Here is a 229,353-nt window from a genome sequence, read left to right as displayed (position 1 = left end):
GACGACGAAGAGCTGCTGGAACTGGTTGAGATGGAAGTTCGCGAACTGCTGTCCAGCTATGAATACCCCGGCGACGATATTCCGATCATCGCAGGTTCGGCTCTGGCCGCAATGGAAGGCAACAACCCGGAAATCGGCGAAGAGAAGATCAAGGAACTGATGGCGGCGGTTGATGACTACATCGACACCCCTGAGCGTGAAGTCGACAAGCCGTTCCTGATGCCGGTTGAAGACGTGTTCTCGATTTCGGGCCGTGGTACCGTTGTGACCGGCCGTGTCGAGCGTGGCGTGATCAATGTTGGCGACGAGATCGAAATCGTCGGCATCCGTGACACTCAGAAAACCACCTGTACTGGTGTTGAAATGTTCCGCAAGCTGCTGGATCGCGGTGAAGCGGGCGACAACATCGGCGCCCTGCTGCGCGGTATCGACCGTGACGGCGTTGAGCGTGGCCAGGTTCTGTGTAAGCCGGGTTCGGTTACACCGCACACCAAGTTCGAAGCCGAAGCCTACATCCTGACCAAGGAAGAAGGCGGTCGTCATACTCCGTTCTTCGCGAACTACCGTCCGCAGTTCTACTTCCGTACAACTGACGTGACCGGCACCGTGACCCTGGCGGCTGGCACCGAGATGGTTATGCCCGGCGACAACGTCGGCTTCACCGTCGAGCTGATCGCCCCGATCGCGATGGAAGACGGCCTGCGCTTTGCGATCCGCGAAGGCGGCCGCACCGTCGGCGCCGGCGTCGTCTCGAAAATCATCGAGTAATCCGCGTAAGCGAATATACAAAGAAAGGGCGTCCCTCGGGGCGCCCTTTTTCGTTTTTGCCTAAGCCAACAGTAATGCTAACTTCTTTCGTATTGAGACATTGCAATTAGAAAGAGGTCATAAGATGCACTTTTGGGCGCGTTCAGTTTGTCTTGTCGCAGCGGTTGCTTTCTCATCTACCTCTGCGTCCTCACAACAGATTGCGGATCGGATCTATTTGGGCGGGCCAATTGTAACGATGAACGATACGGCTCCGTCCGCCGAAGCTGTCGCAGTCAAAGACGGGCGCATTCTTGCGGTTGGGTCGCTATCTGACTTGTCGGCGCATCAGGGTGAGGAAACCGAAACTTATGATCTGGAAGGGCGCGCGATGCTTCCGGGTTTCGTTGATAGCCACGGACACGTCTTCATGGGCGGCTTGCAGGCACTGTCCGCTAACCTTCTTGCGCCACCGGACGGGGATGTCATTGATATCGCCAGTCTGCAATCCACGCTGACTGACTGGGCCGAGGAGAATGCGCAAGCCGTTGAGCAGGTCAAAATGATCATCGGCTTTGGTTACGACAATGCTCAATTAAAGGAACTCCGTCACCCAACACGACAAGAGCTGGACATTGTGTCTGAGGACTTGCCTGTCGTCATTATTCATCAGTCTGGGCATATAGGTGTCGCAAACTCGAAAGCTTTGGAATTGGCTGGTATAACGGCGGCTTCCGAAGCACCTCCGGGCGGGGTGATCCAACGCGATGAGGCCGGAGAGCCAAACGGTGTTCTGGAGGAGTACGCGTTCTTTTCTGTTCTCGTTCCCTTGCTGGGAAATCTGGGTGAAGGGGGTCTGGCAGCATTTGCCCGAGCTGGAACCGACCTTTGGGCAAAGTTTGGATATACGACCGGGCAGGAAGGCCGATCATCAGGTCAGATTGTCGAGGTTCTCAGGAAAGTTGCTGCGGAAGAAGCTCTTCCAATCGATGTAGTAGCCTTCCCGGATGTTCTTGAGTCGAAAGAGTTTATTGGTGCGAACACTTCGAAAAGCTACGAAAACAGGGTTCGGGTCGGGGGCTGTAAACTTACAATTGATGGCTCGCCGCAAGGTTTTACCGCTTTAAGGGATCGACCCTATTATGATCCGGTTGGGAACTATGCCGCCGGCTACGCAGGATACGCAGCCATCACGATGGAGCAACTCCAGGACGCGGTGAATTGGTGTTACGACAACGATTTCCAAATCCTCGTGCATTCCAACGGTGAAGGGGCATCTGACATGCTGATTGCTGCACTCGAAGAGGCACAGATCAAGTATGGCGATCCCGGCAACCGCCCAGTTCTGATTCACGGTCAGTTTCTTCGCGAGGATCAAGTCGCAAGCCTTAAGCGCCTTGGTGTGTTTCCGTCGCTCTTTCCGATGCATACGTTCTATTGGGGCGATTGGCACCGGGATCATACGGTCGGGCCGATAAACGCAGAAAATATTTCGCCTACAGGATGGCTGCACGAGCGTGGCATGAAGTTCGGCACGCATCACGATGCGCCGGTGGCCTTTCCAGATAGCATGCGTGTACTTGCGGCTACGGTCACGCGTCGCACGCGGTCAGGTGACATTCTGGGGCCGCATCAGAGGGTCGATGTCATGACGGCATTGAAGGCAATGACGATCTGGCCTGCATGGCAGCATTTTGAGGAAGATGAGAAGGGCTCGATTGAGGTCGGAAAAGTGGCGGATTTTGTGATCCTGTCGGATGATCCCACGGCAGTCGATCCGGAGACTCTGGCTGAACTTGAGGTGCTGGTGACTGTCAAAGGGGATGAGGTTGTCTATGAAGCTGAGGAGGGCGTCAGAGAGGGCAATTTGCAATTCTCGCCATTTTCAAATGACCCTGTGATTGCTCATCTTTTCCTGCACGCGGTTTATCAAGGCATGAAGGTAGAAGATCCTTGGTTAGCGAGGAATTAGGTTAAGTTTTGATTGAAACAGACCGAAAATGGAGCCGAGGTGGACATGCGTATGGTTCGGCGTTGAGCTAATGGCACCGATCGCGATGGAAAACGGTCTGCGCTTCGCGATCCGCGAAGGCGGCGGCACCGTCGGCGCCGGTGTGGTATCGAAAATCATCGAGAAAGGCGCGCTTGTCGCACCTGGTTGCGGCAGGCGATTTTCCATGGAAAAATCTGCCGAGAGCAACTCAGTGAGGAAATCAAGAAGGCCGTCCCTCGGGGCGGCCTTTTTCTTGTAATCAGCTTCTGAAGTTGAAATAGACTTTTGTATGGCGAGTAGAGATCAGCTTTATGCAAAGTTCGGAATTACTGCGGAAACGGCACAGCTATTCGAGACTGCGCTCGGAACTGTTGTGTTGGCGAGCAAGGGACATAACAACAATTGGTACAGCGAACAGGACCCAAATGCGGCCGCAAGGGCTCTAGAAGTTATTGAATGCAGCACGTTGGGCAGAGTCCTGGAAATGCTAAAACAAGAATTGCGGTTTGAAGACGATCTAATCATCAAACAGTTCAAATGAGGCTTGGTCGCAAGAAACAAACTTTTTCACGGGTTTTTTGAGCGTCATAACTATAAGATTCAGTCCGAAGTGGGGCGGGATGATATGGTCGCTGACTTAGAAGAGTTGCATGAAGAGCTTTTTCAGTGCTGGAGGGTGGCTGATAGTCTCGCGAGTGCGCTTGCGGAAGAACTCATCACTGAAGAGCAGATTAAGAAGCACACTTCAGGTGAAAGTCCAATCAAATAGGCCTTGCCAAATCCCACCAACCCCACTAATACGCGCGAGTTCTCATCAAGAACATCAAGGCGGGATGATTCCCGCCTTTTGGGTTCGAAGAGGGTTGGCGATGCGCGTCTGTCCTCCTCTCAACCTCAACGCCTAAAAAAGGCTGTTAATATGCAAAGCCAAAACATCCGTATTCGGCTGAAGGCATTTGACTATCGCGTTTTGGATGCCAGCACGCAAGAGATCGTCAACACTGCCAAGCGGACCGGCGCGAACGTGCGCGGCCCGATCCCGCTGCCGAACAAGATTGAGAAGTTCACGGTTCTCCGTGGCCCTCACGTTGACAAGAAATCCCGCGACCAGTTCGAGATCCGTACGCACAAGCGTCTCTTGGACATCGTTGATCCGACCCCCCAGACCGTTGACGCGCTGATGAAGCTCGACCTCGCTGCTGGTGTGGACGTCGAGATCAAGCTGCAGTCGTAAGATCGGAGGGTATAGATTATGCGCTCTGGTATTATCGCAAAAAAAGTTGGCATGACCCGCCTGTTCATGGAAGACGGCAAGCAGATCCCTGTGACCGTTCTTCACCTGGACAACCTGCAGGTCGTTGCACAGCGCACCGCTGACAAAGACGGCTACACCGCCGTTCAGCTGGGTGCCGGTGCCGCCAAGGCAAAACGCACCTCGAAGGCCATGCGCGGTCACTACGCCGCTGCAAAGGTCGAGCCCAAGCGTAAGCTGGCCGAGTTCCGCGTCTCCGAAGATGGCCTGATCGATGTGGGCGCCGAGATTTCGGCAGAACACTTCCTGGAAGGTCAGAAAGTTGACGTTTCGGGCACTTCGATCGGTAAAGGCTTTGCCGGTGCGATGAAGCGTTGGAACTTTGGTGGTCTGCGCGCCTCGCACGGTGTTTCGATCAGCCACCGTTCGCACGGTTCGACCGGTCAGTGTCAGGATCCGGGCAAGGTGTTCAAAGGCAAGAAGATGGCCGGTCACATGGGCGCTGCCCGTGTAACCACCCAGAACCTGGAAGTCGTCAAAACCGACGCCGACCGTGGTCTGGTCTTCATCAAAGGCGCCGTTCCCGGACCGAAATCGGGCTGGGTCACCGTCAAGGACGCCGTCAAGAAGAAAGCACCGGAAGGCCTGCCTTTCCCGGCTGCTGTGAAATCGGCTGCAACCGAAGCGCCTGCGGAAGAAGCTCCCGCGGAAGGTGGTGAAGCATGAAACTTGATGTAATCAAACTGGACGGCGGCAAGGCCGGCAACATCGAGCTGGATGCTGACCTGTTCGGCCTCGAGCCGCGCGCGGACATCCTGCACCGTGTGGTCCGTTGGCAGCGCAACAACGCGCAAGCTGGCACCCACAAGGTCAAGACCCGCTCGGAAACCAGCTACTCGACCAAGAAGATCTATCGCCAGAAAGGCACCGGTGGCGCTCGCCATGGTGACCGTAACGCGCCGATCTTCCGTGGTGGTGGTATCTACAAAGGCCCCGTGGTTCGTTCGCATGGTCACGACCTGCCCAAGAAGTTCCGCAAGCTTGGCCTGCGCCACGCTCTGTCGGCAAAAGCCAAGGCAGGTGAACTGGTCGTAATCGAGAACGCCGAAGCCGAAGGCAAGACCGCCGCTCTGGCCAAACAGGTTGCAAACCTGGGCTGGAAACGTGCTCTGGTCATCGACGGCGCGACCGTGAACGAAGGGTTCCTGAAAGCGTCCAAGAACATCGAAGGTCTGGATATCCTGCCGTCGATGGGCGCAAACGTCTATGACATCCTCAAGCGTGACACTCTGGTGCTCACCAAAGCGGCTGTCGAAGCACTGGAGGCTCGTCTGAAATGAGCGCGAAGGCAGAACACTACGACGTGATCCGCAAGCCGATCATCACCGAAAAGTCGACCATGGCCTCTGAGAACGGCGCGGTTGTCTTTGAAGTGGCGATCGACAGCAACAAGCCGCAGATCAAAGAGGCCGTTGAGGCGCTGTTTGGTGTGAAGGTCAAAGCGGTGAACACCACCGTGACCAAAGGCAAGGTCAAGCGGTTCCGCGGCCAGTTGGGCAAGCGGAAAGACGTCAAAAAAGCATATGTGACCCTGGAAGAGGGTAACACCATCGACGTGAGCACCGGTCTCTGATCGAACCCGTCTTTGGAGAGAGATAAAGGCCCCCGCGCAAGCGGGGGTTTTTTTGTTGGTACCTAACTCAAGAGGATAGCAAGTTTGATTGTATTGGCTTGTTTGGCCACCCGTTGCACGATAGTCGTCTAGCAAATTTAACTTGTAGAAACCACTTGTTGATATATATGGCAACACTGTTAGAGTTATGTGAGTCGGGTCTACTGATAAAAATTGATCCGCTAGAAGATGATGAGCAACCTTGGAGAACGCTATATGCAACGCCTGAATTTGTTGAATGGCTTGACGCTGTCCTTCCGGTCATGGACCACAATGAACTTTATTCAAGTTTGTTGCCAATCGAACAGGTGTTCGCAGTTTTCCACGAATTTGTTTCCGGCGACGAGTTCTCTACGGATCGCCGCTTCAAAAAACTAAACTTCAATCCTGAACAGTATGTTTGGGAGATAAAAACGGATGACGTACGAATCTTTGGTTGGGTGCCGCAAAAAGACGCCTTTGTCTGTTGTTACGGTGACAGCGCGGATCAAATCAAATTGCTTGATCTTTACAGTAGGTACGTAGCTCAAACATCTCACGTTCGACATGAAATCGATTTGGACGAGCCGAAGTGCTGCCAGAGCAAGGAGTATGGTGATGTCATATCAACTAAAGATTGACCCTAAATCACGCAAAGCAGCCAAATTTATTTCTCAGCTCCAGAAGAAATTGCAAGCTGAGTTAGTTGCATCAGGAATGACACAGCAAGAAGTCGCTGAAGTGTTGGGAGTCGATCGGTCGGTGGTAAATCGACGCTTAAAAGGTAGTGCGAACTTGACTGCTAGATCGATTGCAGAGTTTGCTTACGCGTTTGACAAAGAAATCGACCTTGAGTTCGTCGAGAAAGATCGTCGGGAAAAGACAAACTCTACTGAGGCGACTTCAAATGTGATCGATTTGCGGCAAGAAGCACAAAACTCACCAACTGGAAACCTCGTCTCCGGATTGACGTTTAGAATTGAAAGTGCGGCGTCGTGAATTCAGAAGCATATGGCACGACAGTCTTCTGCGATGACATTAGGTACGAAACTAATGGCAAGCTGACATTGATCGGGTGCTACACCGGCGAGATGAACTTCTCTGGACCGGCTCCAGGTTTGCTGCCCAACTTTGGTGCGCTTGTTAATTTGAGGGTACCGATAAATGTCGAGATCAATACTATTAAACTCTGTGTCTACCTTGAACTTGCGAGTTCTCGGGATGAGATTTTTAGTACTGAAATTGAGATTACGGACGAACAGCGAAAGAGTGCATTTGCTGGGACTGAAAATGAACGCCCAGAGGACAAAGTCCTCTCTATGACGTTTCCTCTCCACTGGTCACCACTTCCGGTGAATGAAAAGGGGAGGATTAAGGTGAGAGCGTACTTGGACAATGATATAGAGGTGCGACTTGGCACCCTAAAAATGAACTTTGTCGAAGGTGATGGCAAAGGCGAAGAAGCCTAAAGGTTCTTGAGGGCTTGAGGGGCAAAAGGGAACAACGAAGTTTCTGCTTCAATCCCCTATAGACACCCACCCCCAACCCTGTTACACGCTCCCAATCTTGCGGCCTCGGATTCGTTCCGGGGCCTCTGATATTTGTAACCGGGGACCTTCGGGGCCCTATGCCCTTGGCACCTACGGGGGCCTATCACATAGTGGGGAAACTCCCTGCACTTGCTAAACGGAAGACAGAAAGCATGGCACTCAAGTCGTACAAGCCGACGACGCCGGGCCAGCGCGGGCTGGTGCTGATCGACCGTTCGGAGCTTTGGAAAGGACGTCCGGTCAAGTCTCTCACTGAGGGTTTGACCAAATCGGGCGGCCGGAACAACACCGGACGGATCACTTCACGCCGCCGCGGCGGTGGCGCAAAGCGTCTCTACCGGATCGTTGACTTCAAACGGAACAAATTTGATGTCGCGGCAACCGTCGAGCGGATCGAATATGACCCGAACCGGACCGCATTCATCGCACTGGTAAAATACGAAGACGGCGAGCAGGCATATATCCTGGCTCCGCAGCGTCTGGCTGTTGGTGACAAAGTCGTGGCATCCGCCAAGGCCGACATCAAGCCGGGCAACGCAATGCCGTTCTCGGGCATGCCCATCGGTACCATCGTCCACAACATCGAGATGAAGCCTGGTAAAGGCGGTCAGATCGCACGTGCGGCCGGTACATACGCTCAGTTCGTTGGTCGCGATGGCGGCTACGCTCAGATCCGTCTGAGCTCGGGCGAGCTGCGCATGGTCCGTCAGGAATGCATGGCCACCGTTGGTGCCGTGTCCAACCCCGACAACAGCAACCAAAACCTCGGTAAAGCCGGTCGTATGCGCCACAAGGGCGTTCGCCCGTCGGTTCGTGGTGTTGCAATGAACCCGATCGACCACCCGCACGGTGGTGGTGAAGGTCGTACCTCGGGTGGCCGTACGCCGGTTACTCCGTGGGGTAAGGACACCAAGGGTAAGCGTACCCGCAACAAGAACAAAGCGTCCCAGAAGCTGATCATCCGCTCGCGGCACGCCAAGAAGAAGGGACGTTAATCTATGTCTCGCTCTGTTTGGAAGGGTCCTTTCGTCGATGCTTACGTGCTGAAAAAAGCCGAAGCAGCGCGCGAGTCGGGCCGCAACGAAGTCATCAAGATTTGGTCGCGTCGTTCCACCATTCTGCCCCAGTTCGTGGGTCTGACCTTTGGTGTGTACAACGGCCATAAGCATATCCCCGTCAACGTCTCGGAAGACATGATCGGTCAGAAGTTCGGTGAATACTCGCCGACTCGTACCTATTACGGTCACGCCGCTGACAAAAAAGCGAAGCGGAAGTAAGTCATGGGCAAGGAAAAGAACCCCCGCCGCGTGGCTGAAAACGAAGCAATGGCGAAAACGCGCATGCTCCGTACTAGCCCGCAGAAACTGAACCTGGTTGCGCAGATGATCCGCGGCAAGAAAGTTGAGAAGGCTCTGACCGACCTGACTTTCTCGAACAAGCGTGTCGCGCAGGACGTCAAGAAGTGCCTGCAGTCTGCAATCGCCAACGCCGAGAACAACCACAACCTGGATGTCGACGAACTGATCGTCGCCGAAGCCTGGGTTGGCAAGAACCTGGTCATGAAGCGCGGTCGTCCGCGTGCCCGTGGCCGTTTCGGCAAGATCATGAAGCCGTTCTCGGAGATCACCATCAAGGTGCGTCAAGTTGAGGAGCAAGCCTAATGGGACATAAAGTCAATCCGATCGGCATGCGCCTTCAGGTCAACCGCACCTGGGACAGCCGCTGGTACGCCGACACCAAGGACTACGGTGATCTTCTGCTGGAAGACCTCAAAATCCGTGAGTTCATCAACAAAGAGTGCAAGCAGGCCGGTGTTGCCCGTGTGATCATCGAACGTCCGCACAAGAAGTGCCGCGTTACGATCCACACTGCACGTCCCGGTGTCATTATCGGCAAGAAAGGTGCAGACATTGAAGTTCTGCGCAAAAAGCTTGCTCGCATGACCGACAGCGAATTGCACCTGAACATCGTCGAAGTGCGCAAGCCCGAGCTTGACGCGCAGCTGGTTGCCGAGTCCATCGCTCAGCAGCTGGAGCGCCGCGTCTCGTTCCGCCGCGCGATGAAGCGGTCGGTTCAAAACGCCATGCGCATGGGCGCCCTGGGTATCCGGGTGAACGTCGCTGGTCGTCTGGGCGGCGCCGAAATCGCTCGGACCGAGTGGTACCGCGAAGGCCGCGTGCCTTTGCACACCCTGCGTGCCGACATCGATTACGCACATGCCGAAGCGATGACTCCCTACGGGATCATCGGGATCAAGGTCTGGATCTTCAAAGGTGAGATCATGGAGCACGATCCGCAGGCACGTGACCGTAAAGCACAGGAACTCCAGGACGGCCCTGCACCTCGTGGTGCTGGTGGCGGTCGTCGCTAAGGAGGGAAAGATATGCTTCAACCAAAGCGTACTAAATTCCGCAAGATGCACAAAGGCCGGATCAAGGGGCTCGCCAAAGGCGGTTCCGATCTGAACTTTGGCACCTACGGTCTGAAAGCACTGCAGCCCGAGCGCGTCACCGCGCGTCAGATCGAAGCTGCACGTCGTGCCATGACCCGTCACATGAAACGTCAAGGCCGCGTCTGGATCCGGATCTTCCCGGATACTCCCGTGACCTCGAAGCCGACCGAAGTCCGTATGGGTAAAGGTAAGGGCTCCGTTGACTTCTGGGCAGCGAAAGTAAAGCCCGGTCGTGTGATGTTCGAAATTGACGGCGTCAATGACGACATCGCCCGCGAGGCCCTGCGCCTGGCCGCGATGAAGCTGCCGATCAAGACGCGCGTTGTGGTCCGCGAAGACTGGTAAGCGATTGGGGCTTTGACCCCACTCGTTACAAGAATGACCCTCGTCGGGAAACCGGCGGGGGTTTTCTTTTGGCTCGGCAGCCCGTGATTTCGTGGGTCCTGAAAAACGTCGACCTCCAGCCACCCCGCCTCTAGGCTAACTTGCAGGAATGGGAGGGCCCTATGGTTCAGCTACGCAAAAAGATGCTCATTAAGGAAGTCATAACCACCGACCAGTTGGGCCAACCTTGTGATCCGATAAGTCGGGTTGCAGCGATGGCGGTGATGCAGAACCCTTTGGCCGGGCACTTCTCGGACGATCTTTCAGAGTTGTTCGAGATCGGCGCCATTCTGGGTTCGGAACTCGCCGCAGAGGCAGTTTCTCAGCTTGATGGGCCGCCGGTTTCGTACGGCAAAGCCGCGCTTGTCGGCATGAACGGCGATCTTGAGCAGGGCGGCGCGGTGATCCACCCCAAACTCGGTGCGCCCATGCGCGCTGCGGTGGGCGGAGGTGAGGCGGTGATACCGTCCAACGCCAAGCTGGGCGCGCCAGGTTGCGCGATTGATCTTCCGCTGGGGCACAAGGACAATCCGTGGTCGTTCGATCATTTCGACACGATGACGCTGAACATCCCAGATGCGCCGAAACCGGATGAGATCGTGCTGTGCCTCGCCTATGCCGACGGAGGTCGCCCGATACCGCGCTGTGGCAAAGGGCCCATCAAGACCTAAGCGGCTGGTCTTGCTGAGAGGGCTGGGGTATGCCCGGCCCATGGCACAAATTGAATCACTCTTCGTCACACGACTCTATCGCGCAGCCTTGTCCGAGTTCGATCCCAGGATCGACGCGGAGGAATTGGAAAGTTCATGCTTCGTCATTGCTGAAGATGATGAGGCCGGGCAGGACTGGTGTGAAGCGAACGCATACCCCGGCTACACCAGTTATGCTTCGCTGACCGATTTGCCTTGGCGATTTCCGATATTTGCCGATCTTGTCAAAGTGCTGGATCAGCACGTCGCTGCTTTTGCCAGGGATTTGGAGTTTGATCTGGACGACCGCGCGTTGAAGCTTGAGGATCTGTGGATCAATATCCTGCCCGAGGGCGGAATGCATGCCAGTCACCTGCACCCTCACAGTGTCATTTCGGGCACGACCTATGTGTCCATGCCGGAAGGGGCCAGTGCACTGAAACTGGAAGACCCACGTTCGGGCCGTATGATGGCCGCCCCGACGAGGCTGAAAGGCGGGCGTCGGGAATTGCAGCCTTTCATCTATATGAAGCCGCAGGTGGGCGACGTCCTGCTGTGGGAAAGCTGGCTGCGCCACGAGGTGCCGATGAATATGGCCGAGGACGAGCGGATCTCTGTAAGCTTCAACTATAAATGGGAGTGAAGCGTCTTAAAGCGACAAGGTGAAAGCGCTCCAGTTACTTCGTCGGAGGATACTATGACCAAAACAGCTCTCGTCACAGGCGCATCATCCGGAATTGGCCGGGAATTGGCACGTTATCATGCGTCGCGAGGCGGTAATCTGATCATCAGTGCGCGACGCGGAGATGCGTTAGATGCCCTCAGATCAGAGCTTGAGGCCGCCCACGATGTTACTGTCACTGCGATTCCGCTTGATCTGGGTGCTGTTGGAGGCGCGGAAAAACTTTATGAGGCCGTCAAGTGCAAAAACCTGACGGTCGACTACCTGATCAACAATGCTGGATTCGGAGGGCATGGGGCTTTTTTGGATCGCCGCCTTTCGGACGATCTGGATATGATCCGGCTGAACGTCGAAGCCCTTGTCTCTCTGTGTCATCTGTTCGGCACGGATATGATCAGTGGCGGTGGCGGAAAGATACTGAATGTCAGTTCGACTGCGGCGCATATGCCGGGTCCATTGCAGGCGACCTATTTTGCCACCAAGGCCTATGTTTCGAGTTTCAGTCAGGCGCTCGCGGAGGAGCTGAAAGGTAAGGGCGTCACTGTGACGGCGCTGGAGCCGGGCTATGTCGTGACCGAATTTGCTGCTGCGGCAAATCTTGAGGGCACGAAGCTTGTTGCCCAAAAAGGGGCGACCGCTGAGGCCGTGGCCAAAGTCGGCTATGACGCCATGATCGATGGGAAGCTCACGGTGATCAACGATAAGTCGCTCGCGTTTGTGCTGGGTTGGGTCATGCCGTTGCTGCCGCGACGCGCGCGCCTGAAAATGGTTCGGAAAATGCAGGAGAAAGGTGCCTGAGCACTTGGCCGCGTTTGTCGGGATCCAGAAAGGTCGCGGTAGTGATCTGCTGCCCGGTTTCAGAGGGCGGCGGTAATTTGGAAACAGGTAGTTTCATCTGCTCGAAAACGGTTTGAAACTTTCCCTTGCCACCCACCCTCTAAACCCTTATACGGCGGCATCCTGCGATCTCCCGGCGTTGCCGGGCGATTCGTATGTCTATCATTCATCCACCAGGTCAAAGGTGACCCTGTAAGGGGGCCTTCTGGTGTTTTGAGCAAAGGAAAAAGGCGATGAACGCCCAAGAACTGCGTGACAAGACCCCGGACCAGCTCCGCGAGGAACTGGCCAACCTGAAGAAAGAAAGCTTTAACCTGCGCTTTCAACAGGCAACCGGTCAGCTGGAAAACACAGCCGGCATCAAAGCGGCCCGCCGCAACGCTGCCCGTGTCAAAACCATTCTGAACGAAAAGGCCGCTGCTGCGGCATCCGAGGAGTAATCAGATGCCCAAGCGTATCCTACAAGGCACCGTGACCAGCGACGCCAACGAACAGACCGTAACCGTATCCGTCGAGCGCCGCTTTACGCATCCGGTTCTGAAGAAAACCATCCGTAAGTCCAAGAAATACCGGGCTCACGATGAAAAGAACGCCTTCAAGGTCGGTGACACCGTACGCATCATCGAATGCGCGCCGAAATCGAAGACGAAACGTTGGGAGGTTCTGGAGGCGTAAGCCCCCAGGACTTTTCATTTGTCGAAACCCTGGGGGATTTAACGAGACCAGCCCCCACAGGTCGGGAGAAACCACATGATCCAGATGCAGACCAATCTGGATGTCGCTGACAACTCCGGCGCACGCCGAGTTCAGTGCATCAAGGTCCTGGGTGGTTCCAAGCGTAAATACGCCTCCGTAGGCGACATCATTGTCGTCTCGGTGAAGGAAGCCATCCCGCGCGGCCGCGTGAAGAAAGGGGACGTCCGCAAGGCCGTCGTCGTACGCACCGCCAAGGAAGTCCGTCGTGAAGACGGCACCGCGATCCGTTTCGATCGCAACGCCGCCGTCATCCTGAACAACAACAACGAGCCCGTAGGTACCCGTATCTTTGGCCCCGTTGTTCGTGAACTGCGCGGCAAGAACTTCATGAAAATCATCTCGCTGGCTCCGGAGGTGCTGTAATCATGGCTGCTAAACTCCGCAAAGGCGACAAGGTCGTCGTGCTGGCCGGCAAGGACAAGGGCAAAGAGGGAACTATCACCTCGGTTGACCCGAAAGCCGGTAAAGCTGTTGTCGATGGCATCAACATCGCCATCCGCCACACCCGTCAGTCGCAAACCTCGCAAGGTGGTCGCCTGCCTCAGGCAAACCCGATCGAGCTGTCGAACCTGGCACTGCTGGACAAAAACGGCAAAGCAACCCGCGTTGGCTTCCGCATGGAAGGCGACAAGAAGGTGCGCTTCGCCAAGACCACGGGGGACGTGATCGATGCTTGATAACGCAACCTACACCCCGCGTCTGAAAGCTCAGTACGCTGAAACCATCCGTGCCGCTCTGAAAGAAGAGTTCGGCTACAAGAACGACATGCAGCTGCCCAAGCTGGAAAAAATCGTTCTGAACATCGGCTGTGGTGCAGAAGCTGTCAAAGACTCGAAGAAAGCCAAGGCGGCTGTCGAGGATCTGACCGCGATTGCTGGCCAGAAGGCCGTTGCAACCAAGGCGAAGAAGTCGATCGCGGGTTTCCGCGTCCGTGAAGACATGCCGCTGGGTGCGAAAGTGACCCTGCGCGGTGACCGGATGTACGAATTCCTGGATCGTCTGATCACTATCGCGATGCCTCGCGTTCGTGACTTCCGCGGTGTAAAGCCGTCTTTCGATGGTCGTGGCAACTTCGCCATGGGCATGAAAGAGCACATCGTGTTCCCGGAAATCGACTTCGACAAGGTCGACGAGGTCTGGGGCCTGGATATCGTAATTGCCACCACAGCGAAAACCGACGCTGAAGCAAAGGCATTGTTGAAAGCATTCAACATGCCGTTCAACGCGTAAGCGACGGGAGGATTGAGACATGGCTAAAAAAGCAATGATCGAACGCGAGAAGAAGCGCGAACGCCTGGTGGCCAAATATGCCGCAAAGCGTGCCGAGCTGAAAGAAATCGCGAATGACGAGAGCAAGCCGATGGAAGAGCGTTTCAAAGCGCGTCTGAAACTGGCGAAACTGCCGCGCAACAGCTCGGCTACCCGTCTGCACAACCGTTGTCAGCTGACCGGTCGTCCCCACGCTTACTACCGTAAGCTGAAGGTCAGCCGTATCGCGCTGCGCGAGCTGGGTTCTGCTGGTCAGATCCCCGGCATGGTGAAATCGAGCTGGTAAGGGAGACATAGATATGAATGATCCTATCGGCGATATGCTCACCCGTATCCGCAACGCGCAAATGCGCGGCAAGTCCACTGTTTCCACCCCGGCTTCCAAGCTGCGCGGTTGGGTTCTGGACGTGCTGGCGGACGAAGGTTACATCCGTGGCTACGAAGCGACGACCGGTGAAAACGGTCATCCGGCCATCGAAATCAGCCTGAAGTACTACGAAGGCACCCCTGTTATTCGCGAACTGAAGCGGGTCTCGAAACCCGGTCGTCGCGTGTACATGGGCGTCAATGACATCCCGCAGGTCCGTCAGGGTCTGGGCGTGTCGATTGTCAGCACTCCGAAAGGTGTGATGTCGGACGCAAACGCTCGCTCCAACAATGTTGGCGGCGAAGTGCTCTGCACCGTCTTCTAAGGAGGTCTGTCAATGTCTCGTATTGGTAAAAAACCGGTCGAGCTGCCCAGCGGCGTTTCCGCCTCTGTGTCCGGCCAGACCATCGAAGTCAAAGGTCCGAAAGGCACCCGTAGCTTCACCGCAACCGATGACGTAACGCTGTCGGTTGAAGACAACGTGGTCAAGATCGACCCCCGTGGTATGTCCAAGCGTGCCCGCCAGCAGTGGGGCATGAGCCGCACCATGGTCGCCAATCTGGTTGAAGGCGTAACAAACGGCTTCAAAAAAGAGCTGGAGATCCAGGGTGTTGGCTACCGGGCTCAGATGCAGGGCAACACCCTGAAGCTGAACCTGGGTTACAGCCACGATGTTGATTTCACTGCTCCGGAAGGTGTCACCATCACCGCACCGAAGCAGACCGAGATCGTTGTGGAAGGTATCGACCAGCAGCAGGTGGGCGAAGTCGCGGCCAAAATCCGCGAATGGCGCCGTCCCGAGCCGTACAAAGGCAAGGGCATCCGCTATAAGGGCGAGTTCATCTTCCGCAAGGAAGGCAAGAAGAAGTAAGGACGCAGACAATGGCAAACAGCAAAAGAACCCTGTTTCTGAAGCGCCGCCTGCGCGTTCGGAACAAACTTCGCAAGGTCAACGCGGGTCGTCCGCGTCTGTCCGTACACCGTTCGAACAAGAACATCTCTGTTCAGCTGATCGACGACGTACGTGGCGTGACCCTGGCCGCAGCCTCGACCCTGGAAAAGGATCTGGGCGTTGTGGGCAAGAACAACGTCGAAGCGGCCACCAAAGTGGGCGCGGCCATCGCCGAGCGTGCCAAGAAGGCAGGCGTCGAAGAGGCCTATTTCGATCGTGGCGGCTTCCTGTTCCACGGCAAAGTGAAGGCTCTGGCCGACGCTGCGCGTGAAGGTGGTCTGAAGATCTAAGACTTGCGGGCGGGTTTCGTTCCGCCCCGATGATCCGGGGGCCTCGGCACTAGTCGGGGCTCACTTGGATTGAAGAAAACGGCGCCGTATGCGCCACATGAGAAAAGGGATGCCAAATGGCAGAACGTGAAAACCGTCGGGGCCGTGGCCGCGACCGTGAAGAAGCACCGGAATTCGCAGATCGTCTGGTTGCGATCAACCGTGTGTCGAAAACCGTAAAAGGTGGTAAGCGCTTTGGCTTCGCCGCTCTGGTGGTTGTCGGCGATCAGAAAGGCCGCGTCGGCTTTGGCAAAGGTAAAGCAAAAGAAGTACCTGAGGCTATCCGTAAGGCGACTGAACAAGCCAAGCGTCAGATGATCCGCGTGCAACTGCGCGAAGGTCGGACCCTGCACCACGACATCGAAGGCCGTCACGGCGCTGGTAAAGTGGTTATGCGCACCGCACCTGAAGGTACCGGTATCATCGCCGGTGGTCCGATGCGTGCTGTGTTCGAAATGCTGGGCGTTAAGGACGTTGTGTCCAAGTCGCTGGGCTCGCAGAACCCGTACAACATGATCCGTGCCACCATCAACGGCCTGCAAAAAGAGCAGAGCCCGCGTTCGGTTGCCGCACGTCGCGGTAAAAAGGTCGCCGACATCCTGCCCAAGCGGGACGAAGCACCCGCTGCTGCTGAAGCAGAAGCATAAGGAGAGCGACCCATGGCAAAAACCATCGTCGTCAAGCAGATCGGCTCCCCGATCCGCCGCCCCGCCGAACAGCGCGCAACCCTGATCGGCCTGGGCCTGAACAAGATGAACAAAACCCGTGAACTGGAAGACACACCTTCGGTCCGCGGTATGGTCAACAAGATCCCGCATCTGGTTGAGATCATCGAAGAGCGCGGCTAAGCGCAGTCTCTTTCGCGAATTGAAAGGCCCCCGAAGTTTCGGGGGCTTTTTTCGTGTTTGCGATTGTGTTTGTCCGCTTTGAGCCCATAGCGTACCAACCTCCGCATTGGTAATAGGGGTAAACTTATTCGGGATGATATCGCTATGAATTTTCGAACCCTATTGGTGGCTCTAGGAACAACGTGCTCCACCATGCCCGCGTTTGCGGAATGCTTTGATACGCCAACATGGCATGACGAACCTCTTACACAGTCATTTTTGGACGGTTTGGGCGATGGCACGGAGCAAGACGTTAGGCGGGCCAGCTTGAATATGTTGCTTATGTCTAAAGAACCCGCCCACGAACAGCGGGATGGGTTACAGCGTCTTTTGATGCGTACGGCTTTGTTGCAGTTCGATGGCGATAAAGGGGCACTAAGAAAGAAACTACAAGACGGGTCGCTTTACGATGTCATTCAACTCATTGATTTTTCCCGCTCAAACCCCAGAGACCAAAGCAGGATCATCGCAGCTTACTGGCTGAACGGGTGCGTCGAGAAAGCGCTGGAATTACTTGCCGCAACACCTAACTCACTAATAAGCCAATACTATATGCCGATTGCAGTCGGAGATTCCGAACTACTTCGCACCTTCGCACAACGTCTTGAGCCGGACGGATACCAACAAAGAAGACTGATTACTTTTACAAAGCTGCTTGAGAGCCCAGAATCCAAAGAGGAAACACTTCAAGAGTTTTTGGAATATCTGATTTCGGAAACGAAAGATGGTGATATCAACGATACGATTGATGGCGTTGGGCTACAGCTTGCTCTGGACGTCGCCCAAGGCCAACCGCCGAACTTGGAATTGTTTCCGATTGAAACGAGCTATGAACCTGACGAGATACAACTCAATGGAATGCGGTTCGCTGCCTTTGTTGCATGGATGAATGCATCCGGGTTTTGCGATGCGACTTGGAAGACGGCTTTTGTCCTCTTAGGCACATCTGCCGAAAGTATGCCGTTGAATCGCGAACTACTTGAAGCCTCAGTGATTAGGTGCCTAAAAAATCAAGACGTGTGAAATCCGACGGAGTCAAGGTCGGTTTTGTCCGCAAAGTGGACATACGTTGCATTCAGAGTAGCCTGCGTACTCCCGCTTGCCATTCCCCCACCGCATATCGGCTAGACCAAAACGCGCGTTGTTAGCGATATCGAACACTCCTATCTGAGCCTTGTCCACAAAGGAACAAATGGAAACGCCCGGGGAATACGCCTCGGAACAGAAAGGAAATTAGATATGGCACATACAGCAACACTGACACATGGCGGTTTCAACCTGAGTGCTCGTATTGCGAGCTTTGTTGAGCGCGTAAAAGAAAACCGCGCTCGGGCTGCAGAATACAGCCGCACCTATCGCGAACTGCAAAGCCTGAGCAATCGCGAGCTGGACGATATCGGCGTTCGCCGTTGTGATATCGCAGATATTGCACGCGACCACGCATATTGCGCGTAACACCTGAACCACTCACCGTTGAAGAGGCGCCAATCTGGCGCCTCTTTTGGTTTTGGCAATTGTGATGGATCAAACCTTGCAACGCAGGGCACAACGCTGTAGAGCGCTCCGGTGGATTTCCATCCACGAGAATCAAAATCAAGAAATGCCGTGTTTGGCCCATCACGCTTCGGGGGTCACATCCGGCTTAGGAGAAGCGAAATGAAACTGAACGAATTGCGCGACAATCCTGGCGCCGCACCTAAACGCACCCGCGTTGGCCGTGGTCCCGGTTCTGGCAAAGGTAAAATGGGTGGCCGTGGTATCAAAGGCCAGAAATCCCGTTCGGGTGTGGCCATCAATGGCTACGAAGGCGGCCAGATGCCGCTGTACCAGCGCCTGCCCAAGCGTGGCTTCAATAAGCCGAACCGCAAGGCATTCGCCGTTATCAATCTGGGCCTGATCCAGAAATTCGTCGACGCCGGCAAGCTGGACGCCAAAGCTGCGATCACCGAGGACGCGCTGGTTGCGTCCGGTCTGGTCCGCCGCAAGCTGGACGGTGTCCGCGTTCTGGCCAAAGGTGAAATCACGGCCAAAGTGAACCTGGAAGTCACCGGTGCTTCGAAATCTGCTGTTGAAGCGGTTGAGAAAGCGGGCGGCTCACTGACGGTCACAAAAGCTGCTGCGGCAGAGTAAGCGCTTGTGAGCGGGCGCAGACCCGCTTACATAGACCTCAGAGTTTTCCAAGACGCCGCCCGAGCCGGAAAACGGTTCCGGGCGGTGTTTTCATAAGAGAGACCGATTTATGGTATCAGCAGCAGAACAAATGGCAGCCAACACAAGCTGGGCTGCTTTGGGCAAAGCCACCGATCTGCGCAACCGCATCCTGTTCACGCTGGGTTTGTTGATCGTCTATCGTCTGGGCACCTTCATTCCGGTTCCAGGTATCGACGGGCAAGCCCTGCGTGAGTTCATGGAGCAAGCGGGGCAGGGCATCGGCGGCATGGTTTCGATGTTCACCGGCGGGGCGCTGGGGCGGATGGGTATCTTTGCCCTCGGCATCATGCCCTATATCTCGGCCTCGATCATCGTGCAGCTGCTGACATCGATGGTTCCCGCGCTCGAACAGCTCAAGAAAGAGGGCGAGCAAGGGCGCAAGAAGATCAACCAATACACCCGTTTCGGTACCGTGGCTCTGGCCACCGTTCAGGCTTATGGTCTGGCGGTTTCGTTGGAATCGGGCGATCTTGCGACCGATCCGGGCATGTTCTTCCGTATGTCGACCATGATCACTTTGGTCGGCGGCACCATGTTCCTGATGTGGCTGGGCGAGCAGATCACCGCACGCGGCATCGGTAACGGTATCTCTCTAATCATCTTCGTTGGCATTATTGCCGAGGTTCCCGCCGCTCTGGCGCAGTTCTTCGCTTCGGGCCGCAGCGGTGCAATCAGCCCCGCCGTGATCGTGGGTGTGATCATCATGGTCATCGCCGTGATCACCTTTGTGGTGTTCATGGAGCGGGCCCTGCGCAAGATCCATATCCAATACCCGCGCCGTCAGGCTGGTATGAAAGTCTACGAAGGCGGCTCCAGCCACCTGCCGGTCAAAGTGAACCCGGCGGGTGTGATCCCTGCGATCTTTGCAAGCTCGCTGCTGTTGCTGCCGGTAACGATCTCGACCTTCTCGTCGGGCGCCACAAATGGCCCGGTGATGTCGTGGCTGCTGGCCAACTTCGGCCCCGGACAGCCGCTTTATCTGCTGTTCTTCGCTTCGATGATCGTGTTCTTCGCCTATTTCTACACGTTCAACGTGTCGTTCAAGCCGGACGATGTGGCGGACAACCTGAAAAAGCAGAACGGTTTTGTACCGGGTATCCGTCCGGGCAAGAAAACCGCCGAGTATCTGGAATACGTCGTCAACCGCGTGCTGGTTCTGGGTTCGGCCTATCTGGCGGCCGTTTGTCTGCTGCCTGAAATCCTGCGGGGCCAGTTTGCTATCCCGTTCTATTTCGGTGGTACCTCGGTTCTGATTATCGTCTCTGTGACCATGGACACGATCCAACAAGTCCAGAGCCACCTGCTGGCGCATCAATACGAAGGGCTGATTGAAAAGTCCCAGCTGCGCGGCAAAGGCAAGAAACGCGGCAGAAAGGGAGCTGCTCGTCGATGAACATCATTCTTCTCGGCCCCCCGGGGGCAGGCAAAGGAACGCAGGCGCGTCACCTGGTTGAAACCCGCGGTATGGTGCAACTCAGCACCGGAGACATGCTGCGCGAGGCGAAAACCTCGGGCACGGAAATGGGCCAGAAGGTTGCTGCGATCATGGACGCGGGCAAGCTGGTCACCGATGAGATCGTGATCGGCCTGATTGAAGAGAAACTGACCACCGAAAAAGGTGCCGGTTTCATCTTTGACGGCTTCCCCCGGACGCTGGCACAGGCAGACGCGCTGTCGGCTCTGCTGACCAAGCTGGGCCAGTCGCTGCATACGGTGATCGAGATGCGTGTGGATGACGACGCGCTGGTGGACCGGATTACGGCGCGGTCAACCTGCGGCGGATGTGGGGAGGTCTATAACGACAACACCAAACCGATTCCTGCGGATGGCAAATGCACCAATTGCGGTAAGGAAAATGACTTCGTCCGTCGTGCCGACGACAACGAAGACAGCCTGCGTACGCGCTTGATGGAATACTACAAGAAGACCTCGCCGCTGATTGGTTACTACTACGCCAAAGGCGATCTGCGTCCGGTGAACGGGCTGGCGGATATCAAGGAAGTCACCGCGTCGATTGAGGCGGTTCTTGGCTGATATCAATATGGGCTTGACGGCACCGCCAAAAGCCCATATCGACCCCCATCCCTAAAGGGAATCAAAACCGCATGCGGGATTCGTCCCAATTGCCCCGACCACCTCGAATAATACTGGACCCTCTGGCGTCACTGCCACGGTCAAGTGTTGTGAAAAAAGGTTCCGGAGTTACGGAACCGCAACAAAAAGGAAAGTGACACGTGGCACGTATTGCCGGCGTAAACATCCCGACTGCAAAGCGGGTACCAATCGCCCTCACATATATCACCGGTATCGGAAACACTTCGGCCAAAGCGATCTGCGAAGCCGTAGGCATTGAAGCGCACCGTCGCGTCAACGAACTGTCCGACGCCGAAGTTCTGGCCATCCGCGAGCACATCGATGCAAACTTCACCGTTGAAGGTGACCTGCGTCGTGAAGTTCAGATGAACGTCAAGCGCCTGATGGACCTGGGCTGCTATCGCGGACTGCGTCACCGCCGCAACCTGCCGGTTCGCGGTCAGCGTACCCACACCAATGCTCGTACCCGCAAAGGCCCCGCAAAGGCCATTGCCGGTAAGAAGAAATAAGGGAGGGTCTGACCGATGGCACGTGACAAGACTCGCGTTAAGCGCAAAGAGCGTAAGAACATCGCATCGGGCGTTGCCCATGTGAACTCGACCTTCAACAACACCAAGATCCTGATCTCGGACGTACAGGGCAACGCCATCTCGTGGTCGTCTGCCGGTACCATGGGCTTCAAGGGATCGCGGAAATCGACCCCCTACGCCGCTCAGATGGCTGCAGAAGATGCAGGCAAAAAGGCGCAGGAACATGGCGTCAAGACGCTGGAAGTCGAAGTTCAGGGCCCCGGTTCGGGTCGTGAATCGGCTCTGCGTGCGCTGGCTGCAGTGGGCTTCAACATCACGTCGATCCGCGACGTGACCCCGATCGCTCATAACGGCTGCCGTCCGCCGAAGCGTCGTCGCGTCTAAGCGATTTTGAATTAAGCTGGGGCTGTGTTTTTGCACGGCCCCAGCACGTCATTTTGAACCTCGGGCGTCTGCACCTTGTTGGTCATGGGGCGCGGACAGGAATGGAGGGATTACATGATCCATAAGAATTGGGCAGAATTGATCAAGCCGACCCAGCTTGACGGCAAGCCGGGCAACGACCCTGCACGTCAGGCAACCCTGGTTGCCGAGCCGCTGGAGCGTGGCTTTGGTCTGACCCTGGGTAACGCGCTGCGCCGCGTTCTGATGAGCTCGCTGCAAGGCGCGGCCATCACCAGCGTTCAGATCGATAACGTACTGCACGAGTTCTCCTCGGTCGCGGGCGTACGTGAAGACGTCACCGACATCATCCTGAACCTCAAAGGCGTTTCGCTGCGCATGGAAGTCGAAGGCCCCAAGCGCCTGTCGATCAATGCCAAAGGCCCCACAGTTGTCACCGCTGGCGACATCAGCGAAAGCGCTGGCATCGAGGTTCTGAACCGCGATCACGTCATCTGCCACCTGGACGATGGCGCGGACCTGTTCATGGAACTGACCGTCAACACCGGCAAAGGTTACGTCTCGGCTGAGAAGAACAAGCCCGAAGACGCACCCATTGGCCTGATCCCGATCGACGCGATCTATTCGCCGGTCAAAAAGGTTGCCTATGACGTTCAGCCGACCCGTGAAGGTCAGGTTCTGGACTATGACAAGCTGACCCTGAAAATCGACACCGACGGTTCGATCACGCCCGAGGATGCGCTGGCCTTTGCTGCTCGCATCTTGCAGGATCAGCTGTCGATCTTCGTCAACTTCGATGAGCCGGAATCGGCTGGCCGCCAGGACGAAGACGATGGTCTGGAGTTCAACCCGCTGCTGCTGAAGAAAGTGGACGAGCTGGAACTGTCGGTCCGTTCGGCAAACTGCCTGAAGAACGACAACATCGTTTACATCGGCGATCTGATTCAGAAGACCGAAGCCGAGATGCTGCGCACTCCGAACTTCGGCCGCAAGTCGCTGAACGAGATCAAGGAAGTGCTGTCCGGTATGGGTCTGCACCTCGGCATGGATGTCGAGGACTGGCCGCCCGACAACATCGAAGATCTGGCCAAGAAATTCGAAGACGCGTTCTAAGCGCGTCTTCACAAATGCCCGGGCTGCCGGGGACCATATGGGCACTTCCGCCCCAAGGAGAGCCGGTGACACGCATCGCCGGCCAGACAAAGCAAAACGCGAAAGAAGGAACTAGAAAATGCGTCACGCACGTGGTTATCGCCGCCTGAACCGTACTCATGAGCACCGCAAAGCTCTGTTTGCAAACATGGCTGGTTCGCTCATCGAGCATGAGCAAATCAAAACAACTCTGCCCAAGGCAAAAGAACTGCGCCCGATCGTTGAAAAACTGATCACTCTGGGTAAGCGCGGCGACCTGCACGCCCGCCGTCAGGCCGCAGCACAGCTGAAAGAAGACAAAGACGTCGCCAAGCTGTTCGAAGTTCTAGGCCCTCGTTACGCCGAGCGTCAGGGCGGTTATGTCCGTATCCTAAAAGCAGGCTTCCGCTATGGCGACATGGCACCGATGGCGATCATCGAATTCGTTGACCGCGACATCGACGCCAAAGGCGCAGCTGACAAAGCTCGTGTTGCCGCCGAAGAGGCCGCAGACGAAGAATAAGCCTTGGCTATATCTGAGTTTCAGCCCCCGCGTCGCAGACGCGGGGGTTTTCTTTTGCTCCGTGTGAAAATCCAAGGCGATCTAGATTTAATTGCTTTCGGCTTTCAGAATACCATCCGCTGACGCTCCCGCGGACAAATTGGCGTCAGAGAAATCCTCTGTCTCTGGCAGTTCCAGATGAAGAGACGAGGTGTGATCGATTTCGATCTCTCCCCGGGTCAATGTATAATCAAGTACGTGCCCACCGGTGGTCCGGTCGTCAGAGATGAAATGCAAGTGGTAACCCGGTACGCCGATCCCGACTGCGTAGTCAGGGCAGCGGAACCCGAGAATAGTTCCCTCCACGTTTTCCAATTCAAACTCGGCCTGCGTTTTGACCACTTCCAGCAAAGGTTTGTATGGCCGTTCCTGTTTCAACACGTTTCGATACCTAATGTGTTTGATCAATCCGGTGAAACGAACCGCATAAAACAGGTTCTTTGCATCGGCCATGTCATCCAAACCCTCCTCGAAACCGGATTTGTTAATCGGAGAATCCAACGCGAGCGAAATCGTTGGTTCAAAGTCAATGACGGCTGCGTATGGTGTCAGCGCGCCGTTATCCGCAATTGTCGCTTTGCCTTCCCCATCCAGGCGATAAGCGACACCATCCAGCACCACCATTTCTCCGTCCAGGGCGTTGAAGGTACCGAGACCGAAATCTCCGTGTTCCAGCAGCTGACCGATGGAAACAGTCCCGTCATAGACTCCCTGCATGACGGCACTCAGTAGTGAGGCCTGGTAATACTCGTGGGCGTGCTCTTCCCGCACAAAGCTCTTATTTTGATGATGAGAGGCAAGGGCCGTTGCAAAGGTCAATTCCCGGTCTTTGTGCATGGTCGTTCCCTCTGATTGGATTCAGCGCCAAGTCCAACACATAGCACAATTCCCTGTGAAACTTTTGCAACGCTTTGCGAAGCCATAATGCTCAAGCAGGATATTTGTGCGAATAGCTCAAAAGAAAGCGGTAGGTCCTCAGCATTGTCGAAGGCAGCGGGTTATGTCGCTTGCAATCTTTGCATCGGCCCCGCATATCCGGTTGGCGATATTGCCGGAGGGCCGATGATGCTAAGACTATTGTGTTCCCTAGTATTGCTGATGGGCGCAATACCGGCAGCCGCGGAGACGCAGGTACCAAAAAGCCAGACCGAAATCAGCCTCGGGTTCGCCCCTGTCGTAAAGCAGGCTGCCCCGGCGGTTGTGAACATCTACGCCAAGATTGTGCGCGAAGGGCGGGCAAATCCACTGTTTTCTGACCCGTTCTTTCAGGACTTCTTTGGTCGTGGATTTGGGACGCCACGCCCCCGTGTGCAGAATTCGCTCGGCTCTGGCGTGATCCTCACTGGTGATGGGTATGTGGTGTCAAACTACCACGTTGTGGGGATGGCATCGGAAATTCAGGTCGTGACTACCGACCGTCGTGAATTCACTGCCGAAGTCGTTCTGGGTGACAAAGAAAGCGACATTGCAATCTTGCGGTTGGAAGAGGCAAACGATCTGCCGTTCCTGCAGATGCGCGATTCCGATCAGGTTGAAGTAGGAGAGCTGACGCTGGCGATTGGCAACCCCTTCGGCGTTGGCCAAACTGTTTCGTCAGGTATTATTTCAGGGCTGGCGCGCACAGGAACCGCAACCGGAAACGCGCGAGGGTATTTCATTCAAACCGATGCGGCGATTAACCCGGGCAATTCCGGTGGCGCACTGATCGACGTGAATGGTGATCTGATTGGTATCAATACTTCAATCCTTACCCGCTCAGGTGGGTCGAACGGTATCGGCTTTGCCATTCCGGCCAATTTGGTGGCCGAATTCCTGCGGCAGGCGCAGTCTGGCAACGAAAGCTTCGTAAGTCCTTGGGCAGGAATGGCCGGTCAACACATGAGCGCGGATATAGCCGAGTCTCTGGGTATGGCCATCCCTCTCGGTGTGGTGATTTCTGACTTACATGAACTGAGTCCGCTGGCAGAAGCGGGTCTGCGGGTCGGGGACGTTGTCACTCATGTCGACGGAGACGAGGTGAATTCTCCGGCCGAGATGAAATTTCGCATGGCTGTTGCCGGGGTAGGTGGAAAGTCGGTCCTGACACGGCTGCGGGGCGGAGACCGCTCGGATATTGAAGTGGCGCTGATCAAACCGCCTGAAACGCCTGCGGCGGATGAGACTACGCTGGACGAGGATACGGTCATGCCAGGTCTAATCGTTTCGGGCGTAAATCCGGCGGTGATCGTAAAGCTTGGCTTGTCGCTGTCTCAGACCGGCGTCGTGGTGGTTGATCCGAGCCGCTATGGCGGCCGCGCAGGATTGCGTATGGGCGATGTCGTAAAAGGTATCAACGGAACCAGAACAGAGACACCGGAGGATATCGTTCAGGCCCTGACCGATCCAGGTCGCCGGGTACAGATGGAGATTGAGCGGGGAAGCCGGTTAATCTCATTGCGGTTTCGGTTGTGATCCGTGAGTGACTTGTTCGATACCGGTTCTGCGGAACCAACCGCTTCGCCGCACAGGCCGCTTGCGGATCGCTTGCGCCCACAATCCCTGTCTGAGGTGATCGGGCAAGAGCAGGTTTTGGGACTAGATGCGCCATTGGGGGTGATGCTCGCGTCAGGTAGCCTGTCCAGCCTGATCTTCTGGGGCCCGCCGGGTGTGGGAAAGACAACCATTGCCCGGTTGCTGGCGCAGGAAACCGATCTGAATTTCGTGCAGATCAGCGCGATTTTTACCGGTGTGCCGGATCTGAAGAAGGTATTTGAGGCTGCTAAAATCCGTCGTCAGAACGGGCAGGGCACCTTGTTATTTGTTGACGAAATCCATCGTTTTAACAAAGCGCAACAGGACGGGTTTCTGCCGCATATGGAGGACGGCACGATCCTCCTGGTTGGCGCGACGACCGAAAACCCTTCCTTCGAGTTGAACGCGGCGGTACTCAGCCGGTCTCAGGTGCTGGTTCTGGAACGCCTTAGCCTTGCTGATCTTGAGCGTTTGACACAACGCGCCGAGAAAGAGCTTGACCGCGCCTTGCCACTAACGTCTGCCGCCCGCGAGGCGCTGCAGGAGATGGCGGATGGCGACGGTCGCGCACTACTGAACCTGATTGAACAGGTAGCTGCTTGGAAAGTGGACGCCGATCTGGACCCGGATGCATTGTCGACGCGCCTGATGCGGCGGGCCGCAAAATACGACAAATCGGGGGATGAGCATTATAATCTGATCTCAGCCCTGCACAAATCGGTGCGTGGATCGGACCCTGACGCGGCGCTGTATTGGTTTGCGCGGATGCTGACCGGCGGCGAAGACCCGCGCTATCTGGCGCGGAGGATCACGCGGATGGCGGTTGAAGATATCGGTTTGGCCGATCCTCAGGCGCAATCGATTTGCCTGCACAGTTGGGAAACCTATGAACGGCTGGGCTCGCCCGAGGGCGAGTTGGCACTGGCGCAGGCGTTGGTGTATCTGGCGCTCGCTCCGAAATCGAACGGGGCCTATGTGGGGTATAAGGCGGCGATGCGGCTGGCCAAGCAATCGGGCAGTGAACCGCCACCCAAACATATCCTGAACGCTCCGACATCGCTGATGAAGGATCAGGGATATGGTGCAGGGTATGCCTATGACCACGATGCCGAAGATGGGTTCTCGGGTCAGAACTATTTCCCGGATGATATGAAGCGCCCGGTTCTCTATCAGCCGGTAGAGCGTGGTTTTGAGCGCGAGCTGAAAAAACGGCTGGAATACTTCGCCAAGCTGAGAACGCAACGCAATCAGGGCTAGACTTGACTCTGCACGCGATGCGCGCGACAGACGCGCATGATTTCTAAGGCACTGAAACAAGCACAATCCGGGCGGATCAGCCGTGCGGAACAAGGGGCAATGGCATGAGCGGCGTACAGGTGATCACCGTAGCAGAGGGGGATGGCGACCAGCGGCTGGATCGTTGGCTGCGCCGCCTGTTTCCTCATGTCAGCCAGGGCAGGATCGAGAAGATGTGCCGCAAGGGTGAACTGCGTATCGACGGCGGTCGGGTCAAGGCCTCGACCCGGTTAGAGGTGGGGCAGTCCGTGCGTGTGCCTCCGCTGCCGCACGCGGATCACAAGCCCGCAGTCGTGAAGCATCGTGTCTCAGACGCTGACGCAAAGATGATCCAGTCTTGCGTGATTTATAAAGACGATCACGTGCTGGCGCTGAACAAGCCGCATGGCTTGCCAGTTCAGGGTGGCAGCGGTCAAACCCGCCATGTGGACAGCCTGTCCGAAGCGTTGCGCTTTGGGTATGACGAGAACCCGCGCCTTGTGCATCGTTTGGATAAGGACACATCTGGCGTTCTGCTGATGGCCCGTACGCGCGAGGCCGCCAAAGGGCTGACAGCAGCCTTCCGGCACCGAAACACCCAAAAGATCTATTGGGCGCTGGTAGCTGGTGTTCCAACTCCGTACCTGGGCGAAATCAAGACCGGGCTGGTCAAGGCACCGGGGCATGGTAAGCATGGCGAAGGCGAGAAGATGATCGCTGTTCATCCGAGCGAGGTGAACGATACGCCCGGCGCGAAACGCGCGCATACGCTCTATGCAACGCTGTATCGCGTTGCAGGGCGGGCAGCCTGGGTCGCGATGGAGCCGGTGACGGGGCGGACCCATCAGCTGCGCGCACATATGGCGGCGATCGGTCACCCGATCATTGGCGATGGGAAATATGGCGGCTCGGGGCAGGAAAACCTCGGCGATGGCTGGGGCGCGCAGTTGGGAGGTATCATCAGCAAAAAGCTGCACCTCCACGCCCGCAGCCTGTCCTTTGAACACCCGATGACCCGCAAACCCATCTCGCTTACGGCGCCTTTACCGGATCATATGAAACACAGCTGGGATACGCTGGGCTGGACCGAAGACCTCGCTGCAGATGATCCGTTTGAGGAGTTGCGATGAACGCCCCATTGCGGCTAGTCCTGTTCGATGTGGATGGCACTCTGGTCGATAGTCAGGGTGCCATTGTTTCGGCAATGACCGCCTGTTTTCAGGCGCAGTCACTGCCGGTCCCGGACCGTGACGCCATCCTGTCCATCGTCGGTTTATCTCTGCCCCATGCAATGGCGCGTCTGGCAGCAGATCAGTCCGAGCGGATACAAAGCGCATTGGTTGACGGATATAAGCAGGCCTATCACGCGCAAAGGTTGGAGCAGGGCGCCGCAAGCTCGCCGCTTTATCCCGGTGCGCGCCAAGTGATTGAGGCTCTTCACGCTCAGCCCGAGGTTCTTTTGGGAGTGGCCACAGGCAAATCTCAGCGCGGGCTTGATGCGCTGCTTGAAGGGCATGGGTTGCAGCAGCATTTCATTACTCGTCAGGTTGCAGATCACCACCCGTCCAAGCCGCACCCGTCGATGATAGAAACAGCTTTGGCTGAAACGGGCGTGCCGGCTGCGCAAGCCGTCATGGTGGGCGACACCAGCTTTGACATGGATATGGCCGCAGCCGCGCAGGTTGCCGGGATCGGTGTCAGCTGGGGTTATCACGATCGTCGGGTACTGACGGCTGCGACACATGTGATCGAAACATTCGAAGAATTGCCAGGCGCACTGGCCAAGATCTGGGGCTAAAGAGATGAGCGACTGGAAACCCAAACGCTTCTGGACGACAAGCACGGTCGTTGAGACCGACGTGGGCTATACGGTTGAACTGGATGGTCGACGGGTCAAAACGCCCGCCAAGGCTGCGCTGGACCTGCCCACGCGTGCCATGGCCGAGGCCGTTGCACGGGAATGGGATGCACAGGAAAAGGAAATCGATCCGACCACGATGCCATTCACCCGTTCGGCCAATGCGGCGATCGACAAGGTGCGGCACCAGCATGGTGAGGTTGCCGATATGCTGGCCGATTACGGCGACTCGGATCTGCTGTGTTATCGGGCGACCCATCCCGAAACGTTGCAGCAGCGGCAGTCCGAGGCCTGGGATCCTGCATTGGATTGGGCTGCGGACGCGCTGGGCGCGCGGTTGATCCCGCGTGCAGGGGTGGTGCATCAACCGCAAGCTGCCGAGGTGCTGCAAGGCCTGCGTGACCGGGTGCATGGACTGAATGCGTTCCAGCTGGCGGCGTTTCATGACCTCGTCAGCCTGTCGGGGTCATTGATTCTTGGTTTTGCCGCTGCGCAGAATTGGCGCAAACCGGACGAGATATGGCGCATTTCTCGGCTGGACGAGCTTTGGCAGATCGAACAATGGGGCCACGACGATGAGGCACATGCTGCCGCCGAAGTGAAACGGGCCGCCTTTCTGCACGCAAAGCAGTTCTTTGACCTCTCGTTCTGAGACGGATTCTCGTCAAATCGTGAATTTGTGTCCGATTCTGGCAGAAAAGACCTATCGTTTTCCCTGATCCAGCCCTTGACGTTTGTTGATGAATACGCCCAAACTCGGGCCACTAAAGGGGAGACACCTTTTGGGTAACCTTTCTGGCGCCTATGCGCCGGATCGAACCGTTCCATTCAGGGATGGAAAATCAGGAAGAGGTAAAAATGAAAAAATCCGTAATTTTGGGCGTGGCAACCATTGCCGGCCTGGCTGCTGGCGCAGCTGCAGCGGGTACCGTTGACGACGTGAAAGCCCGCGGCAAGCTGAACTGCGGCGTCGCAACCGGCGTACCCGGCTTTGCCAGCCCCGATGCCAATGGTGAGTGGCAGGGTTTTGACGTGGCCGTATGCCGCGCGGTAGCCGCTGCCGTTCTGGACGACCCAAGCGCCGTTGAGTTCATCCCGACCACCGGTAAAACACGTTTCACCGCGCTGGCTTCGGGCGAGATTGACATGCTGGCCCGTAACACCACGTGGACCTTCAGCCGCGACGTCGACCTGAAGTTCGAATTCGTCGGCATCAACTACTACGATGGTCAGGGCTTCATGGTTCCCAAGGCACTGGGCGTCAGCTCGGCCAAGGAACTGGACGGTGCAACCGTTTGCATCCAGACCGGCACCACAACTGAGCTTAACCTGGCGGATTTCTTCCGTATCAACAACATGAGCTACGAGCCGGTTCCGATCGAAACCAACGCCGAAGCGCAGCAGCAGTATCTGGCTGGTGCCTGTGACGTTTACACCACCGACGCATCGGGTCTGGCTGCTACGCGCGCCACCTTTGAAAACGCAGGCGACCACGTGATCCTGCCCGAAATCATCTCGAAAGAGCCGCTGGGCCCGCTGGTCCGTCATGGCGATCACGAGTGGGGCGATGTGGTCCGCTGGACCCTGAACGCACTGATCGCAGCGGAAGAGCTGGGTGTAACCTCGGCGAACATCGACGAGATGTCCAGCGGTGCCACCGACAACCCAGAGGTAAACCGCCTGTTGGGTACCGAAGGTACGCTGGGTGAGATGCTGGGTCTGGACGCGAACTGGGCACAGCGCGCGATCAAAGTCGGCGGTAACTACGGCGAAGTGTTTGCCAAGAACATCGGTGAGGAAACCCCGATCGGTCTGGCACGCGGCCTGAACGCACAGTGGACCGATGGTGGCCTGCTGTACGCACCGCCTTTCCGCTAAGATCCACGGAAAAGGGCGCGGGGGAACCCGCGCCCTTTTTCCTTCCATAAGAAACACGCCCGGAACGATCTGAGCAGAGGCAAACTCTGCCAACATCCGGGATGCACGGGGATATACATAGGTCATGACGACACTCACTGACCCGCCGAAGGAGCACTTCCGGCTGTCCATGCTCCTTTATGATACGCGGTACCGATCTGCGACCATTCAGGTCATAGCGATGATCGGTTTCATGCTTCTGGCAGCCTGGATTATCAACAACACCATTCAGAACCTTGAAACGCTGGGCAGAACAGTCGGGTTCGACTTTTTTGCCGAACCGGCCAGCTATGACATCAACCAACGCCTGCTGGAATACGACTCGCGCGATACACATCTGCGCGCGGCGTTTATAGGCCTGCTAAACACTCTGGTTGTTGCAGTTCTGGGCTGTATCACAGCAACGATCATCGGTGTCATGGTCGGTGTTTTGCGCCTGTCGAATAACTGGCTGATCGCGCGGATCATGACGGTCTATGTCGAGATGTTCCGTAACGTTCCAGTGCTGCTTTGGATCGTGTTCGCCATGGCGATCCTGATTGAAAGCCTGCCAGCACCGCGCGCCTTCCGAGGTGAAAACCCAGAAGCCACGATGGATCTTTTTGGCACGGTCGCGGTCACAAATCGCGGGGTCTATATCCCCGAGTTTCTGTTCTCGCGCGGATTGGGCGATATCCACCTTTTCGGTACATCAAGCCTGCGCTTTGATGTTTCGCTTGACCTGATTGCCTTCCTGATCGTGTTTGGCGGCAGCATCTTTGCGATGCGCAAGGTTTCGGCCTGGGCCAATTCAAAGCAAGAAAAGACTGGCGATCGCCCGACCATCTGGCACATCCAACTGGGCCTATTGTTCGTGCCGTCAGCCATCCTGCTTGGCGTTCTGGGTTTTCACCTGGGCTACCCTGAGCTGAAAGGCTTCAACTTCAGCGGCGGCACCCACCTTCGTAACTCGCTGATTGCCTTGTGGCTGGCCCTGTCGCTGTACACTGCGGCATTCATCGCCGAGATCGTGCGCGCCGGTATTCTGGCCATTTCCAAGGGTCAGACCGAGGCCGCATCCGCACTGGGCCTGCGCCCAGGCCGGACCATGCGTCTGGTGATCTTGCCGCAGGCGTTGCGGGTGATCATCCCGCCAATGATCTCGAACTATCTGAACCTGACCAAGAACTCGTCGCTGGCGATCGCGGTCGGATATATGGACATCACGGGTACGCTGGGTGGCATCACCATGAACCAAACCGGTCGCGAGCTGGAATGCGTTCTGCTGCTGATGCTGGTCTACCTGTCCATCTCGCTGAGCATTTCGGCGGTGATGAACTGGTACAACAACCGTGTCAAACTGGTGGAGCGGTAATATGAGTGATGTTTCATTTGTCCGCACGGAAATGTTGCCGGAACAGGCACCACCCGCCTCCGAGGTCGGTGTACTGGGCTGGATCAAGCATAACCTGTTTTCAAGCTGGCTGAACGCCATCCTGACGATCGTATCGCTGATCTTCATCTACTATGTGCTCTCCAACATCCTGTCCTGGACGTTCGAATCCGTTTGGAACGCCAATTCCCTGTCGGAATGTCGTGAGATCATGATGGCCACCTGGGGCGATACGCATGGTCATGCCTGCTGGGGTGTGATCAAGGATCGTTGGCTACAGCTGCTATATGGGTTCTATCCGCCGTATCCGGCGCATCCGGATGCCACATGGTCGAACCCGCCTGAAACAGGGGCATGGCCGGCCTATTTCCGTCCGAACCTAACCTTCATCCTGTTGTTGGTTGCTATTGCGCCAGTGTTGTTCACTAAGGTGCCGCGTAAGCTGTTGATTGTAACGGCGGCTTATCCGTTCCTGCTGCCTTGGCTGATGTGGGGTGGCTCGATCTGGGGGCCGCTCATGGTCGCCGCCGGATTTGCCATCGGGTATTTCGCGTACAAGTTTGCGCTTCCGGTTGCCGGGTCTCTTGCCGCGATTATCCTTGCGATTGCGCTGCCCATACTATGGTGGCTGTTTGCTGCGGGTTCCGTGGCTGACGCAATCAATGCAATCATTCCGATCGGTATCGCGCCGGTGGAAAGCCGCGACTTTGGTGGCTTTATGCTAGCGATCCTGTTGGGTGTCGTGGCCATTGGTGTTTCGCTGCCTATCGGTATCGTGCTGGCGCTGGGTCGTCAGTCCGATCTGATGATCGTCAAATACCTGTGCGTGGGCTTTATCGAGTTCATTCGGGGCGTGCCGCTGATTACCCTGCTGTTTGTGGCATCGCTGTTGCTGAACCTGTTCCTGCCGCCGGGCACTAATTTTGACATCATCCTGCGGGTGATGATCATGATGACCCTGTTCTCGGCCGCCTATATGGCCGAGGTGATCCGGGGTGGTCTGGCCGCCCTGCCGCGTGGTCAGTACGAAGGCGCAGACAGTCTGGGCCTGAACTACTGGCAGGCGCAGCGGCTGATCATCATGCCACAGGCGCTGAAAATCTCGATCCCGGGCATCGTGAGCACGTTCATCGGTATCTTCAAGGATACGACTTTGGTCTCGATCATCGGTCTGTTCGACGTGATTGGCCTGACCAACGGCATCCGCGCCGATACCGCCTGGAACGGCGTCTACTGGGAACTGTTTGCCTTTATCGGCGTTCTGTTCTTCGTGGTTTGCTTCTCCATGTCCCGTTATTCCATGTACCTGGAGCGCAAGCTTCAGACTGGCCACCGTTAAGGAGTTCAACACATGTCTGAACTTGCAATTGAACGCGAAATCGACCGCTCCAAAATGCAGGTGAGCGACGAAATCGCCATCGAAATCACCAACATGAACAAGTGGTACGGGGCCTTCCACGTGCTGCGCGATATCAATCTGACCGTCAATCAAGGCGAGCGGATCGTGATCGCGGGGCCGTCGGGGTCGGGTAAGTCCACCCTGATCCGCTGCCTGAACGCACTGGAAGAGCACCAGCAAGGCACGATTGTTGTGGATGGGACGGAATTGTCGAATGACCTCAAGAACATTGACAAGATCCGGTCCGAAGTTGGCATGGTGTTCCAGCACTTCAACCTGTTCCCGCATCTGACCATTCTGGAAAACTGCACGCTGGCCCCGATCTGGGTACGTAAAACGCCCAAGAAAGAGGCCGAAGAGCGCGCGATGCACTTCCTGGAAAAGGTGAAAATCCCGGATCAGGCGCTGAAATATCCCGGCCAGCTTTCGGGTGGTCAGCAGCAGCGTGTGGCGATTGCCCGCTCGCTCTGCATGATGCCGCGGATCATGTTGTTTGATGAACCGACATCGGCGTTGGACCCCGAGATGATCAAAGAAGTGCTCGACACCATGATCGAACTGGCCGAGGAAGGCATGACGATGCTGTGTGTGACCCACGAGATGGGTTTTGCGCGTCAGGTCGCCAACCGCGTGATCTTTATGGATGCCGGTCAGATTGTGGAGCAGAACGAACCGGAAGAGTTCTTCAACAACCCGCAGAGCGAACGGACCAAGTTGTTCCTCAGCCAGATTCTGGGACACTAAATTCGGATCAGAAAACCAAGAAGGCGGGGTGTCGACCTCGCCTTTTTCTATTCCAGCAGCTCGCGTGGGATCGTGAAGCCCAGAACCTCACCCTGATGCCATTCGAGCGCATTCCAGTCGGGGATATCGAACCGGACTACAGTCGTTGCACAAGTCGGATAGTCGTAGAATCTCGAATGATCGGGCTGGTTGCGTACCAGCCGATTTGCAAAAGCAGCGATGCCGGGATTATGCCCCAGCATGAGTACGGTATTGCCGGTGGCTGTGGCCAATTCGGCGAACATCTCATCGGGGCCTGTCAGATACAAGGCGGGGGTAAAGCGGAATTCCGGGGTGCTCAGCCCCAATCTGTCCCACGTTTCCCGGGTGCGCTTGGCGCTTGAGCAGATAACGTCATCCGGCAGCCAGCCATTACTTTGCAGCCACGCCCCAATCGCGGGGGCCGATTTGCGTCCTCGATTGTTCAACGGGCGGTCGTAATCTTCGGCAAAGGGATCGCCCCAACTGGACTTGGCATGGCGCATTAGGATCAGTGTGCGGGTCATGATCGGTGAAATGCTTTCATGTGATGCGCAGATTGCTCTGGCTGGCGCTCTGCGCCGGCGCTGAGAGGGCAGGCGAGCCGGGCAAGGCAGCCTTTATTCATGCAGCTGTGTCCCGCTTTGGTATCGAGATGATCATGACAGGCTGCCACGTCATAGAAGCTGTGGGTGTTCAATGCCCCAACCGGACAGGTTGTTGCACAAGGCGCGGGGCATTCTGTGCAGGGTGACGATTGAGAAACGGATGGAATTGAGAACTCATCCGCAAAATGCAACGCACCACGGAATGACATCATCATCCCTACCGTATCGTGCACCAGGGCCCCGACCGGACTGCTGAAGGTGCGACCGGACTTAAGTGCCCAGTCAATGAAGGGTGCGTATGGTGGGTCGCCGAACGGATAGTAGGCGGTGCCCCTCATGTCCCGCGCAAGCTGGCCGATCACCCGTCTGGACCAGCGATCAACCGGGTCGGGTTGGCCATCCTGCCACTCAGCCGAGGCCTTCAGAGCGGGCCAGAATGCCCCCGCAGCCCCCAGAAGGATTAGGGTTCCGTCATCAAGTTGCTTTGCTTCACTGGGCCTTGGATGAAGTGCACCCATGACCATAAGACCCACATCCTGAGCAGCTTGTTCAACAATTCGATAGGGTTCGGTGATTGGCATCATTGTTACCGCATTATGCCCGCTCTGCCGCGCCATACCACCTCCGACGTCTCAGTCAGGTCGGATCAGAGAACCGGCACCGTGTTCGGTGAACAGCTCTAGCAGCACCGCATTAGGCGCGCGCCCGTCCAGAATAACGACCGCCCGAACGCCATTATGCAGCGCGTCCAGCGCAGTTTCGGTTTTTGGAATCATCCCACCCGCAATAGTGCCTTCACGCGTCATCTCACGAATTTGGCCAGCCTTGAGCTCGGTCACGACATCGCCCGCTGCGTTCTTGACGCCCGCTACATCGGTCAGCAGCAGCAGGCGGTCTGCCTTAAGAGCTGAGGCGATCGCCCCGGCTGCAGTGTCGCCATTCACATTGAAGGTTTCGCCATTCCGACCTGCGCCCAGCGGCGCGATCACAGGGATAACATCATGCGCAAACAGGTCATGCAGGACTTTGGGGTTCATCTCGGACGGTGTGCCGACAAACCCGAGCGAGGCGTCGGTCTGTTCGCACATCATCAAATGGGCATCCTTGCCCGACAGACCCACAGCCATGCCACCCTGCGCATTGATCGCCTGCACGATCCGCTTGTTCACAAGGCCCGACAGTACCATTTCGACCACTTCGACAGTGGCTTTGTCCGTTACGCGTTTACCGCCCACAAACTCGGACTGGATATCCAGTTTGTCGAGCATCGCATTGATCATTGGGCCACCGCCGTGCACGACGACCGGGTTTACGCCAACCTGACGCATAAGCACCACATCGCGCGCAAAGCTTTCCATGGCTTCGTCGCTGCCCATGGCGTGGCCACCTAGCTTGATGACGACAATCGCACCGTCGTATCGCTGCAGATAGGGCAGGGCGCTGTTCAATGTGGCGGCGGTGGCGATCCAATCCCGGTTCATATCTCGTGTCTTCATGGCTGATTGTCCCTCTGGGACCCTGTGTTAGGGCGTTTGGAGGATGGTGCCAAGACCGGATCGCGGAAACAGCCAATCTGAACGGGCCGTACCCGATGGGCGCGACCCGGCTTCCTTAGCTCATGACTTGTATATTGCTGAACAGCGTCACTCCAGATGCGCAATGATCGAACGCAGGGTCGGAATGCCGTCGCCCTTCTCGGATGAGGTCAACACGATCTCGGGGAAGGCCGCAGGATGTTTCGAAAGCGCGGCGCGTACCTGGTCCAGCACTTTTTCCCGGTCTTTTGCTTTGACCTTGTCGGCCTTTGTCAGAACGCACTGAAAGGTCACTGCGCTGGTATCCAGCAGCTTCATGATCTCGGCGTCCACAGGTTTCACCCCGTGGCGCGAGTCGATCAGGACGAAGGCACGGCGCAGGGTCTGACGTCCACTCAGATACTGTTTCAGCAGACGTTGCCATTTTTCCACGACCTTCACCGGCGCGTTCGCATACCCGTACCCAGGCAGGTCGACCAAATAGAGTTCAGGCCCTTGCGTGAAAAAGTTGATTTCTTGAGTGCGCCCCGGCGTGTTCGAGGCACGTGCTAACCCCTTGGTGCCCGTTAGCGCGTTGATCAAGCTGGATTTACCGACATTCGAACGCCCGGCGAAACATACCTCCAACCGATCGGGGGCAGGCAGGCCATCCATCGCAACGACGCCTTTGACGAATTCGGATGGCCCGGCAAACAGCTTTCGACCGGTTTCCGTTGCGAATTCATCTGGAGTTTCAGCTAGTGGAAAGGGAAGTGTGGTCATAGAACCTGAACCTCGTCACCGGTGTGAATGGTGCCGCCTTCCAGAACTTCGGCATAAACGCCAAAATCCTGATGATCCCAGCTGCTCAGCGCACCCAGTGTGTCGGCATCCCGCTCACCCGTTTCAGGGTTGGCGGTTGTCGCCAAACACCGCGTGATGCGTTCGCGCACATGAAAAACGGCCTTGCCGATCCGGATGTCGCGGCCAATCCAGTCGAACTCATTCCACAGCGGCAGGCCATCGAACCAGATATTTCCACGCCAGCGAGCGATAGAAAGATCCCTGCCTAGCTTCTGCTCGACCGCCCGATGCGACGACATGTTGCACAAACTGATCGAAGGAAAATCGCTGTCCGTCATGCCGCGATTAGCGGCGCGGACAATGCGGGCAGACGCAGCGCGATCTGCAGGCATCAGTGGTTTGACCCAGTCCAGAAAGGTGTCCTGATGCGCGTCGGGCTCAAAGCTTAGATCGGGGCGATTGGGATGGCTCAGCGTGACCGAGTCGCCTTGCAGCTGCGCCGAGATTGCCATCAACTGAGGGGCCTTCGCGCCTCGGCTGAAATTGGCGCAGGGTGCCCATTCCGATCCATCCGCTTTCGACGCCTCATGTGCAACCGCCCAAACACGATCCCCGGGCATGGTATGCCCGGGGATCATGGTAATGCGATCAAGGCGTTCACGCCCGTGACTTTTGATCGGGTGCCGCCAAATGCTGGTGACCGAACCGCTCATTTGTCGTCCGTCTTTGGCGTGCGTTTGAAGCCTGATTTGATGTTGCCGAATACATCGGGCGTATAGCCCTGGCTCCGCATGATCAGGTATTGCTGGGTAAATGTGATCGTGTTGTTCGCGATCCAGTAGACCACCAAACCGCTGGCAAATCCGCCCAGCATGAACATGAACACCCATGGCATCCAGGCAAAGATCATCGCCTGTGTTGCATCGGTCGGTGCCGGGTTCAGCTTCTGCTGCAGCCACATCGAGATACCCAGCAGCAGTGGCAGGATACCGATAAAGATCAGCGCCATGAAGCTTTCAGGCTGCGGTGCCGCCCAAGGCAGCCAACCAAAGAAGTTGAAGATTGAGGTAGGATCCGGAGCGCTGAGGTCCTGGAACGGGCCAAACCATGGGGCTTGACGCAGTTCGATGGTGACAAAAATCACCTTGTACAGCGAGAAGAAGATGGGGATCTGCATCAGGATCGGCAAACAGCCTGCGGCCGGGTTAACCTTTTCCTTCTTGTACAGCTCCATCATGCCTTGCTGCATCTTCTGGCGGTCATCCCCTGCGGCCTCTTTCAAGGCTTCCATCTGGGGCTGCAGTTCCTTCATCTTGGCCATCGAGACGTAGGATTTGAAAGCCAGCGGGAACAGGATCGCCTTGATGATCAGGGTCAGGCCGATGATCGACCAGCCCATATTGCCGATCAGCAGATTGATGTTGTGCAGCAGCCAGAAGATCGGCTTGGTCAGGAAGAAGAACCAGCCCCAGTCGATGCTGTCGATGAATTTCTGGACGCCTTCCGCCTGGTATTCCCGAATGGCCTCCCATTCCTTGGCACCAGCGAACAGGCGTGTGGTCACTTCGGCAGTCTCACCCGGCGCTACGGTCAGCGTCGGCAGTACCGTTTCGGTTTGATAGATTTTGCGGCGCGAGTCATATTTTGCGGCTGCTTTGAAGGTCGAGCCCGGCTCTGGGATCAGCGTGGTCATCCAGTAGTGATCCGTGAAGCCGATCCAGCCATCTTCCTTGACCTGATAGACCTCGGCCTGCGCCCGTTCGTTCGGGTCGATGTCAAAATCGCGGACATCACCATAGTCAACTTCGGACAGCGTGCCGTCCGCCATGCCGATCACACCCTCATGCAGGATGAAGAAGTTTTTCAGGCCCGGAAGGTCGCCATCTTCACCAATACCGTGGCGCGCAAGAATGCCATAGGGGGCCATGCCCACCTCGGTTTGGGTTGCGTTTTCAACCGATTGGGTAACTGTGAACATGTAGTCCTGATCGACCGCGATGGTGCGGCGGAAAGTCAGGCCATTGCCATTGTCCCAGGCCAGCGTGATGGGGCTGTCTACGCCAAGCGTCTCACCCTCTTCCAATGTCCAGAGCGTGTTGGGGCCCGGGACATCCGCACCTGCAACTCCTGTACCTGGTGCCCAGCCGTAAAGGGCATAATAAGCCGATTCCGAACCAACCGGAGACAGCAGCTCAACAATAGGCGCGCCTTCTTCGATCGAGACTTTATAATCTTTCAGAAACAGCTCATCGATCCGCCCGCCGGACAGGGACAGGCTGCCTTTCAGACGGGGGGTGTCGATGTTGACGCGCGGGGCCTGTTCCTCTGGCAGTGTTCCCTCGGCGGTCGCTGTGGCTTCACCCACGGTGCTGGTCGCGCTGGGTGTTTGCACCTCGTCGCCTTCCAGAGCTGCAATTTCTGCAGCGTCCTGCGTCGTGGTTGATTCCGGCGGTGGGAACAGCACGAACCAGACAAGGATCACCAGAAAGCTGAGCGCGGTTGCAAGGATGAGATTTTTGTTCTGATCGTCCATCGGGGACAGCCACCTTGAGCAGTGAAACACACCCGGTGGGTTCAACAGAGTGCAGCCCCAAAGGTCAAGCGGAATCGCCCATCAAATCGCTCCGGCGCTGGATTTGGCGCACCGTAATTGCAGATTTCATCCCATTTTGCGACCGATCTTGGATGCACCCCTGATCTTGGCACGATGCGCCGCGAACCAATCCAGGGTCTGCTCAAATGGCATTGGCTCTCCAATTCCGAACCCCTGAACGTGGTTACTGCCCAATTGCGCCATCAGCGCGTGCTCGCCGGGCGTTTCCACGCCTTCGGCGAGCGTCTCGAGGTTCAGACGTTCAGCCATGGTCAGAATGGCGCTGACCAGTTGCTGCTGGCTGGGATCTTGATCCGATTTGGTGACAAATGTCCGATCAATCTTGATCCTCGAGACGTCAAACCGCTTGATCGAGGCGATCGAGGCATGGCCGGTTCCAAAGTCATCCAGGTCGATACAGCATCCAAGCGCAGCCATGCCGGTTACATTCCGCGTGATCACGTCATCCGGCCTGCGCGAGAACACGGTTTCCAGAATCTCAACCGCCAGCCGATCCGGTGTCAAATCAAACTGATCCAACTCCCATTTCAGGCGGTCGATCAAGCCGGGATTGCGCAACTCATCGGATGAGAAATTGATACCGATCCGGGGCACAACGCATGCTGCACGATCCCAAGCTTGCATCGCTTTAAAAGCATGGTGACGCATGATTTGGCCTAGCCGCTCCATCAGTTCGGCTTGCTTGGCGAAGGGCAGGAATACCTGCGGGCTGAGAACACCTTTTATTGGATGCTCCCACCTTGCCAAAGCCTCGAACCCTGTGATGTTCCCATTATCCGTTGAAACCTGAGGCTGAAACCAGGGCCGAATCTCTCCATTGTCCAATGCCGCCTCGAACTCTTTTCTCAAATTGGCTCGGACCAGGGATCGCCGACGGGTCCCGGTTGAATAAGCGCGTATGGTCGAGGGACCGCTTCTTTGCGCTTCGGACAGTGCAGCGGTGGCGGCGCCAATCCACTCATCAGCCTCGACCTGTCGCAGGTCTGAATGCAGGCAGAACCCGATTGAGCAGGATTGGTAAACTCCTGTGCCATTCAACAAAAGCGGCTCTTCGACTGCGCTTTGGATGCGGCCAGACATTTGAATGCAGGCTTCCAGATCAAGATGTGGGGAGGGATGCAGGCCAATGAGAAACCGGTTCTGATCGATCTGCGAAAAGATGTCCTGATTTCGGATGATCGACAGGATACGATCACTGAATTGCTGCTTTACATGAGTGGCGGCAGCCTGACCGTGCAGATCCTGAAGCTCGGCATAGCCGTCCAAAGCAATTGCGATACAGGCGGCATTCTCACCTGATTTGCTGACCGATTCACTCAACGCCTCCAACTCTGATTGGAATACGTCATATGGAACCAGGCCGCTGGGGCGCATACCTGAACTGTGGGCTGTATAAGAACGGCTTCCCCAATTTCCGATGACGGCAAAAGCAAGGGGCAAACCCAAAGCCGTGGTAACAAGTGCACGTTCACCGCCCAACCAGAAGGCGGCTAAACACGCCGCGGGAATAAATCCCAGAACCTGCGGTCCGGTGAGAAATATCCGCAGCGTTTCGGAACAACGGTCGACAAACAGGAATTTCCGCATAGGTTTTACGGCCTTCAGCTTGGGCTAGGATCGCGCAAGCCAACCGTAGGAAATCAATCTGAGTCAGGCGTTAACGTAACTGGGGAATATCGTCTGAATTTTCGTCTTTTTGAATCGGATCGATCGAAAGATTTGCGAAATCAAACAGTTTTGGGTCCAGAAGATGCGAAGGCCGCGCATTGGTCAATGCCCGAAACATCACTTGTCGCCGGCCGGGGCTGTTCTTTTCCCACTGATCGAGGATCTGCTTGACCTGTTGGCGCTGCAGCCCGTCCTGACTGCCGCACAGATCGCAGGGTATGATGGGATAGTTCATCGCCTTGGCGAATTTCTCGCAATCCGCCTCGGCCACATGGGCCAGCGGGCGATAGACGAACAGATCACCTTCTTCATTCACCAGTTTTGGTGGCATGGTTGCAAGACGACCGCCATGGAACAGGTTCATGAAAAAGGTTTCAAGGATGTCATCGCGGTGATGGCCAAGCACAACTGCGGAACAACCTTCCTCGCGCGCGATACGATAGAGGTTGCCCCGACGCAGGCGTGAACACAGCGCACAATAGGTGCGGCCCTGCGGAACTTTGTCCATCACAACGGAATAGGTGTCCTGATACTCAATCCGATGTGGCACCCCCATACGGTCTAGGAATTCTGGCAGGACTGTTGCCGGGAACCCCGGTTGCCCCTGATCCAGATTGCAGGCCAGAAGATCCACGGGCAGCAGACCGCGCCATTTCAGTTCGTAGAGCACCGCCAGAAGGGTATAGCTGTCCTTGCCGCCCGACAGGCAGACCAACCAGCGGGGTGTTTTACCTTCGGCGGTGCGGTCCACCATGCCGTACTGCTCAATGGCCTCGCGCGTCTGGCGCACGATGCGCTTGCGCAGCTTCTTGAACTCGGTGGTTGAAGGCGCACCGGCAAAAAGCGGATGGATATCGTCGGCTTCATCAAACATGGGCTGGGCCTATCGCAGTTGGGTGAACCGGGCAAGGGTCAGGGTCGTTCGTCGTCGGGCACAGGGTCATAGCCATCGCCACCCCACGGATGGCAGCGCCCGATCCGGCGCGCCGCCAGCCATGCGCCCTTGATGGCGCCGTGTTTATCAAGCGCTTCCAGTGCATAGGCGGAACAAGTCGGCTGATAGCGGCAGTTAAATCCAACCCAGGGGCTGAAGATCAACCGGTAGGCCCGGACGGGCAGGGCGAGGAGATGGGCAAAGAGGGTCATTTGCCACCCCCGTGTATTTTGCGCAGCGCATAGCGCAAATCGTCTTTAAGCGCATCAAAGGGCCGTGCAGCGGTAACCTCGGCGCGGCCGATCAACACGTAGTCCCAGCCCGCATGCCCATGAATAGGTAATACGGCTCGCGCGGCTTCACGCAGGCGGCGTTTGGCGCGGTTGCGGGCGACGGCATTGCCGACCTTCTTTGAGCAGGTGAACCCGATGCGAATGCCCGCAGCCTCATCAGCGCCACGTTTACGCGCCTGCACCATCATCGATGCAGTGCCTTGCCGTTTGGCCCGCGCGGCTTTCAGAAAGTCCGAGCGATTCTGCAGTACGGTCAATGATTCAGATGCGCAAACGGACGCCGCCGGGGGCATCACCCTCGGCTGGTTGTTACCATCCTCAGGGGCCTCCGGCGGCGTCATGTTCATAACCTGAAAGGTCGAGCGGCTTATGCGCTCAGCGACTTGCGGCCGCGTGCGCGACGTGCGTTCAGGATTTTGCGGCCGGCTTTGGTAGCCATGCGCGCGCGGAAACCGTGGCGGCGTTTGCGAACCAGGTTCGAAGGCTGATAGGTGCGTTTCATCGCTCCGTCTCCAATCTATAGCGGTGGGTGCGGCGCGGATTCGCCTAGCCCTAGTGTTCGAAGCCCGTCCTCTACTGGGTAGCGGGGGGTAAGTCAAACCCCTAGGTGGGGGTTTTGGTGCGTTTTGCAACAAATCTGTAATCTGCCCGGGCAAAAGATTTCAAAAACCGGGTTCAGAGCGCGTATCCCTCACATTAAGTGCCATAAACATCAAGGCCCCGTGAGGCCTCTGTTGCAGCGCGCGCGGGCGGCGCATGTTGTGGGCAAGATGAATGAACAAGAACCTGCTACCCAGATGAACGAAACCACCAAGATCCCGCGCAACGGGCTGGCACGTCATATCCCTTTGGCGGTGATTCTCGCCGTTGCCGCCGTGGGGTTCTTTGCGCTGGGCGACTATCTGACCTTTGAAACCCTGCGCGACAATCGCGAGGCTTTGCTGGCCTGGCGCGATTCAAACTACTGGGCGATGGCTGCGGCTTTCGTAGGGATTTACATCATTATTGTTGCCTTCTCGCTGCCTGGTGCTGCGGTCGCTTCGATGACCGGTGGGTTCCTGTTCGGGTTGCTTGCAGGAACGGCTTTTAATGTTTTTGCCGCAACCATAGGCGCTTCGACGATCTTTCTGGCCGCACGCTGGGGTTTGGGTGAATCTCTGACCGCCAAGCTTGAAGCCTCGGAAGGGACGGTCAAGAAACTGAAGGACGGGCTGCGTGAGAATGAAATCTCGGTTTTGTTCCTGCTGCGTCTTGTACCTGTGGTGCCCTTCTTCGTTGCCAATCTGGTGCCCGCATTGGTTGGGGTAAAGTTCCGAAACTTCCTGATTACGACGGCGCTGGGCATCATCCCTGGTGGGATTGTCTATACCTGGATCGGTGTTGGGCTGGGTGGTGTCTTTGATCGCGGCGAAACCCCGGATGTCTCGCTGTTATGGGAACCCTTCGTGATCGGGCCAATTATTGGCTTGTGCGCGCTGGCAGCGCTGCCGATTGTCATCAAATCCCTCCGTGGTCGAAAGGGTTCCTGATCCATGCAAGAGTTGAAAACCGATATCCTGGTGATCGGGGCCGGGTCAGGCGGGTTGTCTGTAGCCGCCGGGGCCAGCCAGATGGGTGCGGATGTCATCCTGCTGGAAGGCCACAAGATGGGTGGGGATTGCCTGAATTTCGGCTGTGTCCCATCCAAAGCTCTGATCGCCAGCGGCAAGGCTGCATATGCTCAGGCCCACGCGTCGGCTTTTGGTGTCGCGGATGTGACGCCACGGGTGGATTATGCAGCCGCCAAAGAACACGTGCAAAACGTCATCGCTCAAATCGAACCCATGGACAGTCAGGAGCGTTTTGAGGGCTTTGGCGTCAAGGTAATCCGGGAGTACGGTCGTTTCATCTCACCCACGCAGGTACAGGCCGGAGATCATCTGATCACCGCCCGACGCGTCGTGGTGGCCACCGGTTCATCGCCCTTGGTACCGCCACTGCCCGGGTTGGATCAGGTGCCCTATTACACCAACGAGACAATATTCGACCTGCGCGACAAGCCCGAACACCTTTTGATCATCGGCGGAGGTCCTATCGGCATGGAAATGGCGCAGGCGCATATCCGGCTGGGCTGCAAAGTGACCGTGATCGAGGGCCTTAGTGCGCTGGGCAAAGACGACCCTGAAGCTGCAGCCGTCGTGCTGGACAGCCTTCGGACTGAAGGTGTCGAAATCCATGAAAACGCCATGGTGTCCCAGATCCGAGAAAATGCAGGCACCATTGAGGTGGTCACTGAGAATGATGAGGTCTACGCGGGCTCTCATCTGTTGCTGGCCGTCGGACGCAAGGCCAATATCGACCGTCTGAACCTCGACACTGCCGGGATCGACAGCACGCGGGCAGGCATTAAGGTGGACGACTCTTTACGCACGAGCAATCGCAAGGTCTATGCCATTGGTGATGTTGCAGGTGGGCTGCAATTCACCCATGTCGCCGGATATCATGCGGGGATCATCATCCGCTCTGCCTTATTTGGGCTTCCGTCGAAAGCGAAGACCGCTCATATCCCATGGGCCACCTATACAGATCCCGAACTGGCACAGGTCGGCCTGACCGAGGCGCAAGCCCGTGAACAGCATGGCGACGCGGTGGAGGTTGCCCGGTTCGACTATCACCACAATGACCGCGCAGTTTCCGAGCGCAAGACCAAGGGGTTCATCAAGGTGATGGTTGTAAAGGGCCGACCAGTGGGCGCGACGATCGTCGGATATCAGGCCGGAGAATTGATCAACTTGTGGTCGCTGGCGCTGGCCAATAATCTCAAGATGGGTCAGATCGCAGCGATGGTTTCGCCTTACCCAACGGTCGGAGAGCTTAACAAACGTGTGGCAGGGGCCTATTTCTCTCCAAGGCTGTTTGAGAATCAAATGGTTAAAAGAGTGGTCAGGTTCGTCCAGCGCTGGATTCCCTGACCCAAGGAGGTGCGCAAAGTGAACTCGCTGTCGGGCCGATTTCTGATCCTGACGACGGTCTTCGTCATGTTGGCCGAAGTACTGATCTTTGTGCCCTCGATCGCGCGCTTCCGTGAAGATTTTCTGCTGAACCGGCTGGAACGCGCCCAGATCGCCTCGCTTGCTTTGTTGGCCGACGATATGCTGGCTGATGAGCTTGAAGCGGAATTGCTGTCAAATGCGGGGGTCTATAACGTCGTATTGCGCCGCGACGAGGTGCGTCAGCTCATGCTGTCTTCACCGATCCCGACCCAGATCACCAAGACCTTTGATTTGCGTAATGCCAGCGCTTGGGTGCTGATCCGTGATGCGGTATCGCGGCTGTTCATCCCCGAAAACGAAGTTATCCGTGTGATCGGCGCACCGGTCAAAGACGCAGGACTGTTGATCGAAGTGACAATGGACAGTGAGCCCTTGCGCATGGCCATGACGGATTATGGGCTCCGCATCCTTGGGCTGTCCTTTGTGATCTCAATCATAACGGCCTCGTTCCTGTTTCTGGCTGTGCGCGTGGTACTGGTGCGTCCGATCAAAAGCGTTGTTGGCTACATGCAGCGCTATGCCAGCGCACCTGAGGATGCGCGCGGCATCATCTCCCCCAATTCCAAGGTGACCGAACTGCGCGAGGCCGAAGAGGCCCTGCAGATGCTTCAAACCGATCTGACCCAGGCCCTGAAACAACGTGAACGTCTGGCCCAGTTGGGCGGGGCGGTGGCTAAGGTCAGCCACGATCTGCGCAACATTCTGACCTCTGCTCAGCTGTTTACCGATCGAATTGAAGCAAGCAATGACCCCCTGGTGGCGCGAATGGCACCCAAACTTGTCAATTCGATCACGCGGGCGGTTTCTTTGTGCGAAAGCACCTTGGCGTTCGGACGCGCCGAAGAACCAGCCCCAACCCTGACCATGGTTCGCTTGCGGGACGTTACCGCAGATGTTGTCGCCAGCGAGCAACTCGCCATTGCCGATGCCTGCGTTGAGATTGTGAACGACGTACCCGAAGATCTTGTTATCCGTGCCGACCCGGAACAGATTTTCAGGGTTGTCATGAATCTTGTGCGCAATGCCCGGCAAGCACTTCTGGTCTCGGGTAAGGCGGGGCGCGTAACGGTGTCTGCATCTGAGCTTGAAGCCGACTGGTGCATCGAAATCAGCGACACAGGTCCAGGCCTGCCCCCAAAGGCACGAGAGAATCTGTTTACACCATTTCAGGGTGGTGTTCGCAAAGGGGGCTCGGGACTTGGGTTGGCGATTTCGCAAGAACTGGTGCGGGGCCACGGCGGAGATCTGTTTCTGAAAGACACAGGGCCAGATGGAACCACCTTTGAAATAAGGCTTCCACGCGGTGATATGACTTTTTGAAGTTTTTTTGAAGAATCGACTTGCGCGCCCTCGGCCTCAGGTCTAAATACCGCCTCACCAACGCGGACCGATAGCTCAGCTGGATAGAGTACTTGACTACGAATCAAGGGGTCGGGGGTTCGAATCCTCCTCGGTCCGCCACTTTCCTTTTGTTGAACGTCACACGAACCTGACCCAACCGTCACAGTTGGACCAGAAACGGGGTGAACGTTCGACATCGGAAGGCGCCCCCAACGTTGGACATCAGTTGAATTTGACCTTTGGGTCATCAACTAACACACCGCCCCCATTTCATGTTCCCGCAGGCAGTTTGATTTGTTCTGACTTCCTCTTTGGAAAATCAGGGCTGATTTGCAGATCAGACAGCGAAGCTGCCTGTTCCTGCTGATCTGCCACGTGGCGAACGCGGGAGGGGGCGAGGCAACGCTATTCGACAGGGGTGGTGCGGCCCGCAGGCACAGCCGAGGACACGGTCCTGTCTAATGGGGTTGCCCGAGGGGGAGGGCCGCGCCCTCACCCTGACGGCCAGAGGCGTTTGGCTTGTCCAAATCCCGCTGGCCTACGAGGGGAAAGTAAGAAGAAAGAGGGCCCGCCGCCATTTGCGATTGTACCATTCTGTCAAACTACAAAAAGCAAAAGGAGGTCACAGAGAAGACCTTCGCCACGTTTGCAACATTGGGCCTGACCAAGGGCAGCTTCGTGCAGAACTGACTAAGCAAAGTGTTACCGGCGGCAATTTGCCGTTGCTGGTCGATGTGCCCGACGCCGCGGAACACCTTTCGCCATTTCCGGCCCACACCGGACCTTCAACAATGTGGCAATTTGCTGCGCTCCTGCATCCCATCGCGGTCACTCGCGACGACCGCAGAGAACTAATTCTTTCAAGCCATCGCGATTCCTCAACAGCTTGAACAATTGTGTTCTCGTTTATTTATGCAAATACCGACACATTTCTGAAGACCGCACGCGCAGGAAGAGATTTCTCATTGATCCGCCCCGCAAAGTCTTCGGAGCGTGGAGCCCAGAGATTACCATGGAGAAACATTGGAAGATGTGGGATTGGAGTAGGATCCCAGCCAACTCGCTCATGAACAGTCCTGCCATCCACCGACCAACTTATTAATCCCGGTCGCCAATCGATGGCATAGTGGTGGAAGTCCTCGGTGGCGTCGAAACCAAGATCGATCTGGGAAGGGGCACCGCGGTAGCCATACGCCATCGCCGCCCCTTCGTCGCCGGGGTTGAAATACACATTGACCAACATGGTTCGAGGATCGGTTCCCGCCAATTCGACGTCGATCTCTTGCCGAGGTGTACTTCGATGCAAGAAGAACCCGGTCACAACACCGGGTCCTGTAGCGGCTTTGATCTCGGCTTCAAAACGCCCGTACCCGAATGAATGTGCGGAGGCAAAGGCTCCAGAGCGATATGGCCGCTCAACTGATGGAGCCTTCTCCATTATCAGGTTTGTTCCTTCCTCGTCCCATGTCAGCCCCTCTTTCGCGAACGAGGCAAGATTGCCAGGGAAGGTTTCGACCAAGCTGGGAAACAAAGGCGTGGCAACCCTCATAGTCTCGCAAGCGAGAAGTTCTCCTGCGAAGGCCGAAGAATTTTGTATGGGAAGCCTTGGCCTCCAGCCGCTCGTTGGTGGAAGCACCCACGGAGAATCATCAAGATGAGTTTTCTTCACCGAGCCAGGCTCACTATGTGCGCAGTCGATGAGTTTTCGATCGTCGCGAAAGATTCTTTCGCTACGCAGGGTGCCGGCAGGAAAGGCCTCTGGAGGAGGCGGGAGGTCGAGCAGCGCACAGATCGGTTCCCATGTCCGATCGTCCGAACCTTCTAGAGCAAGAATTGTTGTTCTCGATGGGGGTAGACTGGCAGAATCCAATCCAAATTGGTTTGCAACACCCGCTTCTAGAACGAATTTTACGCTGGGCGTGCCTATAGCCGTCGTTAGTGCGGTCGACATAAGTGGAGCGTCTACGAGAGCATCAAATTGCAACGTAAGATCGGCAAATTCCTCCTTCGAAAGGCTTTTTTCGTCACCGTCAAAGACGCGAACGCGAAGGCCGAGCATCGAGAGTGCCATTGCTAGACCCTCCCGATCGCCGCGGGCAGTCCATGCCAGCACAGGACCAGCACTGGTCCGCTCGGGCGGTAACGGACCTGAGTTGATATCGACGATCCCAGCGCGAGCAAGGTAAGGTAAGACGGAATAGGAGTTGTCAGAGGCACAGTCTTTTCTCTGGAGAATGGCCGGCGACGAAAGTGCTAGTGCACCGAGTTCTTGGAGCCGATAGTTCATCCACATGTCGACTGGGCCTGTTACCGGCATCGCGCGAAGCAGCGCCGCGGCACCTTCGCGCGAAAGTACATATCCTGAAAGAAACCAGAGCCCGCGCTTTGGCCGGAATAGATCGTCGCAGGGCTCTGCTCGCTCGGCCGTCTCTCCGGCATCCTCGTAAGACAAGTAGAGCAGATGCGGTCCACCTTCTGCGTGGCACCGTTCGAGGGCCGCCAGCCAGCCACGGTCGATGGCCAACGCCGCACGTGGTGTGAACCAGACATCGTCCTCGAGAACTAAGACGTGCTTGTGTTCCCCTTTCGCGATAACCTTCCAAGCTTCTATGTGCGACCTCGCGACCGCGACTTCCTGGCGTGTCATGCGGACGGGTTCATCGGCGCTGAAACACGCCTCCAGCTGCGAATCCGGCTGAACGTGGAGCTGATCACCTAGACGATAGTTCGGTTCTACGTCGGCCGTGGCCGCCACTGCGCGGCCATCGCGCGCATCCACTGATGCGAGTCGAGTCGCGATCGACGTGAGCGGATCACCATCGAGTGTTCGAAAGCGATCGAGTTCACGAAACACCCTGCGCCACCTTGCCGGTTGTCGATCAAGATTCAGGATCAGAATCGACCCAATTCTTTTAGATCCCACGCCGAAAGCAGAGATCCGGCTGCCGGGCAGTATTGTGGCTACAGCGCGAAAGGCTCGAAATGTAAGGGAACGAAATAGCCCCGAGACTCTTTGTAGGTTCATACGCGGATCTTAGACCTCAGCCTGTGCCCATATTGCGCCAGTTGCGCGCATCATCGCGATAGGAAAGGTGCCAGCGCGTCTCCGCTATACCTTCCCAGCCACGAAGGATCTCGAAATCGAGAGGTGCTCCAGTAACCATCAGGTCGCGCGCGTGTGCTGCGAGGGCCGCCGTTAGATTCCCGGGGCCCGTTGTCGACTGGATAGCGGGGTATAACTCATCGCCGAGTAGCCGATCAGTAGCGCGGGATAACGCACACCGGATTACCGGGTGATCAGCGGGTGCCGCAATTGGATTGTTGTTCACGTAGAAAATGCGATCTTTGGTGCTTGTATCCGCGCGCCATATCTCGGTGGTCGGCACCATCCCAGCTTTCTTGATGTCGTAACACAACGGCTGGAGTTTCAAACGGCCATCGCCGAACAAGTCCTTCCAGCTGTCGCTGATCAGCACGTCATCCGTATCCACATAAAAGCCTCCTTCAGCAAGCACCACGCACATGCGCAGATAATCACTGCGCATCGCGGGATGTCGACAGCGCTCAAACGCAAGCAACTCACGATCGCTGAACCGTTCGGCGAGGTATGCTGCGGCGCTCTCATCACAGAACATCCGGATCTCGAATCCTTCATCAATGAGGCGATCCCAGCTCGAGATGCAGGCGCTGACATCGTTCGGTAAGTCGCTTGGATCGTGCCAATATCGGATCAGCGTCCGGGGCACTGCTTTAGTCATCTGCGAGTTTCCCATATCCATAGAATCCGGGTGTTCGATTAGATGCAGCGTCAGGTCCCGGATAAATGCAGATCGGAGCGTGTCGTTTTCTTCAAATCCGGGAGGATATGCGCTCGCACTTGTTGCTTCGCTGTGCGACTTCTTTCGAAAAAAGTCAGTGCCAAGGGCGGATTCCGGCAGATTGAACTGGCTTGTCACTGCAATTCGCTCGCTTGGTTAGCCCGTTCAGCGGAATCAGAGAGATAGGCCTGATAGCGCTCGGAGTTCTTTAATAGATGTACCCGGCCATTGACGACAAAGCCATCGAGACCATGCTGGACTGTGTAAGTATCGAGGTCGCGGATGTTATTGATGAAGCCTTTCCCATTGAAGTTAAGCGAGGTGTTGCACAACACCCCGTAGCCGGTGCGGGCTTTGAAAGCGGTGAGCAAGCCATGAAGGTTATCATTAGATGCTGCAGTGACCGTTTGAAGACGAGCAGTTCCGTTCACGTGGGTGACGGCAGCCAATGCGTCGGTAGTTGCCTTGTACGTATAGAGCATGTACGGGCTATCACTCTCGCACCCAAACCACTTATTGGCATCCTCGCGAAGGCATACAGGCGCAATTGGGCGAAATTGCTCCCGTTGCTTAATTTCGTTCAATCTCTCTCTTGTGCGGGTATGAAACGGCGCGGCAATGATCGATCTGTTGCCAAGCGCTCGTGGTCCAATTTCGTAACGACCGCTTACCCACCCGAGTACAAGGTCGTTGGCCAACAATTTCGCCACCTCGTCGTGATCCATTTCTCGAATGTCATACCTGCCGTTCTCGAAGCTTTCTTCGGATCGGAACGAAAGTCCGGAATAAACACCCCACTCGATTTTTGGGTTTCCAGTAAAGAAAAACTGAGCATCAATTGCGGTGCCAATTGCGGAACCAGAGTCGTTGGCAACGGGAGGTACGAATATACTAGAGAAGAATCCCGTTTCCTTCCATTTAGTGTTCCAGTCGCAGTTCAAGCCACAGCCGCCGGCGATCAAGAGCGGTAGGTTTGGTTTCAAGTGTTGTCTCGCAAAACGATGGAAGCTGTCGAAAATCGCGTCGCTGTAAATGCCTGCAAAGTTGCGGAATTCCGGATCATCGAGGCCCACGTTGTAGTGCGGCGCATTCGTAAAAGCTTTGTTTGCGCTCAACTCCTGAAATGGACCCTCGAGAAGACTATCAAGTAGCTTGCGTTCCCCAGACGACGGGGCACTACGAGTAGAGAAGGAGGCGAGAGCCATAAGCTTCCCCGCATCTGAAAAGCCGGGAAGACGACCGTCTTTAGGAGTATTTGGATCAGCGAAGGCATAAAGCTGTGCGTAACGGTTGCCTGGGTGAGTCATAACATCCGCTATGAGTTTGATGTTTAGGTCAGCGTCAATTTCATAGAAGGTGCCGATTGCGCCTTCCCAAACCAAGGCGTAGCAAGGCGTGCCTACTGGCAGGGGTGACATCCCAAATGCGCAAAGAATATGGGATCGTTCGTGGGACGAAGAAAAGTAGCGGACTTCTTTGTTTAGAAACCGCGTCTGGCCAAAGATAATTCCATCTTTTGCGGTGCCCCTATAGCCAGCATTGCTTGACGATCCATGGAGGAATTCGTGGTGGTCACGCGGCCACCATCCCCCCATGCAAATTGCATCCGGGGCGTTTTCAATTTCGCCTATCGCTTTGAGCATGTCAGGACCGGAAATCGGTGAATATCGATAGTTTGAGTCTTTCTCCGCTTCAATTGAAAACTCTAATTGGCCATCGGAGACATCAACGATCGCACCGTCATGGCCGGGATTGAAGGAAAGGAATTTCAACTTATAGGAACCTTTTTGGTGAAGCTGTATACAAGGATAGGTAAACAAATAGAGCAAATGGGCTCCAGCGAAAAAACCAACCCCGGGCCGTTATCACGAGAAATCAAACTGGAGCAGGCAGGTCAATGTCCGCTATCGAATTCTGCTCCAAATACAACGCCTTCACAGCGAAGGCCATGTGCGGATGGCTCCTCTCATAAGAAAACTTCGACGCCTGCACTGTGGCGCAGCGCGACTCCGGTTGGAGCAGGAGCCATCCACCCCATCGGCTTCCCGCTCGACGTACAGGACAGTCGTGTCTGCTTCTCTAATTGGGCGTTTAGGCCAAGCTCGTTTTCCTTCATTGTACGGGATCATTGTCGCTTCCAAAAAGCCGTCATTCATAATTCGTTTGCTCGCCTAGAATCAGCGACACTCGAGCTAAGAAGGATGGTTCTACAACGAACAACGCAGTGGAAAGTCCGCACATACCTTCCTAAGTCGTCGTCACCACGATAGTGACAAACTCAACATGGGTGGGTACGAAAGCGCGCCAACACCACAGAGGATAGTTTTATGAAGTCAAAGGAAATGTACGGAACAAAATTGCAAACTACGATTGAAGACTTGAATGACGAACCTGAACTTCGACGGATCGGGCTTAGCTTCTCCTATAGAAATGGCTCTATCTGGATCAAAGAGGGGCCGCGTCCGGATGCCAATCTCGCCAACCGATTGGGAGTAGGAGAGGCTATCTCTAAGCACCTATCGGCAGGGGGCATCAGCCTAGCATGGCCTATTGCGAGCGACGATGTCCAATGGATCAGGATCACGCAGGAAGGGGTTGAGGAGATCTCTGATCCGTAGCCCGCTAGAACACGCAAATTATTCGCTTCAAACAGGATTCTGCTATCAATTTAGTAGGTTTCAGCAGTCTCGTCAGGTTTGAAGATCGACTGTTTTCTTCTGCCGCCCCAAACTTTGGACAGACCGCTAAACCCTTAAAGCGGACATTGGCCACTACGGAGGCGAATGGCAGGAAGTTCGCTCATATGCCATTCGCTATCTAGTCCTGAGTGTCCGGAATGTGCGGTTCGCGACGCGACGCTCATACAGGGTACAAATGCTTGGTTGGCGGCAGCTTAGGGCTCAAACGACTGATGTTGCAGAAGTTCACCAAGTACGGATATCGACTAAGCACCGCTTGAAACAATTTTCGATAGGCGGCTATTAGTACGATGATCTGTTACCAGAGCCATTCGCTTCAGTCTTATCTCAATGGCCAGTTTTGATGCACCGAAGTAATCGGATAAAGCCGATAGCATCATATTGTACGGTGCGTAGTTGCAAGGCTGGTCATCGACAAAAATATAGCCGTGCCCCCTGTCTTCTATTCCTAGTTGGCATCTTAGCTCGTCAACCTTTTGCCTGAACTGTGCTTCGGGTAGGAGTAACAGTGAAGCAAATAGGTTGGCTTGATACTCCAGCCGGTCGTAGTTGAAGCCGTCCTCGCATTCATTGTTGGCAATGAGATCACTTTCGACAACGGCTTCTGAACGCAAGTACCGGTCGTGTTTCAGGCAAAAGTGCCCGATTTCATGCGCGATGGTAAAGCGTTCCCGGTTGGGATCGTCATTTCTATAGACTTCGATGGAGCGAGTGCTGAAATTTGCGGATCCTAGAATTCTGCTTCCATCTGAGTCTAAGAGTTCCTGCGTAGAATATGACAACGCAATGCTCAGATCAGAACAGATCTTTTCAACGTTAACGGCGCCATGGAAACAATCGGCGTGCGATAGAATACCTTGAGCAATCGATTGAATTTCTTTTGAAGGTACAAAAGCAACAAACTCGGGGTGGCGATCAATTACTTGATCTAGCCCATCTAGTTTTCTTGACTGAAAGCTGTTCAATAATTGAGTCAGCGATGCAAAATAACTGCCATCGCTATAGGCGGAGAACTTCAGCGACTTTAACCGCCTAGGCGTCTCAAGGATTTGATCTCTTACAAAGTGATTTTCCGCCCAGACACCGACCGTGCGGTCAGCAACGATGTCGACACCGTTGATGTCATATTTAATTATGCCAAGTCGTCTGCTTCGGGCCACGTTTTCTGCACCTGACTGCAAGCGAGACGCAGAGACGATCACACCTTTCGCCGAGTGACCGAAGATACGTCCGATTTTGTCTGAGAAGTCGGTGATGTCTCTCTCTTGAACACGCTCGCGATGATTCTTGCATTCAAACAGAACAAAAAGATGTGGTTCTTCGCGACCTGGTCGGCGCACCTCTATTACGACATCAAACTCGACATCGCCCTGACGTTCGCGGCAGTAATATTTCTTCTTCTTGTGCACTTCGCAGAGCGCGGCAGGATAGGCATCGAAAACAAGATCACCTTGTTCTTGTTGATCTATAAGGAAGCTGTGCCATTGATCCTCTAGACTATCGCCCTTCTCAACAGTATTCATGCTTCCCTTCCAAACTGCCCGGAGAAATCAATATAGTCTTCATCTGCGCGAAATTGAATGACGGCTAAGCATGGGTATGTCCGCTTCGGACCGCGACCTGCCGAATGCACACGCAGCGCCTTGATTGGTCGGCAAAGAGGGTAATGGGTTCTCATCGCAGGTCCACAATCGTTTTGTGAGCATAAAGATCTAGCGATCAGTCTTGTCGTACATCGTAAATCTCGCGAAACAGGCATCAAACGGATGCCTATCCTTCACAAGATTTCGTCTGTTTTTTCGCTTTGTCCCAAGGAACCCCTAACCTTCTGCTCAATTCGTTGACTGAAGGACAGTCTTTAAGCGCTTTTTGAACTTCGCTGCTATCGAGTTGAATAGGAGGCCTTCCAACGCGAATTGGAACTTCGCGATGCTTCAGGCCGTCTGAAAGTGTGGTTTGCTTCAAACCATGGCGCTTTGCTACCTGCGCCAAGGACATGCGCGATTTATAATCTTTGATGGCACGTTCCCATGGATCCAAACCCAGCTGATCCAGTAGCCTCCAAAGAGACTTGCGAGAACAGTAGTACCGTGCACGTAAATCTTTGAGCATTTCTATGGCATGAAAGTCTGCAACGAGATGCTTCGACGAGAATTGAAAACGCAGCCCTGGTTTGGCTTTCAACCAGACCGTCGCGCAGAGATCACCATTTTTTTGCAAACGAATATGACAGCGTGTAACTGCCGCCGGGTCTATCTTTCGGAAAGTATCGTAGTCGTTCTTAACCATCCACACATCGCGGGCAATCTACATACGGCTTTGTCTTCAATTCGCCATTTCTATGCTTTTGCTTTCAAGAAGGTGCTTTTGCAATTTAGGGCATCGTTTAAAAGATTTGACTGCCGTGCGCACGATCAAATCTATTTGGGATAGTTGAAAAATCGACTCCATTCGCGAGGTCAAGTCATGAGACACAACGATATCCCTATCGACCGAGCAAGGCACGCGCGGATCAAGTGTGAACTGGAAATCAGAGGGTTGAAGCTCACGGACCTAGCGCAACGGATCGGTGTCGGAGCCAGCGCCGTCAGCTCTGTGTCGCTTGGGAAAAGCCGTTCAGAGAAAATCGAAAAGTACCTGGCTTCTGTGTTAAATCAGCCGGTTGAGGAGCTGTTTCCTGAGCGCTACGCCCAATCAGAGGTGGCTGAGGGGCAAAGCCCGGGAAGGCCGTAAATCCGAGGTTCTGGAAAGGTTGTGGCGTAGCGATGGGCCCCATTTGTGAGCCAGAAAGGACCGAGATCCTGTGTTTCAGGCAGAGGCCAGACAACGGTCTTGGATGTGGGCTCGCCAGTCTACCCAAACTACTGAATTCGCGCATCGAGCAAGCCTTAGTTGATGTCATCGATGCACCTGTCTCCGTGCTGATCTAGCCACTTCAAAGAAAGGAAAACGACAAATGAGCCACTAGAAAAAGCAAAGCCCCCGAGAGCTGGCACTCTCAAAGGGCTTGGTGCAAATGAATAGAACCCGTTTGCACTTCATTCATGACCCAAAATTGGTGACCCGTCAACCACGCTGATCGTTTCAGCGGGCGGATCGCCTTTTGTCTCCACAAATGAAGAGGAGCCGAATGGTGCGGGCATAGCTCGCAACCACGGCAAGAGATATGTCTAAAGATGACGACGACGATTTCTATCGTCCCCCCGAGCCAACCACGGCCGGGCTGATGTTTCCTGCACGTTCAAAATTCACCGTGCGTGGTTTTACCTTGGCCATGACGCCTGCCGAAATGTACTGGCGGCAGATTATCTCTGCCAGCCAACATGAGCGGGCAACCTGCCTTCTTGCGCTGGCAGATCCCAATCTTTGGAACCTGCATGATCAGCCTCGTCCCGTCAGCTACATTGATGCTGCCGGCCGGCAGCGTACGCACCGCTTTGACTACCTGGCTGAGTACCGGGACGGATCCAAAGTCGCGATGGCCGTCAAACCTGCAGATCGGGTTGAAAAGCTAAACTTCCGAAGCACGCTAACAGCCATCCGTCGCGATCTGCCTATGGGATTTGCTGACAAAGTTTGCCTTATCACTGAACACAGTCGCCACCCGAAAGAAGTCCAAAACGCTGAGCTTCTGAATTTCTTTCGGCGTTGCTCGGATCCGGAAGCAGACGAGTTGGTTGCCGAATACACGATTGGGCTCAAGGACGAGCTGTCCATTGGTGAACTCCTTAAGCCCTTAGACCTTGGTGCGCGCGGGTTCCGCGCGGCTTTCCGAGCCATCTACGCGGGGCTTCTTAAGGCCAACACGCGTGAATTCATCTCCACCAACACAATCGTTGCCCCCGGAAAGGATAGGCCATGAAAGATATCCAGTTTCAGCTCAACATCAGCCATGAAGATGCTGTGCTCGGAAAGGGTGAGCTTCACTTTGTTCAAAAGGTCTCGGATTACACGGTGACCCTGCTGGCAAAGCAAGCGGGTGCTGTACTTCTGACGTTTACTCATGCGGAGCTCGCGAGTTTGCTCGAAGATGGGCATTTCTCAATCGAATATGGCTATTTCTCCGATCGACAGGCTGCACGCCGGGCGCGGGCTGGGCGTGCGTTGCTCTCGCGTTTGTCTCTGAAGACCCAGTTCAGGGCGTTTATTGGCGAGGCCTGGTGTGAATCGATGAGTGAGGGTGAAGACGAAGAGTGGTTCAACCGCTCATCAAAGCGGTGGCCTGAGTTTCTGCCGAAGCTGCAGGAACGCGTACAGCAGAAGCTCCGCGATGGGCTGCTCAAAGGCATGAATGGCGAGGGGGTTGATCCCGCATTGCTCTCCTATGTGCCGGGTCGCAGTAGCATTATGAAAAAATACCGTGAGTGGGAAAAGACCAGAGATCCGATGATCTTCGTCAAAAAATCGATCTTTAACGGTCAAAATGGAAAGCGCGTCCAGCCCCAGGTTGAAGCGATCATTCAGCTTGAGCTCTCAAACTACCTTCAGCCCAGCGAGATCTACCCTTCTCAAGTGTTGGAAGCCGTAAATGCTGAAGTGCGGCGAAAGAACACTGCCCTTGGCTTTGCTGGCGAAGACCTTCTTTTGGAAGCCTCCCAGAGCACGATTGAACGGCGCATCAACGAGTTGGATCGGTTTGAAGTCGAGGCCGCGCGCAACGGCGTCGCGCATGCCAAGAACAAGCTGGGCGCCCATACTGTCGGCATCAAGCTTCACGCACCACTGCTGCGCGTCGAAATGGATGAATGGGAAATTGATCTCATGTCGATCTTGCAAGGCGCAAGGGCCGATATCACCCATCCGAGCCTGCGTGATCTTGAGCTTGGTCGCTATTGGGTTTGCGTTGCCATTGATGTCGCCAGCCGCTCGATACTCGGTCTCAAACTTTCGACCAAGCCAAGTGCCGAAGATGCGAAAGCAGTTGTCTGGATGGCCATGCGAGACAAGACCATGCTCGCGTCCCAGTTGGGGTGTGAAACATCCTGGTCACAGCATGGGCATGTCTATCACGTTGTTGTCGACAACGGACCGGCCTTTGTAAACGCAGACTTCAAGGCAGCGCTCTCCGATTTGGCGATCGACTACTCTGTTCTACCTGCTGGGGTTCCCAAGTTGAGAGGGGTTATTGAGCGCTTGTTCCGCTCGATGGCGACTTTGTTAATGCCTTATTTGACGGGGCGCACATTTTCAAATCCGCAGCAAAGAGGCGATTACCCGTCAGAAAAATACGCGGTGCATACCGCCGAGAGTATCTTAGAGTTGCTGGTACGCTTCACCGTCGATGTCTATCACAATCGCAATCACCGGGGTTTGGAGTACGCTACGCCCAACAACATGTGGGGTAAGCTGATTACCGAGTTCGGCTGGTCTCCCCCGATGAGCAAGCACAAGCTCCGTCATATCCTGGGGCTTAAATTCAATCGTGAGACTGGCCCACATGGCGTTCTGATGAACGGCGTCAACTATCATTCCAAACGACTGTCAGAACACTTCCAAAAATATGGCCAGCAGAGTGTCGAAGTCAGTATCGATCCCGAAGATATGGGGAACATTTCTGTCTGGTTAGAACGCGGCAAAGACAGTGGGTGGTCCACGCTGGGTGCAAGGATTGAGGGGCTCGAAGGGGTATCATTCGCCTCCTGGGAGCGGTCAGTCTTTGAATTGCGTCAGAACAATCGCGCGGCGGCAAGCTTGACGCAGGGTGTGGTGGACCGCGCTATTCGGCGGATCAAGGAGATCGACGCTGAGCAATGCGCAGCGCGGCAGCTTGGCCCGATCAAGCTCACCAGCGATCAGATCAGACGTGCGCAGAAAGAGACGTTCTGGGGTCTGTCCTTAGGCTCTGATCCGGACATTGCCCCTGACAAAACGGCGGCAATCCCTGATCCGGACGTTGGTTTTCTGTCAGATGAAATTCCCTACCTTCCCGGCCCGCTGCCCGAGGAGGAGCCAATACTGACAGAGGAGAACGAGAGGGAATGGCTCTTCAGTGATGAACTCGAGGACGACGATGGTGATCGGAGCGGATCAGACGATTCCCAGGAAACCGAGGAGAAGGGCGATGAATAAGCACAGCAAAAAGTTTCAGTTTGACAAGATCATTCGCAAAACCGTGCAAAGCTTGAGGCAGCTCTACATCCCGCTATCAGAATACGACAAGCTAGATGCGCGTTTTGGCAGCATTCTTGAACAGCGACGCGCCGATGAGGCCGATGGTGTCGCATTCCAAGCTCGAAGCATCATGCTGGTGGGGCCATCCGGGAGCGGAAAAACTACTGCCGTGCGGTATCTCAAGCATAAATACAGGCATGTCCTGGCGACGGACCCGGAGAAGGAATTCTGCGAGTTTGTTGACCTTCAGGTGCCAAGCCCGGCAACTATGAAGTTCGTTGGTGCAGCTACGCTTCGGGCGCTTGGGTACCCGTATTCTGGCAATAAGCAGGGGCCGGCGATCTGGGATCAGGTCAAAGTGCAACTCAAATTGCGGCGGACGCTCTTTCTTGGTTTCGACGAGGCACAAGATTTGGCTCGTTACCAAACCGAAAAAGAGCGCCAGTCAGTGGTCAACACCCTGAAATCCCTGATGGAAAACTCCGTCTGGCCGGTAGGGCTGCTGCTGTCCGGGATGCCGGATCTCAAGAAAATCGTAAATCAGGATGCACAGCTCGCTCGGCGGGTTGATCCAATCGAATTCAAACGATTGCACGCGGTGCGCGATGTCGAGCATGTCATCAAGATCGTTCAAAGATACGCTGATCGGGCGCAGATCGATGTAGATGCTTCGGTTAGGAACGAAGCATTTGCCATGCGGTTGATTCATGCGGCGGACTATCAGTTTGGACTCTTGGCCGAGATTGTTGTCCTCGCGGTTTCACATGCGCTGTTTGCAGAAGGGTTCGAAGCAAAACTGAGCATTCGGCACTTTGCTGAGGTCTACAGCGAAAGGAATGGAGCAGAGGCCTGGATGAACGTCTTCATCGCCGAGGACTACGGGCGCATCAATCCAAGAAAGCTTCTGGACGACGGAGACAGGCCTGAAGATGGAGAAGATGCATGAGGCCCCTGCTGAACCCAATTCTCCCCTTCATAGAAGGGGAGACCCCGTCAAGTTACGTTGCTCGGTTGGCCCGACTGTTCACGAGCACGCCACGTGATTTCTGCTCGGATCTTGGAATGCGATGGCCCCATATCTGCTCGGCGCATTTAGGCCAGTTGGAGACGTTGTCACTGCTAACCAGTGTGCCGCTTAACACACTGGATCAAGGAGCGGCCAGGTTGATTGGTCCCTGCCGGTATCTCGTCGGGCTGTCATCAGCCACCAATGGTACGCTACGGCGTGCAACCATCCGCATTTGTCCGAGATGTATTGTGGAGGCGATGGAGGCTTCTGGTCCCGGGAGCGCGTTTCAACTTCTCGAGTGGTTGGTGCTGCCGATCGGGACCTGTGCCAAACACGGCGTACCGTTACTCCAGCTTCCCAATGCACCACATGCACACCTCACCTATGACGTGATTGAACAAGTGGCGCGTCATAGGGATCTGATCTTGGAGACCGCTCAGGTCGCGAAAACGCATCGGCGATCCTCGTTTGAAACTTACCTGAGCCGCCGTATCAAGAATGGAGTTCGTGGTGACTGGTTAGACTCTTTGGACCTGACACATCTTCATCAAGCCGCTCTTACATTAGGCATGACACTTGCCATGGATCGAGGCGATAGTCGTTCGGATTTGAACTTCGACCAGGAGCGTACCGCCATGTCGGCTGGTTTCGAGGTTTTGAAGAATGGACCGGATACCCTGAAAGCCGAGCTGGAACGTGCAAGGCGTCGGTCTTCCTCCAAGCGGTCTTATTTCACAACAGATATGGGCGAATTCTATACCTGGCTGAAAGACACTGAAGAGGACCCGGCAACAGCGGAGCTCAGGGCTTGCGTGCAGGATTTTGTTCGGGAGAACTATCCGCTGCAGACCGGCGCGAAAGTTCTGGGTACGGAAATCTCAGCACCCAAACTCATCACGCTTGAACGCGTGCGGGAGCTACATGGGGTTGGAGAGGTTCGGGTGCGAGGCATTCTTGCCCATCTTCGCGGTAAAAACGCGAGCGACCTGTCAGATATGAAGGATGTCAGCCATGAGGATCTGGCTGCCGTGCTCGACTTCTGGTCTGGGTTGCAGAATATCAAGTCCACCGCGAAGCAGCTCAATATCCATCCGGTCCAGGTGAAGTCGCTGATCCGGCAGAATGTTCTGGAAGCCCATCGTTTTGAAACGTCTCTGCGCTATGTGACATCCTCCTCTGTGCAGATCTTGCTGACTCAGCTTGAAGGCCTGCGCGTTGCATCACCGGCGCGTCATAGGCTGCCCCTCGCAGAATACTGCCAACAGAGCTGGTTGCCTCTGGCTCGCGTTGTTAGCGATTGGGCGGCAGGCCGACTGACCGGTGTATCGCGAGACCCGGATGTTGACGGATTGGCGGGAATTCTGATCGACTAAACTGAGACCTTGGAAAAATCGGAGCGTGTGTTTTCCGGCGATCTGTCGCTTAAGGATGCGGCGGCGCGCCTGAGAATTAGCGTCGGTTCTATCCGGCGGTTAAGGGATGGTGGATATCTGAAGCAGATAAAAGCGCGAAACCCAGACACGCAGCACTACCGGTGTTACATCACTGAAGAGAGCATTCAGGCGTTTGTAGAGGTGTATGTGACGCTTGGCCAAATGGCAGAGCACATAGAGCTCGCAGCGATCCATTTGGCTCGGGCGTTGGACCGACGAGAAATCGAGACGATCCCCTGTGACGCCGGGTTTGTTCGCGCTTACCCGAGAGAGACACAGGGAGTAGTTCGTGAACTGGCGAACAGAGTAACGAGTTAAACTGATCCAACTGTCTCAGTAGCCACAGCGCCGCGGTTGCTCCCTCAGGTCTTGTTAAAAAAACCATGATGTACCTTTCCAGATGGCCGTCTTGATACTGCGAGAAACCCAATGAACCGTCTAACTTTCGCGTCCAGCGTTTCGCCTGAGATCGAGCAGGTCATCCAATCTAAGCTTACCGCTTTAGAAGCGGATCATGATGTCCGAGTGCTGTTCGCCATTGAAAGCGGTAGCCGTGCATGGGGTTTCCCGTCTCCCGACAGTGATTATGATGTACGCTTCATCTACGTACATCGGCCAGACTGGTATCTGAGCATTGAGCCCGGTCGTGATGTTATCGAACTGCCGATCGAGGGCGATTGGGACATTAACGGGTGGGATATTCGTAAAGCACTTGGTTTGTTGATCAAACCTAACCCCGTGATGTTGGAATGGTTATCCAGTCCTATCAGGTACAGATGGAATGATGCGATATGTGAACGGCTGATTGCCTTCGCAGCCAAGACGACCTTCGGCGAATCCTGTCTGCACCACTATCGCAACCTGGCACAGAAACAGTGGGACAAGCATGTTGGTGAGAGCCAGGATGTGAGCTTCAAAACGTATTTCTACATCCTGAGACCCGCTTTGGCGATCTCGTGGATCCGGCAGATACCCGACACGCCGCCGCCCATGAACCTGCATGATCTCATGAAAGATCAGGACCTGTCTCCCAACCTAGTAGGGCACATTGACAGGCTTTTGACTTTAAAAAGCAAAACCAAGGAAATGGGCCGCGGACAGCGCATAGCGGTCATTGATGAATTCATACAAGATCAAATGGCGTGGGCATCCGTAGTAAAAAAGAACGAATATCGCCACGACCTCATGACCGAGGGCAATAACTTGCTGCGGAACATAGTGAGAAAAGACGCGGGACTCGGTTCGTGATCTAACGATGGCCGCAACGGGCCAAACTGCTTCGGTCGTCTCAACCGCCACCTGAGCCAAAGTGCGCGGCGGAGTTATGGAATGCTTCCGCCGCACATACTCACCAATAATAGTGGTGGGGCTTGCGCCCATCGGGCCAGACTAGATCGTCAGGATCAGCGCCTTTCAGGATGCCGAATGCAAGAGCCTTGGATTTGCGTCTCGTTGGACGCGTGTGACAGGTGATGTCGTGATAGCGTGGCCAATTGCCAAGCCACCGGACATCATCCGGGTCTTTTCCGAGACGACGGCTCAGACCTAGGCGTGAGTACCCGTTCCCAAGCACGGTACGGGGACGTTTGCGTTTGTAATGGGCCATGTCATTGGCCTTTCATGCAGTTTCTGAACTACATGGCACCCTCCATCGGTTGGCTCGTTGGTTTTGGGCTGGGCTCGGATAGACGGCCGAAAACGCAGCCGGTCTGAATATCGGACTGGGCGAACAAGATCAATGGGGCGGGAAAAAGCCGCTTAATATGGTGTTAGGTGATCGGGCCGGTAGGCTGTGGACGGACGGACCACTCAACCTGAGATCGCTTCACATAACACCCGTTCAGCGATGTTCGCAGTTTGTTACGACGCGATCAAACATCCACTGGTTGCGGTAGCGTGCCATTCGAGACTCTGCCCGGTAATGACCGCAGTGCGGACGAAGCACAATTTCGCTGCGGTTGCGCCAATGTCCGCTGTCGTGATCAAGCCGAAGCCGTGGAATGTCGGCCCGGCAAACTAGACGGTCCCACGCTGCGTGGCTACAGTCAAATGCACTGACTAGGCTCCTTGACTACTAGAATGCATGCATGATCGAAGCTAGCGAAGTAACTTACGACGACATATCCGAATACCGTGCGCCTTCTGAAACGCTAGTCGGCAAAGACATCCTATTAGAAGAAGTTTATGAACGCATTGAGCGAGCGGAGACTGCAGAACTGAAGTCGGAAATTTTGGGCGCTTTAGACTTGAGGAATTGTCTAATTTTGGGTTTGAACCTTGATGGAGTTGTGTTTTCCCATGGAACCCTTGATCAACCAACCGACCTGAGCGGAGCGTTTTTTGCAGATTGCTCCCTTGTGGATTCGAACTTTTGTGGATGTCGGTTATCGTCCGCTCGCTTTGCAAAGTGCGACCTTTCGAATTCGTGGTTCATTCTGGCAGAGCTAAACGGGGCAACAATAGACGAAAGCGAGTTAGACAACGCAAACTTTAGCGAGGCGAATTTCGCGGGTATCAGGCTCCATAGGAATAGATATCAAGCAGGAGTTCACAAACAGCTTAACGACGGTACAGACACAGTTCGTAAGAGCACAGTAGATCGATTCTTCGATTGGTCACTGATCCGCTTTATTAGCGCTATTCCACTGTTTGGAGTGTCGTGGATTGGATTTTTGAGTTCGTTGTCGCTCATAAATGCCATTGGTTTCGCAAACATATACTATAACGAGTTGAGCTTTTTGGTCGAGCCGATAGAAGTGCCGTACGGTCTGGTTAATGTGTTGATCACGACAGTGTTTTTGACCATCGCATCTTCCCTTTATCGATTGACTTGTCCAGGCAGAGTTCAAGAATTCTCTGAGACACAATGGGTAGAGCAGAACAATTTTCCGAGGCTCCAGTATTTCGAAAAGAGTTTGGAGACTCGCATCCGCTTTAGAGCATTTCAGATGCTCATCTATCTCACCTTGGTTATAGGGCTTGTCCTGACGCTCTTGCTTGTTTTTGAGCGCACCCAATTGGCATTCTGCTACTGGAAACAACCGGACAATGCAGTCGCGTGCCACTAAGTGATGGACTGACCATACGCACCGACCAAATCTATTGATGGGAAGATACAATTCCGATCCACCAGCTGACGAGTTGAAGAGCGTCTCGTTCGGGCATTCATCACGCAGCTTGCCGTTTAAGCTTTCGATCAACGCATTCTGTTGGGGCTTGCTTCCGCGAAGCCCTTATTGATTAGGGAAAATGTTTTATGTCCCCGGCTGAAAATCACGTGACAATCCTGTACGGTGACTTCAAATTAACACCAACACTAGGGCTGCGGACTATGAATCTGTAGGGTATCAATCGATGCCGGAAAGGGCTGCATCCCAAGGGAAGTTTTCGCCCGGATCCATTTTTACTTTGTACGTATTGCCACCGCAGTCGAAGGTTCGATCATCTACGGCGCTGTGTGCCATAAACTGATTTCGCTTCAGATCATGGCGCACTGCAAGCTCGGTCAACAGACTGTTCAACGCGCTCATCATCGCATCCGGAAATTCGTCTTTCCCATTACCGCGGTGCACCAACTCGATTCCGATCGAGGATTGATTGTGCCCGATCGCATGGTTAGCAACCTCATCAGTCGATATCGATTCTACCTGAGTTCCGCTCTGGTCGATTATGAAATGGATGCCGACTACAGGCTGTTTTTCAAACCATTCCTTCCAGAACGCAGCATCGTTTCCGGCTCCAGAGAATTCTAATACTCCATTGGGGCAATCGGCTATTGGTCCACCGATTGTATGAATGATCACCTTGTCTATGACATCACGTTTATCCCCGGAATCCTTTGCCGCAACTTGAACACCGAACAAGGAAATCACGAAGGTTGTCAAAAGTGCTTTAGCAATCGGCATAATATTCTCCATGGTTACTGTATCGTGGGATGGCGTCGGTTGTCTTCAAGCATTGGGACTGGCAATTTGGCCATATACCTACGGCTGTTAGCCGAGGCGATCCTTGGTTCGGGATTCTCGGTGTCATAGGTCGTCGGCGGACGATATGCGCGTTCTTCGATCAAAATGCTAAAATCCAGACCGGCATCATCAACCACACTTTTTCGCAACCGAAACTCAGTCGACCACTTTGCCAGCCCGTTATGCGATTGTTTGGGCAAGGCAGATGTTTCCGCCGAGATCTTTGTTATTCCCGATTCTCGATCTCGCCCAATGAGTTGGAAGTGCATTTGTGTAAACACCTTTTCATCCAGGCGTTCGCCGGCCTCAAATGACAGGTCGAAAGTTGCCGGACCAGTGACTTTGACTGGGATCGGTACCCATTCGGTAGTGCCCGTCTGGTCTGGCATCGGAGGAAGACGCTCAGCACGCGCTTCGCGGTTGGTAAGAAGTTGGAAATGATAGGGTTCAGCGGGTTCCGAAACTTGCAGATCGCGCGGCGCGTGTTCCTGGTAGCGGACAACGCCCAGACGAATGAAGGGGGCAATCATCGGCCCGGGATCAAGGGTCACATCGACATACCACTGCTCTCGGTCTATATCAAAGCGCGGTTCGTAGGTAAGCAAATCTACATTGAGATAGCGCTGACGACGTGGTTCTGGCGCGTCGTATTTGCCTTGCTCTTCTTTCTCGTCGTCAGTTTCCTTCTGCGCTTCGTCATCAGCTTCTTTCGTTTCAGGAATTGGCATTGCGACGTTGGGAACAAAAGTAGCATCCGGTCGACGCGCGACAGTATCTTCTATTGTACTGGGAAACAGAAAATCCGCGAAGACCGATTTTGGAATGATCCAATTCCGCCAACCTCGGCTCGGGAACTCTTCCGCCGGGTCAGAGCCCCAGCGGGAAACAAATTGACCGGCGCCGGTCATATGCCGCTCTTCGAATGCGTCAAGGGCCATCCAGTCGATTTCCCGACGTGGCTCCGGACTATCAGCGACCGAGGGTCGCACGAATAATTCCCGCCCGGTTTTTTTCAACCCCAAGGCCACGGTTTCGGCTTTTCTATCCATCGGTGGCCAAATGACGATTCCAAGTTTTTCGCCTTCACCGGAGCTAAACCATGGTCTCTTGAGCCACAAGCGGACACGCGAGACCCGCTTGCTGGTCATATGCGGAAACGGTTTGGCCTCTTTAGAAAGAACTTCGGCGATTTTTGGATGCGCTTCTGCCGCCGGAACAGGTTTGGCCGGTCTCTCAGATGCAGGAAGCCAAACCGAAACGGTCTTAATTCCATCTAGGGGAAGGACATCTTCCAGCGGTTCACCGGGCACAAACGTACTGCCGGCAATCGTTGGGCGCGACGTAAAATCTGCCTCAAACCGACTGATCGCGCGGAATTGCAGCTTGACGTGACGCGCGCGTGTATCTGCAAACAGAGGAGTTATTCGCGCATCGATATCGCCGGGTGCGTTGCCCTCAACCTCACGACCAAAAAGCGAATGCAGGGAAACCAACTCACGTCCCCCAACCTTGTCATCTGGCATGGGAACTGATTTGGGCAGGTTGGTGAATTGCGCCCAGGATGCGACATCAGACCGGAAACTGGGCCGGCCTTTCCGGTCTATCTTAAAGCCATAAATTTCGCCAGTTTTCTGGAACTGCGTAGACTCTGCCTTTTCGGACTTAGGATACTCACCGCGCTGGATGCTGGCAATACCACGAGTTCGGCCAGTATCATCGAAAGCACCACCTTTGATGGCTATCGCCTCTGCCAAAATCTCGAACGCGCTAGTTGAACTTAAATCTAGCTCGAGATAGCCGCCCAGATCGACCTCGGTTCCGCCTGTTATTACATTGGCGTCTTGGTGGTCAGACGAAGCAAACCAACCCGAGGGTAGCCGTTCGATAGTATCGGTTACGGCGGGTCCCAATGCTCGCATCATATCCGGAAGGTCCTCAGTCACTCGCCGGAGGTTCAGCGAAGTCTGCTCTAAAGCCGGAACGTCGATCGGCACACGCGCGGGTCGCGTTATTGCGTGGCGGACATCAATTGAACGCACACGGGAGAGTTCGGGAATGGGTCGCGTCGCAAGCGCTGAATAAAGTTGTTTCGCCAGTTCTGTTAAGGCTGCATGACTCGGAGCTCGCTGACCAAGCAGGCCGCAATTCTGTTCGCCTTGCTCGTTGTTTTCACACGAGCCGAACAGCTCCCCAATATCCCCCAACGTCTCACAAAAGGCACCCGTTTCTCGAAGAGTTGCAGCTGTATCAACCAGCTCAGACCATCCGGTCAGGGCATCAACGGAAGGTCGGCACCAAAGATCGAGCATGTAAGTACTCCCGGCCGGAATCTTCAATATCACCTCGCAGCAAGTGACGCCTTCCACCAAAGCAAGTGTTTTTGATTTTTCTATTTCAGGAGCCTTGAGTTTTGTCTCCCGCTTCAAACGCAGGGCGATGGGTTGGACCTCCGGGTATCTGGCAACTTCTACGAAAGCTACACAAAGCGCGACGTCGCCGTCTTCACCGACAGCGGTCTCAGGCTTGCGCAGGCGGATCACCAGTTCGGAGGCCATCGGATCCGGGTAACAAGGAACCGTCCGACCAAGGCGCAGTGTTTTCGTCCTTCTGGAAGCAAAAACAGTATCGCCTGTTGGTGTTTCTGGTAGCGGCGGCTGTTTCCCAGCCGGCGCGCCAGCTTTCTGCCAGCGTTCTAGATCGCGCGACCATTCGCGCATCGCTTTCAGCCAATCTGCCCCGTCATCAAAAGCAGCGCTGACAATCGCGTTTCGGTCCGCCGCCGCGCCCAGATCATGGCGCAAGATCGGGGCACCGCCCCAGCCTGCGTCCATATGAATATCACGAAGACCATCGCGCGGGCGATCTACTGTGACACGCCGATGATAGGCCGTACGCCAGGGGGGCAGGTCTGATACAGATTCGATACGAGGGTTCACAACGTTGAACCAATAGGGGCCGACCTCATCAAACAATCCGTGTTGTTCTGCAGCTTCCAAATTCAAGAACGACGGCAAGACGATCCTGGTTATTGTGTCGGATCCAATAAGATCAAAGGTGGCGTCGTCGTTTACGCGCGATCGCAGGATCACGGTACCAGATGTTTGGGGCAGGTAGTCCGAAGGATTATCAACCCGGTAACGCCGAATTTCTTCATCAGCTTCGGATTTGGGTATCGCCACACTAACCGGTGCGATTGCTTCACTGCGAAGGAAGCGGCGCCCTTCCACCGGCACATTCGGATCATCCTGGGGCGGAAGCGCGGCATTGGGAGTATCGAGAAACGCTTGGCGCGCACTTTCAGCGTCTAATGTGCCGCCTCCAAGATATACTGCGCGAAAACCAAGACGCCCGGGTTGGCCGAAACGCAAAGGCGCGACCAAATCGGATTCCGAGACATCTTCATCCGCAGCGCTGAGCAGGTCTATTTCACGATTCATCGAGATGTCTTGCTCGGGGTCAATTGGACAATCGCGTTCCGACAACCCCGTCTCAATTCCCATCGGATCACCGAGGTAGGACAGCTCCGCCTCACTAACTTTTGCGATTAAACTGCGTTGGGCTCCTTCGCCCAAAAGCTTCGCCTGCGGCACTGATCGATCAACCGCGGCTTGTGCAAATTTGCGTTCACCCGGTCGATAAAAAGGGGCAATCAAAGCGTCAACATCGTCAATCCCAGCAAGCTTGGTTTGGCCGTAGTGAATTCGCCGAGCGGTTAGAAGGTGCCAAGTTGTGATGTCATTGTCGTTCTCGTCGCGATGCAACAAGCCATAGGTCGGCAATCGACCTACCGTCAAATCGGTCGCATCGACATATCGTGCTTCGGAGTTCTGCGTGCATGCCGCACGAGATGCGCCAACCTGGCGGGACAACTCCGAAGAGCAAGCGAAGTTCAGAACTGATAGTCCGCCGGAGCGTAAACAAGAAGGTTCGATGTATTCAGTGTCAACGGCTTCGTTCCACTCTTCGGTTGGGTCTGCTTCACTACGTCTCATCGTATCGCCCACGAGTCCCATCAACCGATCGGCCCGGCTGCCTGCATCCTGAGCAGCCGACTGTACATCTATGGAAACGGTCTCAAACCTCGGGCGCCCCTTTTTTGTTCGGGCTCCTAACAAAAACACCCCATTACTTTGGGTGAGGGCGCGAGAAATCTCATCTGAATCAACACCTGCAATGCGCAGGATGACTTCTTCGCGAGTTGTTGGCAGAAACTGCACGACCTTACCCCCATTGATCCGCGCTTTCGCCAAGGTCCAAATGCAGCGGTTTTGCTGGCTGACCGCTAACTCATTAGATGCGAAACGTATGAAGCAAAAAACCTCACCATCCTGACCTCCCAATTCCAACGCGAGTTCAGTGGCATCAATCTTGAGATCTACAAAGGTTCGAAACAAGCGACCGAGGTCTGGCGTTTCGTCAAGATTGAACAACCGCTTGGCTGCCAAGTTAGGTTTTTTGAGCTTTCCTTCAGTCGCTAAATCTTCGTCAGGTTTTTTGTATTGCTTTGATTCTTCGTCGCTGCTGTCGCGCGCTTTTACCGAGCGCTGCAGCTCTGCGAATTCGATCTCACCAATCGCGTTCGCCAGCAGAAATTGCTTCCGCAATGAAAGTAGTTCTTTGTAAATCGAAGCAATATTTCCGTTCAGATGCGAGCAGGCGCAGCTTTCAGTATCAAGCTGTTCGGTGATTTTCTTCGCAATTTCCGCGATCACCTCGGAGCCGCAGGTACCAGCCCCTTCGCCTTGCGTCACCGCACATGCGGCACGCGCCTCATCAAGTGCGGCCACCGCCATCTTGCGTTTCTTAGCAAGGGTGTCAATTTGGGTTACGTCGCTGCCCTTGACCTGGATATCTGTGCCAATCGCCTGTTCGTCGCTTTCTTTTGCGTCAAGTTCGGCAAGTAGTTCTTTGTATTCTGTCCAGCTGCTGAGGGCGGTTTCTGCACTTGACCGGGCGATTTCGGATAAAGTCGCGCGTGCTGCAACAGGATCATTCGAGAGCGCAAGATAAAGTGCTTCTATCGCGCGTGCCATCTTGGTCAGCAATGCGATGTCGCCTTCTTTACCCGACATGCAAACCATCGAAACAGGAGGGCCCTTTTTCATCGCCTCGTCGAAAGTGTTCAATCCCTTGATCAAGGAAGCCCAATTGCCTTTGCCGTCATTCGTTTCAGGGATCAGTTTATCCCACAGCAAACACGCATCCGATGCGTCGGAGCGTCTGTTCCAGAGCGCGGCACCAATCCTGCGATCCGACTGTTTTGGAGGAGGCAGGAGTTTTGCATTCGCGTCAGAGGGGATCACAGCTATTTCGAAGGCTGTTCCAAGCGCGCGATCCACAATTTGGTCAATTTTCTGTGGCCAGATTGAGACGGGCAGCACACCGTCCCCGCTGTCTTTGAGAGGACGCAATGCCAAGGTGATTTTGACGTCGTCGCCGAATACTCCACTTGGCACCGTTCGGGCTAGTACGTCGACCTTTGCGTCTGGTTCGGTGATATTACCGTTTGCTGGGATCAATTGCGTAGCTCCTTGCACGATGGCTGGCGAAATAGCTTTTCCAGACCTGGTAGTCTTGGTCTTGTCTGCGCGTATTAACGCGTATGGCAGCGGTGGAAGACGGTTTGTCGGGCCCATTCAGACTGGCGTAACGCACTGGGTTTGGCCCCCATAGACTCGCCGATTGTTCGGCACCGGCAGAGGAGAAACCCTTGCCCTCTTTTTTGAAGAGCGTGATCGAGAATTCGACTTTAGCGATTCCGACAGAGAACGAGAATGTGAAGACGGCTGATCCTGTCATTGAGCCTGAACCATCCATCCCCATCGTAACGAGCAGGCTAGCTGAAATTCCGAATATCGCGACCCGACCGGACCCACCCGCAAAAAAATCACCCGACATTTCGGTGAAGCTGCCCATCTTGCGAATGAAGACGCCAACGGTCACGCGCCCTTCCAGCGTTAGCGGGCCATAGGCTATGGCCCCGCCGCCACCAAAAACAAAGCTCGCATCGAAGCCCGTGATGCGCCGCCCGTCAGAAGTAAGCTGAAAGTGCCCACCTCCACCCCAAATTCCTGCAATGATAACAAAAGGATCATGCCTTGATGACAAAGCGGCACCAAACAGCGCCTTTCGGTTTTCGAAGGGTAAAATGGCCAGTGCCGATAGGCCAATATTCATGAATGTCACACCGCCCAAATTGATGGCAGCAATGTTGAGCCTATAACCCGCCTCGATCCCCAAAACACTGGTTGCAGGTTTCACATAGGCACCGCCGGAGCTTGCCGAGAGTGATTTTGCCAACTCTTGGACAAACTCCAGCTCCTTACCGATTTCGTAGCGAACAAAATCGATGGAAAAAGTCGGATCGCGCCCAAGTTGCCATCCCATACGCGCTTCGGAGAAATAGAGTGTGATGGCATCGAACCCGCCAAGTAGCTTAATTTTGAATGGCGAGAGGATGGCTTCGGCGTTTGCCTCAACTGGGAGGTTCGACGAGCCGTCACCAAAGATCGCGTCACCGACATCAATTGTGGTCTTTGAAACAACCCCGAATGAACCAGGCTCACCCGGAGTTGGTTCAAAAATGCCACCGAAACCACGGATTGGCGCGTTGAAGCGCATGGTAGTGGTCAGCCTAGTCGGAACGATTTTGCGTATCTGGGTCTCGATGAGTTGACGCACATTGCCCAAGTCGATCAGGGTAGAAATATCCGAGCGAATTATCTGATTGAGAGTCGTGTCAATGCTTTCCACGATCTGAAACAAGGAAATTGTGCTGGCGTCGGCGGACCAGCGCGCGACTATGGTGCGAAGCGCACGTGTCTTCTCTGAACCAGGATCATCGGAATTTAGCGTGGAAATCCAGCTCTGCTCTTCCGCCAACAAATCTGCTGGCTGTGTTTGGGACACTTTCAGAAACCCGACCTTCTGACTGTAGACATTTTCCAGAGGCAGATCGGGATCGCTAACAGCGACGAACAGATGACGTGCATCGATCGGCTGTGATCCGGGAGCAAGCGGGATGCCTAGGAACTCTAGCGCCTGATTCAAAAAGCTTTCTGTTTCACTCGTCATAGTGGAAAGGATCGTAAACCGTGTCTTAGCAAGAGCATCAAAAAACGCCTCTCCCGCATCCAATCTACCTGCCTGGAAAACCGTTCCTACTACAAAGTCGATGGCTTGGCCGACCTGCGAATCAAGACTGGTCTGTAGTGACGCGAGAGTGTGAGCGGCATCTGCAATGACGACATCGCGCACATTCTCTGCGGCAGAACCAGCGGTGTCCTTGATTTCATCTAGAAGACTTTTGACGGCATTTTTGGCATCGAATCTGAGCGCCTTTTTGATTGCGTCTACCGCTTCAAAGCGGTCCTCAAGGCTACCACCACGTGCAGTTTCGAACGCTTTTAAGGCCGAGGAGATCTCACCCAGTCTCGTCCTAATCGTTTCAGGCTGCTTGATCTCCGAAAGTTCAACCCGCAGTGCTGAAAACTCTTCTGCTATGGGGTGAAGAATGGAGTAGTTGGCTGCCAAACTATTGAGTTCGGCTGCGGCTGCAGTGACAAGCTCAAGGACTTCGATCCTCGCTTTGGTGATTTCATCGTCCGCTTGAGCGGCAATATTCGGAAGGCGGTCAATCTCGATCAACACCATTTCGATCAAACTCTGCGCCAGCCCAGCCAAATTGGCCTCAACTTCGCCAGCCAAATCAATCAGCGCTCGCCTCAGATTGACCAGCGATTGGACCTTCGCTGGGGCGGCGTCATTCAGCAGTTCGTTGATCTTGGCTTGCGCGTTCTGGAAATCATCCAAGCTCAGTTGATCAAAAGTCACTTTGTAGGCATTCGCAGCCCTTTCCAAGGCCGCGAACATACCTTCGATCAATTCGGGCCAGGCGCGCAGCATGGCCAGAAGCTCCGTTTTAGGGAATGTAACGACCAGAGCTTCGTAGGTCTCGATACTTGGGTTGGCCTCTGCAGTATCGATAGCATTTTGCGCGGTTTGCTTGGCATCAAGGAACGATTGGTAAGCCCGGTTTGCGCGGGCTTGTTGCCGTGCAAAGTCGGCGCACAGTGTTCCTGCAATGATCCGCATGTTTTCGGCGGCATCGCGAATCTGTGCTAGTTCGTCTTCCGTCTCAAGCCCGAGGGCCAAAAACTCACCAACAAACCTGCGCTCAGCTGCAAGAAACCCACCAATCACCGAGCCATCGCCCAGCAAAAACCTTCTTAGTGGACTAAAACCGATCTCGCGTCGCAGATCGGATTGGCCTTGAGCCAGTGCGGCATCGACTAATTGAAGAGCTTCGTTGATATCTTCAACGGTGCTTTCCGTTTCTTTCAACAAAGATTCGAACTCGGCAATCGGTTCTGCGGTGGTTTTGAGATAAGCAGGGTCAGTAATCGGGACGACAGGTTGTGTAACGCCGGCCATGCTACTAGCCGTCGCAAGGACACAGCTATAAGCATTTAGTATCGGACGGGTTACGCTCAGAACCCCGTCCTCATCGACAAGATTGCCAAGAGTGTTGGTGATTTCGGTCGAAAAACTGCCCGCCACAAACAGAGCATCAATTTCGGCAAATGTGTCGACAATGGCGACGATCTTTCCCTCGATGCTCGTTTCAGTTTGGATCTTATTAAAGTTGATCTTGGTGTTGGTTATTCGCGCACTAAAAGCCTCAGGTGTAATGCCAAAGACTGTTTTAATCGCTTCGTTTTGTAGTCTGGCAAGCTCGATGGCAACTTGGGCAGCAAGCACGGTCGACGCACCTTGCTTTAGCTCGGCCAGACGTATGGCGGCAATCTGAAGCTCGACCAACGCTTCCCAATACTGTAAGGCTTCTCCTTCCAGATTAGCAGCTTCATCCTCAAAATCAGCTGCGATTTGTGCAAGTGCTGATGATTGTTCGATGGAGTTCAAAAGTAGTATGCGTAGATCAAGTTCCTGTATCGCCTCAAAAACCTCATCGAAACTAACTTTGGTTTCAAATGCCTCGTCGATTACTTGCTCGAGGAGGATGGTAATTATTTCTTCGGTAATGCGATCGAATTTCTCATCTATTGCGTCCGCACCACTGCGGCTTGAGAATGGAAGAAGCTTTTGAATTTCAAAAACTATAATCTCACGATTTTGGACAATCGCTGAGCTTATCTCATCTAATACTACTTTCTCGATATTCTGCTCTGTGAGAAATTCATCAAAATTTATGGTAAGTTCAGAGAGTCGCTCGACCATTGAGCGTAGGTCCTCAATTTGCCGAAGTTCATCAAGGAAGAGATTTCGTAACTCCAACTTGAGAGGGGAAATAGGATCGTGCGCGACCTGATCTATTGCCACAAGAAGTGCCTTACCAGCAGTCGGAATTGCCATGCTAAGGCTCGCAGCCTTGGCATCGTTATCTTCCTTTGCAACGTTTTCGACAGCCACTCGAAGCCGTGTTAAACCGCTTGCTACACCTGGATAAACACGCCTGATCTCAAGTCGTTCTATCCCTAGATCAAGCGCAGCGCTCAAGAAGGTCTCTTCTACGGTCTCGATACCCTCCAGCAACTCTGGCAACACAGTGCCCCTGAGGAATTGAACGAGCTCAGTAAGGTTCTGTCCAGCTTGATCAAGGCTTTCGCTGATTTGCGGAACGTTGTCGGCAAGTGTGGCCAGAAGAACATCCAGAAGCTCCGTAATTTTGAAAACGCCTAGAATCTTGGCGTTATTGTCGCCTAGGATCTGCTCAAGCACTGTCGATACAGAGGTCGGGGCCTGCACGAAACGAATGTTGTTTATGCGCCCGACACCAGGCACCAAAAGGCTAGCCTCATCACCGGTAGAATTTGCTGGAGACAGTACCTGGCCAAACGCTGGCACACCATAAACTTCGCCAGAGTTAACAGTCAGGCGTGAACGCGACGTGACCGGACCCTCTTTGCGGGCCAAAACGGCAAGGAATCCGGAAGGACGGCCAATCGCACCAATGCGGTCGCCCTTCCGGCCGACATCCAACGATATTACGCTTAGAATATCTAGTATGGCCTCGATTTCGGGCCTGTTCCCCTGGGCGCCCGACAATTTTTCAGGGTTTGGGTCAGGCAAACCTCTAAGAAGAAACGCCTTGTCGAAGGCTGCGATACAAATCTGTCCTCGTCGACCGCCGGTTAGGCGCGCGATTCTGTCGAGACGAAGTAGGGTAAATTGGATGAATGGGTAGAAGGGCGGCTGATCGCCGGCTGTCAAGAGTGGTCCAAAATCGTAATTTTGACGCGGACTACCCAGAGATTTCAACCGCTCTTCACGGACACGCTTACCCTGTTTGAAAGCATCATTTTCACCTGCGAAATCCCCAGGTGGTACCACAAAGCGACCAGGTCGTCCTTGCGCGCCTATGATCCAGCCCAGAGTTTCGTATCGGCTGTCTCCATCTTCGATTTCCGGGCCATAGCGGCGTGCAGTCCCACCCTGTCGAATGGTTCGCCGGCTGGTCGACGACAGCTTCGCAACCCAGTCCGAATCGTCTTCGTTACGGGGCTGATCGTCAAGGCCATTATAATATTCGACAAGGTTGGCAATGGTTTCCGGGTCGCGAGCAGCCTCGGCGTCAACGAAGATCAGTGGCATCTCCATGCGATCGGGCACATCATCGATCTGTAGTTCAAAGCGCACGTTAGCTGTCTGGATAGGGGCAGTGCGTGGCCAGAAGACTCGCCCTTTTCGTTTCGGTCCAAACAGAATGCGACCATTTGCAGTTTCTTTGATCTCGCCGTCGCTGGGTAGCGGCACAGGCTCGTCAGGATCAACAATATCCGGCGTCTCACGGGTCAGCAGCGTAAGCTTCTCGACCGGCCAGCCGCGCCCACCATCCGGTTGGTCGTACCAGACCGTTTTGTCAGGCTGCGCAACTCGAATAAAAAAACGTTGAACCAGATAGGCGGTCGGTCCCCTTTTACTGCTCGCCGGTGGTTGAATGTATTTGCGTTCGGTTACTTTGACCAAAACCGCGTGGTTTCCGAGCGGGAACAGATAGCCTTTGTAAACAACCTCAACCTTGATATCACGTCCAAGAACCGCGCGATGGCGCCAACGCTTAATGGTTGGGGCTGGAAACAAAGGTCGCCGGTCGCGGGTTTGCGCAGGAGCAGCTGGTTCAAAACTCGTGTCTAAATCTAGTGTGCCGCCCAAAGCAGACAGTCTTAGCTCACTAAACCTCAGTGCCTTCGGGCGATAAATCGCATGGCTATCAAGCGCTTCCAACTCCTTGCCTTCTGCATTGGTTACTGTGTCGACACGCAAGTCAATCAGTTCATAACCATCTGGCGGCACCACCGCATCAGCATCGTTTCGAATTTCCAGCGTTGTAGGGTCGATCTTGCCCATAACAGGTTGACCCGGAACGGAAGTAATTTTGACCAGTTCGTCGCGATCACGGGCGTCCAGACTTGCACGAAAGAGATCAGGACCATTACTTTCAGGTCCTGTTTCCTCAACAATGACGGCCTCTTCGATTTCACCATTCCTTCGCCTAACCCGAGGCAGCGACCACGGCGCCAGCGGCCCTCGCGGTGGTGGTTCATACAATCTAGCCAAGGGGTCGTTGTCGCCGCTAATGCCATCTACGGCCGCGCGGGCTAGATAGGTTTCGGGGCGAAAGTCGTCAGACCAAACCGCACGCAGAAGCGGATTTGGTTGGACTGATGACAAAGAAGCAGTCCAAAGCGGTGCCTCTTCCAGCTCATTAAAATCTTCAGTTTCCGGGGCATCTTCATAAATCTCGGGTTCAACTGGACGGGGCAAAACCCAGATTGCATCTTGCGCTGGCGATAGATTTAGTCGGAACGGCAACTCGATGGAGGTTTCAAAGTCGTGTGGCGGTGTTGAACTGGCGCTCCATATTTCTGCCATCCGTGTGGCCGATGTACTCTGACCGTGCTCGTCTCGCCCGATACCTTGGTGGTGCAGAATCTCAGCAATATTCGTTTCCCGAACTAAGGTGCCATCGGGCTCGCGTTTGTGCTTGACTTCGGCGCGGCGGGGTACCGCCGCAGTTCGATCTGTCCAATCGAGCAATGTGTCCAATTTGAATACCTTTGGACCTTGCACGCCGGGTTGGCCAGGAGGGTCCCATTCGAAAGCCAAACGCGACGGACCTGAGCAGCGTGCGCGTGTTCGCTCCTTGAAGGGCTCAAGTGCACCACCGGCTGGATCTGAATAAAGGAAAACAGCATCCACGAAGAGTTGCCTTGCGCGAGGATGATTAATTGTCTCACGCACCGCGTGAAATTCGGAAAAATTATCAAGAGTATCTTTCGGCAATCCCTCCTGTCGAAAGATGTGGCTTCGCCAGAACTCGCGGAACGCAGCATAATCTGACGCAACTTCATCTTTGAGCTCTGCATATTTTTGCTGAAGCGCAAAACTCTGTACAGCGGGGTTGGCGAAGCCGTTTGGCAATTCGTCCAGATCATTGCTGATCGCAGCTCCGACCTTCGTTTCGGGGTCGACCGTGAATTTCTCTATTTCAATACTCAGTTTGTCGATGCCATTGACGTTGCTGATCGAAATAGGCGGGAGGTTGTCGATAGCAGCTTTCAGGCTTTCGAACTCTACGTCCGCCTCTACATTTAGAAGTCGATTGATCAACCGGTTTGCAGTTTCAGTTAGCAATTCCGGGATGACGATGTCCCACGCGGTTTTAGCAACATCAGGATCAAGGTCTTCGGGCCCCACATAGATGAGTTGATCATCGGGCAAACGTCCGGTTGGGGCATAGTTTTCCTTCGCCGCCTGGTTCACAAGCTTCGAATTAAATTCCAGTAAAGCGCGTATACTCTTTTCGTCACTCAGATGTTTGGTGCTCTTCTCCGGAAGATCAGCAATGATCAGCAAGATCGCCTCGGCATGTTTTCTTAGCGCCTTCCTGGCCTCTATCTTACTCTGTCGATCGCCCTTGCGAAGGGTATTGAAATGACCATGAAGACTGGCGATCTCTGCTGCGCGTTCTTCGATAGGAAGATATTCGACGAGGTCGAAAAAATTGACTCTGGGTAATCCTTTGGCGAAGTTCTCCTGCCTGAAATAGGCTTCTTCCGCCATGTGTTGAGCCGCGAATTCGGCCCTGATGACCGGCCGCATCGAAGAATCTATAGAAGTGGCTGAGCGATTTTCACGGAAGATATCTGAGCTTAGCTCTAGTTCGGCGTTCTCTCCAGTTGCCGAGAGGCGCATATTGCTGAAGCGAAAGTTCAGTGAAAGAAAATCACGCGGTCGGCTGACCCTCAGGTTCACATTGCCGAGAGGCACATCAAGGCCCGGCCGAGCTGCTGCCACGGTAGCAAGCCGATCTCGGGGAATATCTGCAATGATATGGCCGGCACTACGCAGCGACAAACGATTTGGGTCGGTTGGATTTTTATCTGCGTCCCCTCTCGGGTCGTAAATGCCGGATAAGACGTCTTGAAGAAGAAGATAGGGTCGGGGTCCTTCCCCGTGAGCTTCAGCTTTACTGAAAACCTCGGCGTCCCGCAGTTGAACAGGCAACCCGGTCGTCGTTCCCTGCAAACGAAACATCCGAACCTGACCGTTCGTCAGTTGGGTTCGAACGGAAACACCGGCTTGAAAGTGGATAGGGCCGAAGCTGACAGTTGAGAGCTGTGGCACACGGTTGGCTGAGGTGGGCGGTAATACTTTAAGGCTTGTCTTCGGAAGCTGTTCTGGCCCATCCACTTCGACCCCATATTCCTCGTATAGTGGAAGAGGTCGGGCTTCATCATTATCCGCGTGGAACTCAAGTACCCATTCCCGGTTTGGGGGAAGCCTCAGAAGTTTGAGGGATGGTGTGGTTGCCGGGGCCTCATCATCTAATGCCTGTGCGGGACCAGGGTTCTTCTGAAGCAGGGTGGTGTTCAAATTCAGATCCGCCAAAAGCTGTTCCCTGCTTTGAACAGACAATCGCCACTCACTTTCCAGATCAATAGTGACGCTCCTACGTTCCGGTTGATCTAATTCAGAGGTCTTGCGAACGGTGTTGAACCGCAGCCTGACCGTCGGACGAGGTGGGTTTTCGTTTTGGCCTCTCAAAGCAGAGACAGTTAGAGTAGTTTCCAGATCCGACGGTGTTTCAAACCTCTGCGCGGAAAAGTCAGCCTCTCCATCCCATCGCTTTCGCGGCTCAAGCCCGACTAGTGCGCGCGGCCCTCGCACGGCACCACCTCGGTCAGACAGGATTTCGAAATAGGAATCTGCGGCCTTCTGCTGATCCTCAATAATCTTTCCACGCTTCCAGCCAAATTGAAGCGATTGAAATCTGATTGCCTGGTCGGCCAATGTCATCTGGCCAAGCCCTTCATTTAAAGGCCGTACTTGCCAGAACCATTCTGTTTGCTTGTCAATCTGTCTTTGAAGAGAGAGCGCTGTACTGAAGCCTTCGGCATACAACGAGGCGACAAACCGCTTTGATGTGCCCAATGGTCCGCCGCTGATCCGGCTGAAAGTTTCACTTACCCAGCCAGGACCGATAATCAGAGAAAACCCCTTCTCACCTTTCATAACATCGTAAAGCGGAGAGACGCGTTCTCCATCAAATGGTGATGCCGGGAATTCTAAGGCGGTTCGTCGAGACCGATGAACCCAGGTGTTGGTCAGTAGCCGAATTCGCCACAGATTCTTCGAAGTCCCGTCTGCGGATCTGATCGGATCATTAAATACAATGAACTGATGGAAAAGTCTGCGACCATCGCCGCCAAGATCACGATGCAGAAAATGATCTGCTCCTAGGACTGTGATTGTTAGTTCGGTATCTGCGGCAACTGCTTCTCCCTGGTTTCGATCAACTACTGATAGACCGTCTAGCCGAAGTTCGAGCCGATCATCACCAGGCAAACCCAATGGCGCGAACGTCTCGGGACGAAAGGTGAGCGTTGGGTTAGCAGATGAGTTTTGCTTTTCCTCCTGGCTAAGGCGCAATTGGACTAATACTAGTTTGTTTTTTTCATACTTTGTTTCGACGTGAAGGTCTGTAAACGCTTCTGCTGCACGCGCCCCGCCCGGCAAAGTCGCCGCACTTGTAGCGGCACCGACTAGAAATGTCCGTCGGGTAATCGGAAGCTTTGGAAAGCCTTCAGACAAACCTTATTAGTGGCACTTCAATAAGCACCAAAACCAATCTAATTAATCTCAATTTACTTCTCCTCATCGAGGGAGACAAAAGAAACGATTCTGTCTGAAGATGCTCCAACTGATTCGTGATTTTGGCAAGAAAAATTTTCAATCTAAAACTCGGAAGCCAATTAAGTTATTGATTATATTAAGTAAATTTGCACTCTAGCACCTTTTTTTGCTGTTTTTCGATCCGCGGAATCGAACTTCGGTTCCTCCAAGACGAACTCGAATTCGCGGCGGATACGTGCGTGACACTCAACATTCTGAAATGTTTCGTGTTCAATTTAGATCACCAAGTAAGTCAATTGATTCACGAACACCTGTAGGAAATTGATTTCACTAGTCTGAAGTTGATGAGGACAGTTTGGTTAAGTTGCATTTAAAGATGTTCAAGGCGTTAATCACTACTTTCAATAACCAATCATCAGTTTTTACTTGTCTTCCCATATCCCGCCCAATTAAGTTTTGATGTCCAATTCAAGCCTGACCCCTGCTCATGGAAAGTCGTGCTGATGACCGGGAGCCTCCAGATATCAAGCGCCCATCTTTGCGATCTCACCGAGCTTTTCCACTCCGCCACTGGATTTGTTGGGCGACGTCAGGCTCAGCTACACTTCGAAAAAGCAACCTGTCTGAAGTTGCTTTTCACAGCCGATGGTCGCCACGGTAGCGGATGCGGTAACACCACTTTGAGCATTTGATTTCGGCATGATCACGCTCAAGGTTTAACCTGTTTGGCATTTCAAACTTTTATAAGCGCCTAACGTGATTGCTCTGCCGCAAGGTCACTGTCGACTCGTGCAGCTGTCATCTCCTCGATCAAGAAGCAACCGGAATTTGTGCCTCAAATTGATATTTTTTGCACAACTTAATGCTCTCGCGATTCATGCGGTGCCGAAAGTTGATCTTTCGGTTCAAGTACGACCGCTATTGAGTGAAGAACGGACCAGCGATCTGACGCGCCTCTTCAAAATTAGCAGGAGGGGTGTCAACTATCACCGCCGAAAGGCGGATTACTGCCGCGAGATCAGGACCGACAACGTTTTTTGTTCCAATCGCACCGGTGCTGCCTTGCTTCCCTGTTGCACCCGGCCTTCCGTCACTCTCATTCTCTTGCGATCCACCTAGACCGGTGCAACCGGTGCCACCTCGACCTTGCCTGCCGCCTGCGCCCCCCCCCCCAGGGCTTCCGGCCGCAACGATCAGTTGATCGCCGCTGACTAGTCCTTCGCCAAACAGGAGGTCTATCGTGCCGCCGTCGCCTGCGTTGCCGCCGGAACCGCCGTTTCCGCCATCACCTCCCGCATGCGCTCCTCGATAGGCCCCGAAACCGCCACAGTTGCCGTCACGACCATCCGTGCCCGCAGGGCCTTGGCTTCCAGATGCACCGTCACCTCCGCCAAGTTCAAATCGCAGTGTTGAGGCGAAGGTCCCGAAGGCCGCCAGAACAACACCACCATTTGCTCCGTCTCCGCCATCGATCGGCCCTATGGGACGTGTCGAAGGTGACATCGACACGCGGATCCGTCCATTTCGGATTTCGCGAGCAAAGAGGGCCAAATGACTGTCGGCGTTTAAGACTCGACCTCCAAGCTCAATCTCGTTTGCGATGATGACGGTCCCGGCTGGCAACCTGATGTCGTCACCTAGGGTGAGCCGGTTTGCGGTAAGAACAGTCGTTTTTGGCACGTCATCTAAAAGGACATCACCACAGCGCTCCTGATCTCCGACATTACAGTAGACGACATCTTCGAGTTTTGGTTTCAGGAACTCTGATACTGCGGGGATGACACCCGGGATACCGAAAAATGCCATCAAGCCCGAAAGAAATACCAGTCCGCCTAAGACCGTGCCAACACGCTGTTTCGTCATCATTCCTTCTTTCGACACAATAAAAACGTTCATTGCAAAGTCCAAAGAGATGGTAATTTTGCGGCATACAGAGATCAAGCGCACTGCGCTGGATCAGGATGAATCTAACGTATGATCTTGCTTCACCACCATTGGTAAATTCCGCTACAGCCGCGAACCTAACAAAGCAGACCTTGATGCCAGTTCATTTAACGGAAGGTTTTGTCCGGAAGTTAGGGTTTTCCTGCCGCCAATCTTCGCAGTCGCAGTAAATGTCGACTACCGTTATTGGGTCAGAAATGCTTGACGTTTGGGTCAGAATTGACTGACGCGATTTACCCATTTGTTGAGGTTTTCTAAGTCGATTGAGTCAGGAATCAGTGACGTTCCACACTTTTTGTAAGGCGACACATAGTTCTGCCACCAGCGAGAGAACCTTGCCATTTTCGCCTCACTTCCTTCATCCAGCACTTAGACAGATTTCATTGATCCTGACTTCCTTTTGGGAAAATTGGGGTTGATTTGCAGATCAGACGCCGAAGGCGCCTGTTCCTGCTGATCTGCCACGTGGCGAACGCGGATGGGGGCGAGGCAATGCTATTCGACAATAGTGGTGCGGCCCGCAGGCGTAGCCGGGGACGCGGTGTTGTCTAATAGGGTTGCCCGATGGGGAAGGCAGCGTCTTTGCGCCCATCGGGCCAGACTAGGTCGTCAGGATCAGCGCCTTTCAGGATGCCGAACGCAAGAGCCTTGGATTTGTGTCTCGTCGGACGCGTTTGACAGGTGATGTCGTGAAAGCGTGGCCAATTGCCAAGCCATCGGACATCATCCGGGTCTTTTCCGAGACGATGGCTCAGACCTAGGCGTGAGTCCCCGTTCCCAAGTACGGTACGGGGACGTTTGCGTTTGTAATGGGCCATGTCATTGGCCTTTCATGCAGTTTCTGAACTACATGGCACCCTCCATCGGTTGGCTCGTTGGTTTTGGGCTGGGCTCGGATAGACGGCCGAAAACGCAGCCGATCTGAATATCGGACTGAGCGAACAAGATCAATGGGGCGGGAAAAAGCCGCTTAATATGGTGTTAGGTGATTGGGCCGGTAGGCTGTGGACGGACCACTCAACCAGAGATCGCTTCACATAACACCCGCTCTGCTATGTTCATGGTTAGTTATGGTGGCACAAAATATCCAATGGTTGCAATACTTGCGATTCAAGACGAATTTCAACCTACGCGACCATGCGGAACTAGCCGCAATCCGTTGGTTGCAACGTATGAACTTTTTCCGTTGGAAGCGCGGGCTGCCAGACAAGATCGGTCGTGAGACCCAACCTGCCTCAAGTCAGCTTCACAAGCTTATTGGAAGGTTTGATGAATGTTTGTGGACGTCTCAATTAGCGCTTGTTCGATGGTTGCTCTTTGCCGTGCAAATCGCGTCGTTGGTACTGGAATTGAGATCGCGTGCGGGTCTCCCACCCAGTCGACAAAAGAAAACCCGATAGCCGATACACCAGCAGAATGCTCGTCCAAATCATAAGCTAGGCCCCGTTCGCGGACCATGTCCAGTTCGGAAAGGAACTCATCCAAGTTTCTTTGGATACCATTCCGTTCCCATTCGTTTTGAATAAGCTTTGTTGCATCTCCTTCATCGAGTTGAGCGAGACAAGCTTTCCCATTTGCAGTGGTGGTCAGTGGAAAAACCTCACCCACTTGCGAAACGGTCGTCAATCGATAGACGCCTGGGACCTGATCTAAGAAAACCATGCCGATACCGCGCATGACGGCTAGGTCTGTGGTTTCCCCGGTCTTTTGGGTCAGTTCCGTCAAAAGCAGACGGCAGTGTTCGACGATGCTGTACTGCGCCGCGCCCGCGAGAGCGCTTAGTTCGGGACCGAGCCTCAAACCACCCCCATTTGCATCCGCTATGACAAGGTTTTCCTCGGCAAGAGCGCTTGTGATTCTCTGTACCGTAGAGCGGGGCAGGTCAACACGCTCGGCGATTTTTCCCAAGCTCATTCCGGATTGGTTTTCTTTCAGAACACGCAAAATCGAGGCCGCTCTGGAAATAACCTGAATGCCACCTTTATCCGCTTTTTCAGACATTTAACCTACCTCATCCTGCCTTGGTATCGTAGCTCTGGATACCTAGCGATTTTTTAGTGTTGTATCACAATGCGGTGCAAGTCAACCGTATAGTGAGTTTTTATGTTGACCATAATGCGGTGCGTATGCATCATCATACGGGACAGGTGGGGAGGCCACCCAGACAATTGAAAAGCGAACACCGCCGCGTTGTCGGCGAACAAAGGAGATGTGCCCAATGGTCGAAATCCGTGGCATTGAGTTTCAGGCAAACACCGACAACGACATGGGGCTTGAGTTTTATAACCTGAGCCACAGATACGGGTTTCAGTGCCCCAACTGGCCGTATTTCAAGGACGTCCAGATCGACCGAAAGCACTACATGGCCAAGTCAGGCGTGTTGTCTCAGACGATTACGACGACGATGCACGTTACCACTCATATTGATGCACCGGCCCATGTTGTTCAGGGAACGCCGTTCATCGACGAGGTGCCGCTGCCGCATTTCTTCGGTTCGGGATTGGTAGTCTCGGTTCCCAAGAAGAAGTGGGAGCAAATCACGGGAGATGATCTGGAGAAGGCTTGCGGGCACTCAATCCGCAAGGGCGACGTTCTGATCATCAACACCGGTTGGCATAAGCAGTACGAAGACGGTGACTATTTTGCTTATTGCCCGGGTCTCGTTCCTTCTGCTGCCGAGTGGATGATCGAGAAAGGTGTGAAAGTCGTTGGCCACGATACCCAGGCGAACGATCACCCGCTGGCAACTGCCATCGGTCCGCAGCGAAACGGTCCGATCATGCCACACCTCGAAAAAGAGTATCTTGAGTGGTCAGGCGGCACGCCATGGGAGGTTGATTTCCCTGAGTGGGAACCGGTTCACAATATGCTGTTTTCCAAAGGCATTCTCGGCATCGAAAATGTTGGTGGGGATCTGGATGCGGTGACCGGCAAGCGGTGTACCTTCGCGTTCTTTCCGTGGAATTGGGACCGCGGCGATGGCTGCATTATCCGACTGGTGGCGATGATCGATAAGAACCAATCCTACCGCATCGAGGCTGGCGAAGATTTCTGAACACTCACGGACCGGTCGCCGGTTCGCCGGCGGCCGCCATTGCAACTGAGCGGAGACGGACATGCATCTGAAGCGGTTTCAGGACGCCCAACCTTACGAAGCACCGAGCCACTTCGGATGTCACGGGCTTCGCTTGCAGGGGTTTGAAGAAGGCGGGCCGACAAATCAGTGGGTCGGCTTCAGTCAGTTCCTTCCGGGCGGTGGCGCAGGGCCGGACTCTACGCCTTTTGAGAAAGTCTACATCGTTCTGGAGGGTGAAATGACCGTTATCGTTGACGGCACAGAAACCAGTCTTGGACCCATGGACAGCTGCACGATCGCACCGGGTGAAGTGCGCAAAATTGAAAACCGCGCCAACCACACCTGCAAAATGCTGGTGGTCATTCCGTATCCGCCAGAAAGCTAAGGACGAAAAGAATGTCTGATCCACTCAAGATGTTTGACGTCAGAGACAACGTCGCATTGATCACCGGAGCTTCGGGCGCATTTGGAATGGTTGCGGCACGCGTCTTGGCCGGGGCTGGTTGCAACCTTCTTTTGGCGGCGGGAAACCAAGAGGCGCTCGATAGCATTGCCAAAGAGTGCGAGGCACTTGGTGCAACGGTCGTGACCATCAATACCCGACCGACCGATGAAGCATCGTGTGACGCATTGGTTGATGAGGCCGTCAACACCTTTGGCAAGCTCGACATTCTCGTTGTCGCGTCCGGTATGAACAAAGTTGCTCTGATCAACGACATGGCGCCGGAAACCTTTGGTGCAGTGATGGACGCCAACGTGAACCAAAGCTGGCTGTTGGCGCGCGCAGCGGCAGCGCACATGAAGCAAAGCGAATATGGCAAGATCATATTCGTCAGTTCCGCGCGCAGCATCCTTGGGCACCCTGCCGGATACACGGCGTATTGCGCGTCAAAGGCCGCCGTGAACGGGATAACCAAAGCCTTGGGATGTGAGCTGGGTCCGACAGGGATCACCGTCAACGCGATCGCACCGACAGTGTTCCGTTCGCCTTTGACGGCTTGGATGTTTGAAGACACCGACGAAGCGAAGGCAGTGCGCGATGGTTTCCTGACCCGTGTTCCTAAGGGGCGGCTGGGTGAGCCAGAAGATCTTGCGGGTCCGCTCCTGTTTCTCGCGTCGCGCGCATCTGATTTTTACACCGGGCATATCCTGCATGCCGATGGCGGATATACGGCGGGCTAAGGGATGGTGCGTAAGAAACAGCAATTGGCAGTGATTGGTGCTGGCCTGATGGGTCACGGCATTGCCCTTACCTTGGCGAAGGCGGGCCAATATGTCGCCATTACCGATCCCGTGGAAGAAGCGCGCGTCACCGTGCCCAACCGCATTCGCGCCAGTATGGCCGCAATGGGGGATGATGAGGTTACAATCACGAAAACCCTCAAGATGATTGAGATTTTTGCGACGACGGAAGGTACTGTGCGAAACGCTGATGCTGTGTTCGAAGCCGCACCCGAAAAGCTCGAGCTCAAGCAAGCGATCTTTGCAGAGATCGAGGCGCATGCACCAGAAACTTGCATACTCGCGTCGAATACCTCGGTCATGCCAATCACCCAGATCATGTCCGGTTTGCGGCTGAAAAACCGAGCATTGGGAACCCATTGGTGGAACCCGCCGCACCTGATCCCTTTGGTCGAGGTCATCAAGACCCAGTGGACAGACCCTGAGATCGCACAGACGATGTTCGATCTGCTGAAAGATGCCGGGAAAACGCCGGTTATGGTCGAAAAAGATGTGCCCGGCTTTATCGGCAATCGCCTTCAACATGCGTTGTGGCGCGAAGCGGTCAGTCTGGTGGAAAACGGTATTTGTGACGCCGAAGCCGTCGATACCGTGATCAAGTCCAGCTTCGGGCGCAGGCTTGCTGTTCTTGGTCCGCTGGAGAACGCGGATCTGGTCGGCACTGACCTGACGCTCGATATCCACGAAAACGTGCTGCACGATCTTGAGGCACAAAGGGGCCCTTCATCCTATCTTAAGTCGCTTGTCGAAGCGGGCAAGCTGGGCATGAAATCCGGCGAAGGGTTCAGGACATGGGCCGAGGGCGAGGCAGATCAGGTTCGCCAACGTGTCGCGAAACATCTGAAAAATCTCGAAAAGACTTTGTTAGATCAATCAAACACTGGCGGGAGGCCGGTGAAGGGAGGACGCAATGACAAGGACATTCAAAACGGCCACCAGGCGTAGTTTCATCGCCGGGGCAACGGCAGCAATTGCGGCACCGGCAATCCTGAGGGCGACGCGTGCTTATGCTGCGAACCCGACCTTGCGTGTCGGCAATGTCAGCCCGCGCACCGGACCGCTGGCTGGTTTTGCCGAGGCTGATGAATACGTGCTTCAGGCCATCCAACAAGTGTTCTCAGCCGGGTTGGACAACAACGGAAAAACTTGGAATATCGAGATCATCTCGAAAGACAGCCAGTCCAACCCGAACCGAGCAGCAGAAGTCGCCGCAGACCTGATCCTAGGTGATGAAGTTGATATCATCGTGGCGGCGTCAACTCCGGACACAGTGAACCCTGTCGCCGACCAGGCAGAGATCAACGAAGTTCCCTGCATCACTACCGACTGTCCGTGGCAGCCGTATTTCTTTGGTCGCAACGGCGTTCCCGGTGAGGGTTTTGAAACCACCTATCACTTCTTCTGGGGCCTTGAGGATGTGATCGCCGCATTCCTTGATATGTGGGACAAAACTGGCGTGAACAAGACAGTTGGTGGTCTTTTCCCCAACGATGCCGACGGTAATGCTTGGGGCGATGCGGAACTGGGCCTGCCTAAACCGCTCGCCGCCGCCGGATACTCGCTCACCGATCCCGGTCGCTATCAGCCTCTGTCCGATGACTTCTCAAACCAGATCGCAGCGTTCAAGGCTGCTGGCTGCGAAATCGTCACTGGCAACATGATCCCCCCCGATTTCGCAACGTTCTGGAGCCAGGCCGCCCAGCAAGGCTTCAACCCCAAGGTCGTGACCATTGGCAAGGCACTTCTGTTCCCATCCGTCATTGAGTCGCTGGGTGACCGTGGTGACGGGCTATCGACCGAGGTCTGGTGGTCACCGCATCATCCGTTCTCGTCCTCACTCACAGGTATTTCTGCGAAGGACCTTGCCGAAGGTTATACGGCAAAGTCGGGCCGTCCTTGGACTCAACCCCTTGGCTTTAAACACGCTCTGTTCGAGGTCGTCGCGGACGTCATCAAACGGGCTGATGATCTGGAAGACCCGTCTTCGATCATTTCGGCAATCACATCCACCAACCTGAACACAATTGTGGGGCCGGTGAACTGGGGTGATGGGCCGATGAACAACGTCACCAAAACTCCGTTGGTCGGTGGCCAGTGGCAGAAGTCCGGAGACGCCTATGAGCTGCAAATCGTAGCAAACAGCACCGCGCCCGAAGTGCCGGTGACAGCAGACATGAAACTGCTGGGTTGACCAGGAATTCGGCACCAAACTTGATGCCGAACCCTCTATCCGAGAGACGCATGACGACGATCTTGAAACTCCAGGACCTGAGCAAGGCATTTGGCGCAGTCACTGTCGCCGATGCTATGAGCTATGAAGTCCAACAAGGCGAAGCGCTTGGGGTAATCGGCCCCAATGGTGCCGGCAAAACCTCGATGTTCAATCTGATCACTGGGACGCTCAAATCAAATTCCGGGGTGATAGAATTCAGTGGGCAGAACGTTACGAAATGGAGCGCGGCAAAGCGCAGCCATGCTGGTATTGCACGTTCTTTTCAGGTCCCGCAGCCATTTTCGGGAATGACCGTTTTTGAGAACGCGATGATCGCCGCCACGCAATCAGCTGGCATGCGTGGGCATCAGGCAGAACGGTTTTGTCTGGAAGTTCTGGACCAGACAGAGCTGCTGCCCAAGGCAAACGTTCTTGCCGGAAGCTTGACATTGCTGGAACGGAAACGCCTGGAACTGACACGTGCTTTGTGTGCCAAGCCCAAACTGCTGTTGCTCGATGAGATTGCAGGTGGTTTGACCGAAGCCGAGTGCAAGTCACTGGTTCAGACCATCAAAGATATCCATGCCTCTGGCGTTACCATCATTTGGATCGAACATGTCGTTCATGCGCTGCTGGCCGTTGTTGACCGCCTGATCGTTATCGACTTTGGCAAGAAGATCGCCGAGGGAGAGCCGCAGGCAATCATGGAAAGCGCCGAAGTCAAAGAAATCTATCTGGGGATCGAAGCTGATGCCTGATCCGATCCTCCAGACACGCGGTTTGAATTCTTACTATGGTGATTTCCAAGCGCTTTATGAGGTCGATCTGGACGTCGGCGAGGGCGAGGTTCTGGCCATCATCGGTGCGAACGGTGCAGGCAAGACAACCCTGATGCGTTCCATCACCGGGTTGCTTGCGAACCAACCGGAGCAGATCCAATACAGGGGCAGGGACATCAGCTGCCTTCGCGCAGATGAAGTCGCCGAATTAGGTCTGGCGATGGTGCCCGAAGGTCGTCAGCTGTTTCCGTCTTTATCGGTCAAAGAAAACCTAATGATCGGTGCTCAGGTTGGGCGCAAAGGTCCCTGGGATCTGCAAGCTGTCTACGACCTGTTTCCAATCCTGGATGAGCGCAAAGATCAGGCCTCAACATCGCTTTCCGGAGGTCAGCAGCAGATGGTCGCCATCGGGCGCGCGTTGATGGCCAATCCCGATCTGCTCCTCTTCGACGAAATCAGCCTCGGGCTGGCCCCGATCATCATCAAAGACATCTACGAAGCGCTGCCCGGCATCATCGGCGAGGGCATGAGCGCAATCATCGTCGAACAGGACATAACCAAGGCACTGTCGGTTTCAAGCCGGGTCTACTGTCTGCAAGAGGGGCGCGTTTCGCTAGAAAGTGCGTCCGACACCGTTTCGCGCGAAGACATTTCGCGCGCGTATTTCGGGATCGAATAATATGGAATGGCTGAACGCTATCGTGCAGGGAACTTTGCTGGGTGGGCTATACGCGCTGTTTGCCGCAGGTCTGTCGTTGATTTTTGGAGTCATGCGGCTCGTCAATATTGCTCATGGCGATTTGATTGTGCTGGCCGCGTACCTAGGGCTGACCGTGACGACCGCGACGGGGATGCATCCGATGGCCGCATTGGTGATCGTTGTTCCCGCTATGGCGGCAATCGGTTATGCCCTTCAACGCGGCCTGCTGAACCAAACTCTGGGCGACGATATTCTTCCACCGCTGCTTGTGACCTTTGGGCTTAGTGTAATTATCCAGAACGGGTTGCTGGAGGTCTACACCGCTGATCCGCAAGACCTTGATGCTGGTGCACTCGAAACTGCCAGCGTCGCAGTTGGAGGGTTGACGCTTGGCATCCTGCCGCTCTTGACCTTCGGGATCGCTGTTGCGGTGATCTGGGGGCTGCAATGGACTTTCTATCACACCGCACTTGGTCGTGCATTTCGGGCTGTTTCCGACAATCAAGACATCGCCCAGCTCATGGGCCTCAATCGCCGGCATATCTTTGGACTGGCTATGGCGCTGGCTCTCGGCGTGACAGCAATCGCCGGTATCCTGCTCGGCATTCGGACAAGCTTTGATCCTTCGATTGGCGGTGGTCGCCTGATCTTTGGTTTTGAGGCCGTCATCATCGGTGGGCTCGGAAACCTTTGGGGCACATTAGCCGGTGGCGTCATCCTAGGCGTCGCGCAAACCATCGGAGCCAAGATTGATCCGGGCTGGCAAGTGCTAGCCGGCCATATCGCTTTCCTTGTCATTCTTGCCGTTCGTCCGAACGGCCTCTTCCCGAGGATTTCCGGATGAACCTGCAGGACTACTCTGTATCTCGATCATCAAAAGCAGCACGTGTTGCGGCGATCCTAGCCGCAATCGGTTTGCTTGTTCTGATTGCAGCACCCTGGTGGGCAGGCCGCGCCGACATGCGCCTGATGGGCGAGCTATTTCTTTACCTGTCCCTGGCCACTCTCTGGAACCTCATGGCGGGTTATGCCGGTCTCGTCTCGGTTGGCCAACAGGCTTATGTGGGCTTCGGCGGCTATATGCTGTTTGCACTGACGATGCTGGGCGGGTTGCATCCATTGGTTGCTATCGCAGCCGCAGGGGTCCTGGGAGCGTTGATCTCGATCCCGGTCGCCGTCCTGATCTTCAGGCTTCGGGGGGCATATTTTGCAATAGGCACCTGGGTCATCGCTGAAGTCTTCCGGCTGAGCTTCGCGCAAATCTCAACGCTTGGCGGAGGGTCAGGATCTTCGCTGCCCGTTGCCATCGTGAAATCACTGGCGTCCGGGCGCGCGATGCGTGAGGCGCTGAGCTATTGGCTGGCACTCGGGGCCGCCGTGCTGGTGGTAACCGCCGTGTATCTCTTCCTGCGCTCGCGCCAAGGTTTGGCGTTGACAGCAATTCGCGACAACGAACTGGCTGCCGGTAGCCTCGGCATCGATATCTGGCGAACGAAGTTCATAGTGTACGTCGTCACGTCGGCATTCACGACAATGATCGGCGCGCTGATCTTCTTGCAAAAGCTGCGCATATCACCGGATGCCGCGTTCAGCGTCAATGACTGGACCGCCTTCGTCATCTTCATCGTAGTGATCGGCGGCATCGGTACCATCGAAGGACCAATCATCGGCACACTCGTTTTCTTTGCGCTGCGCGAAACGCTGGCCGACCTCGGAACAACCTACCTGATCGTTCTCGGAGTGGTCGCAATTGTCGTCATGCTCAAGGCACCGAAAGGTATCTGGGGCGTGATCCGCAGCCGTTATGACCTGCAACTATTTCCGCTGGGCTATCGCGTAAAGCACATCGGACAATCCAAGGAAAACTGAACCTATGGCCCTTCAGAAAAAGACCATCATTACATGTGCTGTAACAGGAGCGATCCACACACCAACCATGTCGGATGCGCTTCCGTACACCTATGATGACATCGCGCGGCAGGCGATCGAGGCCGCCGAGGCTGGAGCGTCGATCCTGCATCTTCATGCCCGCAATCCCGAGAACGGTTCTCCATCGGTTGACCCGAACGACTTCGCACCTTTCCTGCCGCGCATCAAACAGGCCACCGACGCGGTTGTGAACCTATCGACCGGTGGATCGCTGACATTATCCATTCAAGACAGGATCAACCCGGCTAAGACTTTCAGCCCAGAAATGTGCTCGATGAATATGGGTTCGATGAACTTCTCGTTTCACCCATTGGCCAACCGGTATGGCGACGACGACTGGAAATTTGATTGGGAGAAGGACTATGTCGCGAATTCCGATCAGAACATCTTTCGCAATACGTTCCGGGACATTCGCGAGGCGGCGGATACGCTTGCGCAGCATGACATAAAATTCGAACACGAATGCTATGATGTCGGCCACTTGTACAATCTGAAATTCTGCATGGACATTGGGCTGTTCAAAGCGCCGATCTTCATTCAGTTCATCTTTGGCATCCTCGGCGGCATTGGACCCGAAGTCGACAATCTGATCTTCATGAAACGTACTGCTGACCGGTTGTTCGGTGACGACTATCGGTGGTCGGTCTTGGGAGCAGGTGGAGCACAGATGTCCCTTGCTACGACGGCAAGCCAGATGGGTGGTAACCTTCGGGTCGGTCTTGAAGACAGCCTATTTATCTCTCGTGGAAAACTGGCCGAATGCAACGCTCAGCAAGTCGTTAAAATCCGACGTATTGTAGAAGATCTGGGCAGTCAGGTCGCGACCCCTGATGAAGCAAGGGAAATTCTGGACTTGAAAGGCGGAGACCGCGTCGCTTTCTGAAGGTAGGATGACCAATGACTACTTTCTTCGACCAACATTTTTTTGGAGTTTACGAAAGCCCAAGGAGATTGAGCCATGCGATTGAAAGTTCTGACATTCAGTGCGCTTCTGACAGGATTTACGGCGGTTCAGGCTCATGCGCAAAACGCAGCTCGGGACATTACCAATCTCTTGCTCAGTAACCGATCAGCAGATTGCGCGGACTATGCTGGCGTGTATTCCGCTTCAGTGGAAGACGTCACCCGCCAGCAACATTTTAACTCCGAACTCGAAATCTCGGCAGATAGTCAGCAGTGTACTCTTAAGACCAATGGCATTCCTAACCATGATTTCAACGGGCCTACAGCCAACTTCGCCAACGATGTAAGGGAATTGTCAGGCACCTTTCGGGTTCCCAGAAATCCAGAAAAAGCCCCCAAACAAACTGCACTGTCGCAACGGAGTTATGATGCCATTTTGTTGAATGGCGTGCCGGTCGATTTGCTCTCGGCCGGGTGTTATCGCCCAAGCGGGCCGCGAGCAGACAAGAATGGCAACGTTTTGGCGGGGTGTCGAGACACGGATCCTTGGCTGCTCGATCCCCCGTCCTACGATCAGTATTTTGGTGTGGATCTTCACAATGCCCACGCCCAGCCCGACGGAAGGTATCATTACCATTCCAATCCAAATGCTCTGTTTTTGGATCACGACCTTGATAAGCCGTCACCAGTTATTGGCTTCGCAGCTGACGGCTTTCCGATCTACGGGACGATATTCAAAGACAGCGATGGCAAAATTAGACCGGCGATCTCTGGCTATGAACTTAAAACCACGCCGAGACCTGCTCCGCCTAAAGGGCCGGGTGGCACTCCGGACGGGACATACATCGACGACTACGAGTTCACCGGGGCTGGCGATCTGGATGAGTGCAATGGCATGACTGTGGATGGTGAGTATGGTTACTATGTCACTACAAGCTATCCATGGGTGCTGAACTGTTTGGTCGGACAACCTGACCAGTCATTTGACAAAAGACGGTGAGTTGTCTTGGCTCTTCCAATCACCGAAAGTCTATTAGAGTCAAGTTTACAAGCTCTCAAAAACTTTGATGGCGCCATCTGATTTGTCTGTGTGGTGATGGGCAATCGTCCAACTGCCCCCAATACGGCGAAATACGTTTGTGGCTCTGGGTGCGACTTCGACCCGTTTGCTTCAAGGGAGGAAAGTCCCTTTTTCTAACCCAACTTCGTAAACAAAGTCACCAAATGTGAAGATGATGCGTTCCTTCATTTCAACCATCCCACATTCAAAAAATTCTGCGGCATTCTTCTATGCAATCCAAATAGCATCCAAGCCCACTTCGCTCCCACCATTGGGGCGCATCGCTGTAACGCCATGGCTAAGTAACCATACGCTGCTCATTGGTCTCGGATTCTTGTTGAACACGCTATTCTGCGCCGAACAAATTTCTTCAGACGCAGCAAGAATTTCGTCGTTTTGTGCCATGAACCTTCTCAGAAACTCAATTTGGCTAACCGCCACGTTAGTTGGTTCGAGACGACCGTGTTCCTGAGACCGCTGTTGGTGATGGCAGTTAGGTCAACGTCAAGGCCATGGCCGGAAGATCGTACGCGGCTTTTTTGCTGAATGTTGCAGCCTGTTCGAATGAACATTATGTGCCACTTCCATGTATCCATCTCGCTGGTTGAAAGACTGATACTATCCACTTCTAAAGTGGCCAGAAAGAAAGCTTGTCGCAAGTTTTACTCAAACAAAAGGGCCCCTTGTAGGTCAAAGTGTTTCGGGAACATTGCGTGCAGAAATCTAAAAACAATTCTCATTGCTTCGTCGCGATCGAATGAATCCGGGTGGAGTAGGTAATCTGTCCACATGCCTTCCAGCATTGCGAGTGTGCCGTGCGTAGCATCCCTAGCAACTTGATTAGGGTGTTCGGTTCCAGCTTCTTTCGCAATTCGAGCGAAAGCGTTGAAAACCAGATTACGAAGCTTAGCATCGCGGGTATCTGAAAACGCAGCGATTGCCGCTCTGTTTCGGGCCTCGCCTCGAAACGCGTACCAAATGGAAACATTTTTCTTATTGAGAATGGCTTCACTCAAGTCGCCCCGAACAATCATCTCAATATGTTCTTGTCCGGTTTGCCCAGTCGTTTCCAACAGGTCATAAATTCCATTGTAGTATTGTTCGGATGAATAGCGGGCCGCTTCGTCAACCAAATTGTCTTTACCGCCAAAATGAAGGTGAATCATGCCGCGGGACAGTTCGGCGCGTTGAATGATTTCGCTGACGGAAGTCTCGGAAATCCCTTTTTCTGCAACCGAGTCGAGTACTGCCTCGATCAGGGAAAGGCGGTTTCGCTCGCGTATTTCTTGTCGTCTTCCAGTCATTGGATCAGGCGGCTCTGTTTGTTTTCAGTCTCTTGCGGTGTCTTCTAATGGCCAGTGTGAAATTGGCCATCCCCAGTTGCGAAATTATCAGTTGACACAGCTAGTCCAAAAATTCCAGATTTAAATGGACAATTGTCCATTTTGTGATCGACATTGTCGTGCCACCGAAAACGAAGCTCAGCAGGGAAGCATGGCCGGAGTACTACGAAGTGAAACGGGCAAGGGCCTGGCACTGAGCGCGCCTGCGACGCTCTATGTCGGCCTGCTCGTGGCTGTTCCGCTTTGCATTCTTGTCGCATACAGCTTTTGGACCCAGACCTATGTCGAGATTGACCGCACACTGACCTTGGCGAATTACCAAGAGGCGTTTACCGACCCGCTGGTTCGACATCTGATGATCCGGTCGGTTGCGATTGCGGGGGCAGTGACATTGGCGACGGTCGGTCTGGCCTATCCGATTGCCTACTTCATCGCGTTTCGGACGCAGAAAAAAACCCTCTGGCTATTGCTGATTACCATCCCGTTTTGGAGCAGCTACCTGCTGCGGGTGTTCAGTTGGAAATTGATCCTTGGCTTCAATGGGGTGATGAACTCAGCATTGATTTCGCTGGGGCTGATACAGGAGCCGCTGACATTCCTGCTCTACAATGAATTCGCCGTTGTCCTTACACTTGCACATGCCTGGGCGCCGTTTGCGATCCTGCCGATTTATGTGTCGCTGCAAAAGATCGACCGCAGCCTCTTGGAGGCCGCAACCGATTTAGGGTGCAGCAAGTTAGAACGGTTTGTGCGCGTAACTTTGCCCCTGACGGTGCCAGGGATCATCGCCGCTTGCTTGATCATATTCATCCCCACGGTTGGCGACTATGTCACGCCAGCCCTGGTCGGCGGTTCGCAGGGAAAAATGGTGGCCAATTTGATCCAGGTTCAGTTTGGCGCGGCCAATAATTGGCCATTGGGTGCAACCCTGTCCCTGCTTGCCATGCTTTCGGTCGGTTGCGTCGCAATCCTGTTTGTGGTGGTCGTCACCGCACTGGGGCGGAGGATCAGATGACCAAGGCTATTCGTATCCCATGGTTGCTTGTTTATGCGATCGCCTATCTGGTGTTTCTGTACCTGCCAGTTCTGCTCTTGCCGCTGTTTTCATTTAATGACGGAACCATCGTGGCTTTCCCGCTAAAGGGGTTCACGTTGAAGTGGTACGCGCAGTTGGGTCAGCAAGACACGTTGCTGCAGGCGATGGTCAATTCGCTGATCGTCGGCAGTGTGACTGCCTTGATGGCGACGTCTCTGGGCCTGTTCGCCGCGCGCGCCTATGTCCGGTACCGTTTCAAAGGACGGGAGTTCTCCGAAGGTCTGGTCATGCTCCCGCTGGTCGTGCCCGGTATCATTGTCGCCAGCTCGATGCTGGTTCTGTTCATCAGTATCGGTTTGAAGCCATCGCTGACAACGGTGATCCTTGGGCATGTGTTCGTGGCACTGCCCTTCTCCGTGTCGATCATGAAATCTGCATTTGACGATTTCGACCAGTCTTTGGAGGAGGCCGCGTTCGACCTTGGTGAAAGCGTCGTGGGTACGTTTCGGCGTGTTACCTTGCCAATCGTCGCGCCCGGCATCATCGCCAGCCTGCTGGTGACGTTCACCGTGTCGTTTGATGAATTTGTCCTGGCCTTTTTCCTATCCGGGAACAGCCCGACATTGCCGGTCTATATCTGGAGCCAGATCCGCTTTCCGGCAAAATTGCCCAACACGTTGGCGCTGGGGTCGCTGCTTTTACTGTCTTCAGTCCTGCTGCTGTTGATTGCCGAATACTTCCGCCGCCGTTCCATCCAATCCTCTGATTGAAGCCAAAGGAAACGAGTAAGATGAGCGAACAGAACATCATCGAGATTCAGGGCGTCGAAAAACGCTTTGGTTCCTTTGTGGCTGTGTCTGATCTGAACCTGACCTTGAAAGAGGGTGAGTTCTTTTCGCTGCTTGGGCCTTCGGGCTGCGGTAAGACAACAGCGTTGCGCATTATTGCAGGTTTTCAAGATCACGAAGAAGGAGAGATCCGGATCGATGGTCGAACGATGGGAGAGGTGCCTGCCAACAAGCGACCCACTAATATGGTGTTCCAAAGCTATGCGATCTTCCCGCACCTGAATGTCGGTGACAATGTTGGCTTCGGATTGCGCAAGACAAAGCTCTCGCGGAGGGAAATCAAAGAACGCGTAGCCGAGGCGCTTGAGATGGTGGAACTTGGCGGTTTGCAGGACCGCAAGGCCAATGAATTGTCGGGCGGTCAGCGGCAGCGCGTGGCACTTGCTCGAGCGCTAGTGATGCGGCCCAAGGTGTTATTGCTGGATGAGCCTTTATCCGCGCTGGATAAGAACCTGCGGGAAGCGATGCAATTGGAGATGCGTCGCCTTCAGCAGAAGCTTGGAATTACTTTCGTCATGGTCACGCACGACCAGTACGAGGCAATGACCATGTCCGACCGCATCGGCGTCATGTTCGCTGGACAACTCAAACAAGTGGATAAGCCAGAGGTCCTGTATTCCCAACCCTGTAACCGGGAAGTGGCTTCTTTCATCGGCGGAATGAACTTTCTGGATGCCGAAGTGACTGCAGAGAATTCTGAAACGCTTGATGTCAACGTTAAGGGCTTTGGGAAGATGACGATTGGAGTGAACCCAAACGTTCAGGTGCATGACAAGGAGCTTCTGGTCGGCGTACGGCCCGAGCAATTGGAGATCAGCGCCGAAAAACCGGATGGGTACGACGCTCTTGTTCAGGGCGAGGTGTCGGACGTCGCCTTCTATGGTGAAAGCGTCCACTATTACGTGCGCGTCGACGGTTTGAAGGACAGCATAGCCGTCGCCGTACCAAACTACTTTCACACAGTCGATCACAGCCGGGGCGATACCGTCTGGCTGGGCGTTCAAAGCGCCTCGGTGATCGATTTAGGAAAACATGAATCTTTGGGAGGAGATAAATGAGTAAAACAGCATCACTTGCGGCAGCAGTTGTTGCCACCTTTACGGCCAGCCAAGCTCTGGCGAACGCCGCCGATCTGACCGTTTTCGACTGGTCCGGATATGAGGATCAGGGTTTCTATGGCGATTATGTCGAAAAGTACGGCGGCGCGCCCAGCTACACCTATTTTGGCAGCGTGGAAGAAGCGTTCACCAAGCTTCAGTCTGGGTTTGAAGCCGATTTGGCACACCCCTGCACAGACGCCCTGAGAAAATGGGTGGCGGCAGACATGATCAAGCCGATCGACACCAGTAAGCTGGAGAACTGGGACAAACTGATGCCCAAGATCAAAGAGGTCGATGGCATCACCATCGATGGGCAGACCTACATGGTTCCGTTCGAATGGGGCAATACTGGTCTTATCTATCGAACCGATATGATTTCGGCTGACGATGTTTCGCTGCAATTGCTTGCCGATCCCGCCTATCAGGGCAAAGTCGCCATTCCGGACGCCGCTTCCAGTGCCTTTGCAATGGCGGCATTGGCAACTGGCGCTTCCAGCTATACAGATATGAGTGACGAGGAGTTTCAAAAAGCAGCGGACTATCTGCGGGCGATTCATCCGAATGTGCGCTTTTATTGGTCTGACGCCGGCCAACTGGATCAGGCAATTGCCAGCGGTGAGGTCACGCTGGGTTGGGGATGGAACCAATCGGAACTGAACCTGATCTGGAACGAAACCCCAGCTGTCATGATGCGTGATGTGGACAAAGGCATCGCAACTTGGGTCTGCGGTTATGTGCATCTGAAATCTGCCAAGCAGTCGGATGAGCAAGTCTATGACATGCTGAACGCGCTTAGCTCTGCCGCAAGCGGTAAATACATCATCGAAAGCTGGGGATACGCCCACGCCAACGAGGACGCGTTTGCCCAAGCTGACCCGGAACTGATCGAAACCTACGGGTTCTCGGATGTGGACAGCTTCTTTGAAGGCAGCCTGTTCTTTGACGCGGTTAACCCCGAGCTGGAGGCCAAGATGTTGAAGGAATTCGAGCGCATCAAAGCTGGCTTCTAAGGACACCTTTACAACACAGCCGGGAATGGTGGGGACGTAGGAAACCTTCCATTCCCACGAAACTATTTCCGATTTTCTTGGAGGAAGCGCGGTAATGTCAGGCGCTGACGGATATTCTGTTCTCTTCGAACCGGTTCAGATCGGGCCAGTAACGGCTCGAAACCGGTTCTACCAGGTGCCCCACTGCAATGGTTTGGGTCATTTGCGACCTCAGGCCGAAGCTGCCATGCGGGCGATGAAAGCCGAGGGCGGTTGGGCGGTTGTATCCACTCAGGAGGCCGAGATTCATCCGACTTCGGATTTGTCTCCTTATTCTGAAAACCGAATTTGGGACGATCAGGATATTCCCGCACTGCGTCTAATAACCAACTCAATTCATGAGAAGGGATCGCTTGCGGCCATCCAATTGGCGCATAACGGGCACCATGCCCAAAACCACCTGACCCGTGCGCCCCTGCTGGCCCCGTCAGAACTTGTCCTGCAGACCCCATACCCGAAACAGGCCAGAGCCATGGACAAGTCGGATATTCGTGAGTTCCGCAAGTGGCATCGCGCTGCGGCTCGTCGCTCGCGCGAAGCCGGATTCGACATTGTGTATGTCTATGCCGGGCATCACATGACATTGCCTCATCATTTTCTGCTGCCACAGTTCAATGATCGGACGGATGAATATGGAGGTTCGTTGGAGAACCGGGTGCGACTGACCCGCGAGCTTCTGGAAGAAACCAAGGAGGAGGTTGGAGACAATTGCGCCATTGCCCTGCGGTTTGCGGTTGATGAAATGCTTGGGTCAGACGGCATGCAAGCGCAGGAAGAAGGCCGTGCTGTAGTCGAATTGCTGGCCGAGCTTCCAGACCTTTGGGATGTTAACGTGGCGGATTGGAGCAACGATTCTGCGACGACCCGGTTCGAGCCCCGCGACGGCTTTCAAACCTCATATATCGAATTTGTGAAACAAGTGACCTCTAAGCCTGTTGTCGGCGTCGGGCGTCTAACGTCTCCGGACTTGATGGCGTCACTGGTCAGGAAGGGTATCCTTGATTTTATCGGCGCGGCGCGACCATCCATCGCTGATCCGTTTCTGCCCAACAAGATCAAGGAAGGTCGCATCGAAAAAATCCGCGAATGCATCGGTTGTAATATCTGTGTTTCATCCGATTCTCTCGGCGTCCCCATACGCTGCACACAAAACCCGACTATGGGCGAAGAGTGGCGGAGGAAATGGCATCCTGAGATCATTGAGCGTCGGGTAGAAGAGGAAGCTGCGCTCGTTGTCGGCAGCGGACCAGCCGGGCTTGAATGCGCCATGCAATTGGCGCGTCGGGGCTACGAGGTAACTCTGGCGGAGGCAAAGCAAGAGCTTGGCGGCCGTGTGCTGCAGGAAGCTAGCCTGATCGGGCTATCCGCCTGGAAGCGCGTGACAGATCACAGAATTTACGACCTGCAACAACGCGGGAACGTTCATCTGTTCACCGACAGCCGACTGTCAGCCAGTGAGGTCGTCGAACTGGGTATTACGAACGTCTTTGTTGCAACGGGCGCAAAATGGCGACGAGACGGGCGCGGAAAATCTGCATTCCACGGTGTGTCAATCGATTCAGGTTCTCAGGTTTTCACTCCGGATGATGTTATGGCCGGGGTCATGCTGCAGGACGGCCCGATTGTGGTCTACGATGATGATCAAGCCTATCTCGGTGGAGTCTTGGCGGATCATTTGGCTCAGGCCGGGCGAGAGGTTTTCTTTGTGACGCCGGCCTCAATAGTTTCGCCGTTTACCGAATTGACGTTGGAGCAGACTAAAGTGCAACGCAGTCTGTTGGAAAAAGGCGTTCACCTAAATCTGTCCCAGACTTTGGTCGATGTCGCGCCAGGTCAGGCGACATTGCAGTGCGTCTACACGGGGCGAGAGAATTTCATTGAATGCGGCTCCGTCGTTCTGGTGACGCAACGAATGCGAGAAACCGCCCTTTACGACAAGCTTTGCGGGTTGAATGAAAGTCCGCTGCGTACGTTGGAATTAATCGGAGATGCCGCGAACCCGGGCTTGATCGCGGACGCTGTATACTCGGGTCACATGGCTGCTCGAAATTTCGAACGTAACGCGGACGACATCGACCGTGAATTCTTCCGCCGGGAAATCGTTTCCCTTGAATCTGCATGAGGTGCGCAATGCCAAAAGATGACTTGCAAGTAATGCGCGACTTGATGGACGCGCAACGGGAGGGGTTCGCCTTGCCTCGACACTTCTATACGTCTCAAGCAGTATACGAGAACGATATCGAAGCGTTCTGGAACCGTAACTGGATCTGGGTCGGCCACGTTAGTCAGGTCGTTGAACCGGGCGACTATTTCCTGTTCGACTATGGGCCCGAGTCCATCATTGTCGTTCGGGATCGTGAGGGCGAGGTGCGAGCGCATTTGAACGTATGTCGCCACCGAGGATCGCGGGTTTGCATTGAACAGCAAGGCAAGGTGCGCAACTTCATATGCCCTTATCATGCATGGACTTTTGACCTGAACGGCAAGCTACGAAACGGGCGATCGATGGGACAGGACTTTGACCCTAGCCAGTACGGGTTGTTCCCTGTTCAGGTGAAGATTTTTCAGAGCCTGATCTTTGTCTGCGCCACAGAAGATGCTCCGCCGCTGGATGCTGCCCTGGAAAGGCTGGCCCCGCTTTCGAAGCCGTTCGATTTTGAAAACCTGAAAGTCGCGCACGAGGCATCATACCCGGTTCCGGCGAACTGGAAACTGGCCCTTGAGAACTACTTGGAATGCTATCACTGCGCGCCGTCCCATCAGGACTATTCGCGTAGCCATTCCCTGAAAGATCCAGCCCAGGTTCTGGAGTTTAGCGGGGCATTGAATGAACGGATGAAAGAAGCCGGAGTGCCCACCGAGGAACTTGATCTGACAGGAGAAAATGCGGACGCGCCGGGCGCAGATGTTTATTGGCGGCGCTACCCTTTGTTCCCCGGCTATGTGACCGGCAGCAAGGATGGAGCGCCTCTGGCGCCGCCTTTGGGCGAACTGAAATCCCACGATGGCGGAGCAACTGATCTGGGGATCGGCACACTGAACTACTTCCTCGTCTATGCAGATCACATGGTCGGGTATCGCTTCGTCCCTCGCGAGCTGCAGGAAACGGATATTCAGATCGTTTGGTACGTACGCGGAGGCGCTGAAGAGGGTCGCGACTATGACAAGGATACTCTGACGTGGCTTTGGCATGTCACGTCGCTCGATGACGAGCGGATCATACGACACAATCAGGAAGGCGTGAACTCGCACCATTTCGTCCCAGGGCCGTTGTCCGAGATGGAGTGGAGCATCCCCGGGTTTTATCGCAATTACTTCAGCATGATCTGACACGCTCAGAATTCGGAGAAATACTATGACAGAGTTGACGAAGCGCAGATCAAGACGGCGCGGGGGTGGGCGTGAAGCACGTGCAGCTGTGCGAACCAGCAACGTCGCCTCGCAAGCAATCTGGCCGGGCATTTCGGGTGGGCGGTACAAGCCCCTTTCAGACGCTGACATGTCGCGCATTCATGAAGCCGCTCTTGGCATTCTGGAGCGTACGGGTGTCGGTGATCCAACGCAGGAAGTTCTTGATCTCGTGCTGCCCAAAGGGGCGATGGTGAACGAGCATGGTAGGTTGTGCTTCCCTCGCGCGTTGATGGAAGACCTTTTGGCGAAGGCTGCCAGCGAGTTCTATGTCCACGCACGCGGCTCGCGAGCCGGTAAGGACGACATGCACTGCACCAAGGACAAGGTGTATTACGCAAACTCCGGTACTGCTGTGACAACTTTCGACGCGGAGACTCGCAGTTTCCGGCCATCAACACTCAAGGACATTTACGACTTTACCCGATTGGTTGACCGGCTCGACAACATCCACATGACCGGTGATACGGTTCTGGCAACGGATGTGCCGCAGGACTACGAGCATGACATGAGCATGCTCTACGCCATTCTGGCGGGTAGCGAAAAACCATCTTGCCTGACGTTCCGTACTCGAGAGCACATTCAGGACGCGATTCATCTGTTCGATCTGGCATCAGGCGGGGAGGGCAAATTCTTCGAGAAACCCTCGGTCATTTTTGGCGGTTGTCCCATAGTGTCCCCGCTCCGGTTCGGGCGGGAAAATTTGGAGATCCTGATTGATACAGCGAAGATGGGGCTTGTCTGCGATTTGGCTGTTCCACCGCAAGCTGGGGCGACGTCGCCTGCGCCTCTGGCCGGGACTTTGGCGCAAGCCGTCGCCGAGACTCTATCTTGCGTCGCCATTGCCAACCTGATTAACCCGGGCACCCCCGTTGTCTTTGCAGCTTGGCCGTTTATTACCGATCTGCGCACTGGATCGTTTACAGGCGGCAGTGGTGAGCAGGCGTTGATATCCGCGGCAGCTATCCAAATGGGCAATTTCTACAACCTGCCGACCAGCGTCGGATGTGGTATGACGGATTCCAAAATCCCCGATGCGCAATATGGTCTAGAAAAAGCTCTGACATTCGCTTTGGCGGCTCATGCCGGTGCCAACCGGCTCTGCGAGTTTGGCGGAATGCTCGGCAGCCTGATGGGCTGTAGCTTTGAGTCGATGGTCATCGACAACGAAGCTGCGGGCATGATCTCACGGACGCTTCGCGGGATTGAGGTGAGTGATGAAACGCTTTCAGTCGACGTCATCCATGAATGCGCGATCAATCCCGGACATTTCCTCGGTAATACTCAGACATTGCAGTACATGGAAACCGAGTATGTCTACCCGACACTGATGGACCGCGAGCTGACTGATACTTGGGAGAAAGCGGGTCGTCAGGACATGTTCGAGCGTAGCCGATCCGTTGTGGATGACATTCTGTCCAATCACTATCCGAACTACTTTGGCAGCAAGGTGGACGAAGAGGTTCGGTCCAGGTTCCCGATCAAATTGCCCCCCGAGGCAATGCGCGCTGGGTAAGCGCTGCTGCAGGTAGGGCAGGCTTCGCGGTTGCTCCTATGTTCTGAATACGCCTTGGCGCGTCAGGTCGTCGGTTGCCAGCCGGATTCCTTTTTCAAGGATGTCAAACATCTCGTTCAACTCGCCCTCCGTGATGATCAGCGGAGGGGAGAACACACACATGTTGATGATGGGCCGCAGGATCAGCCCGTTTTCCTGGCAATGGTGATCAATCATAGCGCCAACCGATTTATCTAGATCCAATAAATTGTTAGCTTCGGCGTCCGCAACGCATTCAACGCATCCAACCAGCCCCATACCGCGGGCATCGCCGACCAGTGGCAAGTCGGCCAGAGCCTGTAGGCGCTCTTCAAAAAGCGGAGTGATTGTGCGGACATGTTCCAGAATGCCGTCGCGCTCCATGATTTCAATAGTTTTCAATCCCGCTGCCGCGCTCACTGGATGGCCCGAATAGGTGAAGCCGTTTGAAAAAGTAGCGTTCCGCCCGTGGTCTCCGCTCACATCTGCAATCAGCCGATCAGAGATGATGCACGCCCCCATAGGTACGTACCCGGACGTCATGCCTTTGGCGCAAGTGATGATGTCGGGTTGAATTCCAAAGACGTCTTCAGAAGCAAACCAGTGTCCAAGCCTCCCAAATCCGGTCACGACCTCGTCTGAAATATACAGGACATCGTATTTCTGGCAGATTTCCAGACAGCGCTGATGATATCCTTGTGGAGGCACAATGACGCCACCAGAGCACAAGATCGGTTCAGCGATGAAAGCAGCGACCTTGTCTGCGCCGGTCTGTAAGATCATGTTTTCCAGATCCGCTATTTTTTCGTCCAGAAAGTCGTCAACCGTCTGATCGGAGCGACGAGTATACGGATTAACATTCGGCAGGAAGCGCGTCAGCTGACTTGCCTGGTCCAGCCAACCTTTGTCACGCTCTTTTCCGGACACCGAGGCCGCCAGATACGTCGATCCGTGATAAGCTTTCTGCCGCGATATCACGATTTTCTTTTCAGGTTTTCCCAGCAGGTTATTGCGAAATTGCACAAACCGCAGAGCGCTATCCACGGCCGTTGAACCTCCTGTTGTAAAGAACACGTGGTTCAGGTCACCCGGGGTTCTCTGGGCAATTTCATGTGCCAACCGGGCCGGAGCCGAGTTGGCATTATTGAACGGCGAAAAATACGCCATCTCTTTCGCCTGCTGCGCCATCGCGTCGGCAATCTCGGTGTTTCCATAGCCCAATTGAATGCACCACATACCAGCAGGGCCGTCTATCAGGCGCTTTCCGTCCTCTGTCACGACGTGAACGCCAAGACCGCTTTCGGCAAAGGTCCGTTCGTTTTGGCCCAGATGTGCCATGCCCTCCCACGGGTGCAGAAAGTTCTCGTTGTCCCAATTGCGTATGGATTGAAAGTCGGAGTTCGATAGGGTCATAGGCCACCGTGATGTAATAAATATCACAAAATGAACGAGCATTCATTCAATGTCAATCCTTGAACCTCCGCTCTGTTAAATGCGAAAAGATCAAGAAAGCGCACCCCAGAAAAGGACAAGTAAAATTACTCTCGAGCCCGATACTCCAGCAAACGCACGGGAACTCAGCAGGTTGCAGAACCGAAGTCAGTTGATCCAATCGGCTGCAGACGCCATCTATAAATACGGAATTCGCGGCACAACCGCGGCAAGAATCCAAGAGTTGTCGGGATTGTCGCAAGGGATGATAAACCTACACTTTGGCTCCAAGGAAAAGCTGCTGCTTGCGGTGGCTGAGGAACTGTCAGTCCGCTACGCGGGGCAGTGGAAGGCCATTGCAATAAATCCAGAGTTAGACCCGGCAGACAAGCTAATCTCTATCATTAAGGCAGATTTCGACCCCTTAGTCCTTAATGCGCGGGACGTTTCGATCTGGTTTTCCTTTCGGGCTGAAGCGTTCTCAAACCCAAACGTTTTTCCTTTCATCGACTCGCGAGACAAAGGTTTCCGCGCGGTGATCCTGGAGCTGTTGGAACAAATAAAGGACGAAGGCGAGTACGAGGACATAGACGTCAAACTTGCAACAGACGCGTTGGTTGCTTTGTTGGAAGGGCTTTGGACCGACTACCATTTGCACTCGGATATCTTCAAACCCTCGGAGGCCTTGAAGATCTGCCTGTTTGTGCTGCAGTCGATTTTTCCAAAACACTTTAGCGCTAGTCGATCCGCGGGTGCAGGTGACTTAAGTGACTAGGAACTAATCTCGGTCAATCACGAATCCGTCTGTGTCTCATGGTGAAATCGACGCAAGTCGTTGATCATTGCTTTGGCCAAAGAGACGCACATAAGCAGTAAAACAACACTGAACGGCAGTGCCCCGATGATCATCGAATTGGTCAATGCCTCTAATCCACCGCCGCCCGCGACCAGCAGAGTTCCAATTACAAGGGTTAGAAGAACACCCCAGAGGATACGATGAAGCAGGCCCGTGTCTTCAGACCCGCCGGACATGATCGTGTTCATCACAAGGATGCCAGAGTCGGCGGATGTGACAAGGAAGGTCATGGTTAACAGAATACACATGACACTCACTACCGCGAGCAGGTCACCCGATATCATTTCCCCCAAGGTGACGAACAGTGTTGCCGTCGTTGATGCCGCAATGATTGATCCATTGGCATCTCCATTCAGTTCCAAATCGATGGCGGCCCCGCCCAGAATGGCCATCCATGCGAAACAAACCAGGGACGGGGTAATGACCGCACCAAGTATAAATTCGCGCACAGTCCGCCCTCTTGAGATACGCGCTAAGAAAAGTCCGACAAAGGGCGAAAACGCGATCCACCATGCCCAATAAAATGTAGTCCATCCGGCCTGCCATCCAAACAACCTTCCGCTTGTACCCGCGTTATAAACTGCAGTCTTGGTCGCATCAGAAAGACCGGCTGTTTCGTTGCTCAAACCCTCAAGAAAGGTTGCTTTTGTTCCCCATGGATCAGTTGCACCCGCAAAGAGTTCGCCGACAAAGGGTGCCGCTTCTGCAGGCAATACTGAGGCAAACTCGACTTCGGAAATCGGTCGAAAAGCTTGGAAGCTCAGAGGGACAAAATTTTTGATATAGTCAACCAGCGCTGTAGCATAGGTCGTCGCCGCAAACACGAATGAGCCATAAGCAATGAATACCACCAGCAATACCAGTGAAAAGAGAAGATTAATATTTGACAAGTATTTGACACCACGCCCGACGCCAGAGACGGCAGAGAGTGTCGACATAATCATAACAACGATCAACGCCGTTATTAGGCCGGCGGTTGACGGGATCATATTGGTTACTTCTTTCTCCACAAGCCAATTCGCTCCGGTAATTAGAAACGCACCATCCACCAATTGAGAAACGCCATAACCGATCGTTACCGCTACGCCGAGTATTGTCGCAACGACTCCGAGTATATCGATCACATGGCCTGCAACACCATTTGAATATTCTCCAAGCAACGGGGTCAGTGCGGTGCGGATTGTCAGCGGCATGCCTCTGGTAGATGCGTAGTAGGCAAGGCTAAGGCCGGTGACGACGTATATTGCCCAGGCGTGAAATCCGGTGTGCAAAAAAGTATAGCGGTAGGCTCCTTCAATCGCGTCTTCGCTTTTGGGCGTGACTTCCCCGGAAATAGTCAGTGGATTGGTTTCCCAAAGGCCAAGTGGTTCAGCGGTTGCATAGACCATTAGGCCCACGCCCAGACCCGCCCCAAACATCATCGAAAACCAAGAGAAGTTAGAAAATTCCGGTTTCTCATCTTCTAAACCCAGCCTCATTCGGCCGGTTGAAGGAATGAGCGCGATAAGGAAAAGGAAAAGTACAAACAATCCAACGGAAAGATTGTAGAATGTATTGAACTCGGACAGAATTCCTGACTTCCAAGATCGCAGTGTATCATTGGCTGATAGTGGCCAAACCAGCGCCCAGAGAACGAGTAGAGAAACCGAGAGTTTGCTTACCAGCGCAATCGGAAGGCAATACCCTTTGTAAAAGCCGGTCCGCCGAGTTCTTATTTTGAGGTCTGTGAAAGGTTCTTGAAGCGCCATGTTTTTCCGGTCTTACATAAATTGACTGCTTTGCTCGCCGCGCTGCCAGTCGCTGGGGTCCAGACTATTTTATTCTCAGCCTGAATAGGAGTGTGGTAGCGGGATCGATAGCTGAGAGGAAAAGCTTTTATTCGCAAACGGCAAAACCTATGCGGTTACTGAAAATTGAATGACCTAGAATCAAAGGTTTTGTCATTTGGCATCCAAAGTCGTTCTACTGGCGATAGCCCCTTCATTTTTTTTGTTATTTCGCTGTGTGATAATCGGTGAAGGCTATTAGTGGAATGCGATTAGATTGTGAACTGACGGGGAGCAGACACGGTAGAATATGGAAGGACAACGCCTGCTGTTGTCAAAGGAAGCCGAGGAGTCGCTTCGCCACTTCTATCACCGCTTCGAGATTTTCAGGTTGTAGCGCTAGATAACCCGTACCGCCTGCCGGGATTGCCCATTTGATCGCAGTATCGACAATTAGGTTGGCCTTTTTTAGGCACCAAGCAAAGCCCGTTTTCAAAGCCATGACCAACCTCTCGATGATCATTTGCAAGCGTGATGAGACGGGATCGTGCTTTTCAACTTCTTTCCTGGGATCTTGCAACGGCTCCCCAAAAAATCACTAATTCCTTCGCAATAGGCGAATCATCGAGCATTTCTGAAGGATTGTTTCCACCACTTCCGTGTCCGTTGGCCGTGGCTCGGCGAAGAGCGGTGTCGAGGCCACCGAAGCACTTTGCTAAATCAAAGAAGGTCCGGGTCTTTTCGATTTCTGCAGCCACGGATTCTATGCCTGCTTCCCAAACCGCATCAGCTCCGTCCAAAATTAGTATCATCCAATCTGCCAAAAAAACGGAGACACATAGGTCGCGCCGGCCTTTGCTGCTAAAAGAGCCTGTTTTGGTGAAAAACAGAGCGTGATGTTCGTTCTGATGCTATTCCTTTTGAAATGGACGCATGCTTTGAGGTTATCCGGGGTCAGCGGAAGTGCGACAACGGCATTGTCTGCAATCGATGCAAGACGCTCTCCTTCGGCGATCATTCCAGCTGTATCCAATGCCGCGATTTCTGCAGAGACCGACATATGCGTCAGAGTGCAAATTTTTGCAATGATTTCTCATAAATCGCGGCCGGATCTCGCAATCAGACCTGGATCGGTGGTGACGCCGTCAAGAAGTCCCAAGTCTATCAGGTCTTTGATTTCGCTTACTTCTGCAGTATCCGCAAAAAACTTCATGAGTTTTCCTCATGTGTGTGAGCTAATATTGGTTGCACGTGAATTCGCTTAGAGGCGCTGCATCGACGGATGGCGGGGTCCAGGGCGTAAATTCAGAACGCGTGGCGCGTCCCGAATTCGGTGCAGTTCTGGTTTAATCTTAGGTCGGCATTTCGACTAGTGCTGATGACGAGTTCTGCATTTGGCAGATCGTTCGCTTTTGCACGTTTCAATGCCGTGACCGGGTCAAAGCCATGGCTGATCCAGCGGTGTTGCAGCCTGTTTTCAAGCTCTTCCAAAGTTGGGCTGATAAAAACCGTCGCGGCATAAACATCCGTCAGGTTTCTCCATGGGTCGCTGTCCATCAGAAGATAGTTACCCTCAACGACGACGACCGGAGTTGCCGGGTGAACCGCAATGGCGTTGGCAATAGCTAGGTCCATTGTGCGATCGAATTTGGGATGAAAGCACTCGTGGCGCGTAACTTGAAGCTCTCTGATTGCAGCGCAAAACCCGACCCCGTCGAAAGTCTCTGGCGCGCCTTTTCTCGCCAGCAATCCACGCGTTTCCAGCACGCAGTTGTCCAAATGGTAACCATCCATTGGTACAAGTGTGGCTGACGGAACCGCCGAGCTCTGTTGTGTGTTCAGCGATTGCACAACGGCTTCCGCTAAGGTCGACTTTCCGGATGCGGGGGGGCCGGCGATTGCGATAATCGTCCGGACTCCAACTTGCCGCCGGGAGGAGATCAGGTCGCAAACGCGCTGTACGTCCTGCTCGATCACGCTGCGTCCTCTTTTGGGGGTTCTTTGGCACCGGTCATGAAGGCGACTGCATCGGACATCGTGTAATCCTTGGGATCAATTGTGCAGAGCCTTTTACCCAACCGATGCACATGAATGCGGTCGGCAACCTCAAAAACATGAGGCATGTTGTGGCTGATCAGGATGATCGGAATGCCACGCGCCCGCACGTCCTGGATCAGCTCAAGCACCTTGCGGCTTTCCTTAACCCCCAAAGCAGCGGTCGGTTCATCCATGATGATAAACTTGGTTGCAAAGGCAGCGGCACGAGCAACGGCAACACCTTGGCGTTGGCCACCAGAAAGAGTCTCAACCGCCTGATTGATCGACTGTACAGTCATCAGCCCAAGCTCGGTCAGTTTTTCTCGGGCAAACTTCTCCATCGCTGGACGGTCAAGCTTACGCATGTATTTGCCCATGAACCCTTGCTTGCGGATTTCGCGCCCCATGAACATGTTGTCCGCAATCGAAAGGGCAGGAGACATGGCGAGCTGCTGATAAACAATCTCAATCCCCATATTCCGCGCATCGATCGGAGAGGTGAAGTTAACCTTTTTGCCTTCGATCAGAATCTCGCCTTCATCCGGGATTGTGGCGCCGCAGATCGCCTTCACGATGGATGATTTGCCCGCGCCGTTATCTCCGATCACTGCCAGGATTTCCCCCTGGCGCAGTTCAAAGTCGGAATGGTCGATGGCGGTAACGTGGCCATAGCGTTTTACGATCCCGCGGCCTTGGACGACTGGAGTTGAGTCTGACATTAGCCCGATACCTTTCTAATCCACTGGTCGACGGCGACCGCTGCTATAATGAGAAGTCCGATAAGTAAGAAGGTCCATTGTGCGTCTGCGCCCAGAAGCCTTAGCCCCAAAGTGAACACGCCAACAATCAGCGCGCCAAACAGCGATCCCAGTATGGATCCCCGCCCGCCAAACAAAGAGATGCCCCCGATCACAACCGCGGTGATGCTTTCGATATTGGCCAACTGACCGGATGTAGGTGAAACCGACCCGATGCGCCCGATCAAGGCCCAGCCCGCAAAGGCACAGATCAAACCGGATAACATATAAACGGACATCAGCGTTCTGTGCACGTTCACACCGGATAGTTCAGCCGCCTCAGGGTCATCCCCCACTGCATAGACATGCCGGCCCCAGGCCGTGTGTTTGAGCGCGTAAGCCAACACGAAAATCAGAACGAGCATGAATATCACGCCGACCGTAAAGGTCGCGCCACCGATGCTGAATTTGGTACCAAAGAATTGCAGGAACGGGGCGTTGGCCTCGATATCCTGACTGCGAATTGTTTCGTTTGCGGAATACAGGAAGTTTGTCGCCAGAACGATCTGCCACATGCCGAGCGTGACAATAAAGGGCGGCAGCTTTACGCGACTAACCAGCCAGCCATTAAGAGCCCCGATCAGCGTTCCCATTGCCAGCCCGCACATCACAGCAATGGGCACGGGGATACCGTAGCGGAAGGTGAACTGACCCATGATGACGGATGAAAACACCATGATCGCACCGACGCTCAAGTCGATGCCGGCGGTCAGAATGACAAGGCTTTGCGCTGCGGCCACGATGCCCACGATCTGAACCTGCTGCAGGATCAGCGTCATCGCAAAGGGGGAGAAGAATTTGGACCCCAGCAGCAGACCGAAAATTACGATGGCGCCGACCAGAACGATCAACGGCACAAAAGAAGGGTTGACATGGAGAAGATGCTGCAACTTCCCCAGAACACCACGACGGTGATCTTCAAATTCCGCTACGGTTTCTGACGCGTTGGCGGCGGTTTCGAATTCCTGGGCGTTTTGGTTTGCTTCAGACATCTCTCCCCCTTTTCGTGGCTGGCATCGCGTCCACGAAATCAGTTTACAGGAAGTTTAGGTTTGCTGGTGAAAGGATTGATGAGGCGCTGCGGCGCGCCTCATCTTGTAGGGCTGGCTTTAGCCCCAGCAGAGATCCAGGCCTTCTGCGACAGACAGCGACTCGACCCCATCAACCGGCTGGTCGGTGATGAGCGCCACACCCGTGTCATAGAAGTCTTTGCCGGGTGTGTTTTCGGGCTTCACGCCCTCTTCGGCCCATTTTTTCACGGCCTCAACACCAAGCGAGGCCATCAACAGCGGGTACTGCTGGCTTGTCGCCCCGATCACACCGGCTTCGACGTTTTGGACGCCGGGGCACCCCCCGTCGACCGAAACGATCAGTACGTCGTTCTCACGCCCGATGGATTTCAGCGCCTCATATGCGCCCGCAGCAGCCGGTTCGTTGATCGTGTGAACAACGTTGATGGATGAATCCTTGGCCAAAAGGTTTTCCATCGCGCGGCGCCCGCCTTCTTCATTGCCGTCGGTCACGTCACTGCCAACCAGACGCGCATCGGTTTCGTCACCGATGACATTCGGGTCCGCCAGGTCCACGCCGAACCCGTCGAGGAAACCCTGATTGCGCAGAACGTCTACTGTCGGCTGACTGACGTTCAGATCCAGCGTCGCGATCTTGGCATCGGCTGCGGCGTCGCCCATTTTGGCCTTGGCCCATTGACCGATCAGAAGGCCGGCCTTGTAGTTGTCCGTCGCAAATGTCGCGTCCGCTGAGTCAATCGGGCTCAGCGGAGTATCCAGCGCAATGACCAAAACCCCCGCATCCCGCGCCTGTTTGACCGCAGGAACGATTGAGCTGGTGTCGGATGCTGTCAGCAGAATGCCTTTTGCGCCATCGAGAATGCAGGTTTCAATGGCCTGAACCTGAGTTTCATGGTCGCCATCAACCTTGCCGGCAAACGCCTTGAGCGTCATGCCCAGCTCTTCTGCCTTGGCGGTTGCGCCTTCCTTCATCTTAACGAAAAAGGGGTTGGTGTCGGTCTTGGTAATCAGGCAGACGGTTTCACCAGCCGCTTGCGCGGATGCAGCGGCCAAAGTCAGCGCAGTCGCGGATGCGGCGAGCTTGAGTAGATTTCTCATGTTGTCCTCCCAGAAAATTGTTGTGGCCCCGCGCGGAATAGCGACAAGGCGGGCCTCCATCCTCCAATGAAGGTCCCGTTCAAGAAACCGTGATTCTAGCCTCTGTGTCAATAAATAAATAAAGTTTATTTATTAATTTGCCCACGTATCTTTTCATAAGAAAACAAGGTGTTTATGTTTAAGGTTATGGAAAGAGAGGCGTTGAAAATACTAACCGGCGGGGTAAGCCAAAGCGGTGTTCGTGATCATAACGAACGCCTCATTCTGACGGTTTTACAACGGCATGGACCTGCTGCCGGGGCGGACGTCGCGCGGCTGACGGGCCTGTCACCCCAGACCGTGTCGATCATTCTGCGTAAGCTCGAAAAGGACGAGATTCTCAAACGTGGGACGCCGTTGAAGGGCAAAGTTGGGAAACCTTCGATCCCCATGGAGCTCAATCCCGAAGGCATTCTGTCGGTGGGAATGAAGATCGGTCGCCGCAGCGCCGATCTTCTTTTGATCGACTTCACCGGTAAGCCACGCCAACAGCTCTCGACGACTTATGACTACCCGCTACCCGAAGCAGTGTTCGGGTTTCTGGAGGTAGGATTGGAAGAGCTTCTGGCCAATGAACCCCAGAAACTTCGGGACCGTGTATGCGGGATTGGAATCGGAACACCGTTCGAGCTGTGGAAGTGGCACGACCTTTCTGGGCTTGCGGCTCAGAAATTCAGGTCCTGGAGAAACGTGAACTTCTTTTCCGAGGTGGCCAAGTTCAGCGAACTGCCGGTCTTTGTGGTCAATGATGCTACTGCCGCGTGTCACGCGGAGCACCTCTATGGCCGTGGGGCTGAGTATCGAGACTATTTTTATTTCTTCATAGGCTCAATGATTGGCGGAGGCGTTGCATTGAATGGCACCGTATTTGAGGGCAACCAAGGCAATGCCGGTGCCTTGGGTGCCATGCGAACGACGGGTCCTTTGGGTGAAAGCCAGCAACTGATTGACACTGCATCGCTGTTCCTGCTCGAGGACAGGTTGATAGAAGCGGGTGTTGATCCGGGAATTTTGTGGAAAAAGCCGCAGGACTGGAGCAGCATTTCGCGCTATGTCGAACCATGGATCGGTACCACCGCGCAGGAACTGGCCAAAGCTGCGCTGTCTATTTGCGCGGTCATCGACTTTGAGGCAATTTTTATCGACGGCGCATTCCCATCTGAAATACGGGAGGAGTTGGTCTCACGGGTTCGTCGTTACCTAGTCAACCAAGATAAACGCGGTTTGATTCCTCCGGTTGTAGAAGCTGCGGCTGTTGGGGAAAACGCCCGCGGGATTGGGGCGGCAAGCAGCCCGATTTTCCGCCAGTTTCTATTGAACACTAATGCTGGGCTTTCTGGGATGTAGTCGAAACTCATAGGGGTCAAATTTCCCAAGTAGAAAGGAACCGCGTAATGTCAATCTTCTCAAAACTCTTTGGTGGCGGTGAAAAGTCGGAGCTGCAACCGGTCTCGTACAAAGGGTTCGACATCTTCCCCGTTTTGATTGCCGAGGGCGGAAAGTATCGCCTGTCGGCCCGTATCGAAAAAATCATCAACGGAGATCGTAAGACCTATGCGCTGATCCGGGCGGATGTCTTCGAAAGCCGGGATCAGGCCGAGAGCTTTAGCATCACCAAGGCGAAACAGGTGATTGACGAGCAAGGCGAGTGTATTTTCGGTTAAGGGAACTGTTGGCTATCATCCCTTTCCACGAGCGCTACGGCGTCAACGTCAAATCTCTCGGCCTTGCCCTCCATAATGCTGCGAGACATGTTTCCTCCCCAACTCTTGTCCAGACACCAAAGGCCAAACTACGAAACAAGAAGGTCCCGCAGGTGTTTTCTAAGCAAAAAAAGTGCACCTAAAAAAGTGCACCTAAAAAAGTGCACCTACCGCTACTGGCAAATTGGCAGTTCTAGCGGCGGCTGCTTGGGCAGGGCCGCCCGCCATTGATTGATGATCGGTTGCAAAGTTCTTTTCGGCCAAAACTTGGGTGCGTCAATCGCCTTCAGACATGCTGCGTTCCAGTAGACGCCCGCGCGCGAAAGCGATTTTCCTTGCTCCACCGCTTTGGCAACCGCGTTAATGTCTTTTGATTCCGGGTAGATATAGAGCGTGGTCGGGTTTCCTTCGACAAGCTCCAAAATCTCTTTTGAAGCGGATTGCGACCAGGTTGTGCAGCCGTTGCTGCGCCCACCGACGTAGTTCACGAGCTTGCCGTAGGGGACATACAGACTTCTGATCGCAGGTGGGTTTAACCCCTTTGGAATAGACCGCAATTGCGATGTTTGCCGCTTTTAAACCGAACCATTCTATAGGCCGGGTTTGCTTGCCTTGCCTGTTTTGACGGTGCCCTTTCCATATGTACTTGTTTCATGGCGCGCAAAAAAGTGAACTCAATCTCTTTTCCTTTGCGTGAGCAAAGCGCACCATTGAAAGAAGAATGTCAAAAGACGGCGGAGTGCAGGAGTTACATCACTATATGGTACGCGAGATAAATTGCCGCAGGTCGGCTTCGAGCCTGAAGCTGATCTCCTTAAGCACAAAGCTACCAACCTTGCTACAACACGTTTCTGTCTTCGTCTAATTGCCGCCTTGCACCTGGTATTGTAGTCTGCGGACTTTCCCTGGAGGCATGTTAAAAACCCGTTTGAATGCTTTGTTAAAAGAAGGTTCAGATAGGTACCCTATCTCAGCCACGATTTGCGAGATTGGTTGATCGGTAGCAATTAATCGTTCCCGCGCCAGATGCATTCGCCAAGTTGCGAGGTATTGTATTGCCGGCACACCGACGAGCTCGGTAAACCGTGCGGAAAATGCCGATCTGGACATACCTGCAACCTGTGCAAGAGACTCGACTGTCCAGTTTGCTGCAGGTGCGCGATGAATGGAAACAATGGTGCGGCCAATCTGTTGGTCTCTGGCGGCTTTCAGCCAACCTCGATTGGCGTCGGGCGCACTGTTCAACCATCGGCGAATAGCCTCGATGACAACCACATCGGCCAAGCGTGTAATCACTGTTTCGCCGCCCGGTCGTAATTCACGCGCCTCTCTTGCAATGAATTGCAAAGTTGCTTGTAGCCAGCTCCCTGCATCCTCTTCCCACGGATCGATTTTGAGCACGTCGGGAAGCAAGGCCATCAACATGCCGCTGGCCGCGTGATCTATCCTGACGAGCCCGTACATGATGCCGGTCTCGGCTCCACCACCGCCGTGCTCTAGCGTTTCGTAGAGCTCCGTCACCTTGCGTATGGGCAGTTCTTCCAGTTTCAAAAGTGGGGTGTCTTTTGAGCTGGAGAACCCAACTGGCGCGCCATTTGTCATCAGAACCAAGTCGCCTTTCTCGACTTCAAACGGCACATCTTCTCCGACCCTCATAAAGCAACGCCCGTGCGTAATGACCGCAAAGCTCAGTATTTCGGGGAAACCCGGTATAGAAACGCCCCAAGGCGCAGACATGCGCGACTGGCAATAGAATGTACCCGTCAGTTTCAGAAGATGAAGAATTTCCCCAAGCGGATCACCGATTGGCTGCGCCATTGCATGGGGGTCGGGAATATGGGGGTTGATCTGGCTCACTGCACCAGACTGTTCGATATCTCCCCAATTGTCCACAGTATTTGGATGAATGGATAAAAAGTCAGGACAATGCAGACTTTTTCGTCCTTCGTGCTTACCTATTTTGGGGTCATTGACTGATTTTAAGGAGATGACCGATGACACAGCAAACCATTCTCGTACTTGGCGCAACAGGTAAAACCGGATCACGTATCGTGACGCGCCTTGAAGACAGGGGCCATGCAGTTCGGCGTGGATCGCGGAATAGCAAAACCCCATTTGATTGGGAAAAACCGCAGACATGGCCCGCAATCCTGGACGGTGTTTCTGCCGCCTATATTTCCTATTTTCCTGACATCGCCTTTCCGGGCGCGGTCGAGCAAGTTGCGGCCTTTTCGGCATTGGCTCGAGAAAAAGGACTGCAGCGACTTGTGCTGTTAACAGGTCGCGGAGAATTTCATGCCGAACGTGCCGAAGGGGTTGTTCGGAACTCCGGTGTGCCCTTTACGATCGTCCGTGCGGCGTGGTTTGCGCAAAACTACTCTGAAGGTGCATTGCTGGAGCCGGTAATGGCCGGTGTGTTGCCCATGCCCGCAGGTGACGTGCGTGAACCGATTATCGACGTGGACGACATTGCCGACGTTGCCGTCGCCGCCTTGACCGAGGAAGGACACACTGGCGAGCTGTATGAAGTTACAGGGCCGCGTCTCATGACATTTGCCGAAATGGCTGCCGAACTTTCGCGCGCAATGGGCAGAACCGTGCAATATGTGCCGATTTCGTTTGAAGACTTCCATGCGGAAATCATCAACGCGAGCGGAGAGATGATTGCTGACGTGATTACTGACATAGCGAGGGAAACGCTTGATGGTCGCAATGCGAACACTGCGGACGGTGTTCAACGTGCCTTGGGGAGAGCTCCGCGCGATTTCTCTGATTTTGCTGATGAAGCCGCAAAGTCTGGCGCTTGGGCACAAGCTGCATGAGTCGGTCTGACGACAAAGGAACACAATCATGACGTTTGACGTAAAACGCAGGCTTGTCCTGGGGTTGGCGGGTCTTGTTGCAGCCACCCTGGGGCTGATCATCACGCTGGCCCCACTGGCCTTTTACTCCAGCTACGGCATTGATATTTCGCCGCAACCGAACTTGATGAGCGAATTGCGCGCACCTGCTGCCAATCTGGCTGCACTTGGCTTGATCATTCTGTCGGGAGCGCTATACCAAAAGATGGCCCAGACATCAGCTTGGCTTGGAGCCACTGTGTTCTTCGCCTTTGCCGCGGGGCGCGTGGTCAGCATTATGCTTGATGGACGACCATCGGACAGCATCCTTTCTGCTCTTGGGATAGAGATGGTACTTGGACTGATGTGTTTGTGGGCCGCGAGCAAAGGGCGGCTAACGAAAGCTGGCATGCACCTCATGTCGTCGCGTAAACTTCGGATTTGAGACACAGTGAAAGCTGCTTGAGTGCATTTGGCCATTCACCGATACAGAGTGGGTGGCCAAAATATCTGAGTGACTCCGCGAAATACTGAATGGCTGGCGCTACCGATTGTGAGTTATGACATTAAAACCTTCTTCGGGTGATGGTGCCTCGAAATACCTCGCCAAACGCCAATATTGATCTTCCGTTGCTGCAAAGGCATGCGCACCTTCACTGTTGCGCTTGTGCAGCCGGCGCAGACAAACCTCATCCGGCAAGTCCAAAAAGTGAAGCTGGTGCGTCGCAGCAGTTTCTTCCAGCAGCTTGCGCATCCAGGCTCTGTTTTCAATTGTGTTCGCCGGAAAGTCGAGAATGACAGAAACCCCGGCCATCAGCAACGATGCGATGTGCCGCTCCATGACCGGCCGCAATTTCAAAGCGCAATTTACATAATCCTGCAGGGAGTTCATCTGGTCGCCGAATAGGACGCTAAGCCATTCATCTTCTGAAATGAGCACCGCCCCGCCGCTATTCGCAAGTCTCGCCGCCAGACCTGATTTTCCTGAGGCGACTTTACCACAAAGCAAGTGAAGCGTTGGTTGGACCTGTGACATAGGGTGAACTCCCGGACTACCTAATGGCCCCTGTGCTCAGTTGATCTGCAAGTTGATCAAACACCAACCTGATCCTTCGCGCAGTATGTAATTCCGAGTGCGTCGCCAGCCAAATCGGGAACTTAAACGGCTCTCGGTCGGGTAGCACGCGCTCCACACCTGGTGTCAAGGCAGCCACGTCATCCGACATTACACTGATGCCAAACCCTTGGCGCACCAGCTCCCAGGATACAATTCCGCTTTGCGAGCCAATCCGGAAACTCTTTCGAGTGACCTTAATGCCCGCCGGATCGAGAAAGCCGATCATCGTGTCAATGTCGCCAAACCCCACGAAATCCAACTTCGCGAGCTCGTTTTCATTTTTCGGCCTTCCCAACTGATCAAGGTACGCAGGTGCTGCATAAAAATGTGCCGTCGCCTCGGCGACAAGCTTTGCGGTCAGATCTGGTTGCGTCGGGCGTACATGTCGGATGGCGATATCAGCCTCACGTCTCTGTATGTCTCGTAAGTCATTGGCAGCTACGACGTCGATCTCAAGACGCGGTGCTGCAAGTCGGATCTTTTTCAGTATAGGCGGCAGCTGATAGGCAGACATCACATCTGACGCGGTGATCCTGACTTGCCCTTCGACAGTTTGCGACTGGCTTGTAGCAGTAAGGGAGATCCTGTGCGCGACATCCGCCATTTCTCTGACATGCAACAAAAGCTCGGCGCCAGCGGTCGTTAAACTAAGCGATTTACCAACTCTTTCGAACAGGGTGATCCCAAGCGCCAATTCCAGCGCCGCAACCTGACGACCGACAGTAGGTTGAGTTTGCTCGAGAACGCGCGCCGCTGCGGAAAACGAGCCTTCCTCAGCTGTCGCAAGAAAGGTCCGTACCTGATTCCAGTCGAAATTGATGGCATTCCAGTTCATGCATTTATGCATAACACTTCTACGAATTATGGCAATTTAATAAATGTGCGTATGGATGTATGGGATGCGACAACAAACTTGAAAGAGAGTAATAAAATGGCTGCTTTGTCCAAAGATGCCGCGTTCTGGAGCAGAATCTCGCGAAAGTATGCGGCGGACCCAATCCGGAACATGGAAGGGTATCTGAACACACTCGAACGTACGAAGTCGCACCTAAAAGCAGAAGACAGTGTACTGGAAATCGGTTGCGGGACGGGTTCAACCGCGCTGTTGCTTGCACCGCATGTCAACCATATCACAGCCTCGGATCTCGCTCCGGGCATGATCGAGATTGCCAACGAGAAGCGTGCTAAAGAAGGATTGGAGAATGTCACTTTCAAGGTGGCCGAAGTTCTCGAGCACGATCCTGTTGAAGGTGGTTACGATGCGGTTCTGGCGCATAACCTGCTTCATCTCCTGCCTGATTTGGATCAAGCGCTAGAGCATATTGCCAAATTGACAAAATCCGGTGGTGTTTTCATATCCAAAACGGTGTGCGCGCCTGAGAATGGTGGGTTCAAGTATGCGATGATCAGTCGTGTCGCGATACCTATCATGCAGTTTTTTGGGAAAGCCCCGTTTGTGAATTTCGTGTCTATGTCGATGCTTGATAGGAAAATTGAGCGCGCAGGCTTCAATATCCTGTATACTTCCGATCAAGCCTCGATGTTCCAGAGCCGTTATATTGTTGCGCAAAAAAACTTGAAGCAACCCTTCTCGCATCTTCGTTGCTAGGGGGATCTCTTCGTCGTAAAGTCTGCCACCTGTCAGACTCGAATGTACGAATGTATTTAGAGTTTGTTTCCAATTCACAAAAGCTACTGTGAGTGGCAGATTTATCCGCACAACCGACCATGGGAAGCGCTTTGATCTCGCTCGCGCAGCGAATGGCGGTTTCGGTGGAGCTGCACCGCAGCACTATCTGGCAAGATGAACGGCCGCCATTGGCCGAACCAAGAGTTTTCTAGCCCTTTTAGAATGCCCTTGAGGCGTATACGAAAAACATAAGGTGGTTGTGATGATTTTTTGAGTTTTCTCGGTCGGCCTGAATAATCAACGATCAGCTTTTCGCTCTCAAGCAGACGTAGCGCTGGTTCCCAGCGGATATTAGATGCTCAGGCTACTCTGATGACTACTTGGGTCTCGTCAACTTAATCCTGTTGAACGGTGGTCAGCTCATGGAACCCTCGGGCCTCTTGGTCATCGAGGCACCACTGGTGTTCCCGATTGCGATCGAGCTGGGTATCGATCCAATCCATCTGGGCGTCATCATGCTGGTCAAAATGGAGATCGGGATAATCACGCCTCCGATCGGGTTGAATCTCTTTTTTACCTCGGGCGTTGCCGGAATGCCGATGATGAGCGTAGTCAAAGCAGCCCTTCCGTTCCCGGCCATGCTGTTCGCCGTACTGATCATCGTTACCTATATTCCGTTCCTGTCTACATTCCTGCCCAATACGTTCATGGCACCGGAAATCATAACCCTGTGAAGCGAGATGCGGTGGTGGCATGTATCGTCGGCGTATTTTATTAGGAAAGTAGGATTTGTGTGACGATTGTGGTGATCCAGCGGTGCGACAATGCCAGAATTCTCGTTTAACAGAACGGCCATCACTCAACCTTAGATCGCTTCGCACAACACCGTTTCAGCGACGTTTGGTTTGCTATGGCGCTGCCAGTCATACTATGGTTGCGAATACTTGCCATTTGATGGGCTGGTTACTGATAGCTGGTATACGCAACAAGCGGGTCAAGGAAAGCGTTTTGCTTATGAATTTTGTCTATAATATGGTGGTGAATTTCTTTTTCAGTCAGCCAGTAATCAAAACCAAAATATTAAATCCAGACAAATGCGAAAATGACGTTCGTGTGTTCGGCTTCTCCATACGGCTTTGGGCATCGATGCCTTGGCTTCTTCGTCTCTGGGACTAATTCGCTTCCGAAATTCTTAAACCTCCGCCTTTCACAAGCAGATCCACAATTGCGTCGACCCCGCTTCTGTGACGAAGTGACGAAAACAAGAAGGGCCTTCCTTTACGCATCATTTTCGCATCACGTTCCATAACCTGCAGCGAAGCGCCAACATGCGGTGCAAGGTCGGTCTTGTTGATTACAAGGATGTCTGATTTCGTAATCGCCGGCCCGCCTTTCCTGGGTATTTCTTCGCCTGCAGCGACATCGATCACGTAGATGGTCAGATCCGCCAGTTCCGGGCTGAATGTGGCTGATAGATTGTCGCCTCCGCTTTCAATCAAAACAATATCGAGATCCGGATGACGTGTCTGCATCTCGGCGACGGCGGCCAAATTGATCGAGGCGTCTTCGCGAATTGCTGTATGCGGGCAACCGCCAGTTTCGACGCCGATGATCCTGTCCCGCGGCAGGACCTGCATGCGCATCAGCGCTTCGGCATCTTCCTGCGTATATATGTCGTTAGTAATAACTCCCACCGAACAGACATCGCGCAGCGCTTCAGACAAGGCGGCGGTCAAAGTGGTTTTTCCGGCTCCTACTGGGCCTCCAATACCTACGCGAAGCGGGCCGTTCATACTGGTCATGTGCGGAAAATCCTCGAATATTGTGTTTCGTGCTTCATGGCCGCAATGTCCCCCAAGAACGCGGTAGAGCTTAACTCATCCAGGCTCGCCTTTTTTGCCCTTTCAGCAATCTGGGCGCACAACGGTGTCAGCTGGCGGATCAACCGCTGCGCATCGGTCTGTCCCAGTGGTACAAGGCGCGTCGCACAGGCGACAAGGTTGCTTGCGAATGCTTGCAGAAACATCTTGGTCGTCAGCTGCAAGGGAAGGTTTTGAAGTCTTGCAGCCCGTCCAATCGAGACGGGGTAGGTGAATTGCCCAAGGTCCAATTCCCAGACACCTTTAGTGACGTTTCCGAAGGCCTGTCCCAGCAACTCGGTTTCCATGAGCCTTTCGGATGTCGCACAAAAGGCGCGCGCCGCGATATCGACGTTGATCAGTTCTTCTTTGTCATGCGCGTTGAAGGCCGCCACAACGAACACAGCATCATTCCACCCAGAGCCATGTTCAAGCACATCTGAAATCCAGGCTTCAGTATCCCGAGAATTCGCGACAGTTCCCCTGTCAATCGCAGCTTCAAGCCCGTGAGAGTAGGCAAACCCCCCTACAGGATAGGCAGGGGACAACCATTGTGTCAGCGTCAGGATGTCGGCGTCAGTGGGTGTGGCCATGGGTCCTGCCGTGGCCATAGGCCCCGCCTTCGGGGTTGAATGGTTCATTCACCTCTCGCACCTTTGCTCCGATTTTAAGAAGCATATCACGGATGACGTGATCGACTTGGATCAACAGGCGGGTCTTTTCGATCTGACAAGGCGTGTGCCGATTGCCGATATGCCAGGCGATACGTGTCAGGTCCGGTGCTTTTACCTCCAGCAACACTTCCGGTGCTGCCTGTATTTCCACTTCGCGACCGTCGTCCAAAACCAACGCGCCACCGTGGTTCAGTGAGGTCGTTTGCGCGAGATCGATGAGAATCTGTTCACCGCTTTCGCAGGTAAGAACCTTACGCCGCAAAAAACGGTCGTCGTAGGTCAACGAGAGACAGTCTGCCGGATCGCCATGCGTGTGATCCGAATACTGGCGCGCAGTGCAGAGCAGGGCGGTCATACCATCACCTCCTCTGCAGCGGGAATAGTCAGAGCCAGATTGAGTCCGAGAACACTCGGTGCACGATCCGTTCGCGCGTCAGACCGCGGTTTTTCAGCTCTTCGTCGCTGAGCGATTGCAGGAATTCGACTTGTCGGACGCGAGATTGAGCTTCGGCTACGCTGATCAGGGCCGAGTAAATTGACGACCCGATGGATACGATTAAACCGGCCAGCGAAAAGCGCGTGTTTGTATGTGTTGCTGAGTGTGCCATTTGGACCCTCGTAAACGTTGGTCCTCCCATGGGTTTTTATATCTGTCATATTGGCCTCACTTAGAAGTGCGTATTTGGTCATTGCTGCCTTGCACGCGCCGCAACGCAGCACATTTTTTGATCAGAATAAAAAATATCGTTGCGCCATCGGCAGCGTTTCGGCGGGTTGGCAAGTCAGCAATTCACCATCCGCACGCACCTCGTAGGTTTCCGGGTCGACCTCGACATGCGGTGTCGCGTTGTTCAACAGAAGATCCTGCTTGCCAATTTCTCGTGTGTTTTGGACGGCGACGGTTTGCTTTGCCAATCCCAGTGTATCACCGATCCCATCCGCATGGGCCGCCTGCGAGACAAATGTGATCGCCGAGTTTTCCACTGACCGTCCGTAAGCGCCAAACATTGGGCGACTATAAACCGGCTGCGGTGTAGGGATCGACGCGTTGGGATCGCCCATTTGCGCGCAGGCTATGGTGCCGCCTAGAAGAACCATCTCGGGCTTCACGCCGAAAAAGGCCGGGTTCCAAAGGACGAGGTCAGCGCGTTTGCCTTCCTCGATGCTCCCGATCTCGTGGCTGAGCCCATGGGCAATAGCAGGGTTGATCGTGTATTTGGCAATATAGCGGCGGACGCGAAAGTTGTCGTTCTCACCGGTTTCTTCGGGTAGACGTCCGCGCTGTTTTTTCATTTTGTCAGCGGTTTGCCAGGTGCGGATCAGAACTTCGCCTACGCGCCCCATGGCCTGACTGTCAGAAGCGATGATGCTGAAGGCGCCCATGTCATGCAGGATGTCCTCGGCCGCGATGGTTTCGCGCCGGATGCGGCTCTCGGCAAAGGCCACGTCCTCGGGGATGGACTTGTCGAGGTGATGACAGACCATCAGCATGTCCAGATGCTCTTCGACTGTGTTCACCGTGAAGGGTCGCGTCGGGTTGGTCGAGGACGGCAACACATGGTTCTCGCCACAGATCTTGATGATATCTGGGGCGTGGCCACCACCTGCACCCTCGGTGTGGAAGGCGTGGATTGTACGGCCTTTCATGGCCGCCACAGTGTTTTCGACAAAGCCGGATTCGTTCAGCGTATCGGTGTGGATCATCACCTGAACATCCATCGCGTCGGCCACCGACAGGCAACAGTCGATGGCAGCGGGGGTGGTGCCCCAATCCTCGTGCAGCTTCAGCGCACAGGCCCCGGCCTTAACCTGTTCTTCTAGCGCGGCAGGTAGCGAAGCGTTGCCCTTACCCGCAAAGGCCAGATTCATCGGGAAAGCATCCGCCGCCTGCAACATCCGCCCGATATGCCATGGACCGGGGGTGCAAGTGGTGGCCAATGTCCCATGCGCAGGACCGGTGCCACCGCCCAGCATGGTGGTCAGGCCGGAATGCAGCGCGTCTTCGATCTGTTGCGGGCAGATGAAGTGGATATGACTGTCGAACCCACCTGCTGTTAAGATACGACCCTCGCCAGCAATGGCCTCGGTTCCGGGTCCTATGACGATGTCGACACCGGGTTGTGTATCGGGGTTTCCCGCCTTGCCGATCTTGGCGATCCGCCCGTCTTTCAGGCCAACGTCGGCCTTGTAGATGCCCGAGTGATCAACGATCAGAGCATTGGTGATGACCGTATCCACAGCGCCTTCGGCGCGCGTGGTCTGAGATTGCCCCATCCCGTCGCGGATTACCTTTCCGCCACCAAACTTGACCTCTTCGCCATAGCTGGTCAGATCACGTTCGACCTCAATCACAAGATCGGTGTCGGCCAACCGCAGCTTGTCCCCTGCGGTCGGGCCGAACATCGCGGCGTAGTCTGAGCGCTTGATTTTTGCTGGCATCAGAGTGCCCCCATGACCTTTTGATTGAAGCCGTAGACCCTGCGCGCACCACTGATCGGGATCAGCGAAACTTCGCGGGCCTGCCCCGGTTCGAACCGCACAGCGGTGCCTGGCGCAATGTCCAGGCGCAGGCCACGCGCGGCAGTTCGGTCAAAGTCGAGCGCCGGGTTGGTTTCGGCGAAATGGTAGTGTGAGCCGACCTGAACCGGGCGGTCGCCGGTATTGGCGACCATCAAAGTGATCGCATCAGTGTCGGGGTTCAGGGTAATTTCACCATCAGCCGGGAACAGCTCCCCGGGGATCATTTGTTCAGCTTTGTGATCAGCGCGACAGCAGCCAGCGCAACAACCGCCAGCCCAACGCCCATCGCCGCATAATCGGTGCCGTGCGCGTGGATATGCGTTCCGTTATGGGCGGCTGCCGGGCCAGCGAAGATCAGGGCGGGGAAAAGCATGCGTGTCATATTGGTTTCCTTTTCAGCGAATGGGGTTGTGGACGGTCACCAGCTTGGTGCCATCTGGAAAGGTGGCTTCGACCTGAACTTCGTGGATCATTTCGGGCACACCTTCCATGCATTGCTCTCGAGTGATCACCTCGGCCCCGACTTGCATCATGTCAGCAACTGAACGCCCATCGCGTGCACCTTCGACCACGGCATCGGTGATCAGGGCGATCGCCTCGGGGTGGTTCAGTTTGACGCCGCGGTCCAGCCGTTTGCGGGCGACTTCGGCGGCCATGGCGACCAACAGTTTGTCTTTTTCGCGAGGGGTCAGGTTCATGTCAAAGCATCCAGCATCGAGGTAGCGCGTCTTTGTTCAACCGTCGCAAGATAGGCATCAATGTGCGACGGAGGGCAAAGCTGTTTTCGGCAAGAACACGAGCAACCAACAGGTCATTGCGGATCATAGTTGCACCTGCGGTATCGGGCAGCATCTGACGAATGGCATTCAGATGACCTTCGGCTGACACCGATACGAAGACGATCAACGCCATCGCACCCGCGCCGTTTGCAATATGCGGTTTGGACAGATGTTTGTGCCAATCACCCGAGAACTGGATCGCGTCAAGGAACACCTTTTTTCCTTGGTACCGTATCTCGATCCGATCGTTTAGACGGATATCGGTCAGCGTCTCGCCCATCGCAATACGGCCGAAGACCAGCGGCTCTACCATCAGCATCTCGGCATCTGGCGCCATCTCGATTTTCAGGCGTCGCTCCAGAGCGCTGCCATTGAACAGAATAGTCTCTTGCGGCAACCAGTTCAGCCGGGCTTCAGTCTCAACAGTCAGATGATTGGTAATCTGGCCACATTCTTGCGGCTTGGCCTTGTAGGCGCGCTCGCAGGCTTGTGTTGTCAAAGTCAGCGCCGTTCCTTTTGCTGCCTTACCGGAAAGTCGAAATGAGTCGCCTCCGGTTACGCCGCCTGCCGTGTTAAGAAGAACCGCGTCAAGATCAGGTGTGTTGGTTCTGGGGAACAGACATTTATAAGACCCGGACTGGCGAAACTTGTTCAGCACCGTCCTGTCACCCAATTGCTTGGTAATCAAACTGACGGCACCTGCAGCGCGCGGTGGAATAGCAATGTGCGTAGGCAATATGGCAGCAACGTGTGTAATAGGGCACCTTTGGAGCTTTGATTGGTGCCACTTGTTTCTCTGTTGAAGGGGCGGAACACTAATCTACAGTGTCGAAATCTGCTTAATTCGACATCGCGCGGCTAAATTTTAGACAGCGACCTCGGTCTTGGATGAAAAAATAGGCGGATCGCGCCGATTTTCCGAATTGGGTTAAAGGTAAGTTGCCAAGCTTGCTGCGATGCAGAAACCGTATGGGTGCCGCCGCGGAGATGACCCGGGGGTGTGTGACGGCTGCGCGAATTGGACCTCGAACACAACCGTCACACGGAACGCAACAACAGTTGCGGGGATCAGGTAGAAGAAGAGTGTGCCTTTGTGCAAGCCCTCTCTCCCGGCCCCGCCAGGAGGATCACATGAAATCGCTCAAATCCACACTCGCCGGATCGGCAGTATTTGCTGTCATGGCCACCGCCGCCTTGTCGACCGAAGACACGATCAAGGTTGGAGTGCTGCATTCGCTTTCCGGTACGATGGCGATCTCGGAAACGACGTTGAAAGACACCATGCTGATGCTGATTGACCAGCAAAACGCCAAGGGCGGTCTGTTGGGTAAACAGCTTGAAGCTGTCGTGGTCGACCCGGCCTCTGACTGGCCTCTGTTTGCCGAAAAAGCGCGTGAGCTGCTAACCGTCCACGAGGTGGATGTAATCTTTGGCAATTGGACTTCGGTGAGCCGCAAGTCGGTTCTGCCAGTGATCGAGGAACTAAACGGTCTTCTGTTCTATCCGGTCCAGTATGAGGGCGAAGAAAGCTCTAAAAACGTCTTTTATACCGGTGCCGCTCCGAACCAACAGGCCATCCCCGCCACGGACTATTTCCTGGAGGAACTGGGGGTCGAGAAATTCGCTCTGCTCGGCACAGACTATGTCTACCCCAGGACCACCAACAATATCTTGGAAAGCTATCTGAAGCAAAAAGGTATCGCGGAAGCAGATATCTTCGTCAATTACACGCCTTTCGGCCATTCCGACTGGTCCAAGATCGTGGCGGACGTGGTCGCGCTGGGCGCGGATGGTAAAAAAGTCGGTGTGATCTCGACCATCAATGGTGACGCCAATATTGGTTTTTACAAGGAATTGGCGGCGGCTGGTGTTTCGGCAGATGACATTCCGGTCGTGGCCTTCTCGGTCGGTGAGGAAGAACTGTCCGGTTTGGACACCACCAACCTCGTCGGTCACCTCGCCGCTTGGAACTACTTCCAGTCGGCGGATACTGAGGCCAACGCGGAATTTGTGGACACCTGGAAAGCCACCATGGGTGATGAACGTGTGACCAATGACCCGATGGAGGCGCATTACATCGGCTTCAACATGTGGGTAAACGCCGCGACCGAGGCCGGTTCGACCGAAGTCGATGCTGTACGCGCCGCGATGTATGGGCAGGAATTCCCGAACCTGACCGGAGGCACCGCTGTGATGCTGCCGAACCATCACCTCGCGAAACCGGTTCTGATCGGTGAAATTCAGGAAGACGGTCAGTTCGATATCATCAGCGAAACCGACGTCGTGCCGGGTGACGCCTGGACCGACTTCCTGCCGGAGTCGGCTGTGCTCGTCTCCGATTGGAAAGAGCTGGGTTGCGGTATGTACAACACCGAGACCAAGACCTGCGTTCAGACCCTGTCGAACTACTAACCGACACGCAAGGCGGGTTTGTTTGCCCGCCTTGCTAAAATAAAGACATTCGGGTTTCACCACATGGTACGACTTTTCCTTGCGGGCCTCGCAATCCTGTGCGCCTGCCTGACTGCCAACGCTCAAGAGGTCGGTCTACAACCGATCCTGCAAGAGCATCAGGAGATCATCGCCAAAAGCTCGCGCAAGACGATCAAACCGGCGATTGATGCGATTGCATCAAGCGGCTTGCCTCAGGCGCAAGTGATGCTTGAGACATGGGCAGCCAAGAACATGTGGATGCGCAAGTCGGACGGTCTGTTCTTTTCTGGCCAGAAAGGAGAGGGGCGGTCGTATGAATTGACCGACTTCGATACCGGAGAAGTCGTCGGTACATTTGAGAAATCCGAGCTTAGGCAGCTGAAGCCCAACAGCGGTATCCGCGCGATGATCGGGACCGCTCTGGTCCAGTTTCAATTGACCGATCCGGATCGCGCAAAACGTCTGGCCGCATTGCAATCCATCCAACGTGATCCCGAAAGTGCACTCTTGGAGCCACTTCGCGCTTCGATAGGGGATGAACCCGAAGCAGAGTTGAAGGCGCAAAAGCAGCGGCTGGAACGGTTGCTGACGATTGGTTTTGACGAAGATACCGCAGCCCGCGTGGCGGCGATCAAAGAAATGTCCGGCGATCTGGGCGTAGACGTTCGTGCGGCTCTGAACCCGTTGCTCGTCACTGCCCGCCAAGCCGCTACCGAATTGCCCCAGGACCTGAACGTCGCCGTTATTCTTGAAGCGGGCTCAGACGCCTTAACGTCTGACGAAGCATATGACTTGCTCGTTGCAGGAAACCTGGCCGCACCGCGTGTTTCGGCGGAAGATATCAGATCGGCACTGGCGGCCAATATAGAAGGTGGTCGTGTAGGTGGTACTCCCGTCGCACAGCTGAATTCAGATGCAATGCGCGCGCGTGCGTATAACTCTCTGGCAGAGGCGGGGACTGTGCCAGCCTTGGTCACGAAGGCGGATGTCAACGCCGCAGTTAACACGCATGTATTCTTCGAAACCTACAGTGAGCCATCTGCCGAGGTCACTGAAGCAGCAGAGAAAGCCCTGCAACAGATCGAACTGAAGGTCGGCCTGAACCAAACACTCGACCTGACGCTGGACGCGATCTCACTGGCGTCGATCTATTTCCTCGCCGCCATCGGTCTGGCCATCACCTTCGGCGTGATGGGCGTGATCAACATGGCCCATGGCGAGTTCATCATGATGGGTGCTTATACCGGCTACGTGGTGCAGCAGATTATCCCTGATCATACGCTTTCGATCATGGTCGCTATTCCAATGGCTTTTGCTGTCACCTTCGCGATGGGCGTCGCTATGGAGCGGTTGGTGATCCGCTGGCTTTACGCTCGCCCGTTGGAGACGTTGCTGGCGACGTTCGGCATCTCAATTGCCCTACAGCAGCTGGCCAAGAATATCTTTGGCACGCAGGCGCGCCCGCTGACTGCTCCCGATTGGTTGGATGGTTCGTGGATGCTGAATGACGTGGTTTCAATCAGCTACATCCGCATTGCGATCTTCGTTCTGGCGCTTATTTTTCTGGGACTTTTCCTCTACATCATTAAACGGACGAGGCTAGGGCTTGAGATGCGTGCAGTAACGCAGAACTCGCGCATGGCGGCGTCAATGGGGATTAATCCCGGGCGAGTGAATATGCTGACCTTTGGGCTTGGCTCCGGCATTGCCGGCATCGCCGGGGTCGCGATTGGCCTATTCGCCAAGGTCACGTCCGATCTGGGCAGCGACTATATCGTGCAAAGTTTCATGACAGTGGTTGTGGGTGGTGTTGGTAACATCTGGGGCGCGCTTGCAGGTGCGGGCATGATCGGCTTCTTGCAGAAGGGGATCGAGTGGATGAACCCGTCGAACACCCTCGCGGCCCAAACCTACATGATCATCTTCATCATCATTTTCATCCAGTTTCGGCCGCGGGGCATTATCGCCCTCAAGGGTCGCGCGGCGGGGGATTGAGCCATGGAACGCAGCTTTATCGCCAAGAACCCATCCGTGCTGGTCTTTCTTGCCATCCTGTCCCTGTTCACCCTGAGCGTGACCATCCTGTCCGAGGGATTCGGGGTCGGTGTAATCTCGACCAGTTTCGTCAAAACGCTGGGCAAAACCCTGTGCCTTTGCCTGATCGCAGTGGCGATGGATCTGGTCTGGGGCTTCACCGGCATCCTGTCACTGGGTCACTTCGCCTTCTTCGGGCTGGGAGGCTACATGATCGGCATGTGGCTGATGTACGAACGCACCCGCCTGATCGTGGTCGACTCGCTGGCACAGGCCGAAATTCCACCGACGTCGTCCGAAGTGGTGGACGCGATTGGAACACAAGTCTTTGGCGTTGTCGGATCGTCGGAGTTTCCGTTGATCTGGGCGTTCTCCCACAGCCTGACCCTGCAACTGATCCTGGTTGTGCTGGTCCCGGGTCTGTTGGCGCTGGTCTTCGGATGGTTGGCTTTCCGGAGCCGTGTCACCGGTGTGTACCTATCGATCCTGACACAGGCGATGACGTTGGCACTGGCCCTGTATCTGTTTCAGAACGACAGCGGGCTGCGTGGGAACAACGGCTTGTCCGGCCTGCAGAACCTGCCAGGTGTCACCGCCTCGCAGGACGTGGTGTCGATCTGGTTCCTCTGGGCCTCGGCGCTGGCCTTGGGTCTGGGCTATATGCTGGCAGCCTGGATCGTGTCAGGCAAGTTCGGCTCGGTCATCCGCGGCATTCGCGATAACGAGGCACGGGTGCGCTTCCTTGGCTATTCAGTCGAGGTATTCAAGCTGGCCGTCTTCACCCTGACTGCTTGTATCGCGGCCATTGCCGGCGCGCTTTATTACCCGCAAGCAGGCATCATCAATCCCGAGGAAATGGCCCCTATCGCCTCGATCTATTTGGCCGTCTGGGTCGCCATCGGTGGACGAGGCCGATTGTATGGTGCGGTAATTGGTGCAGCTTTTGTCAGTCTTCTGAGCACGTGGTTCACGGGCGGGCAGGCCCCGGATATTCCGCTTGGATTTTACACGATCAAATGGGTCGACTGGTGGCAGGTGCTATTGGGCATAACTTTTGTGTTGGTTACGCTGTTCGCCCCGCAGGGCATCGGAGGATTGTTCGACTTGTGGACCGACAGCCGCCACCCGGACAGGCATGGGGCAAATCTGGGACCGGATGACGGCGCTCTGCGCGAGAAGGAGGCCATCGAATGAGCACTTTGCTTGAGGTTAGCGGCGTTTCGGTCACTTTCGATGGTTTCCGAGCTATCAACAACTTGTCGTTTCAGATCGGCGAGGCCGAGCTTCGCGCCGTGATCGGCCCAAACGGGGCAGGCAAGACCACGTTCATGGACATCATTACAGGTAAAACCCGGCCCGATGAAGGACGTGTCATCTGGGGGGAGAAATCGGTATCTTTGTTGGGGCTGTCCGAGGCAAAGATCGCGCAGGCTGGGATCGGAAGGAAGTTTCAGAAACCCACGGTTTTCGAAGACCAGACCGTGCAGGAAAACTTGCTGATGGCGCTTCAGAACAAACGTGGCTGGCTTCACGTGCTTTTCTATCGAACCTCCACTGACGATTTGCAGAAAGTTGAAGATCTGGCTGTCGAAATCGGCCTGTATCAGAATCTAAGCCGCAAAGCTGGTGAACTGAGCCACGGTCAAAAGCAGTGGCTGGAAATTGGCATGCTGCTGGCTCAGGAGCCACGACTTTTGCTCGTGGACGAACCCGCCGCCGGCATGACACCGCAGGAGCGCGAACACACCACCGACTTGCTAGTACAAGCCGCCAGAACCCGTGCCGTTGTTGTGGTGGAACACGATATGGAATTTGTCCGACGCCTGAATTGCAAAGTCACGGTTCTACATGAAGGGTCCGCCTTGGCTGAAGGCAGTCTTGATCACGTGACATCTAATCAGGACGTCATCGACGTATATCTAGGGCGCTAAACAATGCTGAAGCTAACAGATCTGACTTTGCATTATGGGCATTCGCAAATCCTCAACGGGATTTCCATGGAAGCCAGACAAGGTGAAGTGACTTGCGTGATGGGGACCAATGGTGTCGGGAAAACCAGCCTGATGAAAGCAATATCAGGTACGCATCCGCGATCGGGCGGCAGTCTGGAACTGGACGGGGAAATTCTGGGCGTCCTGCCTGCTCATCAAATGGCGTGGAAAGGTGTGGCCTATGTCCCACAAGGTCGTGAGATATTTCCTTTGCTCACAGTTCGCGAAAATCTTGAAACGGGGTATGCCTGTCTGCCTGCCAGCGAACATTTCATTCCAGGTGATATATTTGATATGTTCCCGGTCCTCAAACAGATGCAAAACCGTCACGGAGGTGACCTTTCTGGCGGTCAGCAGCAACAGCTGGCGATTGCACGGGCATTGATAACACGACCACGCCTGCTTCTGTTGGACGAGCCGACCGAAGGTATTCAGCCCAACATCATCCAACAGATAGGCGAAGTCATCCGACACCTCAGAACCACGAGAGGAATAGCAATCATTCTAGTGGAGCAATACTTTGACTTTGCCTATGAACTTGCCGACAGATTTATCGCGTTGCGACGAGGAGAAGTCATAATCAACGGCACCAGGGAAGACGTGACACGCGATGAGTTGCTGCAGGCTGTAACAGTCTAGTGCTGATACTTGAAATTGGTTTCGGAACTGAAGGATGAAATCCAAAATTTTGCTTAGTCTAAGCCCAGGAAATAGTTTGTTCCTCTGAACACGTTCGATTGAAACTGTATTTTCTTCTGAAACCCCGTCGTTCGGTGTCTCCTGCGTAGAAGAGCAAGTGCTTTTGATCAGATGACGGACTTCACATCGCGCTGAAGTGCGACATGGACGCTTTCCCAACTTGCACTGCAATTAGGGCACCTGACTGATAACTACTATAGAGGATCCGGCTACAGCGGTCCTCAGGGTCTGAGTGCAGGATTTTATGCGCGAAAACTATCCGCTGCAGGCCGGCGCAAGAATGGTTAGTGCTGAAATCACAGCGCCCAAATTGATCACGCTTGAACGGGTACGGGAGTTGCATGGGGTCGGCGAGGTTCGGGTGCGAGGTATTCTCGCCCATCTTCGTGGTCAAAACGCGAGCGACCTGTCAAACATGAACGATGTCAGCCATGAGAATCTGGCTGCCGTGCTCGACTTCTGGTCTGGCTTGCAGCATATCAAATCCACTGCAGTCCAGCTGAATATCCATCCGGTCTCGGTTAAGGCACTGATCCGGCATAACGTTCTGGAATCCTATCGTTTTGGAACGTCTCTGCGCTATGTGCCTTCATCCTGGGTACAAACCCTGCTGACTGGGCTTGAAGGCCTACGCATTGCATCCGTCATAGGTTGCTTCTCTCGGAGTACAGCCGACAAAGCAAGGTGGCCCTGGCTCGCCTTGTCGCCGATTGGGCAGAAGGTCGACTGACCAGCGTTTGGCGAGACCCGGACATGGATGGGTTGGCTGGATTTCTGATCGACTGCGATGAGATCTTGGAAAAATCGGAGCGCGTGTTCTCCGGCGATCTGTCGCTTACGGATGAGGCGGCACGCATGAGTATTAGTGTTAGGTCAATCCGGCTATTGCGGGAAGTTGGATACCTTAAGCAGATAGAACTGCGAAACCCGGACATGCAGCACTACCGTTGCTACATCACTGAAGAGAGTATTCAGGCTTTTGAAAAATACTATGTAACGATGGGCCGAATTGCGCGGCAGTTTGAGATAGCAGCGGTCCATTTGGGTCCGACACTGAACCGAAGGGAAATTCAGACGATCACCTGTGAAGCCGGTTTTGTTCGGGTGTACCCGAAAGAGACACTAGATGTTGTTCGGAAACTGACGATGGGGGGAAAGCGTCAAACCAAGCTGAGTGTCTCAACGACTGTTTGAACCAATAAATGCAGGAGGCTGAGCAAAGTTGATGCTCCTTCGCACATGCTCATCAATAATAGTGGTGGGGTTCGCGATCATCGGGCCCGACAAGGTTTTCTGGATCAGCGTTTTTCAGGATGCTACGAGTCGGCGCATTGGATTTGCGTCTAGTCGGTCGCGTGTGAAAAACGATTTCGTGACGGTGGGACCACTTGCCGAGCCACCAGATTTCATCCGGGTCTTTTTTTGAGACGAGGCTCAAACACAGGTGTGATCAGTGCCCGCCACCTACTGGCTTTGAAAACACACTTAGAACTTCAGTCGGATGATCGTGCGTTTGCCACAATTGTTATTTTCTTCCGGCCACAATCCGATCCAAGATTAACGCGCAGAACAAGATTGCCAAACCGGCCAGAATTCCTTGTCCCGCCGCTGCGTATTGCAGTGCCTCTAGCACGTCCTCGCCCAAACCCTTGGCGCCGATCAGCGAGGCGACTACAACCATTGCCAGAGACATCAGGATAGTCTGGTTCACACCTGCCATGATGGTCTTGTGCGCCAAGGGTAGGTCTACCCGCCATAGCAGGTAACGAGGCGTTGCTCCAAAGGCCAACGCGGCTTCCCGCACAGTTTCAGGGACTTGCTGCAGGCCAAGTACGGTAAAGCGGATTACCGGAGGGCTACCGAAAATCATGGTTGCAACTACGCCCGCAGGCTTTCCAGATCCAATAAAAGCCACCACCGGGATCAAGTAGACGAAGGAGGGCATTGACTGCATGAAATCTAGAATGGGCCGCACGATGGCAAAAGCACGTGGGCGACGGGCGCAATAGATACCCAATGGAATGCCCAGCGTGATCGAAATCAGCGCCGCGGCGCCCAACAGGGCGATTGTAGTCATCGCCTTTTCCCAAAAATCCAGCAGGCCTAGATAGGCCAGCGCGGCTCCGGTGAAGATCGCCACACGGGGACCAGCCGACAGGTAAGCCAGCATGATGATCACCAAAGCTACGACCGGCCAGGGGGTATCGACCAGCACAACCTCGATCCAGTCCAGCAGGGTGCGCATCCCATAGGTCAGACCATCAAAGAAGCCGCGCCCGGCTGTCTTGGTCCACTCGAACACCGCTTGCACACCATCGCCTACGTTCAGACGCCAGTCCCGGTTGGTTGGGAAGGTCTTGAGCACAGCCACCGCGTCCGGTTGTGCAAATTTGATCATAGACAGGATCACCACCACAGCGGTCAACGCCGTTGCCACAATCAGACGAGAGATAGACCAGCCATGGGCTACACTTGGGTCTGAACGCCAGCGCGCGAATTGACCTTCAAGCGTCCAGTTGGCCAGCGAAGCAGCTAAAAACTTGACTGCCAGCAGAAGGGCGATCCCAATGATCAGATACGTGAAACCGGTCGAGTCCGCTGTGCGTGCGGCCTCCTGCGCGCCAGCCAGAGCTCCTTCAAGTGATTCCGCCGCGCGTTTCAACGACTCCAACGTGGTCGACCCGGATTGCTCCGCCGCTGCAATCTGCTGTCGGCGCAGCTCCAGTGTCTGCTCGATCTGTATCGCCCGCTCGCGGAACTCGCGTCCAAGATCACCAAACAAACCCAGACCGATCTGGATGTAGGCCAGCGTTTCCAAAACTAAAAACCCGAGAAACCACGACCACAGCCCGCGTGCACCAAACCAGATCGGCCCGAGGATTGCTGCAGCTGTGTTTAAAGTAAAGCGATAGCCTGGGGCCTGCATCATATAGGCGAAGGTCTTCTGGTAATAGGCGTTCCCCTGACCGACAAAATCTCCTATTAGCCCATTCAGGCGGTCGGCGGTTTCCGGTTGGATCTGTTGCGTATCAACATGTTTCATATCGTTGCCCTTACGCCTGACTGTCCTGAATAGCGCGGATCAAACCCGCACGGTTAATAACACCTACCGTCTTGCCATCCTGCGTCACAGCTACGACTCCATGTCCGTCCACGCAGAGGTTCATCAGGTCGGACAGATCCATATCTGGGTGAGCCTCTTTGGCATCCTCCGGGAGTTCGCCGTGATGCGCCTCGAACTCATCGACCGGTTTCATGACCGCATGGGCGAAGATCATATTGAGTTTCGAAATTCCCGCCACAAAGTCGGCCACATAGTCGTCGGCGGGGTTGAGTATGATCTCTTCCGGCGTGCCGACCTGCACGATGCGCCCGTCCTTCATGATCGCGATGCGGTGGCCGATGCGGATTGCTTCATCCAGGTCGTGGGTGATAAACATCGTGGTTTTGTTCAGCTTGTGACTGAGGTCCATGAACTGATCCTGCAACTGCTTGCGGATTAGCGGGTCTAGGGCCGAGAACGGCTCATCCATCAAAAGGATTTCAGGGTCTGCAGCGATCGCACGGGCCAGTCCCACGCGTTGTTGCATACCGCCTGACAGCTCATGTGCGTATTTGTCTTCCCAACCGTTCAGTTCAACCAGCTCCAGCACCCGGTCCGCTTCTTCCCAGCGGCGTGCTTTCCCGGTTCCGCGAATTTCCAGCGGCATTGCTACATTGTCGCGGACTGTGCGGTGAGGCATCAGGCCAAAGTTCTGGAACACCATCGCAACGCGCCGGTTACGCAGATCGCGCAGACCTTCATCGTTCAGGCCCATCACATCCTCGCCATCCAGATAGATATGGCCGTCAGTGGGCTCCAGCAGACGGTTCACATGACGCACAAGGGTCGATTTACCCGAACCCGACAGGCCCATGACGCAGAACAGTTCACCTCGTTCGATCTCAAAGCTGGCATCAGCCACGCCGACAACGCAGTTGAAGCGTTCCAGCACCTCAGCCTTGCTCAGGCCCTCGCTGTGGATAGCGTTCAAAGCCTCCTGCGAGCGTGTACCGAAAACTTTCCACACGCCTTTTGCGTCGATTGCTATTTCCGCTGTCATATTGGCCCCATTGGAATTGTGTTGGTTCGCGCCCCCGATAGTCAGGGGCGCATGGGCTTTAGTTGGTCGTCAGTCCCAGCCAACCGTCGACGATATCGCCGTTGGCGGCGATCCATTCGGCTACGACTTCATCCGTGTCACGGCCCTTGACTACGACTTCATAAGTCAGACCGCTTAGCTCTCCCGCATCCATGTCGATATTGGCAAGGAAAGAGGCCGCTGCCGGGTTGCGCTGTTCCAGCGATTTCGAATGCGCTACTGTCACGGTTTTGACCGGTTCACCCGTGCTGACATGGGATTTGTTATACCAATCGGCATCCTGATCGGGCTGAACCATCTTGTAGGTGGCCGCGTCGTGCTCGGGCTCTTCCAGAATGGTCACATCATATAAGGCGTGTACGTAGTGTGGCGCGTAGCAGTAGAAGGCCGCGCCTTTCTTCTGGTCGATCTGATCTTTCAGACGGGAATAGAACACGGTTTCGTCTTCGGTGGTCGGCGTCAGAAATGTCTCGATCCCATAATCCCGCACCCGCACCTTGAACGTGTTGGTCGAGGCCCAGCCCGAGGCACCAACCCAGACCTCACCCATGCCGTCGCCATCGGAGTCAAACAGCTCTTGCGCGACGGGTGTCGCCAGGTCGTAGATCGAACGGATGTTGTGATCTTCGACCATGTAGTTTGGCACGCAAATCCCAGCGCGGCCTTCGTAACTGCCTGAGGACAAACCTACGGTGCCTTTCTGATCGACATATTCATCCGTAAAGGACGACTGGTTCGGCAGCCAAACATCCGGGTGTACGTCGATGTCACCACGACCGCCATCCATGGCGGCAAAGATCACCGCGTTTGCTCCGGGGGCATAGCCAGCTTCTCCACCCAAGCGGGTCTCAATGATCTGGCCGATCACACGGCTCATTATTTTGGCACCGGGCCAGCTGGGCTCGCCCACCATAACCTTTTCTTGTGCCATCGCCGTTGTTGCGCCGAAAGCAAAGGTCAAGGTTGCAATAAGTTTCAGTTTTTTCATGTACTTTCTCCCGTTGCGTTGAGTTGCATGCGCCTTCAGGCGCGCGCCCGCTTACGTTGCGGGTCTATGAATGGAATATCCGAGACGGTGGCGCGCAGGCGTTTCATCCGCCCGTCGAGTTGACCGATCTCAAGTTGAGTGCCGTTTTCCGCGTGTTCGATGGATAACCGTGCCATTGCGATTGCGTGTTCCAGCGTCGGTGATCGGGTGGCAGACGTTACCACTCCTACTTGCCGTTCACCTGTATAGACGGGTGCACCGTGCGCTGGCACATCATCGCATCCGATTAAAAGCCCTTTAAGCGCCCGACGTGGCTCGCGCAGGTTGCGTTCCAGTGCGGCTTTTCCAGTGAATTCGGTTTTTGTCAGATCGACGGCGAAGCCAAGACCAGCCTCAAAGGCATCGACACCCGGCGCAAATTCGGCATTGGCCGCGGCCAGCCCTGCCTCTATCCGGATGATGTCCAGGGCGGCCGAGCCCATTGGCGTGATCCCAAACTCTTCCCCAGCCGCCATCACCGCATCCCAGATCGCAACGGCGTCGGATTTGGAACAGAAGACCTCATACCCCAACTCACCGGTATACCCCGAGCGTGACAGCATAAACGGCGCACCCTCGCGGTCACGTAGCCGCGCGACGGTGACGCCGAACCATTTCAGATGATCCAAGCCTGGCACATGCGGTTGCGTAAAGGCGATCTTGCGTAGCAGTTCGCGCGACTTTGGCCCTTGAATGGCCAGGTTGGGCATTGCTCCACGCAGCGCATGGATCCGCACTTGCAGGCCACGCGCATCGGCCAGTTCTTGCAACGCGCGCCCGCTTTCCTCGGTGCCGCAACACCAACGGAAGATTTCGGGCGCAAGTCGGAACAGGGTGCCATCGTCGATCACCGAGCCGCTCTCGTCACACATCAATGTATAAGACCCGCGCCAGACCGATAGCTTCGCCACATTGCGCGTGGTGGCCAATTGCATCAGAGCCTCGGCATCCGGGCCGACAATATCGAATTTGCGAAGCCCGCTCATGTCCTGAACAGTCACCGCCTCGCGACAGGCCCAGTATTCACCCAACGTGCCGTGGGCAGGGTAACTGACGGGCGCCCATAGGTCGCGCGCAGGTGCGAAATGCTGGGTTAACGGGGCCAGACGGTCGTGAAAGGCCGACTCCTGACTGATCGACATGGGCGCGTCTTCCTTTTCACGATAGGCAACCGCACGGCGGATGGGCGTTTTGGGGCGGTAGATGCGTACATGCACATCGGTCGGGTTCCAGCCATTGATGGGATCAATGTCGTCCGGGCAGGCGGTCGAGACGCAAACCAGATCCTCAAGCGCGCGCATGGCGACATAGTCACCGGGACGCGAGTAGGATTCCTCGGTTAGTATGTGATGGTTCGTCGGGTCGATCCATGTATTCCAGAAGAAGTTGATTGCAGGCCACGCAGCCCGCTGTGAAACGCCGTAAGGGGCCAAGGCGTTTGACATATTATCCGAACAGTTCAGATGGCCGGGGAACCCTCGCTCTTCATACCCGCGAGCGGTACAGGCTAGTCCGAATGTGTCATGCCGACCGCAGGTATCCTGCACTACGTTCAACAGCGGGCGCATGTCACGATCAAAGAACTTGTCCAGCAAGCCGGGGCCGGGATAGGCACGGCGCACCATCGACCGAGTGGCAGTTGAATCGATCATCCATTCCTGGCCACGATCCAGCCCATCAGTTCGCAGCGCCATGAAGTCAGAACACTGCTGGCCTTCAATGTCGATGATTTGAACAAATTCTCCAGCCTTCAGTTCATAGGCCAGAGCGCTACCGCGTTGCACGGTGAATTCGTCCCGTGTATCACCCAGCAAAGGTGGCAAAGGCGGCCCTTTGACCATTGCTGGTTTGTGCAAGACTGTGATGTTCCCGGTCGCACTGCCTTCAATCAACCCTGTGACCGCGGTTGTACGGATCACCCAGACAGTAACCGTGTGGTCTGCGCGGAGAATCAGCGGCTCGGGTATATGGTCCAGCCTGTGACAGGGAACCTGCCGACTGCCGCCATGCGCCGTAACCCAAGTCAGGAGCTGTGTACTATCAAAATCGTCCCATTTGACGTGCCCGGTTGCTGTCAAACTCAGCGCCGCCAGTCCCGACTTTCCATCAGTGGTGAACGCCACAACATCCAGTGCTTGCTTTGGACCAACCCCTTCTATCGAAAGCAAATCACCGTGCTTTACGACCAGTCGAACAGCCTCACGTGCGGTAAGGATGTGCATGCGGGTGTCAGAAGCGTTCTGAAACCCAGGAAACAGGCGGCCAGGGCTGTCAAACCCCGAGTTGGTAAACGCGTGTAAGACGGATGACCCCTGCATATTGCTGCTGAATTCCCAAAATGTAACTAGTTACAGAGGTTGATGAAACTAGTTACATATGTCAACTCTTTACTCAGAAATCCGCGAAATGGACACCAAATCCTACGATGCAAAAAGCCCCAGAGCCTAAAAAACGCGCAAATCTCAGAGATGTAGCAAAGGCTGCGGGCGTGTCTGTCGCGACGGTGTCGCGCGTGTTGAACGAACCGAGTGTGGTTAAGAAAGATACTCTGGAAAAAGTTCAAGCCACCATCGCTGACCTCAAATTTGTCCCAAGTGCGGCCGCGCGCGCGATCAACTCCGGACGCACTAGATTTGTCGGCGCATTGGTCCCAACTCTGGACAACGCAATCTTTGCCCGCTTTCTTGCGGCGCTAGAGCGCAAGCTGTCGGACCACCAATTGTCACTGATCGTAGCAACCACCGAGGCAAATCTGGATATCGAAGCCAAGAAAGCCAAAAGCCTGCTGGATATCGGAGCTGAGGGGCTGATTATCACCGGAGCCACACACAATGCCGCGCTGCTCGATCTGATCGAGCGCACTATGTTGCCAACAATCATTACGTCTTTCTTTGACCCCGAAAACCCGTTGCCGACCATCGGGTATGATAACGCAGCCGCGGCGCAACTTGCATTGCAGCACCTTGCAGATCTCGGACATCGGGACATTGCTGTCGTACATGGCCCGGTTCACGACAATGATCGCACACGAGCTCGCCTTGCAGGCATTACAACCTTTCCCTTCGCTGGAAATCTTTCAACCTTCGAAACCGAGATCAGCCATCAGGGCGGAGTAAACGTTGCAAAACACCTCGGCGGTCTAAACACCAAGCCAGATGCAATTTTATGCCTATCTGACGTCGTTGCGCTTGGGGTTTTGCTCGGTCTTCAAGCGCAAAACATCAGCGTCCCGGACCAGATTTCTATGATGGGCGTTGACGACCTTCCAATTTCGTCCGTGACCGTTCCGCCTCTGACAAGCGTGCATCTACCTGTTTCTAAGATGGGTGAACGAGCAGCAGACGCGCTAGCCGATTGGATCGCTTCTGATCAGGCACCTAAATCCGAAGAGCTCGCCACACGACTCGTTGTTCGGAGCTCTACAAAACGAATTTAGACGACCTGGGCATCACGATTTGCGAAACGAGCGAGGCTATGGATGATGCCGAAGGCCTATTACGGGCTCTGATCACCAGCCGGCACAAACCACAGTGGATGTCAGAGAGAAGCGCGTTTGCTCATTGGTCGAGACGCAGCTAATACCTTAGAAATTCTAAGAAGGGCGCTGACTAATCGGAAATGCCTTGACTTGCGAATGTTAGTGTCTGCGCTCCTCTGAGGAAAAATAACATATAAAATCAGTAAACTAATATCTATCGAATCGCAAAGCTATATGTCTCCCCACATTCCTGTTGTTTAAAGTCAAGCGAACCCGACCTAACCGTCATAGTTGGACCAGACAAGCGGTGGACGTTCGTCATCAGAAGACGCCCCCAATGTTAGACATTAGTTGAATTTGACATTTGCTTCATAAACTAACCCACCGCCTCCAGTTCATGCTCCGACGGACTGTTTGGTTTGATCTGACTTCCCTTTCGGAAAATCAAAGCTGATTTGTAGGTCAGGCAGCGAACAATGGGGTTGCCTTAGAGGTCAGCCGCGCCTTTTGCGACGTTAGTAACCTTAATGATCGCGCGCTTCCTGCCACCGGACGAAACCCTTGAAGGCCTGAAAGCGTACAGTCCGCCCGAGCGAGGGCGCGACTTCCCGTTGTTCTCAGCGGCAGAGTATTTTGTTGGCTATGCGATCAACCAAAGCTCGTTGTACAATGGCAAACCTCGGAGTGTGTGCTATTTCATCAAGTGTCGCGACCCACAGTGGAACATCAATTCCAGGATCCATCTCGCTCGATAGCTGAAGCCGAGGGTCCGCGTTCCCGATGAACAAGGGCAGAAACGCTCTGCCCACCCCGGATGCAGCCATCTGCTGAAGCACTAAGAAGCTATCTGCTCCGTTGGTCATTTCATCCGCACTGACATGATCGGCCAGCCATTTTGCTGGAAGAGAACGACTCAATGCCCCATCAAGCCGCAACCATTTTCGATTGGTGCCGCCGTCGTCGAAAACTCCAAATGACAGCGTACCTGCGCGTTCCCCAACAAGCCCTTCTTCAAGTTTTATGGAGGGTCTTACGGCGATGTCCGCAGTTAATCTCGATAAATCATGATGGCTGTTGCCGCTCAATAAAGTCAGCTCCAAGCCAGGGTATAACTGGGATATCTCTTTAAGTATTTGGGGCAAAACAAGCTGGCAAAGGCTGTCAGTTGACGCGATACGTACGTGACCTACCGGAGACCGGTTTGCTCCTACAAGCGCACGTTCGACCGATAGCACCGCATCTTCGACGCTTTCCATAGCCGACAGAACTGCTCTGGCCTCGGGCAGGGCGGAGTATCCCGAAGGGCTTTTCTGGAAAATCACACAGCTATTGCGCTCTTCGAATGCGGCCACCCTTCGCAACACGGTCGCATGCGTGACGCCCAGTGCCGCTGCCGCTGCATTGAGTGAGCCGTATTTGCTTACGGCGAGCGCGTACCGAATATCATCCCAGTTTTCGTTGTTCATAAATTAACAAGTGACGACCAATAACAAACAATTACAAGAAAAATTGTTCAAGCTAACATTCGGAGCATTAAACAGGGAGACACATCATGAAGAAGAAGTTCTCAGTATTCGCGGCAGGTCTTTTGTCATTGGCCGCCATTGGCACAGCCATCGCCCAAGAAAGTGAAAACCCGGCTGTGAAAGCTCGTACCTCAATCATGCAACTCTATGCCTTCAATCTTGGTACACTTGGCGGAATGGCTAAGGGAGAGGTCGATTATAATGCCGAGGCCGCAACTCGGGCCGCGAATAATCTTGTTGTACTGACACAAATCGACCAATCCGCGATGTGGCCCCAGGGATCTGACAATGTGTCCGATTCGACCACCCGTGCGTTGCCTGCGATCTGGGAGAACTTCCCTGACGTTGGTGCGAAAGGGCAGGCCATGGCAGACGCCGCTGTTGCGATGCAGGCTGCGGCAGGTCAAGATGTTGATGCCCTAAAAGCAGCGATGGGCGATCTGGGCGGAAGCTGTTCGGCATGTCACAAAGCATACAGAGCTCCAAAGAACTGATTGGGCACTGACGGTGCGGCGCTTTCTTTTCTTTGTCGCAATCGTCATTGTGTTGGTCGGGTTGGCCGGTTTGGTGCTGACCCGACCTCAACGAATGGAACAATCACGACTCGACGGTTTGAACCCAGATCTTGCCAGAGGTGAAATCGTGTTCCACGCGGCAGGATGCGCATCCTGTCATTCAGCGCCGGATGCGGTCGGTGAAGACAAGCTCGCGCTGGCTGGTGGTCGCCGGTTTGAGACGGAATTCGGCACGTTCATTGCCCCCAACATTTCCAGTGACCCGGAAACTGGTATCGGATCCTGGTCTGCCCTGGATCTGGCCAATGCCTTGATCCATGGAACCGGACCCGAAGGGCAGCACTATTTCCCAGCGTTTCCCTATACCTCTTACGCCAACATGTCGGCCGAAGACGTGGTTTCGCTACACGCATTCCTCGGCACGCTGCCAGCGGCCGCAACCGAAAGTGTTGCACATGAAGTAGGTTTTCCTTTCAGCGCTCGGCGCGGACTGGGGGGATGGAAGCTCTTGTTCATGTCATCAGGCTGGGTGGTCGAAGGTGATCTGACCGACCAACAAAAACATGGCAGGTATTTGGTCGAGGCGCTGGGTCATTGCGCTGAATGCCATACCCCGCGAAATGGTTTAGGGGGCCTGAAACGAGACCTTTGGCTGACGGGTGCACCAAATCCAAACGGGAAAGGTCGTATCCCCGGCTTAACCTCAGACCAGCTTGATTGGTCAGAGGCAGACATTGCCGAATACTTAAAATCTGGCTTTACACCAGACTATGACAGTGCGGGTGGTGAGATGGTGGACGTCATCGAGAACACCTCACGGCTGACGGATGAGGACCGTTTGGCGATTGCAGCCTATCTCAAGGCTGTTCCTGTTTCGTCGACCGGGCTTTCATCCGAATAACAGTCGTTTGGCGCCACGCAGCGGCGACCAGATGCTGTCGCCAATAGGATGCCGTAAGACCTATTCCCTTTTCGCCAAACACCTGTTTTACGTTTTGAACATCGGAGCTCACCAATCACCCGAGTTTCTGTTCATAATTGACTGAGGGTCGCGACCAAATGACACAAAAAATCGCTCTTTGGTCTATCCCGATATCCATTGCGGTACTGGCCCTGAAACTGTTGGCTTGGTGGCTGACAGGTTCGGTGGCTTTGTTGTCAGACGCAATGGAATCAACCGTGAATGTTGTCGCGGCTTTGTTGGCGTATTTCGCAGTTCGGGTTGCCAATAAGCCCCCTGACCAAAACCACCCCTTTGGTCATAAAAAAGCGGAGTATCTTTCAGCCGTGGTTGAGGGCGCGCTGATTGTGTTAGCGGCGTTCTTGATCATCAGAGAAGCTGTACTGGTGCTCCCGAACCCGCATCTTGAGGATGCGCCGCTGCTTGGAATTGCCGTCAATATCGTTGCAACGGGTGTGAACGGTGCATGGGCCTACCTCTTGCTTAGGACAGGTAGGCGCGAGGGATCGCCCGCCTTGGAAGCGAGCTCCCGCCACATTTTTACGGATGTTATGACTTCTGTTGGTGTCGTCGCAGGACTGATACTAGCGCTTGTCACCGGCTGGTTGATCCTTGACCCGATCCTGGCAATTCTTGTTGCGCTGAACATATTGTGGGAGGGTTGGAAAGTTATTCGGGCATCCGTCGATGGCCTGATGGATGTGAGCCTATCGGAACATGACTTGCAGACTGTTTCTAATGCAATCGAAGCAAACCTCGGCACAGCCTTAGAGTATCATGACCTAAAAGGGCGCAGATCCGCGAATGTTATCTTTGTAGAGTTTCACCTTGTTGTGGACGGCACAATGCCAGTCAGCGCAGCGCACGATATATGTAACGACATAGAGGAAGAACTAGAGTGTCTGTACCCGGGTTCCGTCTTTGTCATTCACCTCGAACCTGATGACGAGTTGAAAGGCGACGGGGTTAATCCCCACTGAACTGCTCATTTGGTTCTGCAAAGAATCTATTGGTTTGACTGATCTGATTAAGACGTTCGGCTTGAAATTCGTCAGACCTAAGCCCGATGTGGGAAAGTCGGGCCGGTAGTAGCCTGTCTCCAATGTCATGAAGCGTGACGATCAAAATTGGAGGTGAAATTGAAAATTCAAAGAAAGCTGGGTCAACTTCTAAGTACCGCGGCGTTGGCTTCGTTGATTGCCGCGACGCCTTATGTGCCAACCTTTGATGACGATGGCCGCCTACATTTTGAACCGTCATATGCCTTTGCCAAAAGCGGCAAAGGGAAAGACGGGGATGATCGTGACGATGACCGGGATGATGATCGTGACGATGACAGGGATGATGATCGCGACGATGACAGGGATGATGATCGCGACGACGATCGGGATGATAACTCGGGGTCGGGTAATAGCGGCCGTGGTGGCGACCGAGATGATGATCGTGATGACGATAGAGACGATGATCGAGACGACGACCGAGATGATGATCGTGATGACGATAGAGACGATGATGATGACGATAATGACGATGATGACTCCAAACGCTCCAATAAGGGCAGCGGAAAGAAGGATAAGTCTAATTCAGGGGGCAAATCGTCGGGTTCGGCTGGGATAACAAAGGTCGAAACGAACGCCAACGGCATTGAGGTGCGTTACTCGGACGGAACCAAGGAAGAGATCGAAAACGGGCGGTATGAGAGAAAGAATGCTCAGAACCGAACTGTTGAGGAGCGCGCCGCGACCGGCGCTGATGTTTCAAGGCTTCGGTCCTTGGCGAATGGTATCTCAATCGACAATGTACGCTCATCTGGACAAGGTGGCACTGCTGGAAGTCGACCCACGAAAATCGAACGCCAAGGCAACAATATCGAAGTGAATTATGCCAATGGTTGGAAAGAGGAGATCGAGTTTGGGCGTTACGAGTTGAAAGACCCTTACAACCGGACTGTTGTTGAAAGAAACGCAACGGCCTCTGATCGCCGGAGGTTACAGTCGGTCGCCAACTGAGCTGCAATTCCAGTCGATAATCCGTTGGCGGCTTCTTTTTGGTGAGGGGCCGCCACCGTCGCCAAAGAGACCGCAGCTATTCTCCCTTGTTCCAAACATCATGTGCAATGAGCGCGGCCTCTACCCGATTTCGCGCATGAAGCTTGGACAGAACTGCGGTCATGTAGTGCTTCACGGTCTTTTCCTGGAGGTCTAACTCGTCAGCGATTTCACGATTACTCAGTCCTTTGGCCACACGTCTCAGTATTTCTTCCTCACGATGTGTAAGGTCATCTAGAATGCTGCTGTTAACAGACATGCCGGTGTCAGCGTTGATTTGAAGAAGTACCCGCGAGGCCAAGCCAGGAGAAACGAACCCTTCACCTGCGGCGATGCTGCGTAAAGAAGCGGTTAGTTCGCTCGCGGTTACTCCCTTCACAATGTACCCAATCGCACCCGCCTCCAAGGCGTCCGCGACATCGCCGCTGTTCTCTGAGACCGTCAAGATTGCAATGACGGGTGGATTTGCCATTGCCGCGATTTTACGTGTCGCGCTTATCCCGCCACCGGGCATCGAGAGGTCAAGAATAGCTATGTCCGGCTGATGCGTGCCGACCAGCGATACTGCCTCTTCAGCACTGGACCCAGCGGCTAAAACTTCGAAGCCATCTGCTTCATCCAACGTGCGTTGCAAACCATCCCTGAATATCGGGTGATCATCGGCTATTACGACAGATGTAGTCATGATGTGCCTAACTTTCTGGGAAATAGTGTCATAGCTATGGTGGTGCCTTCGCCCGGTCTCGATGCGACGTCGAACCTGCCACCAATACTCTCGACCCGATCTCGCAAGCCCATAAGCCCCTGGCCACCATCGTCTCGCAACGCGGTTTCTTCTGACCTGTCAAATCCTGGTCCGTCGTCTGTGATCTTTACAACTATGCGGTCGTTCTGCGCCTCAGCGATAACAGTGCACTTGGAAGCTGGAGCATATCTAGCGGCATTGGAAAGCGTTTCCTGGAGGAACCGAAAAACGCACAGTTTGTCGGACAATGACAACTCTGGGGCCTGGCTGCCCAGGAATGAAATATCCGGTCGCAACGGGCTGTGTTCGGCGTGATCCTCTACGGCTCTCTTCACAACATCGACGAGTGACAGGCTATCGATATCTGGCGCGGACAGCCCTCGCGAAATTGCACGAATTTCAGCCAGCGATTTTTGCAAAGACTGCTGAATTTCCACTGCCTCTTTAGGCCTTTCCGACTCTTTGGAAAACGCCGCCTCCAGTCTAAGGGCGGCGAGCGACAGGTATTGCGCAGGGCCATCATGTAGCTCAGCTCCAAGATTCTTGAGGAACCGATCTGTTTGCGTGGTATATCTTTCTGACGCCTCGACCACACGCGACCGCAGCAGCGCATTCTGCTCAGCCATCTTCTCACTTTCTTTCAACCGCTGTTTAAGAAGAGACCCCTGTCGTCGAATTGTTTTGTCGCCAATTGCGACGATGGAATACAAAACAATTGTACTTGCCAGAAATGCGGAGCCGACGACCAACCAACTTGTTCGCCTAGCCTTGGCTAAGTCTAACTCAAGCTGGTCAGCTCTTTCGTAGAACTCCGCAACTGCGATGATTTCGCCGGACCAGAGTTCGCGGATGGGGCTGTAAACTTCAAGCAGTGGTATCCCCAATGCCGCCTCGGCGGCGCTCTCGGCATGATCAAGCTCTTCGAAAGAGCCGGAGATATCACCGTTCCACGCTCGCCTTAAATCATCCGTTGGATTGAAACGGTTTCCTATGATGTCTGTATCCGAGGCATGCGCAATCACACCACCTTGCTTCCAGAATTTGTAGGAAACGATACGGTCACGCATTGGCTGGGTCATGAATATCTCATCCAGCGCCAGGCTCGCCTGCTCAGAAAGGCGGTCGCCATGTGCCAATTCCTGGCTGAGCGGGGAAACTACGCTTTCCATATACAGCGCTGCGGAGTTGGCGGAGTTTTGCACGACTGCGTTCTGAATTCGATTAGACACCCAGACCCCAACGATTGCGGTAGCAGTACCCATCACGAAGATACTTGCCGCAAGAAAGACTCGCGACAACGACCAATTGCCAATCGTCAGGTCAGTTACTTTCGCTCTCATCGTGAAATCGACTATGAACTACAATCTGTTACCGCACCACAGACCTTGGTCTGAGGTGATCTGGCTAAATCTCAGACCCTGAGTTTCCGCCCAGTGTCCAGAGTCAGATATCATCCATCGTTCGCAGACTTTGCAGCATCGGGCAGTGAACGTTACCACTATCACAATTGGCAGTAAGCTCACTCAAGGCGTACTCCAGACGTCTGAGCTCATCAATCTTGCTTCGAACGCTAGAAATATGCGCCTCGGCCAGCTCTTTCACCGACCGGCAGTCTTCGGCACTTCCTTCTGACAGCTCTAAAAGCGCCTTTGCGTCTGGGAGAGGAAATCCCAGGTCGCGGCACCTCTTCAAAAATCGAAGTCTTCCCACATCGCTTGCTGAATAGAGGCGACGATTGTTCAGAGCTCGCACAGGTCTTGGTACGATACCTTCGCGTTCGTAGTAGCGGATGGTTTCTATGCCAACCCCGGATTGCCGGGAAGCCTCACCTATCGCAATCATGTGAAGTGCCTCCACTTGATCCTGTAGTTACTACAGGAGTTATACGCTCTGAATACCGGTGCTTCAACACAATCAAATCGAGCATCTCGGGAGCAAAAGATGAAGAAATACGTGAACCTCAGCTACTTGGGATCGGTTTCAGCTCTGGGCGTCGCAACATGCTGTGTTCTTCCAATGGCCATGATGTTGTTAGGCTTGGGCGGCAGTTGGTTGGCAGTATTCGGAAAAATAGCGGCGGCAAGCTACTATGTTCTCGCCGTCTCAACAGCGCTGGTCGCGGTTTCGTGGTTCTTAGCGCATCTAAACGGGACGTTGGCAAATCTGAAATGGTGGCTTGTCGGAAGCACGGCGACTACCGCGTTGGCATGGGTCATCGTGTTCAATGAGGCTCAAATCAATGACTATCTAATCATGCGGATGTGAGACAATGACAAATCAAACTGTGATGCTCGATAGCAATTTGACCTGCCCTCGGTGTGGGCACGTTGAAACCGAGAAAATGCCAACTGACTCGTGCCAGTGGTTTTATGAATGCAAATCATGCGAGGCAGTTTTGAAACCGTTGGAGGGCGATTGCTGTGTCTTTTGTTCCTACGCAACTGTACCGTGTCCGCCAATTCAGTTGGGGGATAGCTGCTGTAGTAAGGCCACTGCGGCTAAAGGTTTCGATCCCCAATGAAAAAAATGAGCTAGACCGATTTTTACCTTGGCCGCTTGGGAAAAGATTCAATCACTAAATCCGCTCATTTTTCGCTTTTCAGATGCGACAAGTGTTCGTGCGGGGCTAGTGTAACGGCCCAACAAAGGTTTAAGTGGTCTTAGTCTTTCTAAAACTAAGAGTGTCAGAATTCGCCAGCACAACTTAGGTTTTTAGTTTCTACTTTGTTTCCTCAGTCCGCCCAACGAACCCTTTAAAAACTGCAAGGGTCTCTTCGCTTACATGATGCTCAATACCTTCAGCATCATGCTCTGCGACTTCCTTTGAAACACCCAAGGCGATCAGGAAATCCACGACAATTCGGTGACGCCTTCTACAGGCTTCCGCCAATTGACGCCCGGCATCGGTCAGTTGAAGTGAGCGGTAGGGAATTTGTTCTATGAAACCTTCTCGTTTCAAACGGGCCAAATTCTTCGAAACCGTAGGTTGGGTTACGCCCAACCGCTCGGCTATTTCGACCGGGCGCGCAGTGCCATTCTGATGGATCAACTCCGCAATAAGTTCAACGTAGTCCTCAACCATTTCGCTTTGGTGCGCCTGTCGCACAGCCTCAAACCCGCTCGCCTGGGTATCAATACTACGATCTGAATCTTGCGGTGTCGTTTCAGTCATCGGCTCACGATTAGGTCGTTAATCCAGTCACTAGTGTATGCACCTGAAAGCCGAACTTGACAATGAGCATGCCTTCATCAATAAATTAGACAAGGCTAACTTTAATAGACAGAGCTATGAAATATCTAATAGCGTCCACACTTCTTTGCGCATTGCCAGTGATCGCCGATGCCACGGCGATTGAAGAATCTCCTTGGGCTCCGCGCGCTGCCGCGTATCGACTGACCTTGTTCATGGGAAATCTAACCCCGGTTCCCTGGAATGAAATTGAGAGGAGTTGGACCTCGCCCGCACCTGGCAGTGGCATTCAGGTCGCTCCATTGTCACGCGTTTCTGACAAAGAGGCGCTTGCGATCAACCAAGCTATGCACGCCGAAGATCGGCAAGCGCTGTTTGAAGCAAGCACAACTGCCATTGCGGAGGGAATACTGCGCCATCTGGATGTCGCAAAAACCGCGCTGGGTCAGCCTGAAGCGGCCCGCGAGGTTGCGCAAGCTGCTGCTCTGTTCCGCGCATTCGAAGATGGTATCAAGGCTTCGGATGTGTCGGCGGCTCGCGATCTGGGCCGGGCGTGGCTGGTTCTGAACTCTACCCTTGGCAGCGCTGGAGTGTTGGGCAATGGTGCACAAACGGTTGATGTCGACCAGTTTGCGGAAGCTCAGACCACTATTGTTGATTATATTCGCGCCAACTATCTGCCTTCGGAATTTGCCCAACGCGACAAGTTAACACCGCTGCCTGAAATAGTTGTGCTTTCCGGCGAACAAATCACAATGCCCGCCACGCTGCCGCCAGGGTCGAACATCGGAGATCAGGCGAAGCTGCCGCGGCTGGTTCTTCAGTTTGAAGAGGCGGGTGAGGATGAAGCCAATCTACCGCTGGTGGCCTATGGCGATATGCTGTTCGACAGCCCTGAAATCTTCGGCGGCCCGGCGCGCGAGTTAGGCATCGCCTGCTCGACCTGCCACAACCGCTCCGACGTGAACCGGGATTTCTTCATTCCCGGCCTGTCATCCCATCCGGGTGGGATGGATGTGGACGGTTCGTTCTTCAATCCAATGTTCAATGATCGGGCCGATGATCACTTGGATACGCCTTCCATGCGCGGCATCCGCTTTACCGCACCTTATGGCCGCGACGGGCGCGAACCCAGCCTGCGCCGGTTCATCCGAAATGTGATTGTGACCGAATTCGCGGGAAAGGAACCAACGCCGTTCCAACTGGACGCGCTGGAAGCCTATGTCAAACAGTTCGACTTTCTTCCCAACCCAAAGATCGATCGGTCCGGTAAGCTGACGGATCTGGCGTCAGATGACGCCAAGCGCGGGGAGGTGCTATTCAACACCAAATTTGCAGGACTTGGTGACAAGTCCTGCGCTTCATGTCACACGCCTGACCGTCAGTTCCGCGATGGTCTGACCTACGACATCGGCAGCGCTGAACCACCATTCCCCGGCGGCACGGCTTCTGCGTTCGAAACCCCGACGCTGCGCAACGTCAATTTCACTGCACCTTACATGCATGACGGATCGCTGCCGACGCTGGCCAGCGTTGTTGACTGGTTCAATGATACCAAAAATTTGGGTTTGGACGAAGCACAGCGCGCAGATCTGACGGCCTACGTCGAAGCTATTGGAGACGGTGAAGAACCCTATCAAGTATTCGAGGGTCGCAACAGCGTATTCCGCTTGTCCTGGGAGGAGCTGACAACATTCGCCAGCACGCTCGATACCCTGCTGCCGATGCAGGATGCCGAAAACATAGCGGTTCTGATCGACACGGTAGCTCCTGATCTGGCGGCGGATGCCAGTGTCATGGTCAATCAGAACGCCAAGTCCGAAATCTACGAATTCGCCGCGATCCTGCGAGCGGTTGGCGATGCCAGCGCCGAAGGAAACTGGACCGAAGCCACCCGCCAGTGGGAACTGTTCAAGGCCATGCAGGCCGAAATTGACGAGAGGATGTTCTGATGTTGTCGCGCCGCAATTTTCTGGGTGCTGCAGCCGCATCTGCAGCCCTGCCCGTAATGGCTGCAACTGACCAGGGGCTGAAGCTGGCCTTCATCCCGCAGGAGAACCCCGAAAAGCTATTGGGTGACATCAACGTCATCACCGGCTGGCTTTCAGAGCAGATGGGCGTCCCGGTCACTGGGTTTGTCACGTTCGACCACGCTGCTGCCGTTGAGGCGCTGCGCAACGGTGATGCCGATATCTCGTTCATGGGAGCGTTGCCCTTTGTGTTGGCCGAAGACCAGATCGGCGCCGTACCGCTGTTGTCCGAGGTTTATCGCGGGCAACCCAGCTATTCGGGCCGTGTCTTCGTGCGACGTGACAGCGGTATCGAAACGTTGGCCGATCTCCGGGGACGTGACATTGCCTTTTCTGATCCGGTCTCGGAATCCGGTTACATCTATCCGCTTGATCTGTTTGTGCGCGCCGGGCTGTTCTCGGGCACGGGCGATGCTGACAGTTTTTTCGGGCAGAAATTTTTTGCCGGTGGTTATCAGCAAGCGATGCAGGCCATGGCCAACGGACTGGTCGATGCTGCGGGCGCGAGCCAGTATGCAGATCTCTACCTGACTCCGGATCAGCAGGCCGAGATCAAGGTGCTCGCGGAATCAGAACAAATTCCCAGCCACGCAATCATTGCCCGCCCTGATCTGGACGCCGGGCTGCAGGCAAAGTTCATTGAAACCATGCTGCGCCTCAATGAGAGTGAGAACCGTCACCTGCTGGCTTACCTTTACGGCCCGGACGGCTATCTCCCTGCAGATCCATCGGTTTACGAAGGCGTGCGCGAGACTGCGCGGCGGTATGGGTTTCTGAAATGAACCCTGTAGTTTCACTCAACGCGGTATCGCAGCACTTTGCCAGTGCGGCAGCTCTTTCAGATGTTTCGCTGTCGGTGCAGCCCGGTGAAAGCGTCGCGCTACTCGGTCCTTCGGGTGCGGGCAAATCAACGATGCTGGCGTTGTTGGACGGTCGTTCGAGCGGTTGGCAGGGCGAGGCACAGGTGCTGGGCAAGCCACTTTTGGCAACAGGAATTCCATCCCGCGAGGACCGTGCCAATACTGGCTTTGTCTTCCAGGAATTCGCATTGGTTGATCGGCAGAGTGTTTATCAGAATGTGATGAACGGTCGGATGGGCCGGATGAATATCTGGTCCTCACTCTGGGGTCGGTTCCGGGAAGAGGACCATATGTGCGTGACACGGGCGCTTCAGGATACGGGGCTGTCCGATCTGGCAAGCCGCCGAGCCGATCAGTTGTCGGGTGGACAACGGCAGCGCGTTGCGATTGCCAGATGTCTGGCACAAGAACCCGAGTTGATTCTTGCGGATGAGCCCGTCAGCAATTTGGATCCTGCTCACGCCGAACGAATTCTGAGCCTGATCACCAGCTCTGCACGTAGCCGCGGAATCGGCGTCATTTTCAGTTCGCATCAGCCAGACCTGTCGCGCCGCTTTGCCGAGCGCATAATAGGCCTGCGAGACGGCGTCGTATTGTTCGACAAACTGTCTACCCAATTGACCAGCGGGGACATCGATGAACTGTATCACGGTGCCAGTGTCACATCGGGACTGCGTGTAGTCAGTTGATGGGTCGATCTGTCATTTGGGTCATGCTGGCACTGGCGATCCTGTGGTCGCTGACCAGCGGGGATATGGGATTGGGCAAGCTGCCAGGCGCGGGCCCCCGTCTGGCAGAGTTTCTGGGGCGCATGATCCCACCTGACCTGTCCGTTTGGCGCGAGGTTCTGACGGGGCTGGCCGAAACACTGAGGATCGCCATTCTGGGAACACTGTTCGCTGTGATCCTGTCGGCGGGACTGGCCGTTCTGGCCTCTGAAACTATGGTGCCAGCAGCGATCTGGCGTCCCGTCCGTGCCTTGCTTGCGGTTATCCGGTCGATCCCACTGATCCTGGTCGCTATGCTAATGGTGGGCGCTGTTGGGTTGGGCCCGCTTCCCGGTATACTGGCAATCACATTTCACGCGACCGGCATGTTGGCAAAGTTCTATGCGGAAGCCATCGACAATGTTGCCACCGCTCCTGTGGCGGCGCTTGAAAGCGCAGGGGCCAACAGAATTCAACAGTTGCGTTGGGCAATCTGGCCGCAGATGGCGCCTGTGATCGTGCGCGATACCGTATTTCGGTTTGAGCTAAATCTGCGCGAAAGCCTGATACTGGGTATTGTCGGTGCCGGTGGCATCGGGTTGTATGTACAAACCTACGTACGGTCGTTTCAGTATGAAAAGGCTGCGACCGTGACGTTGGCAATCATCGTTTTGGTTTTATTGTCAGAGGCACTGAATACGGCCTTGCAAAAGCGTTTCAGTTGAGGCCCCGCTATGCATTTCCGTGTGTATGCGTGGCCGCCATTCGAGCCTTCAGCTTCCCATTGCGTAGGGATCGAACGCGCGCGTTCATCCAGTGACGGAATATGAAGCGATAAAGCCAACCCCGAATGCTGCCGAAACTTTGCGCATGATCAGCATAGAACGCATCCGGACTATCAAAAACGCCAAAATCCTTCACGATGCCGGTTTTCTGTATGTACGTGTCGCGACCTTCCCATTCGACCTGTGGGTTGCTCAAACAACCGGTACCCGCCCCGTAACCGCACAGGCTTTCTGTTTCTGCAAAGTTATGCTGCAACGCCTCCAGGTATGGCTGATCCAGAATAAATCCTTCGAGGTTGACCCAGCGACCGTCTACTTCAACTTCGACCCACGAATGCAAGATTTCTTCTGGCGCCAGCGGATAAATCAGTTCGGGGACCACACCCCTCTGCAACTCTTTGTGGATCATAAAGCCATGCAAACGGCATCGAATATCGCTGCCGCGAAACAGTGCCATCAAAAGCGTACCCTTGGTATTGCATTGCCCATAGCCATTGGCGAGTACCTCGGATGCCGGGATATCGTCTGCACGGTTGTAACCAAAGGCAATCTCGTTACGCACGAAGTCATAAATAGCGCCAATTCGATCCTCGATAGGCAGATCGGGCCAGCGCCGTTCCGTTATGAGTCCCAAAATTGCGGGTGTTTCAAAATCAAGCAGAGGTGTGGCGGTTAGCAGCGGGTCACGGTTCAGCATTTGGTCTCTCGTCGAATCAACTCTGAATGACTTGTAATTGCTATAGTGACTATAGCTTCAAGGGGCTAATTCCAGTTCGCAACAACGCTGCCCAGGGTTACGCGCCGATGTCTTCGTGATCAGTAAGACATTCGGAATGATCGCGTAGAACTTCGAGTACACGACAATCCGAGGTGTTGCCGCCACTGCATTCATGCACCATGCGCTCCAGCTCGGTCCGCAACGCTTCCAGCCGCGCCATTCTTTGCTCAATCTGTTTGAGTTGCCGGCGCGCAATACTGTCGGCTTCATGACATGGACGATCCGGATCGTCGGACAAATCAAGCAGTTCGCGTATCGCCTCAAGCGAAAACCCCAGTTGGCGGGCGTGACGGATAAAAGCCAGGCGATCCAGTTCGGTATGGCCATAACGCCGCTGGCCACCTTCGGTGCGCCCCGGTTCCGGCATAAGTCCGATCTGCTCGTAGTAGCGGATCGTCTGAACCTTGGTTCCGGTCTTTTTTCCAAGCGTTCCGATCGTCAGCATCTGGGTCTCCTTACAAAGTTACAGCTTATGTAGGTTCGGGTTGGCACCGCACAATAGCACCTTCCAGCCGGTGGACCTGTGACACCCAGCCGCAGGCTCAAAATCCCCTTTGAACCTCTAGCAGGTAGAGGGTGTACATGCCGTTCTGAACCAAGAATCACAGGCGGACGGCTAACTTTGAAACTGACCGTATTTCAAAAAATCTTATGGGTACTGGCTGGTGTCGCAACGGCGCCATTTGCCTATCTGATGCTGTGGTCAGAATATAGACCTGCGCGGATTGAGGAGGAGTCTGTTCCGTTCGAAGCCAGGTTCGAACTGACAGATCACTCTGGTGTTGTCCGTACCCAGAACGACTTTGCAGGCAAGTGGATGTTGGTGTTTTTCGGTTTCACCAACTGCCCCGACGTTTGCCCTACAACACTGTCCGAGGTGGCAGCAGTGCAGGAAGGTCTGGGAAATCAATCAACCCAAGTGCAACCTATCTTCATATCCATCGACCCCGAGCGCGACACTCCGGCCGTCCTGGCCGAGTATATACCACTTTTCGATGCGGGGATCATTGGGCTTACAGGCACGCCAGAACAGATTGCGCAAACGTCCAAGACCTTTCCGATATTCTACGAACGGATCGAACACACCGCTGCACCGGACGGGTATACGATGGGGCATACCTCTCATCTGTTTCTGTTCAATAAGGACGCTGGATTCGTTCAGTCCTGGTCATATGGCACGCCAGCAGAAGAAATTCTTGCGGATCTGAAACAGAGACTCTGATCACCATGTCCCGGTTTTCCAAAGATACACTTCTTGGCCTGGCCTGGGCGATTGCCCTGGTTGCGTCTCTTTCTGTTCTGTTCATTGGAGAGATCCTGGGGCAGACGCCCTGTGTGCTGTGCTGGTTCCAGCGTGCGTTCATGTTCCCATTGGCGATCGTACTGGGGCTTGGCCTGTGGTGGCAGGACCAGAACGTGGGCCGATATGGGATAGCACTGGCATTGGGGGGCGCTGCTGTCGCCTTGTGGCACATGGGCCTGTATGCTGGTCTAATCCCCGAAAAAATCCAACCATGCTCGGCCAGTGGTCCGTCCTGCACGGACGCAAATCAAACTGTTTTGGGCATCCCGATTCCGCTGATGGCGCTCGTTTCATTCGCGCTAATCGGCGTTCTGTGCGCCCTTTCACTCAAGGAGAAACAAGTATGAACAGACGTGGCCTGATTTTGTCCGTTCTCGCATTCGGTGGTGCCGGATTCGGAGCCGCTTCCTGGTACGTGAACCGTCCGGCTGCTTCAGGCAATACCGAGCCTGTTGCACCCGAAATCGCTGAAACACTTATCCGTTCCTACTCGCCTGTTCTCGGCCCAAAGGACGCACCGGTTACAATCGTCGAATTTTTCGATCCGGCTTGTGAAGCCTGCCGTGCCTTTCATCCGGTCGTGAAGGACATAATGGCTCAGCATGGAGACGCCGTGCGCGTTGTGATCCGGTACACCCCTTTCCATGGCGAAGGCTCAGAGGAGGCGATCCGCGTGCTTGAAGCGGCACGCATGCAGGGGGTCTTTGAACCGGTACTGGAAGCCGTGTTGCGAGAGCAGCCCAAATGGGCCGCGCATGGTGCGCCTGAGCCTGGTCTTATTATTCGAATTGCAGCAGCGGCGGGACTGGATGCCGAGGCAGCGCAGGCACAAATGCTTGCGCCCCAGACAGTTGGTGTTCTCAATCAGGATCGCGCTGATGTGGAAGCGGTCGGTATACGGCAAACTCCGACATTTTTCGTCAATGGCAAATCTCTGGATCCGTTTGGTGAGGCTGAATTGAGACGCCTGGTCGCTGCAGAAGTTGCAGCACTGCAAAGCTGAGCAGTAGCGAGAGGTACTATGAGACTCACTGCAAAAAATACACTTCTGGCAGGAGTGCTAAGTGCATTCGGTTTTACGGCCATTCTCTCGGCACCTGTACTGGCAGGGGTCGATGATGTTGTCGTTGAAGGTGCCTGGTCGCGCGCGTCTATCGGCACCAACCGACCTGGCGTCGCTTACATGACGATCCGCAACACCGGCAATGAGGCCGTCACGCTGACGTCTATCCGCACCGATCTTGCGATGATGCCCGAGATCCATCAGACATCGACCAATGCAGAGGGCGTCAGTTCCATGGCACCAGCTGGCGAGCTGGAAATTGCGCCGGGCGGTTCCGTAGCGCTTGAGCCGGGCGGGCTCCACGCAATGCTCATGCGGCTGCAACGCCTTATGACCGAAGGCGAGAGCTTTACGCTGACTCTTATCTTTGCCGATGGCGCAGAAAAAACTGTCAACGTGCCGATATTTGGCATTGCTGCGCGAGGCCCCGAGAACTGATGCAGCGGCGACGCGTTCTCAAATTCGGGGCTGCTGGACTTGGTGTAATCGGCCTGACACTCTTTGCCGGATGGTGGCAAGTGGATGGGCCGGGAGCGGCTCAATCTGATCGCCTTCGTCCCCTTGCGTTGTCAGACATGAACTTTCGCATGGTTGATCACGAAGGGACCACCGTCACCCCGCAATCGCTCGTCGGACGTGCAACAATGGTGTTCTTCGGCTTTACCTACTGCCCGGATGTTTGCCCGACGACACTTTCGGATATTTCCCTCTGGCTGGATGATCTGGGCAATGACGCGGATGAATTGAACGTCGTGTTCATAACCGTAGACCCTGAAAGAGACACAGTCGAATCTATGGCCGACTATGTCAGCTACTTTCATCCCGCTGTCCGAGGGTGGGTCGGCGTTTCGGACCAAATCGCTCAGGCCGCAGACGATTTTCGCGCCACTTATGAAAAAGTTCCAATGGAAGATGGCGACTACACAATGAACCACACTGCAAGTGTATTTCTGTTTAGCCCCACAGGCGAATTTGTCAGCACCATCGACTATCATGAGCAGAGAGAATTCGCTGTGCCCAAGATCCGTCGTGCTTTGAAAAGTGGAGCGGATAAAACATCATGAACGCACGGTTTCTAGCAACCTCGGCAATTGCGATCAGCAGCGTCTCAATTGCTTCGATCGTGTTCATTGCCTCGAACAGGTCTGAAGTGACGGCGCCTGCGCCCACGATCTTTCCGGTGCCCAAGCTTCCTGCGGAACCGCAGATCACATCGGCTCAGTTGCTGAACGTACCATCAGCAGAACTCGCTCCAAGCCCCGTTTCGTTTCGACCTGCTCAACCGGAACGCATTCAGGCAGAGGAACCTTTGCCACCTGTTGAACCGCCTTCACGGACATGGACGCGCGAACTTGCGTTGGGTGACACGCTCGACAGTTTGCTGTCTAAAGCCGGGATCAACGCAACCGATCGGGCCGAAATCGCACTTGCGCTTGGCGCTGAATATGATTTGCAGCGTTTGCGCCCGGGCCACTCGATAACAGTCGTTACAACCGCAGCGGATCAACCGCAGAGCGTGGAGCTTGCGGTGGAAGATGGCGTAAGAATCGAGGTGATACTTAGCGAAACGTTGTCCACGCGCGTGGTCTCACCAGAACCCAACACCGTCATTCTGGCCCGCAAAACAGAGATCGAAACTTCGATTTCAAATGCGCTGAGTAGCGCAAAGATCCCGGTTCGTTTTGCGGTGGATCTGGCGCAGATGCTGAGCGGGACAGTGGATTTTCGGAGGGACCTGACAGGTGGTGAAGCTCTCCGTCTTCTCTGGCGCGAAATGAGCATCGATGGCGAGAGAACAGGCCAGCCAGAACTCATTTTTGCGGCGCTGGAAGTTGATGACCAACTTTACGAAATAGCATGGCCAGATGCCGAAAATGGCCGCGCCACAATCTATGTCGATGGTGAGCTTCTTCGCGTCTTCTCGCAGCCAGTCGAGGGCGCGCGCCTGAGTTCAGTCTTTGGTCGGCGAAAACATCCGGTCTACGGAAATGTTCGGATGCATACAGGTGTCGATTTTGCTGCCGCACGTGGTACTCCGGTGCATGCGACGGCCCCGGGCCGCGTGTCTTATATTGGTTGGCGCGGGGGGTATGGGCGTGTGGTCGAAATCGCTCATGGATCGGACACGGTCACGCGATACACGCATCTTAGCGCAACCGCCGATGGTCTGACCAAAGGTCAGCGCGTGGAGGCGGGCCAGGTGGTTGGTCGTGTCGGGTCGACCGGCACCGCAACCGGCCCAAATCTTCATTATGAAGTATTGGTCGACGGGCGTCCGACAGACCCGCTATCTGACGATCGACTTGCTGCCGCTGCGAATGACAAGGTAGAAAACGAAGCAGCGCAAAAGCGATTAAGTAGTGCACGGGCACAGCTTGAGAAGCAGCTGGGCGATCTCACTGCCAAGAAACGCGAAGCTAACTCGTGAGAGTTCTTTCAGAACGCCTCCAGACGCGCGGCTATCAGTTTGACGGTTTGAACGCCTGAAGTGAACTGCACCGCAAATGAACAAAATCAGAGGATGTAAGATGATGGCAATCGCGGGTGCCTTGGTTGGCGCCGTTTGGGGTGGGGTCCTGGCAAAGCGCCGGAATGGCAACAGCCTTGATATTCTTCAGTATGCTGCAGGATACGCCATCGTTTGTGGCCTGATTGCATTCTTTCTGTCGATCGCAGTTGTGCGTCTGGTGTCCTAGGCTGATCCGATTGGTGGTTGAAATTGAAAGCGCTGCTCAGGATCGTGCTTGGGTTGGTTCTGGCAGCCCTGTTCATCACTACTGTCTGTTTAAGCACGGCTACATATCTCATGCTGGCTTCTCTTCCGGACTATGAGGAAGATTTTAGGTTAGAGGGTTTGAAAGATTCTGTGGACGTCCTGAGGGACTCTATGGCGATCCCACATATCTCGGCTTCATCCCCGTCCGATGCCTATTTCGCACTTGGTTTCGTTCATGCGCAGGATAGATTGGGTCAGATGTTAAGGGAACGACGGTCCGCTTCGGGTAAAGTACCAGTTCCGCGATATCGCGATATAGATCCAGTTTTGTCTGAAATGCTGATTGCCTATGCAGCCGGTGTCAATGCCTGGGTCGGGGAGGTGTCAAAAGGCCGGCGTGGCCGGGGGGCACCAGAACTGTTGTTGTACGATGAAAAGACAATCATGGCCTGGCGGCCAGAGGATAGTCTCAGAATAACTCAACAGTTCTTAGGCAATCTGCGGCAGGCCGAGAGTGGCGGCGCGTCAATTCCAGGCGACAGACCGAAAACACCCGGATTGCTCAAGAGCACGCCAAAAGCTCGGCTGGGTGCCTGGGCATTGACAAGTGAACGAACGGTTTCCAATTCCCCAATTCTCGCGATCGAGACTAGCGGGCCGCTTTCGCTCCCATCAACCTTGTACATGGCTGATCTTCAATTTCCCTCGGGGGCAGTAGCAGGGGCGACTTTGCCCGGCGTTCCGTTCGTTGTTCTGGGTCGTTCAAATGACGTTGCTTGGGCCTTGGACTCAAATGCCGGGCAACCTGAATTGCAAAACGGCACATCCGAACGGGTAGATAGCGATATCTTTTTGAGAACTCTTTACCGACTTACACAGGTAGTCACCGCAAAAGACGCCGTGAAGTTGATCTCTGAAATGCCTCTGTTCGGGTTGGAGACCGTCGTTATTGACAAAGAAGACGTCATGACCTGGCCGGGCATCTCCGATGAAGATGCAATCCTGCTTCGGCAGCAACGGCTCACGGAACTTGATGCGCGCCAACGCGTTTTTTCAGTTGATGGTGTTATGGGGGTACAACAAGATACCGTTAGTTCGGCAGCGCGTAGCTTGTTGCCTCTGATGGCGGCGGACTTGTGGCGTTCTGCACCCATGATCCCCGCAGCCGACGACCCGCTCGATGGAATCCGACAGGATGCCTTGAACCGCTTGGCTGAATGGAACGGTGAAATGGATCGTTTTTCACCGGAGCCATTAATATTCTGGGCATGGGCGCGTGCTTTGCAACGCCGATTTCTACAGGATGAATTTCCTGCGGCGCGTGATTTGTGGACAAATCCGAATCCATATTTTCTTGCCGCGGTTCTTTCAAATAGAGACGAGGCCGCGATGTGGTGTGACAATCGCACCTCAACTCGTGTCGAAACCTGCGACGAGTGGATCGTTCTCGCACTCGACGATGCGCTCGTCTGGATAACCGAGCGCTACGGTCCCGACCTTTCTTCGTGGAGCTGGGGAGCTGAACACATTGTGAATCTGGATTGGTCTGCGGTTAGCCCAGCCGGATTCCTCGATGGGTTGTTATCTGTGCGGGAACCGAAGTCCGGAGGACCTTATTCATTGCTCTCGTCTCAATTCGGGATGTCTGACGAAAAACCGTTTGCAACAAATATCGGCACGAATTTTCAGGCCGTCATGTCTGTTTCAGAAGACAAAGGCTTCTTTTTCCTGTCACCATCCGGGCAGTCGGGACACCCGCTTTCGCGGTTCTACAAGAACTTGTTTTCTTCATGGATGCGCGGTGATTATAGGATGATGACAATGGATCTGGCAGTAGCAGAGGGTGGGGCAGTGGGGCGATCCAAACTAACCCCCCACATTCAGGATGAAGTTGACTGATTAAAGTGCGGCGCCGGGAAACCTGATCAGTGTCAATGTCCCTCATCTTCAGGATGAAATGCCACACAAAGCCCAGGACTGATTGATATATCGGGCACCACGCCACAGTGATAAGTTGCGAAAATCGGCTGTGGGATGCAGATCTCATCGGACATCCCACAGCACACGCGAGCTCAGGTTCCGCGCGCCTGATTACTGCCCATGCGCCAATTCAGCATTTTCACCTGGCGTTCCAACGGTTTCTGTTCCTGTTGAGTGTATGTTACCCTCCGAGGCTTTCAGAAGCCGCAAGGCGTTAGCCACGACCAGCAAGGACACTCCGACATCTGCGGCGATTGCACCCCACATGGAGGCCAATCCAAAACCGGTAAGGGTCACAAACAGTGCTTTGGTCGCAAGTGAGAAGCCAATGTTCTGACGGATGATCGACATGGTTCGACGTGAATGATCGATCAGCCAGGGTAATTTGCCGATGTCATCAGTCATCAGAGCAATGTCTGCGGTCTCAATTGCCGCATCAGACCCAACTGCACCCATCGCAACTGCATAATGTGCCCGAGCCATCGCAGGTGCGTCGTTGACGCCATCGCCGATCATTGCAACCATCTCGTGCTGTTCTGCCAGTTCCTCAATCGCAGCGACTTTGTCCTCCGGCAGAAGTTGGGCCCGGACTTCGTCGATGCCGACTTCGGCTGCTACCGCTCTCGCTGTTTGTTCGTTGTCACCAGTCAGCATGATGATTGACTTCACGCCCTGCGCATGAAGCCGGGCTACGATGCTTCGGGCTTCGGGTCGAATGCGGTCCCGCAGCTCAAGCAAACCGGTTAACCCGTTCTCATCCCCGACAACAACAAGTGTGCTTCCCGCGCTCTCGATTTGGTTGCGCAACTCGGCAGGGATGGACGCGTCAAAGCCTTTCTCTATAGCGAAGCGGTCAGAGCCAAGCCAGATATCTCCACGCTCGGTACGGCCTTCCAGACCACGACCGGGAACGGTTCGGATGTCTTCAGCCGCCGATATCGAAATGTCGGTCTGTTCTGCCCGGGTCAAAATGGCGCGGGCCAGCGGGTGTGAAGACCGAACCTCGAGGCTGGCAGCGCTCGCCAACAGCTCTTGCTCGGATGCGGCGCCCAGCGGATAGACATTGGCCACTTCAGGCTCACCCATGGTGATCGTGCCTGTCTTGTCCATGGCCAGTGCGGTGGTACGCCCGGGGGCCTCGATATATGCGCCGCCCTTAATCAGAACCCCAGCCCGGGCCGAAGCGGTCAAAGCCGCAACGATTGAAACCGGTGTGGAAATTACGAGCGCACAGGGGCAGGCGATAACCAGCAGAACAAGTGCATTGTAAAACCAGAAGCCCCACGATGCGCCAAATACAAGCGGTGGGATCAGGGCGATGGCCACTGCGACGACCATAACGATGGGCGTATAAATCCGCGCAAATTTTGTAACCCACTGCTCAACCGGCGCGCGGCGAGCATGAGCATCACCGACCATCCGGATGATCTTGGCAAGCACGGTGTCTGACGCTGTTTTCGTCGCACGTATTTTGAGGGTGCCCTCACCATTAATTGTGCCGGCATAGACCTCATCACCCAGCTCTTTGGGAATCAGCGCGCTTTCACCCGTGATTGGAGCCTGGTCAACGGCACCGGCCCCTTCGATGACTTCCCCGTCAAGTGGAATGCGATCCCCACCCCGAACGATGAAGCTGTCACCGACAAAGACATCCGCCGCCGGGACCGTTGCCTCAGAACCGTCAGCACGAACCAGCCGAACCGTCGGGGGGGCCAGATCAAGCAGCGCGGACACCGCGTTCCGAGCACGTCCGACACTCCAGCTTTCCAGATAAAGAGAAAGCGAAAAGAAAAATGCTACAGTTGCCGCTTCAAAAAACTCACCCAGTCCGATGGCACCAGCGACGGCAACAACCATCAGAAGGTTCATATCCGGCGAAAGGCGACGCGCCGAAGACCAGGCCTTGGGGGCCACCAGCCAGACGCCAAACAGTATCGCAACCGCGAATAAAACTGCCTCGGGCAAAGGCATCGGAACCTCACCATGTCCCGAAAACAGCCCGAGCGCACCGCCCATGCCGGTTTCAAAAATGTGCCAGACAAAACCCGCTGCCCAAAACCCTCCGCTTAGAGTGGTGAACCGCCGCTGACGTGCAATATGCGCCGCCTGGTCCTGGGCGGCATTTCCGTCATCCCATGGTTTGGCGGTCATACCAGTACTGGCAACCAGCAGCATGACATCTTCGTCAGATAACTTGGCAGCACTTTCAAGAAGTGTCATCCGACCGTTGATCACATCAAATGCAAGATGCTCTTCGCCACCTGCTTTCGGGCCGACGACACGGTTCAGGATCGCCACCTCTTCGGCGCAATCAAGGCCAGAGACCTGAAAGCTTCTACCACCTTCAGGAATTGGACCGGCGGGGGCGATGTCGCCACACCCGCCGCTACCGCATGCGTGGTGACCATGTTTGTTTTCGTGGCCATGGTCGTGGCTATGGGTATCGGATGACATGATTGGACCTCAAGAATCTCTATGGTCCTTTGTAAATAGTTCCTACAGTAACTAGAGCTTCAATACCTTTTGTATTTTTTTCATCCGGGTTCTTTGCCTGCGATATTGTTAGTTCATTTCGTCTTGCGGGCCGGCCGTGTGGATGCAATCTAATTGCAGGTGACGCAAAAAATTTGGAACAGATCAATGCAGAAACGGATCGCAATTACCATCACGTTAGTCTCGATTACGGCTGGTTGCTCAGCCCAGTTCACCGGGGCCAAAAGCAAAGCACTTGAACCAGGCAACGTGCCAGATTCGGTCGTAGCGCTGGCAGGGCCGGCGCAGGATTTGACCACAGCGCGCCTCCTGCCCGAAGACAATTGCTTTTGGTATGAGCACAGCGGACCCGTCGAGACGACATTGGTACCATTGCGCGCGACGAATGGCGCTCCGATCTGCATTGCGCGCGACGCCTGATCGAAATGAGGGCAGCGACGTCCATGTACGCTGCCCAATATTCATGAGCGGGCTGTGACGCTATCTTCGGCAGAGTATAGGAAAGCGGTCGAGCCGGTTTTCACGTTTGGGTAGAGGTCATTGATATGGGCCATGATCATTCTCACACATCCGGAACTTGCGCGACCGCCGATGCTTCTTGGCTCAGGCGTGCCGTGAATTCTGAGATATGTGTCTCGGTCTCCAACGTATAGATAAAGGGCACGAGAGCCGAGAGCATTATTCGGCCCGGGCTCCATGCCATTCCGGAATTCCGCGTATTCGGGGTTGCGCTCGATCATTGAAGCGGTTGGTGTCCAGTGTGGCCATTCGACCTTTCGGCGGATAACATAGGTGCCGGGCTCGTAAAGGTTCCCGCGCGCGATCGCTACGCCATAGCGCATTGCGGTCCCGCCTTCTTCGATATGGTAGAGATAGCGCGCGACGGCATCCACATGGATGTCACCTGGAACCAAACCATCATTTGCCGCGACGCGTCTTGGTAAAAAACGGTCATGAACACCCCACGGATTTGAGGTCATTGGATCGTAACCAATTGGCGTGACCTGACTGTCCCAATAGGTCTTCTGCGATGCGGTTGGCCAAGTTTTGGCGATCAATGGACTGGCCGCAGACGCCGAGAACAGCGCTGTGGTGGATTGAATGAAATGGCGCCTTGTAAGCATAGGTCTCGTCCTGGTTCACAAGTTTAACGTATTTGGATCGCACTATCGCGAATTAATTCGAATCTTAAAGCCTCTAGCAGCTAGAGCTTCAAGAGGTTTCAGGTAACGCTTGGATTACCCAGTTGATCACGTGACCAGTTGCGTGAATCCTGCTTCGGTCGAGTTTACATTGGAATAGGTCGCAAAGACAATTGACACAGGCGAAGCCGCCATTGTAGCGGTGATTTGTTTTCGGTTCCTGATGGCGGAAGCCAAAAGGATTAAAAGGGAATACGGTTCGGTGTTTTCAATGGCGCCAATTCCGTAACTGCCCCCGCAACTGTGAGCGGAGAGCGATGCCAAGACACCACTGGTTCGTAATGGAACCGGGAAGGTTGGCGGAGCGAGCACCCGCGAGTCAGGAGACCTGCCGTAAAGCGCCGGGCTATGCCCAGACTGAACCTGTCGGCCTTACGGTCGATTCAACCTGACAAGCCGCCGGGTGAGGCGGTAGGGAGAAAGAACATGCATATCGAACCGGGCATCGTGAATGGTGCCAAAATCGCGCTTTCCTATGTTACCGCCGCAGGTGCGGCTACTTACGCAGCGAAAGAAACGTTTTCCACATTGCGTGCGAATGGACCTGCATCTTTCGTTATGCGCTCGGTGCTCGCCACCGTTGGGGTTTTCCTTTTCTTCGAAGTCCTGCCGCATTTCCCGGTTGGTGTCTCTGAAGTCCACTTCATCCTGGGGTCGACGTTGTTTCTGCTTCTCGGTGCTGCACCCGCGGCTTTTGGATTGGCAGCTGGTCTCCTGATTCAGGGTGTGTTTTTTGCCCCGTTCGATCTTCCGCAGTACTTCATCAACCTGACCACTCTGCTGGTGCCGCTATTTGCGCTACAAGCACTGGCCAGCCGCATCATCGCACCCGGCACAGCATATGTTGATCTCAAATATGGCCAAGCTCTTGCGCTGAGTGCGACGTATCAGGGAGGAGTAGTCGCATGGGTTGGGTTCTGGGCCTTCTACGGCCAGGGTTTCGGCGCAGAAACCATGGCGTCGGTTCTATCCTTTGGCGGTGCTTATATGCTGGTAATCGTCATTGAGCCGATTGCTGATCTGGCAGTGCTTGCGGCAGCCAAGGCGATGCGCGGTTTGAATAGTACAGGTCTGGTGACTCCGCGTTTGTACAACGCTGCGAAAGCTTGACCAAAGTTTGAAGCGGTGTCCCAAACTTGGGTTGCCGCGAAACAACCAGTAGCCGCAGGACCAAAATTTTATTGTGGCGCGTCTCGAAGGCGCGCCACATTGTTTTTAGCCGCTAGAAACCTGTACCCAACGATCAGGGTGATTTGGGTCCTGTATTCGTAGGAAAAGATACCTCGTTTCCTTCCACGATTTGATCCTGTTGGTGACATTGTCCAGAATCAAATCGCCTTCACTCGAGCGATAAACTAAAACTGCATGGCCACTGCGATTGGTGTCTAAGACAGTTGCAATAAGTAGCTTCGTAGGATCCAAGCCGTTCTGCATTAGTTCAAACTTCTTTTGCAAAGCGAAATCTTCGCAATCCCCCGACCCCTGCATTGGTAGTGTCCAGTATTCCTTTGTCCCGTATTGGTTTTGATCCGAAACGGCGCGGATCCTCCGATTGACGCGCAAGTTAATCGCTTTAACGATCTGTTTCTCCTGCGCTTCTGGCAGACCAGAGGTACGAGTATTCGCGCACGCCCACGAATAATCTTTGCAGAGTGATTTGGCGCCCGATGGCGCCTGAACCTCTCTATCTAGTTTGATCCAGGGAAGCTCAGAAGCTTGCAATGAAGCGGCGGAGACAAGGTAGCTGCATATGATACAGGCCAACGATAGATAAACTGGTAACCGTTCCGAGAGTTTTTTCTGAGCGGAAGTAGGTTTTGTCATATCTGCTTTCCCCATGCTCGTTTCTCCTGGGTATCTGAAGCTACCGAACCAAGAGAACTCTATTTCAATCTTTTATGTTCATCGACGCATTACAACAGCTTATTCAATTTAAAATGCAGAGCAGCAAAGTTCGCGAGCGCGCAGTTTTTAGTCGTGATTGTGTGGGTGAGCTTAATTGAGATTCTTGCAGCGGCATAGAAGAAAACCCGCTAGTAGATCTGGGTTATAAACGCTTGAGGTTTGGGACGGATTTGGATGACGCGTCAAGCTGAACATCTTTGTGCAATGAAATGGGTATCAACCGTTCGCCGGGGCGCACCCTAACAGTGTATCTGCGATTATATGTTTCATGCGGCCAGATGTAACTGGCAATTGCAGATTTCCCCTGAACAAGGTGTGCAGGTTTTGATTGGAAATTCTAAAACAATGACTTCGTCGCTACACTCAGTCCTCTGTTAACGTGCATAGCGACGGGAGCGATGAGTTGGGCAGGTTCAGTGGCCTACGAGACATATTGCGTCAGGTTTCTATGATGCGTGCAAGTTTCGTACGATCGACTTTGGAGGCATGACGCTTGTCCATAGGGATGTTCTTAATCGAAATCACATTTGGAACGCCAAAACCAAGCGCAGATTTAGTCCAATCGTCGATGTGATCCGCGGAACCTTGGACGCAAAGTGTGGGGCCTGCTTTGGTATTGACGAGCGCGCATCGATCTACACCTGGCCATCTCTGTGCCGCGACTTCGATAGCAAAGGGGAAGAGCGTACCTGAAAAGACTTCAATTTCGGACCCGACGCGCCCCCATAACCATAAACGCCCGTCATCATCCAGCGCGCCAGCGTCACCGGTCCGGTGCCAAATGACACCACCTTCTTCGATTTTATTGTTCTTCGAGTGGGTCGGGTCCAAATACCCGTCATTCACATGTGCGCCGGCGACCTGAATTTCATTGTCGCGGATGCGGAGCGTGATTTCGGGCACCGGGTATCCCACAAGTAGACCCCTTCCAACAGCCATGTCGTGGTGATCCTTCACCGTGATATCCGCGGCGTCAAGATGGGCAATCGGTTCAGCCTCGGTCGACCCATAAACGCACACAACCGACAGGCTGTGCCGGGTTCTCAACGCCTCGACAAGACTCGGAAACACCGGACCGCCGCCGGTGAACACCGTGTGCAACGGACCGGTATCGTCGGATTGAACCAGTTTTTCACATAGCGATGGTGGGATGAGGGCCCGGGTGATCTGTTGCGTTTGAAGCCAGCTTTCCAACTGCACAGTCGACATGCGGTCCAGCTTGCTGAACCTCCAGTTGGGTAAAACACTTGTGCGCCCGGCCGCCAGATTGATCAGCGTGAACACCGGAAAGGCCACCAGATCGCGCTCGGCCATACGGCTGTCGAGCAGGTGTGCGATGGCATCGTGCTGCGCCATCAAAAACGCGTGCGAGCGCGGAATGGCTTTGGGCTGGCCGGTTGACCCAGAGGTAAAGGAAATAAGGGCGATATCGTCCGGTTGTACCTTTTGCGCCACCGGGTTACCGCGGCTTTTACCAGGCGTCAGCACGGGCAGGGTCCAGAGATCCGGAACCAGAAACTTCAGCAAAGAATACGCACCCGCTGCACAGAACGCTTTTGGCTTCGTTGTTCGGGCGGCGTGGCGCAGACCGGCCAGCCCCAAGGCTGGCTCTGGTAAGACAACGGTTGCGCCAAGGGTCCAAAGCGCAGCCAGACTCGCATATAGGTCCGCGTTGACAGGCATGGCCAACAACACGCGATCACCTGACTGGATACCCTTGTCCTGCCACCGACCTGCCAAGTGCTGAACGCGCGTGTGCAGGGTTTGAAAGGTGATCTCGCGGCCCTTGCTGTCCACTATGGCTGTCCGGTCAGGAACCCGTTTAACCGCCGCGGCGAATTGGGACAGCAGGTCAGCCATTCAGCTTCCGTCCAAGCAAAGTATAGCGCCGGAATATTGTCGCGCCTTCCGCTGCACTGCGCTCGGCGGAGGTGTTGTCATCATGGATCAGCGCATGAATGGCGGTTTCGTACCCCATCCTGAGCGCCGCCTTGTGAAACCGGTGAGCCAGATGCCGTCCGGCGCCCGGTTCGAGACTTGCATAGGTCTTGAGGATTACGGATGCCGGATTGGGGCCTTCGGCATAATTGGGAATGCCAAACAGAAACCCGGCCAATGTCCCGTCATGGCGGCGCGCAAAAAGGATCAGCTCGCGCTTCATCATCGGCACAACCGGCATATACATGGCCAGGAAATCTGCCTCGGATATCGGTTTGTAGAACGCGTTGCCGGAAAATGCGCGAGTTGACAGGTCGAAGACCTGACGAAACAGCGCCTCGGGGTCTGTTCCGTCCCACTCTTCCACCACGAACCCGTCGCTTTCCGGCGGTGCTGACCCGGTTGCGGCTTGCAGCGACACCCGAGCCGAGAAATAGCGGCTGATCTCGCTGAATCCTGCGGATCGGAACACCTCAAGCTCATGCGGTTTGTTGGTGGGCTCCATCAGGAACGGAGCGGACCCGTCGCTGACCGAGACGAACCGGTAACTGTGCCAGGTATCGCCTGACATCGGCCCGATGATGCGATCCAGGCCTGCGTCTTGCACCCTCTCGATCCCTTTGCGCAGGATTTCGGCACCGGCTTCGGACGTTTTGCAGGAAAAATCGCCGAAGGTCGCGGCGCGCGCGCCTTCCCAGTTCGGACCGTTCAGATAAACGGTCAGCTTCGCATCCGCCGTTCTGATGATCTCTTTGGTCATGAAAAAACTCCGGCAAAGAACCCAGCACTTAGCGATCCAGCAACGATCCAAACGTAGTAAAGCAACGGCGGCGCGAGGGCCAACAGCGTCAGCCTGAGCACCCGATCTTTTTCGAACCAATGTGGTCGGAGCAACGGCGCAGCGACTGAACAAGCTAATGAAAACAGGGCCAGTACCGTCAGCGGCTCGGCCCAGTTCGACTGTTCAGAATTCAGGGAAACAGCCCATGTCCGAATAAGAAACAGGACAGCCGCAGCAAGTGGTATCACAATAGGAATGGGACGCAGCGCCACAGCAGCGAGGCCCATAGCCAGCCCCATCGCGCTGAGCCCAAAGAAGGAAACCGCATCCCATCCCGTTGCATTTCCAGCCGCAAGCCAACCGAACCCCAAAAGCCCCAAGGCGGCTATGATATCCAGATCGGGGTACTTACTGTCACAAGGAGAAGCGGTACGCGCCCAGCCATGTGCGGCAAGAACCATGATCGGCAGTACTGTGTTCTGCAGCTTTGCGGCGGCCAGCAGCAAAAAAACCGCGACAACATAGACACGGGTCGCATGTTTGCTCAGGCCCAGTTTGGTTCCCACTACGCCGAAACTGGCAAGGGCGGCAAAGAACATGGCGGCCAACAGGGCGAGCTCTGCCAAAGAGCTGAAATAGTGGCCGTTTAGGAAAATCAACAAGCCAAGCGGCAGGAACAGGTTGTCAAACCCGCGCCAGCTTTGTGCCTCGACCAATGTGCCAAAAGCCGCAACCATAAGGCACAACATCATGATGTTAGATGGCGGGAGTTTCGATAAGAACAAGAAGCAGATGATCGCAACCAATAGTGTTACGACAAAAAATACCACTGATCCTTCTAAGCTCTTGTCGCCATCTTCTACCACGTAGCGTTTGGTTCCATACGTGGTCCCGGCAAGCGCAGCGGCTGCATCCGCGAGTGTCAGAACGGCGATTGGCAGTATGTAGAACAGCGTGTTTTCCCCGGCTAGCAGAAAGCAAAGCCCAACTGACAGGGCGAGCAGAAAGTCGCCGTAGGACGTACGATCCACACCATGCAAAGTTGCACCCAGACCCGACGAAAAACGAGGCAGGCGTAGCACCAGCATCACCAGGATTGTGGCCGCAATCAGCATGTAAACCGGCCAGCGATCGGGAAACAACCAGGGCAGCAGCAACGTAAAGAGGCCGGTGCTGACATGCATAAGCTTGCGCTGCACTTCGGGTTTCAGGCCCGCTGTATTAGCCAGATTGCGTATAATCATCATTACGCCGACCAGAGCCAGCACCGACCCCGCCGCCAGCAGAATCTGCCCAATAACAGTCACGATTGAAACTCTTCGACGACGAAATCCGAATAGAAGAATGCCATGTCGCGGGCCTTCTGCTGTGTTTCGATGTCGGTCAGGGTTTCAACCTTGTTTCTGAATTCCGGCGGAACCCTCCGGGGTGCCATCATGTTCCAATAGACTAGTCGGGCATTTGGCTCCGCAGCGGTCAGGATCGACCCGTAAACCTGATGGAAGGTCTCGGGCGACATGTACTCGAAGATGTCGGACAGGTTGAATCCTCTGGCTTTTTCGTCGGTTGACACAAAAGCCTCAAGCGATCCAAGGCGGATGTCTAGACGATCCAACCGGGATCGGATTGTCTCATAATGCTCGGGACGCCACGCCATTGGCAGCGCGTCGCCATGATCGCCTTTGAGAATCCAGTGCAGATAGGGATTTTGCGAGGGATCGGTGGTGACTCCCGCATGACGGATGCGGCGGGCGACATGTTGGGCCGGGCTACCCTCTACATGGTCGAAAAACGCACTGTCCCGGCCCATGCGGCCCATGACGAGGCGAGAGAAGAAGATGTTCAGCAAAAGACGCCATCGCACCGTGTTGAACCGTGTGTCGAAGAACGACTGTCGCTCTGCGGGCGAGCGGGGTACAAACACTGCGTCAATCGTTCGGCGTGAATGCACAAGAGGCAGTAGCCAAGTTCGAAAGATGCGAAAATAGCGCTCGAACTTGCCGACGCCACCGATGCCGTGTTTTTCGACTCCCGTGATCAGAGTCCGCCAGAAAGCGCGCGTTTCGGCATCTGTGGCTTCCAAAACCTGGTTCAGCAATGCGCCCCGTCGGGTACTTCGCCGCGAGCCGGTGAGTTCAATGAATTCGGGATGGGTCAGCACCTTATAGGCCGCGATCCTGAGCTTAAGGCAGGCCAGCTGGGCCGGTGAAAGATCCAGAACGACAATGCGCGCGGGATCGAGTGTCAGCATTGCCAGCGCATTATCCCCGGCAGAGCAGATGGAGACCAATGTCTTGCCCGCACAATCGCCCAAGGCGGAGGTAAGAACATCCGCGTCTTCCCACAGTTGGGCATAGCGGATATGGTCGAAATCCGCCTTTTTCTCAATCTCACTGCTACCCATCGCAGCGTTCCACCGCACCGCTTGCCCCGTCGACCCGGATCATCTCACCATCTTCGATCCAGTTGGTGGCGCCTTTCAGGCCAACCACGCAGGGGATACCTAGTTCGCGTGCGACAATCGCAGAATGTGACAACAGAGATCCCCGTTCGACGACGATGGCGGATGCGTTCGAGAATACGGCGATCCAGCCCGGATCGGTGTGGCGCGCCACGAGTATATCTCCGGGGATTAAGGCCTCGGTGCGCGGGTCGCGGATCACGCGCGCGCGCGCCTTGATCCGACCTGCGGAACAGCCCGTGCCCTGCTTCATCCGTGCAGGGTCCACCTCGGCGTCTGCGCTCTCGGACCAGACCGGCGCGATGGCGGGGCCACGGATTTCGATGCGTTCCGGCGGGTCGGGGCGTCGGGACGAGGCTTCGTCTTCCAGTTTGCGCTGCGCAACGATGCCTTTCAGATCGGGTGACAGGCTATAACCTTCGACTGCTCCGAGAACTTCATGTGTTGTCAGGAAGAATACATCCTTTGGCGATGAAAGCAGGTCACGCGCAGCGAATTCGCGGCCGATGCCCAGAAACACGCGCCGCGCATAACCAAATATGCGCGTGCGTTCAAAGCGCAGGTTTTCTCGGTCGCGCACCCGCGCCTTGGTCCAGCCTAAAATCCAATTGGCGAAGTACCGTTTGAGTGGGTTTGACGGAAACAGAGCCTTCCAGTCCGGTTCATCGCCGTCCTGACGCCCGGCAGGTGGACGTTCAGCGCTGGCTGCAATGGCCAGCAACAGACTGTTCGGGTCATCGCGCAACGGAACGCTTTCCAGCTTGAGCTCTTCCGTACACCGGTCGCCGAACTTCTCAAGATACGCATCAACCTCGGCTTCGATTTGTCGGTGTCCTGACAAAACCGACAGATGTGCATTGGCCTTCAAAGGAGCGGCAAGCCCTGCCTGCCGAACCAACTCTCCCATCCGGGCGATGCGTTGCGCGGGTTCCGCCGAAACGATATCACCTTGCCCGATCATGAGGTCGTTGTGCAGGGTCAACCCGGCCTCGCCCAGCCATTTTTGCAGCAGGTTGCGCGAGCCGCCAAAGGCAATCATGCACAAGAAATCGTTGATCAGCGGGGCATCCCACCGATCCAGCAGAGTGCTTTCAATGCGCCGGTATTCCGCGGCCAGTTGGGTCGCGTTAGAGGCATCCACGTTCAGCCCCGTCTGTAATATGTCGTTCAGCCTGCGGTAAAAATCACGCCGGGTCTGCGGTAGGCGGATGGCCTGCCAGATCAGGCCGCCCGCAACCTTGGCCAGTTTCGCGTACTCCACGACCTTGCGCCAGCCGGTGGTGGGGGGTGGGGCAAGAGCATCCGTGACCTCACGCGGCATCGGTTCAGAAACGCCCATCATCGTTTCCATATAGTCGCGGTTCAGTGAAAACCCGGGCAACAGTGCCAGCGCGCGATACCAGTTGATCAGATTGTAATAGGCGCGCCCGTCCACCCGCCCCAGTAAATTGTCAAACACAGTGGGGTTCAGCGCGACCGTGTGCCGGGACACGCCCAGCAGCCTAACGAAAGCTCGATATACCTGAGAATACACGTGCAGGGCAAACGAATAAGTCAGCGGACTGACGATGCCCGGATAGCTTTCGACGATATTGGAATTGTCGAAAATGGTAAGCGTCTGATCTTCGAGCGGGGCAGGGCGCAGGGCCGTGGTGATCGGGCGGGCCTGCAGAATATGCAGCCCTTGCGCATCAATGGCCCATTCGATGTCCTGAGGAGAAACGAATAGCACCTCGGCCTTTCGGGCGAGGGCTGCGATGGATCGCGCCTCCGAGACGGTCAAATGTGCAGGGGCGTCAGGAGCGCTTTCCGGTACGCCATCTGCATCGATGACCCAGTCTTCTCCGTCCGCTTCCCCCGACACAAGCTGCTCTGCAAGCCCGTCAATCGCTGAGATCACGACCACATCGCGCCGGCCACTGACCGGATCGGCGGAAAAGGCGACACCGGCCGCTTTGGCATCGATCATGCGTTGCACGATGATTGCGGGGGCCTCGGCCTCGCCACCGGATTTGACCGCGCGGTAGGTTTCGACCGTTGATGAGAAACCGGATTGCCAAACCTGCTTGGCCGCCGCGATCACACTCTTGCCGGGAACATTCAGGACCGTTGCGAACTGTCCTGCATGGCTGTGGTCCACGCCATCTTCGGACTGGCCAGAACTGCGTACCGCGTAAGGCCCGGACCCGAGTGTTTCAAGCGCGGTGGACACAGCCAGTCGCAGGCCTTTTTGCGCGATCGGGCCCGATTGCCCCATACGAAACGCGTCATTTGTGATGACAAAGAATGCGGGCGGGGAAAACCCGTGCTGTGTCAGATGCGACAGGGCTGCCGCTTTGCCTCCAACCACAGAGATGTCATTGGCATCCATTTGGTCGACGATGAAAGTCATGCTACGGCTCCGATCAGGTAGGGTAGGAAACCAGCCGTGGCATAACAGAAAAATACCCACAGACCGGAAACAGTGTCCATCCTGTTCTGTGCTTTCTCAGTGGGTGTCTGACTGAAGTGGAATACAGCAACCCCGCAGGGAACCAGCGCTAGTGCGCCGATCAGGGCGCTTGGCCAACCAACTCCGGTGGCGTTTCCTGTGCCGGCGAGAAGCGCGTAGGATAACAGAACGCAGCCGATCCAGATAAGTCCTGCTAGGCGCGGACCCCATAGGGAGGAATAGGTGTCGACCCCTTCAATCTCGTTTTCGGGCGCCCACAATTTCCGCCCGATCTCAAGGACGCAGCCATTCACAAAGGACAACGCCAGGAACAGCCATAGTGAGGGTGCCGCGCCGCCTGCCGGCAGCCATTCGAGGCCAGTCAGCAATAGATCGATCAAGGGCATGATTGCCATATGGCTGAGCAGGTACAGAACCGGCCGGGCCTTCAGCCAGGCCGGGACACCGAATTCAATTGTCATCGCAGCGAGCCAGATCCAAACCGCGCCCAACAGCCACAAAACCGACGGGTGCCAGAACCGGGCAGCCGCAAGTGCAATTGGAATGGTCAGTAAGCCCAAGCTCAAAACTTCGCCTGGTGAGACCAATCCGCGTGGGATCGGCCTGTCGGGCCGGTAACGTCGGTCATCCTCGGCGTCCTTGAACTCGTCACAGACCCGCATCTGGAAGAACAGCGCCATGGCCAGCACAAAACCGGCGGCAAAGGCAGGCCACTCGGGCAAGGGGCGGTCTGCCAGACGGGCAGACACACAAATGCTGGCCGAGGAAAACACCAGTAGCAGGGGGACGGTTTTCTTAAGCGGAAAGCGCTCGGATTGGTAAATCCAAAATCGGTTCTGAAAGCTCATCTGTGGCGGGCCAGACTCTCATGGGCGCGGGTGAAATGACCGGCAGCAATCGCGGCGACAATGGAGATTTCGCCGCATAAGCACGTGGCCGCAGCAACTTCGGCTAAAGCCGTGCCACACCCGCTGCCCCGTAGACCGAGTATGTTCAGCGCTGCTGCCTGGCTTGGCAAACCGGTTCCGCCGCCGACCGAGCCGACAAGGATATTCGGAAGCGTGACCGAGCAGAATAGATCGCCGCCCCTAGGTTCCATACGCGTGACGCCCATTGCACTTTCGGCAACGCAGGCCGCGTCCTGTCCGGTTGCGATATAGAACGCAGCCAGCCCGTTGGCATAATGCGCCTGTGCGCCAAACTGGCCAGACAAATGTGCGCCCAGATTGGCGACACGGCCATAGTCCAGCATCGCCTCGACCGTCGTTCCCAGTGTCTTTTCGACAATCTCAGCCGGAAGCGTAACCGAGGCGCTGACTTTCCGCCCGCGCCCCGTCACCAACCCCAGCGCCGAGGCCTTCTTGTCGCCCGAGAAATTACCTTCGACATACCAGTTCTCAATCGCAACAGGACAGCTATCCGTGATTGCGTGGCAAAGGGCGTCGGTGGCGATGGTCACCATGTTCTGACCTGCAGCATCACCAGTGGTATAGCGGCAAATCAGGAAAACGACGTTGGTGTCAATGAATGGCTCCAGCGATACAAGCTTGCCATGACGGGTCGTCGCTTCGGCCGCAGATTTGAGCCTGTCAACATTGGTCACCACCCAATCCACAAATTGCCCCGCTCTTAGCAGGCTATCGAACACAAAGGCCGGGGTCCGCAGCACGCCTTCGTATAAAACAGCGGTACTGATACCGCCCGACCGAGTGGCGGCGTAGGCGCCCCGGGCATAAGATGCGACCAGCGCTGCCTCGGTTGTTGCGAGGGGGACATGAAAGTCGCCGTTGGCGTTCATTCCGTTCAGGCGTAAGGGGCCAATAACCCCGACTGGAAGCTTAACCGTCCCGATGAAATTCTCGATATTGGCGCCATAGGTTTCGGCATCTTCGATAGCCGCCAAATCTGCAATTTTTGCCTGATCCTTGTCGCTGGCCGTTGGTTTCAACTTTTCCCAGAATCGTGCGACCATCTCCTTGGTCGGCTTGCGAGATGGGCGTAAGGTTGAAAACTCAGCATCGCTTGGCGCCATCTGCTGAGGTATCTGGTCAGCATCAAATCGTGCTTTTATGCGTTGAAGCATTTCCCGGACATGAAACGGAATTACCAATAGCACGCTCCAATAGATTTTCTGTGCAACGCTGTTGCAACCAAAAACCGCTGCGAGGCAAGTTATCAGTCGTTTGATCGAAATCCAGTCAAATGTTCATCGATCAAGTGTTTGATCCCAAAGGGTCTCGCATTTGTCGCAGTTGAAATTACCGGTAGGCCTGAGGACGATGATCTTGGCACGACACGCATCGCCAATGCGGGCCCCCAACTCGCGCGGGGCCGGCACGTTTAGTGAACATCTCAGTCGCAGCAAAAAGGACGCGGAAAACCTACATTCGCAGCAATTTTAAATAATGTATTTCAATCCTGATAGGGGCCGGATTTGTCAAAAACGAAACAATTTAAAGGATTATCGGAAGCTCAAGCGTAACGCTCGCTCCTCTTTCGACCTGGTTGATTAAGACTGATCCTTCGTGGCGCTGGGCAACCGCAGAGACGATTGACAAACCCAGGCCACTGCCTTCGGAATATTCCAACTGGGAGAACCGACTAAATGCAGCTTCGCTTTGGTCGGGCGAAAGGCCAGCGCCGTCATCAGCGACAGTAAGCCCAACGTTTCCGCCGTCAGAACGCAGCACGACTGAAATGCGGCTCAGTTTAGCGCCACCGTGCTTAACAGCATTGTCTAACAGGTTCTTTAGAGCTTCAGTTAGAAACACCTGATCACCTGATACTATGACCGCCGTCTCTGGCATCGTGACATCAAACTCGATGCCTTTTGCAAGAATGTGAACTCCCATTTCTGCGCAGGCTTCTTCGACAACCGAGCGGAAATCAATTTCAACCATTTGATCTTGGTGCGTCGGTTGCCTGAGCCGTTCAAGTGATAGCAGTTGTTCAGCGACTGTTGCTGAGTTCTTTGCCGCTGCAACAAGCTCGATGATGCGCTTATCTCGGTCTTTATCGGTTTTCGCATCTCGAAGCGCTTCGGCCATCGACTGAACGGCGGCCGCCGGGTTCCGTAGCTGATGTGCGGCTTCGGATATGAACACCTGATGGGCATTGATACTTTTTTCCACCTGTCCAAAGAGTCGGTTCAAGGTTTTGACGACACCTTGAACTTCGGCCGGTACAGGGCGTTTTATCTCACTCAGGTCATCTGGGGAGCGCAGGTCGATTGCGTCCTGTAAATCCAGGAGGGGCCGCAGGCCGCGAGCAACTCCGAACCATACCACAAATGCCAGAGTGGCAAGTAGGATTCCCATGAGAATTCCTGCGCGGATTGACAGCTCATTTGCAAACGCGTTGCGATCCGCCATACGTTGCCAAACTGTGACCGTCGCATCTCCTATCAAATTTTCTATGGTCACACGTTCTGTCAGCTTAAGAACTCGCACCGGCTCGTCGCGATAGAGTGCTTCGAAAAACTGCGGCCTGTTCGCCTCTTGTGTAGACGGGTTCGCGGGTGCCGGAGGGTATGCATAGCCAGTCACGTAGATGCCACCCGGGCCCGTAACATGATAAAAGATCTCTCCGCCCGACGCGTCGCGGATCAAGCTGCGCGTGGTGGGCGAAAGTGCGTCACCTCCTGAAATCGCGACATCTCGTGAAATTGCAAGACCGGCAGATAGCAGGCTGTCGTCAAACAGCTCCTGAGCCGTTTCCTGGGCAATCATAAAGCGCCAAAGCCCAAGAAGGATCGCAAGCAACACCAAGGGTGTCAGGATAAGAATGAAGAGTCGTAGCCTGAGGGAGCCGTGCCTGATCACTTCTGCACCTCAAGAAGGTACCCCAGACCGCGCGCTGTCTTGATCTTAATGCCGAGATTCTGAAGGCGTTTTCGTAACCGCGACACATGAGGTTCAACAGCTGAGTCATCGACATCGGCCCCAACGCCATAGACATAATCTGTGAGTTGGCTTTTAGGAACAATTCTGCCCCGACGCTCCAACAGGCATTCAAGCACCGCTATTTCCCGCCGTGGTATATCAATGACTTCGCCCTGAACACTAACCTGACGCGATGCGCGGTCGAATTCGAGGCTACCGATGCTCTCCCGCGCTCCGTAGTCAAGCTCTTTGCGCCGAGAAAGTGCTCGGACGCGTGCTTCTAACTCGTCCATTTCGAAGGGTTTGACCAGATAGTCATCTGCGCCCATATCCAAACCGGTCACCCGGTCGCTTGTTTCGGTGCGCGCTGTTAGCAGGATCACGGGCGCACTGTCACCACGTTCGCGAAGCGACCTCAGGATGTCCAACCCTGACCGGCCGGGTAGGTTGATATCCAAAACGATCAAATCCGCGCCTTCTTGTTGAAGGTAAAGGTCAGCCGCATCTCCGTCAGTCAGTATATCTGCCGCATGACCTCGGTCACGAAGGCGATAAGCAATGGCATTGGCGAGTGGCTCATTGTCCTCGACTATGACGATCCGCATTAGGTCTCCTGCAAGTTTCGCGCAAGGTTGGCGCTCCATGATTGCCAGATGGGAGGGGGAATCAACCCCACAGTTCTATTTGCGATCACGGTAGCGCCGGGGGCGATGACGTGATTGTCTGGTCAACAGGGAGGAACCAATGACCATTTCCAACTTCACCCGTCGCGCCGTCGTGGGGCTGATCGCCGCCGCCGGTATCGCTGCACCTGCCGCTGCCGAGGTTGATTTCTCTGGCAAGACCATCGAATGGGTCATCCCGTTCTCGGAAACGGGTGGTTCGGCGAAATGGGCCAACTTCTTTGCGCCGCTTCTGTCCGAAGCTCTTCCGGGTCAACCGACCGTGGTCGTGAAATTCATGCCGGGTGCTGGTTCGACCAAAGGCGCAAACTGGTTCCAGGAACAAAGCCACGATGATGGAACCTTGTTGTTCGGCACTTCCGGTTCAACTCAATTCCCTTATCTGCTGAGCGATCCGCGCGTGCGTTATGAATACAACGACTGGATCCCGGTTATGGCGTCCGGGACGGGTGGTGTCGCCTATCTGAACGCAGAAGATGGTGCCAAGTTTGATGGCTCCGCAAATGCGTTGAAAGACACGAACTTCATCTACGGCTCGCAGGGCGCAACGCGTCTGGATCTCGTGCCGCTGTTGGCATGGCAAATGCTGGGTATGAACGTTGAGCCAGTCTTTGGCATCAAAGGCCGTGGCGATGGTCGTCTGATGTTCGAACGTGGCGAAGCTAACATCGACTATCAGACCTCATCCGGCTATTTGGGTGGATCCGCCCCGCTGGTTGAGGCCGGTCAGGCTGTGCCGATGATGACCTGGGGGGCGCTGGATGCCGATGGAAACATCGTCCGCGACCCGACCTTCCCTGATATTCCAACCTTCAAAGAGGTTTGCGAGGCAACGGATGGCTGTGAAACCAGTGGCGAGGCGTGGGACGCTTGGAAAGCGTTCTTTGTCGCGGGTTTCCCGGTTCAGAAGTTGGCTTTTCTGCCTGGTGATACACCACAGGAAGTGGTCGACGCCTACACCGCAGCGTTTCAGGCTGTGACCGAGCGCGACGACTTTGCTGATATTTCGTCCAAACGCGTCGGTAAGTACCCGGTATTTGTGGGCGACGGTTCCAAGGCGGCGCTGCAAACCGCGACAAACGTCGACGACAATGCCAAAGGCTACGTTCTGAACTGGCTCAAAGAAGCCTACGGTGTCGAGCTGAACTAAGCCCACACACCACAGCGCGCACCCCAATGTCGGGTGCGCGCTTTTTTAAACACAAGACAGTATATGAAAGGCGGCCGCTATGGAGGTTTTCGCCACCGCTCTTCCTGCGCTCAATGATGCGTGGGGTTTGATCCTGCAACCTATCGTACTGGGATATCTTGTTCTCGGTGTCGTTATGGGACTGGCCGTAGGTGTTTTCCCGGGACTTGGCGGTATTGCCGGTTTGTCCCTGTTGCTGCCTTTCATGTTCGGGATGGACCCAATCCTTGGTTTGGCGCTGATGATCGGGATGGTCGCCGTTGTTCCGACCTCTGACACCTTTGCTTCTGTTCTTATGGGGATCCCCGGCAGCTCCGCCTCTCAGGCAACTGTCCTGGACGGCTTCCCAATGGCGAAGAAGGGTGAGGCCGCGCGGGCATTGTCTGCCGCGTTCGCTTCATCGCTGTTTGGCGGTTTGGTCGGCGCAACCTTCCTAACAATGTTCATTCTGGTCGCGCGGCCCATCGTTCTGGCGTTTGGTCTACCAGAGATGCTGATGATCACCATCCTCGGCCTTTCCATGGTTGCCATTCTGGCTGGGCGCATCCCCTTAAAGGGCGTCGCAGCTGCTGGGCTTGGGTTGATGGTTGGCACAATTGGTGAGGCGGACGCTGGCGGTTCGCTCCGTATGGCAACCTATGACATTCCGTATCTGACAGATGGTTTGAAGCTGGTCATCGTTGGATTGGGCATCTTTGCCGTTCCCGAAATCGTCTCGCTGCTGCGGCAGGATCGATCGATTGCCAAAGGGGCTTCGCTGGGGGCGGGTTGGCTGGACGGCGTCAAAGACTGGGCCGCGAATATCTGGCTGTCTGTTCGCTGCTCGATCATCGGGGTGGTCGTTGGCGTCATTCCCGGCCTAGGCGGTTCGGTCGTCGACTGGATCGCTTACGGCCATTCGGTTCAATCGACCAAAGATAAAAGCAACTTCGGCAAGGGCGAAGTGCGTGGCGTCATCGGGCCGGAAAGCTCAAACAACGCCAAGGAAGGCGGCGGGCTGGTGCCTACGCTACTGTTCGGCATTCCCGGCTCGGGCTCGATGGCGATCTTCATCGGCGCAGTGGCTCTGTTGGGGTCTGGCGACATCGAGGTCGGTCCAAGCATGCTCAAGGACAATCTCGACATCACCTATTCGATCGTTTGGCTTTTGGCGCTTGCTAACGTCGTGGGCACCATCCTGTGCATCGCGGCTTCCGGAGGCATCGCTAAGCTGACAACGATCCGCTTCACCTATCTGGCACCTTTCCTGTTCATGCTGATCAGCTTTGCAGCCTTCCAGTCCGGTCAGAACTTCGAAGACCTTCTGGCGCTGTTCGTGATCGGCCTGATCGGGATCTTTCTGCGCCGGTTCGATTGGTCGCGCCCTGCCTTTCTTATTGGGTTCGTGCTGTCGAACCCGGTTGAGAAGTTTACCAATCAGGCGTTCCAGATTGCCTCATTCCGGTTCCGCAAAAGCTTTGGTGAGGGCATGGAGTATGTCTTCAGCCCGATCGTGATTGTTCTGATCTTGGTCACTGTGGCTTCGGTCATTTTAGGAATTCGGCAGGCTAAGATGATCATGGCCGAAGGTGAAGTCCAGTCTGGCAGCAAGCGCGCGCCGTTGATCTTCCTGCTGGTGATCATGGCCTACCTAATCGCGGCATTGATCAACGCCAACATGATCCCAGACTACAACATGACCGACAAGATCATCCCGTTGGTGATCGGCAGTGTGTCCTTGTTCTGCTGCGTGATCCTGCTGATCCAGATGATGCGGAGACCCGAGGGTGATGCAATCTTTGCCGATAAGGAAATTGCCGGTGAAGATGCGAGCGCTCCGCATGGGCTTTGGTCGACGTTGGCGTGGTTTGCAGGTCTTATCGCGGCAACGTGGGTTGTTGGTTTCATCCTAGCCCTGATCGGGTTTCTGATTGCCTTCTTCCGCATTCGAGCCGGTTCAAGCTGGCAGATGACGCTGATCCTGACAGCCTGCGGCATCGGTTTCATGTGCATCATGGCAGGCGCTCTGAACCGGGATTTCCCACCGGGACTGTTGCAAGACATGGTGAGCCTGCCATGGCCACTGAAATGAATGCTCCACTGAGGTCCGGCCTGCGAAGCAGACAGGTCGGACAAAGCTGAAAACACAACAGTTTTTGACGGTTTGTAGAGGAGGGGTTCGAGATGACCCAGACAGCAATCCCGTATATTTTTATGCGTGGCGGCACTTCGCGGGGCCCCTATTTTCGTCGCTCTGACCTGCCCGTGGATATGGACACGTTGGCTGATGTGCTGGTCGCTGCCCTAGGGGCTGGGCAGGCGTTTAACATTGACGGAATCGGTGGCGGTACTGCTGTGACGACCAAGGTAGCCATGTTATCTGTCAGCGATGATGAATGGGCCGATATCGATTATTTCTTCGCGCAGGTTTCGGTTGAGGAAAAGCTGGTCGACTTCAAGCCAACTTGTGGAAACATTCTTTCCGGCGTCGCTCCGGCCGCAATTGAAATGGGTTTGTTTCAGCCTCAAGGCGATGAGACCGTGGTCCGGATACGCGCAGTTAATACGGGTGCGCGAGTGGTTGCCAAAGTGCAGACCCCGGGTGGTGAACTGGCCTATGAGGGCGATGCCGAGATTGCCGGAGTTCCCGGGCAATCTGCACCGGTACAACTGAGTTTTATGGGAGTTGTGGGTTCGGCAACGGGTGCATTTCTGCCCACCGGAAATCTGCGCGATACGGTGCAAGGGGTCGAACTGACCTGTATGGATGTCGCGATGCCTATGGCTATGGCCCGCGCCACCGATTTTGGACTAACTGGGTATGAAAGCGCGGAAGAACTGGACGCCAACCGCTCTTTCTTTGCCCAGATGGAGGCAGTTCGGATCGAAGCCGGGGAACTGATGGGTATGGGGGATGTATCGAAATCGGTAACCCCCAAATTCGGGCTGTTGGCACCAGCCAAAGAGGGCGGAACCCTTGCAGTTCGGTATTTCATGCCATGGAAAACTCACCCGACAATGGCCGTTACGGGTGCGCAGTGCATGGCGTCTTGTGCTTTGACGCCCGGAACCGTCGCTGATGGGTTGTTGGACCGACCTAAGGCAAGCCCGGCTGAAGTTGTGCTGGAACACGCTTCTGGGAAGATTGATGTGCTGGTGGACTTCTCGAATGACGGGGACTTCAACGTAAACTCTGCTGGTCTGGTGCGGACTGCGCGAAAGCTTGCAGATGGGCATGTTTACATACCCGGATCTGTGTGGAGCGGCAGTTGAAACTGGGATCTCCGTTATGTATACTAAGGTATACAATATGAAGGTGCCACGATGAACAATTATTCTGAATGCCTCGATATTGCGCGTCAGGAACTCAGGCTGGCGCAGTCGGTCCTGCGGCGGGATATTGCAGAATACCCGACGCCGATCGCCGGGTGCGATGAGCAGTTCAACCATTTGCTGGATCAAAGCGAGCGGGTCCGCAATGCGCTTGCAGCACTCGATACGCTGCATTTTGTGCCGACGCCAAGAAAACTGAACACCGGGCAGGGTTTGGAAAGTCGATGAAGGTTCACATTCTGGATGATTGGTTTGATACTCTGCAGGGCTTGCCTTGTTTTGGAAAGCTATCCGACCATGAAGTGAAGATCTGGACAGATCATGTCGAGGATACCGATGAATTGGCAGCACGGTTGCAGAAGGCCGAAGCGTTGGTTCTGTTTCGCGAACGCACCAAAGTTACCCGCGAGTTGATCGAAAAGCTGCCGAACCTGAGATTGATAAGTCAGCGCAGCGTGTATCCGCACGTTGATGTGCAGGCATGCTCGGACAACGGTGTTCTGCTGTGTTCGAACATGCATGGTGGAACGCCTTCATATGCTGCAGCCGAACTCACTTGGGCGCTGATCATGGCTGGGATGCGCGATTTACCGGCGCAGATGGCCTCGGTCAAAGCGGGGCGGTGGCAGGCCGGAGTTGGCAAGACGCTGAGAGGGCGGCAGCTGGGACTGTACGGCTATGGCCGTATCGCACGCGTTGTCGCGGGCTACGCCGAGGCATTTGGAATGAATGTAGTCTGGTGGTCCTCAGATGAAGGCCGGGTTCGGGCGCAGGCAGATGGTGTTCAGGTCGCCGCGAACCGCGAAGCTTTCTTTGCCAACAGCGATGTTGTCTCGATCCATGTTCGCCTAAAGCCAGGCACAAACGGCATCATTACTGCGTCAGACTTCGCGCACATGAAGCCGGGATCACTGTTTGTGAATACATCTCGTGCTGGCCTTATTGCAAAAGGGGCATTGCTTGGGGCGCTGAATGCCGGCCATCCCGGGAAGGCCGCAATCGATGTCTTCGATTCCGAACCCCTCAATGATCCGAAAGACCCCTTGCTTTCGCATCCAAATCTGATTGCGACGCCGCATATCGGCTTTGTGACCGAGGATGAGTTCGATCTGCAATTTTCGGACATTTTCGATCAAGTGAACGCCTACGCTGCAGGCGCTCCGGTTCACATGATCAACCCCGAGGTTTGGACCAGCGCAGGATAAGGTTGGCCGCTATCGGCGCACCGATGATTACCAACACGATCCTTGTCAGATGATGCGTGATCACAAAGCCCAGATCCGCGCCTGAGACGATGGCCAGAACTGTCATTTCTGCCTGCCCGCCGGGGGCAAAGGCCAAAAATGCCTCGACCGGTTGGCCCAGCCCCAAGGTGGTGACAACGGCGGTGAAAGCGGCTGCCAGAACGGCGAGGACAATGACATAGGCGAAGCCCGCCGCTACCACACGGCGTAGTTCGACCCATGTGACACCTACGAATTTCACGCCGATTCCGCAGCCGATAAAGAACTGAGCCGCAAGGATGGCCTCGCGAGGCGGTCGGGTGTGAATGAAGTCGCCCAGTGACAACGCAGCCGTCAGGATCATTGGTCCTAGAATCGACGCTCCGAACAAGCCGATCCGCTCACCGCCTTTCCAGCCGACAAAGGCAGCAAGAACCATCAGCGCCAATTCATGTATCGGCAGGTTGCGCGCGGGCTCTCCGATTGGGTTGGTGAGTTGGGCGTCGTAAAACACCGTAAGAAACAGAGGGGCCAGCGTTACAATAATCAGAACGCGGGTTCCGTGGATCAGGGACAGCGTTCGCGGGTTAGCGCCAGCCTCGGCCCCGAAGATGATCATATCCTGCAATCCGCCGGGCATGGCCGCGTAAAACGCAGTCGTGGTATCAAAGCCCCAGACCTTGCGGAAGAAAGGCACTCCGACCAGCGCGATCAGCAGGATAAAGAACGGGATCAGTGCAATCGACGCTGCCATCTTCGGCAGTTCTGCAAATAGGGCTGGGGTAATCGAGGACCCCACAGCCACGCCAAGTATGGTTCGCGCCGCAATCGAGACCTGACCAAAGCCTTCCATTGGAGCATGAGCCAGAGCCGCAATCAGACACGCGCTCATCGGGCCGAACAGAAAAGGTAATGGCAGATCCAACGCCCAGAATAGCCCTGTGCCAAGAAGTGCCAAGCCCAGTGTTAAGGCCCGCTTTGCGAGGAGAGAAGGTGTTTTGTTCTGGGTGGGCAAAGTGCACCTTCCGACAATATTGACTCACTATGTATCCAAATGTATACAAATGGACGCAAGAAGACAAGTGAGCACGCGATGACCATTCAGGACGACCCCTTACAGCCTGGCCCGCAAGGCAATTCGGCGTATCAACGCCTGTTGGATGAGATTCGCGAGGGCACCCTTCTGCCCGGCGAGCGCCTGCGCGAGATTGAGCTGTCTGAACGGTTGGGTGTCAGCCGAACACCGGTGCGCGAGGCGATCCGGCAGCTGGAGACCGACGGCCTGGTCACGCATGTACCACGGCAGGGCGCGACCGTCCGCAGTCTGGATTACGCCGAGGTGATGGAGCTCTATGAGATGCGCGCAGTGCTCGAAGGCACTGCGGCCCGTCTAGCAGCGCGTGCGGCGTCGGATGTCGAATTGGACGAGTTGGACGTTTTGAATGATCGTTTGGCCGAGGCTGGCACAGGTCCAGACGCGGCTCGGATCAACCGGATATTTCATGCCACACTTTTGGATGCAGCCAAGAACCGATTTCTCGCGAAATCCATGTTGTCCTTGCAGAAGGCGCTGCTGATCCTTGGGCCGTCGCAATTGTTGGACGGAGATCGGGCCGAAGCGGCAGTCGCTGAACATCGGCGTATCATGGCCGCGCTGAAGGCACGTGATGGCGCGGCGGCCGAGACAGAAATGCGCGGGCATATTCAGGCCGCACAACGAATGCGTATCCGGGCGTTGCAGGAACGCGATCGGACAACCGACGAAAATCACTAGGTAGACAGGATATGGCCACCCAAAAGGAAGCTTACGATATCGCTGTGATCGGTGGCGGGAACGCTGCTTTGTGCGCCGCGATGACCGCCGCGGAAGCCGGTGCCCGCGTTCTGATACTGGAAACCGCACCAAAACCCTATCGCGGAGGAAACTCGCGCCATACGCGCAATTTTCGCTGCATGCATGGTGGCCCTTTGGGCCCGTTGATCGAAGAGTATAGCGAAGACGAATATCTCGCGGACTTGATGAAGGTCACCGGCGGCAAAACTGACGAGCATCTGGCCCGCCTCGCGATCCGCACTTCCGAGGAATGCCTGCCATGGATGGAAGAGCACGGTGTCAGGTTTCAACCCTCTCTTTCCGGAACACTTTCTTTGGCGCGGACAAATGCCTTTTTTATGGGAGGCGGGAAGTCTCTGGTGAATGCTTATTACCGAACTGCGGCGGGTTTGGGTATCGATGTTTTGTATGAAGCCGCCGTCACGCATTTGGAGCTGAACGGGGATCGGATCGAATGGGTCGACTATACCTATGAAGGTCAAAACCACCGGATAATGCCAAAGGCAGTCATCGTCGCCTCGGGCGGGTTTCAGGCCGATACGGATTGGCTGACCCGTGCATGGGGTGAGCCTGCAAAAAACTTTCTGATCCGAGGCACTCCTTATAACCGAGGCGTGGTCCTGGCTGATCTTCTGGACCAAGGCGTCGAGAGTGTTGGCGACCCGACCCAATGCCACGCCGTTGCTATTGATGGGCGTGCACCGAAATTTGACGGTGGTATTGTCACCCGTCTGGATTGCGTGCCGTTTTCGATCGTCGTGAACAAGGATGCCGAGCGCTTCTACGATGAGGGCGAGGATGTCTGGCCCAAGCGCTATGCAATCTGGGGGCGCTTGGTGGCAGCCCAACCAGATCAAGTTGGCTATGTGATCATCGACGCCAATTCGTTGAATCTGTTCATGCCGTCGGTGTTTCCACCGCTGAAGGCAGATACGTTGGAAGAACTGGCCGGGATGATGGGCCTGCCTGCCGGAAAGTTGACCGCAACAATCGCTGAATTCAACGCCGCCTGCGGAGATACAAGCGCCTTTCATCCGACAGAGCTGGACGGCGTTTCAACATCTGGCTTGAACCCGCCCAAGACCAACTGGGCGCGTCCGATCACCGAGCCGCCATTTTACGGTTATTCGCTGCGTACGGGCGTAACCTTCACCTATTTGGGCCTCAAAGTCGACGATGCCGCGCAATGTTCGAGCGCCGACGGCAAGATCAAAAACATGTGGGCGGCTGGCGAAACCATGGCGGGCTCGATCCTTGGGCAAGGCTATCTAGCCGGTTTCGGCATGACCATCGGAACCGTCTTTGGACGCATCGCAGGACGTGAGGCCGCCGCTTATGCAAACTGAATTGATACAGGAAGCCCGCCGTCAGGCTGAAATTTGCAACGCCTGCCGCTATTGCGAGGGCTATTGTTCGGTCTTTCCGTCGCTTCATGCGGAACGCGCGTTCTCGGATGGGGACATCACGCAACTGGCCAACCTGTGCCACAACTGCCGCGGCTGCTACTACGCCTGCCAGTACACAGCCCCGCACGAGTTCGACCTGAATTTGCCGAAGGCTCTGGCCGAGGTACGGAGGGACAGCTGGGAAAGCTTCGCATGGCCGCAGCCGCTGGCGCGCCGATTTCACACCCAGGGCGGGGCGATTGCGCTGGCACTTGTGGTCGGATTTGCCCTGTTGTTCTGGGCAATTCGCGCGATAGGTTCTAGCGGAGGGGACGGGTTTTATGCCGTTCTGTCGCATAATGCGATGGTTGCGATTTTTGCTCCGGCATTCTTGCTGCCACTCTTTAGCATTGCCATCAGCGTAAGGCGCTATTGGGCCGAGGTGGGGGGAAAACCCATCAAAATGGCGGACCTGCTGGCCGCCTTCAAACGAGCGGGTAAAATGCAGGATCTTGCCGCAGGTCATGGTGAAGGCTGTAATTTTGAAGAAGAAGACCGGTTCAGTCAGGCGCGACGTCATATTCACCACGCGATCATGTATGGCTTCCTGCTTTGCTTCGCGTCGACCTCGATTGCAACGGTTATGCATTATGGCTTTGGAATGCATGCGCCGTACGGGTTCTGGTCTTTGCCCAAACTATTCGGAATCTCCGGCGGTGTGTTGTTGACAGTGGGTTGCTGCGCCATGGCAATTCTCAAGCAAAGGTCCGATCGCAATCTCGGTGATGCTTCGGCATGGGGCGGCGATATCGGTTTCATCCTGTTGCTGGGATTCGTCGGTTTTAGCGGACTTGCTCTTTACGCTTTCGGATCAACGGCTTTGATGCCCGCGTTGCTTGCTATTCATCTTGGATCGGTCCTGACATTCTTCCTGCTAACGCCCTACACCAAGATGGCCCACGGTTTCTATCGGCTTGCTGCTCTTATCAAAGATGCGCAACGGAAAAGAGATAGTTACTAGGCTGCGGCGACCCTGTCGCCCCTTGGGAAGCGGTAGAAAAGTATACTTAAATCGCAGCTTGAGGTCTGACTTTGGGATCAGACAGGGCGGTCCCACCTTGGTGTCGTTGAAGCAAATTGCCCTCCTGTATGTAGAGCGCAATCACGATCATGATTCAGCCTAGCGACCGGCACCTCTAGATCGCGCAGCCCGGGCCGATAATGGCCCGGGCCACCCCCAGTTTGCTTTAGCTGGCCAGGCCGCAGGAGGAAGAGTCGCTGTTGTTGGTGGTGTCTGTTTCCGTCACACCATCGGCCGGATTGGCATTGACGGTGATCTTGAAGGGGATCTGCTCGCCACCTTTGACCTCGTCCGGGAATTCGAGCGATAGCGTGGTCTCATCCCCGTTTGGCCCCAGTGCTGGTGTCGGCAGATCGACCACCACGCCGCTCTGGAAGAAATCGACCCGCGTGGTCGAAGGCCCGGCAGCCCCTGCACCAATGTTACGCACGATGATCCTCAACTTGCGCGGCTCCTCACAATACCAAGCCGGGAAGGGCGGCGGGCCGGGCGGGAAGGGCTGCACCGGGATTAGGTCCGGCTTGTCCTCGGGTGGGGGCGGCGGCGGAGGTGGCGGTGGCGGGGGCGGTACCTTTTTGATCAGCCGAGGCACGACCGGTTCGACATCGATGGTTTCCACTTCGCCTTCACCATGGGCGGCGGTGTAGACCGCGACCACGTCCAGCGGTGTTTCGCTGTCGATAAAGACAAACCCTTTTAAGAAACAGCATTCGGCCACCCGCAGGTGTCGTGCCACATCTTCGCAATCGATCTCCATCGATTCCCAGGGACCGAGTTTGTTCTTCGTTCTGGCCGAGACATTGCCCGGTTTTTCGTTTGGCAAGGCCGACGACACCCGTTTACGAAAACGCACAGCATCGCCGCTGCCGTTTCCGATGTTGATTGCTGTGTGATAGCGGCCCTGGGACAAAATGCGGCCCTTGGAACAGCCGCAGACGAACTTGACGGCGTAACGATAGGTCATCTTCGTTTCTTCCTCCTCGCAGCAAGGGGTGTCATCTTCGGCGCGGTTCACCTCCATTCGGCGAAGGGCGACGTTGTTGTCACCAAGCGCCAGTCGATCGACAGGCAGACTGCCTGCGATCGTTTCGACATTGCTGCGGTCTTCTGGCGTATCCACGCTGGCAAGAATGTATTCCTCGCACAGGTCCTCGGGGCACCATGGGATCGGGCCGACGATCACTTCGTCGCCACAATGCACTGATTGGCCGATAGGTTCGCCTACGATAAGCGGATCCCAGTCATCCGGCCATGTGGTGCCCTTGCCTTCCGTCGCGCGGGCTAGTGACAAAGTCACTGATTGGGCTGGGTAGTTGCCGCGATTGCCGATCCGGACATACAGATAATTCTCGACGCAGCGGCGCGGAGTCTCGTGGTCGGTGCCGCCGTCAGGGCGGTGCCGATTCCAGATGCCGGGAGCATTGTTGCCCGGTTGGTGCCAAGGGTATTCACCCTGCCGTCCGTCATCAATGAAGACGTCAACATCAGGCGGGGATCCGTTGTAGAGCGCCTGTTTCTCAAAGCCCCAGCGTACCACTTTGTGTGCCCAGCCTCCGGCTGCACCGTCGAATTGAGCAGTGTTCTCGTCTGATTCCTGCAAGGCGCGGGAAAAACCTTCGACTGTGTTGGGCACGATCCCGGCCAAAAGCGGCACCGCCTGCAGGATCAGATAGATCGTGTAGCGGCTGGCATGCAGCCTGTCGTCTAGTTCTGTGGAATCACCTCCGAGAGATCGATAGATTCGGCCCAAAGTAGTGGCATTGATCTCGGTTGACCGATATCCGCCCACGTCCATCGTGCCACCCCAGCCCCAACCCGAGGCGACCGACCGATCCCATCGCCGGGTGATCAGGTTGCTGAAGGGGAAGGTGCGGAAACGATCCGGCGCGATACCCTGCGGATCGTAAAGTATTGCCGCCAGCGCGTCACCAAAGCCATGACAAAAGCCGAAATTAGGCCAATTGAGATGATCCCACAGCACCGCATGCCCGAATTCATGCGCCGATACGCGCGAGTCTGTGGCCATGCCGACTGTGGAGCCATTTGCCGCAAGCGCATAACGAAAGCGTAGTACACCATTGCCTATGGCATTGCCTGGCGCCTGAGCATTCACCGGTCCTGCAATGGGATTGAACCAGCGGTGATCAACATCCACTGGGAAGGTCACCCCGTCGAAATAGCTGGGCAGATCGAAGCCCAAAGACTGGACGAAGCGATACAGGAAATCATGGTTGTAGTACGCACAGACCGCCGCGAAATCGTCGCTGTCGGCGGGATAATCAAAGATCGATGCTGCACCGGCGTTTTCAGTCGGTGGGGCGATGTTTGGTGTGTCGAGATCCCGTACCGCCACCAATTCGCCGCTTAGTTCCACCGGTGCGCCACCGCCCGGTGATATCAACCGTTCCAGCGCCACCAGTTCGCGTTGCGCATCCAAAAGCGCAACCGGGGCCGTCGGATCAAGCTCTGAATCTCCTGAAAGTGATATCGGGTCGTCTGTGAAGACGTAACCCGAAACACACCCCACCAATGGCCGGATGTAAAGCACCGCGCCGGTTTCCCAATCGACCAATGCTCGCCAGTTCAGCTCTCCGTAGTCGGGAATTTTGCAGCCAAAATGCACAAGGCTTACGAAACGCCATTCGCCGTCCTTGATGCCCTTTGGTACACGACCAATCTCTGGCAGCGGGGTTAACTCGGCCCCTTCGATCTCGCCCGGTTCTTTGTCTGGCAGGCGATGTTCTGCGTCGTAGCGATAGACAAAGTCCCGGGTGTCATTAACCTTGAATTTTGTGAACTTGGCCCCTTTCACAGCTTCGCGCAGAACCGTGCCAGCTTGTTTGTCGCGGCCAGCAGGCGGAGTAGGGGCGTTGCTGAGTTCGATATCGGCAGCAACACTTGAGGACGAACCGGTGACCACATTGTCTGGGCCGGCCATGCGCAGTGTCAGACCGCGCTCCCAGACCGGGATGCCGTGATGTGTCTGACGAAATGTGTAGACCAGAAAGGACTGTACTGCCTTGGCTTCTTCCAGCCGTAGCTTGCTGCCCTCCTCGCGATTATACTTGCCTGAAACACTCTCGCCGAGCCTGTCAAGAAAATCAGGCTTTATCCGGTAAAGCCCCGCCACTTCGGCGGCATAAGCCTGCGCCACATCCAGCGCACTGGTTCCTTTAGAACGCCCTCCAAGAGGGTCGCCATGATGCTGAAGTCCAATGATTGCGCCGTCTGGCGCGCGTTCAAATACTGTTTCCGGCATGTCTGCCTCCGTTCAAAAGCATTCTGAAACGCTGGCCCAGAGGCCCCGGATCGCCCGGCCGAACGGCAAAAAAAGAACTTGTTGTAATAAAAAAAGAATAACGAAGCGCGATGGCCGGAGAGACCCAGCGGCGATCCTGCCAACAAAGCTATCGTAGCATTTATTGCCGATTCCCGCAAAAATCTGCCAGCTAAATCGGAAGGCGCGGTCACCTTTGCTTTGCTATCGCCGCTCCCCCGAGGCTCTCGGTCAATGCGGAGCTGTAGCTGCAGGTATGTAACGGTTAGCGCCGTACGACTGGCATCGAATTTGCAACGCCATCACGGATGTAATCACTGTGTTGCTGAAGAAGAGGGCCATCAGACTAGGAAGCCATGAATATCCTCTACGCGGACATTCACATTGATGGCCTAGAATGGTGCGACCGGATTTTCGGGAAATACCGTCCTATCGCACCGCTGCATTGCCTGACCAGTCGTTCGCGACAACGCTTGGCATTTTGGGCGCTATTAGAAATGGTGGCGCGGAATTGCGAGCGCGGCGAGATGAGTTTTCCGCATTCCTGTTGCATAAGCTACATCAGCTTTGTTTGGGCATACCCAAGCAACCATCTTGGGTTGGTGCACAAAGATGGTAACCTGATCTGCAAGACGATTGCAGGAGAAATGCCATGAACAATTCGTCGCAGCTTTGGGGCACTATGTCAGTGCGCGATCACCTTCGACCGAGCGCTTTCGTCGCCGAGTTGGTGCTTTTCGAGACACTGGTGATCCCCCGGTCACCGCAAGGAACGACCTGGCCTGCAAAATGGAACCCGGTGCGCCAGGACAAGATACTAAGCTGGATTCCCAGTGAACGTTTGATGGAGGTTTCCTGGGACAACACGCACCACATGGAGTGGAAAAAACGAAAGATCGCTACGGACGCCGAAATGGATGTGGCCGATCTTCAGCAACTGCCCGGATTCGAAGCAGCGCAAAAGGAAGAGGATTTCGATGCGCCTGCGTTTCACCTAACCCGTCGGGTTCTTCAGGATTTCGTGGATGCCAAACGGAACCGGGCGCTGATCAAGGGAATACCTCTCACCGAGGTCGCAGTTATCCCGGCCTATGATGGCCCTCAGGCTTTCCTTGATGACACTCCAGAGCAGGAACCTTTGCTGCGTGCGTTTGGTTGGGAATTTCTGGTTCCACATCACGAAACTGCTGAGGGCAAGACACGCTCTCATCAAGATCAGATCAAGGCCGCGCTTGATCTTTGCGCAATGCCTGAGGTGCAGGAACACCGCAACGCCTTGCGTGCCTGGACATCGGTCGAAGCTTTGAGAGGAACCAGCAAACAAGAGGCGCGCGAGCGCATGGAGACGCTGGTTAAGGCCTACGCAAAGGCTGTTGCAGCCACCAAAATACCAGTCAGATTGAAATGGGGCGCGGGCATCGCTGAATTCATTGGTGCGATCGCAGCTCTGTCCATCAATCCTGCCTTCGCACTGCTCGGACCGGCGATCAAATTGGGCGAAACAGCAGTCGAGCCCCGTGTTGAAAAGGCGGCAGAGAATCCCGATGCCATAAAACCCGCAGGATTAATCCATGCCATGCGAGAAGAGTTCACAAATGCTCAGGTCGCACACCTGAACTTTGACGACGCTCAGCGGACCAGGATCGAAGATCACTGGCCCAACGGGTCGCCATATCTATTCCTTTAGCGAATGATAAGAATCCCATCATCAACACATAGACATACGCATTGGGCGTATTCACTGGTCATGGCTGAATGGGTGTAGATCGCTTTGGTGCTGGATCCGGATGATGCCCAGAGGTCTCAAAACTCTGATGTTTCTTATGCAGAAAGGGGTAGGTGATTTGTCGGCAGCGCAAAGGCTCTTTCATGTGCCGTGGGTTTTTGACGGGCTCATTGGGCTTTGAACGGTTTTAAGCTCTCTTGAAACTGTTCGATGAATTCGAGTGTCACTAGTGACGGTTGTTTCAATATTGGGCGCACAAGCGATAGTGTATGTGGAAGCAATGGCTTGAACGGCCTATAGCTCAATCCACGCGTTGAATACTGGACGGCGTCCAGCTCGCTTACCACGGAAACTCCGACACCTTTTAGTGCCAACTCACAAGCTGCGGTGAACTGCCTGACTTCGATGTGGGAATTCAACTCTACGTTGGCGCTCTGAAACGCTTTGGAAAGCCGCACAAAAAAGTCGCTGTCGCGTCGTGTATGGATAATTTTAGCATCTTTAATATCCGCTGGTGTCACCTCAGAGAGGCTTTCCAATTCATGTCCGGTGGGAAACACACAAACTGTGCGGACATTGATGTTTCTGCTTTCAACGGCCGGGTGACCGTTAAAGCTGTCCGTGATCCCGAAATCATACTGCTCACCTATCATCCACTCGAGAATCCGTTCCGGTCGGTCTGGTTCAATCGTCAGGGTGACGCCGGGCCGATCCTGCAAAAACTTGGCGACGACATCGGGAAGATGACTTGTGGCGAATCCCGGTAAGCAAGCGACGCGGATGTGACCCGCTTTGCGCTGTGTGATGTCCTGACTGACATCCGAGATTTGCTTCATCAATTCCAGAACGCGCTCTACGCTGGGTTGCAGATATCGTACCTCCTGCGAGGGCACCAAGCGACCTTCGCGGCGATCAAAAAGCTGAAAGCCAAGTGATTTTTCCAAATCAGAAAGCAGTCTGCTGACTGCGGGCTGACTTATCCCAAGATCCGTTGCCGCAGCAGTGACCGACCCATTGGTGGAAACGGCCATGAGCGCTTCCAATTGCCGGATCCGCAAAGTTTGACTCATATTTTGAACCTGGTTCGTTGATTGCCTGGTTGGTTTATAATGTAATGTTATGTTTTTCTCAAAAATTAAATGCTTGAATTATAAAATTGTAACGTTAACGTCGTGAAATCGTCATGTGTGCTGATTACGCGTTGCGGTCGGTATTCAACGAAGCATCAACCCCTGATGCATGGGAGGAATCATGAAAAAGAATTTTCTAGGCGCTCTCGCCTTAACAACTGCTCTGTCGCCGGTGGCGGCTATGGCGCAAACCGAAATTCAGTTCTGGCATGCCTTCACCGGTCGACTAGGCGATCTTGTGAAGGCTCAGGTTGAAGAGTTCAATGCCAGCCAAGATGAGTTCACTGTAGTAGAAAGCCATAAAGGCAACTATTCGGAAACCTTGAATGCGGGTATTGCTGCTTTCCGAGCAGGTGAACAACCACATATCCTGATGGTTTTCGAAGTAGGCACGGCAACGATGATGTCGGCCGAAGGGGCTATCAAACCCGTGTATGAAGTGATGGCTGAAAGCGGTGCATCATTCGATCCTGATGCCTACATTGGTGCTGTCAAAGGCTACTATACGACCACTGACGGGGACATGCTGTCGCTGCCCTTCAACTCGTCCACACCCGTTCTCTGGGTCAATCGCGATGCTATGGAAGCGGCGGGTGTTGACCCTGACACGGATTTGTCGACCTGGGAAAAGGTTGGTGACGTTCTTGACCAGCTTAAGGCTGGGGGTGAAGACTGTCCGCTGGTCACTGCTTGGCAAAGCTGGATCCACCTTGAGAACCTTTCGGCCTATCACGACGTCCCATTCGCATCGAAGGACAATGGATTTGCCGGTCTTGATACCGAACTGATGTTGAATGGACCGACGCAGGTGGCGCACCTGACCGCGATGGGTGACTGGGCCAAAGATGGTAAATTCATCTATACCGGCCGCAGAAACGAAGGTGGCGCGAACTTCCGGGCAGGTGAATGCGCGCTATTCACCGAAAGTTCGGCAGGCTATGCCGGCATTAGCTCTGAGGCTGAGTTCGAATTCGACGTGCGCCCATTGCCCTATTGGGAGGCGGTCGTAAGCGAGCCGCAAAACACCATTATTGGTGGCGCTTCGCTTTGGGTGATGGAGGGTCACGATCCTGAAGAATACAAAGGTGTCGGTGAATTCCTGAGCTTCCTGTCGTCTTCGGACGTTCAGGCGAACTGGCACCAGAACACAGGGTATCTTCCAATCACCGCCGAAGCTGGCGTCGCGACCCGAAATGCTGGTTTCTATGAAGAAAACCCAGGTACTGACATTGCTGTCATACAGATGACCGCCAAAGAGCCGACTGCGAATTCGAAGGGTCTGCGTCTGGGGTCGTTTGACCAGATCCGCGGCATCATCGACGAAGAGCTCGAGGCTGTCTGGTCCGGTGAAAAGACCGCTCAGGAAGCAATGGACAGTGCGAAAGAACGCGGCGATGCCCTGCTGCGCCGGTTCGAGTCTGCCAATCAATAAGTCCTAATTCGATGCGGGCCTGTTTCGGGCCCGCATCTTCTTTATTCGGTGGTTTATCGGGATGGAAAAACGCGTCACCTTTCGCGGCTGGCTTCTGCCATTGGCTCTAATCGCCCCTCAGGTCATTATCTCCGCCGTTTTCTTTTTCTATCCGGCCGGGCAGGCGGTGTGGCAGTCCCTGTTCATTCCTGACCCATTTGGGCTGTCGTCCCAATTTGTTGGATTGGGTAACTTCGAGTTTCTGCTGAGCGACAAGTTCTATCGCGCATCTTTCGTGACGACGGCGGTGTTTTCAACGCTCGTAACACTGTGTTCAATGATCCCGGCGTTGTTTCTGGCGGTCATAGCGGACCGCCTGATCAAAGGATCGGGTGTTTACCGGACGCTGCTGATCTGGCCCTACGCCGTTGCCCCCGCTGTTGCAGGCGTGCTGTGGCTGTTCATGTTCAACACGCGTGTTGGTGTCGTGTCGTGGTACCTCGGCCAGCTTGGTTATGACTGGAACCACGTTCTGAACGGCACCGAGGCCATGGGCCTGGTGGTTGTAGCCTCAGCCTGGGGGCGTATCAGCTATAACTTCTTGTTCTTCTTCGCAGCGCTGCAGTCGGTCCCAAGATCGGTGATCGAGGCTGCGGCAATTGACGGCGCGCGCTTCTGGCGCCGGTTCTTCACAATCGTGCTGCCGCTTTTGTCGCCAACCGCGTTCTTCCTGTTAGTGGTGAATGTTGTCTATGCATTCTTTGAGACCTTTGGCGTCATCCACACGATCACTGGCGGTGGCCCACAGCAGGCGACGACCATTCTAGTCTACAAAGTCTTCTCGGATGGGTTCGTTGGACAAGATCTCGGTTCGTCCTCCGCTCAGTCCGTCATCCTGCTTATTGTCGTTGGTCTGCTGACCGTCATCCAATTCAAATACGTGGAAAAAAGGGTGCACTACTGATGGCAGCCCAACAACACGGAATGGTCGAAAAACGTGGCATGGGGATCTGGTTGACCCATGCCATGATGATCCTTGGCGTCTTAATCATCTTTTTCCCGATCTGGCTGGCGTTCGTGGCATCGACTGTGACCCAGCCGGAAATCGTGTCGCCGCCCATGCCCATTCTTCCCGGCGATCAATTCTGGGAAAACTATAAGGCCGCGCTGTTTTCCGGCGTGAACGTCCCGGTCGCCACAATGTTGTTCAACAGTCTCGTGATGGCCATCGGAATCGCAGTGGGCAAGATCATAATTTCGCTGCTGTCAGCTTTTGCGATCGTCTATTTCCGTTTTCCCGGGCGAACGACGTTCTTTTGGCTGATCTTCCTAACGCTGATGCTTCCGGTCGAAGTTCGTATTGTGCCGACGTTCGAAGTTGTCGCCGGGTTCGGCATGCTCAACAGCTACTATGGGCTGATCTTCCCCTTAATCGCCTCGGCCACGGCAACGTTCCTGTTCCGGCAGTTCTTTCTGACGATCCCGGATGAACTGGCCGAAGCTGCACGCGTCGATGGTGCCCGCCCGATGCGGTTCTTCATTGATATCGTGGTCCCCATGAGCCGAACGAATATCGCGGCGCTATTCGTGATCCTTTTTATCTACGGGTGGAATCAATATCTCTGGCCGCTGCTCATCACTACCGATCCTGAAATGAACACCATCGTGATGGGTATCAAACAGATGTTCCCATCCGGCGACGACGTAGCTGAATGGCCGGTCATCATGGCCACTTCGATTTTGGCAATGATCCCGCCGGTCATCGTAGTGGTGTCTATGCAAAAGCTCTTTGTCCGCGGCCTTGTCGATAGCGAGAAATAAGAAATGGCAACAGTAAACTTAGAGAATGTCAAAAAGAGCTTTGGCCCGACGGACGTTATCCATGGCATCGACATAGATATTGCGGACGGTGAATTCATTGTGATTGTTGGCCCTTCGGGCTGCGGAAAATCCACGCTTTTGCGAATGGTTGCGGGCCTTGAAACCGTAACGTCCGGTGAAATCCGGATTGGAGAAGAACGAGCCAACGACAAAGAGCCGATGGATCGCGATATCGCGATGGTGTTCCAGAATTATGCGCTCTACCCACATATGTCGGTGCGCCAGAACATGGGGTATGGGCTAAAAATCGCGGGGCTTCCAAAAAACCAGATTGACCAGAAGGTGACCGAGGCCGCCAAACTGTTGCAGCTGGAAGCTTTGTTGGACCGCAAACCCCGGCAGCTTTCAGGCGGTCAACGCCAAAGGGTGGCAATGGGGCGGGCAATTGTTCGCGAGCCGGCGGTTTTCCTGTTTGATGAACCACTCTCAAATCTTGATGCCAAGCTGCGTGTTCAGATGCGTTTAGAAATTCGCGAGCTTCAGGAAAAGCTTGGAATTACATCGCTTTACGTGACTCACGATCAGGTCGAAGCGATGACGATGGCAGACAGGATGATCGTGATGAACGGAGGCATCGCTGAGCAGATTGGGACGCCATTGGAGGTATATGAAACACCAGGAACCCTTTTCGCGGCTCAGTTTATTGGTAGCCCTGCAATGAATATCTTTGATGCTCAGCGTGAAAACGGAACGGTTAAGATAGGGGGCTTAGAGATTGGCCCATCCACGGGGCCTGATACCCCACTAAAGCTTGGAATCCGACCAGAGCATCTGTTTCTGGACGACAATGGTCCGTTGGAAGCCGCTATTCAGATGGCGGAACCGCTAGGCGCAAACACCTTATTGCATGGCCAGCTCACGGATGCAGGCGACGCGATTACGATTAGTCTTCCGGGTGTCCACCCAATCGAAGGCCGGCATCCGAGCATGCGGTTCTCAGTTGCCTCAGAGCACATGCATCTGTTTGACCATTCATCCGGCAAGAGGTTGGAAGGCTGATGGTCTTTCCACAGGTTGAAGCCTTTCGTGGTGGCAAAAACCTGATCCGGGTTGTGGGGCATCGAGGTGCGCGGGGTGTGCTGCCCGAAAACAGTATGATTGGCTTTGACTTTTTGCTCTCTATCGGCGTCCCGCTGCTTGAGTTTGATGTTGTCCTGACGGCCGATGACGTACCGGTCATAACCCACAACCATCGGCTGCACGCTCCCAGCTTTCGTGACGCAAATGGCCTGTTTCTGACCGGAGAAGAGCCGAAGGTCTCGTCATTGACGTTCGAGCAAATCCAGCAATTTGACATCGGGCGGTTGGATGGTCATTCGGCTTATGGCCAACGGTTTCCGGACCAGGCTCAACTGGATGGCATCCGTGTTCCAAAGTTGCAGGATTTGCTGGATTTGGTTGATGATCCAAAATACGGCGATGCCTATTTGATGCTCGAACTGAAGTCGGATCCGGATTTGGCTCACGATGCGCTTTATAGGAAGAAATTTGTCGGGCGGGTTCTTCAAGAAGTACGTGACAAAGGATTGTCTTCGCGCGCGGTGCTCCACAGTTTTGATTGGAACCTGTTGGAGGAGTGTCAGCGGCAGGCTTCTGACATGCCGTCTTCCTACCTGACGCAGCTTCCGGAAAACGCGGCGGATGTTGGTGAGGATTCCTCGAAAGCGGTTTGCCCTGACTTTCGTGGTCGTCGTGATGAAATTCCAAATTTGGTCAAGCAAGCTGGCGGTTCGCTTTGGTGCCCATACTACACGGATGTAACGGCTGAAAATGTGGCGCGCGCAAAAGAACTGGGCCTATGTGTTGCCGTGTGGACGGTCAATTCGCACGAAGAAATAGGCAGAATGATCGACCTGCGCGTGGATGCAATTGTATCTGATTATCCTGGGCGGGTTCAAAGGCATCTGTCGGATTTGGGCATGAGGTGGAGTGTCGATTGCCGGTGAGCACCGCGCCACAAAAGCTGACGCCGTTCATGTTCTTTTCAGTTGCAGTTGGGAAGGATCAGACACTTCAACTAGCTTAAATCTGAAAAAGCACCATCGCTTAAAGTGCCGTGCAATTGACAGGTAGCCGATAAGACTGGAAGAACTGTCGAGCATTTATCTCCTAGAAGAACCTGAGCCCTCGACAGGCGAAGTAGTGACCGAAACTGCACTCGCGCCATGACACTTGGGTGATGTTTTGGGGTCAAATACCTCAAGGGCTAACTATCTATACCACTGCAGTGATTTACCCCCGTAGGTCCTGCGGGGGATTTCGGGGTACTGCAGAACTTTTCCTACCCCTAAGCCATCACCGTAGACCATACCGTAGACCCGCTGGTGCCTGTTGACCTCAGCTAAGCTGCCGGGATAGCCCTTGTTTTGCTGACGGGAGACCTGACAAGGGTGCCTGTAACGGGAATAGAACACAGCCCCCGGGCACCATTCCCAACAGGTAAGCTACTGTTTCCCTTCAGCTTTAACTGGAGCTGACCAAGGGCGTAGTACATGCTGGAGCTATGCCGTTGCTTCCAGCCATTTGCTCAGCACTTCAAGCGGATTATCCTTACCATATCCATGCCCTACGCCTTCGGTTTGCCAGCCACCTATCTGGTCGACGATGTCGGACGGACACTCGACAGCGCGCAGCCTGTCACGCATCGAATGACGAAAGCTGTGCATGGTGCAACGGCTTGGTACATATGGCTTCATCCATTTGTTCAGCGCGGCACTAGCAGAATTAGCGTTCGTGGTTTTCGATTTGTTGTACCGGGGAAAAGCGAACTGGCTGTCAGTGTTCTCAGAGAGCAAGCGCTTGGCGGCCCATAGTGACGCCCCGACCAGAGGTACCTTTCGGTTGCTACCTGATGTCTTCAGCCGACGCCAAGGATGCTCTTGGACAACTACGTGAGGCACTGGGTCATTCAGCTCGAAATCCTCTTTGAGCAAACCCGCAGCTTCTGAAAGCCGCATCCCTGTGTCCGAGACCAGAGCAACCAGCCATCGCAAGTCGTCATCAAGGGACCGGCATTTGGATTGCAGAGAGCGGATCGCTTCGATTGGCATAGGTTCACGATCTTCGACACCGGCACTTCTGTCGTAGTACACACCAGCGAATGGGTTGGTCAGTGTGATACCGGCTTCAGAAGCAGCGAAATTGATGACTGATCTGACGTCCCAAAGATGCGGGTGATACTGCTACCCGCCAATTCTCGCTTCACCAGCTCGTCGCGAAACGCATTGGCATCCGTCTTGGTATAGCTTCTGATGTCTTTGTCCCCGCAGACGTACAAGACATAGCCACACGACCGCTCAGCAGCTCTGTGAAAGGTGATTGGACGTCTTTGCCCCTTCAGCTGCAGATAGACTGACACGGCTTCTAAGAGCTTTACAGTATCAACGCTTGTTTGATCGGTGCATGACATCGAAGTCCCAAGCTCGGCGGCACCTCCCATCCTCAGAAGATGCTTACCCGGTAGGTCTACATCTTGGATGCGTAGGTGATACCAGTGTTCATCCAGTTGCTGAGCAGCTCTTTGCGCTCGGGACTTTGCGACCGCCGCTGATCTTGTCCGCAGCGACAACGATATTTTTCCGGTGGTATAGTGGTGATCGAGGTCCTTCGGGACCCGTCGTGTGAAGTTGAAGACCCCTGCTTTTACAAATGAGAAGGGAACGGTTTTGTTCTCCAGCATGTACTACGCCCTTGGTCAGCTCCACTTAAAGCTGAAGGGAAACAGTAGCTTACCTGTTGGGAATGGTGCCGGGGGCGACTTCATACTCATCCAACAAGCAATTGTTATCGTTAGGAATTCTCAAAACACTTGCTTTCTTACCACCCCCATCCGCACCCCCATTGGGGTATCCATTTGTTTCCAAGTACTTGAAAGAACAGTATGATTCCACGTTCTGGAATCACACCTCAAGGCCTAGATCGCCCAGTCATGTCCAGTAGAATACACCCTATACTTCCGAGTAATCATCGTCCAACACCATATTACTGCAGACGCGGACACTGTAATGCCTCCTTAGGCTCCGGCATCTCAAAGCTTACGTCTTCGAGGGTCAAGAGTATGCTATTTTGTTAATTGGTGTCCGGTTAAGGGTACAGTCGCTCGCAATGAAATTCGACTATTAGCGCGTCAGATAGAAAAAAGCTGAGTTGCTTCATAGGAAAAGCGATGATGGAATGCCGCAAGAGTTCATATCAATAGCCATCAACTTGGAACACTCGATTGGGATTGCTCACCAACGTTGATTGTTTGCAACGTACACAGTATCAGCCTCCCAAGATTTTACACTCCGCCATTAGCGAAAGAATATGAAAGAACTACACGAAGCCCTCCCTGATCCTGATGCCGTTATTGCGTTGGAACCAGAAGAATTGGCTGCCAATTTGCTGTTCTTGATGAGAGAGCGTTATGCTAAACAGCCTGACCAGCTAAAGCCAACTGAACTCATTACAGAGGTCATGATGGAGCCCCTCCCTCACGAGGGTGGATGTGGTTATCCAAGGGATAAACGTGTTGATGTCGCTTTCGCATTAACCGAGTCATTTACGTGGCTAGAGGCGCAAGGGCTACTTATCCCCTTTCCTGGCGAGTACCGTTCAGAAGGGCGTATGCTCAGCAGACGCGCACAGCGCATTGAAACAAAAGAGGATTTCAGGCAATTCGACTTAGCAAGGCGAATGAATAGAGACCTTCTTCATCCGGCGATTGCTGAGGAGGTTTGGCTCTCGTTCATCCGTGGACGTTTTGCCACCGCTGTTTTCGAGGCGATGCGAGCCGTAGAAATCGCTGTACGCGAGGCGGCAGGTTTCCAAGAGGGAGATCACGGTGTCCCCATGATCCGTCGCGCTTTTCATAAAGAAAACGGGCCGCTCCGAAACCCAGAACAAACGGAAGCGGAACGTGAAGCACTGATGCACCTTTTCGCCGGGGCTGTAGGATCTTACAAAAACCCGCATTCACATCGCAGCGTTCCGATGGAAGATGCGGGAGAAGCCATCGAGATAGTCACTCTGGCAAGTCACCTCCTACGCATTGTCGATGCTCGAGCGCTACTTTTGAAGGGGAACAATGGATGAGCGTAATGCAGTCATTCTGGTCGAGGTTTTTTAATCTTTAGAAGTCTAAAAGATATCGAAAGCCATTCAATTTCCCGCGCTATTCTTGGGTGATTTTCCCATCCTACCAGCTACAATTCGCATTGCGTCTGCTTTGCATTTGCCAATGGCCGTTTGTTTCATGCAATAAACAATAACTCTTCTCAGCGCTCCAAGAGTTCGAAGTAGCGCCCTCTGAATGTTTCATTGAACTCTTGATGGGGAGGGGGTCGTCAGTTAACCCAAGGTCAACGTACTAAAAGTTCTTCCCGCCACCAAAACAGTTCCAGATTAGTGCTCATCGTTTGCTGGCACAAAAAGTCAGGACAACCGAACATCAATTTAGTTGAAATATACTCGCCCGTGGGTAGACTGCCGTGATGACCTCTAACCTAAGAAAAACTCAGGATCATTTTTTCCTGTGAATGGGAGCTCGTCGTAGACAAGAACCACTTCCAAAATTCGCAAAACCTCTCGCATTTAGTAAGTTATAAAAATGTCACAACAATTTCCTGATCTTGTAATCTTTCTGCCAGGCATCGCTGGGAGCACGCTCCGTAGAGGCAAAAAGCTTGTTTGGGGCCCAAGTTGGAAACTCGCCGGTTCTGCTGTTTTTAATAATGGCCTAGATAGGCTGACAGTCGCGAACGAAACTGGGGATGAAGATCTAGGCGACGATATTGTACCAGGCGAAGTCGTTTCGGATGTCCAGATTATTCCTGGACTTTGGAAGATCGAACAATATGGTCGTTTTTGCACGCAGCTGTGTGAGAAAGTGGGTTTGAAGGAGGGCGATAATTTCCTCCGCTTTCCGTACGATTGGCGTAGAGACAATCGGGTTTCAGCCAAGAGGCTAGAGCGTTTCGTTGCAGAGAAATTAGCCGCTTGGAAAATGACGTCGGGAAACACAGATGCTAAAGCAGTCTTAGTATGCCACTCAATGGGCGGCCTTGTCGCGAGATACTATATTGAATGTCTTGGTGGATGGCGTGATGTCCGTCGCCTTTTTACGATTGGTACGCCCCACCGCGGTTCTTTGAATGCACTTGGGTTTCTGGCCAATGGTTTTGCCAAGAAGATTGGGCCACTACCGGTTGATGCAACAAAGCCTCTGCGTTCATTTGACTCAGTCTATCAGTTATTGCCACTTTTTCCTTGCGTGGCCAAAGATGGAAAGCTGCTTCGAGTTAATGAGTACGACATCCCAAATCTGGATAGTGCACGTGTCGATGCTGCTCTTCTTTTCCATCAAGAGATCAAACAGGCCGCAGCACGGAACCAATCACTGGATGGTTACTCTTCCCAGTATGTGTCCCCAATTGTCTCCGCACGACAACCAACATTTCAATCCGCTGCAATTAACAACGACAAGCTAGACTTGCTTGAAACAATCGACGGACAGGATCACGGAGGCGATGGTACGGTACCTGCAGTGTCTGCTGTTCCTTTTGAGATGTCGTACGGTCAAGCCACCTATGCTTCAGGACTTCATGCCGCACTATGCAATCAAGAGGCTATTGACGACCACATGTTTGCCGTTCTTCGAACGGGTCGTATTGACGAAGACAAATTTCGCGCTGGCACAGACCGCCCTCAAGTTAGGCTTCGCCTAGATGATGTCTATCAAGCGGATCGCCAGTTCCAAATCGATGCGCACGTGCCAGAAGTGCATGAACAATCGCTTTCAGTGTCCACCTTCGACGCTTCGGGCAAACGAGGACCAGCTGGAACGCTACATAGAGACGGCGGGTATTTGACCGGAACCATGAAGTTACCGGCAGGCATGTGGCGGATACGCGTGGAAGGTCGAAGATCCCTCGCCGTAGAGGATGTTGTTCTTTCGATCTCCGAAAACGACCTTGAGGGGGACAGGGCATGAGCGGTCAGTCTAGTAAGGGCGTCTTTGCCTGGAGGTCTCTTAAGGACTTGGAAAGGAAATTAACAAGGCACTTGGAAATTTTTTTTCCGGATGAGATCAACAGCTTGTTCCTGACCCAAAAGGGGACGCGAGTTAGCATATCGGGTCTAGTGCATTCCGAGGCCGTACGAAGCGCTGCGCTGCGCACACTAGCTGCTTCCCTGGACGACTTTGAGATCGAAGACCAGCTTGTAGTAGTTGGGATATTCCAACCAGCTGCCGACGATGATTGGTTTTTGAATCCCCCTGAGGCATTCGAGGACATCGATTCAGTCTCACGGGACAACCCAGACACAGAAACAGACACAAACAATAAGGCACAAGCAGTACGACGGCACCCAGTTATCTTTTCCGAGGACAGTCTTAAGCCGGGTACTCAAGTTAACATTATCGTCGACCTAGCAACTGAGCCCCGTTTTGAGGCCACTGAGGCATTGACACTTGCTCATCTTCCTCCGGGATGGGAGCAAATCACAGTCGATGTAACAGTGAATTCTAGCGCCTTCTCCGAAGGTGTTTCTGGCAAAGGTCAGGTTGTAGTCCGCGAGGACGGGGGTTCGACCCCTGCAAGTGTAAGTGTTCGGCTCAGTGAAGAAATTCTTGTTGGTACCGACGTTGAAGTGGTAGTTCTCTTTAATCATTCCGGACGCTTCTGCGGCCACCAGTCTGAGATAATTGGCCAAGTTGTCGCGGCGAGGGAAAAGGACAAAAACCGGGATCGCTCTGCGGGATCGATAACGATCGCTCCGAACGCGCCCCCGCCCACGATGACCGTCACGGTTATCAAAATCGACGAAACACTCCATTGGTCTTGGAACCTCGCTCCAGGTGCACCGTCTCCCCCAACACGGTCGGCTGGGGCATGTAAATTAAATGCCGAACCTAGTTTATTTGCATCAAAGTTGATGAACAGGTGCCCTGAAACAGCTCCCGAAAATGTCAAACGACGGATGGGAGCTATCGGGGAGCAAATATGGGCTGCCACGCCAACAGAGTTTAAAGAAACATACATACATATTCGCGGGGTAATTGGCGCGGTTTTTCCTATTCAATTCATTCTTAACGACTTTCACATCCCATGGGAGATGATGCGCCCTCCGGATGGAGAGCACATTTTTCTCACGCACCCGGTCGCACGGTGGACAGTCGAACGCGGAGATCAGCCCCCAGTTTTGCCAAGCGGGAGAAAAATATCATTCGTACCAGACTACAAGAACGACGCTACTTTACCGGCGGCTAAAGAAGAACAAGCGTGGTTAGAAAGCGAGCTAGGTGCAGATGTGATAACACCTCTAAAAAGAGAGTTTCTTAAGAGAATGGATGCGGGAGAAGACGTCCCCACAATTTCACTTATACACTTCGCGGGACACGGGAAAGCGGCTAGTAGCGCGTCAGATGCAAGTCTAGAAATGCAAGACGCAGAAGTACTCATCGGCGACGTTGACGTTAGTGATACGAAGTTGGGTGACCGCGATCGCAGCTTGGTAGTTTTGAACGCTTGTGAAGCCGCTGCGGTCTCCGATAATTTGAGCTGGGTTGAAGGATGGGCACCAACTATGGCAAAGCGCGGTTTTGGGGCTGTAATCGCCCCGATGTGGCGCGTTCAAGACCAGTTTGCCTGCGACGTAGTTAAGAGCGGCCTCGATAACTTCTATCGCAACCAAAATAGTCTTGGTGAAGCGTTTACAAAGGCTCGCGCCGATGTTGCGAAAAGCTCTGTTGCGGCATTTGCGTTTCTTACCTACGGCGACGTCATGGCAAGACTCGGCGATTAAACGGTGACTTTCGCACGTGAAACGAGCAAACCGGCGGGGACATTAGCTAGTGCCTCAGTAAACAGGTCCACGCTTACCTCTGGAGAGGTCATTGTCACTATCAAGCTGAATGGCACGTCCTTGTCTTCCGGCTTAGTTCCGTGAGCGCTCCACCACCCATGGTTCGGCGCAACAGATATACCGTTTCTGTTGCGTAATTGATAAGCAGGTCCCTGCCAAACGTCTTGATGGATAGTACCACGTGATTTGTATTGCCCAAGTAGCCACCCGGATTCATCGCCAAAGCCCTTTTCAGCTTCCAGCGCTCCATTAAATCGACCCTGCGCTTGCTCATCCGTTTCGCCAAAGCGCTTAAAATCAAACTTAAGCCTGTGGCTCGGATATTGGCGTGCTTCATCTCGGCTATTGCTGCCCGGGTCCGGTTCTGCGAAGTAGCTCAAAGTGCAGCGAACCTCTACTTCAGTCGAACCGAGTGCTTCTAGTGCCCTCTCAGGCCATGGAAAACTGAAGTACTTCATCTCCCTTAGCCGGTAACGTCCGTCTACAAGTTCATAGGGTTTAAGAGTGTCTTCGGCCAAGAGTGTTAATGCATTACTCGCGCTTTCAAAAAGCCGGTTCTCGTCGGGAATTCCCCAGCCGTAACAAGACAGGATTTGGTTTGTAGCCTGTTGGCGCGAGTAACCGATATTCACGAGGTCCTTGTGCCTATTCTGCATCGCGTTTGTCCAGCGCGCTGAATTCACGATCAGCCCCCGCACGGTCTCGGGTCGCATCTCTGGATAACGTTGCATAACTCGTGCGGCGAGGCGAGCAGCCGCTGCAGTAGCTGCGCTGGTTTCACCGGTCACTGTGACTGGCCAGTTTGCGAAATCGCGCCCTGTTGTAACAACCATATCTGGCGGATGCGGTATAGAGTGCCCACCGCTGGGGTGGACCACATGGTTACCGCCTTCCATGACAATATCAGGTTTGTGAGGGCGTTCCATGTCCCACGCTTGTGTTGTCCGAGAAGTTGGAGAGAGATCGCCGCTTGGCGCAAGAAGGTTTGCCACCGAGCACATTTGCGTTGCCGCTCCGACAGAAAGTGAATTGATGGCCTGAGCGGGGGATTGAACCGGATAGTCTTCATTCCGTCGATCGTAGTGAACAACACGGTAAGGTTGCATTTGACTAGTATTGACGTTGCCGACCGCGGTGCAGATCAATCTAGTTTTAACCCCGTCGCCAAACGCAAGCTTATCAAGCGTTGCAGAAGTACTGGTTGGCGAGCCGTTCTCAGCTTCACCGACCGCGGTCGCTGCTAAACAGAATACTCGTCGCGCAGGTGTTTCTTCTACTATGTCCACTGCACGGCTCAACGCATCTCGTGCAGGCAGTCGTGTTGAGCTATTTGGAGCGGATACTGTTACGCTTTCAAGTTGAACCGGCAGAACTACAGGCGCGCTGGAATTTAGCGCTTTGCCCAAATCTCCGAATAGAGCGACACCCGCCATCTTTGTACCGTGTCCGTTTGAATCAAATGCATCCCAACTAGGGTCAGCTGCGTGACATCGTGCTGGAGGAAGGGACCCGCTAATAAGTGGGTGCATACGGTTCACACCAGTATCCAAAAGAGTGATTATCGGGGAATTGTCCGGAGCAGTCTCAATTCGGTGAAAAAGGTCACGAACTTGAGACTGCTGACTCTGGTGCTGAAACTCATTGTCCCTAGCAACAAAGCTTGATGCCCCCCTCAGCTCGATCACAGCTGCGCTGTCTTGAACCAGAACCTCAATTTGCCGCTTTGTACCAATCAAATTATAAACATTGAGATCCTGAAACGTTGTGTGTTCACCTTGACTTTCAAGGCCTATTTCCTTCACCGCTCTACGAAACTGATCATCGAGAGAACTGCGAGTCCAAACCTCCCACTCAGCGTCCGAAACGGCGCGAGGAAAACTCGCACGACTGTCATTCCAGTAGTCTTCGATAGTGGCGATCCTGAAAGACTCAGCCGCTTCAAAAAGCCAAAAGTTGACTGGTCGCCTTTTGTCAGATGCTTTCCACTTGGTGTAATTTTCGCCCCGCGTTAGGAGCTGCTCGAAACCTTTTTCGGTATAAAAAACCCGTGCTTCAATTGTGCTACCGGACTCGTTTCGCTGTTGAGGAAGCTTTCGCACTCCCAAAACAGAAAGCCCCTTTCGTTCTAATTGGCGTTTCCCGAGGTCAAGAGGCTGATCGGCGCGGGAACGGATTGTTAGCGCCGCTCCACGATGCTGCTCAGGAACGCCAACACGCTCTTGATTGTTAACGGACTTCGCGAAAATTGCGCGAAGGTTCCGAAGGTCCGCATTTAACTTTCGGCCATGGGCTTTGCGGTTCCGCACAGGTTCCGGTCGGGAAGGTCGCGCCGTATCAGTTGAGCGGAATCTATCAGAGGCTACCCCTAAGTTGCGAAGATGAATATGTCCGTATTTTTGCATCCTGCCCCCTTTTTTGCCGAGGTTGCGCAAATCGGGGGAAAGGTCAATCCAAATACAACTAAAAGCTGTTATTTTTCGTGAAGTTGTGCTCGGTCTTCGATAGACTTGACGAGTCCATTTGTCTCGATGCGACCATCACCATCCAGCACTGCATGGCGTGCAGCGTCCTTAGCCGCAGCCGAGAGATCAGCTTGACTAAGATTTACGGCGGCGTTTACGACTTTCTCCCAGTTAATCTTCTGAAGTTCAAAATGTGAAAGGCATCCGCGAATAACTCGTTCGGATTCTTTTGGCCCCGGGAGTTGATACAGTAACGCCGCATCGAACCGACGGAAAATTGCTGCATCGAGCAAAGCCGGGTGGTTAGTAGCCGCAATCAGGATACTCTCGGATGAATCCTCATCAAGAAACTGGAGGAGTGAGTTTAGCATTCGCCGGGCTTCACCGATGTCATTATCTGCTCCCCGGCTCGTTGCAAGCGCATCTACCTCGTCGAAGAAGTAAACTCCTCTGACTGATTGCGCGGCCTCAAAAACCAAACGCAATTTTGCTGCGCTTTCACCCATGTATTTCGTAATAACGCCGTCGAGCATAACGGTAAAAAGCGGCAATCCGAGCTGACCGGCCAATGCCGCTGCCGTAGTTGTTTTGCCAGTCCCCGGCGGGCCAGACAGCAACAACTTGCGGCGCGGTGTTAAGCCATATTCAGCCAGTGCTTCGCGTTTGCCATGTTCACGGAGGATATCACGTATGCGGAACTCAAGGTCTTGGTTGAGAACAACGTCTGACACTCTGGTTTCGGGATAAGTGGCGGAAATGAGCCCTGCCAACTCGCCTCGCGGAACTGATATGGGTGTGGGGCGCGAAGAGGGGCGACGGGAGGAAACTTCCGCGCGAAGGTTTTCAACGAGGCTACGAACCTGAGCTGCGACGTGAACGTTGCCCGCCTTTTCAGCGTCGGACGCAATGTGTTCAGCTATTGCTAGGAAGCCAGAGTCGTCACCAGCCGCGTGACTACGGATCATGCCAAGAAGTTGCTTACTGTTCGCCATTTTGACTTCCTGTCGTTTCGCTTCTAGCTATCCACATACGGAACGAACGGCTGTTCGATCGCCTACTGATATCTTACCAACTCAATTAAGAACAAGAAACGGTTCTTGAGACGGATGGTGCAGCTTCTATCACCCTCCGTTACGGTGCCAAATTTGGTGAGATGCTCAGTGCACCCGCCTCCAACCTTTCAGCTTTATTTTGCCTAGTTCCAGCACCTGCATTTCTGTTTCCGCCTGAATAATGCTGATTTGATACTCGGAACTGAATTCATCTCCAGAAATCCTAAAGAAGTCACCTTCAGTAGCTCCAAATGCCTTAAAGAACTTTGTCATGTGCGTAATCCGGTACTCATCACGTGTACCGTTCGTATCGTGAAATTTATTGTTATAAAATACATACCTGAACGACCATTCCCCACCATCCACGTCAACGCAGCTGAGCCAAGCGTCCGGGTTTTTTACACTCGGGTCTAACTTGGGAAGAAATGCAATCAGTTCCTTTTCTCCTTTGGGAACGTGAATGCCCGCCTGATGGGCACCTGACTCCCCAGTGTCATTTGCCGTTAGTTGTTTGGTGAATGTTTTTTCAGTCATTTGTTCTGTCCGGTGTAATTTCCAGCGCGCGCTTCAGATCTAATTCGTCTCGTGTTGCTATCGGTATAGCTTCATTCCCCAGTTCCCTCTTCCACCTAGAGCGCTCCAACATCACAGCTTCAACTGTGTCCTCATAGTATAACCGGTACACTGTCACCGGTTCGGTTTGCCCTCTTCTATGTGCTCTGGCACTGGCCTGAGCTTCTAGGGCGGGATTCCAAACTTGCGTATAATGTATAACTACAGTTGCAGCAGTTATGTTTAAGCCTGCGCCGGCAGCTCTCGGATTCAAAAGGAGGCAAGCAGGGCCATCGTGGGCAGTGTAATCATCAACAATAATCTGACGATCCTCTTGCAAGGTTGAACCATTGATTGCGGACCAGAACACTTCGGATGCGGGTTGGAGGGCTTGCCTGATCAGGTCTCCACACCTGTTGTAGGAAGCGAAAACTAAAACTTTGCGACCGTTGGAGAAAGCCTCCTGTATCAGTGCGACAGTTCGCTCCAACTTCGGTGTGGCAAGAGCTTCGGAACTGCCCCAGTCGATCTGTGCGTTTTCCTCGTATAGCTCGGCAAATGACGTCTGCGATCGTAACCAAGGATGAGCACAAAACATCTGAAGCTGACCTGTGGCAACAAGAGCGCCGGCAGACGGATATTTTTCAAGTGTCTCGGACCTGATACGTTCATACTCGGCAGCAAGTGAATTACCTAATTCTATCGGGAGATCAATGTCCACGCGTTCAGGCAAGTCACCTGCAACGTCGCCTACAAGTCTTCTCAATATTATTGGTTCAGAAATTTTTTTCAGCTCCTTCGCTGAGGCCACCCCATCCGGATATTCCACTTCAAATTCTGACTGCGTCCCAAGCAGCCCTGGTATTGCGAAGTCGGCAATCGACCAAAGATCCAAAAGGCTATTCTCAATCGGCGTTCCGGTCATTGGGATACACCGCTTACGCGGAACTGACGCCAGCTCGCTCCTTCGGGCCGATGCCGGATTCTTAAGAGCCTGTGCCTCATCGCAAATCACCCAACCCCACTCAAATGCGCTGATAATTGAAATATCGTTCACCGCAGTTTCATAAGTAGTGATCACAACCTGCGCCACCTGAAGATCTCGAAAAATCCCCGCCCGATGAGCCCCCCTGTGGACCATAACGGACAATTCCGGTGCGAACGTATGGATTTCTCTGCGCCAGTTTGCAATGAGGCTCGTTGGGCACACAATTAGAGCCGGTGCAGTCTCTGTAGGCGGGTCTAGCAACAGAAGTGAAATAATCTGTATTGTTTTGCCCAAGCCCATTTCGTCTGCAAGGATCAACCCGCCGGTGTGAGAAATCGTTTCCTTCATCCAAGAGACTCCGGCGGCCTGGTATCCGAACAACGTCGCATTTAAGCCCGGGATCGAAGCTTCTTCAGGACGCTCTCCAGCCTGATCACGAGCAGGTTTGAGAACGTCATTGTCGAGTTCAACTGAGATGAGTTCCTGAGAAAACCGTCGCAAAGCCAGAACTTCAGGGAACGAAAGATCCCCGAGGTCATAACCGGAAAAAAGACGCTCAATGGTCTCTGCTACGTCGTGAGGCAGGGGCCGAATTACACTCCCTTCAACATACCAGTTATGCTTGAGCGAAGGCGCCAGTCCGAAGACAATTTCTCCTTTCACCTTACGCCGGCCCAGGAGGCTAGCCTTGTAGCTAATGCCCGACTTTTCAATTAGCAAAGTCGGGTCTCCGACACGTTCGGACAAAGTGAACCCGGCCGGAGGATTTTCTTTCAGAGCAAAGAAGTCATTCGGAAATGCTGATACGTCAGTCTTCTTCATTGGCCATCATCTCCGAAACCTCACTTGGGGTCCAGGGAACCGGACGACGTGTGTGCACGACGCGATGACATGTCGGACACAATGGGATCAGGTCCGATACCGGATCGTAAGTGCTTGGCTTATCCAAGCTCGCCAGTGGCTGAAGGTGGTGCACTTCAATGACCTCACCTGCCTCGCCATAGGTTTCTCGCGGGTCCACGCCGCAAATTCCGCAACGATGCCCATGAAGGCGAATTGCCAGAAGACGGTTCCTTGGATTGCGCTCTCTTCGTTTGACGATACTCAGAGATACCGCGCCTTCGAAGATTTCGGCGTCGCCTTGCTCAACGTCCCGGGGCACCTCATCATATCCAATTAGTTCAGCCACCGCGGCCAAAATAGGCACAACAATTTCTTCGCAGGTTTGAGACACCTCCGCATCGTCAACGACGGAGTTTATTCCTCGTCTCTCAGCAGTAATTGAAAAGCTGAGATCATCAACCGCCCAGTTCTCTGAAGTCATCCCTTCCGGAAAATAGAGGTCAATTTCTGATCCGATACTTCCCGTCAGGCTGAATGCAAGTTTTTTGGCTTCGTTATCCGCTTGATTCATCTGCAAAATAACTGCCTCAGATGCAGATCCGAACCCCAGCACAACGCGGTGTCGGCGCAAGCCAGAGGGCCCCAATGACACAACTGGCCCATTACGCCGACCCAGGTCCGTAAACCAGATCTGGAGAGATGTCTGAAGTCCTGACTTGTCGGACTTTAGGCTGATTTCAGCACCAGTCCCGGCGGCCAGAGTTCTTCGGACGAGTTCTGCTTTGTCGTTAAACATCTAGTTCTGATTGCGCGTCGCCTAATTCGTGATCCGCCGGCAATGACACTTCTCTTAGTAACCGCTTCAGATTAAGTGCAACTTCTTCGCGAAAGTCTTCGAAAACAGCTTCGAGCTCCGGGTTTTTGTGATCAAGCTCAGCCGTGGCCAGAGCCCACAACAGCAAGTCCATACCTTCAACGGAGTAGCCGGAGTCTTTAGCTCTGAGATAAATCTTCTGATAAAAGTCGTGGAACTTATTGATCCTGACCGAGACGACGTGGTCTTTGTCCGTTGAACTTCTCAGTGCAGGCTCCCACAACCCGCCAGAGTGCATATCCTCTACTGCTTCAATGTAGACGCTCTCCGCGTTTACATCGTTCTGAACCGGAGCTTTCAACTTGATTTTCGGGCCAAACGTGTTGGATACGACTGCGGTACCGCCTTCGACGTTTGCAGAAACCACTGATGGTTTTTTAACATTAGGGGTTTTCTGAACACTCTTGTTTGAACTGGAGTGGTCGATCCCGCGTTTTGCAGTAGCCGCCTTTGAAATCCTGCGGTTTCTGGCATCGGCTTCTCTTCTGACCGGAGTGATCAGTGATTTGACCCGTGTCTCAAGAGCAGGATCAAGCAAAATACGAGACTTTTTCACATCTACTCTGAATGCTTCATCGAGCTCATGGGAGAAGTCGAGTTCTACCCGAAGCAAAGACATGTGCGGCTCCATCGCGCCCCAGCCATGTATTCCAAGCCACCCGCCGGTTTGGATCAGACGGTTTTCTCTGAAGACGTAAAAACCCTGACCTTTGTTAGAATGTCGGATTTTTCTTTTTTGGTCGTCGGTGCAATCGCTGCTGTGGGGTAGAATCCAAGCTTTCAGTATTGCTGTTTCAACGGAGCCATCTTCCAGAATGCACTCCAGTTTTTGCTGCTTTGGTCCAAGAACCTGCTCTGACCCTTCAGGATAAAACGGGTTCCACCCTTCGAGGTTGTCACCGTTTACAAAGATCGACACATTCGGAACCGTTGAGTCGTCGGGATCCAGAAAACGATGGTGAACCAACGACAGATGAGAAGCGAGATTTTCCGTTACACGTTTCACCGCAGCCTTCTCTTTCGCTCCCCCCGGTTCTTCGTAGTTTCTTTGCAGCAGTCGATCGCAGTTTGACCAAATCACCAGCGTACCAGTATCACCGCAATATTCCTCAAATGCTTCATGCTCGCCCGCGGTAATGTCTTCCTTTAACATATCCCAGGAGTTCACTTCAGAAACATGCAGAAGATCCCAGGTCAGTTTTGCCAGCTCGTCTGCAGGATCACGCCTCGATATAACTGTAAACCGCAAGCAGACCGAGCTTGACGCTGTCTTTAGACCCAGCCCGAACTTTCCGAGGCTGGCGAGGTTCGGTCGAGCTTTCGCACCATAACGCATGGCATCATAAAGCTCTTCGAAGTTCATACCATCGCCATCATCCCCGAAGTAAACAAACTTTCTGCCTTCAGGAGTGAGCACCACTTCGATGTTAATGTTTGAAGCGTGCGCGGCAATTGAGTTATCTACGATGTCGGCCGCAGCGGTATTGAAATCATAGCCCGTGTCTCGCAGGCCGTGTATCAAGCGAGGAGCATCAGGTGGGTTTGTCAGATCTATCATCTGCTATTCTAACCTGTCTGAAATAATTGATAATTCGAAGCTACAACTATGAAGGGCATACCCGCAATCGGATCAGCGTCATGCTTCCTCTCCGCTGATGCTTAACATTTCTTTCTCCGATTGCAGCCATTGAACCAGACGATCCATTGCTTCCTCCAAGGGCAGTCGCCGTTTTCCTTTAACCGCACATTCCCAGACCAACGCAATGCGCCAACCAGCCTCACCTAGAGCTGCGTACGTTTTGCGATCTCGCTCCATATTGCCAGAAATTTTTTTTCTCCAGAATTCTTCCCGAGTCTTCGGCCATTTAAAAAGGTCGCATCCATGCCCATGCCAAAAACAACCGTTCACAAAGACGACCGCGCGATGTTTGCGCAAAGTCAGGTCAGGCCTTCCGGAAAGGCTTTTGTTATGCAGCCGGAAACGGAAGCCGCGGGCATGAAGTGCACGGCGGATTATCATTTCCGGTTTCGTATCTGACCCACGTATCGCCGCCATGTTCCGGCTACGCGTCTTGATGTCATGAGTGTCAACCAACTTGGATAGCCGCTTCCGCCCTATAATTCGTCAAACTCAGGATATGTGGCCTCATAAGGCGCGCAACATCTGAGAATACCGGCACAGCCACAGAGTTTCCGAACTGCTTGTAGGCCTGAGTGTCTGATACCGGAATCCGAAAGTCTTCGTCGTATCCCATCAGGCGGGCACATTCCCGCGGCGTCAGGCGCCTCGGATTCCGGCCCTCGCCCCTATTGACAAGAATCTCTGAGCCATCCTTGTAGTAGCGAGCGGATAAGGTCCGGGATATGCTGTCTCCCTGCACTAATCCAAACCCAAACCCGTTACCTTTTGCACGGTGCTTAGCCGCATAATTTTGCAAATACTGCCAAAGCTTGTCACTCAGGGTATATTTATCGCTGACGACAGCATTAGCACCCACCGTGTAGTGACGCTCCGGTACCTCCAACCCATTCTCCGGATGAAGAATGTCCCCCATTACAAAACGACCCCGTCTTGGCAGATCGATATCATCAAACGAGAATGGCACGTCTTCCCGGAACCCGACCATTACGATTCGTTCGCGATGCTGGGGCACATAATGTGCCGCATCAATTACACGTGTCTGAAGCTTGTACCCAAGCTCATCCTCTAACTTGCGCTTGATCACCTCAAACGTCCGGCCCCGATCGTGGCTTCTGAGGTTCTTGACGTTTTCCAATAGGAAAGCTGCCGGGCGGTGCGCCATCAGGATTCTTAGAACGTCGAAGAATAACGTGCCCTGTGTCTCGTCATCAAAGCCGTGTCGCCGGCCAAGCGCATTCTTCTTCGAAACACCTGCAATTGAGAAAGGCTGACAAGGGAAACCCGCCACCAGGACGTCATGCTCAGGGATTGCTGCTGCATCCACCTCCCGGATATCGCCCGCGATCGGCCGGTTGTCGGGAAAGTTCGCAAGATAGGTCTGTTGGGCGAATTTATCCCATTCGGAGGTAAACACACATCGCCCACCTGCGCCCTCCATAGCTTTGCGCAAGCCACCAATCCCTGCAAACAGGTCGATAAAGGTGAAGCCACCTTTGTTTTTCGGCGGGCTCCGCCGATCGACTTCCAACTCCAGCAAACGAATGACACCGTCCCTGGGTTTTTCTTCACCTCTGACCCAGCGATAAATGTGGCTCTCAGAATAGTCGAGGTGTTCTGCTGCCTGGGGTACCGAATAGCCCGCCTTCCTGAGAAGGATCTCAAAGTCCGTCATCTCTGCTCGCTTCGCTGGGAATTTTTCTGTCATTATGGCTGGGAGCCGCCCTAGCCGCAAGAACATTATGAGCACATTTGGTGCATTTCCCGTTAACGCACACCTGATCCAGGCTTTTGCCACCAATTGCCTGTGCTTTGCGACAGCACATTTCTATTGCCGTCGTATGCGAACTTCCCGTGAGAAATAGCACGCTACAGCAATTCGGAACAGGTCCGGGACGTTAACAAAACGAACATCTTATACTGCTGTCAGGCGACACCACCGAGACGTCAGCGAAACACCTGCAAACGGGTGTCTCTTAGGCTAGAATGAAAACTCTCAAAAGCCGAGCTCTGCGCTGACCACGGTGAGCGTTTGACTACCGGAGGGACCCGTTTGTTGAGCGATAACTCCGTCGTAATCCTGCTCTGCAGATGCTCCGCAGACCTGACAACAGGGACACCCCTAAAGGGGGGTGTCCTGTCTGTCCGTCATGCGAGGGGCCGGCTTCCTTCAGACAGACAGGACAATCAGCAGACTTTGTCTTAATGTCCGCTCAGTCTCCTGCACTATCCTGATCCTCTTCGATGTCATCCCAATCATCGTTTTCCACTATCCGTGGAATGAACATCAAACCGTTCTCGACAGCAATCCTCCCTTTCTTCACAAGCCCTGAAAGAGCTCTGGATACCGCCTTTTGTCTGCTGGCGCGGTTATCACTGCCTGAAACGCTCAAACCATCAGTAGCGGCCTTTCGCCAGTCAGTTACATTCAGCTCAACCCCGTCCGACATTTCCATGTAAAGCGTGAAAGCCGCCGCTTCAGCGGACGTGAGCATCGGATTGCCCTCTAGATCCCCCGGGCTGCACGGCAGGCAGATCGGTGCATCCACGGGTTCGCGGTCTATGTCGTAGCCAAGGTGACGAGAACCGATTCTGAAAGCAAAGTCGAGGTCAGGTGATCCGTTTCGGTTTTTCCGGATTTTGCCCCGCACAATTCCGTTCCGGTCGGCAGTCCTGACCATTATTGAAAAGTCGAGGGCTCCGTTAAATACAGAGTGCCCCCTGGGTGTATTGCCCTCAGCTTTGGTTCCGTGATGAACAAAGATGACCGCCGCCCCAGTTTGTGCAAGGCGTTTTCCAATCTGCACAACGCGGTTCATACCGGCCGCGTCATTCTCCTCCAGTCCGGGCATTGCCATGGCAAGTGTGTCGATCACAATAAGGGAAGGCCGGACCAATCTGACCTGTTTCACCAGAGCCTCCAGGTCGGGGCTGCCCTTTCCCTCCACCTGACCTCGCGAAAACAGATCTCCGCAACCCTGAACCAGTTGGAAACCGTCTGTTATGCCAAGATCACCACAGAGAGCCGCGATGCGGCCGGCCATACCATCTTCATCCTCGCAAGCGATGTAGAACACCTGCCCCTGCTTAGTTCGCAAACCAAAGACATCCTCTCCGCGAGCGACAGCGTAACCAAGCCGCGGAGCAAACAGAGATTTGCCAGCCCCGGGCTCACCAAAGATGCATCCTATCTGCCCGGGTGCGATCAACATCTTGATGACGTAGTCACGGATGGGCAGATCAGCACATTGGTCAGGGGTGAGAAATGTCAGCCCACCCGTATCAGCTGATTTGGAGGCCTTCTCACCGAGGAGGAATTCGATGCTTGGCAACTCTTCCGGGTCGTCATCAAAATCGTTTGGCGAAACTGCCAGCCAGCCAAAATTCCTCGCTTCCGCAAACAGCGTATCAGCAGTCACAGCAGGAGCATCGGCTTTTCCGAAACTACGCCACTTCCTTGCGACTTCTTTAGAGTCGTAGCCGGTGTAGTCAGCACTCCAGGCCTGCACGAGGCTGAGACCTGGTCTGGATCCGGCCGTCGCATGATGAACAGCCATTAGAATTCTTACCCACTGAGCATACGGCAAATCATTCGGGATCTTGAAGAGCGCTTCCGCAAGCTCCGTCACCTTATACCGACAATGAGAACTGTTCTGTGAACTGCTGAAAGACCGTGTGAGCGCCTGCGGGAAGGCGGTCAGGAGCAGCTGAGCAACCCTTGGGTCACCTTTTTCCACCGTATAAGAACCGATTTTGCTGACCGCGCCGGGAGCTATGACATAGCCCCCCTCCCCACGAACATCTATACCGGCGCTGGTCGTCGAGTTTCGGATACCATCCACGTTTTCGAAATAGAGGTGCTTACCTCCGCCAGCGGTTCGAACAACCATTGCTGCGTCTTCGGGAACAAGACCAAGATCCAGATACGCGGCGACTCCGTCTTTGTGCTCCCGCACGTCGAGGTCGACGACGGCTACTCCATTGACTGATCCGGTCGGCAGTCCGGGAAGCGCCTCAGGCCATTTTGTCCACCAGGCCTCAATCTGTCTCACATCAGAAGTGGCAACCTGTTTCCATTTCACGCCGTATTGCGGCGCCTTATTGTTGGGGTTGCACGGGAATATCTTGTATCCGGACTCTGCAAGCTGTAAAGCAGCTTTTTCATTGGCGGATCGTGTTCGGCCTGCAGAACTAACTGTGGATCCCTGCATTTGTCTTTCCTGTCTAATTCTCCGGACATAAACGCGAACCGCAATCGGGTGGCAGAATTCGACTGCCACCATTGTCCAAAAGCACAATTTGAAGAAAAAGCACCGAGAGGCCGAAGCAAGTCGGCCCCGGCCTTTCTATGCCAACGTCTCAGTTTCGAAAACCACCGAACATCTTGTCCCAAAACCCTTCGGGTGGCGGGTCATACCGTACAGAACAGTACCAACTACGCTGTCCTTCAAATTCGTGAACAAGATTTGAGAGCAAGGCTCGCTGAGGACCAACAATCCTCGAGAGCTGCTTCTTTTTTTCGATTTCCAGTCGCGCGAACAGGTCCGCACTCCGCTCATCTGCGCCGTTGCCGGTCAATTCTACTATCCTCGCCCAGCGAAGGTCTTCGAGGGTACTGAAATACAGTTTTTCCATGTCATCGGGATGCATCGGGACTATGCGGCTCATTTCTTGTGCCCCTGCCCAATAGCGTTCCTTGCACAATGTTCCACGAATGCACCCAACCAAGACTCTGGCAACGCGGAAGCACGTTCACTGAGTTTTATAAACGGCGGAAACCGCCCTTCGGAAATCATCTGATAAATCTGGCTCCGGGAAAGCCCAACGCGCGACACAACCTCCTGTGGGCGAAGCATTTTACCGCTTGGCACAACGTTGCTCCAGGGGTGCTGAGTGTCGGGGGAACTGATCTGCATTATTTGTCTCCTGTTGTTCAGGACCGGGGCAAACCGGTCAGCTGCGGAGATCAGTGTGCGGGAACGTTCTGATTAAGAAAAACCACGGTGAGCAGAGCTTTTCGAAATTTGGTGTTTATTGACAGCGTCGCCAAAGCAGGGACTCATAAAACTTTGAGTTCTCCTCCCACAGGTTCAACTCACTGGTGCCTGAAACTTTGTTTTTTAGCCAGCTGTTTATCTTGTTGCGGAGCGCTTCCTCGGAATGAAACTGCCATTCTTCCAAGTCCAACCCATCAATCTCAGAGACACAGAACAGGGTCTCCGCATTCCTCGACAGTTTGACTTCGTATATGATTTCTCTCACAAACACGAAGGCTGCACCGGGCAGCGTGTTTGAATCCCGATTGAACGTCGCCGTAGGTTTTTCCCGAAACAAAGCCGCATACAAGCCCAGACTCTCCGGAAAAAAGTTCGCCTCCCACCACTTATGCGGAAGCTTTCCGTTCACTTCTTCTGAGCTTTCAAACCTTGCGATTGTCTCTTCGAGTTGCTGTCTGAGGTCACAGTCAGCAGTCCTGTACTCGAAACCAAACTTGTTCAATCTGTCGATCAAATCAAAGTATCTGAGGGCGGCGGTGGCATCCGCAAAGAACTTTTTCTCATTGAGACCCAAACACTGTCTGAACTGCCCCTGCATCGAAATCGCAACGGTTTCGTTAAGAGCGCACCGCGCTCTTTCTGACACCTCAGCGCCAAACGAGGCAGGAAAGACTTCCCTTGCAGACCGACGCCGGTGCCTGAGGATTTCGCAGGTCTTTTCCAGAATGCGCTCAAAAGCCTCGCCTGTGATCCAGTTATCGGCCGTAATCAGATCAGCAATCAAAACCACGTCACTGCCCCTGTGCATCAGTTCGAAGCTGATCGAGTTTTTCAGCCCACCAATCCGCCATCCGTATACGCTCCTCCCAGTGTTCTCCCCGAACATAGGCGCGTCGCACGTCGTTGCCCTCAACATGGGCCAGAGCGCGTTCAACCGCGTCTGCAGCCCACAGACCGCTTTCGTTTGCGAAGGTGCTGAACGTTGCCCTGAACCCGTGTGCGGTTATCTGATCGGACGAGTACCCCATCCGTCGGAGTGCAGCGTTCAGAGTGTTTTCCGACATGGGTTTCTTCCAGGAACGCGCGGAGGGAAAAAGATAATCACTTGTTCCCGTATGCCGGTGCAGTTCTTTCAGCTGATCCAGCGCCTGCTGCGGCAACGGAACACGGTGAGGGCGGCGCATTTTCATTCGTTCCGCAGGGACACGCCATGTCGCCTCCTGACACTCAAATTCATCCCATGTCGCCAGTCTGAGCTCTCCGGGGCGCGGGGCCAGAAGGGCAAGCAGATGCAGCGCATGTTTTGTCGCAGGCTGACCCGAGAAAGTTTCGATCCGGTTCAGAAGCAGGCCAAGTTCTTTCGGATCAAGTATCGCTGATCTGGAACGCACCTGCGGACGAATAAGCGCTCCCTTAAGTGCCTCTGTAGGATCCTTATGCGCCCGCCCGGTCGCAATTGCATAGCGGAACACTGACCCGATCGTGCTCCTGAGCCGACTGGTTGTTTCATAGGTTCCTTTGCTCTCAACCTGCCGCAGCAGGCGCAGAACATCCGGGGTCTCTATCTGCGCAACGGGGCGTTCTGAAAGCATCGGCTCAGTCTGACTGATGAGCCAGTTCAGCTTCTTCAGAGTAGCAGGCGCCCGCCCTTCTTTTTCGAGCTTTGATAGATACTCCCGGGCCACGACGCCAAAGGTCACTGCACGTTCCCGTTCGGCCTCAATCCGTGCCAGTTTCCGCTCCTCTCCCGGGTCTTTGCCTTCCAGCAAAAGCAACTTCGCGGCATCGCGTTTTTCGCGCGCAAGTTTGAGGCTGACGAGCGGGTAAGGACCCAGAGACAGGAGCTTTTCTCTACCCCCAAACCGGTACTTGAGCCGCCAGAGCCTGGACCCGCCCGGATTGATCAGCAGGTGCAGACCGCCCCCATCGAATATTTTGTAAGGTTTTTCGCGGCTTGCGGTGTTTCGGATGGCTGTATCGGTCAATGGCATGAGAACAGGAATCGAATTAATGTGGTTTTGAAAATACCCCCGGAAATACCCCCAGATCGTCTGGCTGCCCCCGGAATCACCTGAACGACGCTGGACTCAGAATGCAGCAAAATCATGGCGTTACCGAAAATATCGGACAGTGCTGGATGCTGCTGAAAGTATAAATGGTGCCCGGGGGCGGAATCGAACCACCGACACGAGGATTTTCAATCCACTGCTCTACCCCTGAGCTACCCGGGCACGGGAATGGCGTTTGCCATTGGGTGGAGGCCTTCTATGACTTGCCACAGGCAGTGTCCAGAGGCTTTTTGACATTTTTTCAATGCGGGCGAGACGTGGGGCTTTCGGTTGGTTCCGAGGTCGTCTCGGCGTCTTCTTCACGTTGCGATGGCACCGCATAAGAACCGTTTAGCCATTTTGCCAGATCGATATCCGCGCAGCGTTTGGAGCAGAATGGTCGAAAGGCCTGCTGGGTATCTTCTCCGCAGATCGGGCAGCTCATTTCAGGATCTCCGTCAATGGGATACGACCACGTTTGCGCTGTAGTTCGAAATGGCCAAGCGGGGTCCAACCGGCCAGGATCGTCTCGTCAGGATCGGACTTGAATGCCGACCGCAAGGCCGATTCGAAACCCCTCCGGTCTTTCTTGGGCATCGGTGCAAGGTCCAGAGTGATCTGCCCCCCCAACCCGCGCACGCGCAGGGCGCGCGGCAGGGCTTTGGCGCAGGCGAAGTTAGCTTTGGTTCCCGCCGCGAGAGATGTGTCGGCGCCGGTGTTCACATCCACCGCAACCAGCGCGCGGGTCGGTTGGATATAGAGGTGTCCTCCACCGGGAAGCGTTTCGGAAATCCCCTTTGCTGTATCGAGCGCATCAACGACACCGTGGTCCTCAAATCCGCCGGATGCGGTCACGACCTCTGCCGGGTCCGTCCAATCACGCCAGGCCAGGATATGCGGACCATCGCCCTCGCCCAGCAATTCTGGTTCACTGCCCGTATCAGCCAATACCTGCTCGGTAAGTGCCAACATGGCTGAGATATCTTCAGCGATTTCATCTGCATCCGCCGTCTGACAGCACGAGCGCAGGATCAGGCCGTGCGTGCTGTTTCCCATTTGCTCATGCGCGATTTCGAGAAGTTGGTCGCGCATATCTTCATCACGGATACGGCGCGAGATGTTCAGGCCGGGCGCGTCAGGTGTCACGATCGCAAAGCGGCTTTTGAACAAAATACGGTTCGAGACGGGTATGGCTTTGCCGGGCTCGGCATATCCAGTCACCTGCACCAGTAGCAAAGCACCGGGCGCCAACCCTTTGACTTGCCTCAGAAAAGCCGGGCCGTCGGGTGTGGTGAGAAACATGCCGCCCTGACCTTTGACCGGGCGATCGGCGCGGGCGCGGTAGATCGTACCTGGCGCAGGGGCATCTGTGGCGATCAGGAAATCGTCGAGAACACCATCCACCATCAGAGCTGCAGCTTCGCGTCCCTGAATATGATCCAGAATGATGGTACGACCCTTCATGAAACCTCGCGATATAAGGGATAGCCGATGCCTTGCAGCAGTGCAGCAGTTTCGGACAGGGGTAGGCCGACGATACCGGTGAACGAGCCTGAAATCCACGGGATGAACGCACCGGCAGGACCTTGTATTGCATAGGCTCCGGCCTTGCCCTGCCAGTCATCCGTCGCAAGATAGGCATTGATTTCGCTGTCGGACAGACGTTTCACTTTTACCTGAGAAACCACATCACGCTGGAGGATTTTAGCCCCGCGCCGCACAGCGACCGAAGTGATCACCCGATGGCGTCGGCCGGACAGGGCGTGCAGAAACTCTGCAGCTTGTCCCGCGTCTTCGGGTTTGCCAAGAATGCGGCGACCCAGTGCGACCGTTGTGTCAGCACATAAGGTGATATCATCGCTATCAGCTTGAACAGCCTGAACTTTTTGGCGGGTAATGCGGCTGCAATAGGGGGTCGGCAGTTCGCCATTCAGCGGCGTTTCATCGATATCCGGCGGACGGATCGCATCGGGCCGAACGCCAAGCTGCGCCAGCAGGTCCAGCCGCCGCGGGCTGCCCGATCCGAGGATAAACGCCATGTACGAAGCGTTACTTGAAGCGATAGTTGATCCGACCCTTGGTCAGATCATATGGGGTCATTTCGACCTGAACTTTGTCGCCGGCCAGAACACGGATGCGGTTCTTGCGCATCTTGCCTGCCGTATGTGCGATGATCTCATGGCCGTTTTCCAGCTCGACCCGAAACGTCGCATTAGGCAGGAGTTCCTTCACGACACCGGGAAATTCGAGCGTATCTTCCTTGGCCATGTTGTCTCCATCATTAGGTTGCATCTGCAGAATCTGCAGATCGTGCGCCTAAATGAGCCTATTTCGGCCTTATTTCAAGGGCGAAGTCACCTAAAGGGGTGATATTGTGACTGAATCGACCCGAGCGTCTTGCTCGGTCCAGTGCGTGCGGTTCAACACCCACCCGTCTGCGCGGACGTTTGCAATTGTGGACAGGTCGGCCTCGGCATAGGTCCAGCCAGCGGTATTCAGCGTGCCCTCGGCAAGCACTCCCGTCGGTGGGAACCCGATATCGGGCGGGCCAAACACGCCACCCATGCCGGTATTCATGTCGACTGCTTCGGACCATTCATTGCCGCCAACTAACGATGACATTACCGTAACACATTGA

General features: G+C 54.5%; 221 protein-coding genes, 2 tRNA genes, 4 pseudogenes and 1 riboswitch (1 of these 228 cut by a window edge). Of the genes and pseudogenes, 130 read left to right on the top strand and 97 right to left on the bottom strand.

The window, feature by feature from the left end; all coding sequences use genetic code 11:
* From ACR0MJ_RS15555 to rplQ, 38 genes and pseudogenes are all read left to right on the top strand, one after another.
* A partial coding sequence (locus tag ACR0MJ_RS15555; protein ID WP_480761655.1) for an elongation factor Tu occupies positions 1–768 on the top strand: 768 nt, incomplete at its 5' end.
* Positions 769–1,006: 238 nt separating this feature from the next.
* The gene (locus ACR0MJ_RS15550) at positions 1,007–2,719 is read left to right on the top strand and encodes an amidohydrolase (RefSeq protein WP_480761654.1); all 1,713 of its coding nucleotides are present in this window, start codon (positions 1,007–1,009) and stop codon (positions 2,717–2,719) included.
* 55 nt (positions 2,720–2,774) lie between these two features.
* Positions 2,775–2,882, top strand: a pseudogene (locus ACR0MJ_RS15545) (EF-Tu C-terminal domain-related protein); the annotation flags it as partial.
* 777 nt (positions 2,883–3,659) lie between these two features.
* Positions 3,660–3,974, top strand: a complete 315-nt coding sequence (gene rpsJ, locus ACR0MJ_RS15540; RefSeq protein ID WP_008756422.1) for a 30S ribosomal protein S10 — start codon at positions 3,660–3,662, stop codon at positions 3,972–3,974.
* An 18-nt stretch (positions 3,975–3,992) separates the two neighbouring features.
* Positions 3,993–4,718 (top strand): 50S ribosomal protein L3, encoded by a 726-nt coding sequence (gene rplC / locus ACR0MJ_RS15535; protein ID WP_170515968.1) that lies wholly within the window; start codon positions 3,993–3,995, stop codon positions 4,716–4,718.
* Positions 4,715–5,332: a 50S ribosomal protein L4 gene (rplD, locus tag ACR0MJ_RS15530; protein WP_010437039.1), complete on the top strand. Its 618-nt coding sequence runs from the start codon at positions 4,715–4,717 to the stop codon at positions 5,330–5,332. Before rplC ends, rplD begins: the two co-directional genes overlap by 4 nt.
* The gene (locus ACR0MJ_RS15525) at positions 5,329–5,625 is read left to right on the top strand and encodes a 50S ribosomal protein L23 (protein ID WP_009176651.1); all 297 of its coding nucleotides are present in this window, start codon (positions 5,329–5,331) and stop codon (positions 5,623–5,625) included. Before rplD ends, ACR0MJ_RS15525 begins: the two co-directional genes overlap by 4 nt.
* Positions 5,626–5,792: 167 nt before the next feature.
* Positions 5,793–6,284 (top strand): hypothetical protein, encoded by a 492-nt coding sequence (locus ACR0MJ_RS15520; RefSeq protein ID WP_480761652.1) that lies wholly within the window; start codon positions 5,793–5,795, stop codon positions 6,282–6,284.
* Complete coding sequence (locus ACR0MJ_RS15515; protein WP_170609986.1) at positions 6,262–6,642, top strand: helix-turn-helix domain-containing protein; 381 nt, start codon at positions 6,262–6,264, stop codon at positions 6,640–6,642. The genes ACR0MJ_RS15520 and ACR0MJ_RS15515 overlap by 23 nt, the downstream gene beginning before the upstream one ends.
* Positions 6,639–7,112, top strand: a complete 474-nt coding sequence (locus tag ACR0MJ_RS15510; RefSeq protein ID WP_170609984.1) for a hypothetical protein — start codon at positions 6,639–6,641, stop codon at positions 7,110–7,112. The genes ACR0MJ_RS15515 and ACR0MJ_RS15510 overlap by 4 nt, the downstream gene beginning before the upstream one ends.
* Positions 7,113–7,345: 233 nt before the next feature.
* Positions 7,346–8,188, top strand: a complete 843-nt coding sequence (gene rplB, locus ACR0MJ_RS15505; RefSeq protein ID WP_008757664.1) for a 50S ribosomal protein L2 — start codon at positions 7,346–7,348, stop codon at positions 8,186–8,188.
* Positions 8,189–8,191: 3 nt separating this feature from the next.
* A complete protein-coding gene (gene rpsS / locus ACR0MJ_RS15500; protein WP_010437056.1) occupies positions 8,192–8,470 on the top strand; it encodes a 30S ribosomal protein S19 in 279 nt (92 codons plus the stop codon).
* 3 nt (positions 8,471–8,473) lie between these two features.
* The gene (gene rplV / locus ACR0MJ_RS15495) at positions 8,474–8,854 is read left to right on the top strand and encodes a 50S ribosomal protein L22 (RefSeq protein ID WP_039538267.1); all 381 of its coding nucleotides are present in this window, start codon (positions 8,474–8,476) and stop codon (positions 8,852–8,854) included.
* Positions 8,854–9,564, top strand: a complete 711-nt coding sequence (gene rpsC, locus ACR0MJ_RS15490) for a 30S ribosomal protein S3 (RefSeq protein ID WP_008758042.1) — start codon at positions 8,854–8,856, stop codon at positions 9,562–9,564. The genes rplV and rpsC overlap by 1 nt, the downstream gene beginning before the upstream one ends.
* Positions 9,565–9,576: 12 nt before the next feature.
* Positions 9,577–9,990 (top strand): 50S ribosomal protein L16, encoded by a 414-nt coding sequence (gene rplP / locus ACR0MJ_RS15485; protein ID WP_039538270.1) that lies wholly within the window; start codon positions 9,577–9,579, stop codon positions 9,988–9,990.
* Between the two features lie 161 nt (positions 9,991–10,151).
* Entirely contained in the window at positions 10,152–10,700 is a 549-nt protein-coding gene (locus tag ACR0MJ_RS15480) for an amino acid synthesis family protein (protein ID WP_480761650.1), read from the top strand.
* Positions 10,701–10,740: 40 nt separating this feature from the next.
* Positions 10,741–11,361, top strand: a complete 621-nt coding sequence (locus tag ACR0MJ_RS15475) for a 2OG-Fe(II) oxygenase family protein (RefSeq protein WP_480761648.1) — start codon at positions 10,741–10,743, stop codon at positions 11,359–11,361.
* 54 nt (positions 11,362–11,415) lie between these two features.
* The gene (locus ACR0MJ_RS15470) at positions 11,416–12,198 is read left to right on the top strand and encodes an SDR family NAD(P)-dependent oxidoreductase (protein WP_480761647.1); all 783 of its coding nucleotides are present in this window, start codon (positions 11,416–11,418) and stop codon (positions 12,196–12,198) included.
* 272 nt (positions 12,199–12,470) lie between these two features.
* Positions 12,471–12,677, top strand: coding sequence for a 50S ribosomal protein L29 (gene rpmC / locus ACR0MJ_RS15465; RefSeq protein WP_010437082.1), 207 nt, complete (start codon positions 12,471–12,473; stop codon positions 12,675–12,677).
* Positions 12,678–12,681: 4 nt separating this feature from the next.
* Complete coding sequence (rpsQ, locus tag ACR0MJ_RS15460; protein WP_068340771.1) at positions 12,682–12,912, top strand: 30S ribosomal protein S17; 231 nt, start codon at positions 12,682–12,684, stop codon at positions 12,910–12,912.
* Positions 12,913–12,987: 75 nt separating this feature from the next.
* Complete coding sequence (gene rplN / locus ACR0MJ_RS15455) at positions 12,988–13,356, top strand: 50S ribosomal protein L14 (protein WP_008757934.1); 369 nt, start codon at positions 12,988–12,990, stop codon at positions 13,354–13,356.
* A gap of 2 nt (positions 13,357–13,358) precedes the next feature.
* The gene (gene rplX / locus ACR0MJ_RS15450) at positions 13,359–13,670 is read left to right on the top strand and encodes a 50S ribosomal protein L24 (RefSeq protein ID WP_010437096.1); all 312 of its coding nucleotides are present in this window, start codon (positions 13,359–13,361) and stop codon (positions 13,668–13,670) included.
* Entirely contained in the window at positions 13,663–14,223 is a 561-nt protein-coding gene (rplE, locus tag ACR0MJ_RS15445) for a 50S ribosomal protein L5 (RefSeq protein ID WP_170392897.1), read from the top strand. The genes rplX and rplE overlap by 8 nt, the downstream gene beginning before the upstream one ends.
* 19 nt (positions 14,224–14,242) lie before the next feature.
* On the top strand, positions 14,243–14,548 hold the full coding sequence (gene rpsN / locus ACR0MJ_RS15440) for a 30S ribosomal protein S14 (protein WP_010437098.1): 306 nt from the start codon (positions 14,243–14,245) through the stop codon (positions 14,546–14,548).
* A 13-nt stretch (positions 14,549–14,561) separates the two neighbouring features.
* Positions 14,562–14,954 carry a 30S ribosomal protein S8 gene (gene rpsH, locus ACR0MJ_RS15435; protein ID WP_010437099.1) on the top strand — a complete coding sequence of 131 codons (393 nt, stop codon included), beginning with the start codon at positions 14,562–14,564 and terminating at the stop codon, positions 14,952–14,954.
* Between the two features lie 12 nt (positions 14,955–14,966).
* A complete protein-coding gene (rplF, locus tag ACR0MJ_RS15430; RefSeq protein WP_039538290.1) occupies positions 14,967–15,500 on the top strand; it encodes a 50S ribosomal protein L6 in 534 nt (177 codons plus the stop codon).
* A gap of 11 nt (positions 15,501–15,511) precedes the next feature.
* On the top strand, positions 15,512–15,871 hold the full coding sequence (gene rplR / locus ACR0MJ_RS15425; protein ID WP_170392895.1) for a 50S ribosomal protein L18: 360 nt from the start codon (positions 15,512–15,514) through the stop codon (positions 15,869–15,871).
* Between the two features lie 116 nt (positions 15,872–15,987).
* Positions 15,988–16,557 (top strand): 30S ribosomal protein S5, encoded by a 570-nt coding sequence (gene rpsE, locus ACR0MJ_RS15420; RefSeq protein ID WP_155148691.1) that lies wholly within the window; start codon positions 15,988–15,990, stop codon positions 16,555–16,557.
* Between the two features lie 12 nt (positions 16,558–16,569).
* Positions 16,570–16,758 (top strand): 50S ribosomal protein L30, encoded by a 189-nt coding sequence (gene rpmD, locus ACR0MJ_RS15415; RefSeq protein ID WP_170402795.1) that lies wholly within the window; start codon positions 16,570–16,572, stop codon positions 16,756–16,758.
* Positions 16,759–16,902: 144 nt separating this feature from the next.
* Positions 16,903–17,820 (top strand): hypothetical protein, encoded by a 918-nt coding sequence (locus tag ACR0MJ_RS15410; protein WP_480761643.1) that lies wholly within the window; start codon positions 16,903–16,905, stop codon positions 17,818–17,820.
* Between the two features lie 216 nt (positions 17,821–18,036).
* Positions 18,037–18,252 (top strand): DUF1127 domain-containing protein, encoded by a 216-nt coding sequence (locus ACR0MJ_RS15405; protein WP_170402789.1) that lies wholly within the window; start codon positions 18,037–18,039, stop codon positions 18,250–18,252.
* A 201-nt stretch (positions 18,253–18,453) separates the two neighbouring features.
* Positions 18,454–18,927 (top strand): 50S ribosomal protein L15, encoded by a 474-nt coding sequence (gene rplO / locus ACR0MJ_RS15400; RefSeq protein WP_170567425.1) that lies wholly within the window; start codon positions 18,454–18,456, stop codon positions 18,925–18,927.
* A gap of 109 nt (positions 18,928–19,036) precedes the next feature.
* Positions 19,037–20,401 (top strand): preprotein translocase subunit SecY, encoded by a 1,365-nt coding sequence (secY, locus tag ACR0MJ_RS15395; protein ID WP_170392890.1) that lies wholly within the window; start codon positions 19,037–19,039, stop codon positions 20,399–20,401.
* Entirely contained in the window at positions 20,398–21,042 is a 645-nt protein-coding gene (locus ACR0MJ_RS15390; RefSeq protein ID WP_170424551.1) for an adenylate kinase, read from the top strand. Before secY ends, ACR0MJ_RS15390 begins: the two co-directional genes overlap by 4 nt.
* Before the next feature lie 200 nt (positions 21,043–21,242).
* Complete coding sequence (rpsM, locus tag ACR0MJ_RS15385; RefSeq protein ID WP_008757392.1) at positions 21,243–21,611, top strand: 30S ribosomal protein S13; 369 nt, start codon at positions 21,243–21,245, stop codon at positions 21,609–21,611.
* A 15-nt stretch (positions 21,612–21,626) separates the two neighbouring features.
* A complete protein-coding gene (rpsK, locus tag ACR0MJ_RS15380) occupies positions 21,627–22,016 on the top strand; it encodes a 30S ribosomal protein S11 (RefSeq protein WP_008757289.1) in 390 nt (129 codons plus the stop codon).
* A 114-nt stretch (positions 22,017–22,130) separates the two neighbouring features.
* Positions 22,131–23,147, top strand: coding sequence for a DNA-directed RNA polymerase subunit alpha (locus ACR0MJ_RS15375; RefSeq protein ID WP_480761639.1), 1,017 nt, complete (start codon positions 22,131–22,133; stop codon positions 23,145–23,147).
* Positions 23,148–23,265: 118 nt separating this feature from the next.
* Positions 23,266–23,688: a 50S ribosomal protein L17 gene (gene rplQ, locus ACR0MJ_RS15370; protein ID WP_170392888.1), complete on the top strand. Its 423-nt coding sequence runs from the start codon at positions 23,266–23,268 to the stop codon at positions 23,686–23,688.
* A gap of 87 nt (positions 23,689–23,775) precedes the next feature.
* On the opposite strand, the gene budA is transcribed toward rplQ, so the two are convergent.
* Positions 23,776–24,564: an acetolactate decarboxylase gene (gene budA, locus ACR0MJ_RS15365; protein ID WP_480761635.1), complete on the bottom strand. Its 789-nt coding sequence runs from the start codon at positions 24,562–24,564 to the stop codon at positions 23,776–23,778.
* A 228-nt stretch (positions 24,565–24,792) separates the two neighbouring features.
* Here budA and ACR0MJ_RS15360 point away from each other — a divergent pair, with 228 nt between their 5' ends.
* The 9 genes from ACR0MJ_RS15360 (at position 24,793) to ACR0MJ_RS15320 (ending at position 34,803) form a co-directional block, all read left to right on the top strand.
* Positions 24,793–26,178: a trypsin-like peptidase domain-containing protein gene (locus ACR0MJ_RS15360; protein WP_480761660.1), complete on the top strand. Its 1,386-nt coding sequence runs from the start codon at positions 24,793–24,795 to the stop codon at positions 26,176–26,178.
* 3 nt (positions 26,179–26,181) lie between these two features.
* Positions 26,182–27,495: a replication-associated recombination protein A gene (locus ACR0MJ_RS15355; RefSeq protein ID WP_480761633.1), complete on the top strand. Its 1,314-nt coding sequence runs from the start codon at positions 26,182–26,184 to the stop codon at positions 27,493–27,495.
* Positions 27,496–27,599: 104 nt separating this feature from the next.
* The gene (locus ACR0MJ_RS15350; protein WP_170402777.1) at positions 27,600–28,643 is read left to right on the top strand and encodes an RluA family pseudouridine synthase; all 1,044 of its coding nucleotides are present in this window, start codon (positions 27,600–27,602) and stop codon (positions 28,641–28,643) included.
* Positions 28,640–29,311: an HAD-IA family hydrolase gene (locus ACR0MJ_RS15345; RefSeq protein ID WP_170392884.1), complete on the top strand. Its 672-nt coding sequence runs from the start codon at positions 28,640–28,642 to the stop codon at positions 29,309–29,311. The genes ACR0MJ_RS15350 and ACR0MJ_RS15345 overlap by 4 nt, the downstream gene beginning before the upstream one ends.
* A 4-nt stretch (positions 29,312–29,315) precedes the next feature.
* A complete protein-coding gene (locus ACR0MJ_RS15340) occupies positions 29,316–30,023 on the top strand; it encodes an ATP12 family protein (protein WP_170392883.1) in 708 nt (235 codons plus the stop codon).
* A 206-nt stretch (positions 30,024–30,229) separates the two neighbouring features.
* Positions 30,230–31,249: an amino acid ABC transporter substrate-binding protein gene (locus tag ACR0MJ_RS15335; RefSeq protein WP_170392882.1), complete on the top strand. Its 1,020-nt coding sequence runs from the start codon at positions 30,230–30,232 to the stop codon at positions 31,247–31,249.
* A 124-nt stretch (positions 31,250–31,373) separates the two neighbouring features.
* Positions 31,374–32,642: an amino acid ABC transporter permease gene (locus ACR0MJ_RS15330; RefSeq protein ID WP_480761631.1), complete on the top strand. Its 1,269-nt coding sequence runs from the start codon at positions 31,374–31,376 to the stop codon at positions 32,640–32,642.
* 1 nt (position 32,643) lies between these two features.
* A complete protein-coding gene (locus tag ACR0MJ_RS15325) occupies positions 32,644–33,999 on the top strand; it encodes an amino acid ABC transporter permease (RefSeq protein WP_170402767.1) in 1,356 nt (451 codons plus the stop codon).
* 12 nt (positions 34,000–34,011) lie between these two features.
* Positions 34,012–34,803 (top strand): amino acid ABC transporter ATP-binding protein, encoded by a 792-nt coding sequence (locus tag ACR0MJ_RS15320; protein ID WP_480761629.1) that lies wholly within the window; start codon positions 34,012–34,014, stop codon positions 34,801–34,803.
* A 47-nt stretch (positions 34,804–34,850) separates the two neighbouring features.
* Here the strand turns inward: ACR0MJ_RS15320 and ACR0MJ_RS15315 are convergent, their stop codons facing one another.
* The 11 genes from ACR0MJ_RS15315 to rpmH form a co-directional block, all read right to left on the bottom strand.
* Positions 34,851–35,348: a SixA phosphatase family protein gene (locus ACR0MJ_RS15315; RefSeq protein ID WP_480761628.1), complete on the bottom strand. Its 498-nt coding sequence runs from the start codon at positions 35,346–35,348 to the stop codon at positions 34,851–34,853.
* On the bottom strand, positions 35,345–36,046 hold the full coding sequence (locus tag ACR0MJ_RS15310; RefSeq protein ID WP_480761626.1) for a ferredoxin: 702 nt from the start codon (positions 36,044–36,046) through the stop codon (positions 35,345–35,347). The genes ACR0MJ_RS15315 and ACR0MJ_RS15310 overlap by 4 nt, the downstream gene beginning before the upstream one ends.
* Positions 36,047–36,061: 15 nt before the next feature.
* A complete protein-coding gene (gene argB / locus ACR0MJ_RS15305) occupies positions 36,062–36,925 on the bottom strand; it encodes an acetylglutamate kinase (protein ID WP_170508738.1) in 864 nt (287 codons plus the stop codon).
* Between the two features lie 147 nt (positions 36,926–37,072).
* Positions 37,073–37,726 carry a ribosome biogenesis GTP-binding protein YihA/YsxC gene (yihA, locus tag ACR0MJ_RS15300; RefSeq protein ID WP_170392875.1) on the bottom strand — a complete coding sequence of 218 codons (654 nt, stop codon included), beginning with the start codon at positions 37,724–37,726 and terminating at the stop codon, positions 37,073–37,075.
* The gene (locus tag ACR0MJ_RS15295) at positions 37,723–38,460 is read right to left on the bottom strand and encodes an MOSC domain-containing protein (protein WP_480761625.1); all 738 of its coding nucleotides are present in this window, start codon (positions 38,458–38,460) and stop codon (positions 37,723–37,725) included. The genes yihA and ACR0MJ_RS15295 overlap by 4 nt, the downstream gene beginning before the upstream one ends.
* On the bottom strand, positions 38,457–40,280 hold the full coding sequence (yidC, locus tag ACR0MJ_RS15290; RefSeq protein WP_480761623.1) for a membrane protein insertase YidC: 1,824 nt from the start codon (positions 40,278–40,280) through the stop codon (positions 38,457–38,459). Before yidC ends, ACR0MJ_RS15295 begins: the two co-directional genes overlap by 4 nt.
* A gap of 126 nt (positions 40,281–40,406) precedes the next feature.
* Positions 40,407–41,948, bottom strand: coding sequence for a putative bifunctional diguanylate cyclase/phosphodiesterase (locus ACR0MJ_RS15285; protein ID WP_480761622.1), 1,542 nt, complete (start codon positions 41,946–41,948; stop codon positions 40,407–40,409).
* Between the two features lie 70 nt (positions 41,949–42,018).
* Positions 42,019–42,903 (bottom strand): tRNA 2-thiocytidine(32) synthetase TtcA, encoded by an 885-nt coding sequence (gene ttcA / locus ACR0MJ_RS15280; protein WP_170402750.1) that lies wholly within the window; start codon positions 42,901–42,903, stop codon positions 42,019–42,021.
* A 38-nt stretch (positions 42,904–42,941) separates the two neighbouring features.
* Positions 42,942–43,175, bottom strand: coding sequence for a membrane protein insertion efficiency factor YidD (gene yidD / locus ACR0MJ_RS15275; protein ID WP_170508727.1), 234 nt, complete (start codon positions 43,173–43,175; stop codon positions 42,942–42,944).
* Positions 43,172–43,597, bottom strand: coding sequence for a ribonuclease P protein component (gene rnpA, locus ACR0MJ_RS15270; protein WP_170392869.1), 426 nt, complete (start codon positions 43,595–43,597; stop codon positions 43,172–43,174). Before rnpA ends, yidD begins: the two co-directional genes overlap by 4 nt.
* A 26-nt stretch (positions 43,598–43,623) precedes the next feature.
* A complete protein-coding gene (rpmH, locus tag ACR0MJ_RS15265; RefSeq protein WP_005980833.1) occupies positions 43,624–43,758 on the bottom strand; it encodes a 50S ribosomal protein L34 in 135 nt (44 codons plus the stop codon).
* A 295-nt stretch (positions 43,759–44,053) separates the two neighbouring features.
* Here rpmH and ACR0MJ_RS15260 point away from each other — a divergent pair, with 295 nt between their 5' ends.
* The 4 genes from ACR0MJ_RS15260 (at position 44,054) to ACR0MJ_RS15245 (ending at position 47,749) form a co-directional block, all read left to right on the top strand.
* Complete coding sequence (locus tag ACR0MJ_RS15260) at positions 44,054–44,785, top strand: TVP38/TMEM64 family protein (RefSeq protein WP_170392949.1); 732 nt, start codon at positions 44,054–44,056, stop codon at positions 44,783–44,785.
* 3 nt (positions 44,786–44,788) lie between these two features.
* A complete protein-coding gene (locus ACR0MJ_RS15255) occupies positions 44,789–46,207 on the top strand; it encodes a dihydrolipoyl dehydrogenase family protein (protein WP_480761619.1) in 1,419 nt (472 codons plus the stop codon).
* 18 nt (positions 46,208–46,225) lie between these two features.
* Positions 46,226–47,608 carry a sensor histidine kinase gene (locus ACR0MJ_RS15250; protein WP_480454529.1) on the top strand — a complete coding sequence of 461 codons (1,383 nt, stop codon included), beginning with the start codon at positions 46,226–46,228 and terminating at the stop codon, positions 47,606–47,608.
* 64 nt (positions 47,609–47,672) lie between these two features.
* Positions 47,673–47,749: transfer RNA gene (locus ACR0MJ_RS15245), tRNA-Arg, on the top strand.
* A gap of 790 nt (positions 47,750–48,539) precedes the next feature.
* Here the strand turns inward: ACR0MJ_RS15245 and ACR0MJ_RS15240 are convergent.
* The 3 genes from ACR0MJ_RS15240 to ACR0MJ_RS15230 all read right to left on the bottom strand — a co-directional run bounded on the left by ACR0MJ_RS15240 (position 48,540) and on the right by ACR0MJ_RS15230 (position 53,219).
* On the bottom strand, positions 48,540–50,483 hold the full coding sequence (locus ACR0MJ_RS15240) for a family 16 glycosylhydrolase (protein WP_480761618.1): 1,944 nt from the start codon (positions 50,481–50,483) through the stop codon (positions 48,540–48,542).
* A gap of 187 nt (positions 50,484–50,670) precedes the next feature.
* Positions 50,671–51,585 (bottom strand): glycosyltransferase family 32 protein, encoded by a 915-nt coding sequence (locus ACR0MJ_RS15235; RefSeq protein ID WP_480761615.1) that lies wholly within the window; start codon positions 51,583–51,585, stop codon positions 50,671–50,673.
* Entirely contained in the window at positions 51,582–53,219 is a 1,638-nt protein-coding gene (locus tag ACR0MJ_RS15230) for a carbamoyltransferase C-terminal domain-containing protein (RefSeq protein WP_480761612.1), read from the bottom strand. The genes ACR0MJ_RS15235 and ACR0MJ_RS15230 overlap by 4 nt, the downstream gene beginning before the upstream one ends.
* A 555-nt stretch (positions 53,220–53,774) precedes the next feature.
* Between ACR0MJ_RS15230 and ACR0MJ_RS15225 the strand changes: the two genes are divergently transcribed.
* Positions 53,775–54,065, top strand: a complete 291-nt coding sequence (locus ACR0MJ_RS15225) for a hypothetical protein (protein WP_480761609.1) — start codon at positions 53,775–53,777, stop codon at positions 54,063–54,065.
* Between the two features lie 326 nt (positions 54,066–54,391).
* On the opposite strand, the gene ACR0MJ_RS15220 is transcribed toward ACR0MJ_RS15225, so the two are convergent.
* Complete coding sequence (locus ACR0MJ_RS15220) at positions 54,392–55,669, bottom strand: ImmA/IrrE family metallo-endopeptidase (RefSeq protein WP_480761605.1); 1,278 nt, start codon at positions 55,667–55,669, stop codon at positions 54,392–54,394.
* Between the two features lie 247 nt (positions 55,670–55,916).
* Positions 55,917–56,435 carry a hypothetical protein gene (locus ACR0MJ_RS15215; RefSeq protein ID WP_480761603.1) on the bottom strand — a complete coding sequence of 173 codons (519 nt, stop codon included), beginning with the start codon at positions 56,433–56,435 and terminating at the stop codon, positions 55,917–55,919.
* A 177-nt stretch (positions 56,436–56,612) separates the two neighbouring features.
* Here ACR0MJ_RS15215 and ACR0MJ_RS15210 point away from each other — a divergent pair, with 177 nt between their 5' ends.
* The 6 genes from ACR0MJ_RS15210 to ACR0MJ_RS15185 all read left to right on the top strand — a co-directional run bounded on the left by ACR0MJ_RS15210 (position 56,613) and on the right by ACR0MJ_RS15185 (position 63,947).
* Positions 56,613–56,879, top strand: a complete 267-nt coding sequence (locus ACR0MJ_RS15210) for a helix-turn-helix domain-containing protein (RefSeq protein WP_480547289.1) — start codon at positions 56,613–56,615, stop codon at positions 56,877–56,879.
* A 433-nt stretch (positions 56,880–57,312) separates the two neighbouring features.
* Positions 57,313–58,008, top strand: coding sequence for a hypothetical protein (locus tag ACR0MJ_RS15205; RefSeq protein ID WP_480761601.1), 696 nt, complete (start codon positions 57,313–57,315; stop codon positions 58,006–58,008).
* Positions 58,005–60,215 carry a DDE-type integrase/transposase/recombinase gene (locus tag ACR0MJ_RS15200; RefSeq protein ID WP_480761598.1) on the top strand — a complete coding sequence of 737 codons (2,211 nt, stop codon included), beginning with the start codon at positions 58,005–58,007 and terminating at the stop codon, positions 60,213–60,215. Before ACR0MJ_RS15205 ends, ACR0MJ_RS15200 begins: the two co-directional genes overlap by 4 nt.
* Complete coding sequence (locus ACR0MJ_RS15195; protein ID WP_480761597.1) at positions 60,157–61,203, top strand: TniB family NTP-binding protein; 1,047 nt, start codon at positions 60,157–60,159, stop codon at positions 61,201–61,203. The genes ACR0MJ_RS15200 and ACR0MJ_RS15195 overlap by 59 nt, the downstream gene beginning before the upstream one ends.
* Positions 61,200–62,639: a TniQ family protein gene (locus ACR0MJ_RS15190; protein ID WP_480761596.1), complete on the top strand. Its 1,440-nt coding sequence runs from the start codon at positions 61,200–61,202 to the stop codon at positions 62,637–62,639. The genes ACR0MJ_RS15195 and ACR0MJ_RS15190 overlap by 4 nt, the downstream gene beginning before the upstream one ends.
* Before the next feature lie 489 nt (positions 62,640–63,128).
* The gene (locus tag ACR0MJ_RS15185) at positions 63,129–63,947 is read left to right on the top strand and encodes a nucleotidyltransferase domain-containing protein (RefSeq protein WP_480761594.1); all 819 of its coding nucleotides are present in this window, start codon (positions 63,129–63,131) and stop codon (positions 63,945–63,947) included.
* Positions 63,948–64,047: 100 nt separating this feature from the next.
* Here the strand turns inward: ACR0MJ_RS15185 and ACR0MJ_RS15180 are convergent, their stop codons facing one another.
* Positions 64,048–64,305 (bottom strand): hypothetical protein, encoded by a 258-nt coding sequence (locus tag ACR0MJ_RS15180; RefSeq protein WP_480761593.1) that lies wholly within the window; start codon positions 64,303–64,305, stop codon positions 64,048–64,050.
* Between the two features lie 481 nt (positions 64,306–64,786).
* Here ACR0MJ_RS15180 and ACR0MJ_RS15175 point away from each other — a divergent pair, with 481 nt between their 5' ends.
* The gene (locus ACR0MJ_RS15175) at positions 64,787–65,767 is read left to right on the top strand and encodes a pentapeptide repeat-containing protein (protein ID WP_480761592.1); all 981 of its coding nucleotides are present in this window, start codon (positions 64,787–64,789) and stop codon (positions 65,765–65,767) included.
* Positions 65,768–65,836: 69 nt separating this feature from the next.
* On the opposite strand, the pseudogene ACR0MJ_RS15170 reads toward ACR0MJ_RS15175, so the two are convergent.
* From ACR0MJ_RS15170 to ACR0MJ_RS15140, 7 genes and pseudogenes are all read right to left on the bottom strand, one after another.
* Positions 65,837–65,917 (bottom strand): annotated as a pseudogene (locus ACR0MJ_RS15170) (integrase core domain-containing protein); the annotation flags it as partial.
* Positions 65,918–66,046: 129 nt separating this feature from the next.
* Positions 66,047–66,604, bottom strand: a complete 558-nt coding sequence (locus ACR0MJ_RS15165) for an N-acetylmuramoyl-L-alanine amidase (protein ID WP_480761590.1) — start codon at positions 66,602–66,604, stop codon at positions 66,047–66,049.
* Positions 66,605–66,618: 14 nt separating this feature from the next.
* Positions 66,619–71,709 carry a hypothetical protein gene (locus tag ACR0MJ_RS15160; protein ID WP_480761589.1) on the bottom strand — a complete coding sequence of 1,697 codons (5,091 nt, stop codon included), beginning with the start codon at positions 71,707–71,709 and terminating at the stop codon, positions 66,619–66,621.
* A 454-nt stretch (positions 71,710–72,163) separates the two neighbouring features.
* Complete coding sequence (locus tag ACR0MJ_RS15155) at positions 72,164–81,778, bottom strand: coiled-coil domain-containing protein (RefSeq protein WP_480761587.1); 9,615 nt, start codon at positions 81,776–81,778, stop codon at positions 72,164–72,166.
* A 960-nt stretch (positions 81,779–82,738) separates the two neighbouring features.
* A complete protein-coding gene (locus ACR0MJ_RS15150) occupies positions 82,739–83,716 on the bottom strand; it encodes a hypothetical protein (protein WP_480761585.1) in 978 nt (325 codons plus the stop codon).
* A 596-nt stretch (positions 83,717–84,312) separates the two neighbouring features.
* Positions 84,313–84,582 (bottom strand): hypothetical protein, encoded by a 270-nt coding sequence (locus ACR0MJ_RS15145; protein WP_170402692.1) that lies wholly within the window; start codon positions 84,580–84,582, stop codon positions 84,313–84,315.
* Between the two features lie 436 nt (positions 84,583–85,018).
* A complete protein-coding gene (locus ACR0MJ_RS15140) occupies positions 85,019–85,765 on the bottom strand; it encodes an IclR family transcriptional regulator (RefSeq protein WP_480761582.1) in 747 nt (248 codons plus the stop codon).
* Positions 85,766–85,982: 217 nt separating this feature from the next.
* Here ACR0MJ_RS15140 and ACR0MJ_RS15135 point away from each other — a divergent pair, with 217 nt between their 5' ends.
* From ACR0MJ_RS15135 to ACR0MJ_RS15085, 11 genes are all read left to right on the top strand, one after another.
* Positions 85,983–86,819 carry a cyclase family protein gene (locus ACR0MJ_RS15135; RefSeq protein WP_480707254.1) on the top strand — a complete coding sequence of 279 codons (837 nt, stop codon included), beginning with the start codon at positions 85,983–85,985 and terminating at the stop codon, positions 86,817–86,819.
* Between the two features lie 61 nt (positions 86,820–86,880).
* Positions 86,881–87,225: a cupin domain-containing protein gene (locus tag ACR0MJ_RS15130; protein WP_170402686.1), complete on the top strand. Its 345-nt coding sequence runs from the start codon at positions 86,881–86,883 to the stop codon at positions 87,223–87,225.
* A gap of 11 nt (positions 87,226–87,236) precedes the next feature.
* The gene (locus tag ACR0MJ_RS15125) at positions 87,237–88,022 is read left to right on the top strand and encodes an SDR family oxidoreductase (RefSeq protein WP_170733656.1); all 786 of its coding nucleotides are present in this window, start codon (positions 87,237–87,239) and stop codon (positions 88,020–88,022) included.
* Positions 88,023–88,025: 3 nt separating this feature from the next.
* On the top strand, positions 88,026–89,027 hold the full coding sequence (locus tag ACR0MJ_RS15120) for a 3-hydroxyacyl-CoA dehydrogenase family protein (RefSeq protein ID WP_480761579.1): 1,002 nt from the start codon (positions 88,026–88,028) through the stop codon (positions 89,025–89,027).
* Entirely contained in the window at positions 88,993–90,273 is a 1,281-nt protein-coding gene (locus ACR0MJ_RS15115; RefSeq protein WP_480761577.1) for an ABC transporter substrate-binding protein, read from the top strand. Before ACR0MJ_RS15120 ends, ACR0MJ_RS15115 begins: the two co-directional genes overlap by 35 nt.
* 50 nt (positions 90,274–90,323) lie before the next feature.
* Positions 90,324–91,052 carry an ABC transporter ATP-binding protein gene (locus tag ACR0MJ_RS15110; RefSeq protein ID WP_170402672.1) on the top strand — a complete coding sequence of 243 codons (729 nt, stop codon included), beginning with the start codon at positions 90,324–90,326 and terminating at the stop codon, positions 91,050–91,052.
* A complete protein-coding gene (locus ACR0MJ_RS15105) occupies positions 91,045–91,752 on the top strand; it encodes a branched-chain amino acid ABC transporter ATP-binding protein (protein WP_170402669.1) in 708 nt (235 codons plus the stop codon). Before ACR0MJ_RS15110 ends, ACR0MJ_RS15105 begins: the two co-directional genes overlap by 8 nt.
* A 1-nt stretch (position 91,753) precedes the next feature.
* Positions 91,754–92,617: a branched-chain amino acid ABC transporter permease gene (locus ACR0MJ_RS15100; protein ID WP_480761572.1), complete on the top strand. Its 864-nt coding sequence runs from the start codon at positions 91,754–91,756 to the stop codon at positions 92,615–92,617.
* Positions 92,614–93,642 (top strand): branched-chain amino acid ABC transporter permease, encoded by a 1,029-nt coding sequence (locus ACR0MJ_RS15095; RefSeq protein WP_480761570.1) that lies wholly within the window; start codon positions 92,614–92,616, stop codon positions 93,640–93,642. Before ACR0MJ_RS15100 ends, ACR0MJ_RS15095 begins: the two co-directional genes overlap by 4 nt.
* Before the next feature lie 4 nt (positions 93,643–93,646).
* Positions 93,647–94,585, top strand: coding sequence for a 3,5-dioxohexanoate:acetyl-CoA acetone transferase (gene kce, locus ACR0MJ_RS15090; protein ID WP_480761569.1), 939 nt, complete (start codon positions 93,647–93,649; stop codon positions 94,583–94,585).
* A gap of 75 nt (positions 94,586–94,660) precedes the next feature.
* Positions 94,661–95,605 carry a YHYH protein gene (locus tag ACR0MJ_RS15085; protein ID WP_480761566.1) on the top strand — a complete coding sequence of 315 codons (945 nt, stop codon included), beginning with the start codon at positions 94,661–94,663 and terminating at the stop codon, positions 95,603–95,605.
* Between the two features lie 45 nt (positions 95,606–95,650).
* Here the strand turns inward: ACR0MJ_RS15085 and ACR0MJ_RS15080 are convergent.
* The 3 genes and pseudogenes from ACR0MJ_RS15080 to ACR0MJ_RS15070 form a co-directional block, all read right to left on the bottom strand.
* A pseudogene (locus ACR0MJ_RS15080) lies at positions 95,651–95,752 on the bottom strand (nuclear transport factor 2 family protein); the annotation flags it as partial.
* 141 nt (positions 95,753–95,893) lie between these two features.
* A complete protein-coding gene (locus tag ACR0MJ_RS15075) occupies positions 95,894–96,070 on the bottom strand; it encodes a hypothetical protein (RefSeq protein ID WP_480761564.1) in 177 nt (58 codons plus the stop codon).
* 257 nt (positions 96,071–96,327) lie between these two features.
* A complete protein-coding gene (locus ACR0MJ_RS15070) occupies positions 96,328–96,969 on the bottom strand; it encodes a TetR family transcriptional regulator C-terminal domain-containing protein (RefSeq protein ID WP_170402650.1) in 642 nt (213 codons plus the stop codon).
* Between the two features lie 190 nt (positions 96,970–97,159).
* Here ACR0MJ_RS15070 and ACR0MJ_RS15065 point away from each other — a divergent pair, with 190 nt between their 5' ends.
* The 7 genes from ACR0MJ_RS15065 (at position 97,160) to ACR0MJ_RS15035 (ending at position 105,965) form a co-directional block, all read left to right on the top strand.
* Positions 97,160–98,023 carry an ABC transporter permease gene (locus ACR0MJ_RS15065; RefSeq protein WP_480761562.1) on the top strand — a complete coding sequence of 288 codons (864 nt, stop codon included), beginning with the start codon at positions 97,160–97,162 and terminating at the stop codon, positions 98,021–98,023.
* Positions 98,020–98,814, top strand: a complete 795-nt coding sequence (locus tag ACR0MJ_RS15060) for an ABC transporter permease (RefSeq protein WP_170402644.1) — start codon at positions 98,020–98,022, stop codon at positions 98,812–98,814. The genes ACR0MJ_RS15065 and ACR0MJ_RS15060 overlap by 4 nt, the downstream gene beginning before the upstream one ends.
* Positions 98,815–98,834: 20 nt before the next feature.
* Positions 98,835–99,950, top strand: a complete 1,116-nt coding sequence (locus tag ACR0MJ_RS15055; RefSeq protein WP_480761559.1) for an ABC transporter ATP-binding protein — start codon at positions 98,835–98,837, stop codon at positions 99,948–99,950.
* Positions 99,947–101,002: an extracellular solute-binding protein gene (locus ACR0MJ_RS15050; RefSeq protein WP_480761557.1), complete on the top strand. Its 1,056-nt coding sequence runs from the start codon at positions 99,947–99,949 to the stop codon at positions 101,000–101,002. Before ACR0MJ_RS15055 ends, ACR0MJ_RS15050 begins: the two co-directional genes overlap by 4 nt.
* Before the next feature lie 94 nt (positions 101,003–101,096).
* On the top strand, positions 101,097–103,163 hold the full coding sequence (locus tag ACR0MJ_RS15045; RefSeq protein WP_480761555.1) for an oxidoreductase: 2,067 nt from the start codon (positions 101,097–101,099) through the stop codon (positions 103,161–103,163).
* A gap of 8 nt (positions 103,164–103,171) precedes the next feature.
* On the top strand, positions 103,172–104,371 hold the full coding sequence (locus ACR0MJ_RS15040; protein ID WP_480761553.1) for an aromatic ring-hydroxylating oxygenase subunit alpha: 1,200 nt from the start codon (positions 103,172–103,174) through the stop codon (positions 104,369–104,371).
* A gap of 25 nt (positions 104,372–104,396) precedes the next feature.
* The gene (locus ACR0MJ_RS15035; RefSeq protein WP_480761551.1) at positions 104,397–105,965 is read left to right on the top strand and encodes a trimethylamine methyltransferase family protein; all 1,569 of its coding nucleotides are present in this window, start codon (positions 104,397–104,399) and stop codon (positions 105,963–105,965) included.
* 36 nt (positions 105,966–106,001) lie between these two features.
* On the opposite strand, the gene ACR0MJ_RS15030 is transcribed toward ACR0MJ_RS15035, so the two are convergent.
* Positions 106,002–107,396 (bottom strand): aminotransferase, encoded by a 1,395-nt coding sequence (locus ACR0MJ_RS15030; protein WP_480761550.1) that lies wholly within the window; start codon positions 107,394–107,396, stop codon positions 106,002–106,004.
* A 79-nt stretch (positions 107,397–107,475) separates the two neighbouring features.
* Here ACR0MJ_RS15030 and ACR0MJ_RS15025 point away from each other — a divergent pair, with 79 nt between their 5' ends.
* On the top strand, positions 107,476–108,189 hold the full coding sequence (locus ACR0MJ_RS15025; protein ID WP_480761549.1) for a TetR/AcrR family transcriptional regulator: 714 nt from the start codon (positions 107,476–107,478) through the stop codon (positions 108,187–108,189).
* A gap of 17 nt (positions 108,190–108,206) precedes the next feature.
* Here the strand turns inward: ACR0MJ_RS15025 and ACR0MJ_RS15020 are convergent, their stop codons facing one another.
* The 8 genes from ACR0MJ_RS15020 to ACR0MJ_RS14985 form a co-directional block, all read right to left on the bottom strand.
* Positions 108,207–110,018 (bottom strand): BCCT family transporter, encoded by a 1,812-nt coding sequence (locus ACR0MJ_RS15020; protein WP_480761547.1) that lies wholly within the window; start codon positions 110,016–110,018, stop codon positions 108,207–108,209.
* Positions 110,019–110,370: 352 nt separating this feature from the next.
* Positions 110,371–110,538 carry a hypothetical protein gene (locus tag ACR0MJ_RS15015; RefSeq protein WP_170402615.1) on the bottom strand — a complete coding sequence of 56 codons (168 nt, stop codon included), beginning with the start codon at positions 110,536–110,538 and terminating at the stop codon, positions 110,371–110,373.
* Positions 110,539–110,590: 52 nt separating this feature from the next.
* Positions 110,591–110,836 (bottom strand): hypothetical protein, encoded by a 246-nt coding sequence (locus ACR0MJ_RS15010; RefSeq protein ID WP_480761545.1) that lies wholly within the window; start codon positions 110,834–110,836, stop codon positions 110,591–110,593.
* A gap of 8 nt (positions 110,837–110,844) precedes the next feature.
* Entirely contained in the window at positions 110,845–111,096 is a 252-nt protein-coding gene (locus tag ACR0MJ_RS15005; RefSeq protein WP_480761543.1) for a transaldolase family protein, read from the bottom strand.
* A 245-nt stretch (positions 111,097–111,341) separates the two neighbouring features.
* Positions 111,342–112,013, bottom strand: a complete 672-nt coding sequence (locus ACR0MJ_RS15000) for a nucleoside/nucleotide kinase family protein (protein WP_480761541.1) — start codon at positions 112,011–112,013, stop codon at positions 111,342–111,344.
* Positions 112,010–112,792: an ATP-binding cassette domain-containing protein gene (locus ACR0MJ_RS14995; RefSeq protein ID WP_170402609.1), complete on the bottom strand. Its 783-nt coding sequence runs from the start codon at positions 112,790–112,792 to the stop codon at positions 112,010–112,012. The genes ACR0MJ_RS15000 and ACR0MJ_RS14995 overlap by 4 nt, the downstream gene beginning before the upstream one ends.
* Positions 112,792–113,862 carry an ABC transporter permease gene (locus ACR0MJ_RS14990; RefSeq protein WP_170392953.1) on the bottom strand — a complete coding sequence of 357 codons (1,071 nt, stop codon included), beginning with the start codon at positions 113,860–113,862 and terminating at the stop codon, positions 112,792–112,794. Before ACR0MJ_RS14990 ends, ACR0MJ_RS14995 begins: the two co-directional genes overlap by 1 nt.
* A 117-nt stretch (positions 113,863–113,979) precedes the next feature.
* Positions 113,980–114,999, bottom strand: a complete 1,020-nt coding sequence (locus ACR0MJ_RS14985) for a sugar ABC transporter substrate-binding protein (RefSeq protein ID WP_170392952.1) — start codon at positions 114,997–114,999, stop codon at positions 113,980–113,982.
* 186 nt (positions 115,000–115,185) lie between these two features.
* On the opposite strand from ACR0MJ_RS14985, the gene ACR0MJ_RS14980 reads away from it, so the two are divergent.
* Together ACR0MJ_RS14980 and ACR0MJ_RS14975 are read left to right on the top strand one after the other, a co-directional pair.
* The gene (locus ACR0MJ_RS14980; protein WP_170402926.1) at positions 115,186–116,385 is read left to right on the top strand and encodes an ROK family transcriptional regulator; all 1,200 of its coding nucleotides are present in this window, start codon (positions 115,186–115,188) and stop codon (positions 116,383–116,385) included.
* 47 nt (positions 116,386–116,432) lie between these two features.
* Positions 116,433–116,702: an HlyU family transcriptional regulator gene (locus ACR0MJ_RS14975; RefSeq protein WP_170402606.1), complete on the top strand. Its 270-nt coding sequence runs from the start codon at positions 116,433–116,435 to the stop codon at positions 116,700–116,702.
* 212 nt (positions 116,703–116,914) lie between these two features.
* Here ACR0MJ_RS14975 and ACR0MJ_RS14970 read toward each other — a convergent pair whose 3' ends face one another.
* Both ACR0MJ_RS14970 and ACR0MJ_RS14965 read right to left on the bottom strand, forming a co-directional pair.
* Positions 116,915–117,298, bottom strand: coding sequence for a hypothetical protein (locus ACR0MJ_RS14970; protein ID WP_480761539.1), 384 nt, complete (start codon positions 117,296–117,298; stop codon positions 116,915–116,917).
* Positions 117,299–117,602: 304 nt separating this feature from the next.
* Positions 117,603–118,742, bottom strand: a complete 1,140-nt coding sequence (locus ACR0MJ_RS14965; RefSeq protein WP_480761538.1) for an AraC family transcriptional regulator — start codon at positions 118,740–118,742, stop codon at positions 117,603–117,605.
* Between ACR0MJ_RS14965 and ACR0MJ_RS14960 the strand changes: the two genes are divergently transcribed.
* Positions 118,736–119,563, top strand: a complete 828-nt coding sequence (locus ACR0MJ_RS14960; protein WP_480585591.1) for an NmrA family NAD(P)-binding protein — start codon at positions 118,736–118,738, stop codon at positions 119,561–119,563. The two genes, ACR0MJ_RS14965 and ACR0MJ_RS14960, sit on opposite strands and share 7 nt — an antisense overlap.
* A 28-nt stretch (positions 119,564–119,591) precedes the next feature.
* Positions 119,592–120,026, top strand: a complete 435-nt coding sequence (locus ACR0MJ_RS14955; protein ID WP_480761535.1) for a DUF4345 domain-containing protein — start codon at positions 119,592–119,594, stop codon at positions 120,024–120,026.
* 99 nt (positions 120,027–120,125) lie between these two features.
* Here the strand turns inward: ACR0MJ_RS14955 and ACR0MJ_RS14950 are convergent, their stop codons facing one another.
* Both ACR0MJ_RS14950 and ACR0MJ_RS14945 read right to left on the bottom strand, forming a co-directional pair.
* Positions 120,126–120,617, bottom strand: a complete 492-nt coding sequence (locus ACR0MJ_RS14950) for a P-loop nucleotide/nucleoside kinase family protein (RefSeq protein WP_480761534.1) — start codon at positions 120,615–120,617, stop codon at positions 120,126–120,128.
* A 16-nt stretch (positions 120,618–120,633) separates the two neighbouring features.
* A complete protein-coding gene (locus ACR0MJ_RS14945; RefSeq protein ID WP_223117795.1) occupies positions 120,634–121,533 on the bottom strand; it encodes a LysR family transcriptional regulator in 900 nt (299 codons plus the stop codon).
* A gap of 96 nt (positions 121,534–121,629) precedes the next feature.
* Between ACR0MJ_RS14945 and ACR0MJ_RS14940 the strand changes: the two genes are divergently transcribed.
* Both ACR0MJ_RS14940 and ACR0MJ_RS14935 read left to right on the top strand, forming a co-directional pair.
* The gene (locus ACR0MJ_RS14940) at positions 121,630–122,307 is read left to right on the top strand and encodes a class I SAM-dependent methyltransferase (RefSeq protein ID WP_170402590.1); all 678 of its coding nucleotides are present in this window, start codon (positions 121,630–121,632) and stop codon (positions 122,305–122,307) included.
* Between the two features lie 398 nt (positions 122,308–122,705).
* Positions 122,706–123,062 (top strand): annotated as a pseudogene (locus ACR0MJ_RS14935) (TRAP transporter large permease subunit); the annotation flags it as partial.
* 438 nt (positions 123,063–123,500) lie between these two features.
* On the opposite strand, the gene ureG reads toward ACR0MJ_RS14935, so the two are convergent.
* The 9 genes from ureG to ACR0MJ_RS14890 all read right to left on the bottom strand — a co-directional run bounded on the left by ureG (position 123,501) and on the right by ACR0MJ_RS14890 (position 128,848).
* Positions 123,501–124,130: an urease accessory protein UreG gene (gene ureG, locus ACR0MJ_RS14930; protein ID WP_170392791.1), complete on the bottom strand. Its 630-nt coding sequence runs from the start codon at positions 124,128–124,130 to the stop codon at positions 123,501–123,503.
* Positions 124,127–124,780, bottom strand: a complete 654-nt coding sequence (locus tag ACR0MJ_RS14925) for an urease accessory protein UreF (protein ID WP_480761533.1) — start codon at positions 124,778–124,780, stop codon at positions 124,127–124,129. The genes ureG and ACR0MJ_RS14925 overlap by 4 nt, the downstream gene beginning before the upstream one ends.
* The gene (locus tag ACR0MJ_RS14920) at positions 124,764–125,216 is read right to left on the bottom strand and encodes an urease accessory protein UreE (protein WP_170392789.1); all 453 of its coding nucleotides are present in this window, start codon (positions 125,214–125,216) and stop codon (positions 124,764–124,766) included. Before ACR0MJ_RS14920 ends, ACR0MJ_RS14925 begins: the two co-directional genes overlap by 17 nt.
* 28 nt (positions 125,217–125,244) lie before the next feature.
* Complete coding sequence (locus ACR0MJ_RS14915; RefSeq protein ID WP_170392788.1) at positions 125,245–125,469, bottom strand: DUF1127 domain-containing protein; 225 nt, start codon at positions 125,467–125,469, stop codon at positions 125,245–125,247.
* 121 nt (positions 125,470–125,590) lie between these two features.
* Complete coding sequence (gene ureC / locus ACR0MJ_RS14910; RefSeq protein ID WP_170636297.1) at positions 125,591–127,300, bottom strand: urease subunit alpha; 1,710 nt, start codon at positions 127,298–127,300, stop codon at positions 125,591–125,593.
* The gene (locus ACR0MJ_RS14905; protein WP_170402578.1) at positions 127,300–127,605 is read right to left on the bottom strand and encodes an urease subunit beta; all 306 of its coding nucleotides are present in this window, start codon (positions 127,603–127,605) and stop codon (positions 127,300–127,302) included. Before ACR0MJ_RS14905 ends, ureC begins: the two co-directional genes overlap by 1 nt.
* Positions 127,602–127,763, bottom strand: coding sequence for a peptidase M23 (locus tag ACR0MJ_RS14900; RefSeq protein WP_170392785.1), 162 nt, complete (start codon positions 127,761–127,763; stop codon positions 127,602–127,604). The genes ACR0MJ_RS14905 and ACR0MJ_RS14900 overlap by 4 nt, the downstream gene beginning before the upstream one ends.
* 13 nt (positions 127,764–127,776) lie before the next feature.
* Complete coding sequence (locus ACR0MJ_RS14895; protein ID WP_223117016.1) at positions 127,777–128,079, bottom strand: urease subunit gamma; 303 nt, start codon at positions 128,077–128,079, stop codon at positions 127,777–127,779.
* A gap of 1 nt (position 128,080) precedes the next feature.
* Positions 128,081–128,848 carry an urease accessory protein UreD gene (locus ACR0MJ_RS14890; RefSeq protein WP_480761532.1) on the bottom strand — a complete coding sequence of 256 codons (768 nt, stop codon included), beginning with the start codon at positions 128,846–128,848 and terminating at the stop codon, positions 128,081–128,083.
* 443 nt (positions 128,849–129,291) lie between these two features.
* On the opposite strand from ACR0MJ_RS14890, the gene urtA reads away from it, so the two are divergent.
* From urtA to ACR0MJ_RS14855, 7 genes are all read left to right on the top strand, one after another.
* The gene (urtA, locus tag ACR0MJ_RS14885) at positions 129,292–130,572 is read left to right on the top strand and encodes an urea ABC transporter substrate-binding protein (RefSeq protein ID WP_170392782.1); all 1,281 of its coding nucleotides are present in this window, start codon (positions 129,292–129,294) and stop codon (positions 130,570–130,572) included.
* A 63-nt stretch (positions 130,573–130,635) separates the two neighbouring features.
* On the top strand, positions 130,636–132,588 hold the full coding sequence (gene urtB, locus ACR0MJ_RS14880; protein ID WP_480761530.1) for an urea ABC transporter permease subunit UrtB: 1,953 nt from the start codon (positions 130,636–130,638) through the stop codon (positions 132,586–132,588).
* 3 nt (positions 132,589–132,591) lie between these two features.
* Positions 132,592–133,821 (top strand): urea ABC transporter permease subunit UrtC, encoded by a 1,230-nt coding sequence (gene urtC / locus ACR0MJ_RS14875; RefSeq protein WP_480761528.1) that lies wholly within the window; start codon positions 132,592–132,594, stop codon positions 133,819–133,821.
* Positions 133,818–134,558, top strand: coding sequence for an urea ABC transporter ATP-binding protein UrtD (gene urtD / locus ACR0MJ_RS14870; protein ID WP_170392779.1), 741 nt, complete (start codon positions 133,818–133,820; stop codon positions 134,556–134,558). The genes urtC and urtD overlap by 4 nt, the downstream gene beginning before the upstream one ends.
* Positions 134,559–134,561: 3 nt before the next feature.
* Positions 134,562–135,257: an urea ABC transporter ATP-binding subunit UrtE gene (gene urtE / locus ACR0MJ_RS14865; RefSeq protein ID WP_480761527.1), complete on the top strand. Its 696-nt coding sequence runs from the start codon at positions 134,562–134,564 to the stop codon at positions 135,255–135,257.
* Positions 135,258–135,561: 304 nt separating this feature from the next.
* Entirely contained in the window at positions 135,562–136,047 is a 486-nt protein-coding gene (locus ACR0MJ_RS14860; RefSeq protein WP_480761525.1) for a hypothetical protein, read from the top strand.
* Between the two features lie 23 nt (positions 136,048–136,070).
* The gene (locus ACR0MJ_RS14855; RefSeq protein ID WP_480761523.1) at positions 136,071–136,511 is read left to right on the top strand and encodes a hypothetical protein; all 441 of its coding nucleotides are present in this window, start codon (positions 136,071–136,073) and stop codon (positions 136,509–136,511) included.
* Between the two features lie 331 nt (positions 136,512–136,842).
* Here ACR0MJ_RS14855 and ACR0MJ_RS14850 read toward each other — a convergent pair whose 3' ends face one another.
* From ACR0MJ_RS14850 to ACR0MJ_RS14835, 4 genes are read right to left on the bottom strand one after another with little or no spacing between them, the layout of a single operon-like run.
* Positions 136,843–138,360, bottom strand: a complete 1,518-nt coding sequence (locus ACR0MJ_RS14850) for an ABC transporter permease (protein WP_480761521.1) — start codon at positions 138,358–138,360, stop codon at positions 136,843–136,845.
* A gap of 10 nt (positions 138,361–138,370) precedes the next feature.
* On the bottom strand, positions 138,371–139,420 hold the full coding sequence (locus ACR0MJ_RS14845) for a quaternary amine ABC transporter ATP-binding protein (protein WP_480761519.1): 1,050 nt from the start codon (positions 139,418–139,420) through the stop codon (positions 138,371–138,373).
* 58 nt (positions 139,421–139,478) lie between these two features.
* Positions 139,479–140,447, bottom strand: a complete 969-nt coding sequence (locus tag ACR0MJ_RS14840; RefSeq protein ID WP_170392767.1) for an ABC transporter substrate-binding protein — start codon at positions 140,445–140,447, stop codon at positions 139,479–139,481.
* Between the two features lie 35 nt (positions 140,448–140,482).
* On the bottom strand, positions 140,483–142,708 hold the full coding sequence (locus ACR0MJ_RS14835; RefSeq protein WP_480761517.1) for a DUF1989 domain-containing protein: 2,226 nt from the start codon (positions 142,706–142,708) through the stop codon (positions 140,483–140,485).
* A gap of 203 nt (positions 142,709–142,911) precedes the next feature.
* Here ACR0MJ_RS14835 and ACR0MJ_RS14830 point away from each other — a divergent pair, with 203 nt between their 5' ends.
* On the top strand, positions 142,912–143,922 hold the full coding sequence (locus tag ACR0MJ_RS14830) for a LacI family DNA-binding transcriptional regulator (protein ID WP_170625029.1): 1,011 nt from the start codon (positions 142,912–142,914) through the stop codon (positions 143,920–143,922).
* 659 nt (positions 143,923–144,581) lie between these two features.
* Here ACR0MJ_RS14830 and ACR0MJ_RS14825 read toward each other — a convergent pair.
* On the bottom strand, positions 144,582–145,430 hold the full coding sequence (locus tag ACR0MJ_RS14825) for a LysR family transcriptional regulator (protein ID WP_480761515.1): 849 nt from the start codon (positions 145,428–145,430) through the stop codon (positions 144,582–144,584).
* A gap of 86 nt (positions 145,431–145,516) precedes the next feature.
* Between ACR0MJ_RS14825 and ACR0MJ_RS14820 the strand changes: the two genes are divergently transcribed.
* The 4 genes from ACR0MJ_RS14820 (at position 145,517) to ACR0MJ_RS14805 (ending at position 148,975) form a co-directional block, all read left to right on the top strand.
* Positions 145,517–145,984: a c-type cytochrome gene (locus ACR0MJ_RS14820; RefSeq protein ID WP_480587810.1), complete on the top strand. Its 468-nt coding sequence runs from the start codon at positions 145,517–145,519 to the stop codon at positions 145,982–145,984.
* A 13-nt stretch (positions 145,985–145,997) separates the two neighbouring features.
* The gene (locus tag ACR0MJ_RS14815; protein WP_480761514.1) at positions 145,998–146,906 is read left to right on the top strand and encodes a cytochrome c; all 909 of its coding nucleotides are present in this window, start codon (positions 145,998–146,000) and stop codon (positions 146,904–146,906) included.
* 158 nt (positions 146,907–147,064) lie between these two features.
* Positions 147,065–147,946, top strand: a complete 882-nt coding sequence (locus ACR0MJ_RS14810; protein ID WP_480761513.1) for a cation diffusion facilitator family transporter — start codon at positions 147,065–147,067, stop codon at positions 147,944–147,946.
* A gap of 159 nt (positions 147,947–148,105) precedes the next feature.
* A complete protein-coding gene (locus ACR0MJ_RS14805) occupies positions 148,106–148,975 on the top strand; it encodes a hypothetical protein (RefSeq protein ID WP_480761512.1) in 870 nt (289 codons plus the stop codon).
* Between the two features lie 76 nt (positions 148,976–149,051).
* Here ACR0MJ_RS14805 and ACR0MJ_RS14800 read toward each other — a convergent pair whose 3' ends face one another.
* From ACR0MJ_RS14800 to ACR0MJ_RS14790, 3 genes are all read right to left on the bottom strand, one after another.
* Positions 149,052–149,699, bottom strand: coding sequence for a response regulator (locus ACR0MJ_RS14800; RefSeq protein WP_170392761.1), 648 nt, complete (start codon positions 149,697–149,699; stop codon positions 149,052–149,054).
* Positions 149,696–151,099: a sensor histidine kinase gene (locus ACR0MJ_RS14795; RefSeq protein ID WP_480761511.1), complete on the bottom strand. Its 1,404-nt coding sequence runs from the start codon at positions 151,097–151,099 to the stop codon at positions 149,696–149,698. Before ACR0MJ_RS14795 ends, ACR0MJ_RS14800 begins: the two co-directional genes overlap by 4 nt.
* 103 nt (positions 151,100–151,202) lie before the next feature.
* On the bottom strand, positions 151,203–151,601 hold the full coding sequence (locus tag ACR0MJ_RS14790; RefSeq protein ID WP_480734792.1) for a MerR family transcriptional regulator: 399 nt from the start codon (positions 151,599–151,601) through the stop codon (positions 151,203–151,205).
* A gap of 99 nt (positions 151,602–151,700) precedes the next feature.
* On the opposite strand from ACR0MJ_RS14790, the gene ACR0MJ_RS14785 reads away from it, so the two are divergent.
* Positions 151,701–152,024, top strand: coding sequence for a hypothetical protein (locus ACR0MJ_RS14785; RefSeq protein WP_170509939.1), 324 nt, complete (start codon positions 151,701–151,703; stop codon positions 152,022–152,024).
* A gap of 4 nt (positions 152,025–152,028) precedes the next feature.
* Positions 152,029–152,280: a GDCCVxC domain-containing (seleno)protein gene (locus tag ACR0MJ_RS14780; RefSeq protein WP_480761508.1), complete on the top strand. Its 252-nt coding sequence runs from the start codon at positions 152,029–152,031 to the stop codon at positions 152,278–152,280.
* 198 nt (positions 152,281–152,478) lie between these two features.
* On the opposite strand, the gene mntR is transcribed toward ACR0MJ_RS14780, so the two are convergent.
* Positions 152,479–152,931 carry a manganese-binding transcriptional regulator MntR gene (gene mntR, locus ACR0MJ_RS14775; RefSeq protein WP_170565619.1) on the bottom strand — a complete coding sequence of 151 codons (453 nt, stop codon included), beginning with the start codon at positions 152,929–152,931 and terminating at the stop codon, positions 152,479–152,481.
* A gap of 116 nt (positions 152,932–153,047) precedes the next feature.
* Here mntR and ACR0MJ_RS14770 point away from each other — a divergent pair, with 116 nt between their 5' ends.
* Genes ACR0MJ_RS14770 through phnE form a run of 4 tightly spaced genes read left to right on the top strand, consistent with a single transcriptional unit; the run spans position 153,048 to position 157,271 of the window.
* The gene (locus ACR0MJ_RS14770) at positions 153,048–154,901 is read left to right on the top strand and encodes a cytochrome c peroxidase (RefSeq protein ID WP_480761505.1); all 1,854 of its coding nucleotides are present in this window, start codon (positions 153,048–153,050) and stop codon (positions 154,899–154,901) included.
* Positions 154,901–155,761, top strand: coding sequence for a phosphate/phosphite/phosphonate ABC transporter substrate-binding protein (locus ACR0MJ_RS14765; protein ID WP_480761503.1), 861 nt, complete (start codon positions 154,901–154,903; stop codon positions 155,759–155,761). The genes ACR0MJ_RS14770 and ACR0MJ_RS14765 overlap by 1 nt, the downstream gene beginning before the upstream one ends.
* Positions 155,758–156,528: an ATP-binding cassette domain-containing protein gene (locus ACR0MJ_RS14760; RefSeq protein ID WP_170516100.1), complete on the top strand. Its 771-nt coding sequence runs from the start codon at positions 155,758–155,760 to the stop codon at positions 156,526–156,528. Before ACR0MJ_RS14765 ends, ACR0MJ_RS14760 begins: the two co-directional genes overlap by 4 nt.
* Positions 156,528–157,271 (top strand): phosphonate ABC transporter, permease protein PhnE, encoded by a 744-nt coding sequence (phnE, locus tag ACR0MJ_RS14755; RefSeq protein ID WP_480761502.1) that lies wholly within the window; start codon positions 156,528–156,530, stop codon positions 157,269–157,271. Before ACR0MJ_RS14760 ends, phnE begins: the two co-directional genes overlap by 1 nt.
* 7 nt (positions 157,272–157,278) lie before the next feature.
* Here phnE and ACR0MJ_RS14750 read toward each other — a convergent pair whose 3' ends face one another.
* Together ACR0MJ_RS14750 and ACR0MJ_RS14745 are read right to left on the bottom strand one after the other, a co-directional pair.
* Complete coding sequence (locus tag ACR0MJ_RS14750) at positions 157,279–158,028, bottom strand: transglutaminase-like domain-containing protein (protein WP_480761501.1); 750 nt, start codon at positions 158,026–158,028, stop codon at positions 157,279–157,281.
* Between the two features lie 97 nt (positions 158,029–158,125).
* A complete protein-coding gene (locus tag ACR0MJ_RS14745) occupies positions 158,126–158,554 on the bottom strand; it encodes a MerR family transcriptional regulator (RefSeq protein ID WP_170392752.1) in 429 nt (142 codons plus the stop codon).
* Between the two features lie 177 nt (positions 158,555–158,731).
* Between ACR0MJ_RS14745 and ACR0MJ_RS14740 the strand changes: the two genes are divergently transcribed.
* The 8 genes from ACR0MJ_RS14740 (at position 158,732) to ACR0MJ_RS14705 (ending at position 165,090) form a co-directional block, all read left to right on the top strand.
* Positions 158,732–159,331, top strand: a complete 600-nt coding sequence (locus tag ACR0MJ_RS14740; RefSeq protein WP_480761499.1) for an SCO family protein — start codon at positions 158,732–158,734, stop codon at positions 159,329–159,331.
* A 5-nt stretch (positions 159,332–159,336) separates the two neighbouring features.
* Complete coding sequence (locus ACR0MJ_RS14735) at positions 159,337–159,759, top strand: disulfide bond formation protein B (protein WP_170663591.1); 423 nt, start codon at positions 159,337–159,339, stop codon at positions 159,757–159,759.
* Positions 159,756–160,415, top strand: coding sequence for a thioredoxin domain-containing protein (locus ACR0MJ_RS14730; protein ID WP_170516106.1), 660 nt, complete (start codon positions 159,756–159,758; stop codon positions 160,413–160,415). Before ACR0MJ_RS14735 ends, ACR0MJ_RS14730 begins: the two co-directional genes overlap by 4 nt.
* Positions 160,416–160,433: 18 nt before the next feature.
* The gene (locus ACR0MJ_RS14725) at positions 160,434–160,913 is read left to right on the top strand and encodes a copper chaperone PCu(A)C (protein ID WP_480761497.1); all 480 of its coding nucleotides are present in this window, start codon (positions 160,434–160,436) and stop codon (positions 160,911–160,913) included.
* Entirely contained in the window at positions 160,913–161,539 is a 627-nt protein-coding gene (locus ACR0MJ_RS14720) for an SCO family protein (protein WP_170565340.1), read from the top strand. The genes ACR0MJ_RS14725 and ACR0MJ_RS14720 overlap by 1 nt, the downstream gene beginning before the upstream one ends.
* The gene (locus tag ACR0MJ_RS14715) at positions 161,536–162,903 is read left to right on the top strand and encodes a peptidoglycan DD-metalloendopeptidase family protein (protein WP_480761495.1); all 1,368 of its coding nucleotides are present in this window, start codon (positions 161,536–161,538) and stop codon (positions 162,901–162,903) included. The genes ACR0MJ_RS14720 and ACR0MJ_RS14715 overlap by 4 nt, the downstream gene beginning before the upstream one ends.
* Positions 162,904–163,003: 100 nt before the next feature.
* On the top strand, positions 163,004–163,171 hold the full coding sequence (locus ACR0MJ_RS14710; protein WP_480436033.1) for a hypothetical protein: 168 nt from the start codon (positions 163,004–163,006) through the stop codon (positions 163,169–163,171).
* A 23-nt stretch (positions 163,172–163,194) separates the two neighbouring features.
* The gene (locus ACR0MJ_RS14705) at positions 163,195–165,090 is read left to right on the top strand and encodes a penicillin acylase family protein (RefSeq protein WP_480761493.1); all 1,896 of its coding nucleotides are present in this window, start codon (positions 163,195–163,197) and stop codon (positions 165,088–165,090) included.
* 192 nt (positions 165,091–165,282) lie between these two features.
* On the opposite strand, the gene ACR0MJ_RS14700 is transcribed toward ACR0MJ_RS14705, so the two are convergent.
* A complete protein-coding gene (locus tag ACR0MJ_RS14700) occupies positions 165,283–167,625 on the bottom strand; it encodes a heavy metal translocating P-type ATPase (protein ID WP_480761492.1) in 2,343 nt (780 codons plus the stop codon).
* Between the two features lie 186 nt (positions 167,626–167,811).
* Here ACR0MJ_RS14700 and ACR0MJ_RS14695 point away from each other — a divergent pair, with 186 nt between their 5' ends.
* The gene (locus ACR0MJ_RS14695; RefSeq protein WP_170392939.1) at positions 167,812–168,084 is read left to right on the top strand and encodes a hypothetical protein; all 273 of its coding nucleotides are present in this window, start codon (positions 167,812–167,814) and stop codon (positions 168,082–168,084) included.
* Between the two features lie 41 nt (positions 168,085–168,125).
* Here the strand turns inward: ACR0MJ_RS14695 and ACR0MJ_RS14690 are convergent, their stop codons facing one another.
* Positions 168,126–168,788 (bottom strand): L,D-transpeptidase, encoded by a 663-nt coding sequence (locus ACR0MJ_RS14690; protein ID WP_170402530.1) that lies wholly within the window; start codon positions 168,786–168,788, stop codon positions 168,126–168,128.
* A 215-nt stretch (positions 168,789–169,003) separates the two neighbouring features.
* A riboswitch (cobalamin riboswitch) is annotated at positions 169,004–169,216 on the top strand.
* A 76-nt stretch (positions 169,217–169,292) separates the two neighbouring features.
* Here ACR0MJ_RS14690 and ACR0MJ_RS14685 point away from each other — a divergent pair.
* Positions 169,293–169,976, top strand: coding sequence for an energy-coupling factor ABC transporter permease (locus ACR0MJ_RS14685; RefSeq protein ID WP_170392744.1), 684 nt, complete (start codon positions 169,293–169,295; stop codon positions 169,974–169,976).
* A gap of 105 nt (positions 169,977–170,081) precedes the next feature.
* Here the strand turns inward: ACR0MJ_RS14685 and ACR0MJ_RS14680 are convergent, their stop codons facing one another.
* From ACR0MJ_RS14680 to ACR0MJ_RS14635, 10 genes are all read right to left on the bottom strand, one after another.
* Complete coding sequence (locus ACR0MJ_RS14680) at positions 170,082–170,705, bottom strand: transglutaminase-like cysteine peptidase (RefSeq protein ID WP_255611833.1); 624 nt, start codon at positions 170,703–170,705, stop codon at positions 170,082–170,084.
* Positions 170,706–171,209: 504 nt separating this feature from the next.
* Positions 171,210–172,631, bottom strand: a complete 1,422-nt coding sequence (locus tag ACR0MJ_RS14675) for an AMP-binding protein (protein ID WP_480761491.1) — start codon at positions 172,629–172,631, stop codon at positions 171,210–171,212.
* Positions 172,624–173,469, bottom strand: coding sequence for a hypothetical protein (locus ACR0MJ_RS14670; protein ID WP_480761490.1), 846 nt, complete (start codon positions 173,467–173,469; stop codon positions 172,624–172,626). The genes ACR0MJ_RS14675 and ACR0MJ_RS14670 overlap by 8 nt, the downstream gene beginning before the upstream one ends.
* Positions 173,466–174,797: a hypothetical protein gene (locus ACR0MJ_RS14665; protein ID WP_480761489.1), complete on the bottom strand. Its 1,332-nt coding sequence runs from the start codon at positions 174,795–174,797 to the stop codon at positions 173,466–173,468. The genes ACR0MJ_RS14670 and ACR0MJ_RS14665 overlap by 4 nt, the downstream gene beginning before the upstream one ends.
* Positions 174,794–175,894 carry a BtaA family protein gene (locus ACR0MJ_RS14660; RefSeq protein ID WP_480761488.1) on the bottom strand — a complete coding sequence of 367 codons (1,101 nt, stop codon included), beginning with the start codon at positions 175,892–175,894 and terminating at the stop codon, positions 174,794–174,796. The genes ACR0MJ_RS14665 and ACR0MJ_RS14660 overlap by 4 nt, the downstream gene beginning before the upstream one ends.
* A complete protein-coding gene (locus ACR0MJ_RS14655; RefSeq protein ID WP_480761485.1) occupies positions 175,887–178,343 on the bottom strand; it encodes a PEP/pyruvate-binding domain-containing protein in 2,457 nt (818 codons plus the stop codon). The genes ACR0MJ_RS14660 and ACR0MJ_RS14655 overlap by 8 nt, the downstream gene beginning before the upstream one ends.
* Positions 178,340–179,251 carry a UbiA family prenyltransferase gene (locus tag ACR0MJ_RS14650; protein WP_480761484.1) on the bottom strand — a complete coding sequence of 304 codons (912 nt, stop codon included), beginning with the start codon at positions 179,249–179,251 and terminating at the stop codon, positions 178,340–178,342. Before ACR0MJ_RS14650 ends, ACR0MJ_RS14655 begins: the two co-directional genes overlap by 4 nt.
* Positions 179,248–180,486, bottom strand: coding sequence for a hydroxymethylglutaryl-CoA reductase (locus tag ACR0MJ_RS14645; RefSeq protein ID WP_480761483.1), 1,239 nt, complete (start codon positions 180,484–180,486; stop codon positions 179,248–179,250). The genes ACR0MJ_RS14650 and ACR0MJ_RS14645 overlap by 4 nt, the downstream gene beginning before the upstream one ends.
* 370 nt (positions 180,487–180,856) lie before the next feature.
* Positions 180,857–182,167, bottom strand: a complete 1,311-nt coding sequence (locus tag ACR0MJ_RS14640) for a sensor histidine kinase (RefSeq protein ID WP_480761482.1) — start codon at positions 182,165–182,167, stop codon at positions 180,857–180,859.
* 53 nt (positions 182,168–182,220) lie between these two features.
* On the bottom strand, positions 182,221–182,889 hold the full coding sequence (locus ACR0MJ_RS14635; protein WP_170392736.1) for a response regulator transcription factor: 669 nt from the start codon (positions 182,887–182,889) through the stop codon (positions 182,221–182,223).
* Between the two features lie 139 nt (positions 182,890–183,028).
* Here ACR0MJ_RS14635 and ACR0MJ_RS14630 point away from each other — a divergent pair, with 139 nt between their 5' ends.
* The 5 genes from ACR0MJ_RS14630 to ACR0MJ_RS14610 all read left to right on the top strand — a co-directional run bounded on the left by ACR0MJ_RS14630 (position 183,029) and on the right by ACR0MJ_RS14610 (position 188,673).
* Positions 183,029–184,117: a tricarboxylate transporter gene (locus tag ACR0MJ_RS14630; RefSeq protein WP_480761480.1), complete on the top strand. Its 1,089-nt coding sequence runs from the start codon at positions 183,029–183,031 to the stop codon at positions 184,115–184,117.
* Between the two features lie 79 nt (positions 184,118–184,196).
* Positions 184,197–186,227, top strand: coding sequence for a tripartite tricarboxylate transporter permease (locus ACR0MJ_RS14625; RefSeq protein WP_170402503.1), 2,031 nt, complete (start codon positions 184,197–184,199; stop codon positions 186,225–186,227).
* Between the two features lie 92 nt (positions 186,228–186,319).
* The gene (locus ACR0MJ_RS14620; RefSeq protein ID WP_170402499.1) at positions 186,320–187,408 is read left to right on the top strand and encodes a 4-oxalomesaconate tautomerase; all 1,089 of its coding nucleotides are present in this window, start codon (positions 186,320–186,322) and stop codon (positions 187,406–187,408) included.
* A gap of 51 nt (positions 187,409–187,459) precedes the next feature.
* Entirely contained in the window at positions 187,460–187,696 is a 237-nt protein-coding gene (locus tag ACR0MJ_RS14615) for a hypothetical protein (RefSeq protein WP_170513062.1), read from the top strand.
* Positions 187,693–188,673, top strand: a complete 981-nt coding sequence (locus ACR0MJ_RS14610) for a D-2-hydroxyacid dehydrogenase family protein (RefSeq protein WP_170402496.1) — start codon at positions 187,693–187,695, stop codon at positions 188,671–188,673. The genes ACR0MJ_RS14615 and ACR0MJ_RS14610 overlap by 4 nt, the downstream gene beginning before the upstream one ends.
* On the opposite strand, the gene ACR0MJ_RS14605 is transcribed toward ACR0MJ_RS14610, so the two are convergent.
* The gene (locus ACR0MJ_RS14605; protein WP_480761476.1) at positions 188,642–189,706 is read right to left on the bottom strand and encodes an AbrB family transcriptional regulator; all 1,065 of its coding nucleotides are present in this window, start codon (positions 189,704–189,706) and stop codon (positions 188,642–188,644) included. The genes ACR0MJ_RS14610 and ACR0MJ_RS14605 overlap by 32 nt on opposite strands.
* A gap of 78 nt (positions 189,707–189,784) precedes the next feature.
* On the opposite strand from ACR0MJ_RS14605, the gene ACR0MJ_RS14600 reads away from it, so the two are divergent.
* From ACR0MJ_RS14600 to tcuB, 3 genes are read left to right on the top strand one after another with little or no spacing between them, the layout of a single operon-like run.
* Positions 189,785–190,465, top strand: a complete 681-nt coding sequence (locus ACR0MJ_RS14600; protein ID WP_170392730.1) for a GntR family transcriptional regulator — start codon at positions 189,785–189,787, stop codon at positions 190,463–190,465.
* 11 nt (positions 190,466–190,476) lie between these two features.
* Entirely contained in the window at positions 190,477–191,871 is a 1,395-nt protein-coding gene (gene tcuA, locus ACR0MJ_RS14595; RefSeq protein WP_170625053.1) for an FAD-dependent tricarballylate dehydrogenase TcuA, read from the top strand.
* Entirely contained in the window at positions 191,861–192,931 is a 1,071-nt protein-coding gene (tcuB, locus tag ACR0MJ_RS14590; protein ID WP_480761474.1) for a tricarballylate utilization 4Fe-4S protein TcuB, read from the top strand. The genes tcuA and tcuB overlap by 11 nt, the downstream gene beginning before the upstream one ends.
* A 226-nt stretch (positions 192,932–193,157) precedes the next feature.
* Here the strand turns inward: tcuB and ACR0MJ_RS14585 are convergent, their stop codons facing one another.
* Entirely contained in the window at positions 193,158–196,250 is a 3,093-nt protein-coding gene (locus tag ACR0MJ_RS14585) for a hypothetical protein (RefSeq protein WP_480761473.1), read from the bottom strand.
* Positions 196,251–196,624: 374 nt separating this feature from the next.
* Here ACR0MJ_RS14585 and ACR0MJ_RS14580 point away from each other — a divergent pair, with 374 nt between their 5' ends.
* Together ACR0MJ_RS14580 and ACR0MJ_RS14575 are read left to right on the top strand one after the other, a co-directional pair.
* Positions 196,625–196,924: a hypothetical protein gene (locus tag ACR0MJ_RS14580; protein WP_170402481.1), complete on the top strand. Its 300-nt coding sequence runs from the start codon at positions 196,625–196,627 to the stop codon at positions 196,922–196,924.
* Complete coding sequence (locus tag ACR0MJ_RS14575) at positions 196,921–197,955, top strand: hypothetical protein (RefSeq protein WP_480761470.1); 1,035 nt, start codon at positions 196,921–196,923, stop codon at positions 197,953–197,955. The genes ACR0MJ_RS14580 and ACR0MJ_RS14575 overlap by 4 nt, the downstream gene beginning before the upstream one ends.
* Positions 197,956–198,161: 206 nt before the next feature.
* On the opposite strand, the gene ACR0MJ_RS14570 is transcribed toward ACR0MJ_RS14575, so the two are convergent.
* On the bottom strand, positions 198,162–199,064 hold the full coding sequence (locus ACR0MJ_RS14570) for a LysR substrate-binding domain-containing protein (protein ID WP_480761466.1): 903 nt from the start codon (positions 199,062–199,064) through the stop codon (positions 198,162–198,164).
* A 181-nt stretch (positions 199,065–199,245) separates the two neighbouring features.
* Here ACR0MJ_RS14570 and ugpB point away from each other — a divergent pair, with 181 nt between their 5' ends.
* The 5 genes from ugpB (at position 199,246) to ACR0MJ_RS14545 (ending at position 204,362) form a co-directional block, all read left to right on the top strand.
* On the top strand, positions 199,246–200,556 hold the full coding sequence (ugpB, locus tag ACR0MJ_RS14565) for a sn-glycerol-3-phosphate ABC transporter substrate-binding protein UgpB (protein ID WP_170392713.1): 1,311 nt from the start codon (positions 199,246–199,248) through the stop codon (positions 200,554–200,556).
* Positions 200,557–200,617: 61 nt separating this feature from the next.
* Positions 200,618–201,499, top strand: coding sequence for a sn-glycerol-3-phosphate ABC transporter permease UgpA (ugpA, locus tag ACR0MJ_RS14560; RefSeq protein WP_155150415.1), 882 nt, complete (start codon positions 200,618–200,620; stop codon positions 201,497–201,499).
* A 20-nt stretch (positions 201,500–201,519) separates the two neighbouring features.
* Positions 201,520–202,356: a sn-glycerol-3-phosphate ABC transporter permease UgpE gene (gene ugpE / locus ACR0MJ_RS14555; protein ID WP_170392936.1), complete on the top strand. Its 837-nt coding sequence runs from the start codon at positions 201,520–201,522 to the stop codon at positions 202,354–202,356.
* A 3-nt stretch (positions 202,357–202,359) separates the two neighbouring features.
* Positions 202,360–203,415 (top strand): sn-glycerol-3-phosphate ABC transporter ATP-binding protein UgpC, encoded by a 1,056-nt coding sequence (ugpC, locus tag ACR0MJ_RS14550; RefSeq protein ID WP_170392711.1) that lies wholly within the window; start codon positions 202,360–202,362, stop codon positions 203,413–203,415.
* Positions 203,415–204,362, top strand: a complete 948-nt coding sequence (locus ACR0MJ_RS14545; RefSeq protein WP_480761463.1) for a glycerophosphodiester phosphodiesterase family protein — start codon at positions 203,415–203,417, stop codon at positions 204,360–204,362. The genes ugpC and ACR0MJ_RS14545 overlap by 1 nt, the downstream gene beginning before the upstream one ends.
* 555 nt (positions 204,363–204,917) lie before the next feature.
* Here ACR0MJ_RS14545 and ACR0MJ_RS14540 read toward each other — a convergent pair.
* On the bottom strand, positions 204,918–205,466 hold the full coding sequence (locus ACR0MJ_RS14540) for a tyrosine-type recombinase/integrase (RefSeq protein ID WP_480761462.1): 549 nt from the start codon (positions 205,464–205,466) through the stop codon (positions 204,918–204,920).
* Between the two features lie 59 nt (positions 205,467–205,525).
* Positions 205,526–206,095: a DUF6538 domain-containing protein gene (locus ACR0MJ_RS14535; protein ID WP_480761461.1), complete on the bottom strand. Its 570-nt coding sequence runs from the start codon at positions 206,093–206,095 to the stop codon at positions 205,526–205,528.
* A 626-nt stretch (positions 206,096–206,721) separates the two neighbouring features.
* Between ACR0MJ_RS14535 and ACR0MJ_RS14530 the strand changes: the two genes are divergently transcribed.
* From ACR0MJ_RS14530 to ACR0MJ_RS14520, 3 genes are all read left to right on the top strand, one after another.
* Complete coding sequence (locus ACR0MJ_RS14530) at positions 206,722–207,489, top strand: TIGR02391 family protein (RefSeq protein WP_480761459.1); 768 nt, start codon at positions 206,722–206,724, stop codon at positions 207,487–207,489.
* Positions 207,490–208,003: 514 nt separating this feature from the next.
* The gene (locus tag ACR0MJ_RS14525) at positions 208,004–209,386 is read left to right on the top strand and encodes an esterase/lipase family protein (RefSeq protein ID WP_480761458.1); all 1,383 of its coding nucleotides are present in this window, start codon (positions 208,004–208,006) and stop codon (positions 209,384–209,386) included.
* Positions 209,383–211,200, top strand: a complete 1,818-nt coding sequence (locus ACR0MJ_RS14520) for a CHAT domain-containing protein (protein WP_480761457.1) — start codon at positions 209,383–209,385, stop codon at positions 211,198–211,200. Before ACR0MJ_RS14525 ends, ACR0MJ_RS14520 begins: the two co-directional genes overlap by 4 nt.
* Here the strand turns inward: ACR0MJ_RS14520 and ACR0MJ_RS14515 are convergent.
* The 19 genes from ACR0MJ_RS14515 to ACR0MJ_RS14425 all read right to left on the bottom strand — a co-directional run.
* On the bottom strand, positions 211,197–213,662 hold the full coding sequence (locus ACR0MJ_RS14515; protein ID WP_480761456.1) for a S8 family peptidase: 2,466 nt from the start codon (positions 213,660–213,662) through the stop codon (positions 211,197–211,199). The two genes, ACR0MJ_RS14520 and ACR0MJ_RS14515, sit on opposite strands and share 4 nt — an antisense overlap.
* A 68-nt stretch (positions 213,663–213,730) precedes the next feature.
* The gene (locus ACR0MJ_RS14510; RefSeq protein WP_480761454.1) at positions 213,731–214,714 is read right to left on the bottom strand and encodes an AAA family ATPase; all 984 of its coding nucleotides are present in this window, start codon (positions 214,712–214,714) and stop codon (positions 213,731–213,733) included.
* Between the two features lie 165 nt (positions 214,715–214,879).
* Entirely contained in the window at positions 214,880–215,308 is a 429-nt protein-coding gene (locus ACR0MJ_RS14505; RefSeq protein WP_480761453.1) for an EcoRII N-terminal effector-binding domain-containing protein, read from the bottom strand.
* A complete protein-coding gene (locus tag ACR0MJ_RS14500) occupies positions 215,301–217,136 on the bottom strand; it encodes a DEAD/DEAH box helicase (RefSeq protein ID WP_480761452.1) in 1,836 nt (611 codons plus the stop codon). The genes ACR0MJ_RS14505 and ACR0MJ_RS14500 overlap by 8 nt, the downstream gene beginning before the upstream one ends.
* Complete coding sequence (locus ACR0MJ_RS14495) at positions 217,123–217,953, bottom strand: HNH endonuclease (RefSeq protein WP_480761450.1); 831 nt, start codon at positions 217,951–217,953, stop codon at positions 217,123–217,125. Before ACR0MJ_RS14495 ends, ACR0MJ_RS14500 begins: the two co-directional genes overlap by 14 nt.
* Positions 217,946–219,589, bottom strand: a complete 1,644-nt coding sequence (locus tag ACR0MJ_RS14490) for an ATP-binding protein (RefSeq protein WP_480761449.1) — start codon at positions 219,587–219,589, stop codon at positions 217,946–217,948. Before ACR0MJ_RS14490 ends, ACR0MJ_RS14495 begins: the two co-directional genes overlap by 8 nt.
* Positions 219,590–219,667: 78 nt before the next feature.
* Positions 219,668–220,126 carry a very short patch repair endonuclease gene (locus ACR0MJ_RS14485; RefSeq protein WP_480761446.1) on the bottom strand — a complete coding sequence of 153 codons (459 nt, stop codon included), beginning with the start codon at positions 220,124–220,126 and terminating at the stop codon, positions 219,668–219,670.
* Positions 220,119–221,378, bottom strand: coding sequence for a DNA (cytosine-5-)-methyltransferase (gene dcm / locus ACR0MJ_RS14480; protein ID WP_480761444.1), 1,260 nt, complete (start codon positions 221,376–221,378; stop codon positions 220,119–220,121). The genes ACR0MJ_RS14485 and dcm overlap by 8 nt, the downstream gene beginning before the upstream one ends.
* Before the next feature lie 505 nt (positions 221,379–221,883).
* Entirely contained in the window at positions 221,884–223,881 is a 1,998-nt protein-coding gene (locus ACR0MJ_RS14475; RefSeq protein ID WP_480761443.1) for an AAA family ATPase, read from the bottom strand.
* A gap of 148 nt (positions 223,882–224,029) precedes the next feature.
* Positions 224,030–224,338, bottom strand: a complete 309-nt coding sequence (locus tag ACR0MJ_RS14470; RefSeq protein ID WP_480761442.1) for a hypothetical protein — start codon at positions 224,336–224,338, stop codon at positions 224,030–224,032.
* Positions 224,335–224,526, bottom strand: a complete 192-nt coding sequence (locus ACR0MJ_RS14465; RefSeq protein WP_480761657.1) for a helix-turn-helix transcriptional regulator — start codon at positions 224,524–224,526, stop codon at positions 224,335–224,337. Before ACR0MJ_RS14465 ends, ACR0MJ_RS14470 begins: the two co-directional genes overlap by 4 nt.
* Positions 224,527–224,701: 175 nt before the next feature.
* On the bottom strand, positions 224,702–225,457 hold the full coding sequence (locus tag ACR0MJ_RS14460; protein WP_480761439.1) for a hypothetical protein: 756 nt from the start codon (positions 225,455–225,457) through the stop codon (positions 224,702–224,704).
* 1 nt (position 225,458) lies between these two features.
* Positions 225,459–226,658 (bottom strand): tyrosine-type recombinase/integrase, encoded by a 1,200-nt coding sequence (locus tag ACR0MJ_RS14455; RefSeq protein ID WP_480761437.1) that lies wholly within the window; start codon positions 226,656–226,658, stop codon positions 225,459–225,461.
* A 165-nt stretch (positions 226,659–226,823) separates the two neighbouring features.
* Positions 226,824–226,898 (bottom strand) — tRNA-Phe (locus ACR0MJ_RS14450).
* A gap of 79 nt (positions 226,899–226,977) precedes the next feature.
* Positions 226,978–227,160 carry a DNA gyrase inhibitor YacG gene (locus ACR0MJ_RS14445; protein WP_170513305.1) on the bottom strand — a complete coding sequence of 61 codons (183 nt, stop codon included), beginning with the start codon at positions 227,158–227,160 and terminating at the stop codon, positions 226,978–226,980.
* Complete coding sequence (locus tag ACR0MJ_RS14440) at positions 227,157–228,179, bottom strand: ribonuclease E/G (protein ID WP_170662964.1); 1,023 nt, start codon at positions 228,177–228,179, stop codon at positions 227,157–227,159. The genes ACR0MJ_RS14445 and ACR0MJ_RS14440 overlap by 4 nt, the downstream gene beginning before the upstream one ends.
* Positions 228,176–228,754, bottom strand: coding sequence for a Maf family protein (locus ACR0MJ_RS14435; RefSeq protein ID WP_170508574.1), 579 nt, complete (start codon positions 228,752–228,754; stop codon positions 228,176–228,178). The genes ACR0MJ_RS14440 and ACR0MJ_RS14435 overlap by 4 nt, the downstream gene beginning before the upstream one ends.
* A gap of 10 nt (positions 228,755–228,764) precedes the next feature.
* Entirely contained in the window at positions 228,765–228,983 is a 219-nt protein-coding gene (infA, locus tag ACR0MJ_RS14430; protein ID WP_005978431.1) for a translation initiation factor IF-1, read from the bottom strand.
* Between the two features lie 90 nt (positions 228,984–229,073).
* Positions 229,074–229,353: the final stretch of a carbon-nitrogen hydrolase family protein gene (locus tag ACR0MJ_RS14425; protein ID WP_170402459.1), read on the bottom strand. It continues 596 nt past the right edge of the window; the window shows 280 of its 876 coding nt (coding positions 597–876); its start codon lies beyond the right edge, outside the window; it ends in the stop codon at positions 229,074–229,076.

The organism is Ruegeria sp. C6 (assembly GCF_056537625.1).
Note: the sequence above shows the minus strand (reverse complement) of the source record. Positions and strands in the feature narration are given on the sequence as shown.

Coding starts and splice junctions, on each gene's coding strand:
- ACR0MJ_RS15550 (WP_480761654.1), top strand. CDS start 1,007: ATGAACGATACGGCTCCGTCCGCCGAAGCTGTCGCAGTCAAAGACGGG.
- rpsJ (WP_008756422.1), top strand. CDS start 3,660: ATGCAAAGCCAAAACATCCGTATTCGGCTGAAGGCATTTGACTATCGC.
- rplC (WP_170515968.1), top strand. CDS start 3,993: ATGCGCTCTGGTATTATCGCAAAAAAAGTTGGCATGACCCGCCTGTTC.
- rplD (WP_010437039.1), top strand. CDS start 4,715: ATGAAACTTGATGTAATCAAACTGGACGGCGGCAAGGCCGGCAACATC.
- ACR0MJ_RS15525 (WP_009176651.1), top strand. CDS start 5,329: ATGAGCGCGAAGGCAGAACACTACGACGTGATCCGCAAGCCGATCATC.
- ACR0MJ_RS15520 (WP_480761652.1), top strand. CDS start 5,793: ATGGCAACACTGTTAGAGTTATGTGAGTCGGGTCTACTGATAAAAATT.
- ACR0MJ_RS15515 (WP_170609986.1), top strand. CDS start 6,262: ATGTCATATCAACTAAAGATTGACCCTAAATCACGCAAAGCAGCCAAA.
- rplB (WP_008757664.1), top strand. CDS start 7,346: ATGGCACTCAAGTCGTACAAGCCGACGACGCCGGGCCAGCGCGGGCTG.
- rpsS (WP_010437056.1), top strand. CDS start 8,192: ATGTCTCGCTCTGTTTGGAAGGGTCCTTTCGTCGATGCTTACGTGCTG.
- rplV (WP_039538267.1), top strand. CDS start 8,474: ATGGGCAAGGAAAAGAACCCCCGCCGCGTGGCTGAAAACGAAGCAATG.
- rpsC (WP_008758042.1), top strand. CDS start 8,854: ATGGGACATAAAGTCAATCCGATCGGCATGCGCCTTCAGGTCAACCGC.
- rplP (WP_039538270.1), top strand. CDS start 9,577: ATGCTTCAACCAAAGCGTACTAAATTCCGCAAGATGCACAAAGGCCGG.
- ACR0MJ_RS15480 (WP_480761650.1), top strand. CDS start 10,152: ATGGTTCAGCTACGCAAAAAGATGCTCATTAAGGAAGTCATAACCACC.
- ACR0MJ_RS15475 (WP_480761648.1), top strand. CDS start 10,741: ATGGCACAAATTGAATCACTCTTCGTCACACGACTCTATCGCGCAGCC.
- ACR0MJ_RS15470 (WP_480761647.1), top strand. CDS start 11,416: ATGACCAAAACAGCTCTCGTCACAGGCGCATCATCCGGAATTGGCCGG.
- rpmC (WP_010437082.1), top strand. CDS start 12,471: ATGAACGCCCAAGAACTGCGTGACAAGACCCCGGACCAGCTCCGCGAG.
- rpsQ (WP_068340771.1), top strand. CDS start 12,682: ATGCCCAAGCGTATCCTACAAGGCACCGTGACCAGCGACGCCAACGAA.
- rplN (WP_008757934.1), top strand. CDS start 12,988: ATGATCCAGATGCAGACCAATCTGGATGTCGCTGACAACTCCGGCGCA.
- rplX (WP_010437096.1), top strand. CDS start 13,359: ATGGCTGCTAAACTCCGCAAAGGCGACAAGGTCGTCGTGCTGGCCGGC.
- rplE (WP_170392897.1), top strand. CDS start 13,663: ATGCTTGATAACGCAACCTACACCCCGCGTCTGAAAGCTCAGTACGCT.
- rpsN (WP_010437098.1), top strand. CDS start 14,243: ATGGCTAAAAAAGCAATGATCGAACGCGAGAAGAAGCGCGAACGCCTG.
- rpsH (WP_010437099.1), top strand. CDS start 14,562: ATGAATGATCCTATCGGCGATATGCTCACCCGTATCCGCAACGCGCAA.
- rplF (WP_039538290.1), top strand. CDS start 14,967: ATGTCTCGTATTGGTAAAAAACCGGTCGAGCTGCCCAGCGGCGTTTCC.
- rplR (WP_170392895.1), top strand. CDS start 15,512: ATGGCAAACAGCAAAAGAACCCTGTTTCTGAAGCGCCGCCTGCGCGTT.
- rpsE (WP_155148691.1), top strand. CDS start 15,988: ATGGCAGAACGTGAAAACCGTCGGGGCCGTGGCCGCGACCGTGAAGAA.
- rpmD (WP_170402795.1), top strand. CDS start 16,570: ATGGCAAAAACCATCGTCGTCAAGCAGATCGGCTCCCCGATCCGCCGC.
- ACR0MJ_RS15410 (WP_480761643.1), top strand. CDS start 16,903: ATGAATTTTCGAACCCTATTGGTGGCTCTAGGAACAACGTGCTCCACC.
- ACR0MJ_RS15405 (WP_170402789.1), top strand. CDS start 18,037: ATGGCACATACAGCAACACTGACACATGGCGGTTTCAACCTGAGTGCT.
- rplO (WP_170567425.1), top strand. CDS start 18,454: ATGAAACTGAACGAATTGCGCGACAATCCTGGCGCCGCACCTAAACGC.
- secY (WP_170392890.1), top strand. CDS start 19,037: ATGGTATCAGCAGCAGAACAAATGGCAGCCAACACAAGCTGGGCTGCT.
- ACR0MJ_RS15390 (WP_170424551.1), top strand. CDS start 20,398: ATGAACATCATTCTTCTCGGCCCCCCGGGGGCAGGCAAAGGAACGCAG.
- rpsK (WP_008757289.1), top strand. CDS start 21,627: ATGGCACGTGACAAGACTCGCGTTAAGCGCAAAGAGCGTAAGAACATC.
- ACR0MJ_RS15375 (WP_480761639.1), top strand. CDS start 22,131: ATGATCCATAAGAATTGGGCAGAATTGATCAAGCCGACCCAGCTTGAC.
- rplQ (WP_170392888.1), top strand. CDS start 23,266: ATGCGTCACGCACGTGGTTATCGCCGCCTGAACCGTACTCATGAGCAC.
- budA (WP_480761635.1), bottom strand. CDS start 24,564: ATGCACAAAGACCGGGAATTGACCTTTGCAACGGCCCTTGCCTCTCAT.
- ACR0MJ_RS15360 (WP_480761660.1), top strand. CDS start 24,793: ATGCTAAGACTATTGTGTTCCCTAGTATTGCTGATGGGCGCAATACCG.
- ACR0MJ_RS15350 (WP_170402777.1), top strand. CDS start 27,600: ATGAGCGGCGTACAGGTGATCACCGTAGCAGAGGGGGATGGCGACCAG.
- ACR0MJ_RS15345 (WP_170392884.1), top strand. CDS start 28,640: ATGAACGCCCCATTGCGGCTAGTCCTGTTCGATGTGGATGGCACTCTG.
- ACR0MJ_RS15340 (WP_170392883.1), top strand. CDS start 29,316: ATGAGCGACTGGAAACCCAAACGCTTCTGGACGACAAGCACGGTCGTT.
- ACR0MJ_RS15335 (WP_170392882.1), top strand. CDS start 30,230: ATGAAAAAATCCGTAATTTTGGGCGTGGCAACCATTGCCGGCCTGGCT.
- ACR0MJ_RS15330 (WP_480761631.1), top strand. CDS start 31,374: ATGACGACACTCACTGACCCGCCGAAGGAGCACTTCCGGCTGTCCATG.
- ACR0MJ_RS15325 (WP_170402767.1), top strand. CDS start 32,644: ATGAGTGATGTTTCATTTGTCCGCACGGAAATGTTGCCGGAACAGGCA.
- ACR0MJ_RS15320 (WP_480761629.1), top strand. CDS start 34,012: ATGTCTGAACTTGCAATTGAACGCGAAATCGACCGCTCCAAAATGCAG.
- ACR0MJ_RS15315 (WP_480761628.1), bottom strand. CDS start 35,348: ATGACCCGCACACTGATCCTAATGCGCCATGCCAAGTCCAGTTGGGGC.
- ACR0MJ_RS15310 (WP_480761626.1), bottom strand. CDS start 36,046: ATGGCGCGGCAGAGCGGGCATAATGCGGTAACAATGATGCCAATCACC.
- argB (WP_170508738.1), bottom strand. CDS start 36,925: ATGAAGACACGAGATATGAACCGGGATTGGATCGCCACCGCCGCCACA.
- yihA (WP_170392875.1), bottom strand. CDS start 37,726: ATGACCACACTTCCCTTTCCACTAGCTGAAACTCCAGATGAATTCGCA.
- ACR0MJ_RS15295 (WP_480761625.1), bottom strand. CDS start 38,460: ATGAGCGGTTCGGTCACCAGCATTTGGCGGCACCCGATCAAAAGTCAC.
- yidC (WP_480761623.1), bottom strand. CDS start 40,280: ATGGACGATCAGAACAAAAATCTCATCCTTGCAACCGCGCTCAGCTTT.
- ACR0MJ_RS15285 (WP_480761622.1), bottom strand. CDS start 41,948: ATGCGGAAATTCCTGTTTGTCGACCGTTGTTCCGAAACGCTGCGGATA.
- ttcA (WP_170402750.1), bottom strand. CDS start 42,903: ATGTTTGATGAAGCCGACGATATCCATCCGCTTTTTGCCGGTGCGCCT.
- yidD (WP_170508727.1), bottom strand. CDS start 43,175: ATGACCCTCTTTGCCCATCTCCTCGCCCTGCCCGTCCGGGCCTACCGG.
- rnpA (WP_170392869.1), bottom strand. CDS start 43,597: ATGACGCCGCCGGAGGCCCCTGAGGATGGTAACAACCAGCCGAGGGTG.
- rpmH (WP_005980833.1), bottom strand. CDS start 43,758: ATGAAACGCACCTATCAGCCTTCGAACCTGGTTCGCAAACGCCGCCAC.
- ACR0MJ_RS15260 (WP_170392949.1), top strand. CDS start 44,054: ATGAACGAAACCACCAAGATCCCGCGCAACGGGCTGGCACGTCATATC.
- ACR0MJ_RS15255 (WP_480761619.1), top strand. CDS start 44,789: ATGCAAGAGTTGAAAACCGATATCCTGGTGATCGGGGCCGGGTCAGGC.
- ACR0MJ_RS15225 (WP_480761609.1), top strand. CDS start 53,775: ATGAAGTCAAAGGAAATGTACGGAACAAAATTGCAAACTACGATTGAA.
- ACR0MJ_RS15220 (WP_480761605.1), bottom strand. CDS start 55,669: ATGAATACTGTTGAGAAGGGCGATAGTCTAGAGGATCAATGGCACAGC.
- ACR0MJ_RS15215 (WP_480761603.1), bottom strand. CDS start 56,435: ATGGTTAAGAACGACTACGATACTTTCCGAAAGATAGACCCGGCGGCA.
- ACR0MJ_RS15210 (WP_480547289.1), top strand. CDS start 56,613: ATGAGACACAACGATATCCCTATCGACCGAGCAAGGCACGCGCGGATC.
- ACR0MJ_RS15205 (WP_480761601.1), top strand. CDS start 57,313: ATGTCTAAAGATGACGACGACGATTTCTATCGTCCCCCCGAGCCAACC.
- ACR0MJ_RS15200 (WP_480761598.1), top strand. CDS start 58,005: ATGAAAGATATCCAGTTTCAGCTCAACATCAGCCATGAAGATGCTGTG.
- ACR0MJ_RS15195 (WP_480761597.1), top strand. CDS start 60,157: ATGGTGATCGGAGCGGATCAGACGATTCCCAGGAAACCGAGGAGAAGG.
- ACR0MJ_RS15190 (WP_480761596.1), top strand. CDS start 61,200: ATGAGGCCCCTGCTGAACCCAATTCTCCCCTTCATAGAAGGGGAGACC.
- ACR0MJ_RS15185 (WP_480761594.1), top strand. CDS start 63,129: ATGAACCGTCTAACTTTCGCGTCCAGCGTTTCGCCTGAGATCGAGCAG.
- ACR0MJ_RS15180 (WP_480761593.1), bottom strand. CDS start 64,305: ATGGCCCATTACAAACGCAAACGTCCCCGTACCGTGCTTGGGAACGGG.
- ACR0MJ_RS15175 (WP_480761592.1), top strand. CDS start 64,787: ATGATCGAAGCTAGCGAAGTAACTTACGACGACATATCCGAATACCGT.
- ACR0MJ_RS15165 (WP_480761590.1), bottom strand. CDS start 66,604: ATGCCGATTGCTAAAGCACTTTTGACAACCTTCGTGATTTCCTTGTTC.
- ACR0MJ_RS15150 (WP_480761585.1), bottom strand. CDS start 83,716: ATGAACGTTTTTATTGTGTCGAAAGAAGGAATGATGACGAAACAGCGT.
- ACR0MJ_RS15145 (WP_170402692.1), bottom strand. CDS start 84,582: ATGGCCCATTACAAACGCAAACGTCCCCGTACCGTACTTGGGAACGGG.
- ACR0MJ_RS15140 (WP_480761582.1), bottom strand. CDS start 85,765: ATGTCTGAAAAAGCGGATAAAGGTGGCATTCAGGTTATTTCCAGAGCG.
- ACR0MJ_RS15135 (WP_480707254.1), top strand. CDS start 85,983: ATGGTCGAAATCCGTGGCATTGAGTTTCAGGCAAACACCGACAACGAC.
- ACR0MJ_RS15130 (WP_170402686.1), top strand. CDS start 86,881: ATGCATCTGAAGCGGTTTCAGGACGCCCAACCTTACGAAGCACCGAGC.
- ACR0MJ_RS15125 (WP_170733656.1), top strand. CDS start 87,237: ATGTCTGATCCACTCAAGATGTTTGACGTCAGAGACAACGTCGCATTG.
- ACR0MJ_RS15120 (WP_480761579.1), top strand. CDS start 88,026: ATGGTGCGTAAGAAACAGCAATTGGCAGTGATTGGTGCTGGCCTGATG.
- ACR0MJ_RS15115 (WP_480761577.1), top strand. CDS start 88,993: ATGACAAGGACATTCAAAACGGCCACCAGGCGTAGTTTCATCGCCGGG.
- ACR0MJ_RS15110 (WP_170402672.1), top strand. CDS start 90,324: ATGACGACGATCTTGAAACTCCAGGACCTGAGCAAGGCATTTGGCGCA.
- ACR0MJ_RS15105 (WP_170402669.1), top strand. CDS start 91,045: ATGCCTGATCCGATCCTCCAGACACGCGGTTTGAATTCTTACTATGGT.
- ACR0MJ_RS15100 (WP_480761572.1), top strand. CDS start 91,754: ATGGAATGGCTGAACGCTATCGTGCAGGGAACTTTGCTGGGTGGGCTA.
- ACR0MJ_RS15095 (WP_480761570.1), top strand. CDS start 92,614: ATGAACCTGCAGGACTACTCTGTATCTCGATCATCAAAAGCAGCACGT.
- kce (WP_480761569.1), top strand. CDS start 93,647: ATGGCCCTTCAGAAAAAGACCATCATTACATGTGCTGTAACAGGAGCG.
- ACR0MJ_RS15085 (WP_480761566.1), top strand. CDS start 94,661: ATGCGATTGAAAGTTCTGACATTCAGTGCGCTTCTGACAGGATTTACG.
- ACR0MJ_RS15075 (WP_480761564.1), bottom strand. CDS start 96,070: ATGGCACAAAACGACGAAATTCTTGCTGCGTCTGAAGAAATTTGTTCG.
- ACR0MJ_RS15070 (WP_170402650.1), bottom strand. CDS start 96,969: ATGACTGGAAGACGACAAGAAATACGCGAGCGAAACCGCCTTTCCCTG.
- ACR0MJ_RS15065 (WP_480761562.1), top strand. CDS start 97,160: ATGGCCGGAGTACTACGAAGTGAAACGGGCAAGGGCCTGGCACTGAGC.
- ACR0MJ_RS15060 (WP_170402644.1), top strand. CDS start 98,020: ATGACCAAGGCTATTCGTATCCCATGGTTGCTTGTTTATGCGATCGCC.
- ACR0MJ_RS15055 (WP_480761559.1), top strand. CDS start 98,835: ATGAGCGAACAGAACATCATCGAGATTCAGGGCGTCGAAAAACGCTTT.
- ACR0MJ_RS15050 (WP_480761557.1), top strand. CDS start 99,947: ATGAGTAAAACAGCATCACTTGCGGCAGCAGTTGTTGCCACCTTTACG.
- ACR0MJ_RS15045 (WP_480761555.1), top strand. CDS start 101,097: ATGTCAGGCGCTGACGGATATTCTGTTCTCTTCGAACCGGTTCAGATC.
- ACR0MJ_RS15040 (WP_480761553.1), top strand. CDS start 103,172: ATGCCAAAAGATGACTTGCAAGTAATGCGCGACTTGATGGACGCGCAA.
- ACR0MJ_RS15035 (WP_480761551.1), top strand. CDS start 104,397: ATGACAGAGTTGACGAAGCGCAGATCAAGACGGCGCGGGGGTGGGCGT.
- ACR0MJ_RS15030 (WP_480761550.1), bottom strand. CDS start 107,396: ATGACCCTATCGAACTCCGACTTTCAATCCATACGCAATTGGGACAAC.
- ACR0MJ_RS15025 (WP_480761549.1), top strand. CDS start 107,476: ATGCGAAAAGATCAAGAAAGCGCACCCCAGAAAAGGACAAGTAAAATT.
- ACR0MJ_RS15020 (WP_480761547.1), bottom strand. CDS start 110,018: ATGGCGCTTCAAGAACCTTTCACAGACCTCAAAATAAGAACTCGGCGG.
- ACR0MJ_RS15015 (WP_170402615.1), bottom strand. CDS start 110,538: ATGGCTTTGAAAACGGGCTTTGCTTGGTGCCTAAAAAAGGCCAACCTA.
- ACR0MJ_RS15005 (WP_480761543.1), bottom strand. CDS start 111,096: ATGTCGGTCTCTGCAGAAATCGCGGCATTGGATACAGCTGGAATGATC.
- ACR0MJ_RS14995 (WP_170402609.1), bottom strand. CDS start 112,792: ATGTCAGACTCAACTCCAGTCGTCCAAGGCCGCGGGATCGTAAAACGC.
- ACR0MJ_RS14990 (WP_170392953.1), bottom strand. CDS start 113,862: ATGTCTGAAGCAAACCAAAACGCCCAGGAATTCGAAACCGCCGCCAAC.
- ACR0MJ_RS14985 (WP_170392952.1), bottom strand. CDS start 114,999: ATGAGAAATCTACTCAAGCTCGCCGCATCCGCGACTGCGCTGACTTTG.
- ACR0MJ_RS14980 (WP_170402926.1), top strand. CDS start 115,186: ATGGAAAGAGAGGCGTTGAAAATACTAACCGGCGGGGTAAGCCAAAGC.
- ACR0MJ_RS14975 (WP_170402606.1), top strand. CDS start 116,433: ATGTCAATCTTCTCAAAACTCTTTGGTGGCGGTGAAAAGTCGGAGCTG.
- ACR0MJ_RS14960 (WP_480585591.1), top strand. CDS start 118,736: ATGACACAGCAAACCATTCTCGTACTTGGCGCAACAGGTAAAACCGGA.
- ACR0MJ_RS14955 (WP_480761535.1), top strand. CDS start 119,592: ATGACGTTTGACGTAAAACGCAGGCTTGTCCTGGGGTTGGCGGGTCTT.
- ACR0MJ_RS14950 (WP_480761534.1), bottom strand. CDS start 120,617: ATGTCACAGGTCCAACCAACGCTTCACTTGCTTTGTGGTAAAGTCGCC.
- ACR0MJ_RS14945 (WP_223117795.1), bottom strand. CDS start 121,533: ATGAACTGGAATGCCATCAATTTCGACTGGAATCAGGTACGGACCTTT.
- ACR0MJ_RS14940 (WP_170402590.1), top strand. CDS start 121,630: ATGGCTGCTTTGTCCAAAGATGCCGCGTTCTGGAGCAGAATCTCGCGA.
- ureG (WP_170392791.1), bottom strand. CDS start 124,130: ATGACCAGTATGAACGGCCCGCTTCGCGTAGGTATTGGAGGCCCAGTA.
- ACR0MJ_RS14925 (WP_480761533.1), bottom strand. CDS start 124,780: ATGGCCACACCCACTGACGCCGACATCCTGACGCTGACACAATGGTTG.
- ACR0MJ_RS14920 (WP_170392789.1), bottom strand. CDS start 125,216: ATGACCGCCCTGCTCTGCACTGCGCGCCAGTATTCGGATCACACGCAT.
- ACR0MJ_RS14915 (WP_170392788.1), bottom strand. CDS start 125,469: ATGGCACACTCAGCAACACATACAAACACGCGCTTTTCGCTGGCCGGT.
- ureC (WP_170636297.1), bottom strand. CDS start 127,300: ATGCCAGCAAAAATCAAGCGCTCAGACTACGCCGCGATGTTCGGCCCG.
- ACR0MJ_RS14905 (WP_170402578.1), bottom strand. CDS start 127,605: ATGATCCCCGGGGAGCTGTTCCCGGCTGATGGTGAAATTACCCTGAAC.
- ACR0MJ_RS14900 (WP_170392785.1), bottom strand. CDS start 127,763: ATGACACGCATGCTTTTCCCCGCCCTGATCTTCGCTGGCCCGGCAGCC.
- ACR0MJ_RS14895 (WP_223117016.1), bottom strand. CDS start 128,079: ATGAACCTGACCCCTCGCGAAAAAGACAAACTGTTGGTCGCCATGGCC.
- urtA (WP_170392782.1), top strand. CDS start 129,292: ATGAAATCGCTCAAATCCACACTCGCCGGATCGGCAGTATTTGCTGTC.
- urtB (WP_480761530.1), top strand. CDS start 130,636: ATGGTACGACTTTTCCTTGCGGGCCTCGCAATCCTGTGCGCCTGCCTG.
- urtC (WP_480761528.1), top strand. CDS start 132,592: ATGGAACGCAGCTTTATCGCCAAGAACCCATCCGTGCTGGTCTTTCTT.
- urtD (WP_170392779.1), top strand. CDS start 133,818: ATGAGCACTTTGCTTGAGGTTAGCGGCGTTTCGGTCACTTTCGATGGT.
- urtE (WP_480761527.1), top strand. CDS start 134,562: ATGCTGAAGCTAACAGATCTGACTTTGCATTATGGGCATTCGCAAATC.
- ACR0MJ_RS14860 (WP_480761525.1), top strand. CDS start 135,562: ATGCGCGAAAACTATCCGCTGCAGGCCGGCGCAAGAATGGTTAGTGCT.
- ACR0MJ_RS14855 (WP_480761523.1), top strand. CDS start 136,071: ATGGATGGGTTGGCTGGATTTCTGATCGACTGCGATGAGATCTTGGAA.
- ACR0MJ_RS14850 (WP_480761521.1), bottom strand. CDS start 138,360: ATGAAACATGTTGATACGCAACAGATCCAACCGGAAACCGCCGACCGC.
- ACR0MJ_RS14845 (WP_480761519.1), bottom strand. CDS start 139,420: ATGACAGCGGAAATAGCAATCGACGCAAAAGGCGTGTGGAAAGTTTTC.
- ACR0MJ_RS14840 (WP_170392767.1), bottom strand. CDS start 140,447: ATGAAAAAACTGAAACTTATTGCAACCTTGACCTTTGCTTTCGGCGCA.
- ACR0MJ_RS14835 (WP_480761517.1), bottom strand. CDS start 142,708: ATGCACATCCTTACCGCACGTGAGGCTGTTCGACTGGTCGTAAAGCAC.
- ACR0MJ_RS14830 (WP_170625029.1), top strand. CDS start 142,912: ATGCAAAAAGCCCCAGAGCCTAAAAAACGCGCAAATCTCAGAGATGTA.
- ACR0MJ_RS14825 (WP_480761515.1), bottom strand. CDS start 145,430: ATGAACAACGAAAACTGGGATGATATTCGGTACGCGCTCGCCGTAAGC.
- ACR0MJ_RS14820 (WP_480587810.1), top strand. CDS start 145,517: ATGAAGAAGAAGTTCTCAGTATTCGCGGCAGGTCTTTTGTCATTGGCC.
- ACR0MJ_RS14810 (WP_480761513.1), top strand. CDS start 147,065: ATGACACAAAAAATCGCTCTTTGGTCTATCCCGATATCCATTGCGGTA.
- ACR0MJ_RS14800 (WP_170392761.1), bottom strand. CDS start 149,699: ATGACTACATCTGTCGTAATAGCCGATGATCACCCGATATTCAGGGAT.
- ACR0MJ_RS14795 (WP_480761511.1), bottom strand. CDS start 151,099: ATGAGAGCGAAAGTAACTGACCTGACGATTGGCAATTGGTCGTTGTCG.
- ACR0MJ_RS14790 (WP_480734792.1), bottom strand. CDS start 151,601: ATGATTGCGATAGGTGAGGCTTCCCGGCAATCCGGGGTTGGCATAGAA.
- ACR0MJ_RS14785 (WP_170509939.1), top strand. CDS start 151,701: ATGAAGAAATACGTGAACCTCAGCTACTTGGGATCGGTTTCAGCTCTG.
- ACR0MJ_RS14780 (WP_480761508.1), top strand. CDS start 152,029: ATGACAAATCAAACTGTGATGCTCGATAGCAATTTGACCTGCCCTCGG.
- mntR (WP_170565619.1), bottom strand. CDS start 152,931: ATGACTGAAACGACACCGCAAGATTCAGATCGTAGTATTGATACCCAG.
- ACR0MJ_RS14770 (WP_480761505.1), top strand. CDS start 153,048: ATGAAATATCTAATAGCGTCCACACTTCTTTGCGCATTGCCAGTGATC.
- ACR0MJ_RS14765 (WP_480761503.1), top strand. CDS start 154,901: ATGTTGTCGCGCCGCAATTTTCTGGGTGCTGCAGCCGCATCTGCAGCC.
- ACR0MJ_RS14760 (WP_170516100.1), top strand. CDS start 155,758: ATGAACCCTGTAGTTTCACTCAACGCGGTATCGCAGCACTTTGCCAGT.
- phnE (WP_480761502.1), top strand. CDS start 156,528: ATGGGTCGATCTGTCATTTGGGTCATGCTGGCACTGGCGATCCTGTGG.
- ACR0MJ_RS14750 (WP_480761501.1), bottom strand. CDS start 158,028: ATGCTGAACCGTGACCCGCTGCTAACCGCCACACCTCTGCTTGATTTT.
- ACR0MJ_RS14745 (WP_170392752.1), bottom strand. CDS start 158,554: ATGCTGACGATCGGAACGCTTGGAAAAAAGACCGGAACCAAGGTTCAG.
- ACR0MJ_RS14735 (WP_170663591.1), top strand. CDS start 159,337: ATGTCCCGGTTTTCCAAAGATACACTTCTTGGCCTGGCCTGGGCGATT.
- ACR0MJ_RS14730 (WP_170516106.1), top strand. CDS start 159,756: ATGAACAGACGTGGCCTGATTTTGTCCGTTCTCGCATTCGGTGGTGCC.
- ACR0MJ_RS14725 (WP_480761497.1), top strand. CDS start 160,434: ATGAGACTCACTGCAAAAAATACACTTCTGGCAGGAGTGCTAAGTGCA.
- ACR0MJ_RS14720 (WP_170565340.1), top strand. CDS start 160,913: ATGCAGCGGCGACGCGTTCTCAAATTCGGGGCTGCTGGACTTGGTGTA.
- ACR0MJ_RS14715 (WP_480761495.1), top strand. CDS start 161,536: ATGAACGCACGGTTTCTAGCAACCTCGGCAATTGCGATCAGCAGCGTC.
- ACR0MJ_RS14710 (WP_480436033.1), top strand. CDS start 163,004: ATGATGGCAATCGCGGGTGCCTTGGTTGGCGCCGTTTGGGGTGGGGTC.
- ACR0MJ_RS14700 (WP_480761492.1), bottom strand. CDS start 167,625: ATGTCATCCGATACCCATAGCCACGACCATGGCCACGAAAACAAACAT.
- ACR0MJ_RS14695 (WP_170392939.1), top strand. CDS start 167,812: ATGCAGAAACGGATCGCAATTACCATCACGTTAGTCTCGATTACGGCT.
- ACR0MJ_RS14690 (WP_170402530.1), bottom strand. CDS start 168,788: ATGCTTACAAGGCGCCATTTCATTCAATCCACCACAGCGCTGTTCTCG.
- ACR0MJ_RS14685 (WP_170392744.1), top strand. CDS start 169,293: ATGCATATCGAACCGGGCATCGTGAATGGTGCCAAAATCGCGCTTTCC.
- ACR0MJ_RS14680 (WP_255611833.1), bottom strand. CDS start 170,705: ATGGGGAAAGCAGATATGACAAAACCTACTTCCGCTCAGAAAAAACTC.
- ACR0MJ_RS14675 (WP_480761491.1), bottom strand. CDS start 172,631: ATGGCTGACCTGCTGTCCCAATTCGCCGCGGCGGTTAAACGGGTTCCT.
- ACR0MJ_RS14670 (WP_480761490.1), bottom strand. CDS start 173,469: ATGACCAAAGAGATCATCAGAACGGCGGATGCGAAGCTGACCGTTTAT.
- ACR0MJ_RS14660 (WP_480761488.1), bottom strand. CDS start 175,894: ATGGGTAGCAGTGAGATTGAGAAAAAGGCGGATTTCGACCATATCCGC.
- ACR0MJ_RS14655 (WP_480761485.1), bottom strand. CDS start 178,343: ATGACTTTCATCGTCGACCAAATGGATGCCAATGACATCTCTGTGGTT.
- ACR0MJ_RS14650 (WP_480761484.1), bottom strand. CDS start 179,251: ATGAGCTTTCAGAACCGATTTTGGATTTACCAATCCGAGCGCTTTCCG.
- ACR0MJ_RS14645 (WP_480761483.1), bottom strand. CDS start 180,486: ATGCTTCAACGCATAAAAGCACGATTTGATGCTGACCAGATACCTCAG.
- ACR0MJ_RS14635 (WP_170392736.1), bottom strand. CDS start 182,889: ATGCGGATCGTCATAGTCGAGGACAATGAGCCACTCGCCAATGCCATT.
- ACR0MJ_RS14630 (WP_480761480.1), top strand. CDS start 183,029: ATGACCATTTCCAACTTCACCCGTCGCGCCGTCGTGGGGCTGATCGCC.
- ACR0MJ_RS14625 (WP_170402503.1), top strand. CDS start 184,197: ATGGAGGTTTTCGCCACCGCTCTTCCTGCGCTCAATGATGCGTGGGGT.
- ACR0MJ_RS14620 (WP_170402499.1), top strand. CDS start 186,320: ATGACCCAGACAGCAATCCCGTATATTTTTATGCGTGGCGGCACTTCG.
- ACR0MJ_RS14615 (WP_170513062.1), top strand. CDS start 187,460: ATGAACAATTATTCTGAATGCCTCGATATTGCGCGTCAGGAACTCAGG.
- ACR0MJ_RS14610 (WP_170402496.1), top strand. CDS start 187,693: ATGAAGGTTCACATTCTGGATGATTGGTTTGATACTCTGCAGGGCTTG.
- ACR0MJ_RS14600 (WP_170392730.1), top strand. CDS start 189,785: ATGACCATTCAGGACGACCCCTTACAGCCTGGCCCGCAAGGCAATTCG.
- tcuA (WP_170625053.1), top strand. CDS start 190,477: ATGGCCACCCAAAAGGAAGCTTACGATATCGCTGTGATCGGTGGCGGG.
- tcuB (WP_480761474.1), top strand. CDS start 191,861: ATGCAAACTGAATTGATACAGGAAGCCCGCCGTCAGGCTGAAATTTGC.
- ACR0MJ_RS14585 (WP_480761473.1), bottom strand. CDS start 196,250: ATGCCGGAAACAGTATTTGAACGCGCGCCAGACGGCGCAATCATTGGA.
- ACR0MJ_RS14580 (WP_170402481.1), top strand. CDS start 196,625: ATGAATATCCTCTACGCGGACATTCACATTGATGGCCTAGAATGGTGC.
- ACR0MJ_RS14575 (WP_480761470.1), top strand. CDS start 196,921: ATGAACAATTCGTCGCAGCTTTGGGGCACTATGTCAGTGCGCGATCAC.
- ACR0MJ_RS14570 (WP_480761466.1), bottom strand. CDS start 199,064: ATGAGTCAAACTTTGCGGATCCGGCAATTGGAAGCGCTCATGGCCGTT.
- ugpB (WP_170392713.1), top strand. CDS start 199,246: ATGAAAAAGAATTTTCTAGGCGCTCTCGCCTTAACAACTGCTCTGTCG.
- ugpA (WP_155150415.1), top strand. CDS start 200,618: ATGGAAAAACGCGTCACCTTTCGCGGCTGGCTTCTGCCATTGGCTCTA.
- ugpE (WP_170392936.1), top strand. CDS start 201,520: ATGGTCGAAAAACGTGGCATGGGGATCTGGTTGACCCATGCCATGATG.
- ugpC (WP_170392711.1), top strand. CDS start 202,360: ATGGCAACAGTAAACTTAGAGAATGTCAAAAAGAGCTTTGGCCCGACG.
- ACR0MJ_RS14545 (WP_480761463.1), top strand. CDS start 203,415: ATGGTCTTTCCACAGGTTGAAGCCTTTCGTGGTGGCAAAAACCTGATC.
- ACR0MJ_RS14540 (WP_480761462.1), bottom strand. CDS start 205,466: ATGCCAATCGAAGCGATCCGCTCTCTGCAATCCAAATGCCGGTCCCTT.
- ACR0MJ_RS14535 (WP_480761461.1), bottom strand. CDS start 206,095: ATGCTGGAGAACAAAACCGTTCCCTTCTCATTTGTAAAAGCAGGGGTC.
- ACR0MJ_RS14530 (WP_480761459.1), top strand. CDS start 206,722: ATGAAAGAACTACACGAAGCCCTCCCTGATCCTGATGCCGTTATTGCG.
- ACR0MJ_RS14525 (WP_480761458.1), top strand. CDS start 208,004: ATGTCACAACAATTTCCTGATCTTGTAATCTTTCTGCCAGGCATCGCT.
- ACR0MJ_RS14520 (WP_480761457.1), top strand. CDS start 209,383: ATGAGCGGTCAGTCTAGTAAGGGCGTCTTTGCCTGGAGGTCTCTTAAG.
- ACR0MJ_RS14515 (WP_480761456.1), bottom strand. CDS start 213,662: ATGCAAAAATACGGACATATTCATCTTCGCAACTTAGGGGTAGCCTCT.
- ACR0MJ_RS14510 (WP_480761454.1), bottom strand. CDS start 214,714: ATGGCGAACAGTAAGCAACTTCTTGGCATGATCCGTAGTCACGCGGCT.
- ACR0MJ_RS14505 (WP_480761453.1), bottom strand. CDS start 215,308: ATGACTGAAAAAACATTCACCAAACAACTAACGGCAAATGACACTGGG.
- ACR0MJ_RS14500 (WP_480761452.1), bottom strand. CDS start 217,136: ATGAAGAAGACTGACGTATCAGCATTTCCGAATGACTTCTTTGCTCTG.
- ACR0MJ_RS14495 (WP_480761450.1), bottom strand. CDS start 217,953: ATGTTTAACGACAAAGCAGAACTCGTCCGAAGAACTCTGGCCGCCGGG.
- ACR0MJ_RS14490 (WP_480761449.1), bottom strand. CDS start 219,589: ATGATAGATCTGACAAACCCACCTGATGCTCCTCGCTTGATACACGGC.
- dcm (WP_480761444.1), bottom strand. CDS start 221,378: ATGACAGAAAAATTCCCAGCGAAGCGAGCAGAGATGACGGACTTTGAG.
- ACR0MJ_RS14475 (WP_480761443.1), bottom strand. CDS start 223,881: ATGCAGGGATCCACAGTTAGTTCTGCAGGCCGAACACGATCCGCCAAT.
- ACR0MJ_RS14470 (WP_480761442.1), bottom strand. CDS start 224,338: ATGAGCCGCATAGTCCCGATGCATCCCGATGACATGGAAAAACTGTAT.
- ACR0MJ_RS14465 (WP_480761657.1), bottom strand. CDS start 224,526: ATGCTTCGCCCACAGGAGGTTGTGTCGCGCGTTGGGCTTTCCCGGAGC.
- ACR0MJ_RS14455 (WP_480761437.1), bottom strand. CDS start 226,658: ATGCCATTGACCGATACAGCCATCCGAAACACCGCAAGCCGCGAAAAA.
- ACR0MJ_RS14445 (WP_170513305.1), bottom strand. CDS start 227,160: ATGAGCTGCCCGATCTGCGGAGAAGATACCCAGCAGGCCTTTCGACCA.
- ACR0MJ_RS14440 (WP_170662964.1), bottom strand. CDS start 228,179: ATGAAGGGTCGTACCATCATTCTGGATCATATTCAGGGACGCGAAGCT.
- ACR0MJ_RS14435 (WP_170508574.1), bottom strand. CDS start 228,754: ATGGCGTTTATCCTCGGATCGGGCAGCCCGCGGCGGCTGGACCTGCTG.
- infA (WP_005978431.1), bottom strand. CDS start 228,983: ATGGCCAAGGAAGATACGCTCGAATTTCCCGGTGTCGTGAAGGAACTC.